The organism is Paenibacillus sp. USHLN196 (genome assembly GCF_037144955.1).
Classification (GTDB): Bacteria; Bacillota; Bacilli; order Paenibacillales; family Paenibacillaceae; genus Paenibacillus; species Paenibacillus xylanexedens_C.
Window position 1 is genome coordinate 1 of the sequence record NZ_JBBCYH010000014.1, and the last position, 180,404, is coordinate 180,404.

160 protein-coding genes and 1 pseudogene are annotated in these 180,404 nt (G+C 45.5%); 109 read left to right on the top strand and 52 right to left on the bottom strand.

Features of this window, described 5'->3' with window-relative positions; translation table 11 throughout:
* The first annotated feature begins 147 nt into the window (after positions 1-147).
* From WFI24_RS26765 to WFI24_RS26795, 7 genes are all read left to right on the top strand, one after another.
* Positions 148-480: a GNAT family N-acetyltransferase gene (locus WFI24_RS26765; protein ID WP_336765133.1), complete on the top strand. Its 333-nt coding sequence runs from the start codon at positions 148-150 to the stop codon at positions 478-480.
* A 21-nt stretch (positions 481-501) separates the two neighbouring features.
* Positions 502-981, top strand: a complete 480-nt coding sequence (locus WFI24_RS26770; protein ID WP_336765007.1) for a DinB family protein — start codon at positions 502-504, stop codon at positions 979-981.
* 41 nt (positions 982-1,022) lie between these two features.
* Positions 1,023-1,895: an aminoglycoside phosphotransferase family protein gene (locus tag WFI24_RS26775; protein ID WP_336765008.1), complete on the top strand. Its 873-nt coding sequence runs from the start codon at positions 1,023-1,025 to the stop codon at positions 1,893-1,895.
* Positions 1,896-1,993: 98 nt separating this feature from the next.
* On the top strand, positions 1,994-2,341 hold the full coding sequence (locus WFI24_RS26780) for a hypothetical protein (RefSeq protein ID WP_336765009.1): 348 nt from the start codon (positions 1,994-1,996) through the stop codon (positions 2,339-2,341).
* 236 nt (positions 2,342-2,577) lie between these two features.
* Positions 2,578-3,582 (top strand): endo-1,4-beta-xylanase, encoded by a 1,005-nt coding sequence (locus WFI24_RS26785; protein WP_336765010.1) that lies wholly within the window; start codon positions 2,578-2,580, stop codon positions 3,580-3,582.
* 48 nt (positions 3,583-3,630) lie between these two features.
* Positions 3,631-3,798, top strand: coding sequence for a hypothetical protein (locus WFI24_RS26790; RefSeq protein WP_336765011.1), 168 nt, complete (start codon positions 3,631-3,633; stop codon positions 3,796-3,798).
* 268 nt (positions 3,799-4,066) lie between these two features.
* Positions 4,067-4,885: a purine-nucleoside phosphorylase gene (locus WFI24_RS26795; RefSeq protein WP_336765012.1), complete on the top strand. Its 819-nt coding sequence runs from the start codon at positions 4,067-4,069 to the stop codon at positions 4,883-4,885.
* Positions 4,886-5,003: 118 nt separating this feature from the next.
* On the opposite strand, the gene WFI24_RS26800 is transcribed toward WFI24_RS26795, so the two are convergent.
* A complete protein-coding gene (locus WFI24_RS26800; RefSeq protein WP_336765013.1) occupies positions 5,004-6,080 on the bottom strand; it encodes a LacI family DNA-binding transcriptional regulator in 1,077 nt (358 codons plus the stop codon).
* 542 nt (positions 6,081-6,622) lie between these two features.
* Between WFI24_RS26800 and WFI24_RS26805 the strand changes: the two genes are divergently transcribed.
* The 8 genes from WFI24_RS26805 (at position 6,623) to WFI24_RS26840 (ending at position 16,079) form a co-directional block, all read left to right on the top strand.
* Complete coding sequence (locus WFI24_RS26805) at positions 6,623-7,483, top strand: ABC transporter permease (RefSeq protein WP_336765134.1); 861 nt, start codon at positions 6,623-6,625, stop codon at positions 7,481-7,483.
* 16 nt (positions 7,484-7,499) lie between these two features.
* Positions 7,500-8,381, top strand: a complete 882-nt coding sequence (locus WFI24_RS26810; protein ID WP_336765014.1) for a carbohydrate ABC transporter permease — start codon at positions 7,500-7,502, stop codon at positions 8,379-8,381.
* Positions 8,382-8,437: 56 nt separating this feature from the next.
* The gene (locus tag WFI24_RS26815; RefSeq protein ID WP_336765015.1) at positions 8,438-10,045 is read left to right on the top strand and encodes an ABC transporter substrate-binding protein; all 1,608 of its coding nucleotides are present in this window, start codon (positions 8,438-8,440) and stop codon (positions 10,043-10,045) included.
* Between the two features lie 25 nt (positions 10,046-10,070).
* A complete protein-coding gene (locus tag WFI24_RS26820; RefSeq protein WP_336765016.1) occupies positions 10,071-11,549 on the top strand; it encodes a glycoside hydrolase family 32 protein in 1,479 nt (492 codons plus the stop codon).
* A gap of 22 nt (positions 11,550-11,571) precedes the next feature.
* Complete coding sequence (locus WFI24_RS26825; RefSeq protein WP_336765017.1) at positions 11,572-12,471, top strand: ROK family protein; 900 nt, start codon at positions 11,572-11,574, stop codon at positions 12,469-12,471.
* Between the two features lie 256 nt (positions 12,472-12,727).
* Positions 12,728-13,165 carry a GNAT family N-acetyltransferase gene (locus WFI24_RS26830; RefSeq protein WP_336765018.1) on the top strand — a complete coding sequence of 146 codons (438 nt, stop codon included), beginning with the start codon at positions 12,728-12,730 and terminating at the stop codon, positions 13,163-13,165.
* Positions 13,166-13,494: 329 nt separating this feature from the next.
* Positions 13,495-14,724, top strand: a complete 1,230-nt coding sequence (locus tag WFI24_RS26835; protein WP_336765019.1) for an MFS transporter — start codon at positions 13,495-13,497, stop codon at positions 14,722-14,724.
* A gap of 32 nt (positions 14,725-14,756) precedes the next feature.
* Positions 14,757-16,079, top strand: coding sequence for an LLM class flavin-dependent oxidoreductase (locus tag WFI24_RS26840; RefSeq protein ID WP_336765020.1), 1,323 nt, complete (start codon positions 14,757-14,759; stop codon positions 16,077-16,079).
* A 124-nt stretch (positions 16,080-16,203) separates the two neighbouring features.
* Here WFI24_RS26840 and WFI24_RS26845 read toward each other — a convergent pair whose 3' ends face one another.
* Positions 16,204-16,584, bottom strand: a complete 381-nt coding sequence (locus WFI24_RS26845; RefSeq protein ID WP_336765021.1) for a DUF6199 family natural product biosynthesis protein — start codon at positions 16,582-16,584, stop codon at positions 16,204-16,206.
* 552 nt (positions 16,585-17,136) lie between these two features.
* Between WFI24_RS26845 and WFI24_RS26850 the strand changes: the two genes are divergently transcribed.
* Complete coding sequence (locus WFI24_RS26850; RefSeq protein ID WP_336765022.1) at positions 17,137-17,964, top strand: sugar phosphate isomerase/epimerase family protein; 828 nt, start codon at positions 17,137-17,139, stop codon at positions 17,962-17,964.
* Positions 17,965-18,035: 71 nt separating this feature from the next.
* On the opposite strand, the gene WFI24_RS26855 is transcribed toward WFI24_RS26850, so the two are convergent.
* Positions 18,036-18,914 (bottom strand): SDR family NAD(P)-dependent oxidoreductase, encoded by an 879-nt coding sequence (locus WFI24_RS26855; protein WP_336765023.1) that lies wholly within the window; start codon positions 18,912-18,914, stop codon positions 18,036-18,038.
* Between the two features lie 136 nt (positions 18,915-19,050).
* Here WFI24_RS26855 and WFI24_RS26860 point away from each other — a divergent pair, with 136 nt between their 5' ends.
* The gene (locus WFI24_RS26860; protein ID WP_336765024.1) at positions 19,051-19,512 is read left to right on the top strand and encodes a MarR family winged helix-turn-helix transcriptional regulator; all 462 of its coding nucleotides are present in this window, start codon (positions 19,051-19,053) and stop codon (positions 19,510-19,512) included.
* Between the two features lie 494 nt (positions 19,513-20,006).
* On the opposite strand, the gene WFI24_RS26865 is transcribed toward WFI24_RS26860, so the two are convergent.
* Complete coding sequence (locus WFI24_RS26865) at positions 20,007-20,966, bottom strand: hypothetical protein (protein WP_336765025.1); 960 nt, start codon at positions 20,964-20,966, stop codon at positions 20,007-20,009.
* Positions 20,967-21,573: 607 nt separating this feature from the next.
* Between WFI24_RS26865 and WFI24_RS26870 the strand changes: the two genes are divergently transcribed.
* The 4 genes from WFI24_RS26870 (at position 21,574) to WFI24_RS26885 (ending at position 27,392) form a co-directional block, all read left to right on the top strand.
* A complete protein-coding gene (locus tag WFI24_RS26870; RefSeq protein ID WP_336765026.1) occupies positions 21,574-25,113 on the top strand; it encodes an S-layer homology domain-containing protein in 3,540 nt (1,179 codons plus the stop codon).
* Positions 25,114-25,337: 224 nt separating this feature from the next.
* Complete coding sequence (locus WFI24_RS26875; RefSeq protein ID WP_336765027.1) at positions 25,338-26,285, top strand: helix-turn-helix transcriptional regulator; 948 nt, start codon at positions 25,338-25,340, stop codon at positions 26,283-26,285.
* Between the two features lie 67 nt (positions 26,286-26,352).
* On the top strand, positions 26,353-26,889 hold the full coding sequence (locus WFI24_RS26880; RefSeq protein WP_336765028.1) for a DinB family protein: 537 nt from the start codon (positions 26,353-26,355) through the stop codon (positions 26,887-26,889).
* A 26-nt stretch (positions 26,890-26,915) separates the two neighbouring features.
* A complete protein-coding gene (locus tag WFI24_RS26885) occupies positions 26,916-27,392 on the top strand; it encodes an EVE domain-containing protein (protein ID WP_336765029.1) in 477 nt (158 codons plus the stop codon).
* Between the two features lie 42 nt (positions 27,393-27,434).
* On the opposite strand, the gene yidD is transcribed toward WFI24_RS26885, so the two are convergent.
* Positions 27,435-27,539 (bottom strand): membrane protein insertion efficiency factor YidD, encoded by a 105-nt coding sequence (gene yidD, locus WFI24_RS34585; protein ID WP_442956269.1) that lies wholly within the window; start codon positions 27,537-27,539, stop codon positions 27,435-27,437.
* A gap of 780 nt (positions 27,540-28,319) precedes the next feature.
* On the opposite strand from yidD, the gene WFI24_RS26890 reads away from it, so the two are divergent.
* The 5 genes from WFI24_RS26890 to WFI24_RS26910 all read left to right on the top strand — a co-directional run bounded on the left by WFI24_RS26890 (position 28,320) and on the right by WFI24_RS26910 (position 32,583).
* Complete coding sequence (locus WFI24_RS26890; RefSeq protein WP_221824605.1) at positions 28,320-29,165, top strand: polymorphic toxin type 44 domain-containing protein; 846 nt, start codon at positions 28,320-28,322, stop codon at positions 29,163-29,165.
* Between the two features lie 171 nt (positions 29,166-29,336).
* Positions 29,337-29,873 carry a DUF5412 family protein gene (locus WFI24_RS26895; RefSeq protein ID WP_221824603.1) on the top strand — a complete coding sequence of 179 codons (537 nt, stop codon included), beginning with the start codon at positions 29,337-29,339 and terminating at the stop codon, positions 29,871-29,873.
* 316 nt (positions 29,874-30,189) lie between these two features.
* Positions 30,190-30,930: a hypothetical protein gene (locus WFI24_RS26900; protein WP_336765030.1), complete on the top strand. Its 741-nt coding sequence runs from the start codon at positions 30,190-30,192 to the stop codon at positions 30,928-30,930.
* Positions 30,931-31,610: 680 nt separating this feature from the next.
* Positions 31,611-32,204, top strand: coding sequence for a YdeI/OmpD-associated family protein (locus tag WFI24_RS26905; protein ID WP_336765031.1), 594 nt, complete (start codon positions 31,611-31,613; stop codon positions 32,202-32,204).
* Positions 32,205-32,325: 121 nt separating this feature from the next.
* Positions 32,326-32,583: a type II toxin-antitoxin system HicB family antitoxin gene (locus WFI24_RS26910; RefSeq protein WP_336765032.1), complete on the top strand. Its 258-nt coding sequence runs from the start codon at positions 32,326-32,328 to the stop codon at positions 32,581-32,583.
* A gap of 26 nt (positions 32,584-32,609) precedes the next feature.
* Here WFI24_RS26910 and WFI24_RS26915 read toward each other — a convergent pair whose 3' ends face one another.
* Positions 32,610-33,146: a DUF554 family protein gene (locus WFI24_RS26915; RefSeq protein ID WP_336765033.1), complete on the bottom strand. Its 537-nt coding sequence runs from the start codon at positions 33,144-33,146 to the stop codon at positions 32,610-32,612.
* Between the two features lie 784 nt (positions 33,147-33,930).
* On the opposite strand from WFI24_RS26915, the gene WFI24_RS26920 reads away from it, so the two are divergent.
* The gene (locus WFI24_RS26920; protein ID WP_336765034.1) at positions 33,931-34,236 is read left to right on the top strand and encodes a papain-like cysteine protease family protein; all 306 of its coding nucleotides are present in this window, start codon (positions 33,931-33,933) and stop codon (positions 34,234-34,236) included.
* 25 nt (positions 34,237-34,261) lie between these two features.
* Positions 34,262-35,059 carry a hypothetical protein gene (locus WFI24_RS26925; RefSeq protein ID WP_336765035.1) on the top strand — a complete coding sequence of 266 codons (798 nt, stop codon included), beginning with the start codon at positions 34,262-34,264 and terminating at the stop codon, positions 35,057-35,059.
* 210 nt (positions 35,060-35,269) lie between these two features.
* Here WFI24_RS26925 and WFI24_RS26930 read toward each other — a convergent pair whose 3' ends face one another.
* On the bottom strand, positions 35,270-36,592 hold the full coding sequence (locus tag WFI24_RS26930; RefSeq protein WP_336765036.1) for an amidohydrolase family protein: 1,323 nt from the start codon (positions 36,590-36,592) through the stop codon (positions 35,270-35,272).
* Positions 36,593-36,974: 382 nt separating this feature from the next.
* Positions 36,975-37,586 (bottom strand): TetR/AcrR family transcriptional regulator, encoded by a 612-nt coding sequence (locus WFI24_RS26935; RefSeq protein ID WP_336765037.1) that lies wholly within the window; start codon positions 37,584-37,586, stop codon positions 36,975-36,977.
* A 323-nt stretch (positions 37,587-37,909) separates the two neighbouring features.
* On the opposite strand from WFI24_RS26935, the gene WFI24_RS26940 reads away from it, so the two are divergent.
* From WFI24_RS26940 to WFI24_RS26955, 4 genes are all read left to right on the top strand, one after another.
* The gene (locus WFI24_RS26940) at positions 37,910-39,169 is read left to right on the top strand and encodes a hypothetical protein (RefSeq protein ID WP_336765038.1); all 1,260 of its coding nucleotides are present in this window, start codon (positions 37,910-37,912) and stop codon (positions 39,167-39,169) included.
* Positions 39,170-39,336: 167 nt separating this feature from the next.
* Positions 39,337-39,606, top strand: a complete 270-nt coding sequence (locus WFI24_RS26945) for a hypothetical protein (RefSeq protein WP_336765039.1) — start codon at positions 39,337-39,339, stop codon at positions 39,604-39,606.
* Between the two features lie 199 nt (positions 39,607-39,805).
* Positions 39,806-40,843 (top strand): ROK family protein, encoded by a 1,038-nt coding sequence (locus WFI24_RS26950; RefSeq protein WP_336765040.1) that lies wholly within the window; start codon positions 39,806-39,808, stop codon positions 40,841-40,843.
* Positions 40,844-41,102: 259 nt separating this feature from the next.
* Positions 41,103-42,302 carry an MFS transporter gene (locus tag WFI24_RS26955; protein ID WP_336765135.1) on the top strand — a complete coding sequence of 400 codons (1,200 nt, stop codon included), beginning with the start codon at positions 41,103-41,105 and terminating at the stop codon, positions 42,300-42,302.
* 195 nt (positions 42,303-42,497) lie between these two features.
* On the opposite strand, the gene WFI24_RS26960 is transcribed toward WFI24_RS26955, so the two are convergent.
* Complete coding sequence (locus tag WFI24_RS26960; RefSeq protein ID WP_336765041.1) at positions 42,498-43,103, bottom strand: DedA family protein; 606 nt, start codon at positions 43,101-43,103, stop codon at positions 42,498-42,500.
* A gap of 289 nt (positions 43,104-43,392) precedes the next feature.
* Here WFI24_RS26960 and WFI24_RS26965 point away from each other — a divergent pair, with 289 nt between their 5' ends.
* From WFI24_RS26965 to WFI24_RS26975, 3 genes are all read left to right on the top strand, one after another.
* Positions 43,393-46,563, top strand: a complete 3,171-nt coding sequence (locus WFI24_RS26965) for a GNAT family N-acetyltransferase (protein ID WP_336765042.1) — start codon at positions 43,393-43,395, stop codon at positions 46,561-46,563.
* Positions 46,550-47,428 (top strand): amidohydrolase family protein, encoded by an 879-nt coding sequence (locus WFI24_RS26970; RefSeq protein WP_336765043.1) that lies wholly within the window; start codon positions 46,550-46,552, stop codon positions 47,426-47,428. Before WFI24_RS26965 ends, WFI24_RS26970 begins: the two co-directional genes overlap by 14 nt.
* Before the next feature lie 356 nt (positions 47,429-47,784).
* Positions 47,785-48,399, top strand: a complete 615-nt coding sequence (locus WFI24_RS26975; protein WP_336765044.1) for a TetR/AcrR family transcriptional regulator — start codon at positions 47,785-47,787, stop codon at positions 48,397-48,399.
* Positions 48,400-48,696: 297 nt separating this feature from the next.
* On the opposite strand, the gene WFI24_RS26980 is transcribed toward WFI24_RS26975, so the two are convergent.
* Positions 48,697-49,683 carry an alpha/beta hydrolase family protein gene (locus WFI24_RS26980; RefSeq protein ID WP_336765045.1) on the bottom strand — a complete coding sequence of 329 codons (987 nt, stop codon included), beginning with the start codon at positions 49,681-49,683 and terminating at the stop codon, positions 48,697-48,699.
* A gap of 164 nt (positions 49,684-49,847) precedes the next feature.
* The gene (locus tag WFI24_RS26985) at positions 49,848-50,768 is read right to left on the bottom strand and encodes an alpha/beta hydrolase family protein (protein WP_336765046.1); all 921 of its coding nucleotides are present in this window, start codon (positions 50,766-50,768) and stop codon (positions 49,848-49,850) included.
* 365 nt (positions 50,769-51,133) lie between these two features.
* On the opposite strand from WFI24_RS26985, the gene WFI24_RS26990 reads away from it, so the two are divergent.
* A complete protein-coding gene (locus WFI24_RS26990) occupies positions 51,134-52,297 on the top strand; it encodes an iron-containing alcohol dehydrogenase (protein ID WP_336765047.1) in 1,164 nt (387 codons plus the stop codon).
* Positions 52,298-52,606: 309 nt separating this feature from the next.
* Here the strand turns inward: WFI24_RS26990 and WFI24_RS26995 are convergent, their stop codons facing one another.
* The 8 genes from WFI24_RS26995 to WFI24_RS27030 form a co-directional block, all read right to left on the bottom strand.
* Entirely contained in the window at positions 52,607-53,032 is a 426-nt protein-coding gene (locus tag WFI24_RS26995) for a hypothetical protein (RefSeq protein WP_336765048.1), read from the bottom strand.
* A gap of 26 nt (positions 53,033-53,058) precedes the next feature.
* Complete coding sequence (locus WFI24_RS27000) at positions 53,059-53,475, bottom strand: hypothetical protein (protein WP_336765049.1); 417 nt, start codon at positions 53,473-53,475, stop codon at positions 53,059-53,061.
* A 239-nt stretch (positions 53,476-53,714) separates the two neighbouring features.
* Positions 53,715-54,101, bottom strand: a complete 387-nt coding sequence (locus WFI24_RS27005) for a RidA family protein (protein ID WP_336765050.1) — start codon at positions 54,099-54,101, stop codon at positions 53,715-53,717.
* A gap of 19 nt (positions 54,102-54,120) precedes the next feature.
* Positions 54,121-55,497 (bottom strand): amidase, encoded by a 1,377-nt coding sequence (locus WFI24_RS27010; protein WP_336765051.1) that lies wholly within the window; start codon positions 55,495-55,497, stop codon positions 54,121-54,123.
* Positions 55,498-55,690: 193 nt separating this feature from the next.
* Complete coding sequence (locus tag WFI24_RS27015; protein WP_336765052.1) at positions 55,691-56,719, bottom strand: ABC transporter substrate-binding protein; 1,029 nt, start codon at positions 56,717-56,719, stop codon at positions 55,691-55,693.
* A gap of 34 nt (positions 56,720-56,753) precedes the next feature.
* Positions 56,754-57,626: an ABC transporter permease gene (locus tag WFI24_RS27020; protein WP_336765053.1), complete on the bottom strand. Its 873-nt coding sequence runs from the start codon at positions 57,624-57,626 to the stop codon at positions 56,754-56,756.
* Entirely contained in the window at positions 57,626-58,402 is a 777-nt protein-coding gene (locus WFI24_RS27025; protein ID WP_145323717.1) for an ABC transporter ATP-binding protein, read from the bottom strand. Before WFI24_RS27025 ends, WFI24_RS27020 begins: the two co-directional genes overlap by 1 nt.
* 229 nt (positions 58,403-58,631) lie before the next feature.
* Complete coding sequence (locus WFI24_RS27030; RefSeq protein ID WP_336765054.1) at positions 58,632-60,311, bottom strand: PucR family transcriptional regulator; 1,680 nt, start codon at positions 60,309-60,311, stop codon at positions 58,632-58,634.
* A gap of 219 nt (positions 60,312-60,530) precedes the next feature.
* Here WFI24_RS27030 and WFI24_RS27035 point away from each other — a divergent pair, with 219 nt between their 5' ends.
* The 3 genes from WFI24_RS27035 (at position 60,531) to WFI24_RS27045 (ending at position 61,749) form a co-directional block, all read left to right on the top strand.
* Positions 60,531-61,007 (top strand): hypothetical protein, encoded by a 477-nt coding sequence (locus WFI24_RS27035; RefSeq protein WP_336765055.1) that lies wholly within the window; start codon positions 60,531-60,533, stop codon positions 61,005-61,007.
* Between the two features lie 102 nt (positions 61,008-61,109).
* Positions 61,110-61,448, top strand: coding sequence for a hypothetical protein (locus tag WFI24_RS27040; RefSeq protein WP_336765056.1), 339 nt, complete (start codon positions 61,110-61,112; stop codon positions 61,446-61,448).
* A 118-nt stretch (positions 61,449-61,566) separates the two neighbouring features.
* Positions 61,567-61,749, top strand: a complete 183-nt coding sequence (locus tag WFI24_RS27045; protein ID WP_336765057.1) for a hypothetical protein — start codon at positions 61,567-61,569, stop codon at positions 61,747-61,749.
* A 472-nt stretch (positions 61,750-62,221) separates the two neighbouring features.
* On the opposite strand, the gene WFI24_RS27050 is transcribed toward WFI24_RS27045, so the two are convergent.
* Complete coding sequence (locus tag WFI24_RS27050) at positions 62,222-63,436, bottom strand: peptidase M56 (protein ID WP_336765058.1); 1,215 nt, start codon at positions 63,434-63,436, stop codon at positions 62,222-62,224.
* 787 nt (positions 63,437-64,223) lie between these two features.
* Here WFI24_RS27050 and WFI24_RS27055 point away from each other — a divergent pair.
* The 4 genes from WFI24_RS27055 to WFI24_RS27070 all read left to right on the top strand — a co-directional run bounded on the left by WFI24_RS27055 (position 64,224) and on the right by WFI24_RS27070 (position 67,310).
* Entirely contained in the window at positions 64,224-64,733 is a 510-nt protein-coding gene (locus WFI24_RS27055; protein WP_336765059.1) for a hypothetical protein, read from the top strand.
* A gap of 20 nt (positions 64,734-64,753) precedes the next feature.
* Entirely contained in the window at positions 64,754-65,383 is a 630-nt protein-coding gene (locus tag WFI24_RS27060; RefSeq protein ID WP_336765060.1) for a copper amine oxidase N-terminal domain-containing protein, read from the top strand.
* 294 nt (positions 65,384-65,677) lie between these two features.
* On the top strand, positions 65,678-66,226 hold the full coding sequence (locus tag WFI24_RS27065) for a GNAT family N-acetyltransferase (RefSeq protein ID WP_336765061.1): 549 nt from the start codon (positions 65,678-65,680) through the stop codon (positions 66,224-66,226).
* Between the two features lie 235 nt (positions 66,227-66,461).
* A complete protein-coding gene (locus tag WFI24_RS27070; protein ID WP_336765062.1) occupies positions 66,462-67,310 on the top strand; it encodes an AraC family transcriptional regulator in 849 nt (282 codons plus the stop codon).
* Between the two features lie 271 nt (positions 67,311-67,581).
* Here the strand turns inward: WFI24_RS27070 and WFI24_RS27075 are convergent, their stop codons facing one another.
* Entirely contained in the window at positions 67,582-68,235 is a 654-nt protein-coding gene (locus WFI24_RS27075; protein ID WP_336765063.1) for a copper amine oxidase N-terminal domain-containing protein, read from the bottom strand.
* Positions 68,236-68,499: 264 nt separating this feature from the next.
* Between WFI24_RS27075 and WFI24_RS27080 the strand changes: the two genes are divergently transcribed.
* The 3 genes from WFI24_RS27080 (at position 68,500) to WFI24_RS27090 (ending at position 70,482) form a co-directional block, all read left to right on the top strand.
* Positions 68,500-68,985, top strand: coding sequence for a hypothetical protein (locus WFI24_RS27080; protein WP_336765064.1), 486 nt, complete (start codon positions 68,500-68,502; stop codon positions 68,983-68,985).
* Between the two features lie 210 nt (positions 68,986-69,195).
* Positions 69,196-69,864 (top strand): Type 1 glutamine amidotransferase-like domain-containing protein, encoded by a 669-nt coding sequence (locus tag WFI24_RS27085; protein ID WP_336765065.1) that lies wholly within the window; start codon positions 69,196-69,198, stop codon positions 69,862-69,864.
* Between the two features lie 192 nt (positions 69,865-70,056).
* Complete coding sequence (locus tag WFI24_RS27090; RefSeq protein WP_336765066.1) at positions 70,057-70,482, top strand: hypothetical protein; 426 nt, start codon at positions 70,057-70,059, stop codon at positions 70,480-70,482.
* A gap of 498 nt (positions 70,483-70,980) precedes the next feature.
* Here WFI24_RS27090 and WFI24_RS27095 read toward each other — a convergent pair whose 3' ends face one another.
* A complete protein-coding gene (locus tag WFI24_RS27095; protein WP_336765067.1) occupies positions 70,981-71,229 on the bottom strand; it encodes a hypothetical protein in 249 nt (82 codons plus the stop codon).
* 153 nt (positions 71,230-71,382) lie between these two features.
* On the opposite strand from WFI24_RS27095, the gene WFI24_RS27100 reads away from it, so the two are divergent.
* Both WFI24_RS27100 and WFI24_RS27105 read left to right on the top strand, forming a co-directional pair.
* Entirely contained in the window at positions 71,383-72,738 is a 1,356-nt protein-coding gene (locus WFI24_RS27100; RefSeq protein ID WP_336765068.1) for a lipase family protein, read from the top strand.
* Between the two features lie 15 nt (positions 72,739-72,753).
* A complete protein-coding gene (locus WFI24_RS27105; RefSeq protein WP_336765069.1) occupies positions 72,754-73,059 on the top strand; it encodes a WXG100 family type VII secretion target in 306 nt (101 codons plus the stop codon).
* A gap of 94 nt (positions 73,060-73,153) precedes the next feature.
* Here the strand turns inward: WFI24_RS27105 and WFI24_RS27110 are convergent, their stop codons facing one another.
* Together WFI24_RS27110 and WFI24_RS27115 are read right to left on the bottom strand one after the other, a co-directional pair.
* A complete protein-coding gene (locus tag WFI24_RS27110) occupies positions 73,154-73,393 on the bottom strand; it encodes a hypothetical protein (RefSeq protein WP_336765070.1) in 240 nt (79 codons plus the stop codon).
* A 558-nt stretch (positions 73,394-73,951) separates the two neighbouring features.
* Complete coding sequence (locus WFI24_RS27115; protein WP_336765071.1) at positions 73,952-74,326, bottom strand: iron-sulfur cluster biosynthesis family protein; 375 nt, start codon at positions 74,324-74,326, stop codon at positions 73,952-73,954.
* A gap of 277 nt (positions 74,327-74,603) precedes the next feature.
* Between WFI24_RS27115 and WFI24_RS27120 the strand changes: the two genes are divergently transcribed.
* The 8 genes from WFI24_RS27120 to WFI24_RS27155 all read left to right on the top strand — a co-directional run bounded on the left by WFI24_RS27120 (position 74,604) and on the right by WFI24_RS27155 (position 87,548).
* Positions 74,604-75,632 (top strand): LacI family DNA-binding transcriptional regulator, encoded by a 1,029-nt coding sequence (locus tag WFI24_RS27120; RefSeq protein WP_062835738.1) that lies wholly within the window; start codon positions 74,604-74,606, stop codon positions 75,630-75,632.
* Between the two features lie 181 nt (positions 75,633-75,813).
* Complete coding sequence (locus tag WFI24_RS27125; protein ID WP_336765072.1) at positions 75,814-77,085, top strand: ABC transporter substrate-binding protein; 1,272 nt, start codon at positions 75,814-75,816, stop codon at positions 77,083-77,085.
* A gap of 90 nt (positions 77,086-77,175) precedes the next feature.
* Positions 77,176-78,063: a carbohydrate ABC transporter permease gene (locus WFI24_RS27130; protein WP_036668619.1), complete on the top strand. Its 888-nt coding sequence runs from the start codon at positions 77,176-77,178 to the stop codon at positions 78,061-78,063.
* Positions 78,056-78,901: a carbohydrate ABC transporter permease gene (locus tag WFI24_RS27135; RefSeq protein WP_336765073.1), complete on the top strand. Its 846-nt coding sequence runs from the start codon at positions 78,056-78,058 to the stop codon at positions 78,899-78,901. The genes WFI24_RS27130 and WFI24_RS27135 overlap by 8 nt, the downstream gene beginning before the upstream one ends.
* A gap of 91 nt (positions 78,902-78,992) precedes the next feature.
* Complete coding sequence (locus WFI24_RS27140) at positions 78,993-80,489, top strand: glycoside hydrolase family 30 protein (RefSeq protein ID WP_336765074.1); 1,497 nt, start codon at positions 78,993-78,995, stop codon at positions 80,487-80,489.
* Positions 80,490-80,847: 358 nt separating this feature from the next.
* Positions 80,848-83,886 (top strand): beta-galactosidase, encoded by a 3,039-nt coding sequence (locus tag WFI24_RS27145; RefSeq protein WP_336765075.1) that lies wholly within the window; start codon positions 80,848-80,850, stop codon positions 83,884-83,886.
* 435 nt (positions 83,887-84,321) lie between these two features.
* Positions 84,322-85,662 carry a glycoside hydrolase family 43 protein gene (locus WFI24_RS27150; RefSeq protein WP_336765076.1) on the top strand — a complete coding sequence of 447 codons (1,341 nt, stop codon included), beginning with the start codon at positions 84,322-84,324 and terminating at the stop codon, positions 85,660-85,662.
* Between the two features lie 41 nt (positions 85,663-85,703).
* Complete coding sequence (locus WFI24_RS27155) at positions 85,704-87,548, top strand: RICIN domain-containing protein (protein ID WP_336765077.1); 1,845 nt, start codon at positions 85,704-85,706, stop codon at positions 87,546-87,548.
* 138 nt (positions 87,549-87,686) lie between these two features.
* On the opposite strand, the gene solA is transcribed toward WFI24_RS27155, so the two are convergent.
* Entirely contained in the window at positions 87,687-88,820 is a 1,134-nt protein-coding gene (gene solA, locus WFI24_RS27160) for an N-methyl-L-tryptophan oxidase (protein ID WP_336765136.1), read from the bottom strand.
* 131 nt (positions 88,821-88,951) lie between these two features.
* Between solA and WFI24_RS27165 the strand changes: the two genes are divergently transcribed.
* From WFI24_RS27165 to WFI24_RS27190, 6 genes are all read left to right on the top strand, one after another.
* Positions 88,952-89,509, top strand: coding sequence for a GNAT family N-acetyltransferase (locus tag WFI24_RS27165; protein ID WP_336765078.1), 558 nt, complete (start codon positions 88,952-88,954; stop codon positions 89,507-89,509).
* A 109-nt stretch (positions 89,510-89,618) separates the two neighbouring features.
* Positions 89,619-90,374, top strand: coding sequence for an exodeoxyribonuclease III (locus tag WFI24_RS27170; RefSeq protein WP_336765079.1), 756 nt, complete (start codon positions 89,619-89,621; stop codon positions 90,372-90,374).
* Between the two features lie 186 nt (positions 90,375-90,560).
* Positions 90,561-91,544 carry an alpha/beta fold hydrolase gene (locus WFI24_RS27175; RefSeq protein WP_336765080.1) on the top strand — a complete coding sequence of 328 codons (984 nt, stop codon included), beginning with the start codon at positions 90,561-90,563 and terminating at the stop codon, positions 91,542-91,544.
* Between the two features lie 50 nt (positions 91,545-91,594).
* Positions 91,595-91,741 (top strand): hypothetical protein, encoded by a 147-nt coding sequence (locus tag WFI24_RS27180; protein WP_336765081.1) that lies wholly within the window; start codon positions 91,595-91,597, stop codon positions 91,739-91,741.
* A 35-nt stretch (positions 91,742-91,776) separates the two neighbouring features.
* On the top strand, positions 91,777-92,355 hold the full coding sequence (locus WFI24_RS27185; RefSeq protein WP_336765082.1) for a hypothetical protein: 579 nt from the start codon (positions 91,777-91,779) through the stop codon (positions 92,353-92,355).
* 118 nt (positions 92,356-92,473) lie between these two features.
* Entirely contained in the window at positions 92,474-93,451 is a 978-nt protein-coding gene (locus tag WFI24_RS27190; RefSeq protein WP_372238418.1) for a diaminopimelate dehydrogenase, read from the top strand.
* Positions 93,452-93,618: 167 nt separating this feature from the next.
* Here WFI24_RS27190 and WFI24_RS27195 read toward each other — a convergent pair whose 3' ends face one another.
* Together WFI24_RS27195 and WFI24_RS27200 are read right to left on the bottom strand one after the other, a co-directional pair.
* Positions 93,619-94,473: a pentapeptide repeat-containing protein gene (locus WFI24_RS27195; protein ID WP_336765083.1), complete on the bottom strand. Its 855-nt coding sequence runs from the start codon at positions 94,471-94,473 to the stop codon at positions 93,619-93,621.
* Between the two features lie 94 nt (positions 94,474-94,567).
* Positions 94,568-95,611 (bottom strand): LacI family DNA-binding transcriptional regulator, encoded by a 1,044-nt coding sequence (locus WFI24_RS27200; protein WP_336765084.1) that lies wholly within the window; start codon positions 95,609-95,611, stop codon positions 94,568-94,570.
* A 242-nt stretch (positions 95,612-95,853) separates the two neighbouring features.
* Between WFI24_RS27200 and WFI24_RS27205 the strand changes: the two genes are divergently transcribed.
* From WFI24_RS27205 to WFI24_RS27220, 4 genes are all read left to right on the top strand, one after another.
* Positions 95,854-97,128 (top strand): apiosidase-like domain-containing protein, encoded by a 1,275-nt coding sequence (locus WFI24_RS27205; protein WP_336765085.1) that lies wholly within the window; start codon positions 95,854-95,856, stop codon positions 97,126-97,128.
* A gap of 65 nt (positions 97,129-97,193) precedes the next feature.
* Positions 97,194-98,237 (top strand): Gfo/Idh/MocA family protein, encoded by a 1,044-nt coding sequence (locus WFI24_RS27210; protein ID WP_336765086.1) that lies wholly within the window; start codon positions 97,194-97,196, stop codon positions 98,235-98,237.
* A 2-nt stretch (positions 98,238-98,239) separates the two neighbouring features.
* The gene (gene eutH, locus WFI24_RS27215) at positions 98,240-99,328 is read left to right on the top strand and encodes an ethanolamine utilization protein EutH (RefSeq protein WP_336765087.1); all 1,089 of its coding nucleotides are present in this window, start codon (positions 98,240-98,242) and stop codon (positions 99,326-99,328) included.
* Between the two features lie 88 nt (positions 99,329-99,416).
* On the top strand, positions 99,417-101,354 hold the full coding sequence (locus tag WFI24_RS27220) for a beta-glucoside-specific PTS transporter subunit IIABC (RefSeq protein WP_336765088.1): 1,938 nt from the start codon (positions 99,417-99,419) through the stop codon (positions 101,352-101,354).
* A 124-nt stretch (positions 101,355-101,478) separates the two neighbouring features.
* Here the strand turns inward: WFI24_RS27220 and gdhA are convergent, their stop codons facing one another.
* Positions 101,479-102,864 (bottom strand): NADP-specific glutamate dehydrogenase, encoded by a 1,386-nt coding sequence (gdhA, locus tag WFI24_RS27225; RefSeq protein WP_442956270.1) that lies wholly within the window; start codon positions 102,862-102,864, stop codon positions 101,479-101,481.
* Positions 102,865-103,253: 389 nt separating this feature from the next.
* On the opposite strand from gdhA, the gene WFI24_RS27230 reads away from it, so the two are divergent.
* The 5 genes from WFI24_RS27230 (at position 103,254) to WFI24_RS27250 (ending at position 107,540) form a co-directional block, all read left to right on the top strand.
* Positions 103,254-103,727 carry a GreA/GreB family elongation factor gene (locus WFI24_RS27230; protein ID WP_336765089.1) on the top strand — a complete coding sequence of 158 codons (474 nt, stop codon included), beginning with the start codon at positions 103,254-103,256 and terminating at the stop codon, positions 103,725-103,727.
* A complete protein-coding gene (locus WFI24_RS27235) occupies positions 103,717-104,223 on the top strand; it encodes a cation:proton antiporter regulatory subunit (protein WP_336765090.1) in 507 nt (168 codons plus the stop codon). Before WFI24_RS27230 ends, WFI24_RS27235 begins: the two co-directional genes overlap by 11 nt.
* Positions 104,224-104,226: 3 nt before the next feature.
* Positions 104,227-105,432: a cation:proton antiporter gene (locus WFI24_RS27240; RefSeq protein WP_145323658.1), complete on the top strand. Its 1,206-nt coding sequence runs from the start codon at positions 104,227-104,229 to the stop codon at positions 105,430-105,432.
* Positions 105,433-105,767: 335 nt separating this feature from the next.
* Positions 105,768-106,484: an expansin EXLX1 family cellulose-binding protein gene (locus WFI24_RS27245; RefSeq protein WP_336765091.1), complete on the top strand. Its 717-nt coding sequence runs from the start codon at positions 105,768-105,770 to the stop codon at positions 106,482-106,484.
* A gap of 108 nt (positions 106,485-106,592) precedes the next feature.
* Positions 106,593-107,540, top strand: a complete 948-nt coding sequence (locus WFI24_RS27250; RefSeq protein ID WP_336765092.1) for an alpha/beta hydrolase — start codon at positions 106,593-106,595, stop codon at positions 107,538-107,540.
* A gap of 69 nt (positions 107,541-107,609) precedes the next feature.
* On the opposite strand, the gene WFI24_RS27255 is transcribed toward WFI24_RS27250, so the two are convergent.
* The gene (locus WFI24_RS27255) at positions 107,610-108,488 is read right to left on the bottom strand and encodes a PhzF family phenazine biosynthesis protein (RefSeq protein ID WP_336765093.1); all 879 of its coding nucleotides are present in this window, start codon (positions 108,486-108,488) and stop codon (positions 107,610-107,612) included.
* Positions 108,489-108,642: 154 nt separating this feature from the next.
* Here WFI24_RS27255 and WFI24_RS27260 point away from each other — a divergent pair, with 154 nt between their 5' ends.
* Positions 108,643-109,569, top strand: coding sequence for an NADP-dependent oxidoreductase (locus WFI24_RS27260; protein ID WP_336765094.1), 927 nt, complete (start codon positions 108,643-108,645; stop codon positions 109,567-109,569).
* Here WFI24_RS27260 and WFI24_RS27265 read toward each other — a convergent pair.
* Positions 109,553-110,188 (bottom strand): type 1 glutamine amidotransferase family protein, encoded by a 636-nt coding sequence (locus WFI24_RS27265; RefSeq protein ID WP_336765138.1) that lies wholly within the window; start codon positions 110,186-110,188, stop codon positions 109,553-109,555. The genes WFI24_RS27260 and WFI24_RS27265 overlap by 17 nt on opposite strands.
* Positions 110,189-110,275: 87 nt before the next feature.
* Positions 110,276-111,238 carry a helix-turn-helix transcriptional regulator gene (locus WFI24_RS27270; RefSeq protein ID WP_336765095.1) on the bottom strand — a complete coding sequence of 321 codons (963 nt, stop codon included), beginning with the start codon at positions 111,236-111,238 and terminating at the stop codon, positions 110,276-110,278.
* 145 nt (positions 111,239-111,383) lie between these two features.
* Here WFI24_RS27270 and WFI24_RS27275 point away from each other — a divergent pair, with 145 nt between their 5' ends.
* Positions 111,384-112,121 (top strand): cyclase family protein, encoded by a 738-nt coding sequence (locus WFI24_RS27275; RefSeq protein ID WP_336765096.1) that lies wholly within the window; start codon positions 111,384-111,386, stop codon positions 112,119-112,121.
* 116 nt (positions 112,122-112,237) lie between these two features.
* On the opposite strand, the gene WFI24_RS27280 is transcribed toward WFI24_RS27275, so the two are convergent.
* A complete protein-coding gene (locus WFI24_RS27280) occupies positions 112,238-112,438 on the bottom strand; it encodes a hypothetical protein (protein WP_145323637.1) in 201 nt (66 codons plus the stop codon).
* 205 nt (positions 112,439-112,643) lie between these two features.
* Between WFI24_RS27280 and WFI24_RS27285 the strand changes: the two genes are divergently transcribed.
* The 3 genes from WFI24_RS27285 (at position 112,644) to WFI24_RS27295 (ending at position 115,347) form a co-directional block, all read left to right on the top strand.
* Positions 112,644-113,099 (top strand): hypothetical protein, encoded by a 456-nt coding sequence (locus WFI24_RS27285; protein WP_336765097.1) that lies wholly within the window; start codon positions 112,644-112,646, stop codon positions 113,097-113,099.
* A gap of 532 nt (positions 113,100-113,631) precedes the next feature.
* Positions 113,632-114,639 (top strand): ROK family protein, encoded by a 1,008-nt coding sequence (locus tag WFI24_RS27290; protein ID WP_221824518.1) that lies wholly within the window; start codon positions 113,632-113,634, stop codon positions 114,637-114,639.
* A 63-nt stretch (positions 114,640-114,702) separates the two neighbouring features.
* Positions 114,703-115,347 carry a sugar O-acetyltransferase gene (locus WFI24_RS27295; protein WP_260632981.1) on the top strand — a complete coding sequence of 215 codons (645 nt, stop codon included), beginning with the start codon at positions 114,703-114,705 and terminating at the stop codon, positions 115,345-115,347.
* A 60-nt stretch (positions 115,348-115,407) separates the two neighbouring features.
* On the opposite strand, the gene WFI24_RS27300 is transcribed toward WFI24_RS27295, so the two are convergent.
* The 3 genes from WFI24_RS27300 to WFI24_RS27310 all read right to left on the bottom strand — a co-directional run bounded on the left by WFI24_RS27300 (position 115,408) and on the right by WFI24_RS27310 (position 120,293).
* On the bottom strand, positions 115,408-117,228 hold the full coding sequence (locus WFI24_RS27300; protein WP_336765098.1) for an ABC transporter substrate-binding protein: 1,821 nt from the start codon (positions 117,226-117,228) through the stop codon (positions 115,408-115,410).
* Positions 117,229-117,302: 74 nt separating this feature from the next.
* Complete coding sequence (locus WFI24_RS27305; RefSeq protein ID WP_336765099.1) at positions 117,303-118,814, bottom strand: ABC transporter permease; 1,512 nt, start codon at positions 118,812-118,814, stop codon at positions 117,303-117,305.
* A gap of 36 nt (positions 118,815-118,850) precedes the next feature.
* A complete protein-coding gene (locus WFI24_RS27310; RefSeq protein ID WP_336765100.1) occupies positions 118,851-120,293 on the bottom strand; it encodes an ABC transporter permease subunit in 1,443 nt (480 codons plus the stop codon).
* 150 nt (positions 120,294-120,443) lie between these two features.
* Between WFI24_RS27310 and WFI24_RS27315 the strand changes: the two genes are divergently transcribed.
* Positions 120,444-122,195 carry an ABC transporter ATP-binding protein gene (locus WFI24_RS27315; RefSeq protein WP_336765101.1) on the top strand — a complete coding sequence of 584 codons (1,752 nt, stop codon included), beginning with the start codon at positions 120,444-120,446 and terminating at the stop codon, positions 122,193-122,195.
* Between the two features lie 107 nt (positions 122,196-122,302).
* Here WFI24_RS27315 and WFI24_RS27320 read toward each other — a convergent pair whose 3' ends face one another.
* The 3 genes from WFI24_RS27320 to WFI24_RS27330 form a co-directional block, all read right to left on the bottom strand.
* Positions 122,303-123,082 carry a hypothetical protein gene (locus tag WFI24_RS27320; RefSeq protein WP_336765102.1) on the bottom strand — a complete coding sequence of 260 codons (780 nt, stop codon included), beginning with the start codon at positions 123,080-123,082 and terminating at the stop codon, positions 122,303-122,305.
* Between the two features lie 112 nt (positions 123,083-123,194).
* Positions 123,195-123,956 (bottom strand): LuxR C-terminal-related transcriptional regulator, encoded by a 762-nt coding sequence (locus tag WFI24_RS27325; RefSeq protein ID WP_336765103.1) that lies wholly within the window; start codon positions 123,954-123,956, stop codon positions 123,195-123,197.
* A gap of 26 nt (positions 123,957-123,982) precedes the next feature.
* Positions 123,983-125,047, bottom strand: coding sequence for a suppressor of fused domain protein (locus WFI24_RS27330; RefSeq protein ID WP_336765104.1), 1,065 nt, complete (start codon positions 125,045-125,047; stop codon positions 123,983-123,985).
* A gap of 147 nt (positions 125,048-125,194) precedes the next feature.
* On the opposite strand from WFI24_RS27330, the gene WFI24_RS27335 reads away from it, so the two are divergent.
* The 6 genes from WFI24_RS27335 (at position 125,195) to WFI24_RS27360 (ending at position 133,646) form a co-directional block, all read left to right on the top strand.
* Positions 125,195-125,488, top strand: coding sequence for an MbcA/ParS/Xre antitoxin family protein (locus WFI24_RS27335; RefSeq protein ID WP_336765105.1), 294 nt, complete (start codon positions 125,195-125,197; stop codon positions 125,486-125,488).
* A 289-nt stretch (positions 125,489-125,777) separates the two neighbouring features.
* Positions 125,778-127,235, top strand: a complete 1,458-nt coding sequence (locus WFI24_RS27340; RefSeq protein WP_169481317.1) for a glycoside hydrolase family 1 protein — start codon at positions 125,778-125,780, stop codon at positions 127,233-127,235.
* A 135-nt stretch (positions 127,236-127,370) separates the two neighbouring features.
* Positions 127,371-129,053: an S-layer homology domain-containing protein gene (locus tag WFI24_RS27345; protein ID WP_336765106.1), complete on the top strand. Its 1,683-nt coding sequence runs from the start codon at positions 127,371-127,373 to the stop codon at positions 129,051-129,053.
* A 50-nt stretch (positions 129,054-129,103) separates the two neighbouring features.
* On the top strand, positions 129,104-130,528 hold the full coding sequence (locus WFI24_RS27350) for a glycoside hydrolase family 1 protein (RefSeq protein WP_442956271.1): 1,425 nt from the start codon (positions 129,104-129,106) through the stop codon (positions 130,526-130,528).
* Between the two features lie 233 nt (positions 130,529-130,761).
* Entirely contained in the window at positions 130,762-131,613 is an 852-nt protein-coding gene (gene licT / locus WFI24_RS27355; protein ID WP_145323608.1) for a BglG family transcription antiterminator LicT, read from the top strand.
* A 128-nt stretch (positions 131,614-131,741) separates the two neighbouring features.
* Positions 131,742-133,646: a beta-glucoside-specific PTS transporter subunit IIABC gene (locus WFI24_RS27360; protein ID WP_221824500.1), complete on the top strand. Its 1,905-nt coding sequence runs from the start codon at positions 131,742-131,744 to the stop codon at positions 133,644-133,646.
* Positions 133,647-133,717: 71 nt separating this feature from the next.
* On the opposite strand, the gene WFI24_RS27365 is transcribed toward WFI24_RS27360, so the two are convergent.
* A complete protein-coding gene (locus tag WFI24_RS27365) occupies positions 133,718-134,620 on the bottom strand; it encodes a LysR family transcriptional regulator (protein ID WP_221824498.1) in 903 nt (300 codons plus the stop codon).
* 184 nt (positions 134,621-134,804) lie between these two features.
* Here WFI24_RS27365 and WFI24_RS27370 point away from each other — a divergent pair, with 184 nt between their 5' ends.
* Both WFI24_RS27370 and WFI24_RS27375 read left to right on the top strand, forming a co-directional pair.
* A complete protein-coding gene (locus WFI24_RS27370; protein ID WP_221824495.1) occupies positions 134,805-135,392 on the top strand; it encodes an ankyrin repeat domain-containing protein in 588 nt (195 codons plus the stop codon).
* A gap of 50 nt (positions 135,393-135,442) precedes the next feature.
* Positions 135,443-136,786, top strand: coding sequence for a uracil/xanthine transporter (locus tag WFI24_RS27375; protein WP_260632980.1), 1,344 nt, complete (start codon positions 135,443-135,445; stop codon positions 136,784-136,786).
* Between the two features lie 69 nt (positions 136,787-136,855).
* On the opposite strand, the gene WFI24_RS27380 is transcribed toward WFI24_RS27375, so the two are convergent.
* A complete protein-coding gene (locus tag WFI24_RS27380) occupies positions 136,856-137,233 on the bottom strand; it encodes a PilZ domain-containing protein (protein ID WP_036617371.1) in 378 nt (125 codons plus the stop codon).
* Positions 137,234-137,421: 188 nt separating this feature from the next.
* Between WFI24_RS27380 and WFI24_RS27385 the strand changes: the two genes are divergently transcribed.
* The 7 genes from WFI24_RS27385 to WFI24_RS27415 all read left to right on the top strand — a co-directional run bounded on the left by WFI24_RS27385 (position 137,422) and on the right by WFI24_RS27415 (position 141,910).
* The gene (locus WFI24_RS27385; protein WP_221824493.1) at positions 137,422-137,889 is read left to right on the top strand and encodes a DUF6386 family protein; all 468 of its coding nucleotides are present in this window, start codon (positions 137,422-137,424) and stop codon (positions 137,887-137,889) included.
* A gap of 28 nt (positions 137,890-137,917) precedes the next feature.
* On the top strand, positions 137,918-138,598 hold the full coding sequence (locus WFI24_RS27390) for a hypothetical protein (RefSeq protein ID WP_221824491.1): 681 nt from the start codon (positions 137,918-137,920) through the stop codon (positions 138,596-138,598).
* A gap of 28 nt (positions 138,599-138,626) precedes the next feature.
* The gene (locus WFI24_RS27395; RefSeq protein WP_221824489.1) at positions 138,627-139,271 is read left to right on the top strand and encodes an SMI1/KNR4 family protein; all 645 of its coding nucleotides are present in this window, start codon (positions 138,627-138,629) and stop codon (positions 139,269-139,271) included.
* Between the two features lie 14 nt (positions 139,272-139,285).
* Positions 139,286-139,612 (top strand): hypothetical protein, encoded by a 327-nt coding sequence (locus tag WFI24_RS27400; RefSeq protein ID WP_221824487.1) that lies wholly within the window; start codon positions 139,286-139,288, stop codon positions 139,610-139,612.
* Between the two features lie 36 nt (positions 139,613-139,648).
* Entirely contained in the window at positions 139,649-140,050 is a 402-nt protein-coding gene (locus WFI24_RS27405; protein ID WP_221824485.1) for a hypothetical protein, read from the top strand.
* Positions 140,051-140,229: 179 nt separating this feature from the next.
* Positions 140,230-140,778, top strand: a complete 549-nt coding sequence (locus WFI24_RS27410; protein WP_256720093.1) for a sigma-70 family RNA polymerase sigma factor — start codon at positions 140,230-140,232, stop codon at positions 140,776-140,778.
* Positions 140,768-141,910, top strand: coding sequence for a DUF4179 domain-containing protein (locus WFI24_RS27415; RefSeq protein ID WP_336765107.1), 1,143 nt, complete (start codon positions 140,768-140,770; stop codon positions 141,908-141,910). The genes WFI24_RS27410 and WFI24_RS27415 overlap by 11 nt, the downstream gene beginning before the upstream one ends.
* A 123-nt stretch (positions 141,911-142,033) precedes the next feature.
* On the opposite strand, the gene WFI24_RS27420 is transcribed toward WFI24_RS27415, so the two are convergent.
* Positions 142,034-144,019, bottom strand: coding sequence for a beta-galactosidase (locus WFI24_RS27420; protein ID WP_336765108.1), 1,986 nt, complete (start codon positions 144,017-144,019; stop codon positions 142,034-142,036).
* Between the two features lie 116 nt (positions 144,020-144,135).
* Here WFI24_RS27420 and WFI24_RS27425 point away from each other — a divergent pair, with 116 nt between their 5' ends.
* From WFI24_RS27425 to WFI24_RS27445, 5 genes are all read left to right on the top strand, one after another.
* Positions 144,136-144,978 carry an AraC family transcriptional regulator gene (locus WFI24_RS27425; protein WP_336765109.1) on the top strand — a complete coding sequence of 281 codons (843 nt, stop codon included), beginning with the start codon at positions 144,136-144,138 and terminating at the stop codon, positions 144,976-144,978.
* Positions 144,979-145,264: 286 nt separating this feature from the next.
* Positions 145,265-146,308: a pectate lyase family protein gene (locus WFI24_RS27430; RefSeq protein WP_036617386.1), complete on the top strand. Its 1,044-nt coding sequence runs from the start codon at positions 145,265-145,267 to the stop codon at positions 146,306-146,308.
* A 301-nt stretch (positions 146,309-146,609) separates the two neighbouring features.
* On the top strand, positions 146,610-148,088 hold the full coding sequence (locus WFI24_RS27435; RefSeq protein WP_336765110.1) for a methyl-accepting chemotaxis protein: 1,479 nt from the start codon (positions 146,610-146,612) through the stop codon (positions 148,086-148,088).
* A 138-nt stretch (positions 148,089-148,226) separates the two neighbouring features.
* Complete coding sequence (locus tag WFI24_RS27440; RefSeq protein ID WP_336765111.1) at positions 148,227-148,916, top strand: DUF4274 domain-containing protein; 690 nt, start codon at positions 148,227-148,229, stop codon at positions 148,914-148,916.
* A gap of 58 nt (positions 148,917-148,974) precedes the next feature.
* Positions 148,975-150,198, top strand: coding sequence for a GNAT family N-acetyltransferase (locus tag WFI24_RS27445; protein ID WP_336765112.1), 1,224 nt, complete (start codon positions 148,975-148,977; stop codon positions 150,196-150,198).
* A gap of 119 nt (positions 150,199-150,317) precedes the next feature.
* Here WFI24_RS27445 and WFI24_RS27450 read toward each other — a convergent pair whose 3' ends face one another.
* Together WFI24_RS27450 and WFI24_RS27455 are read right to left on the bottom strand one after the other, a co-directional pair.
* On the bottom strand, positions 150,318-150,683 hold the full coding sequence (locus WFI24_RS27450; RefSeq protein WP_221824471.1) for a VOC family protein: 366 nt from the start codon (positions 150,681-150,683) through the stop codon (positions 150,318-150,320).
* Between the two features lie 150 nt (positions 150,684-150,833).
* Positions 150,834-152,486, bottom strand: a complete 1,653-nt coding sequence (locus tag WFI24_RS27455) for an alkaline phosphatase (protein ID WP_336765113.1) — start codon at positions 152,484-152,486, stop codon at positions 150,834-150,836.
* Between the two features lie 322 nt (positions 152,487-152,808).
* On the opposite strand from WFI24_RS27455, the gene WFI24_RS27460 reads away from it, so the two are divergent.
* From WFI24_RS27460 to WFI24_RS27470, 3 genes are all read left to right on the top strand, one after another.
* Positions 152,809-154,065: an amidohydrolase gene (locus WFI24_RS27460; RefSeq protein WP_336765114.1), complete on the top strand. Its 1,257-nt coding sequence runs from the start codon at positions 152,809-152,811 to the stop codon at positions 154,063-154,065.
* A gap of 605 nt (positions 154,066-154,670) precedes the next feature.
* A complete protein-coding gene (locus tag WFI24_RS27465; protein WP_336765115.1) occupies positions 154,671-156,914 on the top strand; it encodes a carboxylesterase/lipase family protein in 2,244 nt (747 codons plus the stop codon).
* Positions 156,915-157,060: 146 nt separating this feature from the next.
* Positions 157,061-157,273 carry a hypothetical protein gene (locus WFI24_RS27470; protein WP_336765116.1) on the top strand — a complete coding sequence of 71 codons (213 nt, stop codon included), beginning with the start codon at positions 157,061-157,063 and terminating at the stop codon, positions 157,271-157,273.
* A gap of 126 nt (positions 157,274-157,399) precedes the next feature.
* On the opposite strand, the gene WFI24_RS27475 is transcribed toward WFI24_RS27470, so the two are convergent.
* Positions 157,400-158,986, bottom strand: a complete 1,587-nt coding sequence (locus WFI24_RS27475; protein ID WP_336765117.1) for a choice-of-anchor I domain-containing protein — start codon at positions 158,984-158,986, stop codon at positions 157,400-157,402.
* 311 nt (positions 158,987-159,297) lie between these two features.
* On the opposite strand from WFI24_RS27475, the gene WFI24_RS27480 reads away from it, so the two are divergent.
* The 3 genes from WFI24_RS27480 (at position 159,298) to WFI24_RS27490 (ending at position 162,329) form a co-directional block, all read left to right on the top strand.
* Positions 159,298-160,257, top strand: coding sequence for a helix-turn-helix transcriptional regulator (locus WFI24_RS27480; RefSeq protein WP_336765118.1), 960 nt, complete (start codon positions 159,298-159,300; stop codon positions 160,255-160,257).
* 315 nt (positions 160,258-160,572) lie between these two features.
* Positions 160,573-161,775: an MFS transporter gene (locus tag WFI24_RS27485; protein WP_336765119.1), complete on the top strand. Its 1,203-nt coding sequence runs from the start codon at positions 160,573-160,575 to the stop codon at positions 161,773-161,775.
* Positions 161,776-161,936: 161 nt separating this feature from the next.
* The gene (locus WFI24_RS27490; protein ID WP_336765120.1) at positions 161,937-162,329 is read left to right on the top strand and encodes an Hsp20/alpha crystallin family protein; all 393 of its coding nucleotides are present in this window, start codon (positions 161,937-161,939) and stop codon (positions 162,327-162,329) included.
* A 134-nt stretch (positions 162,330-162,463) separates the two neighbouring features.
* Here WFI24_RS27490 and WFI24_RS27495 read toward each other — a convergent pair whose 3' ends face one another.
* Both WFI24_RS27495 and WFI24_RS27500 read right to left on the bottom strand, forming a co-directional pair.
* Complete coding sequence (locus WFI24_RS27495) at positions 162,464-163,021, bottom strand: DUF1697 domain-containing protein (protein WP_336765121.1); 558 nt, start codon at positions 163,019-163,021, stop codon at positions 162,464-162,466.
* A gap of 34 nt (positions 163,022-163,055) precedes the next feature.
* The gene (locus WFI24_RS27500; RefSeq protein ID WP_336765122.1) at positions 163,056-163,706 is read right to left on the bottom strand and encodes a hypothetical protein; all 651 of its coding nucleotides are present in this window, start codon (positions 163,704-163,706) and stop codon (positions 163,056-163,058) included.
* A 333-nt stretch (positions 163,707-164,039) separates the two neighbouring features.
* On the opposite strand from WFI24_RS27500, the pseudogene WFI24_RS27505 reads away from it, so the two are divergent.
* Positions 164,040-165,675: pseudogene (locus WFI24_RS27505) on the top strand (nucleoside hydrolase-like domain-containing protein).
* Positions 165,676-165,759: 84 nt separating this feature from the next.
* Here the strand turns inward: WFI24_RS27505 and WFI24_RS27510 are convergent.
* Both WFI24_RS27510 and WFI24_RS27515 read right to left on the bottom strand, forming a co-directional pair.
* Positions 165,760-166,323, bottom strand: coding sequence for a TetR/AcrR family transcriptional regulator (locus tag WFI24_RS27510; RefSeq protein WP_336765123.1), 564 nt, complete (start codon positions 166,321-166,323; stop codon positions 165,760-165,762).
* Positions 166,316-167,530 carry an MFS transporter gene (locus WFI24_RS27515; protein WP_336765124.1) on the bottom strand — a complete coding sequence of 405 codons (1,215 nt, stop codon included), beginning with the start codon at positions 167,528-167,530 and terminating at the stop codon, positions 166,316-166,318. The genes WFI24_RS27510 and WFI24_RS27515 overlap by 8 nt, the downstream gene beginning before the upstream one ends.
* Before the next feature lie 219 nt (positions 167,531-167,749).
* On the opposite strand from WFI24_RS27515, the gene WFI24_RS27520 reads away from it, so the two are divergent.
* Positions 167,750-168,556 carry an alpha/beta fold hydrolase gene (locus tag WFI24_RS27520; protein WP_336765125.1) on the top strand — a complete coding sequence of 269 codons (807 nt, stop codon included), beginning with the start codon at positions 167,750-167,752 and terminating at the stop codon, positions 168,554-168,556.
* A 24-nt stretch (positions 168,557-168,580) separates the two neighbouring features.
* On the top strand, positions 168,581-169,564 hold the full coding sequence (locus WFI24_RS27525; protein WP_336765126.1) for a sensor domain-containing diguanylate cyclase: 984 nt from the start codon (positions 168,581-168,583) through the stop codon (positions 169,562-169,564).
* Positions 169,565-169,700: 136 nt separating this feature from the next.
* Here the strand turns inward: WFI24_RS27525 and WFI24_RS27530 are convergent, their stop codons facing one another.
* A complete protein-coding gene (locus WFI24_RS27530) occupies positions 169,701-171,113 on the bottom strand; it encodes a right-handed parallel beta-helix repeat-containing protein (RefSeq protein ID WP_336765140.1) in 1,413 nt (470 codons plus the stop codon).
* Between the two features lie 177 nt (positions 171,114-171,290).
* On the opposite strand from WFI24_RS27530, the gene WFI24_RS27535 reads away from it, so the two are divergent.
* Positions 171,291-171,947 (top strand): DUF2625 family protein, encoded by a 657-nt coding sequence (locus tag WFI24_RS27535; protein ID WP_336765127.1) that lies wholly within the window; start codon positions 171,291-171,293, stop codon positions 171,945-171,947.
* Positions 171,948-172,063: 116 nt separating this feature from the next.
* Here the strand turns inward: WFI24_RS27535 and WFI24_RS27540 are convergent, their stop codons facing one another.
* From WFI24_RS27540 to WFI24_RS27550, 3 genes are all read right to left on the bottom strand, one after another.
* Positions 172,064-173,404, bottom strand: coding sequence for an MFS transporter (locus WFI24_RS27540; protein ID WP_336765128.1), 1,341 nt, complete (start codon positions 173,402-173,404; stop codon positions 172,064-172,066).
* Positions 173,405-173,662: 258 nt separating this feature from the next.
* Positions 173,663-176,314 carry a cation-translocating P-type ATPase gene (locus tag WFI24_RS27545; protein WP_336765129.1) on the bottom strand — a complete coding sequence of 884 codons (2,652 nt, stop codon included), beginning with the start codon at positions 176,312-176,314 and terminating at the stop codon, positions 173,663-173,665.
* A gap of 328 nt (positions 176,315-176,642) precedes the next feature.
* Positions 176,643-177,014 carry a hypothetical protein gene (locus tag WFI24_RS27550; protein ID WP_336765130.1) on the bottom strand — a complete coding sequence of 124 codons (372 nt, stop codon included), beginning with the start codon at positions 177,012-177,014 and terminating at the stop codon, positions 176,643-176,645.
* A gap of 223 nt (positions 177,015-177,237) precedes the next feature.
* Between WFI24_RS27550 and hcp the strand changes: the two genes are divergently transcribed.
* Complete coding sequence (hcp, locus tag WFI24_RS27555; RefSeq protein ID WP_336765131.1) at positions 177,238-178,530, top strand: hydroxylamine reductase; 1,293 nt, start codon at positions 177,238-177,240, stop codon at positions 178,528-178,530.
* Positions 178,531-178,827: 297 nt separating this feature from the next.
* Positions 178,828-180,237, top strand: coding sequence for a PTS transporter subunit EIIC (locus WFI24_RS27560; RefSeq protein ID WP_336765132.1), 1,410 nt, complete (start codon positions 178,828-178,830; stop codon positions 180,235-180,237).
* Positions 180,238-180,404 lie beyond the last annotated feature (167 nt).

A 180,404-nucleotide genomic window follows, 5' to 3' on the forward strand; every position in this document is an offset into this window, starting at 1 on the left:
GAATCTTGATTTCATATGAAACCGGGCTTCTTTTGGACATTACAAAAACTCCCATCATGGTAGAAGTAGAGTTTTGTTTTTTCTACTGTCTACTGTGATGGGAGCATATCACCGGGAGGGAGGCTGGAAAATTATCGAATTCAATCCATTCGCACGAATGAGGATGACCGCTATATTGGTTTGTTAAGTGTATACCATGGGTATCCCTCCGAAGATTCGATCTATCTCGAATTCCTATATATCCAGAGCGAGATCCAGAAGCAGGGATATGGACAAGAATTAATTCAGGCGTTGACTTGTCAATTTTCCGAACTTGGTTACAAGGAAATTCGAATCAACGTAGCGCTCAAAAATTGGCCTGCTTTACGCTTTTGGATCAAATCCGGATTCAATCAGGTCAGCGGAATTTATGGTGATCTTGAACATTCGGATGAAACCTTTGCCAATACAGAATTGATCAAAGCTCTCTGGAAAATATAGCCGATAAAGGGGAATATACCAATGGAAACATTCTTTCGTTATAACTGGATGGTGCGCGAGCAATGGTATGCGTGGTGTGAAGATGTATCGCATGAAGAATTGATTCGGCCACGCACAGGCGGAGTAGGCAACATATTACAAACGTTTTTTCATATCATTGATGTAGAGTGGAGCTGGCTTCAGTTACTTCAGGGCAAACCGGATGATGCAGAAGATTTTGCAAACTACCAGAATCTTGAGGCGGTAAGGCGATTGGATCACAAGTTACGTCCTGATGTGGAGGCATTTGTTACAGCTTGGGAGCCGAGTATGGAAAAAAGAGCTTATATTGATCATCGCTCAGCTGGCAAGGTCGGTACAGATTCATGGGGAGAAGTCATGCGACATGTGATCGCCCATGAGATTCACCATATGGGACAGCTGTCCGTATGGTCCAGAGAATTGGGCAAGCAGCCGGTATCCGCCAATGTCATTGGCAAAGGCCTGATTATACCTGACTAACAGAGAGAGCGCGGTATGGCATGAATGAACGGAGGAGAACGATGACCATTCAACTTAACCAGATAGATTGGATGCAACTGGATGGACGTGTCCAGCAGGTGATTGAACAGGAGCATCGGATCGTTCCTTTGGTACCTGGACTGGAAGCGAATGTGATGAGAATCGACTTTGGGGATCAGCGGTACGTATTGAAGGTATGGAACAAGGATTCAAAACCGGATATCGCCAAACAATATCGGTTATTATCTAAGCTTCATCAAAGTGGGATTCGTGTGTCTAAGCCCTACGGTTGGGGATTAGACGACCAACAGAATCAAGTGCTGTTAACAAGCTATGATGGCGAGCCGGTTACCCAATTAACGCAAGTTAAACTGACACGTTTGGCTGAACGATTAATGGAGGTCCATCGTTATCCTGTGAATGAAGTGGGAGCTGGAGAAGATGGAGAATACATATCCAGATATAATTTTGTTGAATACTTTTTTCCTCAAATTGAATTACATAAAGATATTCATGATCTTCTAGCAAACTTGATTCAGCTTGTTCAGATCAGACAGGACCATTTGATTCATGGAGATTATAATCTGGGAAATATTCTTGAGATGGACGACTATTACACCATTATCGATTGGACCAATGGGCAATACGGCGATCCGAGGTACGATATGGCATGGTCTGTTTTTCTGATCACCATCTATAATGGGGAAAGTAACGGCGAGATGTATCGCGCTCAATTTGCACGTTCTGCAAGTCATACGTACACGCTGGAAGAGGAGCGGGTTTTTGAAGCTGTAGCTTGTCTTCGCTGGATTCTGTTAACGCGCGTTGGAGATGTACCGATGGGGCCAAATGTAATGGAACGGGTTCACAGCATGGCTGTCCATAATCCATATTTGAATGAACACCTGCTGTGATTAGGAATAGTAAGACGACATTTTTGCAAATAAAATAAACAGCCTGTCCTAAACCAGCGTTCCTTGCATACCTATGGTAGTAGAGGAGCGTGATCGTTATGGAAGAGAAAGTGCAAACCTACTTTGAATTGAAGCAGCAGCAAAAAAATATTGAGCAACAGTTGTCTGTGCTACGAGATGAGATTGTCGCGTATTGCGCGGAACAAGGTGTCTATGAGACACAGGTTGGGAATTACACGGTGAAGACGGTGCTTCAGCAACGTAAAGAATACGATGATCAGAAGTTGTATGCTGCTCTGCCTGACCCAGATATCTGGCGATTGTTGTCCAAGGTGGACAGCCATAAGCTGAAAAGTCTGATCAAGCTTAACATTCTGTCCGAGGAGCAGGTTAACCCGGCATGTACACTGAAACAGGTAACTTTATTACAGGTCGACAAGCTATAACGCTTAATACCATTTCCAAACCTGAGTTGAATCAACGGAATATCACTATTACAAAGCACCTTCCATGAAAATAGTTCTGTTGCCCTGGGCAGTGGAACATGGGGGTGTTTTTGTTTTACGAACAGGGATAGGGACCAATAATAGTTAAATATGAGGGGAAAGATGTTTAATCTGTTCATGGTAAGCGCATTCATAAAGCGGTATGATGGATAAAAACAGGCAGGGAGGAATTGTAAATGTCATCAGAAATTCCATCACTACATGCTGCTTATGCCAACAAGTTCAAAATAGGTGCTGCTGTACATACCCGAATGTTGCAGTCCGAAGGGGAGTTTATCGCCAAGCACTTCAATAGCATCACCGCTGAAAATCAGATGAAATTCGAAGAAATTCACCCGGGGGAGGATCGTTATACATTTGAGGCAGCGGATCAAATTGTTGATTTTGCCGTCAGTAAAGGAATAGCTGTTCGCGGACATACACTGGTATGGCATAATCAAACATCGAAATGGGTCTTTGAGGATACCTCAGGTGCTCCCGCTTCCAGAGAACTGCTATTATCCCGCTTGAAGCAACATATTGATACGGTAGTAGGTCGGTATAAGGGGCAAATATATGCGTGGGATGTTGTCAATGAAGCTATTGAAGATAAGACCGACCTATTCATGCGGGATACGAAGTGGCTAGAGCTGGTGGGGGAAGATTACTTGCTGCAAGCGTTCAGTATGGCTCATGAGGCTGATCCGAATGCCCTGCTTTTCTATAATGACTACAATGAGACGGATCCGGTCAAACGGGAGAAGATCTACAATCTGGTTCGGTCTTTGCTGGATAAGGGAGCGCCTGTACACGGGATTGGTATGCAGGGGCATTGGAATATTCATGGTCCTTCGATTGAGGATATCCGAATGGCTATTGAGCGTTATGCTTCTCTGGATGTGCAGTTGCATGTTACCGAGCTGGACATGTCGGTGTTCCGTTATGAGGATCGTCGAACGGATCTCACTGCGCCCACTTCGGAAATGGCTGAGTTACAGGAGCGTCGATATGAAGAGATTTTCAATTTGTTCCGTGAATATCAATCCTCGATTACCTCTGTGACATTCTGGGGAGTGGCTGATAATTATACCTGGTTGGATCATTTCCCGGTACGTGGACGCAAAAATTGGCCTTTTGTTTTTGATCAACAGTTACAGCCAAAGGAATCATTCTGGCGTATAATTAAAGATAACGAAAGATGAAGATGTAGGGGTATCGAATCAAATTTCTGTCCGAAATGAGATGAGTATATGGATCGCATCCGCAATTACCTGATGATATTTGCAGGAAACTTGGTGGCGACCTACTTCATTTTTGAAGAGGGTACTCTCGCCAAGCCAATGATGTTTGCCACATTCATACTGTTACTGGTCATGCTGATCGATTACATGAAGAGCAGAAACAAATATTTATTGTAGTAGCATAGCTCCATGGTTTTAAGCGATCCTGTGACACACAGGGTCGTTTTTTTTATAAAATGAAAAATGAATGTTAGAATAACAGCAAGGAGGGCATGTTTTGCTACGGAATCGATTCAAACAGCGGGCTGAAGCCCTGACCTGAATCGGTAGGATTCACCCCCCAATGATTCGGACAACAGCTTCCATTTACATCATGACCATTGTTCATTACACTTGATTAGTAGTACCTCGTTAACTCAATTCAGATCATCAGGAGGATATCATTATGCATCAATCCGCACATATTCAGGAAGCAAGAGATTACATATTAAGCCGAATCCATATCAAGCCTGCCGTAGGCATGATTCTAGGTTCGGGGCTGGGAGCACTCGCGGACGAGATCGAGAATGCGACCGTTATTCCCTACACAGAAATTCCGTACTTTGCGCAATCCGAGGCCATCGGCCATGCCAATGAACTGGTCATTGGTCAACTGATGGGCAAAACGGTTGTAGCGATGAAGGGACGCCTTCACTATTATGAAGGTTTCACACTGGATGAAGTGACGTTCCCAGTTCGCATCATGAAGGCACTGGGTGTTGAACAATTACTCATCACGAATGCCTGCGGAGCGATCAACACAAGCTTTGAGCCGGGCCAACTGATGCTCATTACAGATCATATTAACCTCGTAGGCAATAACCCGTTGATGGGACCGAATAACGCTGAATTGGGAGTACGCTTCCCTGATGTGTCCCAGGTGTACAATCGCGAACTGCGCAGCATCGCTCTGAAGGTTGCAGAAGAGCAGAACGTTGGCCTGCAGCAAGGTGTCTATGCGTGGTGGAGTGGTCCGGCATATGAGACACCAGCCGAGATTCGCATGATTCGTACGATGGGTGCGGATGCTGTAGGTATGTCCACGGTACCTGAAGCCATTGTCGCCATTCATGGCGGGATGAAGGTGCTGGGTATTTCCTGTCTGACGAACATGGCCTGTGGCATTCTGGATCAGCCGTTAAGTCATGATGAAGTCATTGAAGTGGCTGCCCAAGTGAAAACAACCTTTATCGGGCTGGTAAAAGGCATCCTGAAAGAGATCTAATCGCGAGATGATTTTTATCTAGGCCGCGATGGATAGGATAGAGTTTTCATCCAACCAAATCGAAACCACCAAAAAACGTATGCTTCACGAGCTGTTACTCGTGAGACATACGTTTTTTTTATTTTGCAGAACTATGAACCATCTGAGAATGATCGGCCATAATTGCTGGCGTGGACTCTCTGATGATGGGTTTGGTCACTATATGCGAGACCTGATAGGGCTGTGTCGGGTTTTTAATTCGGGATAATAGCATCTCTGCAGCCTTAATGCCCATTTCATTGCTGTAAATATGAACCGTCGTTAGCGGAGGTTCAATAATTCGCGATTGGGGTGCATTATCGAATCCGCATATCGCCACATCTTGTGGAACAGCAACATTTCTGGCTTTCAAAGCCCGCATCAGATCGACCGCAATAAAATCATTAGCACATACGTAAGCGGAAGGTAGGGATGCCATCTCTGCCACTCGCTGGTTCAACCATCCTGGCTTGGAGAAGAACAAGCGATCATTATCTACGATACAATGGGACAGGTCGATCTGCAAGCCCGCTTCCAGCATAGCACGGTGATATCCAGTCCATCGCTCATTAAAGCTCTTGCAGTGATTGTAATCTCCGGCAAATCCGATACTTGTGTAGCCGCTCTCAATTAACTTTTTGGTTAACTGATAGATGCTATGTTCATTCTCCATAAGTAACAAATCCGCTTGGAATTCGGGATAACATATGTTGGAAGCGCAGTCGATAAAGATCGTTGGGATGCCGAGATCAGTAATAAGCTGAGTGTATTCCAGATCAAATAATTCAATACAAATGATAGCGTCGACTTTGGCAATATCAAAATTATTGGGCAGTGTAAGCGCATCTTGATCGTCTTCACGTACGATATGAATCGAGAGATTGTATCCCTCCGCACTAATTCTTTTCTCCAACCCACTAATCAGCAATGATCCAAAGTGAGATGTACTAGGCAAGTTTTCAGTTAACAAGGCAATATTGCTTGGAGCCTTGGTTAGAACATGCTCATTTTCCATATAGGCGAATTGTTTATATTTAAGTTCAATTGCTTTTTTAATTACACGGTTTCTAGTCTCATCCGGAATGTTTCCGCTATCGTTCAATGCTTTGGAAGCCGTATTCCTGGAGATCCCCAAAGCATCAGCGATGTCTTGTATCGTGACTTTTTCCTTTGCCATCTAATACCTCACCTCTAATTAATCAATAGTCATCCATATTCTTCTCTACGTCAAATGTATAATAGAACGGGATAAATAGCAATCTTAATTTTACAAATGCACAATTCTGTTTACATTCTGAAATGAGTACCCTGTTTTTGGTTTTATTCATAAGGTTCTTTTTTCATTAGTAATAATGATAGACCAATTACGGTGATAATGTGGGGATTTCTGGGTTTAATTTATAAAATCAATACTATCTATATGCAACTTCAGTAATGTGAAGTCACATTGATGCACAGAAATATATTTCAAATGCACAAATTATTTTTACAAAACATATTGACTAAATCCTTTGAAACCTGATAAATTGTAAATTATTAAATAGGCAATTGTAAAAATTGAAAGCCCTTACTGAAAACAATTGTCAACTTCAAGAATGAAACGGGGGTAGCATGTTGGATAACATAGCAGACAGCAAAAAGGGCAGAGGAAGGGTACTTAAAGTGAGGACGACCAGCGGTCATAAGTTGCAGCAACTCAAAAAGAATTACTTTTTATATATGTTGCTTGCACCCGCCTTAATCTTGACTCTTATCTTCAAGTACATCCCAATGTACGGAGCCATCATTGCATTTAAGGATTTCAGCCCGATCAAAGGCATCATGGGCAGTGATTGGGTAGGTCTGAAGCATTTTGAGAAATTTATAGCTTCACCCAATTTCGATATCATTTTAATGAATACGCTTAAACTCAGCTTTTTGGGATTGATATTCAGTTTCCCGGTGCCCATTATATTGGCACTCATGCTGAATCAAGTACGTAAAGCTGGCATCAAGAAAAATATTCAACTGTTTCTGTACGCACCAAACTTCATATCCGTTGTTGTCGTTGTGGGAATGCTGTTCATCTTCCTCTCACCGACAGGGCCAATTAATCAATTAGCCACATGGATTACAGGTCAGCCGATCATGTTCATGTCTGAACCGGAATATTTCCGCTGGATCTACATCTTGTCCGATATCTGGACCGGAGCGGGTTGGGCTTCCATCATATACGTCGCGGCATTGGCCAATGTTGATCCAGAGCTTCACAATGCAGCCAATCTGGATGGAGCGAACCTCCTTCAACGTATTCGGCACATCGACCTTCCAACCATTCGTCCGATTATGGCTATCGTCTTTATCCTGGCAGCTGGTGGCATTATGTCCATTGGATTTGAGAAGGCCTATCTGATGCAGACATCCATGAATCTGCCTTCCTCTGAGATCATTGCCACGTATGTCTACAAGGTGGGACTGCAATCGGGAGATTACGCTTATTCAGCGGCAGTGGGATTGTTCAACTCGGTTATCAATGTGATTCTGCTGGTGACGGTGAATCTGATCGTGAAGAAATTGAATGAAGGCGAAGGCCTCTACTAGGAAAGGAGTATTACCCATGGTTGTTAAACATACGGGAATGGATCGATTGATTCTCACACTCAATGCCATCTTTCTCACCTGCGCTGTACTGGTTGTCGTTGTTCCCTTGATTTACATTGTTATCGCCTCATTCATGGACCCCACAGTGCTATTGAACCGTGGACTATCCTTCAATGTATCCGACTGGAGTCTGGACGGTTATCAGATGATATTATCCAATCCAGCCATGATCCGAGGTTTTGCGAATGCGGTATTGTACTCGGTTTCCTTTGCACTGATCACCGTGACCATTTCCATATTTGCAGGCTATGCATTGTCAGATGATAGGCTAGCGGGACGCGGATTTTTCATGATTATCTTTATCATTACGATGTTCTTCGGCGGGGGATTAATTCCTACGTATCTACTCATACGTAATCTCGGCATGTTGGATACGGTGTGGGCGATCATCATTCCTGGAGCCGTCAATGTCTGGAACATTATTCTCTCCAGAACCTTTTTCAAAGGAGTCCCTCGGGAACTGAAAGAAGCTGCAAATGTGGATGGCGCCTCCGAGATGAAGATTTTCTTCCAGATCGTCATTCCGTTGTCGAAACCGATCATTTTTGTACTCGCACTCTATGCTTTCGTTGGGCAATGGAATTCCTATTTTGATGCAATGATCTATCTCGATAATCCAAACCTGCATCCGTTACAGCTCGTTCTGCGTTCCATTCTGATTCAGAATCAGGCTGCTCCGGGCATGATCAGTGATCAGCTTGCGATGGCAGAACTGAAACGGCTCTCCGAGATGATTAAATACTCAGCGATTGTCATTTCGAGTCTGCCACTCATCATTATGTACCCGTTCTTCCAGAAGTATTTCGAAAAAGGTGTCATGGTCGGTTCTCTCAAATAGTGAACAGCCTGCGATACAGCAAGTTCGGTCCAATCCAACTCATGGAGGTCATGATTATGAAAAAAGTGAATAAGTCCAGAAAAGCCGTTACAACGGCGTCCATTTCCATGCTGTCTGCGGTGCTCCTTCTAACTGCTTGTGGAGGGGGTGGAGGCGGAGCAGCAAGTGAAGCGCAATCACCTGATGGTAAAGTGACATTGAATTTTATCACACAGAGTTCCCCTCTGGCTCCTGCTGATCCGAACGACAAGCTGATCAACAAGCGGCTCGAAGAGAAAACCAATGTGCATATCAACTGGAAAAACTATACGAGTGACGTGTTTGCGGAAAAAAGGAATCTGGCGGTAGCCAGCGGTGATTTACCGGATGCCATTTTTGATGCAGGTTACGGGGATTATGATCTCCTGAAACTGGCGAAGGACGGGGCGATCATTCCACTTGAGGACATGATTGAACAACACATGCCCAATCTGAAAAAGGTGCTGGAGGAAGCTCCCGAATACAAGAGCATGATCACTGCACCGGACGGACATATATATTCTTTCCCATGGATTGAAGAACTCGGCAGTGGCAAACAACGCATTCAGTCGGTGGATAACTTGCCCTGGATTAATGTGGAATGGCTGAACAAGCTCGGGCTGGAGATGCCGAAGACAACCGAGGAATTAAAAGAAGTACTGATCGCGTTCAAAACTCAAGACCCGAACGGTAATGGCAAGGCTGACGAAATTCCGCTTTCTTTCATTAACAAGCCGGGCGGAGAAGATCTGACATTTCTTTTTGCGGCATTTGGACTCGGGGAGAACTGGGATCATACCGTGGTAACCAATGATGGGAAAGTGGTCTTCACGGCAGCTGATGAAGGCTACAAGGAAGCGGTTAAATACATTCATGAGTTGGTTCAGGAAGGCCTCGTGGATGTCGAATCGTACCAGCAGGATTGGAACACGTATCTTGCGAAAGGCAAGGATAATAAGTACGGCATGTACTTCACATGGGATAAGGCTAACATTACAGGCATGAATGATACGTATGATGTTCTGCCTCCGGTTGCCGGGCCTAACGGAGAGGTCAATGTCACAAGAACAAACGGAATAGGACTTGATCGTGGTCGCATGGTCATTACCAGCAGCAATAAAAACCTGGAATCCACAGCCAAGTGGGTAGACCAATTGTACGATCCGCTTCAATCCGTACAGAACAACTGGGGTACCTATGGAGATGAGAGTCAGCAAAATATTTTTGAATTCGATGAAGCCAAGGGGATGCTGAAGCATCTTCCACTGGAAGGCTCTGCACCTGTGGAACTTAGACAAAAAACCAGTATCGCAGGACCATTGGCCATTCTCGACAGTTATTATGACAAATACACAACCAAACCGGAAGATGCGGCTTGGCGGATGGAACTTCTCGACAAGGTTATGGTTCCGCATATGAAAGCGGAGAACGTATATCCAAGTGTGTTCTTCTCCATTGATGAACTGGATCGATTGTCCACGATTCAGACCGATCTCTTCGCCTACGTGTTACGTCTGCGTACAGAATGGTATCAGAACGGGAAAATAGATCAGGAATGGGATGCTTACTTGAAAGAGCTGGATCGCCTTGGGTTGCAAGAATGGCTGCAGATTAAACAAGCGGGATATGACCGTAATAACAAATAAAGAAAAGTACGGAGGAGAAACCATAATGTCGACAATTCTTAAACAAGATTACAGAAATGAATACCATTTTTCACCGAAAGAGAAGTGGATGAACGACCCGAACGGCATGGTGTTTTTCAATGGGGAGTATCACTTGTTCTATCAGCATCACCCACATGGAACCACATGGGGCCCCATGCATTGGGGCCATGCAGTGAGCAGGGACCTGATCTCCTGGGAGGAACTTCCGATAGCCTTACTCCCCGATGAGAATGGCACTATATTCTCGGGAAGTGCCGTAGTGGATTGGAATAATACGACCGGATTCTTTGAGGATGAGCCAGGATTGGTTGCTATTTTCACCCACCATCTTGAAGTTAAAAACCAAGATGCCATACAAACCCAGAGTCTGGCGTATAGCAAAGACAGCGGCAGAACTTGGACTAAATACGAGGGTAATCCGGTATTAAAGCATGAGTCCTTTGTCGATTTCCGTGATCCCAAAGTGTTCTGGCATGAGCAGACCAAGGAGTGGATTATGATTATCGCTTGTGGTCAGACGGTATGTCTGTATCGTTCTCCCAATCTGAAGGATTGGACGCTAGGTAGTGAATTCGGCGCCGGGATTGGTTCACACGATGGCGTGTGGGAATGCCCCGACCTGTTCCCCCTTGCAGTGGATGGAGATTCAGGGCAGGAGAAATGGGTGATGCTTGTTAGCATCGGTGCAGATCCTGCTTTTATTGAAGGCTCCAGAACACAATATTTTACCGGAGATTTTGATGGAACTACATTTGTCCCAGACGAGGCATCCCATACGGTTCGCTGGATTGATTATGGTCGGGATAACTACGCAGGAGTTAGTTGGTCTGACGTTCCTGAGGAAGATGGAAGACGCCTCATTATCGGCTGGATGAGCAACTGGATGTATGCCAACCAGACGCCAACCAATAATTACCGTGGAGCGATGACCATTGCCCGGGAGTTGACACTGGAGACAAGAGCGGGAGAAGTTATATTGATTCAACGTCCTGCACGTGAACTTGAGCAAGCCCGTAAGCCAGTATTGTCCCTACAGGATGCTTCAATTCAGCAAGTGAGTGAGCAGTTGAACGCTTTGCAACTAGTGAACTATGAGATCCATGCAGAGTGGGCTCAGGATCAGTCGTTCCACTTTGCGCTAAGAAGCGGCGCAGATCACGAGACGGTCGTTGGCGTAGACTCGACCCGAAGTGAAGTATATGTTGATCGTAGTCGATCGGGCATCGGCCATTTTCATGAACTTTTCCTGAGCCGTCATACAGCTGAGTTAAAAGAGGTGAATGGGAATCAACGGTTGCGTATCTTCGTAGATCATTCATCTGTGGAGGTATTTGCAAATGATGGTCAGGCCGTTATTACGGATCTGATCTATCCGGATGCGGATTGCCAGGGCATCTCTGTTCATGCCGAAAATACGGATCTGGCATTCTCTTCACTTCATATCTATGAAATATCACCGACCAATGCTAAAGGTCAATTGTAATGAAGGGAAGGAGTGCAGAACGATGCGTATTGGAGCCGTTGAAGCAGGCGGAACAAAGTTTGTATGTGGTGTAGGTAATGAGCATGGACAGATTGAAGACCGGATCAGTTTTCCAACAGAGCATCCTGAGACAACACTTGCCAAGGTGATCGACTATTTCAAGGATAAAGGTGTGGAAGCAATCGGGATAGGCTCTTTTGGTCCGATTGATCTGCAACCGGATAGTCCCACTTATGGGTATATTACGACCACGCCTAAGCCTGGTTGGGAAAACTGTAATGTGATTGGAACCTTGAAGCATGAATTTCCGGTTCCTTTTGGATGGGATACGGATGTGAATGCTGCCGCGCTCGGTGAAGTGACGTGGGGAGCGGCGCAAGGACTGGATAACTGTGTATATTACACGATTGGCACAGGCGTTGGTGTTGGACTCGTGGCAGGGGGCCAACGAGTACACGGATTGTTACATCCCGAGGGTGGACATATTCGCACAAGACGCCATCCGGATGATCACTTTGCCGGATTATGCCCGTATCATGGTGATTGCCTAGAGGGGATGGCTGCAGGACCAGCCATAGAAGCACGGTGGCAGATCCCTGGCAGTGAACTGCCGGCAGATCATCCAGCGTGGGAGATTGAATCCTTTTACATTGCGGAGTCGATTACAACTGCCATTCTGCTTCATTCGCCGCAGAAGATCATCTTGGGCGGTGGTGTGATGCAGCAAGATCATCTGTTTCCTATGATCCGGGAGCGGGTAGTGCGGAATCTCAATGGTTATGTGAATGCAGCTTCAATTACGCAACATATCGATCAATATATTGTCCAGCCCGGATTGGGCCAGCATGCAGGCCTGTGTGGTGCACTCGCTTTGGGTCTGGAAGCATTGCAACAAGCAGCACAAGCTTCACATGCTTCGTAGTTCTCTAAAATAATATACATCCCAGAAGGGACGGTTGCGGGTTCGCTTATTGGTATAAGCCAAACGACGCACTGTCCTTTTTGGGCTTTTTTATTTTTTTGAAGAGTTAAGTAGTTTGAAAATATAGTACGTTCTAAAATTCGATGTTGCTCAAGTGAGCTGCCAAAGGTATGATTTTTAGTGTCCTATCTCTATCGTGCGATAAGACATTCCAAATTTAAATTTAACGTGTCTCAAAATGAAAGGAATCCAACCAATGAACCAAATAACAATGCGTCAAGCTGTACAGACAGACCAAGAGCAACTGGCCGATTTGCGAGCGTTGGTTTTATACGATGATTTAACCAGACTGGGAAGGTACGATGATGTGAAGGTACGTGAACGTTTCCGAAATACATTCGACCCTGCCGACACACATATTATTGAAGTGGAGGGTTCAATGGTAGGTTGTGTCGCCTTGAAGCCCAAGTCTGAGGCATTTCTATTGGAACATTTCTACATACATCCCGATTATCAGGGACAGAAAATAGGAACTCAGGTACTGAAATTGCTGCTGGAACAGGATGAAGTTCAGGGGAAACGGGTTATTTTAAATGTGTTGCAGGGAAGTCCTGCTCGCCGATTGTATGAACGATTTGGATTTATATTGGACAGTGAAGATGAGGTCGATGTGTTTATGTCGGTCCAAGTGTAGTAATTTTTACTGTACATCTATATAAGTTGAACTATTCTTTTACACAGAAACGGAGAGGGCAGAAAAAAACTGGAAAAGCGAAGCGTTCGCCTGAAAGCTTTCTGAAAGAAAGCTACGTCGTAAGCATAGGCTTATCAGCGGATTTTACCCTTGAGAAAAGGGAATCAAAAAAATCTGGGGATAACAGCGCGATTGGATATAATAGACCCATTCATTTAATTCTTGAATGGGTCTATTGAACTTTTCTATTATACTTTCCAGTGGTCGTACTCTAATATGGATAATAACCTACTTTTTATATAGGAATTATATAGTATGGAGAAGCCAAGATGCCACAATGGAAACGAAATCTGTATATTCTGTGGTTCGGCCTGTTTTTTAATCATATGGCGTACTCACTATCCGTTCCGTTCTTTCCTATTTTCCTGCAAAATGATCTTGGTATCCATACCGGTCTGGAAGCCTGGTCGGGTATCTCCATCTCCATCAGCTTTCTGATCAGTGGATTATGCGCACCCTTCTGGGGATCGCTGGCTGATCGATATGGCAGCAAATTGATGCTGGTCCGTTCAGGCGTTGGGCTAGGCATTGCGCATCTGGCTAATTTCTTTGTTTACGATCCGTATACGTTTATCGCGGTAAGGGTCTTTCAGGGACTCATGGCTGGTTTTCATCCCGCCTCAATTACACTGATCGGCACCAATACTCCGGAGAAACATGTGGGTTATGCACTTGGCGTGATCTCCACGGCCAGCGCCGCGGGTGGGATACTGGGTCCTCTTGCCGGAGGGGTGCTGAGTCACTGGATCGGACTGCGGGGATGCTTCGTTGCATCGGCTGTGATTACGTTGCTCGCGGCTCTGATGGTTCTGGGTGTGAAAGAGTCACGGCTTACTCGTACGGTGGTTCCAACAAGGATCATGGGGGATTTGAAGAGAGCCGCTTCTACTCCCGGCTTGATGCGAATCTACGGTCTGATTTTGCTGGTTTCAACGTCAGTGCTCATTATCGAACCGGTGCTTACACTCTATGTCGTACAGATTGGCGGAGATATCGGCAGTGCAACACTTAGTGCTGGTATCGTCTTCTCAGCCATTGGTGTGGCAACAGTTATTATGGGGCCGCGTTGGGGGAAGATTGGTGGCAGGATCGGATACGAGAAAACATTGTATATTGGACTGATTGGTGGTGGAATTGGCAGTCTGCTGCAGATGACAGCAACGAATCTGATTTATTTTGGCAGCCTGCGATTTGTCTATGGTCTGTTCTTTGCCGCGGTTTATCCGGCGCTCAATGCGCTGATCATCAAGTATGCTGATCACGATTTTCGTGGGAGGGCTGTCAGTCTGAGTCAGACCGCGAGTCAGTTCGGCATTGTGCTGGGACCGTTAATCGGCGGTTTTCTTGGTGGATGGATCGGCATTCCGTTTATTTTTCTATTTACAGGGATTGTACTCCTGGGAGCGGCTTGGGCAGTCCGCGTAAGTGATGTGAAACAGTCGGGTAAACCGGGTTTGCGTATGACAGTAGACTCTGGCGGAACACATATGAAGAAGTGAACGTTCACAATGAAATAGGGAGGAATATATATATGTCACAACGACGATTGAAACTGGGAGCCAATCTGAACGGCGTAGGGAACAGCATTTCCTTTTGGCGTCACCCCGACATTCCCGTTAACGCGAGTGTTAGTCTGGAATTCTACCAGAAGCAGGCACGTATCGCGGAGAAAGGGAAGTTCGATCTGCTTTTTATTGCAGATGGTCTCTTCATTAACGAGAAGTCCAATCCTCATTTTCTCAATCGCTTTGAACCTCTGACGCTTCTGTCCGCACTCGCCGGGGTAACTTCTCACATTGGGTTGGTTGCTACATTGTCTACTTCATATAGTGAACCCTTCACGGTTGCGCGGCAATTTGCCTCACTGGATCAATTAAGCGGTGGGAGGGCCGGGTGGAATGTGGTCACTTCACCTCTGGAAGGCTCGGCACTGAACTTCGGCAAAGGCGAACATCCGAACCATGCTCTGCGCTACGAAATTGCGGAAGAACATCTGAATGTGGTCAAAGGCCTGTGGGATTCCTGGGAGGACGATGCCTTTATCGGAGATAAGGAGCAGGGCGTATTCTTCGATTCTGCGAAGATGCATACGCTGAATCACAAGGGGGCGCACTTCTCCGTACAGGGTCCGCTTAATGTGGGACGTTCGAAGCAGGGTCATCCGGTGATTTTCCAGGCGGGTTCATCCGAATCTGGTAAAGATCTGGCTGCCCGATCGGCCGATGCCGTGTACACAGGACATGAGACGCTGGAGGAAGCAAGGGAGTTCTACCGGGATGTGAAGGCAAGAGCGGTGGCATATGGACGTCAGGCAGAGGATATTCTGATCTTCCCAGGCATCGGCCCCATTGTGGGTAGAACAGCGGAAGAGGCTGAGCGGAAGTATCAGGAGATTGCTGAATTGGTCAGCATTGACCAAGCGCTGAATTATCTGGGACGTTACTTCGATCATTATGATTTCTCCCAGTTCCCGCTGGACGAACCTTTTCCCGAGATAGGGGAGATCGGCAGCAACAGCTTCCGCAGTACAACAGATAAGATTAAGCAGCAGGCACGGGAACAGGGGCTGACCCTGCGCCAAGTAGCGTTGCTGGCATCGACTCCACGCACATCGTTTATTGGTACACCGAATCAGATCGCAGATCAGATTCAGGAGTGGTATGAAGGCGAAGCGGCAGACGGATTCAATGTTCGTACCGTGGTGCCCAATGGACTGGAAGATTTCGTGGAACTGGTTGTCCCGGTTCTGCAAGAACGAGGGCTGTTCCGAACTGAATATGAACAGGATACGCTCCGTGGTAATCTGGGTCTTGAAATTCCGCGTAATCGATATACGTTAGAGCGTGTGAGATAGATATATTTTAAATGAGAGCCTTATAAAATAAAACAAAACGGTAATCACATCCATGGATTGGACATGATTACCGTTTTTCTGATGCAGAGCATTTCTGAGCATACTCCACTCAGAAGAAGATATCTTAAAATGCCTGAAACGCGGCCCAGATGGCTACGATCATGTAAGCTATACCGCCAATTTTGCACATGAGGTAATAAAATTCGCTAGGTTCGGGATCTTTTAACCATATCCAGCGGAGGGAGAGCAGGAATTGAAACTTTTGAAACTTTGGATAATAGAAGCTGCACCATCCATAGATGAGTCCGGCAAGCGCAATGAACAGGAGAACAGGTGTACCTGGCGTATGATGATATTCCGGATAGGCAGCGGTCACGAGCGTGGCAGGTGTATACTGCTCTTCGTCATCCTCCATGACTCGTTGGCTGTCTACATACATGTTGACCGGAGAAAGCATCTTCCCGGTTTCATCGTAACTTAATAATTGCTCGGATTGTTGTTCCACTGTATATTGGTGGTCGTTAGGGTATACCACGTTATACGTTGCAATAGGGTTGGAGGCGATATGGGTAATGACATAGTTCTGCTGATCGATGCTGACGTACGCTTCTGCTGATTGACGGTGATCTGAATGGGGTCTGCTGTACCGCTCTCATACGTAATTTGATTACCTTGCTCGTGATCGTAAGTGTACTTATGCTGATCTACATAGAATATAGGTTCTGTGAAATACGGCTTGGATAATATCCCGAAAAGTAAGGACACGACGACAACGCATACCAGAAAAACAAGGGTAGGGACATGTTTATTGGGTATGGAGTTCATCTTTTTGATTACCAATCCCTTCCTTAATTAGATGTTCATTTTAATACGTGAAAGTTGGACATAAGTTGTAGCTGCTTGCACTAGTGTTATCAAGAATGGGACATTATGGTTTCTTTTTGAGAGAGTACTGTTATTATAAAATTATGCCCTGTTCAAGCCAGAGTGTTGGTTAAGGGGACAAGAAAGTGTTGGACAATCTGTAATTCCAGACGAGTCACAGGAGGAGATTGGGATGATTAGAGGGTTAACAAATGCGGGATTGGGAAACATGGAGTCTGATGAACAATATATCACAGATGCGGCCAAGCACGGATTCGGATCTGTAGATTTGAATCCGCTCTCATTGATTCAAACCTATGGCAAGGAACAGGCACAACATCTGCTAGAGAATAATCAGGTGATCATCGGTTCATCGGGTCTGACGGTGGAGTGGCGGACGACAGATGAACAATTCCGTGAGGGATTGCAATCGTTGGTCGCTATGGCAGAAGCTTCTGCTTCGCTGGACTGTTACAGCTGTTGCACGTATATTTTACCCTCAACGGATCAACCGGCAGCGCAATTTATGGCGGCGGCTACGAAACGCTTGAGACTTTGCGCAGATATCTTGGACGCTTACGGGATTAAGTTGGGTCTGGAGTTTGTGGGCTGCCATCACTTGCGAACGCAATGGAAGAATCCGTTTATCTGGCGTGTGGAGGATACGCTGGACTGGATCGAGACGATCCATGCGCCTAACGTAGGTTTATTGGTGGATTCCTATCACTGGCATACGAATGGTCTACCGATGGAAGATCTGTTGAAGCTGAAGAAAGAACAGGTTGTTCATGTTCATATTAATGATGCCTATGATCTGCCCGTTGAAGAATTGCTGGATTATGAGCGTTTGTATCCCGGCGAAGGGGTCATTGATCTGGGTGGATTTCTGAGAAATCTGCAGGCGATTGGTTACAATGGTGTGGTGGCTCAGGAGGTACTGGCTCCAGCGCCGACCCTAAGTTCGAGTGAAATATTGGCTAAGTCGAAAGCAGGTTTCGACAATGTATTTGCCACAATCTAAGTTACTGAAAAATAGAGGGGGTGTTCCTAGCTGTGTTTATGGCTTATGGAACACCCCCTGTTCTTTTTCGATTAATCCAGCAAGCCGTGATCTTTCATCAGTTGTGTCGTAACGATCCACAGTCTGTTTTGCATGGCCTCATCTCCGCCAGGATGTATAGGAACAATAGATGCCCCAGTTCCCACATTGAAATATCCTCCCGAAACCTCGCCATACTTCGGTTCCACAGCCAACCGAGTAATGATATCCGCACCCCGGCGCGGGTCGCCGATGTGCAAAAAGGTTAACATGCGTTCAAGCATACTTGCAAACCATAGCTCTCGTCCAAGACCCGTAACATTAAAGCCAGGGTTCAAGGCATTTACGCGAATTCCAGTTCCGCGCCATTGTCTGGCGAGTTCACCAGTAAACATAATATTGAGCAGTTTGGTTTTGCCATAGATTGGAGAGGAACCGCGTGCAGTAAAAGGAGTGATATCCCTTAAGTCATCTGGCAACACCAGTGTGCCATGATTCCGCGAAGCTTCAGATGCAACATTGACGACTCGGGCATGGCCGGATTGAATCAGGGAAGACTGCAAGGTGTGCGTTAACAGCCAAGGTGCCAAATAATTCACGGCAATCATCTCAGCATATCCTTCGGACGTGACTCGCTGTTCAAAAGCATGAAGTCCGGCATTATTCAAAAGTACGTCTATACGCGGATAAGCGGCTGCAATCTCTAACCCAATACGTTTTACATCACTCAGTAAGGACAAGTCTCCATAGAAAAATTCGATTTTGGCAGAAGGCATGGTTTTCTTGATTTTGTACCTGGTAGCCTCAGCGCGTTCCTTGCTTCGGGCTGTGAGTATAAGATGTGCCCCGCGTTTGGCGAGGTCCATGGCAGCAAGCTGCCCTAAACCGCTTGTTGCTCCGGTAATTACAATAATGGGATGTTTAGTTTTCATAAGAAGATCTCCTTTTGACACGAATAGATTCGAAAATATATAATGGACATAAATCAACTATAAATATTAATTGATATTTGTCAACTATATTTCTGGAAGCCTACTTTCATGTATCGAGGAGAGGGAGTTAACAATAATGAGTGAAAATCCAGTCAAAACCAAAGATAGAGCAACCTTGGAGCTAGCGCTGGGTGAGCAGATTCATGCACTGATCAGTGCTTCGCATGCGCTTAACGTTCGATCTGCCGAGCGTTTTGATGCGGACCTGCAACCTGCCGCTTTTCACCTGGTTCGGTGGCTGTACTCCTATGGCCCAACAAGCGCCGCAGCTTTGGCAGAAGCGACTGCAATGGACCGCAGCTCGGTCAGCCGATTAATCAAACAACTCGAAAAGTCGGGATATGTTAGCAAAGAGCCAGACCCCGAAGATCGGCGCGGGGTGTTACTATCTCTTACGGAACTTGGTCAACAATCGACGGTTGGTGCGCTCAAGGAGAAGGAGTCAGCTTTTTATGACCGTATATCCAGATGGGATGATAAGGAACTGGAGCGTTTCACCGTCTTGCTAAGGCAGTTTAATGGATTGGATGGTAAGTGAGAGCTTCTATAGTGTGGATTTTATTTTCGATAAGCGAACCATAGGACATGTCACCATTGAGCGAGGTAGACTACAAATTCATAGCAAAAGCGGACATCTGGTGATGTCCGCTCGTGAAGTTCCCAGATCATTTTATAGTTTCCAGGGAAGCTGTGGGATTTTATATCGGAAACCCTGATGGTTTCCTTTTCTCACATATATCCAAGGTGGTGGGACAGGGGTGCCTAGTGCTTTATACAAGACCGTTCCTTCATCGCTTGCGGAATATTCTTCGATACTACTTTGGATATCCTCCCAATGAACCTTACCTTGGTAAGACAGTGTCTGCCCTTGAACGATAACATGAGGTGCACCTGATATGATTCTCTGTGTTATGTTGAGAACGCCAACCTTTCCTGAGGACAACATCATCAATTCGCTCATGAAAAGTATGATAATCAAAATGACTATGCTCACAATCCATCGCTTTTTTCTCATTTTGTGACCTCCACTACCTAGGGAATCATTTCCTCGTAGTTAATGTCTTTTAATGACATAATCTCGTCAGAGATGGTATTGATTTTGACTGAATAGGGCCTAATAGCTTGCAGGAATTCATGAATGATTTTCTTGCGATCCTTATTAAAGACGGCAGATGTTATGTGATTCTCTTTTAATACGTTATCGTTCATTATGACTTGTTTAGAATAACTAACTGAATTACTATAATCGATTAGATGCGTAACCCCCGAGAATTTGCCACTAGTTAATGTACCTTTGGAGAATTCGGATGGTTTAATCCCAATATATTTTTCAGAAGAACCGTGTTTCTTTTTATAATTGATAATCGTGTCAAAAAAGTCCTTATCCCCGGTTAACTTTTCGTTGAAATAATCATTTTTGAGAGCAATCGTAGTCGTATGATCGGTATATCCTAGTGAGACAGTATCTGAAGAGTGGATTGCGTAATATCCCTGAGACATCTTGCCCTGATTGAATGTTCCATCGTTAATGGTGTTGATGTAGCTGCCAAGTATAGGGTGAACCTTGCCATCAGAAGAAGTAAGATACTGTACTTCTAACCATTGCGTAATTTCTTTTCCTTTACCATGATATGTATCATTAATCCACGATCCGGTGTAGGTTTTTATAGTGAATTCACCTGTTCCATGGCCCATATTAGATTCATCGTAATCCTCAAAGGGGACACCTCCACCTTTAACTAATGTATATGTATACTTGCCTTTTCCTTGCCGCGTACCACTCACCCAATCTCCAGAGTAAACTTCAGTTTCTCCCCATCTCGCGGTTCCTTTACCATGAGGTTTCCCGTTTAAAACTTCACCATAGTACGTCGCTCCATCTGACAATTTCAAGATTACTTTCTTCGATGCTGCTTCTGTTGGAGTAGAGCTTGATAATAGTACAATGATAATGATGATCGTTAATCCAAAACCTAGATAGAATCTTTTCAAAAGTGTGCAACTCCTTCAATGAATAATAATCTTTGCGTTGTTAGCCATCTTCAACATTATCGGTTTATGTATCGTATTTTTCCAGTTTAAATATAAAGTGGAGATAGGTTTAATTTCACAAACAACTCGTCCCCAGTTCACAAAAGTAAAGATGTAAATGCTGAAGCAAAATCCCGCTCAACCCAAAGTACCTGCGGCTTCATGGCATATTATGTCTGTAGTTCGTGGGTACTTTTTTTATACTCAGCGTATACGTGACCCTGATCTTTTTACAAAACCCACTATTTACTCCGCTTCATCATTTCTCCTACGCTAGTTCTCCTCCTAATGATCCACAGCAGTGGTGGAACTTTCCTGAATCGTGAACAATCTCTGAATTTTGTATCGCCTCCTATTTGCTGCGTTATCCCTAGATTCACTCCCCCAATATGGAGCAGTACAGAGCATGACTCTGTTAGAAAAAGCTTGAGAAACCTTTAACGGAATATGAAAGAATGCAGGTATATGTAAAATTTTAAATACATGCTTTCAGGCCGTTGACCCTGCCCCCAAAAGTCTCTTATATTTACTCCCGACACAACAACTCAGAACGGGTGGTGGGATGATTTTGTTCAATAATAAAGGCAAGAAAATGCTCGCTATGCTTACACTTATACCCTTGGCTACAGGGATGGTCATGGGAGCGTTCCCTGTTGCGATAACGTATGCAGATGCGGAGGATAACACATCGATCAATAGCTCGGCAACAGGTTCTTGGCAAACGGGCGATTTGCATGTACATACGTTTGAATCCGATGATGCACAGGTTTCACTGGAGAACGTGCTCGACGCGGGTTTAACGAAATATGGGCTGGACTGGATCGCGCTTACGGATCATTTGCGGTTATCCAAGCGAGATCACAACGGGAACGACATTTCGGGTGGACCAATACCCATGTCCCAAGGAATGAATGAATATCAGGTACCACAGATCAAGGCACTTCAGGATGCAGGCAAATACGCAGGTAAAACGATCTTTTCCGGTTTCGAATGGGACATGCCGACACATGAACACGTTGGGGTCGGCATTCTCACGGATGAGCCGAACTCAACCGAAGCGCTGAACGCAGCCAAGGAATTCGAATACCGTTTCACGAATCGCGCAGCGAACCTGTTTAATGCGGCAGATGTAACGAAATGGGATCAGAACGGAGGGCGTGCGTACACGAATCATGAGGATGCGCTAACCGCCATCAACTGGCTCGCAACGAACTATCCAACGACAAGTTATGCGATGATCAACCATCCTTCACGCGGCAAAAACAAATATACCATCGCGGACTTCCGTGATTTCAACGATCTGGCTCCACAAGTGGTATTTGGTATCGAAGGCATGCTGGGTAACCAGATGGAACCGGATCGTGGAGGGTACAACACAAGCTACAATGTAGCTAATCCGACCGCTGATGATGGATACAAATACCGCACATACGGCGGTGTAGACTATATGGTCGCCAAGGTTGGCGGACTATGGGATGCATTGCTTGGAGAAGGACGTCACTTCTGGAACTATGGCAATTCGGATTACCACTTCAAGACGATTGGCACGAATTCCAGTGGTTATTTTCCGGGCGAATATGCCAAGACTTATTCCTGGATTGAGGGTACAGGTATGCAGGCTGTTCTGGATGGACTGCGTTCGGGGAAATCATTTTCCGTATTCGGTGATCTGATCAACGCACTGGACTTCACAGCATCTGGAGCGGGTGCTCAGGTTGAGATGGGCGGAGACCTTCATGTGACCCAAGGCGATGAAGTAGAGCTGAAGATCCGCTTCAAGAGTCCGACCACGAGCAACAATTATGAAAAACCAATCAACAGTGGCACGTCAGCTGGACAAGTACCCGTGGTGGATCACGTCGATCTCATCGCTGGGGATGTGACAGCCAAGGCCCAGAAGGGTACAGCCGCATATAACAAAGACACCAACGACACTACCAAAGTGCTGGCTACCTTCACGTCCAACGATTGGACGACAGACGCCGAAGGTTATAATGTCATCACAACCAAGATCAAAGCCACAGACCAGGACAAGTATTTCCGCCTGCGCGGTACGAATCTGGGCATGAACGTGACAGGTGAGACTGTAAATGGTGAACCACAGCTTGATCCGAAGATTACAACAGCTGATGCAACGACCCGTTTTAATCAAATTAACGATAGCAACTATCGCGATCTGTGGTTCTACTCCAACCCAATCTTCATGAGTGCTACACCTTACAGTGATGCACAGGCGGTAACCGATACGCTTCAAGCAATCGATCTGGGTGATCTGAGCGCGGTCCATTCCGATCTTATCCTTCCTGTTGAAGGGAAACACGGGGCAACCATTAGTTGGTCCAGCTCCAAGCCGGAACTAATGAATAACGAGGGCAAGCTGGTAACGCAACCGGACAATAATGAACGATTGGAACTGACAGCAACCGTGCAGCGTGGCACGGAGTCTCAACCCAAAACGTTCACTGTCATTGTGGAAGGCACGAATAATCAGGTGCTGGTGTTAAAAAGCAACATGACTACCGCTGACGGCCAGCCGTATCACACGGATACATGGACGAACCAGTCCGTAACGGTCAGTGTAACCAGCGCAGTATACGCGCCTGCTACTTCCGCGATCATCGAGTTGTCTCGTGATGGAGGGCAGACGTACGAACTATATACAGAGAATACACCTTTGGAGATAACGGAGCCGGGAGAGCACAACCTTTTATTCCGAGCAACAGATGATCTGGAACAAACGTATACTTTACCTCTGGTTATTAAAATAGACCGTGAGATTCCCGTTATCACCCTGCAAGGTAGCAGCCAGATGACGCTGAAGGTGGGAGACACATACAACGAGCCTGGAGCACAGGCTTCTGATAATGTCGGCATCCTTGGTTCCGTGCAGGTGGATGGCACGGTGAACACACAAGCAGCAGGGATCTACACCCTTCGGTATAACGTAAAGGATATCGCTCGTAATGAAGCTCAGGAAGTTATCCGTACCGTTACTGTACAAGCCCGCTCAGACAATGGTGGGGGAGGTTCAGGTGGAGGTAATGGAGGCAACTCTGGTGGGAGTTCTGGAGGAAGTACACCAAGTGTGCCAACAACGCCTACCGTTCCAACCACACCAACCAACCCGGAAACGGGGTCAGACTCATCCACTGAAGTGAAGGTTGAGGTGGAAGCGAATCAGCCGGTCCAAACGGGTCTGAAAGACATCGTGCAATTTAATGTTCCATCGGGAGCCATTGGTTCCAAGGATACATTGCAAGTGTCTGTTGTTGACAAAGAGAAGTTGCAGAATGCAGCTTCCTTGAATGTACTTAGACAAGCTGTAAAAATCAGCCGCAGTGGCGGAAGAACGTTGAATGATCAGGCGGAGTTGATCCTGAATGTGGATTCGGAAGATCTGCCTGATGGCACCCAACCTGCAATCTACTATTATAATGAAGCTCGTCAGAGCTGGGTATTTATCGGTGGCAAGATGAATGCAGCAGGAAGCATAACGGCCAATGTTAATCATCTGGGTACATTCGTTGTATCCAGTTACACACCGGTGAATCTGTCTGACCTGAATGGACACTGGGCTTCCGACTACGCAGATCGTTTGTTGGGCATGAACGTGATTCAAGGTTACACAGATGGTACGTTCCAACCATCGAAGAAGATCACACGTGCTGAGTTTGTTACGTTGCTCAGTAAGGCGCTGGCATTGAAATCAGTGGAGTCAGATCTGACATTTGCAGATCAAGGCAGTATGCCAGACTGGGCGAAAGGTGATATTGCCGCAGCCGTGCAAGCCGGAATTGTGAACGGCTACGGTGATAACACATTTAAGCCCGATCGGACGATTACGCGTGCCGAGATGGCTGTCATGATGGCAAATGCACTGAAAGTAAGTTCAGATGCACAAGCCGGAGTGTCTGACAATACATCCGTCAAACCAAGTTTCACCGATGCATCGCAGACACCATCTTGGGCACAAGAATCACTGGATGTAGCGGTGCAGGCCAAGATTGTGAGTGGATATACAGACCATACGGTTCGTGTAGGAAGTGAAACGACACGAGCGGAAGCAGCGACGATGATCTACAACTTGTTGCTCGCCATGTACGTGTAAGAAGTAACGAAGAGAATTAACCGCATATAAAGCAGATATAAAGTAGATATAAAGCAGATAAAAAAAAACTGATATCCTTTTGGGTATCAGTTTTTTTGGATTAAGACTATCTCATCTTGGATGGTATGTAAGACGTTCCAATGATCTAATTCACGAAACGAACGGGCAAGTTATTGTGATAGAATGAGTTAGGTTTGGATGATGAAACGGTGGGGGCTTGGAAAATGAACAAAACGGAGCGGCAGCTTGCGATTACGCTTGAATTGCAGCGAAGAAAGATGCTAAGAGCAGAAGATTTAGCTGCTCAATTTGAGACAAGTGTACGGACGATATATCGAGATATTCAGGCCTTAAGTGAAGCTGGCGTTCCAATTATGGGAGCTCCGGGTCATGGTTATTCCCTCATGGAAGGATATTTCCTGCCCCCGGTAAGCTTCACAGCAGAAGAAGCCGTTTCCCTGCTCATGGGAGCTGATTTTATCGAACAGAGATTGGATACAGAATACGCGCTGGAGGCTAAGTCGGCTCAACGCAAAATTGAAGCGATTTTACCAGAAGCCGTTCGTAACGAATCAACACGTGTTCGGGAAACGATGCGACTGCTTCATACGGTGGAACCTTTAACTAAAGCTAGAGTGAAAACATACCTTAACCAAATACGTAATGCCATTTTGGAACAACGTAAAATCAGCTTTATGTACCTGAAAAAAATGCCAGGAACGGATGGCAATCGGTATAATATGCGTGAGGTTTCACCATACGGACTCTCACTTGTTCAGGAGAATTGGGTGTTAATTGCACGTTGTGATATGCGACAAGACATCCGTCATTTTCGTTTGTCACGGATGACTGAATTTTCCGTGCTGGAGGATCACTTCCTGTTGCCGCCGGATTTTGATCTAAACAGTTATCGACCTCCTGACGACCGTAACGAACAAGTATTAATCCGGGCTAAACCTGAAATCGCTGACAAAGTTATGGAGGCACTTCATTTTTATATGGATGCATTTGAGGAGCAAGAGGAAGGTGTTGTTTTTCATTTTCGTGTCCGCTATCCGGAGGAAATCTTGCATTATTTACTTGGCTGGGGTGGAGATATCGAGGTCTTGGAACCGGAGTCTTTGCGCTTCCGAATGCAGGAAGTAGCCAAAAACATCTTAAAACACTACTGACATACACCTGTCAGTAGTGTTTTTTTATACTTTGATATATCACAGATTAAGAGGAGTGGGTTGAAGGATGAGAAGTACAACGGAAGTATTGAAATCATTTGAAACGGCAGTAGAACGATATTTGGCAGAACTGAAAAATTTGGATCAGTCTAGCTTACATAAAAAACAGAGTGAAGAGGAATGGTCCATTGGACAGATGTATGTACATTTGATTCAATCAGCGCTTTTCTTGCATCTGCATAATATTGAGCAGTGTTTGAGCAGTGAGGATTCGACTCTAAACTTGGGGGAGGAAAAAACAGAACTGGGTAGGCAAGTGTTTGAATTAGGACAATTCCCTCCCGTGCCTGTTAAAGTCCCTGCTTCCCCGCAGTACACCCCGCAACCACCCGAGAGCATGGAGTCCTTGATCGATGGGCTTCACATGGTCGTGGAACGGATGAGGAGTACAGAACCTCTTGTATACCAAGCATCGGTAAATAACAAAATACATCATCCAAGGCTTGGCGCTCTAAACGCTCAGGAGTGGTTTTTGTTGATAGAGATGCACTACAGACATCATTTTTTGCAATTGGATCGATTGAAATCGAATCTGGAAATGTAAACGAGAGAAGGGAATGGGATGTATCCATGAAACCAAATCAGGACAGCAGATATTGGATTGGCGTTGTATCTGCTTCTCATGTAAATGTAGCCGTAGAGGGAGGGTTTGCTCAGTTGTGCCATGGCAAGTCAGCACTTTTGCGACAGATGTCCACGGGTGACTGGTTGATATACTATTCTCCACGCACAGACATATCAACAGGGCAGCCACTTCAGGCTTTTACCGCTATTGGTCAAATTACCGACGATAGGATATACCAATATCAGATGTCGGAATCCTTTATACCCTTTCGCCGAGATCTTCGTTATCTTCCGTGTCGAGAAGTAAAGATCGCAACGTTGTTAGACCAACTCACTTTTACACGCGGGACTCGTAATTGGGGGTTTCCATTTCGTAAAGGTCAATTTGAAATTGGGGTTGAAGACTTCATGATGATAGCTTCCTCCATGTTGGAAGAAGAGACACAGTCACTACTAGATATTAGCTTAAGCCAGAAATGTTAACCAAAGCAAAAGGCCCATAGATTGTCTATGGACCTTTTAATTTTAAGGATAATCATATCCTCCACCATTGATATTACATTTACGAAGACGATGAATGCCCAAGGAAAGACCTTTAATCGCCCCGTATTTCTCAATAGCTTGAATCATATACACGAACAGCTATGATTGCAAAATGGGGTTATACAAGTAAAAGTGGGTTGTATACATGTGGAGTCATATCTTCTTGTGAAAGAACCCGGTCCGTGCTATCCAAATCCGGATGGAGGTCTGTATATGAACCATCAACTGTCACGGTTGTCTGTTATGACTGACGAGCAACTCAATGGAAATATTGCACGCTGCCTAGGGTATATCTAATAAGGATCAAACCCACTTGCTGAAGGGAGATTTACTGGAAATATTTAGAAAAACGAGTGAGAATCTAGTTTTCAAATTCAGCAAGAAATAGATTTGATAGATATGTATCAGTCAGCACGTACAAACCGATAGTTAACATTACACTGAAGCTCCATGAACAAGAGTGGGCATAAGATTATTTTTGAAGTGCAATCTCGTATTTAGTATCCATTCGATAAGCTACCCTGAAATTAGGAGGATGGCTTTCTTTATATCTTATGGATTTGATATTGTGGTATATAAGCAAAATAGTTCGCCGTTGCTGACAAATTGTAACAATTAAATGTAAAATACTAGAATCAATGTATTTAATGAATATTTTTATGTAATATATATATGTTTAAATTAGATTATGTATAAATACATATATTAGCGGTAATTTATCTTAACTTCTTTACCAGAGTTGAATTGATTGTCTACTCCAAAATAGGAGTTAACAATAGTATCTTTAGCTGTTTATTCAAAGCCTCATATGTAGAAAGGAGGATAGTAACTTCGTCTAACTTTTTAATTTGAAGGGAGTTATTCTAAATGAATACTATAAATCACAAATCACTGAAGTACGTACTGGGAACGATCTTAGCAATAGCGCTATTCATGAGTTTCAATCTCTCTGCAAAAGCTGCAGACTCTGAAGTAATAGAGGTCGCTCAAGTACAACAATTACATGAAAAAGCTAAAGATCTTAACCTTATTAAAGTTGTAAGAGGTCTGATCAACATCAATGAAATTGAAGTTAATAAAGAGAAGCTTGGAGTTACAGATGAAAACGTATACCAAGACTATATTAATAGTCTTCAATCAACAAATGTTCTGATTAGAGCGGGCTACTCATATATTGACGATAATAATGACCCTCAGATGGTATCTGATGAAAAAATCGCTAAGTTATCAAGAGAAGAACCAAGCAATTTAATTACTGTTGAACCTTCTAATCCTTCTGATGATATGGTTACACCATATAGCGAAATTCTGGATCTTAAAGGAATGGTTACAGCCAATAGAAACCAACTGACGAGTTACTATTGGAATGTTTTTTATTCTTCCGCTACGACGGGCCAACCCGCATTAGTAGCAACAGCGTCCACAGCAATATGGTTTAAAGCAAAAGTAAATATACGTGGACCTTGGGATTATAAAACCCAACCAGGTTGGGGTGGTGCTCAGAAACAATGGTTGGCCGATACGCACACAGGACGTCGAACAGTAACTACTGAATATATTGGAAATTACAATTATGGGTTCACTGGACAATTTTTATTTCCTTTGCAAATTTTGTTTTATGGTGGTCAGTATGCTAACGGTGATATCTGGACTCCAGAAGATAAAAATGATAGAGCCGCTATACAACAAGGATTCAATGACGCTACAAGATAATTAACAATGGACATAATCTTCGACTAAACTTTATAATATAAAGAAAATGATTCCTGTAAAATTAGGAATCATTTTCTTTATGTATTGAGGGATATGTGTCATCTCATTAAGCAGAAAAGATGTATTAACCGCGAATTTTTATCTATTTAAGGAAAAGGGGGTTCATTTTTAGTGAAAAAAATAAGCTGGTTAGCTTTGTTTTTAGTACTTTTTTTGTCCATTATTTCGATGTATTCACTGTATTCTAACATGAATAATAAATGGTTAGTTATACCACCAAACTACGTGATTCTACTATTTTCAGTTATAGGTTTGGTCCTAAGTTTAATAAGTTTCAAAGATAAATCGAGCAAGTCAGCTAAGGTAAGAAGTTGGATATCCATGCTTCTTTCGGTAGTACTGATCGTTTTACTTTTTGGTGTTTTATCATTTACATCCATGTTTTCGGGTTCAAAAGAATTACTTACGACTACGCATTCACCAGACAAGAACTATACATTAAATTTCTTTAAAACTGACGCTGGTGCCATGGGGTCTTCTGGAGTTATAGGAGAACTAAAAGGACCTCTATGGTTTAAACGAGTATTTTACTATGAGCGAAAGACAGATCAAGTTAAGTTGGAATGGGTTGATAACCACACAATCTCAATTAATGATCAAACTGTAAATTTATTGAATGGAGAAACTGTACGCCGTAACCTTAATTGATTTGTTTAAGCTCAACTTCCAAAATATTTTATAATACGTGAAGATGCTGATTTCATAATAAACTTAAAGCGAGATTCCCTCAGGAGTATCGCTTTTTTTAGTGTTAGAAAGTAGTATCAACACTTTGAATGGTTTAGAGATTAAATGCGAACGTAATACACTGAGTTCCATATTGGATAGTATGGTTAATTCCTCACTAAGTGGATTGTTAAGTACAAAACGGATAATTATATAGCGGATATGAAATGTTAGGCACGTAAAAATCAGAATAAAGCATTAAGAATATATACTGACTAAATTAGAGGAGGGCCAACCTTTGAAGAAAAAAACATTGGTTTCACTACTCACCATACCACTGGTAGCTGCATCTGTGAGTGGCTACATGTACTTGAATGAACCGTCTATAGTTAGTGCTCAAAGCGATGTTGAAAGCGCAGCACTTAAGGCGACCCAGGGTAAGATTGATTACATTAAAGAATCGTTTGAAGACGGATCATATATCGTTCGCTACCGGGACCGTGTGAATTTGACAGAAATCACTGAGGAATACCGTGATAACCAGCTTCATAATAAATTGGTTATTGAAGATGGTGGTAAGAAAATCACTTCGTATGGTCGAGATTTTGAGACAGGAAAATTGGTTGGGAATACTTGGACCATGCCGGACAACATAGCTGCTGAAAATGAGAAGTTGCTACAGATCTCGCTGTTGGAGAATGCTAAAGAAGAATTACAGAGTCAGGATTGGACAGTACTGGAAACTGCGGGCACACAATCGCCTTCTGCTATTGAGAGTAACGAGCAAAATGCTGTTTCGGAGGATAACCTCCACAAGGAAGTTGTAACCATTGATGTAAATACGGGTTTACCGACGAAACGTGTGATTTATCAGAAAGACAAAAACGGTGAAATTGTAACTAGCTCAACCAAGACAGAAGAGTACAAGTACCTGGATTCCATGCCGATGAAGATCCAGAGTTTTGTTCCGGAAGAATCCGTAGAGATTAAAGAAATCCCGGCGCCTGTCATTGAAGATAAGGTGCTTGAAGGTTCATAAGACTTTCTGTTCCATCAACAAGTACAATTAAATAAGCCAGCCAGCCACCGTACTTGAGAGCTGGTTGTCTTATTTCTTATCCGCAGCCGGAATTAACTTGATGGGATTTCAGATTGTTCTACGAGTTTATCAAACAATTGTGGGTCCGTCTTTTTAAAGAATTGAAGTTGTTCTTCAGTTAGTTTGCACATAGTTCCTTTTGGCTGAGTCATTATAAACATTGAAAAGGATAGTTGTTTAGTTGGGAAAAAGGATTTTAGAATTAGGTCCGTTGCTCTCCATAAATAATTAACTGCCATGAAAATTAGAGTATCAGGATCTTCATAACCTCGTAGGGGCTTTACTGTAGCAACCTCATGGTACTCAATCATTTGGTTGGGATTGACGGAATGTGTTTCAAGAGAGAAGGTGGAGTACAATAGATTATACTCTACGTCCATATTGACTTCTTTAGCCACTTATTTAATAGAACTCGCCCCAAATAATTCAAACCAATTAATACGTCTTCTTAAATCACTTTCTTTAATTATAGGCCATCTAACAGGATGGTCTTTGTTGCTATTCAGGTTTGAATTCAAGTGGAAAAGTCAATAAAAGCTCTGTAAGCAACGCTGTACAATCCCTTGAAAACCAGTACAATTGAACCTATAAGAACATGAGATAAAGAGAGGTATTTCTCCATGACCGATACAAGTGGGAATCGCAAAGTTGACGGCTATCTAAAGAAACTCAAAACGTGGAAGGAAGAGTCCACAAAGCTGAGAGAGATTATTCGGGATTTTGAACTGACAGAAGATATGAAATGGATGCACCCTTGTTACATGCTGGGTGGGAAAAACATCGTTTTAATCCATGGATTCAAAGAATACGTGGCCATTTTGTTCTTCAAAGGTGCTCTGCTGAAGGATACACACGGCATTTTGGTCCAGCAAACGGAGAATGTACAGGCAGAACGCCAGCTTCGCTTCACCAGCCTGGAGCAGATTGTGGAACAGGAGGCTTGGATTAAAGCCTATATCCAGCAAGCGATTGAAGTGGAACAGGCCGGATTGCAAGTGGAAATGAAAAAAACTGCCGAATATAGCGTTCCTGAGGAACTTCAACAGCAATTCGATGAGAATCCTGCTTTCCGAGATGCATTTGAAGCACTGACACCTGGACGGCAGCGGGCATATCTCTATTATTTCTCACAACCGAAGCAATCCAAAACAAAAGTGTCACGAATCGAGAAGTACATGCAGCCGATCCTGGAAGGTAAAGGATTGAATGATTAATTTTATAACAATATATTTGAGGGAAATTAAGAGTAAAAGCGAGTTGAGAGCCTTTCAGATATAATCCGAAAGGCTTTTTGCTGTTTTTGCTAAAAGTATAGATAACAGGAGAGTGTCCCATATGATTCGAACTTACCAATACTACGCAATTTTTAATTTTGCTGAGGATGGAATTAATGTTACATTTCCTGATCTGCCTGGATGTATCACCTGTGGCGATTCAGTTGAAGAAGCATTATTGATGGCGAAAGAAGCACTTGAATTATTTTTGGATGGAGAACCTGTTGAAGATATTCCGCCACCTCAAAGAATAATGCCTGAATTATTGAATCCTAAAGATAAAGCATATTTAATTGAAGCAAATATTACGTATGATTGATGAATTCTATATTTACATATCTGAAGCTAAAGCAAAAAGATCGGGATAAATAAGGCAGGAAACAGGTTTAACACTTTGATCTTCGTAATCTTCAAGATGTTTAATCCGGTACAAAGCGCCAGGATGCCACCAATCAGAGTAATTTCGTTCATAATGTTTGTTGTCATGAAGACGGATAAGAAATCAGCTGAGAAGAAGACCAGCACTTCGATGACCAACAGAATGAACGCTGAGAAGATAATGCCGATCCCGAAGGTGGATGCCAGAATCAATGACGTAATACCTGAGAAAATCGTATTGATTTGTAAAAAGGTATTATCCCCCTGTAACGCACTTTGTAGTGGCCCCAGAATCGGGATCGATCCCACACACAACAATGAGATGGCAACCGTTAATCCTTCATTTAAACCATTGGACGAGAATTTGGTCCTGATGTTGGACAAGATGTTCTCGAAATTAATGAGTTGCCCAATTATCCCGCCTATCGTCAGGAAGAAGAACGACGTTAGGTTTATTTTGGTATCAACGAATGATTTCGTCGTCCATTTCGGAACCGTACCCAATGGTATCCACACCACCTTGTAAAGCGACCCTTATTCTTCATGCTTCCCATGGGAAGTTGCTCACCAGTGCCAGATAAGGAGCCCCATGTCCATCCGTACATTTAGGAAAAAACCGGAGACGAGCAGATTGGGTCTGACAAATCATCGTTGTTAATCTCATCCCGCAGCTGCACGTCAGTGTAAAAGAATTCTTCAACACGACGCCTCGTCGTCACACCTGCATGGAGTACGGTCAGTGCGTTTCACTCTTTTTTTTCCGAACTTGGTATCCAATATCCGATCATAGGCACACTGCAACAAGCCTCAAATGGTGGATATGCTTTGCGCTACTTTTTTTGGACTTAGATTAAAATATTTTAAAAAAAGTAAAAAATTATAATAAATAACTCGTTATATACAGTGTGGGTGACATAAATATGGAAGGTTTGGATTGGAGGGAACAAAAAAGATTGCGGTAGATAAGCACACTTTAACAAATTTATTCAATTCTAATGAAATGAGGGGGAAGGTTTAAAATGAAATCTCGAAGAACTTTATTATTCTCCGTATTTGCACTAATATTCACACTCTCTTTTGTGTCACAAGCATATGCTGCTTCTACTAATTTGCCATCATATCCTATTGCAAAGCAAGAGAAGGATGAATGGTGTTGGGCAGCAGTTAGTTCAAGTGTTCTTAAATTCATGGCTAACAAAAATGTCTATCAATGCGATTTCGTTAAGAAAGTGAAGTCAACCAGTTCTTTGCTAATGTATCGGCGTCCACAGTAGAAGCCCAAAGTGGAATGCATGACTATGGAGTATCTTCTAATTATTACTCAGGTAATCTGAATGTTGCCCAAGTAAAAAGTCAGATTGATGGAGGACGCCCCGTGTATGTAAGCTGGAAATGGAATAGTCCTACGGCTCTTATTGGTCATGCAGTTGCTATTTATGGCTATAGTAATACTCCTACCTATACTTATTATATGCATTATCTGGATCCTTGGGATGGTGTGAAAACTTCAATGGAATTCTCGAAATTTAACGGAGGTACGGGAGCAGAAAGAACGTGGAGATGGGGACTTAAAGACTTTTGGCATTATCAATAAGGATTAGCTGAGGAGGTCTATAATCATGAAATATATTAGAATTTTAATGATGATAGGGATAGGTCTAATGGTCAGTTACATTATGGCTCCAAGTAGTTATGCCAGCAATGTACCTGAAGATGTACAGACCTTTGCCAAAGGACAAGGATTGGATGAATTCAAAAAAATGGTATTAGACGATCCTGTGGGATATGGCTATGAGAATGAAGAAGAAGTTAAGTCTGTCACTTTAGGCCCTGGCTTCGAAGTATACTTATTTGACTCTGAGAAATTTGAAAAAGTATCTGACAGTCTGATTGATGTGTCTAAGCCGACAGGAAAGTATGACTTTATTGTGCAATCGGGCGGTGTTGGAAAGTCATTTCTTAGTATAGAACAATTCGAAGGTGAGTTCAGAGTGGTTCTTGCAGGAGGAGATGCCTCCAGGTTGGATGCGTCCTTAAATACGATGACAAAATCCTTATCTACTGACGTAGATACGCTTAATCCGGTATTAATAAAGGACGGAAATATCCGTTATTTGGCCGTGAAGATCAATGGTAAAGAAGTAAATATACCAGATGTACCTACTGAGAAAAAATCACTTATGGGAGGTATGGATAATAATCAGCTATGGGATTCCTCCAAGACGATTGATTTCTTAAAAGATGTGCAATCCCAAGGAGTTGATCCAGAAGTAGACGGTACGGGTGGCTATCCGGTCATTAACTCCGGTACATCTGCGAATAATTATATGAGTATAACAATAATGAGTTTGATCATTGCTTTAGTAGGTTCAATAGTAGTGTACATGTGGGTAAGAAAAAGACAGAGCATGAAATGATTTAAACACCACAGACACTCCATTCAACGAAGAACTCTCCTTCCGTTCACAAAAGTAAGCATGTTGAGGGTTAAATTGAAGTTTTGTTTAACCAAAAGCACCTACGGTTTCAGGGTATCCTCCCTTCGTATGTGCTTTTTTATACTGGGTTTTACATGTTTTTGAAGAGGGTGGTGGAATGATTTTGTTCATTAATATTCACTCCTGAATTTACCAAACTGAGTTTAGAACATCGTCGACTTCTTTGATTCTTGTGACAGATGGTGTTTGAATTAGATTTCCTTTGACCATGACCATAGAGATGTCTGACAAGGCCTCGATATGTTCCAGCGGATTTTGCTCCATGATAATCAGATCAGCCTGTTTCCCGATATCCACCGTCCCTGTAACATCGTCAACACCGAGGATCTTCGCATTGGTTCGGGTCACCATGTCGATGACCTGTTTGTTGTTCAGGTTGGCCTGTCTCATGTAGTGGTCCATCTCTCTCCACATATCATAGTGAGTCACGTAAGGCATGGCGGCATCAGTACCTATACCGATGGTGATGTCGTTTTCGATCGCCTGTTTTACGCCGTTGAGCATGGAATCGTAGACGAGTCTGGAATTCTCTTTTACCGTTGCACTTACCTTCGTTACGCTGGTATCCAGTGAAGCGGATGGATAGGCGGCTTGCAGGGTTGGGATGAGTGCGGTGTAGCCATTCAGGGCATTGGGATTATTTTTATACAAACGAATGATTTCGTCGTCCATCTCCGAACCGTGCTCGATGGTATCGACGCCACCTTGTAACGCAACTCTTACGCCTTCCGTGCTCTCCACATGTGCTGCCACCCGCAAGCCAATCTTATGCGCTTCATCGCAGATCGTTGCAACTTCGTCCACCGTCATCTGTAAACGGCCAGCTTCGCCCACCATTTTCGCATCCGTCACGCCACCCGTCACACAGATTTTGATCAGATCCACGCCGTGTTTCACATTGATCCGTACATTTCTTCGTGCTTCCCAAGGGGAGTCGCCAACCAGAGCCAGGAATGGAGCACCGTGTCCGCCCGTTATACTTATGAAAAACCCGGAGACAAGCAGATTAGGGCCGACAAAGTCACCGTTGTTAATCTCATCCCGCAGCTGGACGTCGGTGTAAAAGAATTCCCCCACACTTCGCATCGTTGTCACACCCGTATGGAGTGCGGTCAGTGCGTTGCGTTTCATGCGTTTTTTCAAAACGTTTCTGCCGAACTTCGTGTTCAATATCCGATCATAGGCAAACTGCAACAAACCTTCACTGACCGAGAGACTAAACGGTTTACCATCTGCAAAGAGGTGCACGTGGGCATTGATCAGTCCTGGCATCACGTATTTCCCTGAGAGATCGATTGTTGTGTAGTGACTAGGGATAAGCAGTTCGTTATCTTGGCCTATATTCTGAATAAGTCCTTGTTCATTGACGAGAATGGTCATGTTTTTTTGCAGATTGCGGCTTGAGTCGCCGTGGATCAGATTGACGTTTTTTAATGCATAAGCGGTGTTCATGTTGTGTTCCTCCTTAGAATGTGGGTGGGGCTATATAAGTTGAAAGAGGTATGTACACTTGCCACTCCGATGACAGAACAACCTTCGGATCGCTGTTATCCCCAGATTTTTTTGATTCCCTCTTAATAGGGGAAATCCGGTGATAAAGGCGAACGCTTCGCTTCCTCTGATTATTTCTGTCCTCTCCGTTATTGTGTAAAGGTAGGTTCAACTTATATAGTTTGGTAATGGTAGATACTTGTTTTAAAAATGAATTATAAATTCATTTTTTGGTCAAAAAAATAGAGCGATTTAATGTTAGATATTTTTTTGCGTGCAAACCAAGTGAAGTTGATCTGATCTGCACGCTTTGTCTAACCAGCATAAATGATGAGAAGGAGCGTTATTCGTTGAGACTCTTCATACCGTACAATCTGTATACATACAACGCTTCAAAGATTTGCTTCCGGCTGTCCTCACTCATATCCCGCTTCAATAGATCCAAATTCATGTCGATCACGTTGTGCGCGAGGATGTTCAGTAAGATCAAATTCTCTTCGGTTCCGATCTCATACCGTTTATATTGGTTCTTCAGATAGGCCTTCTTCGTTTCGATCATCAGCTCAACAAGCTCGTTCTTGGCGTTGGTGTAGATGGTGCCTTTATTCTTTTCGAAGATGATGACGATCTGATTCCGGTATTTACGTAGGACATCCACCTGTTCCTGCAACAGCGCCGACTTTCGCTCGCTATCCGTTTCCTCGAACAAGGTCTGGTTATCAAAGTGAATCGTCTCCACCAGCACATTTGTCAGATAATCCACCAAATCCGGCGGCACGACGGCGTAGAATAGTTCTTTCTTGTTCTTAAAATAAGTATAGATATTGCCCACGGAAATATTGATCTCATCCGCGATATCGCTCATCTTGGCATCCACATAGCCTTTTTCAAAAAAGACCTTGAGCGCCGCGTATTCAATCTCTTTCCTGACTTCGTCTTTCTTTGCTTGCACCATCGGGAACGACTCCTTAATAGTGAATGGGTTATTCGTTATTAGGATAGACCTTTTTGGAGGGGGTGTCAAATGGGGAGGCGCGGGCGAGGAGATACAGAGGTAGTACAAAAAAATGAATCAGAATCTAGAAGTCTTACTCTACGATTTTATAACCTTCATAAGTAGAATGGTGTAATTACCCTTTTTATATCAGGCGTTTATGAATAATTTGAAAGATGAGATAAGGAATATTTTATTCTACGTTGTGAGAATAAACAAAGTATAATAAATTTGAGAGCATTATAATTATTGATCTGTTAATTTGTAGAAGAGGGAGATATTTAATGAATGAAAACCAGAAATTACTCACCTATTTAGGTGCAATTACTGATGCAAAGCACCCAGCAGATTTACTTAACGCATGGTTGAACACGGAGGGATCTTTAAAGAATTATTTTTCTATTGTTTCTCTTCCAGAATATAATAAATCTGTTCTTCCGAACAGTCTTATTGAACTTATTAATGACCCCAATAATGTTTTTGTACCGTACTTTAATTCGGATAATTTATTATTTCTAGATAACCAAATTATAAATGAAATGACGAGTGGGAAATCTGTCAATGTTGAGTTTGACTATTCAATTATGTTTGATTCTAATTTTGCTAGCTATATACATAAGTTTATCAATGGAATAAATTTAGGCTCTTTAACAAATTTAGTTTACGAAATTATTGACAAATTATTAAAAGGAGGATTTAATTATGATTTTTGGTTCTATATAGTTGAGAATTCTAAGAATATTTTAAAAAAAAATGGTGAAGAGAACAGTGATTTATTGGATAATCTTATTAGTTTAGAATTATTTAGAAATATAGACAGTAAAGATTATTTAAATAAGGGGATTTTGAACTATACTATCTCACTAGAAGAAGCTAAAGATAGCGCTAAGTCTCTTATGAATGATGTTTATTTTTCAAATTCTGGAAAAGAATTTTGCGATAATATAGTTTTGCAACAGAAGGCATGTTTATTATTATTAATTGGCATTCTAAAAATCGAGTTTGGGAGCAAAATGGGAGTCAAGAAAAAGATGAATCAATATTTTCAGTATATAGACGAAACAGTTGGAGTGTACATGGATAGAGAGTCGATTGTAGCGCATAAGTATTTTGAGGATCGTAAGAATGTTAAAATGTTATTAAGTATAAATAAAGGTGGTAAACAAAATTCGTTATTTGAGAAACTGAATAACATAGCATGGGATTTCATAATACCTAGGTTTATGGAAAGAATGTTGAGGGCAGGGCAAGGAAGAGGACTTATCCCAATTTTTTTATCGTTTGATGTAAAACTGATAGAGTTATTGAATATGTATTCTGTCAAAGGTGTAGTTTTTAATATGGAAGGACCTGAGTTTATCCCTGTACCAAATACAAACTCCTATGAATATTACCAAAATCACGGTATGAAACTTGATTTTGAACATTTTCAAGATAGAATAAATTTTGAGAATAGAAGACAAGTTTTCTTGGAGAATTGTCACAATGAATTCTCAATTATAGATAAGGAATTTGAGGAATTATTATCTATTATGGAGAACTAACTTTGTCTTTGAATAAGTTTAAAGATAACGACTGAAATCTAGCCTCATATGCGACCTCATGTGTTTCATGATAGGTTTCGACTAGATATTTAAAGAAATGATACGCCTAAACGTACCACCTTCCTGATCTTGATGTGTTACCCTCTCCTTAACAAAGGGGTGGTGACATGACAAGTACCAACAGCGAAGAACTCTCTTCGGAGTACGCACAACTCATCGAACAAGAAAATGATTACGTCGACCAACTGGTTACCTGCAACAAACTCATCCTAGACGCAATGGGCATCATCGCGAAGCAGGCAGGTGTGCTAGACATGGACACGGTGAAACAAGCAGCATATCACCTTCATGCCATGGAACAGGATTTGAATCGAAAGTTATTTGAAGTCCGACTGGAGAAGAGCATCTTGGCAAATCAAATGAGCCAGTCTACATAAAACCACCTTAACTAAAGGACAGTGCAGGATCACAAAAGATGATCTTGCACTGTCTTTTTGCCTTCCCATCCAAACGTTTTTCGCTCTCAATTAAGCATTGACTTTCCTCCCAAATCCCCCTACACTTCAATTATTAAAATACTTTTAAAAACATTCATTGAATGGTTCGAAATGAACGAAAGGAGGCATACAACTAACCATGTTACCCACATCACACAACACCCAACAGGTGAAGCGCATTAACGTTGAACTTGTGAAGAATACGCTCCGATCAATGGGCGTAGGCACCAAGGCTTCCATTGCAAACCTAACAAAACTCAGCGTAGCGACATGCGGCACGATCCTTAACGAATTACTCCAAACTGGTGAGATTATTGATCTGGGCCCGGATGAATCGAGTGGGGGAAGACCGGCGAGTCGATATCAATTCAATGCGGACTACGCCAGTGTACTGTGCCTGATTATTCGAACGGAGGGCGGCATTCACTCGATCACACATACATATGCCAATCTGAACGGAGAGATGGCGGACGAACAGACACTCATTTTGGATGAGATCAATGTCCCGGTGGTAGAGGATCTAATTGCAAACCTGATCGAACAACACCACAATGTGCAGGCGATTGGTATCGGTATACCTGGTGTAGCACACAACGGTGTTATTGGCATTTGTGACGTACCCGAACTGGCGGGTCAACCTTTAGGGCTAAGGCTCAAGGAGCAATATGATGACGTGGAAGTGGTCATTGGCAATGACATGAATCTGACGGTGTACGGACTATATAACCAGCAGCAATTTGAAGAAGAGAAGAATTTCGCAGTCGTGACATTTCCCGAGAACCATTTTCCGGGTGCGGGCTTTATCATTGATGGTCGTCCGCTGACGGGGAATACGCAATTTGGAGGTGAGGTGTCCTTCTTACCTTTTGGCGTGTCACGAGAAGAGCAGCTGCGCATGTTGAAAACGACTGAAGGGTTGCAGGAACTGGTGGTACAGACGCTGGCATCCATTATTGCGATCATTAACCCGGCGACGATTGTGGTTACAGGGGATACGATGGACCCGGCCATGCGGGATGGTCTGACGCAAGGTTGTCTGGATCGAATGATTCCACTGGAGCATATGCCTGAGTTGATTATCCAGAGAGACACCCGACGCGAATATGTGACTGGGCTGGTCGCGGTGACGCTGGAGAGCCTGACCTATCGAATCCAGGTGATTGAGAAGCAGTGGTAGCAACTACTTTTATGAAGTTAAACAACATATTTTACACGATAACGGAGAGTACAGAACCAATCTGAAGAACGCCTTTATCACCGGATTTTCCCTTTAGGACAGGGGGTCAGAAAAATCTGGGGATAACAGCGGTCGGAAGATGGTACTGCAATCGTAGTTATGAAGTGTAACCATTTTTCTGAACACAATGGAGGAACTTATTTTGAATGAGCAAGCAGGTACACAAGGGAACAAACGAAAGTTTAACAAGCTGTACGCGATGCAGCTGGCAACGATCTTTCTTGGATTTATCGTATTTGGCATATCGGAAAATATTAAGGGACCAGCCATTCCGCGCATTCAATTCGACTTCAATCTGGATGAGAAACAGCTCGGGACGTTATTGTCCCTGAATGCACTGGGGTACCTCATCGCCTGCTCCTTCACGGCTATTCTGGTTCGCAAATGGGGCATCAAGGCGGTTAGCATCATATCGTTTGCATCGATGATCCTATCGGGTGTGTTCATTTATGTGTCTCATACTTATCCACTCTTTGCTTCATCGTACTTCTTCATGTACATCGGTAACGGCATGCTGGAGATTGCTTTGGCGATTCTGGGTGCAAGGATCTTTGTGAAAAACACAGGTACGATGATGAACCTGTCCCATTTCTTCTATGGACTGAGCTCAACAGTGGCGCCTTTATTGGCGACAGGTGTTATGTCTTTGCACGTGTTCGGACACGAACTGGACTGGCGCGGTATGTATCTGGTGATGTTATCACTCTGTCTGCTGCCGATCATTGCGGCGCTGCGCAGCAAATTTCCGGGGGATGATCTTCCTCATGAAGATCGGACATCACTCAAGACGTTAACACGTGATCCAGCCATCTGGCTGATGGTGCTTATTCTTTCTTTTGGCGTGGTATCGGAACTGGCGGTTGGGGGCTGGCTTGTTAACTTTCTGGAGAAAGCCTACACGTGGGACACGGTCAAAGCATCTGGGCTACTGTCTGCGTTCTTCCTCAGTTTTTCGCTGGGACGCCTGCTGCTTGGTCCATTGACGGACCGGATCGGATTCGTGCTGTCGCTAATTCTGTTTTCCGCTTTCTCGGCGGTATGTACATTCCTGGCGATTGGGGGCGGGGAGGGACTTGCGTTCTTCTTTGCTGTATCGGGGGCAGGTATTGCAATGATCTATCCGACGGTAATGGCGTTTATCGCACGCAGATATCCGAACGGCAGTGACACCGCGATTACGTTCACGGTTACTCTGATGGGGGTTGGTAGTGTCATCGGTAACTATGTGATTGGCTGGGTCATTGAAGGTGTGAAGAATATGTACGGTCCAACCACTCAGTTGGGACTGCTGCGCGGACTTCAGGCGGGATATGGATTCATCGGTCTATGTGCTGTGATCTGTGCGGCATCGGGAGTAGTGTTGTATGTGTATTTGAAAAAAAGGCAGGAATTGATTTAGAAATCAATTAAATTATAAAGCCCCACTTATCCTCAGGATCGGTGGGGATTTTCATATGAATAACCAAGTAGATTAGTACGGATATCACCTGTCGCAGTATCTTCAACAAATCATAACCACGGGCCATGTAGAGTAAGTTTTTTTTCATCATATACCAGCTACTCTACTATACAGCCCGCATTTCCTCAGGCAAGCCTATGACTTGTTTAAAGCCACTCTTCTTTTCCAACGCTTCAAAAGCACATACAATCCAAAAGCGCCTAAGAAAATCACCGCTGCCGGAACGATATAAGGTTTAACAATCTCATCCACATGCTCCCATTGAGAGCCTAATTTGAAGCCTAAGTAGATGTACAATGAGGTGATCGGAAGCATGGCCAAGAATGTAAAGATACTGAATTTAAACACATTCATCTTCGCCATACCACAAGGGATGGAGATCACGGTCCGAATGCCGGGTACAAAACGTCCATAGAAAGCTACCCCGCTGCCATATTTCTCGAAGAACTTATCGGAAGCATCCAGATGGTGGGGGCGAATCAAGAAATACTTGCCGTATTTTTCGACCATCGGTCTGCCGCCGTATCGTCCCAGGGCATACAACGTGAGAGGTCCAAACGTTCCGCCTACGGTACCAGCGAGTATAGCCAGCCAAAGCTTCATATCCCCAAGATACACCCAGTATCCTGCCATGGGCAGCACAAGTTCAGCGGGTACAAATTCAAACGACAAGGCAATGACCAGACCTGCGTAAGACAAATCTTTAAAAAAGAGTATAAATTGCGTAATCCACTCCGTCATGCTTTCCCTCCAAGAATCTATCTATTTTTATATAAAAGAAACACTCCTGTACAAAGAGTAACAATAGCGAATAGAGCTTGTCAAAGTTCACATGAAAGGTCTTTTCGGTAGATGTTTCATTTATATGTTTACCTGTACATAAGGTTTGACATGGATTCAACGGATGGCTAATACAGAACTTCGTACGGAAGCAAGGATATAACTCTCTGAAAATGTTTCCAAATATAGTATGATAAGACTATCACTAGCTTCTTCACCATCCTATACATAAAGAGAAGGAGATCAGAGCATGACCGTAACTTCGATTATCGAACAAATTCATATTATTGAATACGATCCCTCTTACGCTGCCGCACTCGCGGATATGTGGAACCGTAGTAATGAAAGCTGGGGAGGTGGAACCAACCTAAGAACTGAGGAAACGGTTCGCCGGGAGATGGAGAATTCGTCCAATCTTCATGCATTTCTAGCTGTTCATGGGAAAGAGGTGGTTGGTTTTTGCAGTTTCGCCCACTACCGCTATGACGAGAAAGCCCTATATGTACCGCTGCTTAACGTTCGCCCCGACTATCACGGGTACAAGGTCGGACGCAACCTGATCCTGAATGCAGTGCGCAAGACCGTAGAGGCCGGATGGCCCCGCCTGGATCTGTTCACGTGGGCAGGGAATACGAAGGCTGTACCGATGTATAAGAAATGTGGATTCTTCTGGGAGAAAAAAGATGAACATGTGCATCTGATGAATTTCATCCCCACGATCTTGCAGACCGAAGCACTTGCTCCTTATTTTGAGGAGTTAGATTGGTATGCAGACAGCACGCGTGAACTCGTCACCGAGCCGGATGGCCGAGGGGAACGTGGTTTTGATTTCTTTGACTATACGTGGAAAAAGGGAGATGTCTCCCTGCGAGCTGAATTTGAAAAGTCGGGTCGCGGGCTGACTGCCCTTGAAACACCGGATTACGAAATCTCAACAGAAGTCGACGATCATGATCTGGTATTCGGTTCCAGCTATAAGGTTCGCTATCGCATCAAGAACACTTCCGCGTCCGAACTGGCGGTTGAGATCAAGGGTGAGGATAACCAAAACATTCGATTTGCGCTGGACGCTGCACGAGCAGTTGCTCCGGGAGAAACAATCATCGTGGAAGGCGAGTTTCACCTTGATCCGATTACAGAGGAACAGAATAACAATAAGACGCATCCCGTTGTTGCCAGCACCTGGTTAATCGGCGGTAAGAAAGCGGAGTTCAGGTCGGGGATCGCCCCGAAATTCCCAGCCAAGATCAAGACCGTCTTGCCCGTGAAAGAGCTCTATCCAGGCATCCCGGCGGAATTATATCTGAACGTGGAAAATAATGTGGATGCAGAAACGGAGTTCAGCTTGGACCTGCCTGAGGATGAATTCCTTGAATGGACGGAGCGTTCGGTGCGCTTTACGGTACCTGCCAAAGGTAAAGTGTCTGTGCCTGTGCCATTCACCTTGCGTTCGTATGGTCTCTATTCCCAAGAAGTAGAAGTGAAGGCTGTCCCAGTGGGGAACTCAGCGATCTCTTTTACAAGCAAACTTTCTGCACTGATGAAGGGAATCGAAGGGAAGTATGGCGGGCAGATTGAGGATCAATGGGTGGCTGTCAACGGCGCATTCTCGCTCCATATGAACAAGCATGATAATGTCATGTGGATTGAATATCCCGGTTCCCGTCATTCATTCTGGTGGACTTATCCGAAGCTGGGTAAGCCGTTTGCCGAAGAGTTATCCAAGAAACAAGCAAAAGAAGTGAAGATCTATCCTGAAGGGGAACGTCAGGTTCTTGAAGCACTGTATGACTCGGAGGATTTCCCTGGCTTGCAGATCAAGTCTGTGGTCAAGCTGTCTGCGAATGGAATCGCTGAATTCCACCACGAGGTTGAGAATACACGAGACACCGCCTGGGAAGAAGACCTGTTTCTGATGAATAACTTCGGTTTCTACGGAAATGGGCTAATTCTTCCGTACCAAGACCGTTTTGTGGATATGGGTGATGATTATGCAGGTGATCCGAACCATTGGGATAGTGCGCAGATTACGGAGAACTGGCTGTTTTGCAAGGAAGAGTATGGCGCGTGCGGCATCTATTGGGACCCTTCCCTGAAGCTGATTCGTCCGGAGTACACGCTGGGGTTGCAGCATGAGCTTGGACGTTTGGAGGCAGGCGCTGTAGCACGAACCAAGGAAACGGTGTTTGCCCTGAACACGTTTGCCAAATGGTCGGATTTCCGTGCGTTTGCCCGGAAACAGCGTAACCCAATTATTCCGTTGCTGGACAGTCATCTGGATCTGACATTGGGTGAGGGGAATCCATTTGCGCCGGATGTGCTACAAGCAGCTTTGACTGAACACAAACTGGTTCCGCTTGCGGGCAAGCTGGAGCTGTATGTACAGCAGGGTGGCGGACCGGAGGTTATGGCAATTGCTAAGGAATTCAATCCGGAGCAGAATCTTAACTCCGCGAAGCTGACATTTTCACCAGACGAAGCGGATCACCATGACCAACACGTGAGTGGTTGGAAAGTTCGTGGGGTATACCGGGGTGAAGATCGGATTCAGGAGCGAACGGCCCTTTGGTTCCCGCAGAGCGGAACAGAGGTTAAGCAAATGCTTGAAGAAGGTTCATCTGGACCCTTGTATACCGTAGACAATGGAGTATTGTCGATCGCCGTTGCTCCTGAATTCGGGAGTGTAGTACACTCTCTGAAATATGCAGGAGAAGAATGGTTGGATAGCTCGTATCCTGAACCGGCTCCACGCTCGTGGTGGAATCCGTGGTATGGCGGGCTGGGTGTTGGGGTTCCAGGCATGAATGGTTTCAGCCGCCAGTTGGAACAGAGGGCCGCTTCCTGGACAGAGCAGAAGGATCAATACGGCAACGTCTGGAAGGGTGTAAAACTGACCACCCGGATTGAGAAGCATGAAGCGAATCGGGGAATCACGATCCACCAGCATTATCTGATGCTGCGGGGTGTCCCTGTACTCTGCACGCTGCTTGCCGTGACAAACGAGAGCGGCCTGACGTTGACGAATTACTCGCTTGCGGAGGAACGTTTCCTCCAGCCTTCATCTGTATTTGCAGAAGGTTGGATAGAGCAACCGGGTAAAGATCGATTCCCGCTAGGCAAGGTGGATGTGGGCCTGCCACTTGAAGACCTTTTGCGAGTAGGATCGGTTTCGCGTGAGAACATGCTGCATGCGGTCCATCGTTACCCGAATCAGAGTGCGTGGGGGTTTGCCAACAATCAGGTGACGGGTCTGAACGTGAATCATCATCTGACACTCTATCACGGGGAAACGGTCTGGACGGAGCCAACATATCTTGTCCTGGGGCCAATCCCGCTGAGTTCAGCGGATGTGCATGACCTTCTCAAACTGAATTTTGCAACTTCTACCGATGAAAAGGAGGCTTCACATGCCGATCATTGATATTCACATTCATCTGTCGGACATCGACAGCTTTCACCGAACAGCGATCGATCTGTCTAAAGTGGATTACTCTGCCGCTGGTCTTAAAGCGGAGTTTGATAAGAACGATGTCATTCTGGGTATCGGAATGGGGGTTACGGAGCAGACGAAGGGAGCGTTCCCGGATTCCAGTTCTCCTAACCCGATGGGACTTGACCTGGAAGAGAAGGTTCCGTCATTCCTCATGGAGTGTGTGGGGATCAATCCCAATGCGCTAGATGGTAAACACGCTCAGGACGAGCTTGACCGGATTGAAGCTAGACTGCAATCCCCTGAGGTAGCCGGAATCAAACTCTATGCCGGATACTATCATCACTATGTGTATGACAAAATCTATACCCCGGTCTATGAACTCGCAGCCAAGTATAACTTGCCTGTTGTCATCCATACGGGAGACACGTATTCCATGAACGGGTTGCTCAAATATTCGCATCCACTGACGGTGGATGAATTGGCTTTTCAGCAGCGAGGTGTGAACTTCATGATTTGTCATCTGGGTGATCCTTGGGTGATGGATGCAGCTGAAGTGGTGGCGAAGAATCCTAACGTGTATGCGGATTTGTCTGGTCTTGTGGTGGGGGATCGGCCTCATTTTGAACGGTTCATGAACGAGCCTTTATTCATGGATCATTTCCGCCGGGCCTTGGTCTATTCGGATCATTACGAGAAAATGCTGTTCGGCACCGACTGGCCGCTTGCGCCCATCGATCTGTATGCTGAATTTGTCCGCCGGCTTGTACCGGAACAACATCATGATAAGGTGTTCTACGAGAATGCTTTTGGGCTGTTTCCGCGCATTGGGCAGCGAATCGCGGAGCTGGGCTAGGGAAAAGATCCAAAAAGTCATCGATAAGTATATCCATGCTCTGGATGCGATGTTCACTCTGAATCATCTATATCAAATAAGCTTCTGCCACTCGTGCTGGCAGGAGCTTTTTTATGAATGGACGGTTATCCGCAGAGCATCATTGTGGATTGGAACGTGGGATATGTATTGTCGCGGGGCATTATCCCGATAGGCGTTCCAGTCCTCGTTCTATAGGGCGAGGATTTCTTTTTTCGGATTTTCGGAACATATGGTTGTTGAGTCATATTGATGTTAATAGTATAATTCGGGTAATCGGTAATGGATGAATTCCGTGAATGTAAATTGAGGATTAAATGGATGGGGGGAACTAATGGATGAATGACAAAACGGAAAACCCCAGTGATGGCTTGGAACCTCGCGACCACACGGATCGACCCGTGCGCGCCGACGCACAGCGCAACATTAATGCATTGCTCCAGTCCGCAATGACGGTGTTCGCGACCTCGGGAGTGGACGCTCCAGTGCGGGAGATTGCGGAGAAGGCTGGTGTCGGTGTGGGCACCCTTTATCGTCATTTTCCACAGCGCTCGGATCTGATCGAGGCCGTATTCCGGCAGGAGGTCGATGCCTGTGCAGATGCGGCGGAGGAGCTGTCTGCCCAGTATGAACCCGGTGAGGCCCTGGCGCGATGGATGCAGCGATACGTGGACTTCATAGCGGCCAAGCGTGGACTCGCGGCGGCGCTGCATTCGGGCAACCCGGCATATGAGACCCTGCCTGCTTACTTTGATAAGCGGCTGAATCCTGCGCTGCGAACCTTGCTTGAAACTGCTGCTGCTGCGGGTGAGGTGCGTGCTGATGTTGAACCGGATGACTTGCTACGAGCAGTAGCGAGCCTCTCTGCGGCGGGACATAAGAGCAATCCCATGCAGGCTCGGCAGATGGTTGCTCTGCTCGTAGATGGGCTGCGCTATCGTGCGACTCTGTAAGCGAGTGACTGCTCTTGATACTTAAGGCTTCAATGCTATCCAGCCATCTGCCAAGTGAAAATAAAGCTTGCGTACTTGCCGATGGGTCGAGCTTTCTTTCCAGGCTCGTGGTCATTGTGCGGATTGCACAGAATAAAAAACGGCAGCAGGAACGGGTCAAGTTCCTGCTGCCATAACAAGATATATACGATTGAACAGGGGAGCCATGCAGATGGCTCCTTTTTCCTTTATCGGAGGAAAATTTTGATTATGATGATATCGCCGCTGCCAAGTCGATACGCTCCATCAGTCAATCATTCAGCTTCCTTTGGTTTCGATACGACCCAGTGGGTTATCGTCACTTGCCAAAGCCATACATGCTGAATCCCATGCGGAATCTTCCGGATAGAGTTCAGTATGGAGATAAGCCCAGGTGAGTTTCTGAACCGCAGCGACCCGTTCAAGATTTTCATCCGTCGTCTCGGCGACATCGTAGCCGGACACTCCACCGAGTCCGTGCTCTGCGCCGAACAGAGTGAGCAGGGATTTTGGGCCGGGGGAAAGGAAATACGGATCGGTGTGCCAATCAGGGCCCATAACCGTCAGATGACGGGAGTTGTCCTTGTCCCCAGCAACAACGAGTGCAGGTGTCCTCATTTCAGAGAAATCGGTAGTAGAGAAGAAGGAATAATTCTTGATCGTAAATTCACTGAGTGCATCGCCGCCTCTGCCGGGCGCGGCAAGTAGTACACCCGCCTTGATCCGGGGCTCGGCCAAGTTCACTTCTGTTCCGTCATGAGGATCAGTGAGCCGCGCTCCCAGCAGCAGGCTTATGGTATGCCCGCCCATGGAGTGGCCGGCTGCGGCGACTCTACTCCGGTCGAGGCGTCCGTGAAGCTGCGGAACAGCGGACTCGATTGTGTCCAACTGATCAAGGATATGCGTCATATCCTGAGCCCGGGATCGCCAGTATAGCGGCGCCTCGGGATGATCCGAACCGAGGTTCAGCGTTCTCGAACTCAGATGGGTCGGCTGGATGACAACGAATCCATGTGCTGCCCAGAAGCTCGCGAGTGGAGCATATCCGTTCAGTGAGGAGAGATGATTGGATGGACCGTGTCCATGCGAGAGAAGGATGATCGGAAGTTCGCTTCCGGTCGCCGGTGCGGTGACCCGCATTTGTAGGTCTACAGCACGGCCGGGAACGGAAAGTACTACCGGACTGAACGAAAGGACTGGAACGGGTGTGCTAATTTTGATTTCCATACGCATGGTATCTCCTTTTTTACATTCATTTGTGTTCAATGCTGCTATCACACACTTCGAGCCATACTCGTAAGCATTCCGAAACGAGTATGACCCTGGCTTAAATTATTCATTCCGATATACAATTTGATCGTCAATACATTGTTAAATGATGTGTGATTAAGCTTTATTATAGTTGTCAGATCGATGCGATCACCAATCCCTTATTTGGACTCGATACGTCCGAGCGGACTGTCACTCTTTTCCAGAGCTGAGCGGGCTGCTACCCAGCTGGAATCATCAAGACCGAATGCACTGCGAAGGTAAGCCAATGTAAGCTGCTGGATTAAGGCGACTCGTTCCGGGCTCTCGTCTGTTGTCTCCGCAACGCTATAGCCGGAGATGCCGCCAAGCGAGTGCTCTGCTCCGAAGAGGGTGAGCAGGCTCTTGCTACCTGGGCTCAGGAAGTACGGGTCGGTGAACCAGTCTGGCCCCCGCGTGGACAGGTGGGACTGGTCATGATCCCCAGCAACCACGAGCGTCGGCGTGCTCATATCCGCGAAGCTCGGGTTCATGAAGGGGAAGTGCTCAGCCGCGAACGGGCTAAGGTCAGCTCCTCCCTTACCAGTCGTGGCAAGCAGCACGCCCGCCTTGATCCGCGAGTCGGACATGTCCTCTCCCGGTTCGCCGTGGGCATCGAGGACTCGCGCGCCGAGCAGCATGCCCACCGTCTGGCCGCCGAAGGAGTGTCCGGCTGCAGCGATGCGACTGCGATCAAGGCGCCCACTGAGGCCGGGAACGGAAGCTTCAATGAGATCAAGCTGATCGAGGATGCGCTTCATGTCCTCGACTCGGAAACGCCAGATCAGTGGTGTACGGGGATCTTCAGGAGGAAGGTTCAGCGTCCTCGAGTCGAGATGGGTGGGTTGAATGACCACGAAGCCTTGAGCAGCCCAGAAGTCGACCAACGGGCCGTAACCGTCCAACGACCAGCCAAAGCCGTGGGAGAAAATAATGATAGGCAATTCCCGCCCAATCGTGGGCGCAGACACTCGCACTTGCAAATCCTCACCACGGCCCGGGGCTGGCAGCACTACCGGCTTCACCGAGATGATTGGGGTGGGTGTACTAATTTTAAGTTCCATAATAATAGTAATCTCCTTTTTTGCATCCATTTGTGACTAGCGCCGCCCTGTTATACTAAAGATGAGTATAAGCGGAACCGTGTTCCAATTATATACGGAACGTTGTTCCGTTTGCAATATTTTTTTTAATTAACACTCGTATAGATTGAAAAAGGACATGTGATAGACTATCTCCTTCCTGCTCGTCAGTTCAGTAGCGTGTTAATATTATCATAGATAAAATACATAGGTTTTCGAAGAGAATGGAAGAATATCGTAGAACCGAATACGTTAAGTCAATGAACTTTCCATTTGTTTTTACGAAATAAAGAGAACTATAATGATGGATGCAAAAAATTTCAGACTTCTTTGGAGGAACATACGCTATGAGATCTTTTCAATTTTACAATCCGACCCGGCTGATTTTTGGCAAAGGGCAAATTGAAGCACTAAAAACAGAAGTTCCAAAATACGGAAAGCGTATTTTGCTTGTATATGGTGGTGGAAGCATCAAACGTAGCGGGCTGTACGATGAGGTGATCGGCCAGTTGGAGGATATCGGAGCAGAGGTTACGGAACTGGCTGGTATAGAACCGAACCCGCGTCTTTCCACGGTTCATAAGGGCGTAGAGCTATGCAGAACCAATAACATTGATTTGGTTCTTGCTGTTGGTGGCGGTAGTGTGCTTGATTGTGGTAAAGCGATCGCAGTGGGGGCCAAATACGATGGAGACATGTGGGATGTAGTTGTGCGTGAAGCAACCCCGCAAGGCGGACTTCCGCTGGGAACGGTTCTGACCATGGCAGCGACGGGTTCCGAGATGAACAACGGTTCAGTGATTACCAATCAGGATACGCAGGAGAAATGGGCCTGGTTCAGCGAGTATTCCTTTCCGGCGTTTTCCATTCTTGATCCGGTGAATACATATACCGTACCTCTGGATCAGACCGTATATGGCATGGTGGATATGATGTCTCATGTGTTTGAACATTACTTCCATTTGGATACCAATACACCAGTTCAGCTTGGATTCTGTGAGACGATTCTCCGAACGGTGATTGAGACTGCGCCTCGTCTGATCAAAGATCCGGAAAACTATGAACTGCGCGAAACCATTCTCTATTGCGGAACAATGGCGCTTAACGATGTGCTGAATATGGGTCTTGCCGGGGATTGGGCTACTCATAATATTGAACATGCCGTGTCGGCCGTGTACGACATTCCTCATGGGGGAGGCCTTGCCATTCTGTTCCCGCACTGGATGAAGCACAATCTGGATGTCGATGTAGATCGATTCAAACGTATGGCCGTTAATGTATTTGATATTAATCCTACTGGAAAGTCGGACAAACAAGTCGCTGAAGAAGGCATTGAAGCGCTGCGCAAATTCTGGACTTCAATTGGTGCCCCTAGCCGTTTGGCTGACTATGACATCGACGACAGTCAGATTGATGCGATGGCTGATAAAGCGATGCGATTCGGTCCGTTCGGATTCTTCAAAAAATTGCAGCGTGAAGATGTAGTACAAATCTATCAAGCTGCACTGTAATTGTAAATTTCACATTCACTTTGTATAGTGAATCCTATCAAACAAGGACCTTCCTGTAATACTAAGGAACGTCCTTGTTTTTTTATTATTACATAATTTCTTGTGCGCTCATCTGTTTATTCCAGATCATATCTTGCGAGTACCGTTTCCCGAAATTCCAATTGCGACTAAATCTCCTCTTGGCTTAACGACTGGATTAAACCTGTGGAATCATCTTCAAGGCTGAATTTTCCCGGATTATCATTGATAAGTCCGTAGTCCCCGATTAGATTATCCATTAGAAAAATAATGTTTTTATCTCCTTTTTGATTAATCCTTCGGATCAACTACTGCTTCATTGACACGAGTATCCTTTCGTTTCAGATACAACTTGCTTGGACGATGCAAGAGCACGATGAGCAGGGCGAAGAGATGAATCAAAGTGAACAGGTTACTCTCATTCGGAATGGCAACGAACAGCGCCAGACTCAGAAACGTCACGGTGAGCTTGAACTTTCTCTTGGTGATGAATATAACAGCGAGCAGGCTGGGACCGATGATAAACAACATTCTCGCTATGATTACGCCAGAGGCATAAGCCAGATCATCACCTTTACGCGAGAAAGCAAGGTAAGCTTCTATGTTCTGGTTGAAGTCAATGAGGAACACGATAAAGGACACGATCATGTAGATCAGTTTTACACTCAATAAAATGCGCACGACATTTAATAGCGTGGGTAATGCTGTTTTTGCCATATCACTTCTCCTATTCTACTTCGAATCTATAACCGCAGATTCTCCTGGTTGTATTCTCGCGGAGGGCCTTCCTGCTTAAGATACACCTTGCTGGGCTTATGAAGCAACAGACAGAGCAACATGAAGATGTGCAGCAAGACGAGGAAGTTCTGAAAGAACACAACGCCAAAAAATAGGGCCAGGCTCATGAATGTAATTGTTAGTTTATAGCTTCGTCTTGAGATAGATACGATGGTCAGAATCGGCGGAACTAGAACCATGAGGACCCGGAACCCGATACTTGTAAAATAGGCGACCTGATCAGATAGCGGAAACGCGGAGTAATCCGCACTATTACGGAATAGATCTGCAATAAGGAATGTCATGGAAATCCCAATGAAAATGGATTGTACCCCTAACAGGGCGCGGATGACGTTTAATAAAGTGGGCATTTTTGTATTCAATAAGTCGTCCCTCTTCCTGCACGATATGTATTTCATACATTATACGATGTGGATGTCATATTTTGTATTAACCCAAAGTCTACAATTTCCAATCGTCTGCAGTGGCCTTTGGCCTAGAATCATCCCGCTTCAAAACAAAATAGAAACACGAAGAAACCCGCTTCTCCAAAGAGACCGGGTTTCTCGAAAATGTGAGCATCTGTACCCTTCTACGGGTACAGGTGTTTTTTGGTGATGTGCTATTCTCCACGAACGGATGGTGCATACGCCAGCACTTCCATTTCAATTAAATAGGGGCCTAAACCGCTGAATACGGTAATACGGGCAGGGTATGGTTGCTTAATCATTCGCGCATATACTTCGTTGTATTCGGGCTGATCCTCTACTCGGGCCAGATGAGTGGTTACCTTCACAATATGATCAAGTGTAAGTCCGGCTTCTTGCAGAATAACCTCAATATTGCGAATGCACTGTTCGGTCTGTTCCTTAATGCCGCCAATGGGCTCAAGCGTCTGTGGATTGACACCTACTTGACCTGCCACGTAGACCATATCTCCTGCTCGGACAGCATGGGAGAAAGGAAGCGGGAATTGGGGTGCAGCACTTGCATGTATGATGGTAGACATAGTCGTTGTCATTCCTTTCCTAATGAGTGTGTATGTTTGTTGTTAACTGATGCCAGTTCGTAGCCTGCTGATAATGATGAGCGATGGACAACAAGCGGTCTTCTCGCATAAGTGGACCAGCAAGCTGCATACCGATAGGCAATGGCTTCCCTGAGATGGTATCGAATCCGATAGGAACGGTGATGGATGGTAGCCCTGTATTAGTGAACGGTCCGTTGAAAATTGGGCTACCCGTCTTGTAGCCATATGGGGCCGTATATGGTGTTGATGGAGTCAATAACACATCCACTTCATCGAACAGCATCATCATCTCACTCCGGAATATCGTTCGGATGCGCTGTGCCTGCAAGTAATCAACGGCACTCGTCTGGTAACCAAGCTCAAGCTGCTCCCGCATCGTATGTCCGTAACGATCAGAGGCTTCTGCGAAGCGTTCTTGATGGAAGGCGGCAGCCTCTGCCCGCATTACCGTACGATGAGCAGCACATGTCTCATCCATATAAGAAGGCAGGTCTACCTTCTTCCATTGCATGCCCAGCTTCTCAAGTACGGTGATTGCCGACTCTACGGCTAACAAGATCGCTGGTTCATCGGTCTGGAAGAAGTTGCTCGGCAGACCGATGACCATTCCTGAGATAGGATGCTCAAGAGCGCTTGTTAAGTCTGGCTTGCCATGAGGAAGCGTGAAGGAGTCCATCTCATCTTGCCCGGACATCGCTTCAAGAACGATCGCGTTATCTTGTGCGGATCGAGTGAAGGCGCCAATATGATCCAGGCTCCAACTGGCTGTGATGACACCGTTACGGCTAACCCTGCCGTAAGTGGGCTTCATACAGGTTAATCCGTTGTAAGCTGCGGGTCTTAGCAGAGATCCGAAGGTCTGTGTTCCGAGTGTGAAGGAAGCCATGCCAGCCGCTACTGCGGCGGCGGAGCCGGAACTGGAACCGCCCGGGGTATGCTCTAGATTCCACGGATTGCGGGTTGGCGGTTCTCCTCCCTGGAAGGCATATTCCGTCGTTGTCGTCTTGCCGAGCAGGATAGCACCTGCTGCCTGCAACTTATGAATTACAGTAGCATTCGTCTCGGGTACAAAGTCAGGATAGGTACTTGATCCTGCCGAGGTGCGTATGCCAGCGGTATGGATAATGTCTTTGGCTCCATATGGAATGCCATGCAGAGGACCGAGATATTCGCCATTCATCAGTTTGCGCTCAGACTCTTTTGCAGCCTGCAAGGCTTGTTCTGCGGTGACTGTAACGAAGGCTTGCACAGCAGGCTCTACTTTCTCAATGCGATCCAAATAGGATTTCGTAAGCTCGACAGGAGATACCGTCTTGTTTTTGATCAGTGTTGCGGCTTCAGCAATCGTCAGCTCGTTAAGTGGTTTCGTAATCATCGCAGAGGCACTCTCCTATGCGGGGGATTGGGACCTACTTCTTCTGGCAGCTTGAAGCTTCGAATCAGCTTTAGGTCGGCTGTAAATAGGGCCAGCTCCTCGCTGGTAATAACTCCGTTCGCATATCTGGCGCTTTCTGTACGTCGGTGTGTGAGATAGTCGTCCTGCTTCAGAGTAATCAACCTTTCTCTCTCTATTTGGTGAAGCTTGAATCGATAATGTCCTCGTAAGCGAGGTCTTCCTTCAGATTGCCGATGAAGCGCTGCATGCCAATTGCGGTCTCGAATGCTGATTCATTGATGAGTCCCTCCGGAGGATATACCTTGCTGTCGATCATGCGTTGTACCGCTTGCTCCACGACGTTCTTGTCTAGATTCGGGAATTCCTTCACTGCGACTGCTTTGGCGCCTTCAGGATTCGATTGAATGTAGTCTAGGGCTTGCTCGATTGAGGTCACGAAGCGCTGGGTGAGATCGGGATTCTTCTCAATGAAGCTTGCGGTTGTGTTCATCGTTGCAAAGGCGAAGTCTGGATAATCCTTCGTGAAATCATGGACAATATGCAGCCCCTCTGCAATGCCTTGATCCAGTTGAGGTTCGTAAACGATAGCAATGTCGGCTTTGCCTGCTAATACAGCACCAAGCTCGGAGCCATTTTGAACCTCAGTGATCGTCACATCCTTGTCGATATCGATGTTATTGTCAGCGAACAACTTCCGTAGTAAACTGTTGGAGCTTGTAGGCGCCAAGCCCACTACGATGGTTTTACCTTTGAAATCCTCTGTCGAATTCACGGTTACTCCTTCTCTCGCGACTGCCCATACTGGAGCGCTGCCGGATAGAAGGACCAGTGAGCGAGCATCTCCGCCCTTCGCATTAGCGAATGCGACATGTTCAGGACCGTGGAAGGAGAATGCGGACTCACCTGAGATGACCGACGACAATGCTGTTGGCCCGCTTCCGGCAGCACGGATAGAAGATAGCTCAATGCGATTCTCCTTTAGAAAACCTTGGTTATTCGCTACATACAAGGGAAGGTAGAGCAGATTGTGATAAACCTCAGACACCATAATTTTGTCCACCTGTGTATTTTCTTGCCCCTCGCTATTAGAGGCACCTGCGCCGTTAGTGGGTGTTGTGGCATTGCCCCCACACCCGCTGAGCAGTGTAGTCAATAGAAGTGTCATCGCTGCTAGAATAGCTATCTTTTTGAATGTACGCATTAGTCATCAGGCCCCTTTTATGGTTGTAGGTCAGCTATACAGAAGTGGATTTGCTGCTGGTCTTGTTGTCATTCCATGGGAGGAGACGGGATTCGATATACCCGACACAGGTGTAGAGGAGCATGGCGACCAGCATAAGCATGAACACGCCAACCCATACGGCCGGAAGGTTGAACAGGTTACCTTCGACGAATACCATATGTCCGAGCCCTTTATCTGAAGAGATGAATTCTCCGCCTACGACAGACACCAATGCTAATCCGATATTGATACGGAAGGCCGAGATAATCCATGGCAGAGAGGATGGAACGATAATTTTGCGGAAAATTTGTGACTTCTTTGCACCGAAGGATTTCATCAGATTAATCTGGGATTCGTCGATCTGATGAGTCGCTTGGTAGGCGGATAACAGCGCTACGATAAATGTTGCCACGGAGGCAAGAGCAATCTTGGAGAAGATGCCTGAACCGAACCAGATAATAATCATGGGAGCGAGCGCAATTTTCGGAATGCCGTTCAGCGCTACGATGAATGGATCGAGCACACGGGCAACGGACTTGGAATACCACATGAGCAGTCCTGCTAATGAACCAATTAAGCTTCCGGCTACAAAGCCGATAACGGTGGCATTCACCGTTGCAAACGCGTCTGTAAGCAGTTGGCCTGAGCTGGCCATCGTGATGGCGGCATCAAGAATGGCGCTTGGTGATCCCATGAGGAATCCGTTAACCAGTTTCAGACGAACGGCGGATTCCCAGATCACCAAGATGACCGCTACAATAATGAACCGCCACAGCATCGTCATCAGCCAGTCTTTGGAGAATGTGGACTGTCTGCGTTTGCTCTTGCTCTTCGTAACTCCAGCAGGCTTTCCGGCAAGGGTAACTTCAGGTGATGTGCTCTTCATTAGCTGATCCTCCCCATCTGGATATCAAGCTCTGCCCAGATCGATTCAAAATACTGCTTGAACTTCTGGTCGGAGCGGGCTTTCAGTGCTGAGCCATATTGCGAGGCGAGACCAATGTCATACACCTGCTTCACGGTTGTTGGTCTTTTACTCATAACGGCAATGCGGTCGGAGATGGCAATCGCTTCCTCGATGTCATGCGTGATCAGGACGCCTGTCTTGCCCTCGGATTTTAGAATGGATAAGATTTCATCTTCCAGAATGAGTCTAGTCTGATAATCAAGTGCTGAGAAGGGTTCATCCAGTAATATAATATCGGGCTGGGTAACGAGGGTACGTATGAGGGCTACACGTTGGCGCATACCGCCTGATAGTGTGGAGGGATAGGCTTCTGCGAATGAAGCCAGGCCGTAGCGATCCAGATAATCCATGGCAATATCGCCACGATCCTTTTTGGACATGCCCTTCACTTCCAAGCCTAACGTGACATTATCCAGGATGCTTCTCCAAGGAAGCAGTAGATCCTTCTGCATCATATAGCCAACATGCCCGGTAGTCTGGTCGATCTCTTCGCCACAGACGATAACTTTGCCATTCGTTGGCTTAAGCAGACCCGCGATAATATTGAAGATCGTACTCTTACCGCAACCGCTCGGTCCCACGATACTGAAGAATTCCTGTTTCTTGATTTGCATCGAAACCTCAGCCAGGACCTGAATATCTTCTCCGGTTGCACTGACAAATGATTTGGATACGCCTTGTATCTGTATAGCCATGATAGGTAGCCCCTTTCCTACAGCCTGTTGGTTGTTGTTTCTTGGTGTGAGTTTGTGTTAATTAATATGACATTGATGATTATATTCCTAATCATATAGACTGTTTGCCCAATTGTCATTAGTTACTATGAACATAAAAATAGAAATGAATCAGTTAAAATGTACAAAAGAGATAGGGTTGGGAAAAGAAAATAAAAGAACGTGTCATTATACATGACACGTTCTCGGTTTAAGACGTATGATTAGCTTTGCTAGGGGCTGGATTGACATTCAGCAGCGACTCCAGTGCGAAGGCGAGGCGGAAGCGCAGACTCTCACTCGGATCCTTGATGTTCCTGCCGGTCAATTTTTCGCATTTCTCAAGCCTGTAGATGACTGTATTGCGATGTACGAACAGCTCTTTCGCCGTATCGACGATCTGGCAGTGATTCTCATAGAAAGAGGACAAGGTTTTCATCAGTTCGCTGCGCTCGTTTGGATCTCGGCCAGCGAAGGCCTTAAAGGTTTCTTGATGGAACTGAAGCATTTCATCATAAGGTATCATGCGCAGCAGGCGGCTTATATCCATGGTTTGATAGGAATGAGCGAAGCGGGTCTTTCTCATCTGATAGCCGGATTGAAGCGCCTTGACTGCTTCTTTATAGGATAATCCGATATCCAGTACATTCGTGTAGGGATTGCCTATGCCAAAGGATAGGCTGAGCTGCGATTCCGTATATAGGGTGCTCGCGATCTGTTCAAGCTGCTGAACAACGAGTTGTTCGTCCCAAGACGATTCGGCCAAAAAGACGAGTATACCGAACTGGTCGTTCTTCGTGAACATGACGAAGGAGAGATCCAGTCTGGCGAACTCCTGCTTAATCAGCTCGTAATAAGCGTCTCGTTCCGAGATGTGTCGCTCTTCTCCAGGGGGAGTGAGGCTCTGGTTAAGCATGCTCGATAAAGATTCATCCTTTTTAGCAATGATGAGAACGGAGCTTCCTTTGGCTTGTAGCCCATATTTCTTGCCACGATGCAGCGCTTCTTGTTCAGAACGAATGAAGCCCTGAATGAGATCGGAGAAATATTCATTTTTGTAACGGCGGGAACGTTCCTTGACCGCTTGCTTCTTGGTTAACTCCAGACCGATCACATTGACGGCTTGTTCCAGTGCCAGAGTGGAGAGCTTAAAGTTTGCGGAATCGTCGAATAGTGCGATTAAATAGCCCTCGTGCCGATCAGTAAAGATGGGATGTAGCTCAGCATGTCGATATTTATCGGCAGTAAGTAGGCAGATCGAGATTGCGGTATGGAAGGAAGGGTGATCATCTATAAATGTTAGTATGGGCGCGGCGAGAGACTGGCGATCCATCTGTTGTGCATAATGGGAGCTTGCCGTAATCTGCTTCTTTGAACCAAGCAGAAGTACAGGTGAGGATAGCAACTGAGACAGCGTATCTACGATGGAGGGTATACCTTTTCCCTGCATAACCATCGTGGAAAATTGTTTGTGAATAGATAAGGCGTAGTGGAGCTCATGGGTTTTATTCTGAAGGATGGCGCTGATCGATTGTTGAAATATTTCACCGAGTGTATTGTCTATCTCAGACAGTTCGATGATAGGAAACCCCAGCTTATCGGCTGTCTCGAGCAGTTGCGGGGATAATTCAAGAGAGAAGCGCTGTGTCTTGACCGCAAGCGCCGCACAACCAATCGCGTGCATATCTGTAATGAATGCAAGATGAGCATCGGGGCGGTCTTTCAGGATATAGCCGTTCGTCAGCAGCATATCTCCCGGCTTCAGGAATTGCACAATATCTGGCGCATCCATAATATTAATCGATTGTACCAAACGATCTAGTCCGCGATGTCCAGCAATTACCTTTGCTTTGGAGAGAATGGGGATAGTCAATAATTGTTGCAGATCCATCTTCAACCCACTCGCTTTCGTAATGATATGTTATAAAATCTAACATTAAGTGAGGTGGACGTAAAGAAGAGTTTGGATAAAGAGGCTAAAAGATAGATGTTAAACAAATTTCTCATAAATATAAAAACTTTCCAATAATTTAATGCGTTATACTAAGTAGATCTAAAGTTAATTTGATCGCTATTACCAATTCTATCACTAAAAAGGAGTTCTCAATCCATGAAACGAAAAGGATTAGTATCGCTTTTACTTGCCAGTGTTGTTGCTGGTTCTATTTTAGTAGCATCGACTACAACTGCGGAAAGAGTCGTAGCCCAAACTCCGATGGAAGCAGCAACGGAGTACTTTCAGGCTTACATTGCTAGGGATGTAGAAGGAATGATGTTCTATTCTAAAGATACCAATTATTTGGATGAGAAAAGTCGTGAAGAAGGATATGTGAAGGATTTTAAAACCAATCCGACTACAGGGTACGAAATTGTGGAAAGCAAACAAATCAACACGGATGAAGTTCAACTTTATGTAGTTCAAAAGTATGCAGGACAAGACTACGAACAGTCACCACCACTCCCATATAAAATTTTCAAAAGCGAAAATGGATGGAAGGTTTTAGTAGAGCCACTTGAAATCAATACATTGACAGGTGAAGTCACTAAAGGTACACCGATTCACGCTTTGCAGTATACAGATCATTAGTTATTTTTCTGGTTTCTACTAAAACAAAGGCCCAGTTGAACTAGAAGGCAAAGGATTTATGAATGCACACACATTATAGAAACGATTGAGGAGTGACCTCCAATGAAAAAATTCTTTATCAGTACGGCATTAATAATAACTGTTTCAGCAGTGACTGCTTTAAGTATTTATGCTAGTAGTTATGATGTTGATTCTAAAGCGGATAACCCAAACTATCCAGACTTTGGTCCTGCAGTAAAATTATCAGAAGAGGAAATTAATAGAGCTCTAGAAAATGTCAGTGGTATAACGACATCTTTTGGAACATTTAATAGGGTAACCGAGAAAGACGCCTTCATTTCCGAGAAGGAAACGGTGGATAACTTAGATCATTTAACTGCTGATACCAAACAGATTCTTTCTCACGGTAATTACTTTGTAAAAAGCGATTCCGAGGAATAGATTTATCAGAAATTAAGATCGACACTTCATTGACTGGGAATGGTTCTTTTTAGGGCGGGGGAACGATAGAAGTCACTGGTTGAATTCCGTGTTTGACGAAAGTGTGGAGTTTATTATTTTGGATGTATTACAAATGGGGAAAGAGAAGCCAATCGTAGTAGATACCTTTATGGAACCTGCTTTTCTAAGGGAGATTGTTAATCCCAACCGAGTTGTTTATTTGTTTGCTGATGATGACCTAATTCGAGCTGATTATCTGAATCGAGATCATCTGAGAGGCATGAAGGATTTTGTTCCCTAGTTTATCAGATCCACAACGTGCACGGGATGAAACATTAAAATACGGTGGTTAGAGCATCGAATCATTACCTGCAACAAACAGAGCAGTATCAATTAAAATGGTTTATGAGAACATCTCAGTCCAATAAAGATCAGATGTTATTGGAAGTTGAAAAGCATTTCGGTTTTCGATGATACTGGAGTAGCAAATTATATCAGTCGTCATTTGTTACACTAATAGTATACGATAGCTTAATAAACCTCAGAAAGTAGCCGATCAACTTGTGAACTGCACCACATTTGTTAAACACGACTAACAATGGAGGTGCAGTTCACCTGATCGGTTGTTTTTGTTCAGCTAACGGGCAGGTTAACTTAGCCTTAGCTGAAAACCTCTGCTCCAATACTTATAATTCAACGTAATGACCGACGGGACGAATTGATCCTCCTTAAGTGCTAATCTGATTCTCATAATGTTGACCTCATTTTCCTGGTTATTGGGCAGGAGCGATTACTAAAGCTTTAAGATTTTCTTCCTGGTGTTTGTCCACCCCAAGGAAAAAAGCCGCATAATAAATACCGTCTTGCTTCCACATGTAATACGTTTGCGTTTTGAACTTCAACTGATTGTTATCCGAATGGATAGGCGCCCAATAGATATGATCCTTATCTTTATATGCCGATATTTCGATACCGTTAATCACCAATTTGTGCATGAACGACAACTTGTTCACATCCACAATAGGCGCTTTGCTCTGATAATAATCAATCATGTCATTTATTTCATAAATGGGAGAGTTGTAAGGAACGCGATAACTATTCTTCAAGGCATCTGTGTCCGGTCTGATGGAGAACCCGGTGTTCTGATCGTCGGCTTGCTGCATAACCGAATCGGAAAGTTTAAGACCATAGTCTGATATGGCAAACGGGAATTTCACTGGAAAGCCAAGAAGATGTTCTGCTTCCTGCAAATCCGTCTTATCATATAAAGGGAATGAATTGCCCTCACCCTTATAATCGACATATTGAACTTGTTCTGGCAAAGCAAATGACTGAACGATTTTCACCAGCTCTTCTTGTGTAAGATCAGCGCTAAAATAATTGATCGAATACGTTACACCGTTTTCCTGCCATACAAAACTTTTGGCTTTTTCAGGTTTTTTCTTATACTTGGGCCTTGTAGTGGTGTACATAATACCTTTCATCCTACCTAATGTCAGGTCTACTTGCTGGTAAGAAGGAGCAAGGTCTGGTTCTTGGGAATATGAAGCCCCCCACAATAATTGATGCTCCAGCAAAGTGCCGTTTCCTTTGGAAGCTTGTATTTCAAAGTGTTGTTCGTCTTGTTGGCCAAAGTTCGATACGAAAGTGATCGTAGCTAATTCAATCCAGTCTGCTTTATTGGCTTTACTGAAATTCTCATTCAAATCCACATTTCTTAGGCGATACCCTTCGGGCAGATAATCAGGCACTTTAAAGTCAAACGTTGAAAAAGCGAGCGCCCGGTCCAGATTATGAAACCATTTGAACGATGGAATCAGTCTGTCGATCTGAAAGGAGGAAACCGTATTTTCTTCCTTTGAATCCGTTGCTTGAGAAGCATTTGAATCGACATTGGCGTTGGTAACCAAAACTGCGCTTAAAACTATTATCAGCAAAATAGCCGTGGCAAATAGTTTGTATGAACCGTGTTTAAACTTCGTAATCATTGTAACTCTCCGTTTCGTCTCATTCTTGTTGGTGAAGAAAAATGAAAGATTAATCCGAGGACGAGAGCTTTGGAAAAAAACGAGACAGCATAAGAAGTGTCATGCCATATGAAAAAGATTCCCGCTCACCCAGCGCTTCAAAGGACAACCGCCTCACAGGCCATTTCCCGATCGGAGGCCATTTTTTGGCGCGCCAGCCAAACCAAAGGATTAAACCTATGTAGCTATACCACTAACGTCCATAAGGGATTGAACCCATAATAAAATCTTTGCGTTTATAATGTGCCAGCTCTTGTAGAAGAACATGTCTCAATTGACGCAAATCTGGGATGACAATAATATCTTCTGTGATGTATAGAAGTGAACACATCCATCTGAAGGGTAGCCCTCCAGTAATTTGGTTGAATTTTGGTTAAATCAGTTAAGAATTTTTCCATACTTTAAATTATACAACAATATATTCTAAGAAAGTAATAGTACATTCGAATACAACATTGATAAGATATCGAGGGACAGAACTGGTAATTGTTTTTTTTAAGAGAGATAAAATAAGTCCGAGTTATTGAACTAACGGGAAACGTTAGCTTAATGAACAAAGAAGATGACAATAGGGATCGTTGCAGAGATGCTAACGATCCTTTTTTTGTATACCTTTTAGGACAGTATCGAATGGAAAAATTATATTAGACTGATGACCTCATTAAGCTAACGGGCAGGTTAGTGTAACTAAACTTGCTCATTGCTCGTTTATCAAGATATAGGGCAACCGTATTCAAGGAGGTATATAATGAGAAGATTTGTATTGATGTTTATTTTTGCTTTCGCATTGGCTGCTTGTGATAATTCTAATAAAGATCTACCTGTTACCCAAGATGATCAGGGAATTCAGGATCTTCAAACGGAAAACAATCAACTTAAGGATGAATTAGAAGCGGCTCAGAATACTTTGAATGAAATGGATATGAGTACAGTTAGAGGCCCTTTGAATGCAGCATTCAGAATAATTGACGCTATGAATAATAAAGATTACGAAGCCTTGGCAACATTATCTGTCCCTGAAGTGGCGTGGGATGATCAGGACGATACGTATACTTTACAAGATGATGAATCTAAGCAAAATGTTTCTCTCTTATCACCAATTGAGTTAGGGAACCTAGAGTATCGCGGATTTGATCCAGTGAGTGAGAATGAGGTTCAATTATTTTTGGCAAAAGTAGATGATGGCAATGTTGCCATCTATATTGATTTTGTGAAAACGGGGGATCAGTGGCTATATAAAGGCCATTTAACCAATTAATTTTGGGGAGGATGTTATATATGAAGAAGAGAATTCTGATTCCCTTTTTTGCAGTCGTTATTTCACTTACTGCATTAGTAGGGCTAGCTTTTGCAAAAGGGACTATTAAAATTGTAGTAAATAATCAAGCTGTTACTCCTGATGTAGCACCACGAATGATTGATAACCGAGTGATGGTACCTATCAGTTTTGTTTCAAAAGCATTAGGCGCTAATGTAAGTTGGAATCAAAAAAATCAAACTGTTACCATTAGAGATAACAATCAGCCTCAGCAGGATGATGTATGGAAAGAAGAACTTGACCTAAGCGGAAGTAGTTGGTCTGGCGTTAAAAATCTTATTGCAGTCTATATCGCTGCTTATGATAGTCGTAATGATGAGTTAATCAAATCAGTTACAGTTGATGGATTTGATATGATCCCGATTGGTGGGATTTATCCGGCTATTATAGATTATAATATTATAGATGCCCAAACTACCAAAAATGGTATCAAGGTACGTGTGCAGGTTATATCTAATGAAGAGAAGCTAAGCGAAGAGATCTGGGATTTTGATATTGTGAAAGGAAAAATACAAAATTGGGGACGGGTAAGCACTGTAGATATCAATTCCTATGCTGCATTTCCAGGGCTTTCATTCAAAAATAATTAACTTGTTCTCAGATAAAGTTAAAGTAAATGAAGCCTTCGTCTATGGACAAAGGCTTTGTTTACTGCTGTGTAGGCTTGTGATAAGGATCACCTGACAGAGCCCCTACAGTCGAGGTTGTGAGCGGATGTTGCTGTTGCTACCGCTTCTAAAGTGATGAAACCACTTGGACTGTATCCTGAGTAGACGATGTCCGCTCCAGTTTTGGAACACCAACCGTCGGATATTGTTCCGCCTCATCAAGGAAAGAGAATAGACATACTCTTTATCCTTTTTACTAAAGTCGGAGCAGCGATAATGCATAATAGAAGGCGATTGATTCATACTCCATTTTTGATTGATAACAATACTATGGCTTATGTATTTGACGAAAGCTGGGATACAGATTTCAACTGGGTGCCGCTGGTTCGGGATAGACGTCCTGGTGGTGGCGGGCTGCGACGCCTCTTCCTGTACCACTGGCCGTCCGGACTGGCAGACCTCTTACCGTCGCTGCTGGGAGAAATTGCAGGCTTTGTTCTCATAAGTCTAGACGTACCTATTGAGTATATGAAATTAAGTACAGCTGAGAAAACAAATTTAATAAGTGACTTCTTTATTATGAGGAAACATAGGCGTAAGGGGGTGGGGAGTCATGTTGCACACATACTCTTTGATGAATTTACTGGGACATGGGAAATAAGGAAAACACTCTATAACAAGCCCGCCTATGCGTTCTGGAAGCAGATTATAGGCACCTATAGAACGCAGAGCTCCTATAGAGAGCAGCTTCTACAAAACGAAAAATGGGATGGTCCTATCTTTTCATTTGAATCAGGGCAAAATTTAACTAACGGGAAACGTTAGCATAATTGAAAAAAGAATCAACGTGATCAACTGCGGTTTACATCTAACGTATGACAATAGGGACCGTTGCAGAAATGATAACGGTCCTTTTTTGTATACCTTTTAGGACAGTAGCGAACGGAAAAATTATATTAGACTGATGACCTCATTAAGCTAACGGGCAGGTTAACGTGGTGACGAGGGAGAACTTAATTAGACAAGATTTGTTGGGATGGATCTTCAGGGGATGCGAACGATGGATTGGTTGGAGAGGATGAAAAGCGCAATGGATCATATCGAAACAAATTTGGCGAACAATATCTCATATGATGAAATAGCGCAGATTGCCTGTTGCTCTACCTATCATTTCCAACGAATGTTCCCGTTCATTACCGGAATCACGTTATCCGAGTACATCCGACGTCGTCGTTTGACATTAGCGGCTTTTGAACTGCAGACAACCGATGCAAGGGTAATCGATGTTGCTATGAAATATGGATACCAATCGCCGGAAGCGTTCGCACGGGCGTTTAAGAATCTCCATGGGGTTATGCCGATATCTGCGCGCGATAAAGGCGTTTCCTTAAAAGCCTATCCTCGAATGTCCTTTCATATCTCAATAAGAGGAGATGTCGAGATGAATTACCGGATAGAACAAAGAGGAGCTTTCGAGATGTTCGGCGTTTATGGTCTTGTAAGTCAGGATTTACAAATGTCATTTATTGATGTTCCTCAGTTCCGTAAGCAATGTGATGAGGACGGCAGTGTGGATCTAATGAACGAGTTGCTAGGGCGGTTGGGTAATACCGTGCTGCATGCTGCCTTATATGACCATACAGGAGAATCATTCAAGTACATGGTATGCTATCATCTACCAAAGGGACTTGAAATTCCGAAGAGATTTACAAAGCTATCTGTTCCAGCTTTAACATTTGCTATTTTCCCGGAGCCGCAATGTGATTTACAAAAACTCTGGGAACGGGTATATACCGAATGGTTCCCGACATCTGGATACGAACAGGTTGAGGGTCCTCAATTTGAAATGTATTATGGAATGCCGGGGCATACACAGGGTGAGATATGGATACCAGTAAAGAAAAAGTAACAATGGAACTAACGAAGAGCTTTAGTTCCATCGTAGAAACAAGGATGAAGATACCGGAAAGATTGCAGCTTCATTACGTTAACGTAGAAACGATAGTGTTATAAAGCAAAGAAAGCAGCTGATCAATATGATCGGCTGCTTTTGTTCAATAACGGGCAGGTTAGTTCGCTGCTGCGACAAGGTGTGGTCCTCATTTTATAAGTTATTATACGTATAAATAAAAAAGGAGCCTGTTTCAGGACTCCAGAAGTTTTGTACAGCGTTGGTTCTATTAAGAATAAACCCAGTCAGGAATTTCCGTTTTGGTGTAATTGTATGAAACGACTTTCCAACCAGAGCTATACCTGCTTACGTTAACTTTGTATGAGCATGTGTAAATGTATCTTCCGTACTCGTCTTTCTGTCCAGTACTAACGGTAACAACTGCTTTATCAGTTCCAGAGTAAGAGATTGAAAGACCGTAGTATGAGTTGTCTTTATCTTCGAAATATTCCTTAGAATCTTCGTGTTTGCTGAATAAAGGTTTCACCAATTTGAAGGCTTGGGCATTATCCAGTGTTCCAATATCGACAGTGATGTGTTCAGAACTAGCAACCAAATCAGTTGGATGCCAGACGATATGGTCTTGCTCAAAGAATGTTTCGTTAAACTCTCGGAACTGGACGTACACTCGATTGTCAAACATTTTAACGTATTTCCCTAGCTTTACTTCCAATACTTTTCCATCTTTTTTAACAGTTGCCGTTTGAGTTTTCTGATTCCAAGTGGTTACTGCTCCGATCTGATCACCCGCGGCTCTCAAAGGCATAAATACTCGACCATCAACCAATTTCCCATTGAGATTAACTGCCTCATCTGCAAGAGCAGCTATTGGGCTAAGTAGTAAAGCAGCTGAAAGGAATCCGGCAATAATTTTTTCCTTCATGTTGAAGCTTCCTTTCGTAATTGGTATCTATGATACTTACACTATCTTTAAATCCGATAATTATTATAGAGTATTACATTGAAATCAACAATGGCACTTCTTTTCACCGCTCTGCGAGGTTGCTGAATCAGGTGGTTTTCAATTTAACCTATTGTAAGGATTAAACTAACGGTCAGGATAGCATAATATTAAAATTCAAATTCCTTATCTTAGCAACCTTCCTCCATTTCCAAACGTCGTTAACTGATGAAAAGGGGGATTATTATGAAAAAAATGATGATTACACTGATAGTCATTTGCTTCATTCTATCTGGCTGCTTTTCTAATCAAACGGGAAATGAGCCAGTGAATGTGAATGATAAAGAGAAACTTTTGATTGAAAACGAAAACAATCTTACTTTGGATAAAGTGACAGCCGCTTTAAAAACTGAGGGAATTGAAATGTTTAAAGAAGAACTGAATAATGATTGGATATTAAATAACGTTCACGCCAACAGGTTTTCTGTGTCTCGACCAACAGTAAAAGAAGTTTATAAAGAGTACATTTCAGTATACATTTTTAATTCAGAGACAGCTCGAAGAGAAGGTCTAAATGATTTCAATCATCAAAAGGAAAAGTATGATATGCAAATACCAAACATTTATCAATATAAAAATGTTCTTATTCTGTATTGGCATCATGAAACCGTAGACAATTCGAAGAATGCGAAATTTAATAAACAAATAGAAATGGCAATTCAAAAGATTTAAGTTTAGGAGTTCGACATTAAACTAACGGGAAACGATAGTTCAATAATAACAAGAAAGCAGCTGATCAATGTGATCAGCTACTTTTGTTCAGCTAACGAGCAGGTTAACGTGGGAACATATTTCGCACACTACAATTCCAGACTATTGTAATATAATATATTTTCGTTAAGAATAGATGCATGTAAATAATACATATGGAGGTAATTAAGTTTGAGTACTCACTACTATATCAGTTGGTTTAATGATTTTTTTCCAGAGAAGCTGGTCAAATTGTTGCATGAGGACATACAAGACAGAAAATCGCTTGTTATGATTAGCGCTGACCCGTCTGGTTATACAGATGAGCAAATTAACTTTGATGATATTTCTGAATGGACATGGTTGAATCAGGCTAACATTATTTTTGATGAAAATCATTTCATGGATTACCGCATGCAGAAGAAAGATGCCCAGCAATTAATTCATCACGCTTCTGTCATTTTTTTGTGCGGTGGAGATCCTGTTTTGCAGAACGATTTTTTGACGGATTATGAATTATCGGATGCAATTAAGAACAGTAATGCTGTTATCATAGGTGCCAGTGCTGGTGCGTTAAACATGGCTGCAAAATGGTTATCCTCGAAAAACGCTGGCCATAAGGTTGAAACAAGTACTATTTATGATGGTATAGGCTTTGATCATTTTGCCTACGAATCTCATTCTCAACGCGACTACGCCATGTTTGTTCAAGGCTACCTGTTCCCCTTGTCAGAAGAGATTGATGTTTATGCGTCAGAACAGGAGAGCGCTATACGTGTAAAGGATGGCAAAATAGAAACAATGGGTCCTGTATATTTAATTTCCCACTCAAAGATTAAGAAATTGGTTGAGACGCTTTAATTAAAGTGAGTGGCTGTAACCTAACCTAAATAAATAATTCCTTTTGATGTATAAAATCAATGCTTAAAGTTAATCGTCTCAAGTCTCCTCTCTATGCTTGGAGATAGTTCAGGGAAACCAAGGAACAAATTGAGCAACCCTTTCTATACATCATTCGTTAGAGTATGAGAGGGGTGATATGAAGTTATTAAAATGAGTAGTAACATCATAATGTTGGTACTAGTGGTATCCATGATATTTGCTGGATGTTCATCAAAAGAAAAAAATGAATATACAATTACTGAACGTGTAGTAGCATCTGATTTCGTTCTCGAAGTCACAACACCAACTGTTTTAGGTACTGGTGAGGCACTGAAAGTAAAAGGAACTCTAAAATATACAGGTATTAAACCCGTTGAAGTTTTCCATGGAAAACCTATCATTCGTTTCTCCTTCTCCGGTAGTAACGAGGAGCGTAGTTATATGGATATAGGATATTTCACTGAGTTTAAATCAGGTCAAGTGGTTGAGGTTGAAGATGAATTTATGGTAACCAAAAGAGGGAAACAAAATCTCTTTGTAGATATGACCGGGGATATCTTGTTAACCATGAATCCTATTGAGATTCGTGTGAATTAATCTTAGTAATATTGAACTGATGGATTCAGTCGAACAAGGAACTTTATATGAAATTATAGAATATTAAATACAGTCTATTATACCGATTTTAGCTTAACCCAATTTGAGATTGATTACGAATGTGTATTGAAATCTGGAGAGAGACTAGTAACTAATAGGTTAATTATTGGATCACAGATTCAGTTACAACAATTGGAGTTGCATTAACTGGTATATTCATGAAAATTAAACTTTCTCTCTTCTGGTAACAACAGCCTATACTATTCAATGAATCACTGTTCACTTGGGGGAAGAGTGTGACTATATTCCTGTTTTTGAGTGTTTAACTACCTGGACAGGAATAGATGTCCTATAATGAATTTTACTCCCTTGGAAAAAAGAAGGAAGTCCCTTGGCGTGCAGATCCTGATTACTGAAATAATGTTTGATATCATGATGATGTCTCGTGAAATTGATGTCTAATATAAGAAAAGAGCCTCAGAAAGAGGCTCAGAAACATTATTGAGTAAGTTCTTCGGGAACGGCCGCAGTGACGACTTCAAGTGTCTCATAGTTAATAAGCAGAAAAACTTCTGTACCCTTATCTTCTGTCAAATGTCCATAGAGCCCCACGTCTGTCCCAAGATCGGGAGGATTGAACTTGTGGCGCGTAAATTCAACATTGAGATCATATTTTTCTTTAAAGTACGTTTTTCCTGCTTCCATAGCCTTGTTAACGGTTTGAGCATCTTCACGAGAATCAGACATAAAGCTACAACCTCCCATAATTAGGACAAAACAAACAAAAATAAATATAATTAGTGACTTACTTTTTAGTATAGTGTCCACTCCTTGCATCTATCATGATATGGGTATATTACTATATTTTAAGTTTAAGAGTAAATATAGGAGGTTTATTTTTTGAAAACTTACATTTCAGATGAGACGTACATGAAATTTTCCAAGCTTGCATATCAAGACGTTTCCGAGGGATTTGTCCTCCCAGAATTGGAACCTTGGAAAGTTGTCGAGCCTGAGGGTGCTGAGTTACATAATAAAGTTTCAGGTTTCGATGCCTTAGTGCTTCAAAACGAACAAACCGACCAGATCGTTATTGGTTACCGCGGAACTGAACCGGGTGGAAACTGGTTTGATATGGGAGCCGATTACGAGACCGATGTGTTCGACGTTCTTGGCGGCCGAACACGCCGGCTGGAGGATGCCGTCACGGACCCGGACCATCACAACATATTTAAAAAAAGCTTTGTCGAAGCGATCAAGGACGATATTGAATGGGAGAACAACCAGTTTCGCCAAGCGGAAGTACTCTACGAGAAAGTGAGCCAGACGTATCCTGATGCAAGTATTTCGTTGACAGGGCATTCGCTCGGTGGCGGATTGGCGCAATACGTGGCGGCACGTCAGGATCTGTCGGCCATGACTTACAGCGCACCGAGCGTGACCAACCTGCTGGATGATGTGAGTTTAGCCAAAGTAAATGAGGGGTATTACGACGGTAAAGTCGTAAATGTCGTGGATCCCAACGATTCTGTCGGTGCTGGCGGAATTGTCGAGTATGACAGGCACGTGGGGAGCACCTTTTACAGAGGTCAGGATTTCGATTCGGCGAATGCCATGTATCAGAATTGGATGCTTCGATATCAACTTACGGTTCCGATTCGCTCTTTGGGAGCAAACTCGCCGATTGTATTATATGATTTTCCGATTAATATCGATCTGGATAAGTTTCAAGTAGGCAATGTCTATCGTCTTTTCGATTCCTTCTCCAAAGATGAGGGCAAAGGATACCATTCGATGAATCAATATCAGTTCGACAAAAATGGAAATCTTGTCGGACCACTTATTAATCGGGCAACAGGAGAAGAGATCGGCATATCACCACGCTGGACGGCTCATCAAGAAGCACTTGCATCCTTGTCGAGCATTGTAAGAGGTGCTATAGCACCATTGGTCGCAGTTGCGGCCAACGCACAAGCAGGTGGAGGAAAGATTCAATTAACACCGGAGGAGTTGGCGAAAGCAGCAAGGGAGATGCGGATTAGCTTGAGTGGATTTTCTAGCGATGCGCAGGCTTCCATCCAGATGTTCCAAACACATATCTCCACCAGTGAGAGTCAATCGTTCACGCCGATAGCATATAACGCGACCGCAACGCTTCAGCGGATCAACCGCTGGTACCAAGAATCGATTGGTGAGATCGCGGAATACATAGAACGCAAACGTGAGGATTTCTTGCTGGCAGACGAGTTCAAATAATAGGAGGAAGGCAACATGGGGAGAATATCCGTATCCCTGTCGGATCTGCAAAGAGCAGTTGCACAATGTGAGCAGTTGCAGGAACGCTTGAGGCAACAGGAGCAGAAAATGCGTTCCATTCATGGTCGCTTGCAACAAGATTGGGCTGGTAATGCTGCCACCACATTGGGGTATAAAATGCAATCATTTTTTGATGGGGCATCCGCCCGTCTGGTGGAATTGGAGATTCACAAAGAGGAGTTAAAGCGATATATCCGTAAGATGGAAGAGGCTGATCGCGAAGAACGCAGGGATCATAGAAGCCACAGCATGACACAATAAAAGGATCGAAGATTCAGAAAAAGAGCATTATTTCAAATTAAAGTGTACATACTGTCCGATACCGGTCGTTTCAATCAAAAATAGAGCCTGACGTTTAAGTCAGGCTCTTCTTGGCGATGTATTGTGTCTCTGCGTCATTTGAATCCTGGCGCTTTAAAAATATCTTACTTGGTCGATGTAAGAGCACAACTAACATGGCGAATAGTTGAACAAGTCCAGTTAATAGTCCTTCATTCAGTAGTCCGATAAATAAAGCGATACTCAGGAACGTAACAGTCGATCTAAACTGTCGTTTGGTGATGGAGATGATAGCAAGCAAACTAGGAATGATCAAAAATATGATTCTCCCAGTAATTTCATTAGAGAAATTAATCAAATCATTGCCGTTCACTTGATAACCGGCAAAGGCTTCAGGATTTTGACTGAAAATATAGAGAAATACACTGAAAGAAACAATAAGGTATATAACTTTAATACTCAACAAGATGCGGACTACGTTCAAGATTGTGGGTAACTTCATAAGTTTCAATATTCCTCCTCGACACTTCTAAACGGATACAATGTTCTAACCGTGTTTTTGGTATAACTAGACTTATACCTTTAATTAGGTATTCCGTTTTGTGTATCTCCTAAATTCATATGTGGTTATCTAAGTATACGGTTTACTTGTAATTATTTGTATTAAACTAAAGTCTATATTAATTATCAAGCTTTCACCTCTTTGGTCCTGAAAAACTTGTTGGAAATAGAGGGCAGAGGTACAGAGGCACTGCACGAATATGAAATGTTTACGAGAATAATGCCTGATGAACTCGTTGAAATTGATAAAAAACCTCCCATCCCGCATATTATCTGGGGTTGGGAGGTTTTGATTATAGTGCTGAGTCAACGTTTATCGTACGAACCAACCGGTTGGCTGAGGGGCTACGTCTGCGGTATCTCGTAAATCATGGACTTTGACGTTGCTGCCATAGATCATGGAATCACTGCTCAGACGGAACGAAGGGAAGCTGTGCTCGGATTGCAGACGCAGACAGGGTTCAAAGTAAATCTGCTGCTGTTTGTTAATTACAAAAGGAAGCGAACCTGCTTCTACAGTAACATCATCGCTATCCAGGTCGTTCAAGATCAGAAGTACCGCAATTCCGTCACAACCGCATCCATCGGTATCATAAAACAATTTGAAATAGCCCGGTCGATCTCCCAGCTTTTCAGTAAGTCTTGCTTCTGCCAGCGGACTGACTTGAATGATCATGACGTCGTTCACACTCCTCTAATCTCCAATGAATTCGCTTACAATTTAATATATGGACCATAAACACAGATTAGAAGGAGAAATAAAGAAAAGCAAACATGTCCTGTAAAAATATTGACGCTAATGAGTAACGCATCGGACAATTCACGTATGAATGTCATCCCCCAAACTTCTATTGGTCCAGTGTGAAATTATTCGCCCATCAATGAAACCCATTTCATCGCCATTCCTTATCTGGTATGATAAGCAGGGAAAATAGGGAAAATTAGAGAAAAAGGAAGGTTCCGCTATGACACCGATCACCATATACGACATCGCCAAAGAAGCAAACGTATCTGTAGCGACAGTCTCCCGGGTGCTGAATGATACGGCACCTGTGCGTGCAAGCACCCGAGAGAAGATTATGTCCATCATTGAAAAACACCAGTTTCAGCCCAACGCGCAGGCGCGCAGTCTGATCAAGAAAGAGACGGGCACCATTGCCATTATCCTGCCGGACATTACAAACCCCTTCTTCCCGGAAGTCTTCTGGGGTGCGGAGAATGAGGCTCGCGGATTGGGGTACACGTTTTTTCTCTGCAATACTGCAGGCGATTATAACAGGGAATCTGAATATTTGTCCATCCTGCGAGAGAAGCGGGTAGACGGGATTATCTTTCTCGGCGGGCGAATCAATATGCAGGTCTGTCCGGATGACATGGCTCAGGAATTGATTGATATGGGCAAACGTATGCCGATCGTGCTGGTCAATGGCAATATTGCCAAAGGCGGGTTCCACCGGGTGTACACAGATGAAGGGGCAGGGGCAGCCCTGGTAGCTGAGCATTTGCTTGAACTGGGACATCGCGATATCGCCTTTGTCGGCGGTCTGAAAGAGTTGTCCACCACCATGGTCAAGGTCAGAGCTGTGCAGAAAAAACTTCGCGAGCATGGGCTCGAAATCCCGAAAGAGCGTCAGCTCCTCGGCAGTTTCTCCATCGACGACGGCAAACGCGAGATGTCCAAACTGCTGGATCGTGACAATCCACCGACCGCAGTCATCTGCGTTAATGACAACACGGCGATTGGTGCCATCAAGTCGACGATTGAGCATGGGCTCTCCATTCCGAAGGATATCTCCATTGTGGGATTCGATGACACGCCGCTCGCCAGTGCCGTTATACCGGAACTGACAACCGTATCCCAGAACACGTATCAGCTTGGCAAACAGGCTGTGGACGTGCTGCATGAGCTGATTAACCAAGGCAAACCGAAGAAGCAGATCATTCTGCAACCGGAGCTAATTGTGCGTCAAAGTACAGGACCTGCTGCAAGATAAGGGGGCCTGTAATTGGAAAAGAAAGCGTTGACATTTCCTTGAAGGGTGAAATATAATGAGTGCGTGAATGAAACCCCTTTCATAAAGTGGAACGGGTTTTATGTTTCAGCTTAATGAAACCCATTTCATGAAACGGGTTTCAGTGTAGTCATCCATTCATTAGTTCAAGGGGGCGTAACGTATGAGAAGAAGTCTTAAGGTCATTTCGTTATTGATGCTGGTCATGGTAATGGGTCTGACAGCCTGTAGCAGCGGGAGTAACAACGGTTCTTCCGGCGAGTCCGGTGGCAAGGTGGATCTGAGCATGACGATCTGGGGCTCAGAGGATGAGAAGAAGATTTATCAGGAGCGACTCGACATTGTGAAGCAGAAGTATCCCGATATTAACGTGAAGCTCAATGTGGTTGCAGGGGATTATGACCAAAAGGTACAGACAATGATCGCCGGGGGAACAGCGCCGGATATCATGATGATTGCCGAGAACTATCAGGCTTACGCCTCCAAGAATCAGATAATACCGCTGGACGACATGATTCAGGCGAACAATGTGAACATGTCCGAACGTTATTCCGATGATATCGCAAACCTGATGAAGTATGATGGCAAGCAATTCGGTTTGCCGGATCGTGCAGGCGCGATGGTCCTCTTCTATAACAAAGATCTGTTCGACAAGGCTGGAGTGGAATATCCAACCAAAGATTGGACACAAGACGATCTGATGGCGGCAGCTCAGAAGCTGACGGTGAAGGAGAATGGCAAAACGGTGCAATGGGGTTACTACCCTGGCAGCTGGTGGCCGCAATGGATGCAGCTCATCTACCAGAACGGTGGCTCACTGTTCGATGAGAGCGGTAAACCGACCTTCAATACAGAGCCTGTGCGTAAAGCATTGCAATTCATGAACGACTTGACCTTCACACACGGTGCGGGACCAACGCCAACCGAGATTGCCGACATGGGGAATATCGGAGCTGATCCGCTATTCGCTCAAGGCAAGATCGCCATGGAAACGACAGGGTTCTGGAACATTGGTTCGCTTGCCAAGGTGGAAGGCATTAACTGGGATATCTCTCCAGTATGGGGCGAAACGAACGCATTCTTCAACGGGTTAACGATTACGAACGCTTCCAAACACAAGGAAGAAGCATTCAAAGTGATTGAAGCATTGACCACACCTGAAGCACAGATGCCAATGGTCAAAGCCGGTCAGGATGCTCCTGCAACCAAAGCAGGTCTGTCCAGTGATGAATTCCTGAATGCCGAATATGGCGGCAAGAAAATCAACATGGCTGCGTTCAGTGAATCGACCATCTATGCAGAACCGTTCAACCCGCAGTGGAACGAAATGATGAAGCTTATTAACGATAAGCTGGGTGTGTACTTCAACAACAAAGCTACGCTTGATGATACCGTAACTGAGATCCAGAGTGGACTGGAAAGACTCTACAAATAGAGGTTGTTCAAATAGCATCGACAGGAGGACAGGTGGAATTCGGCGTGAATGCGGGTTCCATCTGCTCTCTGCGTCATGGGAGGGCTTAACGTGAGAAAAAAGGACGGGAAATGGTTCTACATCTTCATCTCGCCTTGGCTGATCGGGTTTCTGGGGCTGACCCTGGGGCCGATCCTGTTTTCCATCTATATGAGCTTCACGAATTGGGATCTGTTCCAGTCCCCTGAATTTATTGGCATCGACAATTACAAAACGCTATTGACCGATGATCCGATCTTCTGGAAGTCGGTGGGCAATACGTTTTTCTATGCACTAATATCCATTCCGCTGGGCATGTCGATCTCGCTCTGGATTGCCTATTACCTGAACAAGAAGATCAAAGGGATTACCTTCTTCCGTATTCTGTTCTACCTGCCTTCCGTCGTTCCGGTAGTTGCGAGTTCATTGCTCTTCATCCACTTGCTTGCACCGACGGAAGGATTGATCAACCAGGCACTTGCGATCTTTGGAATTCAGGGTCCTGCCTGGCTTCTTGATCCCAACTGGGTTAAGCCTGCATTGATCCTCATGTCGCTATGGGGTGTGGGTGGTGGCGTGGTATTACTGCTTGCAGGTATGAAAGGAATTCCCCAGGAACTGTACGAGGCCGCTGCCATCGATGGGGCGAAGAGTACACAGTCGTTCTTCCATATTACATTCCCAATGCTAACGCCCGTCATTTTTTTCAATCTCGTGACTGGCATGATTGGAGCGCTCCAGACCTTCGCGCAGGTATTCATTGTTACTGCCGGGGGACCTGACAATTCAAGTCAGATGGTTGTGCCCTACTTGTTCCAGAATGCGTTCCAATTCTACAAAATGGGATATGCATCAGCGATTGCCTGGGTACTATTCATCATCATCATGGCGTTGACACTGGTTGTATTCCGTTCATCGGCGCTATGGGTGCACTACGAGGAGGGAAAAGCCAATGAGTAATACATCGACTGTGGAGAAGACGATATCCTATATTTTTCTGATTCTGGTCGGGGTGCTGCTTGCTTCGCCTTTCCTGTACATGATCTCCATTGCACTGGCAAGTGACGCAACAACCGTCAAGTCAGCCTTTACCTTCGTACCGCTGGAGTTCCAATGGTCGAACTTTTATACGATTTTTACGAATAACAATCTTGGCACGTATCTCAAAAACTCGGTCATCATTACCGTCTTTACGATTGTCGGATCGGTATTGTCAGCTTCGATCGTGTCCTACGGCTTTGCCCGAATCAAGGCAAAAGGCAGCCGTTTCCTGTTTATTGTGTTGCTTAGTACGATGATGATTCCGGGTGAGGTGACGATGGTACCGCAGTTCATCATCTTCCGCCATCTGGACTGGATTAATACATTTTACCCGCTGATCGTACCGAGCTTCTTCGCCGGAGCGTTCAACGTATTCCTGATTCGGCAGTTCGTCATGAGTATTCCAAAATCACTGGATGAAGCCGCCATGATCGATGGTATGGGTCACCCGGGAATCTATTGGAAGATCATCATGCCGTTGACTTATCCGATACTTGCGGCCATTGCGATCTTCTCTTTCTCCTATAACTGGGGGAACTTCATGGGGCCGCTCATCTATATCAATGATCCGGAGAAAATGCCGCTGGCACTCGGGGTGCAGCTGTTGACTACGGTAGGTGGCGGTCAGATGCCGCCGTGGAACCTTGTGATGATCGCTTCCCTGTTCCTCACCATTCCGATGGTGCTGGTATACCTGTTCGGACAGCGTTATGTCTATGAGGCCAACATTAGCGGCGGAAGCAGTGGAATCAAGTAACAGAAGGTGGCTGTAATGTGTTTATGTATTGGACCTGACGTTCAAGGCCAACGGAGTAATCAACGTACATGGAGAAAGGATTGTTTAGCCCATGGCGCATAAAGAACAACGCAGCAGAGGCAAACGGAGCTATATCCTCATGGGTGTCGCCCTGATTGCCCTGCTGGCAGGAGGAGGAATTGTTATCAATCATTATGCCAATGAATCATCCAAAACACTTGAGTTCCAAGGGGAGCCGGTACGTCTGAAGCTGGACCAGTCCTATGATCATTTTGAAGGCTGGGGCACGTCACTTGCCTGGTGGGCCAACGATCTTGGCGGATGGAAGGATCAGGCGAAGGTTAGTGAAGTGATGGATCTGGTCTTTGATCCGGAGAAAGGATTGGGTCTGAACATCGTTCGTTACAATATTGGCGGTGAGGAAAATCCGGAGATGAAAGCTCTTCGTCCCGGCGGGGATGTACCTGGCTTCCAGCCTGAACCTGGAGAGTGGGACTGGGATGCCGATGCAGGCCAGCGTGCTGTTTTACAAGGATCGATGGAGCGCGGCGTGAACATTGCCGAAGCATTCTCCAATTCACCACCTTACTGGATGACGATCAGTGGATCGGTTACCGGAGCTGTGGATGGCAGCAATAATCTGCGTGATGATCAGTATGATGCCTTTGCGGATTATCTGACCGAAGTCGTGAAGCATTATCGGGACGAGTGGGGGATCACCTTCCGCACACTGAATCCGCTCAATGAACCTTCCTCCGACTGGTGGAAGAAGGGCAATATGCAGGAAGGCAGTCATTTTACGAATGAGAAACAGGCCGAGATTATCAAGAAAGTGGCCGCTTCCCTTCAGAGCAAAGGACTGGACGGAACGGTCATCAGTGCCGCAGACGATAACAGCATTGATGAGACGGTGTTCAATTTCAACCTCTATGATCAGGATACGCTGGACGTGATCCAGCAGATCAATACTCACTCCTATAATGGTAGCAAAATGGAAGAGCTGCGCACGCTGGCAGAACGCCATGGCAAGAAGCTGTGGATGTCCGAGTACGGAACAGGCGGCAGTGAGCCGCACAGTCATGAGGACATGACCTCGGTGCAGGAACTGGCAGAGCGGATCATGTTCGATCTGAAAATCATGCAGCCATCCGCCTGGGTATACTGGCAGGCCGTTGAAGATGAAGGGGCCAATAACAATTGGGGATTCATTCATGCCAATTTTAACGGAGAAGAGCAGTATGAGATGACCAAGCAGTATTATGGCATGGCCCAGTTTACGAAGTTCATTCGTCCTGGTGCGACAATTATTCCAACGGATGGTGGACGCACGCTGGCTGCCTATGACGCAGAACGTCATAGACTGGTGCTGGTAATTCGTAATGAATTGTCAGCAGGTACAACGGCGTTTGAACTGGAAGGTTATGCGTACGGAAAATCATCGACCGCTCAGGTGTATCAGACTTCTCCAGATCGGAATATGGAACAGCTTGAAGACATTCCGGTGTATGCCAACGGACTGGAAGTACCTACCGCAGATAATTCCATCACAACCGTTGTACTGGAAGGCGTGACGTTGCAGGCGAACTGATAACAGCGATCGGAGGGTTGTTCTGTCATCGTAGTACCCGTGTAAATCGCTTTTAGTTTAACGAATTTGGTTCACCTTAAATTAATTACAGGACATATGAACCTATATAAATTGAACTAAACATTTACACCAAACGGAGAGGACAGAAAGGACCTGAAGAAGCGGAGCGTGCGCCTACAAGCTTTCTGTAAGAAAGCTACATCGGAAGCATACGCTATCACCAGATTTTCCCCTTGAGAAAAGGGAATCAAAAAATCTGGGGATAACAGCGATCGGAAGGTTGTTCTGTCATCGAAGTGTGCAGTGTAAATAATCTTTAGTTCAATTTATATAAAATTCAGAGAAGGAGGGGACATCTTTGACAGAGAAAGCATCCCTTTTATTTCAGGAACAGGAGAAGAACATCACCAGGGCTGATAACGGTGTTCAATCCGAGTTAACATACGATGCACGCAGTTTCTTCCTAAACGGAGAGCGTGTATTTCTGAACAGTGCAACGATCCACTATTTCCGCATGCCGAAGGAGGAATGGCGTGAGGTTCTGTTGAAGGCGAAGCTGGCAGGCATGAACTGCATCGACACCTACTTTGCGTGGAACGTGCATGAACCGGAAGAAGGACAGTGGTCCTTTGAAGGGGATAACGATTGCGGTGCATTTCTGGATCTGTGCGCAGAACTGGGCATGTGGGTCATTGCGCGTCCGGGTCCATTTATCTGTGCAGAATGGGATTTTGGCGGTTTTCCATATTGGCTGGGTACGAAGGATGGCGTAAAATTCAGGGAAAATAATGAGACGTATCTGCACTATGTGAACCTGTACTTTGACCGGATTGTGCCGATCATTCGGGAACGCCAGCTATCCGCTGGGGGCAGAGTCATTCTGGTTCAGGTGGAGAATGAATACGGGTACCTGATGGATGACGTAGCGGCAAGTGACCACATGAATACGCTGAGAGATGGATTGATACAACGTGGCATCGACGCTACGCTGATCACTTGCGTTGGCGGGGCGGAAGGCACGATTGAAGGGGCTAATTTCTGGTCGGGTGCTGACGGACATTATGAGAAACTTCGTGCCAAACAACCGGAGACACCGAAGATGGTCACGGAATTCTGGACCGGATGGTTCGAGAACTGGGGAGGGCCTTCTGCCATTCAGAAGACGGTACCTTTGCTGGAGAAACGAATCATGGAAATTCTGCGAGCCGGATATACCGGAATCAGCCATTACATGTTCTACGGCGGCACGAACTTCGGTGGATATGGCGGCAGAACGATGGGTAGCAGTGATATCTTCATGATTACGTCCTATGACTATGATGCACCGCTGAATGAATATGGACGAGTGACACCGAAATATGCGGTAACCAAGAATCTATCTTATTTCGTACATGCATTCGGGGCACTTCTTATGCAAACAGAGGAAATTCCCGCAGAGCAGAACCATGTACGTCATCCTGAAGGCGTGTCTGTGCGAGGCAGACAAGCGGGTAACCAGAAGATCTGGTTCCTGGAGAGTCACAAGGATGAACGGGAGACGATGCACATTACGCTTGAAGAAGTCCGCACTCTTCCCGTAGCGCTGAATCCGGGACAGATTATTCCGGTACTGGATCGGGTACCGATTGCCGAACAAGTTTATCTGACTGCAGGAACGATGATTACGGGCAATGAAATGATAAACGGAGAATTGACCCTGTTCATCGTGGCAGCTGCCGGGCAGCGCTCTGTTATTGAACTGGAAACTGATGCATTGAACGTCACGGGCAGTACGGTGCAAGTGCTCGTCGAACACGATTCGGCCAGGAACGTATACCGCTTCGATCTGTTTCATTTTCAAGAGCCGGGAACAATCCAACTGGAAGCAAACGGCACACCGATCCGTTTCATGATTCTAGATCAAGAAACGATGAATCGAACATGGCGATTGGAAGCAACAGAACAGAAGGGACTTCGTTATGCAATAGGCTTCGATGATGTAGACGTGTTGCCATCCGGCCAGGTCAAAGGCATGATCTCTGACCCAGATCGGACAATTACGTTGCTTGGTGACTGGGCCGATGGAGAACGGACGTTCACAGGTCACGAGTTTCTCGTCAGTCAGGAGTCCATTGCTGGAATACAGCAGCAGCTTCCATGGACATCGCCAATTGCACCGACGTTATCTGATTCTCCAGAATTGTCACGTGTTACGTTAACTGCGAAGCAGCGTCCGGACAGTGCACAACCGGAGGGCTTTTCCCGGTATGGACAAGATTTTGGTTATCTGTTGTACGAATGCGATTTCGAGAGTCCGAAAGAAGGAACCACGAATTTCATTTTGCCGGATATCCAGGATACCGCCAGAATAATCGTTAATGGTGTTCAGCAGGCATTCGTGCGTCAGGTAGGTGCCGCAGGAGTGCAGTTGCAAGTAGTCCAAGGGAAGAACACACTTCAGATTCTGGTACAGCATATGGGCAGATTGAATTTCTCTCCACATCTGGGTGAGAGCAAAGGTCTGGCTGGTCCTGCATATCTGGGTGGCAAAGTTCAGGATATTCGCCGAGGTTGGCGCATGAAGAGTGGAAGTGTTCACCTCGATGAAGTGAATTCTCTACAAGAGGCTTCACTTCTAAGCAGAAGCTTTACGCTGGATGGCATGGATCGTGCGATTCTCGTGGGTGCACTGAGCAAAGGCCTTCGTATCAACGGCATCGAAGTTCCGATGGATGGATATCAGGACTGGTTTGCCTTTCAGACGCTGGATCTGTCCCTCTACATCAAGCCGGGAGAGACGAATACATTGGAAATGCCGTATAGCCGTTCACCGTTGAACCGACTGGAACTGATCACGTATCCGAGTGAGGGAGAACTGAAGGGTTGGCGTATGGCAGGGACAGATGCATTGCTTCCGCAACAATGGGAGAGCTCGGGGGTAGGACAAAAATCGGTCCATCCTGAAGTACAGGGGTCAATTCAGCGTGCAGCACACCCTGGTATCGCCGAAGGTGGCAATTCAAGTGCCAATCGGGTAACCCATACCTCGGGTGAATCGGTCAATCGTGCTACGCTGAACGAGAAGTCTCACCCTGTATCCAACCATGATCCAGTCCAAGGCTCGTATGGTCAGCCCGTCTGGTACCGCTGGCGTTTCGCCAAGCCCGTAGTATCCGAGCATCATAAAGTGAACCTGATGCTTCGTCTGACCGGAATGAGTAAAGGAACCATTCACCTGAATGGACATCATCTGGGACGTTATTGGCAGATTGGTCCACAAGAGGATTACAAGATCCCAGTCGCTTGGCTACAGGAAGAGAATGAACTGCTTTTGTTCGATGAAGAAGGCAGAACGCCAGAACGTGTACGATTCTTGTTGGATGAACTATCCCGTTATCCTTGGGTTGTCGTGGAGTAGTTCATGTATTGATCGTTAGCTGTCTTACCGATCCAACTATGGCTGGGAACAATAACTGGATCGAGATAGTTCGAGTTGGGCGAGGCCTTTCACCTTTTACCACAGTCACACTACCTCATTTTCTTAGTCAAATAACCCGAGCTTGTGTCTTTGGATTCAAACTTGCGGAGTGAATTAGGCTAAGGGAATGGGGGAACTGTGGTGATCAGGTCAGTACAATGAGCTGAGGTAACACTTGTAGCTTAATTTTTTGTAATCGTTTACATAAAAAGTGTTCATCCATGATCTGTGAAGGGAGTGATGCTTCATGTAATTGGAATTCGAACAGGTAGTCGTGAGGTGTTGCTCATCAGGGACAGTCTCAGGTAAGCTTTGTCTTTGGTAATACAGTAAGGTAATCCTCTTTTCATCACTCATGGATAAGGAGATGACCCAATGTTGACGAAGAAGGAAGAGGGAATAGGAATAGGAAAGTCCAATGGTTTCAAGTCCGGGATGATTATGCTCCTCGGAACATTACTTCTATTAACGATGTTATTCCCTAATACTGCCAGAGCAGCAACAAGTGTCTATACGATATCAGCCTTTACGAACACAAGTGAGTCCAATATGTATATCTACGAATCTTATAATGCGACCCACTATGGTTTGCTGAAAGGGCCAGCCTATACACCTCCGGCTGATCTGATCCGCGATCCCAGCATCATGAAGCACACAGATGGTCTATACTACGTCGTTTACACCACGAACTGGTCAGGTAATACCATCGGTATCGCCTCCAGCCCGGATAAGGTAAACTGGACATTTGTCCGTAACATTACATTATCCACTCCTACCACGATTGCACACACATGGGCACCGGAATGGTTCAAAGACAGCAACGGCAGTCTGAACGTTATCGTGTCCCTCTCTCCAGGCAACTATGAGAATTTCAAACCTTATGTCATTACCGCTTCAGGCAGCAATCTGACGTCTACCTCATGGTCCGCGCCTACTGAACTGGCAGGCATCACTCCCAATTATATTGATACCTTTATCGTTCAGACAGGCTCAACCTATCATGCCTTTACCAAGAATGAAACCACCAAATACATTGAATATGCGACATCGACCTCGCTGACCGGACCTTATACCTTTAAAGGCACAGGGGATTGGGCCGGCTGGGGCTCTTGGGTTGAAGGTCCGGCGCTTGTTCAGTTGGATAATGGTTCATGGCGAATCTACTTTGACGGCTATGCAACACAAAAATATTATTACAGCGACTCTGCTGACGGTTTCCAGACCTGGGGTGCCAAGCAGGAGATTGCGGGTCTTACCGGACTCGTCCGGCATATGACCGTATTGAAAGAATCCGGACAGCCTGGCGATATCCGCAAGTTGGAGTCATTCAATGTACCGGGCAGCTTCATTCGTCATTACAACTATCAGGCGCGAATCGATGCCAATATCAGTCCAGCGGAGGATGCACAGTTCCGCATCGTTCCTGGTCTCGCGAATGCAACAGGAATTTCGTTTGAGTCCATGAATTATCCAGGTTATTTCCTGCGCAATAATAATGGCAACATCACATTGGTGAAAAATGACGGCAGCGCCACATTCCGAAATGATGCCACGTTCAAACGTGTCAATGGACTTGCTAACGCCGCTTGGACTTCGTATGCCTCGTTTAGTAACCCTAACTTGTATTTGAGACATTACAATAATGTACTGAAATTGGAAGCTGTCGTTACTGCACTCGATAAGTCAGACGCGACCTTCCGAGAGATCGGGCAATAATGGGTGTTCGTGTTTTGAAAAATTCATAAGGAGTGAAGCGGATGAAGTGGTTAAAACGAATGAGCTCGCTGCTGCTGGCAGGAAGTCTGCTAACAGGCAGTTTGGGACTGGGAACAGTGGTATCTGCTGCGGGAGCTTACACGGCTGTTGCCGATCCATCGAAGCAATATCAGACGATGGAGGGATGGGGAACATCGCTCGCGTGGTGGGGCAAAGTGGTAGGAGAATACTCCAACCGGGATGAATATGTGGAGAAAATGTTCAACGCGAATACCGGACTTGGTCTGAACATCCTGCGGTATAACATTGGAGGCGGGGATAATCCATCGTCCAATATTCTCGAATATCGCAAAGCCGTTCCCGGTTACCAGCCTTCTCCGGGGGTGTATGACTGGACTGCAGATGCGAACCAGCGTTATATGCTGCAAGCCGCCAAAGCTCAAGGCGTGAATGTCATCGAAGCTTTTGCGAATTCTGCACCTTACTGGATGACGATCAGTGGCAATGTGTCGGGTGCAGCGAATGGAGGGAATAACCTCAAGCCTGAGTATGTTGATGATTTTGCCGATTATCTGACTGAGGTCGTGAAGCATTTCCGGGATAACTGGGGGATCACATTCGATAGCGTAACTCCGCTCAATGAACCGATCTCGACGTGGTGGAAGCAGGGCAATGATCAGGAGGGCATGCACTTTGACCGGGCGGATCAGAACACGATTCTGAGTCAGGTACAAGCTTCATTGAATGCGAAGGGCCTGTCCACGAAGCTGAGCGCACCGGAAGAATATAGTATTGATGATACCAATGTGTCTTTCAACAGCTACAGCAGTGCGGTTAAATCATCCATTAGTCAGATCAACACACACACGTATGGCGGAAGCAATCGCACTGCTTTGCGCAACACAGCGACGTCTGCGGGCAAACATCTGTGGACCTCGGAATATGGAGACGGGGATGCAAGCGGACTTACGATGTCACGGACCATCCTCAAGGATATTCGTAATATGGGAGCGAGTGCATGGGTGTATTGGCAAGCCGTGGATAGTGCAGAAGGATGGGGATTCTTCAAGAACGTGTTGAACAATACACAAACGACCAGCTATACGGTGAACCAAAAATATTATGTCATGGGCAATTACAGCAAATTTATTCGTCCCGGATACAAGATTATCGGCATGAGTGATGCCAATACCCTTGCAGCCTATGATGCAGCTTCCGGTAAAGTTGTACTGGTCACAACCAATTCGGAATCGACAGATACAACGGTAACCTATGATCTCAGTCGCTTTACTAACACAGGCACGTCTGCTCAGGTATATCGAACCTCTTCAACAGAGAAGTTGCAGCAATTGACCAATATTGCGGTGCAAAACAAAACCTTTACGGCTACAGCCAAGGCCAATTCGGTCACAACCTATGTCATTTCCGGTGCAACTTACAATGGCAGTACAGGATATGAAGCCGGGGCCATCTACAAGCTGATCAATCGGAACAGTGGACTTGCACTTGATGTGAACGCTGCTTCTACTACAGGTGGAGCCACGATCATTCAGTGGAATGATAATGGAGCAGCTAACCAGCAATGGAAGCTGGAGTCGGCAGGTAACGGATATTACAACATCCGCAATGTGGGTAGTGGCCTTTTACTGGATGTGAATTCAAGTTCTACACAAGGCGGAGCCGCTCTGATTCAGTGGCAGGATAACGGGGGCAACAATCAGCAATGGCTGCCCATTGATGTGGGAGGATATGTGGTACTTGCGAATCGAAACAGTGGCCTGACGGTTGACATCAATCAAGGGTCTCTGACCGCGGGTGCCTCCACGATTCAATGGGCCGACAATGGCGGAGCCAATCAGCAATGGAGCCTAATCAAAGTTAATTAGTGTGAGTTGGCATGAATTAACGTTCGTACGTGTCCTTCTTTCTTGGAGGAGGTGCAGTGCTCTAAGCAACACTGCACCCTCTAAGAAAGTAGCTATTTTAGACATACATATGTTCAAGTTCATTCAGCAGGCTTGCACTTAACGAAAACGGGACAAGGTGAACCTGCTAATATCCTGATCCGTGTGACCCGTTTGCACTAAGTCGGATAGTATCTGCCCAATGGCACTTGCGAACTTGAAGCCGTGACCGGAGAAACCGCCTGCCAGCCACACACGCTCATGGGCAGGGTGTCGGTCGATAATAAAATCTTCATCCGAAGTGAATTCATACTTGCACACACTACCACGTTTCAATTCTCCAGCTGCCTGAGGCATATGAAGTTCGAGCAGCCTGCGCAGATCACCCTCGTCCGTTTCTTCCGTACCAAAAGGAGCCATCGTACTTCCTGGTGTCCACACCTGACCCGTATCATGACGACCCATCTTCAGACCTGATCCGCCAATGCTCGGAAATCCATAATAGGTCCCTTCTTTTCCTGCCAATGTGAATCCGGGGAAGTGCGCCTCGCCATACAGGGCTTCGGGGGAATCAAACCATCCAACCGTTTTACGTACAGCCTGGATCGGGAGATCCACGAAAGGTTTTAATGTCTGAAACCAGGCACCCGCGCTCAGGATAATTTGATTCGCATGGTATGTCTCACCACCTGAAGTCTGAACTGCAACGGAATGTGGTCCGTATTCGATATGCTCCACACGCGTGTGCGTTAACAAGGTGGCACCGTGAGCCTCGGCTGCTTTGCGGAAGGCACGAATACAGGGTTCACTATACAAATAACCCGCATCAGGCTCATACATGGCCTCGTAATGTTCAGGTACGGTAATACCTGGCCAGCGTTTCATCACCTCGGCTGCATGCAACGTTTCATAACGAATGTCTGCATCATCTGCATGGCTCAATCTGTTATGAAAGGAATGAATCTCCGGGTCAGCTATATTCAAGACGCCTGAAGGAACAAACAGTTGGTCTCCCGTCGTTTCCTCCAGCTCATGCCATAACTTCTGTGCAAGTAGTGCCATGGCAACATAGTCAGGCCCACCACTGTACACATGGCGAATCAGTCTGGTATCCCCGTGATGGCTTCCTTCCGTATGCGGAGGATCAAAGGCATCAATTAATAAAGTTTTGCATCCACTGCGCGATAGATAATAACCCGCACTCATACCCATGGAGCCGGCTCCAACGATAATAACGTCATATGATTGTGTAATGATAGCACGTCCTCTCCTATGTATCCTTTTCTACAGTAATGCCTTAATAGAACATATTAATAGTAAAAGCTTGATGAAGGCAAGTGTAGTAAAATGGACTTCTACAATGAATGTTGAAAAGGAGAACTCGCATGAGTGAGCAATTTAGGTTTGATCTATTTCCATTAATTCAGACAGAACGATTCATCCTTCGGTCGGCAGAGGCTGGGGACAGCCATGATCTGTTGGAGTTATATTCCGATGAATCTGTGGTTCAATATATGCCATTCACTCCCTTTGAATCCGTGGAGGATGCACAGGGTGAGATGAATTGGTATACGAAGATTTTCAAGGAACACACGGGATTACGCTGGATGATTGAAGACCGTGAAACTCGTAAAGTGATCGGAACCTGTGGGTTCTTGAACTATGAAGATGTACATAACCGTGCAGAGATTGGATACGACTTGCGTTCCTCTTTCTGGGGCCGCGGTGTTATGACGGAAGTAGCCCATGCTGTGCTGCATTTTGGATTCACGAGCATGCAGCTTAACAAGATCGAAGCGAAGGTTGAACCGGAGAACGAGGCGTCGATTCGCCTGTTACACAAGCTCGGTTTTCAGAAGGAAGGCGTACTCCGACAGCATGAGTTCGAGAAAGGCAGATATATTGACCTTGCGGTGTTCTCTAAGTTAAATAGCGAAATATAGGCAAGCTAGCCCCATAAGGATTCCAATGACTCCATCTCATTCCAGACCGTAAGGCTTGTCCCTCTGAATGTGCCCGTGCTATATTGGAGAGATGTGAGGAGATGAGGATATGAAGCTGGTGTCCTGGAATGTGAATGGCTTAAGGGCATGTGTGACCAAAGGATTTATGGATTATTACCAGGAGAGTCAGGCAGATATTTTCTGCCTTCAGGAGACCAAATTGCAAGCCGGACAGATTGAGATGGACCTGGGGGAAGACGTGTATCAATATTGGAATTATGCGATCAAAAAAGGTTATTCCGGCACGGCTGTATTTAGCCGAATCAAGCCTATATCCGTTCGTTACGGGATGGAGGAGGACAGCGAACCGGAAGGCCGGATGATTACACTGGAGTATGATGATTTTTATCTGGTGAACGTCTATACACCTAACGCGAAGCGGGATCTGACCCGGCTGCCTTACCGTCTGGAATGGGAAGACCGATTCCGAGGTTATATTTTGCAACTGGAGCAGACCAAGCCCGTTATCGTCTGTGGTGACCTGAATGTGGCTCATCAGGAGATCGATCTGAAGAATCCAAAGCCCAATCTGGGTAATTCCGGATTTACCCTTGAAGAGCGTGGCAAGATGACCGATTTGCTTGCTTCTGGTTATGTGGACAGCTTCCGCCATCTGTATCCGGATCGTACGGATGTATACAGCTGGTGGTCTTATATGCCGAAGGTCAGAGAACGGAATGTGGGCTGGCGCATCGATTATTTTCTCGTGTCCAATCAATTGGCGCCGAAGGTTGCTGATGCATATATCGACTGCCACGTGATGGGCAGTGATCATTGTCCGGTGGGTCTAACATTGGAACTCTAGATATAGATGAACTGCAAGTTTCCTTAATCGGAGATTTGCAGTTTTTTTACGTCACGGGTAGGGGAGTGAGACTGGACTTTGGTTGGGGAAAGGACTGGACTCCGGATTGTTTCAATTCCGCTATTTCTTGGGTACGATTGAAGCATACATATATAGATGAACCTTTTGGGGTAAGGGGTAGAGAAGATGAAGAAGGGGTTACGGAGAGGGTTAAAAGTGCTGGGAGGTCTGATGCTGGCTGCAGGACTTTTACTGCTGACAGGTACAGCCTATGAGGCGTATCAATCCACGCAGGATATGAAGTCCTATCCTCCGCCAGGCAAGTACTATGAAGTGAGTGGTCGCAACATGCATCTCTACACCGCTGGCAAAGGAGAAGTCACGGTGGTTTTTGCCTCAGGTTGGGGGACACCCAATCCTTACGTGGATTTCAGTCCGTTGTATGACAAGTTGAAATCAAAGGTGAAAATTGCGGTATACGATCGGTTTGGGTACGGATACAGTGACTATACAGATGAACCTCGTGATGTGGATACCATCTCGGAAGAGATTCATCAGTTACTGCGAACATCCGGCCAACGTCCACCTTACATTATGGTAGGCCATTCCCTTGGTGCCCTAGAGACTCTCCGATATGCGCAAAGATATCCCGATGAGGTAGCCGGCATGGTCATGATCGATGGAGGCAGTCCTGAATATTACAGTACGGTGGAAATGGATACGCCCGAATGGTATTTTACTTCAGTCCGATTCCTGGTTAAAACAGGCATTGCGCGTACATTGCTGCATTCGGATCAGATGATGGCAACACTGGTCATTGACCCGGAGTTGGTGTCTGCGCCGATGAAAAAGGCTGCCACCATTTCTACCCTGAAGCATGCATACAATGACAACGTGATGGATGAGATTCGTCATTCCAAGATCAACGCATTACGTGTGCTGGAGAACAAAAAGGAGTTTCCTTTCCCTCTGACGATTCTGACAGCCGGATCAGATCAACCAAGTGAGGGGAGCCGGGCATGGCAGGCAGATCAAGTGAAATTTGCTTCATGGTCCAGACAAGGAACCCAGCAGATTGTCCCTCACGCCGAGCATTACATCCATAACAGTCAGCCGGATATTGTCGCTGCCGAAATCTTGAAATTAGTGACACCGTCCAGTGACCTATGAGTAACATGATTCCGCATACACATCATGAAAAGGATGAGGAGGAGGGATGGATGAAAAAGATTAGAGTTGTCACCCGATTCCTGTCCATACTCGTAGCCAGTTGTCTATTATCTCTGAGTGTATTATCCGTATCCGTCATATGGGTCAAGAATAACGTTGATGTGGTGCCCGTTATCCAGACGTACGAACGTGAGTAGCCTATTAAACTAAGAAGAAGGAGGGGGAATTGATAATGAAGAAAAAGAAGGTTTTATTGGCTTGTGCGGCACTGGCGATGGTAGTGGCCTTAAGTGCTTGCAGTAGCGCGGCTGACGAACCGACAGGTGATACTGAGAAGGTGGACACCGAAGTTTCATCCGGGACAGCTGAACAAGCCACGAATGAAGAAACGAGCGAGGCAACATCAAGTAGAGTGACCGAGACAGAGGGTACGACTACGCCAGCAGACTCGGATTCAGATAGCGGTGAGCAAGCTGCTGCTGGAACCAATGAGTTGCCAGACAACTTGCCAAGTGACTTCCCTCTGCCGGAAGATGCAACCATTCGTTTAGCCAATTCGGGTGAGAATGAAGGAAAGCAGTCAGCGATGGTGATTTTCTCCACAGAACAAGACATGAAAACGGTATCCCAGCTCTACAAGGATTACTTCAACGCCAAAAAGTTGATGGATGCAGGTCAAACGATTGATGACAAAAATATAATTATTCAGGGAACCGACCCGGATACCCAGGATGTGTGGTCTCTGATCGGAGGAACATTGGCGGGACAGGAAGGCGTCATTGAACTGACGTTGACCTGGACAGAATCATAAGCAGAAGATAAGGGGCTATTTTTATTTCGAACTGGAAACCTGACAGGTTACATGGTATGTTATATCATTATAAACAGAGTAATAGACAACTATAGAAGAAGACAGGAGAGGATTGAACATGATTAGAGTGGGTATTGTTGGTTACGGTAACTTGGGTAAAGGTGTAGAGAAAGCCATTTCCCAGAACGAGGATCTGGAACTGATTGCTGTGTTTACACGTCGTAATCCGGAGCAGATGGTCGCTGAAAGCACAGAAGTACGTTTTGAGCATATCTCTGCAGCGGAGCAATACATAGGCAAGATTGATGTTATGATCCTCTGTGGTGGTTCTGCAACCGACCTTCCAGAGCAGACACCAGCCATCGCCAAGTTGTTCAATACGGTAGACAGCTTCGATACGCATGCGAAGATTCCTGAGTTCTACAAGGAAGTTAATGCTGCGGCAGAGCAAGGCGGTCACGTGAGTGTCATTTCCACAGGTTGGGACCCAGGCTTGTTCTCCATGAACCGTCTGCTTGCACAGTCCATCCTGCCAGAAGGAAAAGAGTACACGTTCTGGGGCAAAGGTGTGAGCCAAGGTCACTCGGATGCCATTCGTCGTGTTCCAGGCGTTAAGGCGGGTGTACAGTATACTGTACCTGTTGAAGAAGTGATCAACCGCATTCGTGCAGGGGAGACACCAGAGCTGTCTACACGTGAGAAACATCTGCGTCAATGTTATGTGGTCGCAGAAGATGGTGCCAATCAGGATGAGATCCGTGAGACGATTGTGTCGATGCCTAACTACTTTGCAGATTACGATACGACAGTAACATTCATCAGCGAAGAAGAATTGAAATCCGAGCATGAGGGCATGCCGCATGGTGGATTTGTAATTCGCAGTGGGGTTACAGGTGCCGGTCAAAAGCAAATTATTGAATTCGGTCTGAAACTCGACAGCAATCCTGAATTTACAGCGAGCGTGCTTGTGGCGTATGCGAGAGCCGCACAACGCTTGAGCGTGGAAGGACATAAGGGAGCGAAGACGGTATTTGATATTCCGCTCGGTCACCTGTCTCCGAAATCAGCTGAGGATCTTCGCCGCGACTTGTTGTAATTCGTAATTCATTCCTGTAGTTGATATAACAAAAAGCTCGTCCTATGATGCATAGGACGAGCTTTTTTTGCCGTATACAATTCGAAATACGTTTCGAACATTAGCATGAATCAAGCATGAACATAATACTTTCCTGCTGGCGGTTGTATCTTAACGAGACGGTTCCCCTACGTCCAGTGCGTGGGAGCAGTTAAGTGATCCGGCAGCTTGGTATGCAGATCACCTTTGGCTGCATTAAGCTGGGATTGCGTCAGGAAGATGCCACCTCTCAGGTCTGCACCGCCCAGATTCGTATCTCGCAAGTCCGCGCCAATCCAATCGGAATTTCTCACATCTGCATTTTGGAGGTCGGCTGCAATCATTAAAGCCCCTCGGAAGCTCGCGCTCCGCAGGTCAGCTCCTTTTAGGTTGGCGCCAAAAAAGTCGCTTCCAGTCCGCTTTTTGCCCTTCTTCGACTTTCCTTGTCCAGGAGTTGCAGGTGGTACATTCGCGCGTACCATTTCACTTGCCTGGACCAAGAATTGATTCACAGTGGACCGATGTTCAGCGATATTCAGACGCAAGAGGGCCGCAGGCTCCAGATTGCTCAGATGCTCAATCTCCTGATATAACTCCCCAAATGCCGAGTGAAGCGTTGATGTCTCCGGTCGCATCATCATTTCCTTCATATAACTAAGCAACTCGTGAAGTTGCCGCAGGGCAGGCAGGCAATCGAACATCTCAGTTGCAGACTCCGGATGATCCCGCCAGTCTTTGCCCGCGTAGGTCACTTGAGACAGCTTCTGTCCGGCTCCGAAACAGTCGTATACGGTACATCCTTTGAAACCTTTCTGCCGCAGCTGGGTATGGATACCACAGCGATTGTCATTGCGCAGATTGGAACAGGGTGTGCCGCTGGCCTTGTCAAAAGCAAAATCCGATGACTTGCCATAGGGCAGGGCAACACAGCACAGGCCAAAACATTGCTCGCAGTCTGCGCTCAGATGAGGACTCGCAGTGCTGGCATATGGTTGGTTAGACAATATAAACACTTCCTTATAATAATACACATAGATGAAATCACGTCAGTACCACTTTACCATCCCACCGGAATGCGATCAATTGTATTGTTAACAATTATTCAACAGCGGGCGTGGCGACAGGTATACAGGATCTGCGTTCCACAATTTCTGTATTCACATAGATGTGTGTACCGTTTTTCTCATTGTTCCCCAAGTTAGTCATAATCAGATTGACGGCCGTTTTGGCCATCATATCTTTTTTGACATGTACGGTGGTTAATTCAGGGCTGATTACATTGGCTTCGAAAATGTTGTCAAAACCCATTACCGAAATATCTTCGGGCACCCGGATGCCGATATTTTGCAATGATTTGATCGTACTGATCGCCATATAATCGTTCTCGCAGAAAATAGCAGTAGGTCGTTCCTCTAGATGCCGGATCGATTGCTGTAAATGTTCCTGAGCCATCACAAGCATGGGCTGCAGATGGAAGGTTAGTGCCTCAGAAACGATCAGATGGTGTTCGGCCAGCGCTACACGAAAGCCATCTTCCCGTTTGATAAAGTTCGGAATTCGTGTACCGGATTTCACATATCCGATGCGACTGTGCCCCAGCTTGACCAGATGTTGACCTGCCTGATATCCGCCCAATGTATTATTAATGGACACGAAATTTGCATCCACATGTTCAAAGGATGTGTCCAGAATGACGACATTGTCATGAATGGATTGAATGGTTTCAATCATGGACGCAGTTAGATTGATCCCGAGCAACAACAGGCCTGTGGAAGGTTGTTCCTTCTCCAACGTTTGCAGTTCTTGCTGCAAATCCTGCACGTCAATGGACGATATGACGAGTGTACTGCCGTGTTGCTTGACCTCTTCCGTGATATGGTGGATCAATTCATTGAAGAACGGGAGAGAATCGTAATGCTCTGTGACGATATCGGAATTTTTGCAGGCAACAAAACGAATAATAGCATTTGTTTTCGGTACTTCTTTTCCTATTTTTACGGTTCTCGGTTTGTAGCCATGTACTTGAGCGATGTTTAGTATATGTTCACGTGTCTGTTCGCTGACACCGGGTTTGTTGTTAAATGCCAGAGAGACCGCTGCTTTGGAAACTCCAGCAAGCCTTGCAATATCATCAATCTTCAATATGGAACCTCCTAAGTGGATTACATAGGATTAGTATACCATGAATTAAGTGATAAGTTTAGTTAATAACTTAACTAAACTAAACTAAAATATAAACGTGAAAACTAAAATCATGATTGACTGTTTATAAATTAGATGCTAGTATTCAAATTGAAAACGCATTTATATTCATTTTTAATGTTGTTTTATATTAAATTAACTAAAATATCACAATTAGTTTAGTTGGAAGGATAGGTGAAATCATGTCTGTTCAAGTTACAGCCAACTGCAGGACGTTTGAGAAGGAAGGCAAACCGTTCTTTTATTTGGCGGATACCGTATGGAGTGCATTTACCAATGCTACATTGGAGGAATGGGAAGAATATCTCGATTATCGCAGCATGCAGGGATTCAACGTTGTGCAGATTAATATTTTGCGCCAATGGGATGCCAGCGGTTCTGATCTGAATATCGAACCTTTCAACCAGCAAGAAGACGGTTCGATGGACTATTTTTCATTTAATGAAGCTTATTTCGACCGTGCACAAGAAATGGTTCGCATGGCAACAGAACGTGGATTCACACCAGCGCTTGTGCTTCTGTGGTGCAACTATGTACCCGATACCTGGGCCACGATGTTTCAGAAGGATGGGAAGATGCCATTGGAAGCGGTTGAGCCTTATGTGACGTATGCTGTAAACCGCCTCGGGGAGTTTAATCCAATGTATCTGGTCAGTGGGGATACGGATTTCCCTTCCGAAGAAGCGAATGCTTACTACCAGACAGCACTGGAGACTGTAAAACGCATCAGCCCATCCAGTCTGACAACGTTACACATTCAAGGCAGGCTACGAGAGATTCCTGAAGTGTTTGCGAACCATGAAGGGCTAGACTTTTACATGTATCAGTCTGGACATAACTCGGAGTTCCAAGCCTACGCGCATGAGATTGCAGAACATTTCTATTATCAGTCACCTGTACGTCCAGTGATCAACGGTGAACCTTGTTATGAACAGATTAGTTATAGCCGCAATGTCTATGGACGATATTCCGCATTCGATGCCCGTAAGGCTGCATGGCATAGTTTACTTGCCGGAGGCGGGGCCGGAGTCACCTATGGAGCACATGGCATCTGGAGCTGGCATAAGAAAGGCAAGTCTTTTGGCATTGTGGAGGGGGAAGGTTTTGACAGTCCTTATGATTGGAGATCGGCTCTCCGGTTCGAAGGTGCGTGGGACTACTCCTTTATCAAGTATCTCTTCGAGCAGTACAAGCTGGTCGGCGTGAAGCCGATGGATATTGTATTGAACAAGACGAAGGAGATCCGTGCGGCAGGCACGGAAGACACGATTTTGCTGTATGTTCCGGTAAACACCAAGGTGCGTGTGGACTTCCCTGTTGAAGAATACGAATTCATGACCATTGACCTCGTGCAACGCCGATTTGCCAAGACAGCAGCTTATCGCGAGAACGATTACGGCATAATCCCCATGCATGCTTTTGAACATGATGTGGTGGTGATCGGTACGCGTAAATAGAGTCACCAGAGAGAGACGCCAAAGCTGGCACAAATAGAGATTTACATTACAGATGGGGTGAAGGTATGTGGAAAATTGGTATTGTCGGAACGGGGTACTGGTCAGAAAAACACATTAAGGCTTGGCAATTCGTTGCTGATGCCGAGATAACAGGAATTTGCGACAGGCACGAAGATACATTGAATGAAAAAGCAGAACAATTTAACATCCCGGCAACATTTCGTTATTCGGATGTGACAGTGATGCTAAATAATGCGAATCTCGATGTAATCGATATCATCACGCCACCGGAAACTCATCTGGAGCTGGTGAAAATGGCTGCAGCAGCGGGGAAGCATATTATGTGCCAGAAGCCTTTTGCCCGGTCCATTGAGGAAGCCGAGGAGATGGTACGAATTGCAGAGGAAGCTGGCGTACGTCTGATGGTGACGGAGAATTGGCGCTGGTTAGAACCTTTCCAGTTGATCAAGCAACTGCTTGAGGAAAATACTGTGGGACAATTGAATACGATTCGGTATATTCATACGGATTATTATTCTCCGAGATTTGCACCGGAAGAGAAGTTGCCACAGCCTTTTTTCAGAGACATGCCACAATTGCTATTCTATGAGATGGGTGTGCATTGGTTTGACACCTGGCGGTTCTTGTTTGGTGAGCCTGAACGTCTATATGCCGAGACCAGAAAGATTAGTAACTATACGTTGGGGGAAGACAGCGGTATGGTCATGCTGGGATACAGGAATTATGTCGGTCTCTTGGATATGAGCTGGGCGACTCGCCGTGAACTGAGTGAACCTTTGCCGAATCAGGTGCTTCCGGATCATAAGGAGCAACTCATCATTGAAGGGGATAAGGCTTCCATTAAGCTATATAAAGACGGAAGGTTGTCCATCATTGATAATGCTGGTGTGGAGACGGTATATGCTGAACGTACAGAGCTAAACTACGAGGACAGTCATCGTAAACTGCAATCCCACTTTATTGAATGTTTGAATACAGGTGCGGAATTCCAGACCAGTGGTTCGGATAATGTTAAAACGCTTCGCTTGGTATTCGATACGTATGACAGCGCAACTCATCACCACGTGAAGCAGTATGTACAGGAGTAATCATGTCCATTAATGATGTTGTCATGATTCTTATTGCATTTTTCCTGGTGCTTGGCGCTGTGGACAAGGCTTTCGGGAACAAGTTGGGCCTTGGAGCAGCATTCACGGAGGGCATTATGGCGATGGGCCCACTCGCCCTGGTGATGGTGGGAATTGTATCCCTTGCACCATTCCTAGCGAATATGCTTATTCCGCTGATATCTCCATTATATGAAGCGATCGGTGCCGATCCGGCATCGTTCGCCAATACCATCCTCGCGGTAGATATGGGAGGGTACGCTCTGGCTGGACAGATGGCCCAGAGTGAACAGGCTGGCCTGTTCTCCTGGGTGTTCCTGGGGACCATGTTTGGGCCAACGATCGTGTTTACCATCCCTGTTGCATTGGGCATTCTGGATCGGAAGGATCATCCGTACTTTGCCAAAGGGGTACTGATCGGCATCAGTACCATTCCCGTTGGTTGTTTAGTCGGCGGTCTAGTAGCGGGCATCAATTTTACAGTGATATACCGAAATCTGATGATACCGATTCTGTTATCTGTAATTATTATGATCGGCTTGCGCTATTTTACGAATCAGACCGTGAGGTTGTTTAAAATATTTGGAAGCGGTATCACCTTGTTGTCCCTGATTGGACTGGTGGCTATAGCTGTCAAAACCCTTACAGGTTGGGCACTAATTCCCAATATGGCACCGCTCTCGGAAGGCATTACTACGGTAGGTACAATTGCGATTGTGCTGGCGGGTGCTTTTCCCATGGTAGCGGTAATCAATAAAGTCTGCCAAACCCCGCTTGAGCGAGCGGGCCGTTTGCTGAATCTGGATGCGCCAACAACCGCCGGACTCGTTGCTTCACTGGCTCACAATATTCCGACCTTTCGAATGGTCAAAAATATGAATCCAAGGGGAAAAGTTATTAGTATCGCTTTTGCAGTCAGCGGCTCCTTTGTGCTTGGGGGTCATCTGGGTTTTGTAGCAGGAATGGACAAATCTATGGTAACTGCCATGATTGTGGGCAAATTGACAGGGGGCATCAGTGCGGCGATTGTAGCAGCATGGGCTACACCAATCAAGAACGATATTCAAATATAAATCATTTAACAACGATATTTAAATACTCATTTGTCTGATTAAGAATTATTGCAAGATATTACGGCATCCATGTAAAGGAGTATATGACATGAATCACGATCAAACAGCAAAGGAAATTCTCAGCGCCGTCGGTGGCAATGAAAATATTAATAATGTCATTCATTGTGTGACTCGTCTCCGATTCAACCTGAAAGATATGAAGGCACCCGACAAGGAAGAGATCAAGAAGATCGACGGAGTACTCACTGTTGTGGAGAGTGGTGGCCAGTTCCAGGTGGTCATCGGCAATGAAGTTCCCAAAGTCTATGAGTCCCTGATAGGAACAATGGGAAAAGAACCGATGTCAGCCACTTCAGAACAAAAGGGGCAAGGAGATAAGCATGGTCTGTTCAATCGCTTTGTTGACGTGATATCTGGCGTATTTATGCCGGTAATCGGTGTGCTCGCGGCAGCGGGTATTCTCAAAGGGTTGCTAGCCCTGTTCAGTACGTTGAAATGGCTTACGGAAGACATGAGCACATACAAGATATTGTTTGCAACCGCAGATGCACTGTTCTACTTCTTCCCGATTCTGCTTGGGTTCTCTGCAGGGAAAAAGTTTGGAGGTAATCCATTTATCTCTGCAACCATTGGTGCTGCACTCGTATATCCAACGATGACCGCTGCCGCTACGGCAGGGACAGGTATGTCCTTTCTGGGCATTCCGGTCATTTTAATCAACTATACACAATCGGTTATTCCAATTGTTATTGCTTCTTATCTGGCAGCAAATTTCGAGAGATGGCTTACGAAAATATCTCCTTCTTCCATTAGAATGTTTGCTGTACCGCTGATTACACTGACAGTAATTACCCCGGTTGTTTTTATGGCAGTGGGGCCGGTAGCAACGCTAATCAGTGACTATTTGGCAAAAGGAGCAATGTGGACTTACGGGCTAAGCCCTATTGTTGCCGGATTGCTTCTGGCTGGCCTCTGGCAAACCATTATTATTTTTGGGTTACACTGGGCATTTATTCCCATCCTGCTCAATAATTTGGTAACAAACGGATTTGATCCAATCAATGGTATGTTGTATGCTACTACGTTTGCCCAAACCGGGGCAGCATTTGCAATTGCGATCAAAACCCGGGATAAGAAGTTGAAGCCGATTGCGATGTCTGCGACAATTTCAGGCCTCATGGGTGTAACGGAACCCGCCATTTACGGTGTAACATTACCGGCGAAAAAAGCGTTTATTATGGCTTCCATTGCAGGTGGTATCGCAGGAGCTGTCGCTGGTTTCATGGGTTCTACTGCGTATGGCTTTGGTGCAGGGGTGTTCGGTATTCCTTTGTTCATCAATCCTAATGGAATGGATACCGGATTCATTGGTTTCATCCTTTCTGTCCTTATCGCCTTTGTATTGGGCTTTATTCTGACGTACATGTTCGGTTACAAAAATGCAGCCACGTCTTCTGCAATGAAGCAGGAAAAAGCAGAACAGGTGCAACCAAACCGTTTATCATCGGATGACAAAGAATCTGCTGGTGATGTTTCTGCTACGACTCCAGTTCAGGCAACTACGGAAGTGTATGGAGAGAAGATCGTGTCCAGCCCGCTGACGGGCCAACTGATTCCGTTGACAGAGGTCGGGGATGAGGCGTTCTCTAGTGGAGCCATGGGTCAAGGAGCGGCGATCATCCCGACAAAGGGTGTGGCATATGCCCCGTTCGATGGTGTAGTGGTTACGATTTTCAAGACGAAACATGCCATTGGACTGTTGTCTGAGGATGGCGTGGAGATTTTGATTCATGTGGGTATCAATACCGTGACTCTCAAAGGCAAGCATTTCACTTCATATGTCTCTGATGGCGATACTGTTCGCAAAGGAGACAAGCTGGTAGAGTTCGATCTGGAGGGCATTACAGCCGCAGGGCTGGATATAATGACCTCTGTGATCGTATCGAATACAGCTATTTACACAGACATTCAGGCTAAACAACAAGGTAACATCGAACATGGTGAAGCTTTGATCACTGTAAAATAAAAACGTATGATATGTCGGAGCAATAGCATTTCAATATAACTATGTAACAATACCAGTAAGGGCAGTTCTCCGTATTAACGGGGAACTGCCCTTATTCATTCCGTATAGATTAATGAGAGATGAATTAAACCACACCTTGAGCAATCATGGAATCGGCGACCTTGAGGAAACCGGCGATATTTGCTCCAGCTACGAGGTTGCCTTCACATCCGTACGCTTCAGCAGCTTCTACACAGCTGGTGTAGATGTTCTTCATGATGTCATGCAGCTTCGCGTCTACTTCTTCAAATGACCAGGACAACCGCATGCTGTTCTGTGACATTTCAAGAGCAGACACAGCTACACCGCCAGCATTCGCCGCTTTGGCTGGACCAAACAGCACGCCAGCACCATGGAAGACGTCAATGGCAGCCAGGGTGGAAGGCATATTCGCACCTTCGCCAATGGCCTTCACGCCACCTTTGACCAGAAGGGCAGCAGCTTCTTCATCGATCTCGTTTTGCGTCGCACACGGAAGAGCAATATCACAAGGAATAGACCAGATTCCTTCACAGCCTTCAGTATATGTAGCATGCGGGTGTTCTTTGATATATTCGCTGATGCGAAGACGGTCAACCTCTTTCAGACGTTTCACGGTATCCAGGTTGATGCCTTGTGGATCGTGTATGTAGCCACCTGAGTCACTACACGCCACAACTGTAGCTCCAAGCTCCTGTGCCTTCTGAATGGCATAGATGGATACATTACCAGAGCCAGAGACAACGACCGTACTGTCCTTGAAGCTGAGTCCTTTGGATTGCAGCATCTCATGCACGAAGTACACACAGCCGAAGCCAGTAGCCTCTTTGCGTGCCAAGCTTCCCCCGTACAGAAGACCTTTTCCAGTTAATACGCCTGCCTCATGCCCGCCATGAATACGTTTGTATTGACCGAACATGTAACCAATTTCCCGCGCGCCTACACCAATGTCGCCAGCAGGTACATCGGTATCGGAACCGATATATTTGTACAGCTCTGTCATGAAGCTTTGTGTGAAACGCATCACTTCCAGATCTGATTTTCCTTTGGGATCAAAGTCGGAACCACCTTTACCACCACCAATAGGCAGGCCGGTCAACGCATTTTTGAAGATCTGTTCGAAGCCAAGGAACTTGATGATGCCCGAGTATACGGATGGATGGAAACGCAGTCCGCCTTTGTAAGGGCCAATGGCACTGTTGAACTGTACCCGGAATCCACGGTTAACCTGAACTTTGCCCTGATCATCTACCCACGGAACACGGAACGTAATTACACGTTCAGGTTCAACAAGCTGTTCCAGCAGGCTGTGGTTCTTGTATTTGGGATGTGCTTCAATGACAGGAATAAGGGAATCCAGGATTTCTTTGACAGCCTGATGGAACTCGTCTTCATGCGGATTTCGGGCGACAACCGACTCATAGACGGAATGAACATATTCTGCGGCAGTAACTTGAGCTGACTCTGTAGTTTGTTTTGTTATCGTGGACACTTTTTCGATGCACTCCTTTATTGTGTTAAAGTCTGTAGATGCTTATTTGTATAAATTGCATAAAAGTTTGTAGTTAAATATACAGGAAAGCAAATAAAAATACGAGATAGAAATCCATAAAATGTTTTTTATACCGTAATTAAAATGTTCTATGGATCTACCATCTAATGTAAAGAATTAGATTATTAAATGGATAATACAACCAAACTAATTGACATTAACAGCAAGTTAGCCGAATACACTGGATTAATATTTTTCTTTTGGTAAGATGGTATGAAGGTCTCATGTTCTGAGGTCTATACAAAATATCAAGGAGGAAAACAAGATGATCAATAGAAACATGCGAATCAACGCGGAGAACAAGGCTTGTATAGGGGGTGAAATTTATTATGAACCATAGGACTTCCCGCCAAAATTGCAGAGAGAAGCTGGTAAGCCAGCTATTTACATTGGGTGAAGAGAAAAGGACATTTCTTGACGCTTATTTTGACGTGCGCGATCCGCAGCGAATACAGTTGGAAAAACAGCTGTCGGCATATACGCAGTATGTGGAGAAGTTGCTCCTTGGCCCGGATGAAGATCTGGACTCGGTTCTATTGATCGGTAGTCTCATTGAATTTGAATACATCGATTTTCACACATCGGATTCATTCGTGATTGTTATGCCTGAGGATACGGATCCTGATAAGGGGCGTATTTCCTTTCTCTCCCCAGTAGGAAGTCAATTGTTGCTAGGCAGTAAAGGGGAAGTGCGCTCCGTTCAGACGCCATCAGGCTCCATGCGGATACGCATCACGGGAATTGAGCTGCAGAGCGAAGCTATGAACGAATTGACTCTGGGGGGTGCAGATCATGCACTTTAAGGAGACAGATTTACCGGGAATTGGACGTAAATACTGGCTGCATACCCGTAGTGGCGAGCATCTGGTCATTGTAATTCATAACGACGAGCGACGCGACCTGTTTCACATGGAATCAGGGGATACGCCTGAAGAGCTCGGGGATATGGTATCTCTGGTTACCCTGGACGATGATGAAGCGCGGGCAGTAGCCGCTATTGTCGGTGGCATGACCTATAAACCGAAGTTCCAGAATGAGCGCGAAGTAATGCTCGAAGGGCTGTTAATCGAATGGCTTCGAATTGAACCTCACGCGGCAAGCGTAGGTATGACCATTGGTGAAATGGATATCCGGAAGGCAACAGGTGCCGTTATTTTGGCTGTGGTGACCAAGGACAAGGAGAAGCAATTCAATCCAGGTCCAGACTATGTTTTTACAGCTGGGGCTACAATCGTGGTCGCAGGTGAACGGGATCAGATCAAACATCTCAAACAATTGTTAACTGATGGACGGACTTAGCCTATGGATATGCTCATATTCGAAGTGGGAATTGCCGTTGCGCTGATTACACTTACGGGGCTGATATCTTCACGATTACGTTTTTCGGTCATTCCTTTCTATATCCTGATTGGTATGGCTGTAGGACCACATGCACCACAGATCGGGATTGTGGATTTACGTTTTATCGAAAGTTCGACCTTTATTGAATTTATGGGCAGGCTTGGCATTTTGTTTTTGCTATTTTACTTGGGTCTGGAGTTCTCAGTCTCCCGGTTATTGAAGTCTGGTAAAGCCATTCTGACCGGGGGCATGTTCTATGTAGGCCTAAATTTTGTCTCTGGTCTGTTACTGGGCTGGTTCATGAATCTGCCACTTCAGGAGACACTCGTTGTCTGCGGGATCATGACCAGCTCTTCTACAGCCATCGTTGCTAAAGTGCTCGTTGACCTGAAGCGCACGGCGAACCCGGAGACAGAAATTATTATGGGTATGATCATGTTTGATGACTTGTTCATCGCGATTCATATCTCCATCCTGACTGGACTTGTGCTTAGCGGGGCAACTTCATTCTTAAGCGTCCTGCTTGTATCGCTGTCTGCTCTGCTGTTCATTGTGCTGTTCCTGATTATCGGCAGGAAAAGCATCAAATATATTGATAAGGCACTTAACATCAAGTCGTCAGAGCTATTTCTGTTAACTGTCATGACATTGCTCTTCCTGGTAGCGGGCTTCTCGGAGACACTTCATGTAGCGGAAGCAATTGGAGCCTTAATGATGGGGCTTGTGCTCGGTGAATCAAGGCATGTCAGCCGAATTGAGCATCAGATTATGCCTTTCAAAGACTTTTTTGGTGCTATATTCTTCTTTAGCTTTGGACTGACCATTGAGCCGTCGTCACTCGGCGGAGCTGTCGGCATGACGATTATTGCAGTGATTCTGACGATTGCCAGTAACTATGGTGCAGGTATGATTGCTGGCAGATTGGCTGGAATGAGCCCAAAGGCTTCACTGAATGTAGGTTTTACCCTGGTATCCCGGGGCGAATTCTCTATTATTATGGCTAACATCGGCAAGGCGGGGGGACTGATGGCCTCCATCCAATCGTTTGCCGTATTATATGTATTAATCTTGGCTGTGCTGGGGCCTATCCTGACCAAAGAATCTCCGCGGATCTATGCACAATATGAGCGTCTAAGGAAGCGGATGAAACGAAGGGAAACGGGCTGAGCCGAACGCTGGCCGTCTCGGGACAGACTGGGAATTCTGACTGTAGTGTTTAATAAGCGTCACACCATTTGGAGAGAGAAATCACTCCAGGGTGTGGCGTTTTTTATTATTGGTACCGATCCAATATTGCCTTGTTATTGTGTGCATTCCACCAATTTATGGTATGTATCCATATCTTGTGCGTGGTCATGAATGTTCAAGTCCGAAGTCAGGACTTTGGATGTGATTTGGTAGAGATAGGTTGAAAATAAAAAGTTATTATGTAAAATAATGTTATATTTGAATCTAGTAGTTGAACTACCATTTATAGTAGAACGTCCGAGGAGGAATAGTTCATGAATAAGAAAAGTAGATTTCAACGGTTAAAATGGGCAGGTACAGGGATGTTGCTCAGTCTCGCATTATTTGCTTTGCCTGCATCAGCTGCTTGGAACGATACATATCAGGGGTATGCGACGTACACAGGTTCAGGTTACTCGGGAGGTGCGGTGTTGCTTGATCCCATCCCGGCAGACATGAAGATTACTGCACTCAATCCGTTCCAGCTCAATTATAACGGGGTTAAAGCAGCCTTGGCGGGAGCCTATCTCGAAGTACAGGGACCTAAGGGCAAAACAACGGTCTATGTAACAGATCTGTATCCAGAGGGTGCTAGTGGGGCACTGGATCTTTCACCGAATGCCTTTAACCTGATCGGTGACCCGAAGGCAGGCAAAATCAATATCAGCTGGAAAGTGGCCAAAGCACCAATTCAAGGCAATGTCTCCTATCGGATCAAGGAAGGCAGCAGTCAGTGGTGGGCAGCCATTCAGGTTCGTAACCATAAATATCCGGTGTTGAAGTTCGAAGTCAAACAAAAGGATGGCACGTGGCTTAATCTCGAAAAACAAGATTATAATCATTTCCTCGGAACCGGATTGGGCAAAGAAAAACTGAACGTTCGCATTACCGATATTCGCGGTCAGGTATTGAATGATACAATTCCAGCTCTCCCTAATGATGGGTCAGGCGGGGCATATATCGTACCGGGCAATGTACAGTTTCCGGATTGACAGAATTATGAAGTTGTAATAAAAAGAAGTATGGTCATAGACGTTTTTAACGAAAAGTCGTACACTGTACGGCTTTTTTTGGTATAGGAAAAGAGGAGAATGTACTTAATGAAGAAAAGTTTGCCTTCCTATCAGACAACACATCCCTATTGGAAACAGTATCAGAACTTCTTTCCGGAAGAAGTGAGGCTGGACGATGATACAGCTCCTGAAGAAGAATGGTGGGTATCGAATGGCGTTCATCTTCATATCGATCGATTACCCGCGCCTGAATCTTCAATCAAAATTTTGTTTATTCATGGTGCGGGAGGCAATGGCAGGTTGCTTGCTCCTTATGCCCGAATGTTGCAGCGACATGGATACGAGGTGGTATCGCCAGATCTTCCCCCATATGGGCTAAGTTATGCGCTGTCTGGCACACGGATCAACTATGAACTATGGATTGATCTGCTTGTTTCACTTATCGAACGGGAAAATACGAGAGACGGCAAGCCGATCGTTGTATTGGGAAGCAGTATTGGAGGCATGCTTGCCTATCATACCAGCGCCCGCAGTGAGTATGTTAAGGGTCTGATCGCAACTACATTTGTAGACACGAGTAACCCCGATATGCGTGATCAGCTTGCCCCCAATCGTCTGGTGAGCCGGATGGGAAAACGCATGATGGATTTGTTTCCGAGTCTGCTGGATCATATGCGGATTTCGGTCAAGCAGGTATCCCGGATGCAACTGATTACCAATAACCGGGACTTAACTCGGCTCATTATGAACGATCCACAAGCGGCAGCCACACGTATTCCGTTGGAACTATTAAGAACATTCCTTAATAAGGAGCCGGAGGTAAACCCGGAACAATTCAGCCAGTGTCCTGTCTTATTGGTTCATCCTGAATTGGACCCCATGACACCGATCAGGTTCAGCCAATCCTTTTTTGATCGACTGGTGATAGATAAGGAATGCATCATTTTGGAGGGTGCAGGCCATTTCCCGATAGAGCAGCCAGGGCTGAAGCAATTGGAGGCGGCAGTGCTACGATTTTTGCAACAGATTCAATGATAATCAAAGGCAACTACACTGCTTCGCATAAGATGGTTTTCATATCCTAAGTACGTAAAACACCTCCCACTAAGGGAGGTGTATTTGAATATTTTCGATATGAACTGCGCTACCGCCAACCTGAATCTGTGTGATTTCATTGGAGCTGCCCAGAGTTAATCGGGCTCGGATCTCGGAGGGACGGTTCATGGTATACCCTTGTCTGATCGTATACGTGTGATGATGAGGATCAGTGAGCTGGTTGTATTGATACAAATAACAGAGCAGTGCGCCATTAGATGTACCCGTTGCGCTCTCTTCGTCAATATCGTAAAGTGGAGCGAAATTTCGACATTCTGCCAGAACGCCCTCTGCATCGGATGCGAGTGTGAACACGTGATAACCTATGACATGATGTGCTTTACATATTTCAGTGATACGCTGGAAGTCAGGATCGATTTTGGCCAGCACATCAATATCTTTAACGGCTATCAAGATATCATGTAGCCCGGTAGAGACGATCTGTACAGGCAATTCAGCGTGTATATCATGCAAAGGAATGCGCAACGAATCGGCAATCTGCTGCCGGTCCACTATCTCCCCGAACTTCGGTAATGTCTGTGACAGATAGATTTCACCATTTACCTCGATAACGACCTCAAGAATTCCGGCCAGTGTCTCCAGTGTATATGTACCAACCTCAATGATGTGCTGTGTCTTCATTAGATAAAATAAAGCAATCGTGGCATGTCCACATAGATCGACTTCATCACTTGGGGTGAAGTAACGCACCTTGAAATCAGCCTGATCCGACGGCATAACAAAAGCAGTCTCTGAAAAACCGACTTGTCTGGCAACCTCTTGCATCTGGAATTCAGACAAATGTGCTGCTTGTAACACAACCCCTGCGGGGTTTCCGCCAAGAGCCTTGTCCGAAAATGCATGTAATGTACTGACTTCAACTTCCATATCGTTACCTCGCTTGTTCGGTTATTGGGTTAAGGTTTAACATAATCGACATTATAGCACGGTTTTGTTGAATGAATAGGTCAAGTGACAACCGGGAAAGGGTAATGATAGAGGAGAGCATAACGATAATTTAGTGGAAAGGCTGGGATCTCTAATGAAAGCAATCGTGATTGAGGAGTTTGGTGGAGCGGAACAATTGAAGGAAAAGGAAGTAGCTAAGCCAGCATGTGGAGTGAATCAGGTGCTAATCCGAACGCATGCCACGTCGGTGAATCCGGTGGACTTCAAAATCAGACAAGGTCATATGAAAGAGGCGGCAGAGAACTTCCCGTTAATTCTGGGCGGTGATGTGGCTGGTACTGTAACTGAAGCAGGCTCGAATGTTATGCGATTCAGAGAGGGAGATCGGGTATTTGCACGCCCGCGTCAATTCGGAACCTATGCTGAATATGTTGCTGTCGATGGGGACATTATTGCACGTATACCGGAGAACCTGAGCTTCGAGGAAGCAGCGGCTATTCCCCTGGCTGCGATGACAGCCTGGCAAGCGCTTGTAGTTCATGGACGATTAGCCAAAGGGCAGAAGGTACTCATTCATGCGGGTGCCGGTGGTGTGGGAACATATGCGATTCAGATTGCCAAGTCCCTCGGCGCTGAAGTGGCTTCCACAGCGAGTGAATCCAACGAAGCATTGCTTCGCTCGTTGGGGGTGGATCATTTTATCAATTATAAAAAAGAAGATTTCTCGGAGGTTCTCTCCGGTTATGATGTTGTACTGGACACGATGGGCGGGGATATTCAGCGCGACAGCTTCAAGGTGTTGAAGTCTGGTGGCCATCTGGTATCCCTGGTGGAGCAACCGGATGAGAAGCTTGCCAAGGAGGCCGGAGTAACGGCCAACGTATTCATGATGGAGCCCAAAGGGGATCAACTGGATCAATTGGCTGAACTGGCCGCGGAAGGCAAGCTCAAATCGGTTATTGATGGAACATATCCGCTAAGTGAACAGGGAGTGCGTGAAGCACACGAGAAAAGTGAAACCCATCATGCCCGTGGCAAACTGGTTATTCGGGTTGAATAGAGTTCATTAACTCGTAGAAGTAGTTTGACTCATGAGTCTGATACAGATTGAACCAGGCATGTAAGGTTTCTGGTGCAAAGACACCCAACAACTTCAACACGTGCATCGCAAATTCTAACGGAGCTATTCCTGATGCAGTAACTACATTTCCGTCGGTTACTGCAGGCTCCGTTACATAATGTTTTTCTCCAGTATAATCTGGGCATATCATCTTCAGGTATTCTAAATCATTGCTTGTATGCTGTCTGGAATCCAGCATCCCTATTTTTGCAAGTGCAACAGTGGCACCACAAATGGCCGCAATAACCGTACCTTTTTCTACAGAGGCAGCAACTTTTTTCAATAGAGGATCATGGATGGTGTCCAGCCAGGTGTTTCCTCCTGGAAGAATGATGACATCATTACTGTTCAATTCACACTCATCAATAGAAATCTGAGGAAGGATGTTCAATCCTCCCATGGTAGTTACCGGATGTTTATCTACGCCTACCGTTACGACCTGTAAAGGCTCGATCTCTTTCCTGAAATATCTTCCTGAGTTCAGTTCAGCAGTTAGATATCCTACCTCCCAGTCTGCCATCGTATCGAATACATATAGATATACGTTCTTCGTTTGCATCATACACTCTCCTTCTGTTATTCCTGATTGAATGGATTACTCTCGTATTATAAAAAAACTTCACTGACAACTACGGTCAGTAAAGTTTTAAACTTGATAATAGTCAATGAGGTCGTATAGAACTTCAACCAGTTTGTGCTTCAAACTGAGGGGTTTTAGGACTTGAACAGATCTGCCATAGGGCAAAAGCAAGCTTGGGACGTATTTATGCATATGTTCTTGATCTATTAAAAAAATAGCTTCCTTAGAAGTCCGTTCTTGGAGATGATTTCCCAAAAACCAATGCTGGCATAGGCTATCGAGCGTACTTGTTTTACCTGCCAGAACCATAGAAATAAATGATTCCGAATTGTCTGCTTCTGGAAGCAGGTTACGAGTAAAAAATTCACTTGCCGAAAAATGCGGTGGAGGGTTGAACGTTATTTCTGTCTGGTGAATACGGATGATTCGCTCCACCCTAAAACTGCGAATTTCATTCCGCAAATGACAAAAGGCTATAACATACCAGTTAGTATTCCAGTAGATCATTCCGTAGGGGTCGACAATTCTACGTTTGGGTTGCTCTTCATGACTTGTGTGGTAATCCACTTCTACAGACACTTTGTTTAACACGCTTTGCTCCAATTTTCTCAATATGGGCACTATAGTTGGTTTTTCATGTGGGCCTATGACTTCAATCCCTTCGAAATGTTGCTTAATCATGCTTTCCTGTTCTTGATTTGAGTGCATCATAAGCTTTGAAGTTGCGCTATCTAACGCCTCCCCTAAAAAATATCCAGCTTCTTTTGCGAAAACAGCGGCATGAAGTAATGTTGTTTTCTCCTCGACATCAAAAAGAAGAGGACTCTTAATAAAATGATTCAACAGAGTATACCCTCCATGATGACCCGTGTCGGATATAATCGGTACACCACTAGCACAAAGTGAATCAATATAACGGTAAACGGTTCGTATGTTCATTTCTAATTTTTCAGATATTTGTTTTGCCGTAATTTTTCTGCCTGAATTCAGCATCCATAGGATTGCCATCATGTTATCCAGTCTAGACATTAGTTTCACCTCAGAGATTACTATAACATTCATTCCGAAATTTGGGTCTGGGTTGGAAGAAGCAACAATACCTGCTCCTCAATTCTGGTGCAATAAGATATAATAGGGGAAATTTATTCCATTCTGTGCATGAGGTGATAAAAGGATGTCCAACGAACTTATTGAAGCCATTCAATTGTTAAAAGAAAAGAAGTGGGTGGATCTAACCCATACTTTTGGACCGGATTCTCCACATTTTTCAGCTTTTGATGCAGCAAAATTCGATACATTGTTTGATCATGATCAAGGTTTCTTTGCCCAGAGCTTTAAGTTCCCCGGTCAATACGGGACACATCTCGATGCACCGATCCACTTTGTACGTGATACCCGGTACCTCGATGAGTTGGGCTTGAAAGAGCTCGTATTGCCGCTTGTAGTCATTGACCAGTCCGCTGAAGTGGCGAATAACCCGGATTTCACACTGGGTGTGGAGCACATTCATGAATTCGAAAGAGAACATGGTGTGATTGAAGCTGGTAGCTTTGTAGCCTTGCGTACGGATTGGAGCAAACGTTGGCCGAACCATGAAGCATTTGATAACAAGGATGATGAGGGCAACAGTCATGCACCCGGATGGTCGGTTAGTGCGCTAATGTTTTTATTTGAGGAAAGAAAGGTACAAGCCATTGGGCATGAAACCTTTGACACGGATTCAGCGGTGGATTACCAGAAGAATGGAGCACTTCTGGCAGAATATTATGTACTTGCCCAGGATACATATCAAGTTGAGCTGTTAACAAACCTGGATCAGGTGCCAGCCAAGGGTGCTGTTATTTTCAATATTGTACCCAAAGCGGAGAAAGCTTCTGGTTTTCCAGTCCGGTCTTTTGCCATTTTGCCGTAAAACGTGATAGATCAAAAGCTAAAATAGATAATCACATAAATCAGATACTAACGAAGTCTAAATAATTCACGTATGTAAATAGCAAGGGAGGCGTATTCCGCCTCCTTTTTATGTTGTTACTTTTGATCCGAGTAGGGATCTTGATTAAATCTTTGAGAGATTTTCTTCTCTGTTTTCTTACGTCGTATCCAGCGCTTCAGCAAGCCCTCTCCTTTACGTTCTTGCAGTGTTTCCTTCAATCCTTGAATCATAAATTCCGATCTTCGTCTGTCATCCCGACTAATCTCGCGTAATTCCTTAATAAATTTGTCGTCCATATCTGCCTCTCGCTTGTTCAGGATAATTCCATTATACCGAACGTACGTTCTTTTATCAAGTTTTACCATGTTGAATAATTTTCGAAGCCTATGTAGTGAAAAGAAGCACAGGAACATAACGTGCTGTGTGTGAGAATGATACGAGAGGGTTTGAGTATAATCCTCCATGAATGTATAAAGAACGAGAGAACGGAAGGAGCAATTCATGATGAAACGGAGTATAGGCAGGTCGTGGTTACTTATAGTGATGCATGGATTTCTGGGAATGGGGGCGCTCGTTGGAGGAAGCATTTTAATCATGGACCCAACGGGAAGTATGGTGAATCTGCCCGATTCTGTATTAGAGCATTCACCTTTTACCAGTTTTTTGTTTCCGGGAATCATCCTATTGCTGGTTCTTGGCGTGATGCCTCTAGTGATTGGTATTTCGCTCATCCGCTACGTTCATTGGGGGATGGGTGAGAGAATGAATCTCTATCCTGACCGCTATTGGGCTTGGACTTTTTCATTGTATACAGGGTTTGCTCTCATCATCTGGATTATGGCGCAGGTGTACTGGATTCAGGATGTTTCTATCATTCACTTGGTCTATTTTGCATGGGGAGTGGGTATTCAAGTTGTGACCTTATTGCCCGGGGTACAACAAATCTATTCAAAATAAACTGCTTGTATATTGAACAAACGGCTGCCGAAAGAATCGTTAAATGATTCTTTCGGCAGTTATTTATTATGAGCATCGAGATGATACGTGTTGTTGTAGTGATGTTTTCCACTTGTTTCTTGGGATGAGAGGGAATCGGATAAATCATATTGACAAAGAACTATTACTTACGTAATACACTTTATAAAGTATATTTATTAACTAGAGGAATAGTCACATGTGGTAAGTATCACAAAATCATAATCCGCATGAAACAGGGAGGTAAGTAGGGATGGTATACATTATTATGGCAGTTATAATATGGGCAGGTACCTATGCCAATATGGCCTTGTCAAAGCAGCCGATGGAAGTGAAGCCTGTGAAGTCAATGGATGATTTGTTTGAGTGAACAATGCAACTCTGCCGATTTCGATCCTTTGCCAGCACGATGGAACTCATGTGTTGGAGTAAGGTATTATGTTATGATATGGTGTGAAATGACATGCATACCATTGCTTTGGTTCAATTGAACCAGAGTAGAAACGAGAGGGTTATGAAAAAAGCCAACGCTACAATGATGAAATACATCAATTTGAATAATGTGCGTGAAGTCATGCAGCAGATTGAGACGGCGACCAAACCACAATTAGCTTTACTAACCAATCTTAGTGTAGTTACCATTAATGCGCTGATTCAGGAATTATGTGATGGCGGAGAGTTGTTCCAGGATAAAGTGGTTCCGTCTAACGGTGGTCGTCCTGCTCAGGCATATCGATATAATTATAACTTCAAGCTTGCTCTTGTTCTTTACATCAAAGAGATGAAAGGTCAGGAGTTAATTTCGGCAACGGTCATGAATCTGGAGAATAAGGTTGTGTTGAAGGAAGAGAGTCTCTTGCCTGCTTTCGATAAACAGCATGTGCTGCAACTTATCGCGCGTTTCATTGCGGAGTATCCGTCCATTGATATGATCGGCATCGGTATTCCGGGGCAAGCCGTGGATGGAGACATCACAGTGAGCAGTCATGAAGAACTTATCCATTCACATCTGATCAGGGAGATCGAGAGCGAGTTCCAACTGAAAGTTCTCGTGGAAAATGATGTTAATGCAGCGATTAGCGGATACTGTACTCAGCATGCTGATATGAAGGAACAGAATGTAGCCGGAATTTATTTTCCGAACCGATATCCGCCGGGTATGGGCATGATGTTGAATGGACAGATGATCCGTGGGAAAAACGGGATGTTTGGTGAGATCAAATATCTTCCTTATTCACCTGATTGGCACCGTGACATGAGCAAAGATGATTTTGTACTGAACGTATGTCACATCCTGCAAACGATTAATGCCGTCGTTGCCCCGCACCAGATTGTCATTTATCAGGAACGGGTGGAGAGAGAAGAGCTGGACTTGGCATGGAAACAGTACGGGAAGGATCATCCCATGCCGTCGTTGCCCGAGATTGTACATCAGGACTCGTTTCAACATGATTTCGATGCTGGGTTACGAGAAATGGTTCTTCAAGCCTTGAAGTCAGGAATTCTATCAAACGCCTTATGACCCATAGGTCATGTTGGTGGATTTAATTCTACAAATTGCAGGAACAAGCGTAGAGGAGGATTCATGATGCGTGAAGAAGAGAGAATCATGAAGGGCGTGTTGTTTAGTCCAAGTGATCCCGAATTAAAGATCATCAAAAGGCGAGCCCATAATCTCAGTCAGCGTTACAGTCAGACCTTTGAAGAACAGACTGAGGAAAGAAATCAGATATTGCAACAGTTACTGGGGCAGATCGGGGAAGGTGGATTCATGCAAGGCCCCATCTTTTTTCATTATGGTGTGCATACCCGAATAGGCGATCACTTCTTCGGTAATTACAATCTGACGATACAAGACGACGCACAAGTGACGATCGGGGACTATACCAGTTTTGGACCCAATGTCACGATTGTTACTCCCATTCACCCCATGATTGCCAGCGAGCGGAGACGGATGGTGGACCAGAACGGTGATGTGAAGTCACTATGTTATGCCAAACCGGTCACGATTGGTAACGATGTATGGATCTCGGCAAACGTTACAGTATGCGGGGGCGTAACGATTGGAGACGGCTGTGTGATCGGAGCAGGTAGCGTGGTGACTCGTGATATTCCACCGCATTCTTTTGCAGCAGGCGTACCGTGCAAAGTTATTCGCAAAATTACTGATGAAGACAGCATGCGAAACTATCCCGATGTTCTGGCAGATTGCCGTGTGCTGGAAGAATGACAAAAGGCTGCCATCAAGATCTTATAGATGATCTTGGTGACAACCTTTTTTGTTATACGTTTACTTGGAAGCGTTATAATTGCTTAAGAATTCTTTTACTTTTGTAGGATCAGCTTTCAATTCATTCCCGGTCTGAACGAGCGGGCTTACTGTGGAGTATGCTTTAAGTTTGTTGTTCTTGTAGAAACTCAAAATCTCATCCTGATTAATGGAGTACAGCACGGCTTTTCTCAGGTCACTGCTCTTGGCAACTTCACGATTGGCCGTATTAAACAACAGATAGGAGACAGCGTTACTTGGAAGACTCTGCAGTTTCAGTTTGCTGTCATTTTCGATGATGTCATACTTGGTTTCAGGTACACCGTAGTATAAGTGAATTTCACTGCTGCGAAGAGCAGAGAGTGCGCTGTCTGCATCCGCGATGAATCGGACGTTAACCTGAGCAATTTTTGGCTCATCTTCCGTGCCTTTACGGTAGGCCGGATTTTTTAAGAACACACCTTCATAGTCATTTTTATAAGACAAAATATAAGGTCCGCTAGTATAAAGGGTGTTATTGTATGCTGCGCCTTCAGTCACCGTGTTCTGATCACCGTAAGGAATATCTTTGTTGACGTCAAAGGAAGCTACATCATATGTGTTGATGCTCTCCACCTGTTTTTTGGACACGATACCCGCAGATTGGTGAGCCAGGTAGTTCAGAACTTGCGGGAAAGGTTCAGTTGTGGTCAGTTTAACGACCTGATATTTACCTGCGCTATTATCTGCTTTGGTTTTGTCAGTCACGAGTTCTGTAATTTTGCTGCCCAATCCTTGTTCCAATGCTTCGAGGATTGTGCCGTTACCGCTGGATTGTTTGATGGATTGTAATGCACTCAGATCCGTTACAACCTCAGCTTCTTTGATGTGTTCATGCAGACTGTACGTCCGGTGATCCGGAACGGAATCTTTATTTTTAGCACGATCCAGGGAGAAGATCACATCATCTGCACCGACACGTTCTCCTGTATCTACAGCTTTTTTGTTATCAATCTTCGCAAAGTTGATATCGTCTCTGAGAATGAAGTAGTAGTCCGAATTACCTTCAGCAATACTAAAGTTATGGGACAGTGATCCATCTGCTGTCAGCTGATCGTCATCCGTCAAGTTAACGAGACGTACGTACATATTGGTGTTCAACTGGTTGATGGAGCCGTCGTTTCCTTTGATTGGATCAAGGGAAGTCAGTACGGATGCACTTTGCGTCAGAATCAACGGATCTTTGGCATTTTTGGAGCTGTCCTTGAATTCAATCGGTTCCCAAGCCATGGCGCGGGATTTGGAGAGACGAACGGTGTCTACATTCAGAATGTCTTTGTTCACAGCCTGACTTTTCAGGGAAATGTACAAAGGAGCGATATATGCCTGATCCGTTACCAAGCGATCTTCCAATTGTTTGTACGTGTCTTTGTACTCATCTGGAGTTTGAGTAGCTGCCTGATCGATGAGCTTATCAAGTTCCCCATCGGCAAGGATACTGTAATCTCCACCTGTTTTGAAAAGGGAACGCACCGCATAATCGGGATTTCCCGTTACCGTTGTCCAGCTGGACAAGGCAATGTCATAATTCCCTGCATCCTGTTGGGATTTGAAGCTGCCGTAATCCGGCTGCAGGTTCAGTTTCACATTGAAGCCGTTTTTGGTCAGCTGGTCGCGGACAATGTTTACATCATTTTCGGAAGAACTCATGGCGAGCAGTTCAATGTCAGCCGGTTTTTGTGCAGTTTCTGTTGTGTCCGCTGGTGCGGTCTCCGCCTGGGATTCGGTTTTCGTTTTTACACTGCAGCCAGAAATCACAATGACGAGAATTAATAACAATGAGATCAGTGTACGTTTTTTCATGGGATTACCCTCCATATCTTGATTGTGTGATGTGTGTTTTCTTTTTTTCTATATCATTCATTTCAACCAATCAATTAGGCCTTTTCCAGCTTGGGATCAAGCGCATCACGCAGACCGTCACCGAGAAAGTTAAACGAAAGAACCAGCAGAATAATAGCCAAGCCTGGATAAATCGCCAGATAAGAGTGGGTTTCCAGGTATGTACTACCAAGCTTCAGAATGTTACCCCATTCCGGAATATGCGGCTCCACGCCGAGTCCCAGATAACTCAAACTGCTGGTAGCGATAACAGCTCCACCAATTGTAAGTGTGGACTTGATAATCATGGGCGCAAGGGAGTTGGGAATAATGTGTTTGAAAATAATCGTACGATTGTTGTACCCCAGTGCACGTGCAGCTTCCACAAATTCAAAAGTAGATACATAGAGCACACTGGCTCTCATGGTACGAGCGTAAGTTGGAATGGAACCCAGACTCAGCGCCAGAATGAGATTGACCGTATTGGCTCCAAACGCTGCAATAATGGCAATGGCGAGCAGAATTCCCGGAATCGCATAGAGAATATCGAGCAGCCGCATGATGATGTTATCCGTATGTCTTCCGTAGAAACCGGAGAATGCTCCGAGGACTCCACCGATCAACACAGGAATGATGGTCGACATGCAACCTACGATCAAGGAGATCCGGGCACCGAATACAATCCGGGAAAATAAACATCGTCCGAAGTCGTCCGTTCCCAAGGGATACGCAAGGGAAGGCGGTTGGAGCAGCGCCGAGTAGTTATTTTCCACAGCCATGCTGTAGTCAAAGGTAAAGAAGCTGCAGATCGATATCGAGAACAGAAAAATGATAAAAAACAAACCGGACATGGCAGTCATATTCGGAGCAAGCCGCTCCCACAGATCATTCCAGAAGTTTGATTTTTGTTTCCCCTGTCTGCGAATACGTCCAATAATGGAAATGCCGAGCAATAGGGCAAATACATTACCTGTGATTGAGGTCAGAATCAGTACTACACTGACACCAATCATCCAGCGAGAGAGGATAGAGGTCGCGTTATATTGGGATACGATAATCAGTACGACCAGGTCAATGACGAAAATAAATAGGAGCACCGCCATGGCTGGCAGAAAGTTGTCAGCCACATAGGGTTTGAAAACATTTAACGCGGACACACCGATGACGAACAACTGGGTCAACAGCATATACACCGCAAAGGTATACTCCACATTCCTGGCTTTTCGAATCAGATGAAAGGCTGCCGTTACGATAAATATATTGCCTGAAATGATGGCAAGCAGTTGAACCCAGGCAATCCTGCGTGTCAGAGTAGAGATCGTACCTGTACGGATCAAGTCTTTTCGAATTCGAAGGGTGATGACACTTTGGACCAGTGTGAAGAATACATAGATCCCAAGTATCGTTAGCAGATATGGTTTGAACGTCTGCCCGCTCCAGTCATAACTATTGAACAGCAATAATGCAGTCAAGAGAAGGGACGTGATCCAGGCAAAGCTTGCCTGACTGTATTCTCGAGAAGACTTAAGCCGGAAACGCATTTCTTGTGTTAAGGATGAATTTGTCATAATACACCTGCTTTAAGAGGTAGTTCAACACACACGTTAATATTGTTTCATCTTGGAGCGCACTCTTGGATCAATAAAAGCGTAGAGCAGATCAACCGCTACATTGATAATGGAGATCGTAATTGCTGTGTAGATTACTCCGCCCATGATACTCGGAATATCGGGGATGAATTGTTTATCCACAATATAGCTGCCGAGACCGCTGATATTAAACACTTTCTCCGTCACTGCTGCCCCGCCGAGCATGGCTCCGAATTGAAGTCCAACCACAGTAACGATTGGAATCAATGCATTACGTACAGCGTGTTTCAGCATGACCTGACGTTCGCTTAACCCCTTGGCGCGGGCGGTCATCACATAGTCCTCATGAATGACTTCCAGTGTGGAAGATCGAGTCATCCGTGCCACCGCAGCCGTGAGTCCCGTGCCTAACACAATGGTTGGCATAATGATCGACAGCCAATTTTGCGGGTTGAAGGTAGCGGGAAGCCACTGCAATTTGATCGAAAAGTTCAGAATGAAGATGAGTCCTTGCCAGAAATTCGGGATCGATAATCCAATCAGAGCGATAAACATAAACGTATAATCGAACCATGAATTAGGCTTAATCGCTGAGATGATACCGATAGGTAATGCAATGACAAGGGCTAACAGCAGGGAGATGACCGCGAGGGTCAAGGTAATTGGAAACTTCCTTGCAATCGTTGCTGTGACATCTTCATTTCCCGCAAAAGATTTGCCAAGATCGAAGAGAGCAACTCCCTTAATATTGTTCCAAAGCTGTGTAAGATAAGGCTGATCCAAGCCATACACCTGATTGAATGCTGCAATCTGTTCCTGCGTTGCTGTCTCTCCGAGAATGTTAGCTGCCGGGTTGAACGGAGACAGATACAAAATCGTAAATACGAGTGTGGCTACGCCCAGAATGACAAATACCGTCATCAGTATTCTTTCAAATATGTACTTTAGATAAGGATTTCCATACAAAAAGAGGATGCCATACATCAGACAGCCGGGAATAATGGATATCGCGAAAAACCACGGTTTGTCGATAAGGGTGTGGAATGTATCGGCCATCGTAAGACGTTGACTTCCCTGTTCCTGAAGTATGCGAGAAATCCGCTCCTTCAACTCATTCTGAACCGTTTCTTCCAACCATTCCTCGGTCTGACGTCTGAATTCTTCCTCACTGACCTGCTGCTGGAAGAAACGATGTTTGCGCCGCAGCTGATCTTCCACTTCCAACTTCAGCTTGTTCCGGTAAGAAGAAGCGAGCAGTTCTTGCTCAGCTGTCTGTCTGGCAGCTACCCAGCCGTCATTTTTTCGATTCGAACGCCATATTAGAAACACGACCAGATTGATCGGTAATCCAAGAATGAACAGAACATATCGGTAGGAAGGATGAAGTAGCATTTTGCCATAAATAAAACTTAAATTGTGCACCAACCGCGAGAGTCTGCTGCCTTCTGCAAGATTCAAACCAAGCGTGCCTCCTCTCATTCAGGTTTAAATTGCATTATTCCGATTGATATAGTATATATTATTTAGGGTCTAAACAATTGTCAAGGATTTAAATGGTATACATATGAGATGAGTGAATGTGAAAAACGGATGAGAGCTGGTGATGATATGGAACCTTTATTGAAAGTTAACGATCTATCGGTCTCTTTTCATTCTGGAGAGAGTGAGTTTCAGGCAGTGCGAGAAGTGAGTTTTGAAGTACGAAAAGGCGAGACGCTGGGCATTGTAGGCGAATCGGGCAGTGGAAAGAGTGTGACCGCACGTTCCATTATGAGGCTGCTTGCTTCCCCGCCTTCGCAGATGAAAAAGGGAGAGATTCTATTTAAAGGGGTCGACCTGGCCAATAAAACGCAGAAAGAGATGGAGAGCATCCGCGGGCGTGATATTGGCATGATCTTTCAGGACCCGATGAGTTCTCTTAATCCGACCATTAAAGTGGGTAAACAGATCTCCGAGAGTCTGATCAAACATCAGAAGGTGTCCAAAAGGGAAGCCAAGAAACAGGCAATTGCCATGATGGAGCGGGTGGGGATAACTCGTAGTGAAATACGCTACAACCAATATCCACACGAATTCTCCGGAGGCATGCGTCAGCGGGTCATGATTGGTATTGCACTTGCTTGTCGTCCTGAATTGCTCATTGCCGATGAGCCGACAACCGCACTGGACGTTACCATTCAGGCCCAGATTCTGAATTTGATGAAAGATATGCAGGACCAACTGGGTACATCGATTATTCTGATCACACATGATCTGGGCGTAGTGGCAGGCATATGTGATCGGGTTGTTGTTATGAAGGAAGGACAGATTGTGGAAACCGGGACAACGACAGAGATCTTTGCTAATCCCAAACACCCGTATACGATCAGACTTCTGAATGCATTACCACGTCTGGATCAGAAGAAAAAGCCAAAACCGGTATCGTTGGTCCCGAGAGATCTCGAGGATGATCAGCCGTTGCTTGAGGTGAAATCGCTCAGACAACATTTTAATCTGGGGAAAGGCAACACCTTAAAGGCTGTGAATGATATCAGTTTCCATATTCGTCAAGGAGAGACACTTGGCGTTGTAGGGGAATCTGGCAGCGGAAAATCAACCACGGGGCGTGCGATTCTGCGGTTGCATGAGCCAACGGGTGGAGATGTACTGTTTAAAGGAGTCCCGCTCAATCGCTTGTCGGCTTCGGAGATGAAAACGATGCGTAGACATATGCAGATCATCTTCCAAGACCCCTATGCTTCTCTGAATCCCAAAATGAGGATTATGGATATCATTGGAGAAGCGCTTGATATTCATCAACTTGCAGGTACTGCAGCTCAGCGGGAGAAGCGGGTGGAGGAGTTACTGGAGATGGTAGGTCTCGATCCCACCCATGCGCAGCGTTATCCACATGAATTCTCGGGTGGACAGAGACAGCGGATCGGTATTGCACGAGCTCTGGCTGTGGAACCTGAATTCATCGTATGTGATGAGCCGTTGTCTGCACTGGATGTATCGATACAGGCTCAGATCGTACAGCTGCTTGAAGAGTTGCAGCAGCGACTCGGATTGACGTATCTCTTCATCGCGCATGACTTGTCCATGGTTAAACATATCAGTGATCGAGTGGCGGTGATGTATAACGGGAAAATTGTGGAGCTGGCTGAGAGTGAAGAACTCTATTCCAACCCGCAACATGCCTATACCAAGGCGTTACTGTCTGCTATTCCTGTGCCTGACCCAGCGGTAGAAGCGAAGAAAAAGAGACATGTTGTCAAAGAAACAACTAGAGAAAATGTTGAAGTAGAGGACCGTTATAATCTGGAACATTCCAAGTGGGTAGAAGTCACGGAAGGGCACTGGGTAGCCATATCTAGTTAGTGCAAGAAATCTTTTTTAGTAAAAAAAGAACCCCGACAATGATCTCCATAGATCGTTATCGGGGTTGTGTTATATGTGTTTCGTATAATGGCAGTAATCGAAAGCGATTATTTGAATTGAACCGATTTTTTGATGGTATCAATTTCGGCTTTGGTCTTATCATCCATGTAAGTGAAGATGAAGTTGAAAGCATAACCTTCAATGATTGTACTATAGTAATCTTGAGTAATGGTTGAACCGTCACCTGCATCCATCGTGATTTGCATCAGATCCATCTCTTTACCACCGATGGTTTCCGTTGTCATTTCCTTATAATCGTAAGGGAACTGGCTATCCACCATGAATTTTTTGGTTGCTTCCAGGTAGTCTTTACCTGTACGAATGCCTTGCAACAAGCTTACTTTCTCAGCAATGGCCATAGCGGAAGGGCCAACTTGACCTCCGTCCAATGGGTACTTTGAAGCCATAAGCAGATTCAATGTTTTGGTCTGAGACAGTTCAATTTGTTTTTTCTTCGTTTCATCATCACCAGCAATCGCTTCGGATGAAGCACTTGTCAGCTCATTCATGCCTGCAGCATCCTGGAACTCCCATGCTTCCGGGAATTTCAGAGATACGCCGAAATATTCATTGTTGTAAGAACCTTTTTCCGTCGTCCCCAGCTCAACGTCTTGGGAATTATCAGTTTCCTTGGACTCTTCGCTTGCTGGTTCTGTTTTCTCTGTTTCTTCTGTATTCGCTGTATCAGAGTCAGTACCAGTCGTTGTTTCTGTCGGGGTAGGCTCTTCTGTTGCGGCTGTGTTATCTGCTTTGTCACCGCAAGCGGCGGCAACCAGCATAATCATAATGAGCATGGCGAATAAAGAAGCTTTTTTTGGAATTGTCATATTACCCTCCTGAAATGTGTGTGTGTGTGTTTCTCTCTCTACATGTTGCCTGCTTCCTAAATTGTAGCACAAACGTTCTCATATACTACCTATAGGAATCTATAGGGGTCTTCTATACATAAGACATTCGGCTGGCAATTGAAACAGCTTCTGTGCTGGATTGCACACCTAATTTGTTAAAAATCACTTTTTTGTGATGATTCACGGTGCACTCCTTGATCTTTAATTTCAAAGCAATGGCTTTTACCGTGAGGCCACCGGCTATCATCTCCAGAATGGTTAACTGACGTTCGGTGAACTCCACCGTCGGTTTGTCGCACAGTTCAGCAGTCTGTTGACTCTGGTAACAGTTCTGCATGTAAGCTGGAATTAGCTTGGCAATGGCGATTAGTTCACCTTGCATATCTGCATTAATGGTGGACACATCCAGATAACCAAAATGTTGTGATCCCATGAACAGAGGTGCGGCATAACAATGCCAGCTTTGAAAATAAGGACTTTCATGCTGTTCCGGCAGCAACAGTGCAGGTTTATTGTTATCCATCGTTTCTGATATGGCGTTGACTCCACAGCTCTTTGCGGTGAAGATCATACCCGGACATATAGGGGAATGTTTCACCACAGCTTCAAGATCTGAACTGTAATCCATGGAGAGTAACACACCGTCCGTATCTGTGAGTAGAAAAAGATAGGTGCCCGTTAAATTTTCTTTGATATCCGAGATACTGTTCTGGAATGCATGAATCAGAAAGTGATTGATTTTGCGAAGCCTGTCCAGACTGGATTTTGGTAAATAGTCGAACGGAGCCGTTCCTGCTGCATGCGAGCAAGTCGGGGACTCTTCGTGTCGTGTGGCAAATGTAATGGCAGGCATGTTATTTCCTCCTTGCTGTACAGTTCTCATCCAATCGTTTGAATGACATGTCCTTCCTGGTCCTTAATCTCTGTTCTAACAATCTGAACGAGAAGATGATCTAACGAAGTTACTTCAATTGTCCCTTCAACCGGAAGAAGGTTCTCTGCCAGCTCCTCAACAATTTGTTTGTTCACCGTCAGGGTAACTTGTCTGTCCGATTCCAATACGGCTGGTTGTTCTCCTGCTTCGAACAGAATATTAGTATCCGGTCCGATCAAGGATAGGGAGGCACCTTTCGAAATTCGGCTACGAAGGATGGTGCCAACTAATACGGCTTGTTTGGCTCCAAGCTGGAGTTTGGCCGGGACCGATTTTTGCAGCAATCTTTTGCGAGGAGACTCCCAAGCCAGTTGTTGTATGAATAAAAATGCTGTACTGGACCCGTCCTGTTCCATTCCATCCTCAACCGCTTGTATAACCGAAGGAATATCTGCGTACGAATTTCTCATCAGATCCGTCACATATTTGGGCATGAACATGGAGGAGGCAGACAGGAATCCACGAGCATTCCAGCTTTGAATCATTTCCAGTTCCCGACCTGTAATGCCAACCATCTGAATAAATTGCACTGAACCATTAGGCGTAGAGATTGCGGGTAGATCCGGATCTTCAATAAACGAGAGAGCAGTCAGCAAAGTATCGGATTCCAGACAGATGGGGCCATTGGCGTCCATGTAATCTCCTGGCTGAAAGATATTTCCGCTGTTGAACACGTAACGTCCTACATTCTGTAGCAGATTCAGCGCCCAGGCTGGCGGATCAGTCTCTGCTTCACTGCGTGTAAGACGAAAGGTGAGCTCGAATCCATATCCGCTCTTGGATGCATCCTGCATCTCTTTTTCATATAATTCAGAGAAACCATATGTGACAAAATGCCAGTGAGGCATAGGTGTGTTCACCGCATAGACGCTGATACCATCAAGTGGATCAGGCCCACCGAGCATATACGGAAGGGCAGTGCCGTAGTGTTTTGGTTCCTGTTCCCCATACAATTCACGCATGGATTGATCAATCGCATCCCAACCGGATGTGTTTTCTTCCTGAGTCATTATTGAATCCTCCTTGACTGTTCTTTCCCCCGAAAAACATTTAAAATTAAGTCTACCTGTTACAGAAACGGATTCAAGCGGCTTAAGGATGAATTGTGTCAGATAGGACTTCGGAGTTATTAATTGCAATCCAGGGAGTGAAATTACATGAGTATGAAAGGTATCTATTTAAAGGAGTTTAATCAGGCAAGCTGGGACTCATTTTCCGAATTGTTCGAAGAACTTGGACAAAAGTTGGACCCTGCATGGGTAGAACGTGCGCGATTACAAGGGATTCCGGCAGATATAGGTCGGGTGCTTTTGTGTGAAACGGGGGAGTACGCTTTTGAATGGATGGCGAAAGATATCCCGGCTTTAGGGGACCAAAGTCCCGCTGTTTACCTGGAAACGGAGGAAGGAGCGCAGGCATTAAGGGCGGCGATTATGCGTATGCCGCGTTAATTTTTTCGATGGTGAGAGTGTGTGAACGATCATATGATCCAGTGAAGTTGATTTTGCAAAATAGATATGTTACGCTTACATTACAAGAGCAAACACAACAGAATATGCAATAACATCTTTTGATGGATTGTAACTGTGAAGACAGGCAAAACCTAAACTGATGGTGAAATGAAAGCTCCTTTTTTTGGTGCTATTTTACCTTGAGTTTAGGTTTTTCTTGTTTTCTGCTCTAAATTGCAGTTTTTTACCTGGAAAAACCAAAATAAATTTCGAAAAGAGGTTGTTGTTCATGACCACGGCAAAAAAAGGATTCCCCGAAAACTTCCTATGGGGCGGCGCTACAGCTGCCAATCAATTGGAGGGTGCATTCGATAAGGACGGCAAAGGCCTCTCCACAGCGGACATGATCGCTCATGTTCCCAAAGAGAAGCGTACAGGCGGACATGCCATGGAAATCTCCTCTTCCCGAATCGAAGAGATCCTCTCCGGCAAAATCGAAGAACGTTTCCCGAAACGTTTTGGTATCGATTTCTACCATCACTTTAGAGAAGATATTGCATTGTTTGCTGAAATGGGCTTTAAAGTATTCCGTTTGTCCATTCACTGGGCACGTATTTTCCCGAACGGTTATGATCAAGAGCCGAATGAAGCAGGCTTGAAATTTTATGATGAAGTATTCGACGAATTGTTGAAATATGGCATCGAGCCGCTCGTTACATTGTCTCATTATGAGACACCGCTTGGCTTGACGCAAAAATATAACGGTTGGGCAGGCCGTGAAGTGATCCAGCACTATGTTCGATATGCAGAAACGGTGTTCAACCGTTATAAAAATAAAGTGAAATACTGGCTGACGTTTAATGAAATTAACGTCATGCTGTTCAGCCCGTACACTGGCGGCGGCATTCTGATCGATAAAGTGGACAACAAACTGCAAACCACTTATCAAGCGCTGCATCACCAATTTGTAGCAAGTGCATTGGTAACAAAGCTTGCTCACGAGATTATGCCTGGTTCCCAAGTAGGTTGTATGCTTGCTCGTATGGAAACTTATGCAGCAACATGTAATCCAGTAGATGTTCGTCTGGCTCAACACGAGAATCAGATTAACCTCTTCTTCACAGACATGCATGCTCGTGGTAAATATCCGAACTACATGGCTCGTTATTTTGAAGAAAACGACATCGTGATTCAAAAAGAAGCAGGCGATGATGAGATCTTGCTGAACAATACCGTTGATTTCATCTCCTTCAGCTACTACATGTCCGTAACCAAATCTGCATCTGCAGACAAGGAAGAAACATCGGGTAACCTGACTGGCGGCGTGAAAAACCCTTATCTGGAAGCATCCGACTGGGGCTGGGAGATCGATCCGATCGGTCTGCGCGTAACCCTGAACAACTTCTGGGATCGTTATCAGAAACCATTGTTCATCGTAGAAAATGGTCTGGGTGCATATGACCGTGTTGAAGAAGACGGTTCGATCCATGACTCCTATCGAGTGGATTACCTGAAAAAACACATTGAACAAATGAAAGAAGCCATCAAAGACGGTGTGGATCTGATTGGATTCACAGCATGGGGCCCAATTGACCTTGTGAGTATGTCCACTTCCGAAATGTCCAAACGTTATGGTTTTATCTACGTGGATCTGGATGACGAAGGTAACGGAACACTCAAACGTTCCAAAAAGGATTCATTCGACTGGTACAAAAACGTAATCTCCAGTAATGGTGAGCAACTGTAGTTCTCACGTTTTCTGAGCGGGCAAACCTGATATAACAGTTAGTGTTTAATGGAATTTAATGTTCCTGAGGGCCTGCTGATTAGCGTTTGTCCGTTTTTTTATGTGCTGCAAACATTACATATGGAGGGATATCTTTTGAAAAGATGGAGTATGAACACAAAAAGTATGGGATGGATGCTTGCCCTGACACTAAGTCTGAGTGTGATCTGGCCAGCCACCGTTGGTGCGGAAAGCACCCAGGTTACTCGAATCCAGGCCAATACCTATGTTGGTGATCCTGGAGAGATGGTAGAGTCCTTTGACATTACTGTAGCGAATCCGGAGAAATATCAGAATCTGAAAGCTTCAGACTTCGAAATTACTGGAAATTATGATGGCTATCCCTTAAATGAAGCGGAAGAGATCATACAGAATGAGTATGAAGATGACGGAATAAAATTGACAATTACGGATCATACCATCCATATGGCGGTAAAGCCTTTTAAATATCCAGGTGGATTTAAGTCGGCATTTGCAGTCACAAGCAAGGCGTATCCTGAACTTTCTTTTGACGATAAAAATGTAAATGTAGTCAAAACTCGTACGGTCGATGAGTTTGAAAACGGACAATTTACAGGCAGTAATGGTGCGAACTTGTCCTATCAACTGAAACGAAGCACGTCCGAAGAACCAAAGCCGCTCATGGTATGGCTCCATGGTGGTGGCGAAGTTGGTACGGACGGGCGCAGCCATCTTACTGCAAATCGTGGAGCTGTAGTCTGGACGGAATCAGGGTATGATACTTCCGTACTGGCCGTACAGTATCCTGAGAATTACAGCTTCAAAATCTATGATAACCCGCAGCAACTGGCCCAGATGCAGGCGTACTTCGTGGCGCAGTATGAGTTGATTCAGAAGCTGGTTGCTGAAGGTGAAGTTGATCCGAATCGAATCTATCTGTCTGGTGTTTCCAGTGGCGGTGGTGGTGCCTTCCGTTTCTTGACACAATATCCCGATCTGTTTGCTGGAGCGATTATTGTAGCGGCCAAGGATACGGTAGCGGATTACACCGGATCTGTAGAAGCATTCAAAAAAGAACTGAAAGATATTGTGGATGTCCCAGTATGGATTATGCATGCCCAAAATGATCCAACCACTGACAGCCGGACAAGCTCTTTGGCTTATCAGGCTTTGACTGAGCTTGGAGCCAAGCATGTCAATATGATGCTGTATGACGATGCATACATGGATAGCCAAAGACTGTACGGTGGCATGAAGCATTGGTCATGGGTACCGGCTTTTGACAACAAAGAAGTACTTGCCGACCTGTTCCAACTAAGCAAAGGGACTTCAGGGGAACAGGATGGAGGTAACATAGAGCATGGAACAAAACCAACGGAGCCTGTGACAAGAGCGCAGATCGCCCTCGTGCTTGCCAACAAGTTAAATCTTCCTGAAGTATCCGAATCTGCTTACCCGTACACAGATTCTGCTCCTGAATGGGCTCGTCAGGCCATTGCGACAGTGACCAAGGCAGGATTGATGAAAGGTGTCAGCAATCAGATGTTTGCCTCGGGAGAGGAAGTAACACGTGCACAGATGGCAGTGATCGTAGACCATATTTTGACGAGTCGCGGTTGGAATGCTGCAGGCGAGTCAACTGTAGTATTGTTCAAGGATTTGAATGATAAGCATTGGGCTTATGAAGCCGTTCAGAATAGTGCCAAAGCCGGTATTATGTCCGGTATGTCCAAAGATCAATTTGAGTCATCGAAGTCGGTTACAGGTGCTCAGCTGGAGCTGATTCTACAACGATTGGAACAATTGCCAACCAACTAAGTTTTATAACCAAACTATTATAGTGATAAATAATGAGAGGAATGATTGATATGACTACACCATTTCCGAAAGACTTTCTATGGGGCGGCGCTGTAGCAGCCAACCAACTTGAAGGAGCTTATAATACAGATGGCAAAGGTCTTTCTGTTCAAGATGTCATGCCTCACGGGATTACAACGCCTAGAACGGAAGGTCCTACAGAGGATAACCTGAAACTGATCGGGATCGATTTCTACAATCGCTACAAAGAGGATGTTAAACTGTTTGCTGAAATGGGCTTCAAAGTGTTCCGTACATCCATCGCTTGGTCCCGTATCTTCCCTAAAGGTGATGAAATGGAGCCAAATGAGAAAGGTCTGCAATTCTACGATGACCTGTTCGATGAGTGCCACAAATACGGGATTGAACCACTCGTAACGATCTCTCACTATGAGACACCGCTGCATTTGTCCAAAACGTATGATGGCTGGGTAAACCGTAAAATGATCGATTTCTACGAGCGTTATGTAACAGTGCTGTTCAACCGTTTCAAAGGCAAAGTTAAATACTGGCTGACGTTTAATGAAATCAACTCCATCCTGGAGGAACCATTCATGAGTGGTGGGATCTACACGCCAAAAGCAGAACTGTCCAAACAGGATCTGTACCAAGCGATCCATCATGAACTGGTAGCCAGTGCCTTGGCTGTGAAACTGGGTCATGAAATTATGCCTGAAGCGAAAATCGGCTGTATGGTACTGAGCATGCCTACGTATCCGTTAACTCCGAACCCGGATGATGTGGTTGCAGCGATGCATGCGGAACAGCGCAATGATATCTTTGCTGATATCCATGCACGTGGTTACTATCCGAAATACATTAATCGTTATTTCAAAGCGAATAATATCAATATCAAGTTTGAAGATGGCGATGCTGAAATTCTGAAGCATACTGTAGACTTTATCTCGTTCAGTTATTATGTAAGTATCTGTGAGACAGGTGATCAGGAGAAACGGGTTGAAGGAAAAGGAAACCTGTTCGCAGGTGTGCAAAACCCTTATCTCAAAGCGAGCGAGTGGGGCTGGCAGATTGATCCGCAAGGACTACGCGTAACGCTGAACAAATACTGGGACCGTTATCAAAAACCATTGTTTATTGTCGAAAATGGTCTGGGAGCAGTTGATGAGCTGATCACGGACGAAAATGGCAATAAAACGGTGAACGATGATTACCGTATTCAATACTTGAATGACCATCTGGTACAGGTGGGCGAAGCTCTTGAGGATGGCGTAGAAGTGATGGGTTACACGTCATGGGGCTGTATTGACCTGGTAAGTGCTTCAACAGCAGAGATGAAGAAACGTTATGGTTTCATCTATGTAGACCGCAACAATGACGGTTCAGGAACACTGGATCGTTACAAGAAAAAATCTTTCCACTGGTACAAAGAAGTTATTGGTACGAATGGCGCAAGTCTTAAGAACAACAACGAGTAAATATTAGTTCTTAAAGCATGGTTGTACACGCACCTTCTTATGTCACATTAATGCACATTAACCGCTTTCACAAAAACATTGTCATATGGATAATTATATGGTAAGATGGGCCTAAGGCTAATGAATACTGGATTGTTACTGTTCAATCAGGCAAAACCAGAAGCAGGGCATATCTCGTGACCTGCTTTGGTTTTGCCTTTTACTACTTTGACGGTGCAAGGTGATGTGAAGAAATGAAAATTGAGAAGGTGCTGAACAACAACGTAGTTACCGTAATTGATCCGGGAGGAAACGAACTGGTCGTTATGGGACGTGGAATTGCCTTCAAAAAGCATACTGGTGAATCGATTGACGAGAGTCTCGTCGAAAAAATATTCTCGCTTGAAAGTAAGGAAGTATCACAGAAACTCAAAACACTTCTGTCTGATATCCCGGTTGAATATGTCGAGTGCTCGGATGAGATTATCCGTTATGCCGAGACGGTGTTAGGTGAGAAGCTGCATGAAAGCATCTACATTTCACTGACGGATCATATTCATTTTGCCATTGATCGACATCGTCAAGGATTGCAGATCCGTAACGCATTGTTCTGGGAGATCAAGCGCATGTACCGGAAGGAATATGCCATTGGACTCAAGGCGCTACAGATTATTGAGGAAACGTTAGGTGTCCTGTTACCCGAAGACGAATGCGCATTCATTGCAATGCATCTGGTTAATGCCCAGATGAACGGTGAGATGAGGGAAACGATCAGTATTACGAACATCGTTAAGGACATACTTAACATTGTAAGACGTAGCTTTGTGATCGAACTTGATGAAGATTCATTGAGTTATTATCGATTTTTAACTCATCTGAAGTTCTTTGCCCAACGTGTGTTGCAAGGAATGGCGATTGAAGATAAAGAAGAAGATAATCCACTTCATGACTTGGTGAGCAAGCAGTATCCGGAAGCACATGCATGTGCAGTAAGGATCAGTGACTATACGCGTAAGATCTATAATCGGGTGTTGTCCAAGGAAGAAATACTGTATCTGACCATTCATATTGAACGAGTTGTCAGAAATGAACAAACAATTGAATAAAGTTAGGATTGTTACTGCTAAAAAGGCAAAACCTAAACGTTGAATAATGATAAGCTTTTCTGCTTTGTCATTATTCAGTGTTTAGGTTTTTTTTTAACCTTCATTACACATAAAAGGAGCAAAACACAATGGATACACAACAATTGTCCAAGGATATACTGAAGCTTGTTGGTGGCGAAGAGAATATCGATCAAGTCACACACTGTATGACAAGACTCAGATTCAACCTCAATGACAACAAAAAAGCGGACAAAGCGACGCTAAAAAATACACCAGGCGTTATGGGTGTTATGGAGAACGGTGGACAGTTCCAGGTCATCATTGGTAACGATGTACCTATCGTGTATAACGCACTTGTTGGCAACATGTCCAAATCTCCAAACGCAGATAATGCAACATCAAGTGCTTCAACTGGGGAAAAGAAAAAGAGAAATCCAATAAGTGCGCTGTTCGATTTCATCTCAGGTATGTTTACACCAATCCTGCCTGCGATTACGGGTGCAGGTATGATCAAAGGGATCGTGGCGATCCTGGTCGCACTTGGATGGTTGTCCGATACCAGCTCAACCTACATCATTTTGTCAGCAATCGGCGACGGTGCATTCTACTTCCTGCCAATCATTCTGGCGATAAGTGCTGCACGTAAGCTGGGTAGTAATATGTATATTGCTGCGGCGCTTGCTGCGGGCATTATGCACCCGACCATTACAGCATTACTGGCAGATGGTCACAACTCATCCTTTATGGGGATTACAGTCATAGCGGCAACGTATTCTTCTACAGTTATTCCGATTGTTCTGGCAGTTTGGATTGCTTCATATGTAGAGAAAGCCGTTGATCGTGTTATACATGCTTCACTTAAGTTACTCATTGTTCCAACAGTTACCCTTTTAATTATGGTTCCTCTGACGTTGATGACTGTAGGACCACTCGGTACTGTTCTTGGTAATGGTTTGTCTGGTGGTATTTCATGGTTGTTCGATAACATGTCCATCTTCGCAAGTATCCTGATTGGTGGTACGATGTCACTGCTGATCATTACGGGTATGCACTATGCGTTGTTGCCAATCGTTGTAGGTTCAATGACAACACTGGGTTACGACTTTATTATTCCACTGATGTTTGCAGCTAACCTTGCACAAGGTGGCGCAGCATTTGGGGTGGGACTCAGATCGAGAAATAGCAAAACCAAATCCCTTGCCTATTCCACAGGTCTTACGGCTATTATGGGGATCACGGAACCAGCGATGTATGGTATCAACATGAAGTTCAAAAAACCATTTATCGCAGCTCTCAGCGGGGGTGCTATTGCTGGTGCATTTATGGGAATCTTCAATGTTAAATCTTATGTTATTACAGGACTTGCAGGTCTGCCGAGTATTGCGGCATTTGTCAGTCCAGCAATTAGCACTTTGATTTATGCTCTGGTTGGTGGTTTGATTGCCATCGTAGCTGCAGCAATCATTACGTATATCCTGGGCTTCCAAGAAGAAAATGCAACTGAGCCAGCAGCACCAGCAGCTGAGCCTGCAAAATCAGCAGTAACGACTTCTGTTGTAACTGAAGAAGCAAAAGCACAAGATGAGCAAGTATTCAGCCCGATCACAGGTGAAGTTAAACCGCTGAGCGAAGTTCCAGACCCTGCATTCTCTGAAGAGATTATGGGTAAAGGATTCGCGATTCAACCATCTGAGGGACGTGTTGTATCTCCGATCAACGGTACAGTATTCTCGTTATCGAAGAGTGGACATGCCATTGGTCTGGTAAGTGATACAGGCGCAGAGATGTTGATTCATATCGGGATTGATACCGTGAAGCTGAAAGGTCAATTCTTCTCTCCTAAAGTTCAAGCAGGTGCGAAGGTTACCGTAGGTGATGTATTGATGGAGTTTGACCGGGAAGAGATCGAAAAAGCCGGTTACACGACGATTACACCTGTTATTATTACAAATATGCATCAGTATGAGTCCATTGAATCTGCTGGTCGCACTACGATCAAAGAAAAAGACTTGTTGTTTACAGCTAAAGCTTAACCATAAAAAATGAAACAGCAGCTTCACCGGAGTGTAATCCGGTAAAGCTGCTGTTTTTTTGCTTATAGCTTTTACACGGGAAGCATATCCTGCACCAATTGCACAAAATGTTGTGCAGGCTTGGACAGATAGCGGTTTTGTAGCCAGACCAGCGCCGAGCCAACCGTGGAATGCTGATCCTGAATGCAATATACGTGGAAAGGGTGCTCTTGGTATAGCTGCAGTACCGTATGAGGCACGATGGAACTGGCGAAGCCGAGTCGGACCAGCTCGAGCAACATATTAATGTCTGAGCACTCACCCATGATGGAGGGGGTAACCTGATGCTCCCGGAACTTGTCCAGAATCAACTCGAACATGCCGAGTCCCTCTGTACTTGGAAGCAGTAGAGGGATACCTGTAAGCTGTTCAAAATAAGTCCCCATCTCCACTCCTGGTCCCATCTCTGTCGGACTATCAAGTGGTGTCGAAGAAATATAGAAAAGGGGCTCCTGTGGCAGATGCAGCACCTCATAACGTTCAGTCTGGACAGGCATGCGTACACAGGCAAGTTCAACTTTGCCATCTTCCAGCAATCGGCATAATTGCGCAGATTCATTTTGTTGAATTTTATAGGTAACCTGTGGGTGGGTGGTGCGAAACTGTTGCAGTGCTTGCGGGATCAGGCGATCCGATATGGTATTGATGCCGATCGCAAGTTTGCCCCGGATGCCATGACGGAAACTTTGCATCTCCATTACAGCTTCCTCCATATATTTGGTCAAGGTAACCGCATAATCATAGAAGCTGCGACCCGCCTGCGTTAGCTCCATCATACGTCCTTTGCGTTCAAACAACATTACACCAAGCTCTTCCTCCATTAACTTAAGCTGCTGGCTTAAGGGTGGCTGAGCCATGTGAAGTCTTCGGGCTGCTGCTGTAATCTGTTTCTCCTCAGCAATGGCAATGAAATAGCGACATTGTTTGATATCCAAGTGGTTGTTCTCCTTCGCTTGCAATGTATATGTAATTCGTATGGAAAGCCAACAAAACATGTATTTTTAATATACTACGATCTTATGTTACCATACATTAGATTTGCATACCTGACTAACAGGGTTTGGTTTCTATATCAATATTACTGCATGAGAAAGACCTTGAATTGGAGGATAAAACAACGTGGTTAAAACAATACATGATGCTGCTCAAGCGGGCCATACCGATGAGGTCATTCGATTTATCACACAACAGGGTAACCGGTTGAACGAACGGGATGCATTGGGGCGGACACCTCTGATGGCTGCGGTGCACGGTAACAAGATAGACACGGCAAGGATGCTAGTGGACGCCGGAGCCGACATTAACCTTCAGGATGCACGATTGGACAACCTGCTGTTATACGCGAGTGCTGAGGGTATGTATAACATGGTCGAATTGGCGATTACAGCAGGTGCAGATACGAAGTTAACGAATCGTTTTGGCGGCACAGCTCTTATCCCGGCAGCGGATCGGGGCCATGTGGACATTGTGGAGCTTCTGCTTACACGCAGTGATGTGGATGTGAACCATATCAACAACCTGGGGTGGACAGCCTTGCTGGAAGCGGTCATTTTGGGAGATGGTGGGCCGCGTCACCAACAGATTGTTGCCTTGCTTTTGCAATATGGTGCAGATCCAAAGATTGCGGATCGGGACGGGATTACACCACTTGCACATGCGAGCCGACATCGGTATGCCGTGATGGAACGACTATTAACCCAAGTCTGAAGAGACTTATACATTTATGATACAGAACAGTGAAAGGATATTCCAAACGAATGAACAGACATCAAGAGCATTTTTCACAAAAGAATATGAAGGACGTATCTTCACTGATTTTGGCAGGTATACAGTGGTTTTTCTTCCTGTTTACCAATACAGTTGTTGTTCCGCTATCCATTGGACATAATTTTCATCTGTCTCCGGATGCCATCGCTGCCTCCATGCAGCACGCATTTATCCTTACCGGAGCAGTGTGTATTCTTCAAGCTGTATTCGGTCATCGATATGCGATTATGGATGGTCCGTCAGGGTTATGGTGGGGATTGACGCTAAGTTTGACGGTATCTGCTTCATCGGCCGGTATGAGTCTGGAGCGTATTGGCGGTGGGTTGGCTGCAGGTTTTCTATTAGCGGGACTAACGATGGTGATTCTGGGTTGGCTGGGAGCAGCGCAAGTGCTGCAAAAGCTGTTCACACCTATGGTGAAGAGTGCCATGTTGTTTCTAATGACGATTCAATTAACCATGAATTTTTTCAAAGGTATGATTGGATATACGGAGTTTGGTCGCTTCGATCTGCCTGTTGCCGCATTGTCCGTTGTCATTGCATTTTTGGTGGCATGGATTCAATTAAAGGGCAGGGGGAAACTGGGGAACTACGCGATCCTGATTGGGATTGTGGCAGGCTGGATCGCTTATAGTCTATTGTTTCCTGGACAACATGGCGGACAGCCTAATCAGGCCCCGGCTGGACTCGAACTGTTTCCATGGGGAGCACCCAGATGGGAACCGGGTATTGTCATTACTGCATTTTTCGTGGGGTTGGTGAACATGACGAATTCGATCACCACATTAAGCACAGTTGAGAAACTATACCGGACAGAAACAACAAGCCGTCAGTATAGGCATTCCTATACGCTAACGGGTCTGTTCACGATGTTGTCAGCCTGTGTAGGTGTGCTGCCCTTTGGTTTATTTGCATCATCGATCGGATTCTTGGAGAGTACTCGCATTCTGCGTCGTGCTGCCTTGATAATTGGAGCGGGGATGTTATGTGTGATAGGTCTTACACCTTCAGTGACAGCATTTTTTGCACAAATACCACCAAGCGTCGGCAGTGCGGTTTTGTTCGTGGCTTATCTTCAGATGTTTGGCACGGCACTAAGAACACTTGAAGGTACAACGTTTAATTCTAAAACGATCTATCGTGTAGCGCTGCCGGTCCTTACGGGAGTTGCGGTCATGAATATTCCTGCGGAGGCCTTTCAAACTTTGCCCATGTACCTCATTCCGATCATAAGTAATGGTCTCGTCATTGGGGTATTGGTCTCACTGGTTCTTGAAAAAACCGTGAACTGGTCCAAAATGGAACAACCAGCGACAGTTAGTAAAGCGGCATAAAGAGTTTCATCTTGCGACAGTCCAATTTGATTGGGCTGTTTTTTTGTTATCAGGCTATATGGCATCTAACTATTTCACAATAATTTTGCCTTGTCCTGCAAGCATTCGCATCTCTCTAGAGAGACGGTCCTGGTTCCCATCCTGCATTTCGAGTTGAACACCATAATGCCATGAGGTATTTTTTTCTTGACCCCAGCGGAGAGTGCCTTCCATATATAGAGGGTCTTCAAAGAGCAGCATATTCATTCCAATCCGAATATCGTTATTCTCTACAGGAAGGGACAGCGGAAATGACAGCTGACAGCCGGATCGACTGATATCGCAGAGTTCGGCCTGGATGGGTTTGGCGGGTGCGTTAACCCCGTTGATGCTGAGAATATAGATCTCAAAGTGGATTGGTTCCTTCAATGTGTAGCGAAAGGGTTCTTTTCTATTGTTAATTGACATGGCTTGGCTTCCTCCATCAGGTTCAAAAAAAGTCAGTTATGCTTATATCGACCATTTGGAGCGAGAAATGAAGAGTTGCGCAAGCAGAGATGGTCCATGGGTTCCTTTTACACGTGTATCAGGCTTGATATAATGATGGAATATATTTCTGAGGTCAGACCTGGATCAGACAGAAGGGAGGGGTGAATATGAGAGGAACATTTCGAATGGTTACAGATACGGCAACATTGTGCCTGTATGATCTGGCAGCGTTAAAACATCGGCTTGAGGATACTTCGGACTGGTGGTCCATTCCAGTGGATGAGCTGGCTGAGGTGAATGCAGGTCATTGTCTGTTCCTGAATCTGGGTGCGGATGGAGTGTATGAGGTGGAATGGAGCCTGGAGGGTGAAGAGGAGGATTCAGATCCAGATCACGCAGCGGAACGGGGAAAGGGGTATCATCTGCAAGTTCCGTCTGGGCACGTCTATCTGGGAGCGGCGGATGATGTCACTGGGGGTGAATTGGAGCCGGATGAGACGTGTGAAGGGGTTCTGTTGCAGTTAAAGCCCGGAAATTATGCGTGTATCGTCTCCAGAGAAGCCAGTCGGATCACCATTGTCATGACACCAAGTATTCAGGGAAATAACACGCTGGATGAATTAATACGGATATAGTGTACATATACGAACAGGAGGGATTCATATGCAGGATTGGAACGAGATAATGATGATGAATGCAGATGCCCTGCGTAAACGGATGAGAATACTCGCTGCTTTGGATATCATCTTTTCGGAGGAAGAATGGTTACGCGTTCATCATTATGAAGCTGAACTTCAGCCAGGTGTGGCATGGGGAAGCATCAATAACGGCGCAGGTGATCATCTGCATGTATTGTTTACGAACTCAGGCACGCTGATCAAAGGATTTGATCATGAGTCACCCTTGAGCCCACATGCTCGTGAGGACGGAGAAATCTATCCGGGCATGTATGATGAAGTACCAGAGGCCTTGATGGCTGTACTGCGAGATCATGAGGAAACGTTGGATCTGGAGGATGTGACCTTTTGCCTATGGCAGGAAGGGAACGACTTGCCATGGAAGGTTGGTAACTGGATTCAGCTGGCGATGGCCGAGGAAGACAAAGTGGACGCTAGAGGTGGCGCAGAATTTTTGCTGGGATATGTGGAGAAGAACCCGGAAGATTACGCTGATTGGTCCAAAGGGTACTATGACTTGCCGGATCTGCCGTTGGAAGCCGTAGCTGAAGTATATGAAGGAAAACCGGTGACCGCCAGACTGATTAAGCAGTTGTGTACTGAGAGAGATGTAGCAGCAGCACTGGATGAGTTACAGCAACGCGGGTACGCCGTGGAACAAACGTAATGGAGTAGCAAAGGAGGAGAGGTAGATTATGTACACTGTACAACTGGAACGTATGCGTGAAAAGTTGATCACTCTCCGAAGTCTGGACCCGGATCTGGAGCTGTTTGGCGCAGAAAACCATGAATATGAAATGGCGTCTGTGTGGACCCAGAAGGATATTACGCAATTTGAACAGAAATGGCGAATTGAGTTGCCGGAGGACTATAAGGTATGGCTTCTTCATATGGGAACGGGTGGAGGGCCTTATTATGGTTTAGAAAACCCGAATGACGGTGTATACGCTGTGCTGGGTTATGACGATGAGCTGAACGCGGTCTCGGACCCTTTCCAATTCACGGAAGCATGGAACTGGAACTATGACTGGTTCGATGACAGCAAGGAAGAAGAGGAATGGGAAGCGCTGGAACACGAATATTTTGATCCAAAATGGTCGGCAGGCATGCTGCGCATCAGTGATTTTGGTTGTGGCATATCGATGAATCTAATTGTTAAGGGAGCCTCTTACGGAGAGATATGGGTTGATGACCGGGCTAACCGCAATGGAATCTATCCTGATCAATATTGGGGCAATACGAATCGATTACATTTTCTGGACTGGTATGAGTTGTGGTTGGATCGTTCAATCCATCAAATGCATGAACAAAAGCAATCATCTGGAGCAAAAGAAGTCTGAGGGAGGTTGTACATATGGGCTGGGAATATGGAATTAGCACAACAGAACCTGCGATTTTACCTGAAGTTGTGAAGCGTTTGGCAAGTTCATTAACGTTTACCAACATGTACAGCTTAGAACACCAAGCCAACAGCTTTGTATTGAAACGTGAAGATCCTTCCTGGCCTAGAGCCCTTGAAGTGTGGATAGAAGAGGCTTCCGGATTAGAAGAGATTGTGGATGGGGATTCGTATATCTACTGTTTGTTTCATATCTGGGGTGAAGAGGCGCGGGGCTGGATGCATCAGATGGAGCGAGAAACCAGCCAGGTTGATGGTGGTTTAATCTGGTTTGAACTCTGATCGGTAAGAGATTTGCCTGAAACAGGAGGAGCATATATGACTAACAAATCAAAGAGAACAATTCCTGCGCTCATGTATCAGTATCAAGGTCCACAGCGGAATGTGGGTTTTGTTTTATCCCCTTTATACATAGAAGAATCGGTTGAAGTAGAGATGGAAGACATGCTGTTCATATATAATGAAGACTTTGACTATATTCGACCCGCATTGGATCGCTCATTTCCCTTAACTGACCCACGAACTGGAGAAAAGATGAAGGCTCTTGATCCCTGCTGGGAGAATCCGATTACGAAGGATGTGTGGGTGGGGATTTTATCAGAGCTGGATCAACAGGTGGTTGCAGAGCCTGAATTACGGAATTTTTTGAATCAGTTCATAGCTTGGGTGAGAAACCATCTGCAATTGGCCGACGGGATCGAAGTCACCGGCAACCTGTAAGTTAGTTGATCTTGGATTGTTCATGCTTGTGAGTAATTCAGTATATCGGCGGCCGATTGTTATGTAATCAAGCTCCCTCATGATGATGGCGGAGCTTTTTTTGATGAACAAATATTAAAAACCGTTTGCTTCACTCACCCGTCTTATACCACAGAAAGAGAGAGAAGGAGGGATGCGGGGTGGAAACAAAAGCAGAGATGAACCAGAGGATCTATGTACAGACCGAAGACGAGACGGAATTTGTGCAATCCATTATGGAACATCAAGATACGCTCATTTCCATTGCCTACAGTTATCTGCGTAACCAGCAAGATGCGCTGGAAGCTGTGCAGGAGATGACGTGCCGTGCTTGGATCAAACGTCGTACGCTGAACAATGAGAAGGCGTTCAAATCTTGGATCATTCGAATTCTGATCTATGTCTGCATCGATGAACAGAGGCGCCGCAAGCGGGCGACACCTCTGGCGAAGGAGGATATGGAGGACAGCATTCCGGCATCTTGGATGATTAGCGTTGATGATAATCGAATCGCTATGGAATCTCTTTTGCAAAAGGTGAAACCGAAATATCGCCATGTATTATTGCTAAAATATTATAACGACATGACACTGACGGATATTGCCTCCATCCTCGGCAAACCGGAAGGAACGATCAAGACCTGGCAGCACAAGGGACTCCAACAGTTGCGCAAGTTGATGAAGAACAGGAGGGATTGGCATGACCACTAACCCGGAGGAGAAAGCACTTCTTGCAGATGCATATCAGGTAAAAAGAGAGAAACAGCAATGGAATCCGGCGGATACGACTGTTGCGATTCAACGTGGTCTCGCGAAGGGCAGAACAAAACGATCAGGTAGGACCGTTCATATCAAATGGATTACGGCAGTGCTGGTCACGGCCCTGGCCGCGGGTTGGTTTCTCTTAGGTCCGCTTGGGAGTTATGGTCAAGAGCAGGCAACATATACTGAGCCTGTAACCCATTGGGGAGTGCTAGAGCCCTTTCGTGGCCTGCTAACTTCGGATATGGACCGTGCTACGATTACTTCAACGCTCAATCATGGTTATGTGCAACTTGTGGATCGGACGGTTACATCGGGCATATATCAGTTTACCGTGAATGCGGTTATGGCAGATGAGAACAGGATAACCGTATTGTATACCGCCAAGACGGATGCTTCGCAAGAGATTTATTCGATAGTCAATACCAAGATGACGGATGCAAGAACAGGTTATGTCCTTGATAACGGAAATATAGGAGGTATACATTTTTCGAAGGATAAGCATACCATTTATGGCCGGAATACAATTGAGCGTAATCGAAATAAACCGCTGCCTGAGCAAGTGAATCTTCAGTTCCAGCTTTCTTCCGTTGTTCCAGATGTGGTGGAATATTCAGAAAACGGGGAAAAGGAACGGAAGTATCAATATTCCAAAAAAATGAATCTTTCTTTTGCGCTGGATCCTAAATTCTCTATCCCCAAAACGGAAATCCTCAACGTTAATCGTACGTTTACCGTTGGGGGTTATGAAGTTATGTTGTCAGAAGTGGAATTATCACCGCTTGTTACTCGGGTTAGATTTGTTTTTGAGCCGGAGCAAGAGATCGATTACAAAATGAAGTTGTTGATCAGTGAGGTCGTTCAGCCTCTCGAGATTGTAACTACCACTAAAAACGGGAAACAGACCAAGTTATCCATGGTAGGCGGGAGCGGAACGGAAGACGGAATGATGTATTCTTTCAGTAGCAATCTGTTGGACCATCCGGAGTCCATGGTATTAAAACTTCGTGGTAAACCAGATAAGGTCTATGATGATTTGCAGGAAGCCAAGAATGATGAACTGGAAATCAAAATCAAATAAGATGAACTAACTGGCAATACTCTTATTCAGATTAGGTGGATGTTAGTGAAATCAGAGAAGGGATGTCCCTCAAGGTCGTAAGCCTTGTGAGACATCCCTTTTTAAATATGAAAACGGCTGATCTTATACAGTTAAAATATCTACTCCCAGAGCTGGAAGGGTTAACTTCTGATCCAACCTCTCGCTGGTCAACAAGCTGCGATAAGGAACGTCCAGCGTAATCTCTCGTTGCTCATTCGTCAAATTGATCAGAAACAGGAAGTTTTGCTCCCCCTTCGTTCGAATCGACAGCTCGACACCTTCCGGCAACTGGATTTTGGGCGCCAAATCCTTTTCCTTCAGTATGCCTTCAAACAACTGATAGAAATACGATGGCTCCGGCCAAGTGCCGACATAATATATTTCACCTTCACCAAACTTATTGACAGTAACCGCCGGTACACCCTCGTAAAAGTCGTTGTCATACCAGGCGATCGGCTCTGCCCCTCGCAGTTCCAGTAAATCGCACCATTGCTTCGCAGCGAATGTCTTGCCCTCCGCGTTCCGTATCCGATGCTCACTGTTGCCGATTGCATCATATTCACTTACGACAACACCGGCCGCTTCCGCCAGTAGCCCCGGCAGAGGCAGCATCTCACATACATTACTCATGTTCTTCACACCAGTCCGATTGGTGAGGACAACCGTCCCCCCTTTAGCTGCGAATCGCTCCAGTCGTTGTGCTACTTCTTCACTTAACAGGAAGAGAGAAGGGACAATGACCAGCTTGTACCCGTCGAGTTCCTCGGTCCAGTTGATAACGTCTGTACCGATGCCCATTTTCAGAAATGCATTATGCATAGAGGACAAGTTGTCTATATAGTGCATTCCTCCTTCCGCCTGCGGCTGAAGGGAAAGCGCCGTATGCTGATCATGCGAATGCAGAATCGCAACCTGGGTAACAATGGTTGAGTCGGCCAGCATTTCTCCTAACTGGTTCACCTCACGAGTAAGCTCGGCAAACTCCCTGAACCTGCGTCCAGGAACATTGCTGTGGTCGATCAGCCCATGCCAGAACTGTTCGGCTCCGACGGTTGCACTCCGCCAGCGGAAATGGACGACCATGTCAGCACCTCGGGCGATTGTCTGCCAGGAACGAGCTCGGATCAGTCCAGGATAGGGGGTGCGCTGAATCGGCATCCAGGCACCCTGTGCTCCGCTGAGCTGTTCCATTACCCAGAAATTCCGGCGCTTGATGCCGCGAACCAAGTCCAGCGTAAGCGCACCATTTCTCGGAAACCGATCGCCATAATCGCGATACAGCTCATTCGGATAATAATCGACAGAGACGAAGTCCAATTCGTTATGCATATCATAATAGTCCAGGCTATTCGGATATTGCCACATATTATGCGTCACAAATTGATCTGGACAGTTACGGCGTAAAATCTCAAGCTGCCATCCCAGCAGATGGCCCACGCTGTCGGAACAAAACCGCTTGTATTCCAGCAGATAGGAAGGATTCATCGGTTTGCTGGGTCCGAGCGGTGTTGTTACCTCAGCCCAGCTGCTGTACTCACCGCTCCAGACGACCGTACCCCACTCCCGGTTCAACTCCTCCAGATTGGAATAACGCTTCTGCAGCCAAGCGACAAATGTACGATTACATGTATCACAATGGCATTCCTGATAGTGCATCTCGTTATCGATTAGCCAGCCAATGACGGCGGGATGCTTACCATAGCGCTGTGACATCGCTTCCACAAATTTGGAGCCCAGCATTCTCAAGGAAGAGCTGTTGTTGCAACGATGTCCACGCACACCTGGCCGGATGATGTGGCGTTGCTCATCCATGGGCAGTACATCCGGATAACGGGTTGTCATCCAGTTCGGCGGGGTATTGGTGGGGGTGCATAACACAATTTCCATGCCGCGCGAAGCGAATACTTCGATAGCCGCATCCAACCATTCAAACTGATAATTACCCTCAGTCGGTTCCATTCGGCTCCAGGCGAACTCTGCCATTCGCACAACAGCAACCCCCGTCTCTTGCATAAGTATGGCATCTTTCTCCCATAACTCCGGAGTCCATTGCTCTGGATAATAATCAATTCCTATCTTAATTGTCATCCTGTGATCTCCTTTATTTATCAATATATTGCGATTATATGCTATATTAATTGGAGTGAATATCTTAAATAATTAATATGATATAACAATATTAAGATAACAGGAGAGTTAGTCGCATGCCTCATCCCAATCGCAATTTTCCGGTATTATCTGCTCGAGACAAGCTGCTCCCTTTTTATTTGCTTGGCATCGGTCTGCATCATGAACAGGAGCACATCCGCCGAGACCAAGGCATTCAGGATTATCAATGGATACAATGCCGCAGCGGTGTGGGCAAGCTCAAGCTAAGTGATACGGAATATATCGTCAAGCCAGGTATGGGTATGCTCTTGTTCCCTGGACAGAAGCACGAATACTATGCGCTATCCGACAGCTGGGAAGTCGACTGGATCATTTTCGATGGCAGTGGGTCAGCGAGCTTGTTTGAAACTGTTGGCATTGTCGACACATGTGTATACACGCTTGCATCGCCTGAATACCTTCTATCCCGAATGCGGGAGTTGCTGCAAGCTGCCTTAACACCACAAGAGCAGACATTAAGCAATTACGCCTGCTCCGCCATTCTCTATACCTTATTGACAGAGATTATTCAACGCGTATCTGTCGAGGGCAGCGATACGGTCGGGCAGCAGTATGAGCGATTAAAACCGGTTCTGGACTATATTGAACAGCATTATGCTGAAGAGATTACTTTGCCAATGCTGGCTGGATTGATCTGTGTCACACCAGAATATTTCTGTCATTTGTTTAAGAAGACGACAGGTATTCGTCCCATCAGTTATGTTAATCAGGTAAGAGTCAACAAGAGCAAGGAACTGCTGCTCGATAATGTGCAACGCGGGATGGAGGATATTGCTCGTCAAGTCGGCTTCGAATCGACCAGCTACTATGGAGCCATCTTCAAGAAGCTGGAACGAATCACACCCGGTACCTTCCGCCGCAGCTATCAGAAGTCGTAACATATTATTATCCCCAAGTTAATGGTTTTCGTCAGAGGCTTTAGGAACTGACCCGAGGGCGGATCAGTTCCGAGTTGTATCACATAGTACTCGTGAATAGAGCCGCTAATTAGCGGCTCTATTTTGTATGAAAGAATGGCCTGGTTTTGTTTTTCACTATATCTGATCTGCTGTTGCGAAAAAGATAATATTGTTGTCTTTTTGCAATTATTGTATTGTCACAGCCAAAGTTACACGATATAATCGAGTTGTCTTAGAGGATAATATTATAAAGGATGGTGAAATTTTGAAGAAATTTTCGATGCTTTTACTCGCTGTAACTCTATTGTTGCTAACTGTCTCCACAGCCCCGTCTACATATGGTGCGGCCAGTTATCCAAACACAGGTACGAACGGGTTGACTGGTTTTGCAGGCAGTGCCAAGAATGAAAATGGTGTATCCAAGTCAGCCACGACAGGTGGCAAGAACGGTCAGGTGGTTTACGTTAGTAATCTCAATGACTTGAGAACACATATGGCGGGCTCTACAGCCAAGATTGTAGTCGTTGAACAGAATATTTCTTCCTCTACGCTGCAAAAGGTTGAATTCGGAGCGAACAAGACACTTGTAGGTTCCTTTGGCAAACATACATTAACGAATATTCATTTCAGATCCACAAGCAGTTCAAGCAATGTGATTTTTCAAAATCTGACTTTTGAACACGCTTCCAATATTAATGCCAATGATGATATCCAGATGTATATCACTTCAGGCTCCAATTACTGGATTGATCATGTGACGTTTGCTGGTCATAGCTACAGCTCTGGCGGTAGTGATCTGGACAAACTTCTGTATATTGGCGATCGCGCGGACTATATTACGATTAGCAATTCCAAATTTGCGAACCATAAGTATGGCGTCATCCTCGGTCATCCGAATGATGGGAACAGCAGTTACAATGGTGTGCCTCATGTGACGATGTCCAACAATTACTTCGAAAATTTGTATGTGCGTGGTCCTGGACTTTTAAGATATGGTTACTTCCATCTCAAAAACAACTATGCAAACAACTTTAATCAGGCCATCACAATTGGTGAAAAAGCACGGATTTATTCCGAAAACAACTACTTTGGTGCTGGTGCTGAAAAGGGTGGCATCCTGGATGACAAAGGAAAAGGTGAGTTTACGGATACGGGAAGTACACCAGCGCTTAATAGTCCGACTTCTCCTAAAACGAACTGGAGACCAAGCTCCAATTACAGTTATCAGGTAGAGAGTGCCAGCTACGCGCGTGAGTTCGTCACCAAGTATGCAGGCTCCTCCAATACGACACTTGTATTCGGAAAGTAAGATTTGCTGCACATCCATTCACGACCAAAAGGCCTGTCTTGTGCGCCATAACGTATAAGACAGGCCTTTTTTGTTTGTAAAATGATATGCTTACATATCATTTTACAGTTCATATAAATTTTTAATTAACAATACCGATATACATAAAGTAGCGCTGATTTCATACTTGTGAAGTTAATATGTACTATGTTAAGGCGCTGCGTTTTTGCGATTTGTGCATAAGCAGGACCAAAGACTAGTAGATGTAGTACAGAAAGGCCCTACAGTTCACATTTAACCTACATAAAAGGACGGGGTATGCATGGATCGTATGGACGAAATTATTTGGAAAAGGAACAAATTAATCGGTATCATTTTGTGGATTATTATTGCCATTGGTATGGGTCTGGCCTTTATGATGCCGAAGTTACTTGTGTCCAATGGAGTAGCTCTGATCTTTGTTGTATGGATTACATACGCTAATGTGAAAAAGAAACATATTCATCTCATTCCATGGCTGATTACCGTATTACTAACAATATGTGGAGTCTATGTCGGTTGGGGAACGGTCAATTTTGCGTTAAGTTTGGTGATAACCGCAGTTCTACTGTTATTTCCTAACAAGAAATTTTTTGTGGTTGGATTTTCGGTATTACTAGTTAACAGTGTTCTTCAGTTATTTGTTATGAATACCGTTGACTCTGCTGAGCTAATGGGTAATATCGTCAATGTGGGATTATTTGCTCTCACAGGAGCCGTCTTGATGCTGGTCTCACAATTGAATCAAAGGCTCTTCCATGAAAGTGAAGTACGCCAGAATGAGGTGGAGCACTCTAAACAAAGAGTGGAAACCATGCTGGAACGTGTGAAGGAATCGGTCGAAGGTTTATCACGTTATACGGATCAATTGAAGCAAAAAGTGAATGCGACTGGCTCCATTACCAATGAGGTGACGCTTGGGTTCAGTGAGGTTGCAAAAGGTGTTGAGTTCCAGGCGACCAGTGTGGCCGAGATTTCGGAATCCTTGTCTGTGTCGGATCAGCATATCAAGGACGTTGCTTCGTATTCCCAGCAGATGAAAAAGTTGTCCGCAAGTATGGCAACAAGCACGCAAACTGGAAGTACACAGATGGACCAGCTAAACATCCAAATGCAAGATCTATATGAAACGATCAATACAACTGCAAATGACATGCGAAAGTTCAACGAGGAAAGTGAATCCATGACGCTTATGTTGAACAGCATAGTGGATATTGCGAGTCAGACAAACCTGCTTGCACTCAATGCAGCCATTGAAGCCGCTCGTGCGGGTGAGCATGGACGCGGGTTTGCTGTTGTATCAGAGGAAGTTCGCAAGTTGGCAGAGAACTCGGGTCAGTCCGCAAGTGATATCGGAACCATCCTGTCTCGATTAAAAGGGCAGACGCAGGCACTGACGGATCGATTCGAACGCATTCGTCAATCGTTACAACAAGGAAGAGATAGCGTCCATACGGCAGAGGAAGTATTCCGTACGATCAACAGCAACTCTCAGCATGTGTTGAATCAAGCGACAGATATCGAGACTAGTTCGGCGACCATGAAGGAATCTTCCACCAGAGTTGTGAATGAAGTTTCCGAGATTTCGAGTGTAACGGAGCAATCCAGTGCAGCGACAGAAGAGATTCTGGCGAGCATGGAAGAACAACGTAACCTGACACAGAAGATGGTAGAGAGCTTTGGAGAATTGGAGCAACTGATTGTGAACCTGAATGAGTTAGTCTCGGATCATCAGGCTTCTTCCGTTGGGAATAAACTTTAATAATAAATAGTTGAGGGCCTGTCGGTGCGTATTTTGCGTACTGGACGGGCTTTTTTCATCTGGAGTACAGCTTGATGCCGACATTTTTTTCCTATACAGTGTTGTGTAGAGTGTGAAGAGGATGGAGGAGAACGAACCGTGAATTGGTTGGAGATTAGCAAATCCAAAGATGTGGAACAAGTCAGAGCAGCCGTCGGTGTATTGGATATCAACGAACAGGATGATCGTGGACGTACACCGCTGATACTCTTTTTGACAAATCGTATGCCAACTGAAGCAATCCGGTGTCTTCTGGAATCCGGCCCGGACCTGGAAGTGGAGGACAAGCTTGGGGATACCGCGCTGAAAAAAGCTGTGAAGTTTAAGCAAATTGAAGCTATTCAGCTATTGATTGAACATGGAGTCAAACTGGACGCTCTCCTTGGAATTCAGGCCAGTGCCTGGAACGCCGCGAGACGTAATCCGGACATAGCGGATATGTTACTGGACACCAAAGGTGCAGTCAGACTCAAGCTAACTCAGGCGGAGCAAAGTATTGTAGATGAAATTCTGTACGAGGAGTCTTCAGACAAGGCAGCTGCCCAAATCCGTGCACTGGATTCAGCTGTACTCCTGCATGCCATCGTGAATGGATACAACTGGGACGATAGTCCTGAACCGATGATTGCAGCGTGTGAACATCCCGAATGTGCAGAGATTACGCGGCTGGATATGGCAGAACTGCTGGATGCGGACTACTGGATGGAGATGGATGAAGATGAGGTCAACGAGAGAGAAGACGGACCCAAGTTTCGTCAGCTTGCAGAGCAATTACTCTGGAGAGGGTAGCACTGGAACGTGAATGAGTAGTTCAAGAGAAGATGGTACCTCATGGGGGAGTAAAAGGTTGAAGAATAATGGAATGAAAGACAGATCGGCCTACGATGACCGTACATATGAGATTAGGAATCATAACCGCGCTGAACGCGTGCTTCTTTATGATCAACATTTGTTCAAAGACATGGACTGGCCCAATTCGGAGGATGGCAGATATGCCAGGGCTTATCTGGAACCTATGATGCAGCAAGGATCACGAAGCTTTATGTCCAACGTGGAAACGACATTGTTGCTCGCCCGGATCGATGATCTCGTTATTCCGCTGACGGTGAATGATACAGAGTATGATAATGCTTACGTTTGTTCGCCATATACGCATTATGTGAGTTACGCCAAGCAGGAATTGACCATGTTGCAGAAGCCTGTGTTGGAAAAAGGTCTTTCTGTGCTGCTCGGTCTAATAGGTTGGGGAATGAAGCAATCGCAGATCAACAAAGTTGTGCATGTGAACAACTGGTTGTTGTCCACCAATCTGTATCCAGCCATGTCCGGTGAACAGGCGGAATGTCTGCTTGCATCGGTACAAGAGCGATACCCTGAGCATGTCATTGTATTTCGCTCCTTGTGTCCGGGACTTCATCCCGATCTGACGGCGAGGCTAACGGAAGCGGGGTGTAGACTGATTCCGAGCCGACAAATCTACCTGTACCAAGCACATGATCCTAATTTTGGCAACTCGAAGTCGCGCTGGCTGTTGAAGCGGGATTACGAATTATTGGGCAAGCATGGATACGAATTCGTCTACGAAGCAGATATGACAGATGCAGATATTCCGCGAATCGTGGAGCTATACAAGCTGTTATACCTTGAAAAATACTCCTATCACAATCCCCAGTTTACGGAACGGTTCATTGCTGCTGCGATGGCATCTGGAACACTCAGACTGTATGGACTGCGGAAGGAAGGACGACTGGATGCGGTCATGGGTTATTTCTGCCGAAATGGAATCATGACAACGCCGCTCTTCGGTTACGATACAGCGGTGCCCCAGTCCGTCGGACTATACCGCATGTTATCGGCATGCCTGATCGGACAGGCTCGCGAGAACGGCCATCTGTTACATGAGAGCGCCGGGGCTGCGCAGTTCAAACGCAATCGTGGTGCTGTGGCGGATTTTGAGTATTCGGCTGTGTATGAGCGCCACCTTCCATGGGGCAGACGCTGGTGCTGGCTGCTGCTTGATCGGTTGTTGAATCGCATAGGTGTGCCGCTCATGCGCCGCATGAAGCTGTAGACAGACACAAAAACGTGCATACGCTGCCAGATGCAGGTGTGAGCTTGCATCTGGTTTGACTGCACACTTGCACAACCAACTGGTCATCGGATAAGCACACTCATTTCACACTCGCCTAATTAGACATGCTCTGCGAGTTGTACCTCGAAGCCGTCTGGATCTGTAATGTAAATAAACCGGAGATGCGGATTGGGCTGGATCGGGCCACGAACAATCGGAATATTCAGCTCTGCCAGTCGTTCCATGGCTTCATCCAACGAGTTTATCTCATAACCGATCGACACGCCGGCCTCCATTTTAAGAATGGATTCACTGCCCTCAATCAGTTCCAGTTTGGCTTCATTCTCCATGCCCAGCATGGCAATCTGCCGTCCACGGCTCTCGAATCTGCGCTGAATTGGAAGTCCTAGCATGTCGTGGTAGAACCCGAGTGAAGCTTCCAAATTACTGACCCTCAGCGTGATCCAATTTAATTTGATCAACATGGGTGAATCTCTCCTTTGCATGATATGTATTTTTGTTACGTTCATTATACGATAGGCGCTAGCAGGAACCTACTCCTTATCAGTAAACAATAAAATAGCTGCCGAAATATTCGGCAGCCAAATGGTGTAATCTCCGGTCATTCTAACGAATTATTGAATCAGATCAACGGCCGTCTGTGGAACAAATGCCTCTACACCGTTATAAACAATGACACCCTCCAAAGTTGTCTTTTTGCCGTTTAACAGTGCAATATTTTTGTAAATTTGCAGTTCCAGTTTGGTGTTACCTTTTGTTACGAGAATCTTCGGATTTTTGGCGTCGGTCAGATCCAGCTTGTACGTCGCGCCTTTGGCTGTAAATGCCTGCTTGGCTGGTACAAACAATTGTTTGCTCACGCTGTCGAGATCCAGATCCAATACACGAGCCATATATTTGGCGACATCCGTGTTGTCAATCACACCGAATGGACGGTCATTGTTCGGAGCATACGTGTACAGCACGACATCTCCACCTGTATGACCACCGGTTGTCCAGCCAATCCCTGCACGTTTGCTGATCATTGGACCGATTGCATAGTTAAGACTGCCTGGCTCGGCCGCTTTAATGGTGGCAATCTCTTCGGAAGTCAGATCGGTAATACCATAGTACTGCTTCATCACTGCTTTGATGTTTGTGCGCTTGGCATTCAACTTCGCTTCAACGCCTTCGCCTGTCAGCTTAGCCTTTTTCAAAGGTCCGATAAATGTGGACAACGGCTCTTTGTCATAAGTGCCGGAAGTTGCGTTGTTACCAATGGTGAGTCCACCATTGCCGTGGTCCGTAACAGCCACAACGGCCGTCTCTCCATCTGTTTTGGCAAAATCCATGGCTACCTTTACGGCATCATCAAAAGCCAGCACGTCACTGATAATACCAATCGGATCATTGGCATGAGCTGCCCAGTCCACTTTGCTGCCTTCGACCATCAGGAAAAAGCCGTCTTTGTCTTTGGACAGTACTTCAATGGCTTTGGATGTCATCTCGGCAAGGCTTGGCTGCTTCGCAGGATCACGGTCCATATTATAAGCCATGCCTGCGGGTGCAAACATACCCCACAGCTTGTTCGAATCGGATGTTTTCATTGCAGCTGGTGTAGTGACGTAATCGTAACCCAGTGCCTTGATGGACGAAATCAGATTCTCGCCGTCTTTACGTCCGGCTGGCTCAAGATATTTGCTACCTCCACCCAACACAACATCCATGCCATTGTAGACTTGTTGTTTGCTGAGTGCATCATAGTTTTTACGGTCCGGATAGTGAGAGGAGAAGTCCGCTGGTGTGGCGTGCATAATCTCGGATGTAGCGATAATGCCAGTTGCTTTACCCGCCAGTTTGGATGCTTCCAGTACGGAAGCGACCGGTTTTCTTTCGTCTCCAGGCGTAATAGCCTTCTGTCCAGGCATGGTAGCCTTGTCCGGCAATACACCAACAAATCCGGTATGAGATTTATAACCTGTTGCAAAAGCTGTTCCGGCAGGGGCCGAGTCCGCAATCGGCGCATCTGCAGAGTGTGTGCGAACCATACCGCTTGCCATGGAGTCCAGCGTCAGGGAAGAGCCTTTGTACCAACGAGCCAGGGCAGTCGCATCGTTAGCCATGCCGTCAGGAATCAGAATAATGACATTTTTAATCGGTGATGCAGATGTCGTTGAGGTCGTGTCTTCCACAGCCCACGCTGCACTGCTTCCTCCGAGTGTAGCCGTAACAATCGTCGTCACCGCGAGCATCATTTTGGCTGCACGGATATTGAACCGGTTTAACATGAATGCATCCTCCTAGAATATATGTATCGTTTTTTGTATCCAGAACCCATTGTATACAACAAATGCTAAACCAATATATGAATTGGATTAACGATATGTAAAATTTACGATTAATGAAGGATGCTGGTATTCAGGCAAACTGGACAAAAGTTTTTAAGTGATCATTCTATGGTATGTCTTCAACCTGCCACTTGGTCCGGGAGTCAACGCAAGATTGTAAGAGATCCACAGGAGCAGGCATAGTGACTCCTAACGTTGAATGAGTAGAGTAGAACTGTATATACGATGAAATAGATAGAGGTTGGAGAGAGGGGAATGACACATGATGGATATTATCGCGCTTCGCCGGGATCTGCATGAACATCCTGAACTGGGATTCACGGAATTTCGTACTGCGACCAAAGTGGTGCAGATGCTGACGGAACTTGGGTATAGCGTCACTTATGGAAAAGATGCGATCGACGACACATCACGGCGGGGTCTGCCCAAGCCGGAAGTGTTGGAAGATGCATATCAGCGTGCCCTCCGGGAAGGTGCGAATCCGGTGATTGTGGAGCAGATGCGTGGTGGATTCACTGCCGTTGTCGCTGAACTTCAAGGGGAGCAGGGTGGACCAACGACAGCATTCCGCTTCGATATGGATGCACTGCCAATCCGTGAGAGCAAGTTGGAGCAACACGCACCGCAAGCGGGACAATTTCGTTCCAGTCATGAAGGCATTATGCACGCTTGTGCACACGATGGACATACAACGATTGGATTGGCGCTTGCAGAACGGTTGAGTAACCGGAAGTTTGCCGGCAAGATCCGGCTGTTGTTCCAGCCTGCCGAAGAAGGTGTGCGCGGGGCATATGCCATGGTCGAAAAAGGAATGCTGGAACAGGTGGATCGCCTGTTCTGTATGCACTTGGGTACCGGTGTGCCATCCGGTCATATCAGAGGTGCGTCTGCCGGATTCCTGGCAACGACCAAGCTGGAAGCACACTTCACGGGTGTATCTTCCCATGCAGGGGCTTCCCCGGAGGAAGGGCGGAACGCGCTGCTGGGCGCAGCGACCGCCATGCTTAACATTCATGCACTTCCCCGGTTCAGTTCGGCAGATACCCGGATTAATGTAGGCATTCTGGAAGGTGGAACAGGAGCCAATATTATTGCTGAGCATGCCCGTATGGTTATTGAGACGCGTTCGACGAGTGAAGAAACGAATCGGGAGCTGGAACGTCGCGTGCGGCACATCATTGAGCATAGTGCGGCCATGCACGAACTAACCGCTACCGTTGAGGTGGTTGGAAGTGCCATCCCGATTCGATGTGATATGGAACTTGCAGAGCTTGCGGTTCAGCAAGCGGAAGGCATCGCTGGTTTCACCCATGCAGAGGCCATATCGGATAGTGCTGCTCTCGGCAGCGAGGATGCCAGTTATATGATCCGGCGAGTACAGGAGCAAGGTGGCAGAGCTACGTATATGATTGTTGGCAGCGAGTTGCCTGCTCCGCATCATCATCCTGAATTTGATATTGATGAGGCGGTATTGGCCCCTGCGGTGGAACTGCTGGAGAAGTTGGCACGCACGCTGTAGACACAACCAGAAAAGTAGGATAGCAGATATTGAGGGATTAAGAGATAGCTGTGCAAATCATCATGATGTAAGTTAAGTTCAAACCCGCATGAGAATGCGGGTTTTTATTGTTGCCCCTATCGGAGATCGTATGATGACGATTATGAAAAAGGGTATTGCGAACGCTTACATTATGTGCTAACATCACGATAACAACAGGATTGTAACCGTATTTAGGGCAATACCTGTGTCAGTTCATTCGTTGACTATTTAGTTACCAAACGATTGATTGCGTTTACATTTTCATATGGAATGAGCCTCATTCCTCAGGGTTGTTACTGATTGCAGGCAAAACCTGAATTGAGGGCAGTAGACCACGCTAAAGCGATGTCTGTTTGCCTTCGGTTCAGGTTTTTTTATATAAAAAAATGCATGATGGCATGACCGTAAGCGCCGCAGCAGAGAGGTTAAGCAGAAAGGAGCGAGCGTAACAGACCATTTTTCCTAAATAGAGATATAGACTCATCCAGACATTGGAATACTGATTCCTAGATACACATCTCAAGTGAACATTTCCAATGAAATTATCCCATCACACACTATTCGACAGCGAGGAGTTTTATGACATGAAAACCATTAAACGTTCGATTGCCGTGGCAACAATTCTGGGGTTATGTGTATCCGCTCTACCAGGTTATGCAGCAGGGAACACAGCAACCTCTTCCTCAGCAGCGATGGACAAGCTGATTCAGTCCGAACTTATTCGTGGCAGTGGTCAAGGCGTTAATGCGGCTTATCTGAACAAAAAGGCTACACGTATTCAGGCCGCAGTACTTTACTTGCGTCTGTCCGGATTGGAGAAAGAAGCACTTGCCTATCAGGGAACGGAAACGTATGACGATGCGGCTCAGGCAGGCAAAGTATTGCAACCGGTCGTTGGATACTTGAAACAGCATCCGTATGTGGCTGAGATCGTGGCAGGATCGGAGAAGTTTGAACCTAACGCTCCACTGACAGCGGAAGGTTATGCCGCAATGCTGCTGAAGGTGCTCGGATATGAAGCGGGTACGGATTATCAGCAAGGAGAGGCTTCCACTTATGCGGCTGGTATAGGAATCAAGGCTCTTCAAGGGAAGGGCGCGAGTCAACTTACCAACCGCCTGATGGCAGAGGCAACCGCACAGGCTTTGCAGATACAGCTCAAGAATGGCAGTGGAACTTTGGAGCAGAACTGGTTAAAACATAAAGAAGCTGGAGCGTTCAAACCTCAAACGGTGCAACAGACCAAGTATGGCGCGATTGATGGCAAAACCTATGAGCAATATGGCACACTCGGTTGGCTCGGTGTTCCTTACGCGGCACCTCCGGTAGGGGAACTGCGCTGGAAAGCCCCGCAAGAACCTGACTCATGGACAGGAACCAGATCGGCTAAGGAATTTGCTGCGAACAGCTTGCAGATCTCTGGCAAGACGACAGCCGGAAGTGAAGACTCGCTGTACCTTAATATCTGGCGTCCTGACACAACCAGTTCGAAACTTCCGGTTATGGTGTTCCTGCACGGCGGCGGGAATATGACCGGATCAGGCAAAGATTTTCAGGGTGAGCAGCTTGCACGAAGCACCAACAGCATCATCATTTCCGTGAACTACCGACTGGGAGCACTTGGATTCTTCGAGAACGCTGCGCTGAAAACAGGCCATGCCCTGGATGACTCAGGTAACTATGGTCTGCTCGATGCATTCCGTGCATTGGAGTGGGTTCAGGATAATATCGAAGGATTTGGCGGAGATACAGGCAATGTTACATTAGCCGGACAATCTGCTGGTGCACGTGATGTGCTGGCAACCCTGATCTCTCCACTTAGCAAAGGACTGTATCAAAAAGCAGTTGCTTTCAGCGGAGGATTGACGACAGCATCACCGGAAGAAGGAGAGAAAAAATCTGAGGATGTACTCTTGAAGCTACTCGTGCAAGAGGGGAAAGCGGCTACCGCAGAAGAAGCAAAAGCGTGGATTGGCAAGCAATCTCCGGCACAGCTCGAGAGCTACCTGCGTGCACTGCCTGCGGACAAGTTGGTCACAGCGTTTGGGGCTACTGCAATCCGTATGGACCCATTCCCACATCTGTTCCGTGATGGCACCGTGATTCCAAAAGAAGGCTTTGACGCCATCCATAACGGCAACTACACAAAAGTACCTGTATTGCTGGGCAGCCTGGAAACGGAATTCTCTGGCTTTGCCTTCGGTGATCCGAACTTCTCTCCATCCATCACGGATGAGACGCTGTTTACCGATAAAACCAAGGCGGAACAATATGCTGCTGCGTTGAAATACGGTAGCGAAGCTTATGCAGGCTTTAATGCAGAGCGTGTAGCGGAGCAATTGACGAGTGAAGCAGGTCAACCGCCGGTATATGCTTATCGTTTTGCATGGGGCACACAACCTGGGGTCATCTCTGAGCGTTTGCTCACCTTACTGGGCGCTCCACATGGTGCGGATATGGACTTCTATACAGGACACGCAGACGGAATTGCTGCCTATTTCCCTGATGGGTACTTTAGCGATACAAACAAACCAGGACGTGATCAGTTGTCCGCCGCGATGGCAGCATACCTGAAGCAGTTCCTGTACACAGGCAATCCAGGTACGGGCGGATCATCTGATTTGGCGGCATGGACACCTTGGACGAAAGATGCGCAAGCACCAATCATGCGTCTGGATGCAAGTAATACAACGGCAGAGATTGGCATGTCTGCACAATATAATCAAGACAAAGAAGCCGTTATGGCAAAGATGAAAAAAGAATTGCCCGAAGAAACGTATAAACTGTTGACGGAAAAAGTGTTCGCAGGTCGTTTCTTCTGGGAATAAGGATCACCGGATAGGAAGGTATATATAGATGAATTGAAAGCCAAGGGAGCATGCTCTCTTGGCTTTTTATACTGTTCGTTATGCTTAATTATGGTATTGTTGTAAATATAAATTAATAAGATATGGGAAAGGGGAAAACGTACATTATGAATGGAGTTAGTAATTTTGGTATTGCTGGGATTATAACGCTATTAATTTTCTTTATTATGATTGGTCTTGTATTATATCTGGTTTTCTATCTTGGGATGAAGAGGTCTGGCGTCAAAGAGGAAGTATCCACATTAAGGATGGAAGTACGAGTGTTACAAGAGGAAGTAGAGCGGAACAGGCGGGAATTGGAAGATATGAAGCGCCGATAACCTTTGTAGCATTATGTGGGTAAATGGAATAGCGCGTACAATAGTATGAGAGGATAGGGGCTTTTCGCCCCCACCTACTCAATACAACGCGCTCATTTCAGCCTTTACATACCAAGGGTGCTCGAACTATTTCTTGGCAAAAAAACTAAGGGTTCCAGTACTTTCATCTGCACTCACAAACAGGCTGCGTCCGTTAACACGATGAATTCCCTCTGGTGATTCTCCAGCTGTAGGAATCAGACCCAGGTAGTCCGGATTGACTGGATCAGCAAGATCGAAGAACAGGATGGCATCTGCCCGTTCAGAAGCTACGGCTGCATACGTAGTGCCGTCTACAGTAGAAACTGTTAGATTCTCCACTTCACTTCCCTTGTTGGGACTGCGATCATCGGGATACAAGCCGACCATAGCGGTTGCCTCGTCAATGAGGTTCTGGCTATCGTACATTCGCTGGCCTTGTAGATCCCAGACAGCAATATTGCGTCCGCCCGCTTTTATACCATCCTCAAATTCATTCTTGCCCAAGTCCCCTTCATTGGCTGTCAGCAGGTATTTACCATCTGCAGAGAAAGCAATTCCATCCGGTTCATAACGAGCGGTTAGACCCTCTGTGAATTGAACTACACCGTCATCTTTCAGATCCGCTGGATGTGAAGTGGTGCCAAGAGCGAAGATTGAGCTGATCTTTTTCGTCTCCAGATCTACAATGGCAACGACATTGTTTTCCTGTAGCGTGATGGCTGCTGTTTTGCTATCTGGACTAATGGCAACATACTCCGGTTGTGGATCATGCGGATAGATGGCGCCTTCTACATTGTCCAGAGATACCGGCAAGTTGGTGATTTCACCCTCCAATACGTTCCCGCCAGCAAAAGATACAACCATAATGCTACCCGGACGTTTGGTGTTGGCATAGTCAATTTCATCGGCAGCTGTATTCAGCTCTTCATCCTCTATCGCGATCACCGCATGCAGACCGTCAGGTGACAGTGCAATCGAGTCAGGACCAATGCCCAGTTCATACGTTTTGACGGTTTTGTAGGTTGTCAGATCCACAATGGCAAGCAACCCTTTGTTTGCTTCACTGTCTGTGTCCCCTGTACGAATAACAGCCAGACCATATTTACCATCTTTGGACACGGTTACGCTTGTAACTTCAGCTTTGGGGGAGAGGTCATGGAAGCTGACTGTCTTTAATACTTTGATGTTTTTCAAGTCAGCAATGTCCAGTACGGCAATGCTGCCATTGTCCGCTTCGGTTACGAGCAGGCGCTGTCCATCTGGGGTGGAGGCTGATATTTCAGCTTTACCGCCAGGCATCTGATAGGATGCGGTCTGTTCAAAACCCGTTTTATTTTGGTTGAGGATCAATTGATCCGTAATTAATTTTAGCGTTTGGGAAGATACATAGGTTGTCCCATTGGTGATGTAACTTTTACTGTCCAAAGGGGTTTTCACACCGTTGATGGTGGCTGAAGACGTCCCTACAGGAAGTTGTACTTTAGTATCTGCGATCTGGATATCAACACTGCGACTGCTTCCGTTCCATGTGACCGTACCCTGCATATTTTGGATGGCTGTGCGCAGTACGACATGATCATTGGTGGTTTTAGTTGCGTCAGCAGCATGAATCATGGATGTGTAGCTGGTTGCTCCTGCGGTAAGAATGGCAGTCATCGACAGAACAGTAAGCCATTGATTTCTCTTTTTCAATGTTCCAGATCCCCTTTATCGTTTCGTGTGTGTGAGTTGTACAATTGTTTTAGTATAGGGAGCTTATGTTAAGGAGAGGTAAGAGAAGTCTGCGATTTGTGTAAAAGGTTAGATAAGAGATATTTTTCCAAATTGGATATGTAAGTTAGTGTATAAAATGGTGTTGCAAAAAAGCAGACGTGAACCTTCATATATATAGGACTGGTCGAACGGGAGAAAATACGCTAGAATTATAATTGAGAATCATTATCAATTAATTCGGGCTTTCTTTACTGACAAGTCTGATCAAGATATAGGCGAGGTGAATACCCATGCGCACGGATGATGCATTAGGCGTAGTATATCAGCATTACCTGACCCAAGAGCCTTATAGTCAGCAAGATGAACACACGTATCTGCTCTCTTCCAAGGCGGGTAGCGGTAAGGTCAAAAGAGTGACAACATACAGTGGCATTGAGATTTTATATTCCCAGGTTGAATATCATCAGCCGTATCCAACGTATTTTGCGTCCGAGACACCCGTTGTGGAGTTGCAATTTGCCTTGGCAGGTCAACGGCATGTCGATATCTCTGGACAGGAGTATTCGTTATCGATTGGGCAAGGTGCCCTCATTTTCATGCATGATTTCGAAGCGTGGTTCCATCCTCCGGCCAGGGAACCGTATACTTCTTTTTCGCTGGGGATTCCGGTGAATCTGTTCAATTATGCGGCGGCACAACTGGGTAGTTTCAAGTCCATTGATTTTAAACAGGTGTTGGGACGAAAGGCGTTTAAGCCGATTGTATTTCAACTGGATAAACGAATACGAACGATGATTGACAGTCTGATTGTGGAATTAAACAACAGTTACCGATCCTCCTTAATGATGGAAGCGACAGCCTTGGAGATCTTGAATCGATTTATGATCCAGCTGTTTGATCTGGCGCCAATCCCCGCAGGGTTCTCCAGAGAGGACATCCGGAAGTTACATACGGCACGGGAGATTATGGAGGCTTGCATGGTAGATCCTCCATCCTTGCTAGCATTGTCCAGACAAGTGGGTCTTAACGATTTTAAATTAAAAAAAGGATTCAAGGCGCTATTCGGAAGCACGGTCTTCGAATATTTGCGTCAGGTTCGTCTCGACAACGCCATGAAGCTGCTGCGCAATCAGGATAACAACGTTACCGAGGCCGCCATTGCGGTCGGTTACAGTAATGTCAGTGCCTTTTCGCAGCAATTTTATCGCAAATTCGGCGTGAAGCCCTCCGAGATGAAAAAGATTTATTAAATAAGATGAACTGAAACATTACACGAGAACGAAGAGTGCAGAATCAGTCTGGAGAAGCGGAGCGTTCGCCTTTATCAACGGATTTTTCCCATCATAGAAGGGAATCACAGAAATCCGGTGATAACAGCGATCGGAAGATGGTACTGCAATCGTAGTGGTCTGGTGTAACGTTTTATTGGTTCATCTTATATAAAATAAGATTAATAAATCCGCCTTGCCGTGAATTGTTCCGTATAGAGGCAGTGGGGATTCTCTCAGCCTTGTATACTCCAAGTACAGTGGATACTGTACTGAAATATAGAGGAGTGTATAAGCATGAACAGAATCAGAGGAAGTATTTTTTTTAGCGTATTCGCAGCCATGTTGGGTATGATGCTGATTGCACCCATTATGCCACCGCTTATTCGGGAGTTAGGCATGAAAGAAAGTCATTCCGGTCTTATTATTTCGCTGGGGTCCATTATGATGGCTGTTATGGCTCCGGTATGGGGACGATTCAGTGATCTGAAGGGCAGAAAACCCGTCATATTGATTGGATTTATAGGTATGGCCGCGAGCTGTGCGTTATTCGCTATGACACTGTACGGGGGATTGAATGCATGGATCGGAGGAGGCGTATTGCTTACCCTCCTGATTGTGACGCGCAGTCTGATCGGCATGTTTATTCCTGCTGTGCTTTCTTCTGCTCAAGCCTACATGGGTGATGTGACAGAAGGGGAGGAGCGGGGAAGCGGGATGGCCATGATCAGCGCTGCGAATGGACTTGGCCTTGTATTTGGACCCGCCATTGCAGGAGCATTTACGATCATCGGTCTGCTGTGGCCGCTTTATTTTGGCATTTTTATAGCGATCGCTGCATTTATTATCGCCTTGTTGTTAATTCCAGCAGCCAAACCGATCATTCAGGAAAAGCCGCCTAAAGTCAACCCGCTCCAACGTGGGTTACGAATGTATCTTGCTGCGGGCTTGGTTACGATGATTGGCATCATGACATTGCAGGTTGTCGGGGGATTTTATTTTCAGGATCAAATGGCTCTATCACCAGCCGCGACGGCCCGAATGGTTTCGTTTGGTCTCATGTTCTCTGGAGCAGCCATGTTGATCATGCAGGTCATTCAGATGAAATGGTTGAAATGGCAGCCACGTCCAATGATTATGCTCGGATCCCTTTTTCTGATAACAAGCATGATCCTGTTTCTGGTCTTCAATGTGTTACCCATGTATTATTTCTCATTCTTCCTGTTCGGCATGGGTTCGGGTCTGATGATGCCGGGGTTCATGGCAGGTGCTTCGCTCGCGGTCAGCAAAGAACAGCAGGGAGGTGCGGCAGGGTTGGTAGCAGCGATTCAAGGGATATCTGCCGTCATTACTCCGTTACTTACAACGACACTCTACCAGGTGGATAGACATATTCCATTTATGTTCGTAGCTGTTCTGGTCGTCTTGCTGGCAATCATGATGCTGGGAATGCGGAAAAATGAATCCAATACTGTAGCGGACGCCATTCATTCGGTATAGTCAGAAAAAGTCAGAAGGTCAAAAAAGGTCAAAACGAAAGAAAAAAGGATCTATTTTAAAATAGTGAACTAAGGTGTAAGATAATCGTTTTATTTCGACTTTTACGGACTTTGAGCCTGATTTGCGCTGGTATTATACGAAATGAAGACCCATTCGGACACATGTTGAAATCCTTCAATGACATGGTTGAGACCTCATTCCTCTCCCCTTTTGGAACTGGCTCCCAGCCATTTCGGACCGACATTCGTGAAGAAGTAGACAAATATTCGGTTGAAGCCGAGCTGCCGGGCATCGCCAAAGAGGATATAGACATTCAGGTTCAAGGTAATGAATTGATTATTCGTGCCAAACGCAATGATGTGGTGGAGCAGAAGGATGACTCCAATCGCATCATTCGGCAGGAACGCCGATCCGGTGAATTTATCCGACGTTTCTATGTTGATCGTATTGATGAGGAGCACATTAAGGCCAGATTGGAAGATGGTGTGCTGAAACTCGAGATTCCGAAACGTCCTGGTGATGATCAATCTTGCAGACGCATTCAAATTGACTGATATACAGAGAAAAGAATAGTTTCCTAATATGGTGAAAAGCATGCAGGAGACATCCATAAGGATGTCTCCTGCATGCTTTATTTTTCACTGAATTGCACGAGAAATAATTGAATATCTATTTTGCTGGGTCCGATTTATTTCTCTGCTGCTGCTTGCATTAATGCATATATCTTACGTGTGGTATTCACGTTTCTAACCGTCATATAAGTATAGACTTTGGACCCTATAAGCTTGTTCATGCCACTTCTACCTGCGTCCTCTCTGCTGACTGAATATAAAATGGCTCCGGGAACATAGATCAGCGTGCCGATTTCCGGTTTGATGGGCAGTTTGTCCAGCACAGAGGGATCATTGATTTCATCCCAGAGAAACAGTACATCACTTTTGGCCGTGTCATCATTAACCCATTCTGCTGGTAGCGCCTGAATAACGGATTGAATTTCATCCATATTTCGCACCATCACTCTGATCTGTAAGCCAAAATCGGCGGCGATGGCCTGCTCTAACACATGAGATATCTCCCTATTTGCATCGGCACGTTCCTGATGATCGGCAAAAATAATATTGCCAGAGTTGATGTAGGTAACGACGTCCAGCATGCCAGCTTGTTCAAACGTTTCTTTCAGCTGCTTCATATTGATTTTATTGTTACCGCCTACATTAATGCCCCGTAACAAGGCTACATAGTTCATATGGATGGCCCTCCAATTCCTTCAATTCACCGTTTTAACAAAAGGACAGATACTCGAAAAGATGAGCAGTATACTCTTCTCCCAACAGATCTTGCAATAAAGGTTCCACTTGCTCCAGATACTCGGGCTTGGTTTCATAGGTTTCTTCATCTTTCACTTCCCCGTCATAACTTCTTGCTGCTTCAATCAGGATAGCTAGTGCACTGAAAAAGTCAGACAGCGAGTCAGCGACGCGATTAGGTTCTCCCCCTGTAAAAGCCGCATATACAGGAGAGTTCGGCGATTCAGTATCTACGATTAACGGATCATCGTTAAAGTTTGCGATGACGACGTGATTTCTTGGCCAAGTGGAGGACTCCTCATAAGGTTCATGCATGCCAATCCAGCGGAACCCCAGTTGCTGACGAAGCAGATGTTCAGGTGCGACAAAGGAGATCAATGCGGCATCACCGATTTCGACGGCGGCATTTTTCATTTTAAGTGTACCTTCAGCTTCGGAATCCACCATTTCGTAGTGGCTGTAGAGGTACTGAAGTTCCGGTGAAAGAGGTATTCGTGTATCCACTTCCGGCTGGTGATGTTGTTCGCGGGGACGCAGATCATGATTTTGGAAAAGTCCATAAGCTTCATTATATAAATCCTGCTGTTCCAAAAAACGGCTTAAGGCCGCATCCAGTTGTTGCATGGTGTCTGATTCCTCCCGATGAATTGGTTTAGTACTACGCCGATCATTTGATTCTTGGCTATAAGCATTATACTATATCAAAGATGAATTCAAAAAAACATTTGAATACGTTTACATTCCTGAGTGGACATGGTATACTTTCACTCAAATAAGGATTGTTACTGCTTCGGGCAGGCAAAACCTGAGTATCATTATGCGTGGACTTGGTCCCATTCATAGTGATGTTCGGGTTTTTTTGCATTCAACGGTCCATATTAAGGATAGAAAAACAGAGGACGTACTTATCCCAATACTAACATCACGCTGTACAGAAGAAAGGGGAGCATTAGCATTATGAACAAGAGAAAATGGTTAAACGGTTTTGCCGCAGGTTGTCTAAGTATAATCATGGTGATTAGTGGATGCGCATCCAAAGCGCCGCAAACCGCGAGTGACACACCGAATCAGACGACAGAACAGGCAGAAAATGAAACTCAGGAACCTGCAAACAACCAAGCCGCCAAAGGCAGAACGGTGATTACAACCGACGGTGAAGTGGATGATATGAACTCCGTCATTCGTTTCCTCTTGTATTCGAATGAGATGGACCTCGCCGGAATTGTACTGACCAGTTCGGTGTATCATTATGCAGGAGAAGAGGAAGCGGGGATCAAACCGTTCCGCTGGACAGGCACACAGTGGGTATACGACATGATCGATGCCTATGGAGAGATCTACCCGAACTTGTCTCAAACATGCGGAGGGCTATCCGGAGCCGGAACAGCTTCGAGCGATGACCAAGATCGGTAATATTTCCGATAAAGGGGAGATGGAGAAGGAAACCGAAGGTTCCGAGTTCCTCGAAACTCTTTTCCTCGACGATGACTCCCGTGATCTGATTGTTCAGACCTGGGGTGGCACCAATACCACAGCCCGAGCGCTGAAATCGATTGAGGAACAGTACAAGGACACGGCTGAGTGGGAAACGATTCGCAAAAAAGTCAGTGATAAACTGGTCCTGTATATCATTCTGGATCAGGATGACAGCTACAACGAATACATTGCGAAGAATTGGCCGGATATCCGCATTCTTAATGACCAATCGAACTTCTGGCATTTTGCCTATGCATGGAAGATGCATGCCGAAGAAGTGAACAGCAAGCTTCATGGTGACTGGATGATCAAGAACATTCTGGACGGACATGGCAAGCTGATGGATATGTATGCATCGATGGGTGACGGCAAAATGATCGAGGGTGAACTGGCCGAAGAACAACGTGGAAGTGCTGAATATCTAAAAAACAATCCGCAGTACGACAAATACGATTTTATATCCGAGGGTGATTCTCCTTCCTTCTTTTATCTGATCGATAATGGGCTGCGCAGTATGGAAGACCCTTCCTACGGCGGTTGGGGTGGACGCTTTGGCGTCGTGAACGACAAGCTGTTTAGAAACAATGTGCTTGATTACGATCCCTATACGAAACGGTATGAAGCCGAGTACTCTTTGATGAGATGGTTTGACGATATCCAGGATGATTTTGCAGCACGTGCAGACTGGGCAGTTGCAGACGCTTACGAAGGTGCCAACCATAATCCGTCATTAACGATTAAGGAAGGGGTGGATCTGAGTGTTAGTCCTGGGGAGGAAGTTACTCTTCACGCGGAAGGCACAGACCCGGATGGAGATCAACTGACGTATACGTGGTGGAGATATTTCGAAGCGGACACATATGAGGATTCCAAAGTAGAACAGAGCAAAGTTCAGCCAGAAATGGCGGGTGACCTGTTGCTGGGTTTACATCGTGAACTTGCCAAGGATGAGCAGGTGGATACGATAAAATTGCAAGGCAGTGATACTGAAACGGTGACACTCACTATACCTGACGATGCCAAATCGGGCGATACCATTCATATCGTTGCTGAAGTACAGGATGATGGAGAGCATCAGTTGAAGCATTATCAACGTGTGATCTTAACCGTGAAATAAGGAATAGAGGGGCTGTCCCAAAAGTCATCAACATGGCTGGCGGGACGCCCCTCTTATTGGTGTAGTCTCATCGTAATCGATCCGTTAACGCTGGATGCCTGACCAGAAGACATTCCAGGTAATCGCCAAAGCTTGTTCATAGGATTGCCGAGTCTCATACACGAGCTGTACATCCAGTCCATCCATCACGGTGACAAAGGCTACAGTGGCTTCTTCCGGACTCAGACGTATATCGGGATGTCTGGTAAATACGGCTGCCAGCTCTTCCTTCAATGTCCCAAGGTACGATCGATACTGCGCGAGCACAAAATCATGCACCTCCAGCGGTGTGATAAAGGACAGGATATACATAAAAGCAACGTTAGGGTGAGTCAGGAAACGATTTTTGTGTTCATGTAAAAAGGCATATAGCTGCTGATCCAGCGTTTGGGTAGCAGACTCGCTGAAAAATTGGCGTACAAACCGCTGTTCCTCCTGCACGACTTCCTCATATAACTCCAGCAATAACGCTTTTTTGGATGAATAATGATAAGCCAGGGATTGCTTGCGAATGCCTGCCTCTTCGGCAATCTGCGCCATCTTGGTCCCCTCGTACCCCAGACGATTAAAATGTTGAATGGCAATTTCCTTGATTCGTTTTTTACTCAATGTCTACCTCCAGTTGGCGAGCTGTATACCTCTGCTGTTTTTGGGAGTATACCAAATATAACAAGATATATACCACAAAAATGACTATAGAGATAGCATACACGACCGTATAGGAAAATGCAGAAGCCACAACGCCCAGGATCAACGAACCACCGCCAATCCCGAGGTCAAAGAAATTAAAGAAGGAAGCCATCGCATTCTCATGCTCATGTTCCTCCACAAGATTCACACACCAGGTCTGAATTGCCGGGAATATGGCACCAAAGCCAAAGCCGTATAACGCGCCAGCGATCAGGAATTGCACATCATTCTGCGCGATAATTAGAACCAGCAGTCCTGCAATTGCAAACACAGCAGAAGGCAGCAACACGGAGCCTGGTCCCAATCGATCAAACATTTTCCCCGAGAATAGTCGGACGGCGAAGCTGGCGATGGCAATGACAAAGAAAAACCAGGCTATATTCTCAAACCCTCTTTCGGCGGCGAATAAAGCTACGAAAGACATGATTGAACCGGCTGCAACGCCAACGAGCATAATCAACAAGGAAGGGAAGAGTACTTTCTTTTCGATCAGTTTCACCGAAGGGACATGGGTTTGCGTGGATTCGCTATTAACTCCTGTCTTCGGTTTTCTGGATACAAACACTGTCATCAGGAGTGCTAACAGCAAAATGCACATGCCTCCCATAAACAGGCTCTGATAGTCGTACTTAAACAACAGGCTGGTGCCGATCAACGGACCAATGGATATGGCGACGGTTTCCCCTACACCGAAATACCCCATGCCTTCTCCCCGGCGATCCCTGGGTATGTTTTCTGTAGCAATCGTCGCAAAGTATGTCGTTGCCAAACCAAATCCGAATCCATGGATCACTCGGAATACGAGAATCATCCAAATACCTGACGATAGGTAGTATGCACCTGTCATTAATGCGCAGATGGTGATGCCGATAATCAATAGATATTTTTTATCTATTCGAGCTGCCAAAACAGATGTGAAGGGGCGAATCAAGATGGCAGAGAACATAAATATGCCAGTAACAAAACCGATCTGGGATGCTTCTCCACCCAGACTTGAGACGAATAAGGGTAAGGTGGGAAGCAGCATTTCAAAGGCCATGAACAATAATGCGTTGGCTAACATGATAAATAGGAATGATCTTCCCCAGAGTTGCTGAGGAGTTGGGCTGTGTGTTGAAGAAATCATGGTTTTCCTCCGTAATATTGATCTCTGTCGCGCGACATGTTGAACTGATTTTACCTGACGATAGTCAGATTGTAAAGTGCCTATTCAGAGCATTGTTTAATGATTTATTTGTCGATGAGAGAAGTAATTAATAATTTTTAATCCATATCCCAACATTTTCCGATATAATAATCAGATAAAATGATTCGAGAGAGTACTACCTCAGAGAGGTGATATGAAATGACGATTGATGTGCTTGTTAGAAATAATGTTAAAGTGCTTGGCTCGGGTAGCCAAACGATTGTATTTGCCCATGGTTTTGGATGTGATCAGGATATGTGGCGTTACATCGTCCCTGCTTTTAGCGAAAACTATCGTGTAATTTTGTTTGATTATGTTGGATCTGGCGAATCTCAAATCAACTATTATGATGCTGTTAAATATAACAACCTTGAAGGGTACGCCCGGGATGTGCTGGAAATTATGGAAGCACTTGAATTAAGAGATACCATATTTGTCGGTCATTCTGTCAGCAGTATGATCGGCATGCTGGCATCCATTCGTAACCCCAAATATTTCAAACAGATTGTCATGTTGGGGCCTTCCCCACGTTATGTGAATGATCTTCCAAGTTATTATGGAGGTTTTGATCGGAATGATATCGATGAATTGCTTGAGATGATGCAGATGAATTTTATAGGCTGGGCAAGTTATCTGGCACCGATTGTGATGAACAATCCGGAACGGAAAGATCTGGCGGAAGAGTTGGAGAAAAGCTTCTGTTCCAGAGATCCGCATATTGCGAGACAATTTGCCGAAGTGACGTTTTTATCTGACTGTCGTATTGATCTGGATCAGGCAACTGTACCAACGTTGATTCTTCAGTGTTCTGAGGACAGTATTGCCCCGGTTGAAGTAGGGGATTATTTACACGCTCATCTGAAGAATAGCAGGTTGCAACAGATGACGGCCAAGGGTCATTATCCACATCTAAGTCAACCGGAAGAAACGATCCGAATGATTAAGGATTATTTGACGAGCGCATAAAATTCGGAAGAAAGGCTGTTATTGATGGATACCCAACTAGATTCAGCCCCCTGTGGATACTTCTCTATCTCTGATTCGGGCGTCGTACAGTCGATGAATCAAACTTTGCTTACGATGCTTGGATACAAACGCGATGAGCTCATAGGGCAACATATTGAATCCACCATGTCGGTGAGCAACAAGGTGTTTTTCCATACGTATTTCTATCCCTACATCCAGTTATATGGACATGTGGACGAGATGTACTTTAGTTTCCGTACCCGTGATCAGCAGGCTGTTCCCGTTCTGCTTAACGGTATTCGTCAGACCCGTAATGGGGAAAGCGTGGTAGATTGTGTCGTTGTAGTCATGCGTAAGCGAATCGAACATGAGAAGGATATTTTGCATACCAAAACGAAGCTACAAGAGTTGTATCAAGCGACCCAAGAAGCGAATAAGGAGCTTGAACGATTACACGAGGAATACAAGATCAAAGAGCAGGCGCTAATGAAAGTGAATGATCAGTTGGAGACACTGGCTTCCACCGACCTACTGACAGGACTGAAGAATCGCAGGTTCTTCCAAGAGAAAATGGCTGAGAAACTATTGCTATTCCAGGAGAAGCAACGTCATTTCTCTCTTCTGGTTGTGGACATTGATCATTTCAAAAGTATTAATGATACGTACGGACATCCCATTGGAGATTTGGTGCTCGGCAATCTCGCGGGGCTGCTACAATCGGTATCACGGGGTACGGATGTGGTAGCACGTTACGGCGGAGAGGAATTTGTCATCATCCTTTCGAATTGTGAAGAGGAGCAAGCGAGTGGCATCGGAGAGGGATATCGTTCTCAGGTTGCTTCAGCCGATTGGGGCGAATATAACATTACCGTGAGTATTGGTGCGGCCACTGTAGTCGAGGAAGATACGGAACAGTCCTTGTTCCAAAGAGCGGACAACGCCCTGTATGCCTCCAAAACCGGAGGACGAAATCGGGTGACACATGCAGCGCAGATGGTAAGAGGTTAAGGGATGGATTGGAGCAAAGTAAAACCATAAGAAGCCTGTGCAATGATAAGGGAGATGATTCCCCTCATGCACAGGCTCCTTTTATTTGCGTGAAACAACGCGGTGCTAATTCCACTTGATTAGTTTCAGATTAACTTTACCGTGGTGCAAGATAACCATACGCCTTCGCCGGAGAATTCGCCTGAAGACGAAAATCTTCGTTGGACTCATCCATAAATGCCGGGTTCACATATATGGAGTGTGCATCGTTACCAGTTCCTTTGATGTAGGCGGTGATGCCGGAGTAGGCTTTATTTTTCCAAACCCACAGGGCATCTTGCTGCTCACCTGGTGAGTAATAGACATTATGGTCAAACACATTGCCGGTATTGCTAGTATATTCGTTGTATATCAGTACTTCCGAGCTGCCCGATACGAGAATGTTATGCATGAACGTATTGTTCATCGTCCGGGATTGCATGAATAACTGTCCATTGCCTGCATTCAGCGTATCATTCCCAACCAGCGTATTATACATGATCTTACTCTCCTCGGTAGATCCCCGTTCCTCGTCATATCCACCCATGGCAATGCCCGTAAGTCGGTTGGAATAAATCAGGTTATCCCTCACCGTAATGTTGCTTGTCGAACGTCCGGCATGCTCCGAGGCAATCTCAATTCCGATATCGCTCCGATATACCCGGTTTTGGTCAATAATATGATCTTTCCCGCCATCCACATAGATGCCGCCCGCCGAGTTACTATCATTGGGAAGATCTGTTCCGTAGGAGGGGTTGTCGTTGGATGTAATATCGTATACTTCGTTCCCGCGCACGATACCGTTCCGGGCCTGATCGTATGTATCATCCTCGGATGTGCCTTCAAACCCAATCAGATCAATGCCAATATTGTCGGAATCATGGATGGTATTGTCCAATATGGCAAAGGTATCGACATTGCCGTTGACTGCAAGTGACTCGCTGGAACCGAGTATTAGATCATATAATTCATTATCCTTGACGATGATATCGCGCAATGCTTGAGGGTGCTCTGTGCCATATATGGCAATTCCGTGGGCATCTCTGCCTCGCAAATCGGGACCTTCAGGTGGTGCGTGATTAGCAATCGCGTGTATGGTGTTGCCCAAAAGCTGAATGTGCTCACCTGCTCCGTGGACATAGATCCCGGTTGGAACTTGGCCCCCAAGTGTGGTTGTAAAGTTACGAAGTTCGAGATTCTGAATCGTGATATAACTGGCGTTTTCAATTTCAATTAACCCTTCAATCCCCCGGACAGTTAGACCTTGGCCATCCATGATAACCTTCTCCTGAGGATAGCTTGAAAATAGGGTTGGATTAGCGGAAGAATTACCGCTCCGGGTGATTTTGACTTTCTGATGATACACACCTTCCCGCACATAAATTGTGCTTCCCGGGGAAGCATGGTCTGCTGCGTGCTGCAACGTTTTCCATGGAGATTGAATGGTTCCTATATTCGAGTCGTTTCCTTGGGGTGATACGTAATGGATGACCTGGGGATCGGACTTTTGAACAGAAACGGGTTCCTTCATGGAAGCAGTATGATTCTGACAGCCGGATACGAGCAGCATCAGAATCGGAATTATAAGTAAAACTAAGCGAGTCAAATCGCTTCCCCCTTGCATTTAGCTTTGAAGATCGATTATAGCAGATTTGAACGGGTTAATAAGCCATGATATGCTCTTATAAAATCAGCGAGGAGAGTGCTCATGAATACATTAACGATAGCTGAATTAGTAGATCGGGAGAATCACGCATGGGAAGAACTCAAGGAACTCCTGGACAGCGGGCAAAATACATATGTGTATGTTCCAGCAAAGCAGGAGGTTGGAGAGGATACGCTCTATCGTCTGCAAATAAGCACCAAATCCTATTTGGGGGCTGTTGCTTATGAGACAGAAGGGATTGTACTGGACCATGGCTGGATCACGCTGCTTGGTGCGGGTGGTGACAGTACATCGGGGAGTCTAACCAGTTGGAATGGTGTGAGTGAGCAACCTTGGGTAGATGTACTGGAAGGTATGATGGTCGTCGCATATGATGCGGCAGGCGGTTTCTTCGGAATGGATACAGGCAAGTATGGCCGCACGGGACAGGTCTATTATTTTGCACCGGATACACTCGAATGGGAATCGACAGAACTGACATATTCAGGTTTCATGAATTGGCTCGCAAATGGGGATCTGGAGCAGTTTTATCAGACCTTTCGCTGGAAAGGCTGGCAGGAAGAAATGTCTCAGCTACAGACAGGACAAATATTTGCCTATTATCCACCACTTTGGACACAGGAAGGCAGCGGTGAGAGCAGTAGTAAAGCCCCAATTAGCGTAATGGAGGCCTGGAAGTTCGCACTGGACGGGAAATAGTCAACATGCTGCTGTATTGAGTGATCCACTTTTAAAAAAACGGCATTTCTGTTTCAAACTAAAAGAGGCTCGCGCTTGGCGCGGGCCTTTTTGTTCTGAACTTTAAACATCAATTATCAATTGTCCAATGTAACAGGTTCAATACCTGAGCGTGATGCTCTGCTATGCCAGACAGTCAGCCCGAGTGAGACAACACAGACGAACAACAGACAAGCATATACCACATGATAAGCTTCCTCTACTGAGACTCCCGGAATGCTGTGCAGCAGCAGCCCACACACGGCTACAGACACTGAACCACCGAAGAACTGAATCAGTTGTAGCATGCCCATACCGGAACCTATTTGCGCTTTGGGCAGCACTCGTGACGCTTCATTATTCAGTGAAGCCATGGAGGCTGAGAGTGCCGGTGAGAAAAAGAGATAACCACTGGTAATGATCAAGGCGGACTGGTCAAGTCCGAGCATGAATAAGGCAAGTACCGCTGCGAGCAGGGTGTGCCCGATGATCATGAATCGCATATTGCCATAACGGTCGATCCAGCGTCCGACGAAACGGGTACAGAATGCTGCAACGATTGCCCCAGGAGCAATCAGCAAACCAATGGCCAGCGAAGAGCGCCCATACAGATCAGCGAGCACAAGCGGCATCAAAAACAGATTGCCCAGATTCACGACGAGCACGCAGAATCCGATAAGGATTAGCCGGGTGTATCCCGGCGTTCGGAACACTTGTGGATTCACAAACGGCAGATTCGCTTTACGGATATACAAGAGGTGTGCAATAAGCGAGATAACGCCTATGGCGAACCATAACCAGGATTGCTGGGTGATCGCTACCAGAAGTGTAGTGGCGTTAATGACGGTTAATATAGCCCCAATGAAGTCGAACGGCTGATCCGTTTTGACCGTTTCCCGGGGAAGGAAATAGAGTAATACGGGGAGGGCGAGCAGGACAAGCACCGTTATGGCAAAAAGTCCGTTCCAGCCCCAGTACTCACTAATGAGTCCGCCGACAATGGGACCCAGTCCAAAAGCCATGGCGCTACCTGATGAGATCAGCGCGATGGCAGCTCCGCGCCGTTCCACCGGGATGTAACGACTCGCAATGACGAGACCCAGACCGGCCATAACTCCTGCACCCGCAGATTGCAGTATGCGTGTCAGCAACAGGAACGCGAAGCTATGCGCGAACAATCCCAGCAATGAAGATAATCCCAGGATCAGGAGTCCAACCGTTAGCAGTTTGCGTACCGGGATACGGTCTGACAATCGACTGTAGATCACCGTCGACAAAGCGTAACCAATCGAATAGCTTGAGATAACCCAAGACCCCAGATCTGAGGTGATCTGAAGATCATGAATAATGACTGGCAAAGAAACATTGAACATGGTGGTATTCATCACAACGATGAACAGGCAGCATGTCCAGAGTGGCATGACAATTTTATCTTTCACGGTACCATTCCTGTCTTGGGTATGAATATGAATTCGGATAGAACCTCAAATGGAAATTAATTTTGCATAAAAGCAATATATCATTTTACACTCCATTTCATCATATGGCAATAATGTCATACCATTTCACGCTTGGATTACATGTGGATTTATGTGCTGTAAGACGATAATTCATAGATTAATAAACAATAGGCGCCCTGATGAAGGGCGCCTGTTTCTTTATAAAACTTTTAGTATAAGAGGTACGTTCTATAACTTTTATGCCACAGTAACTTGTTTACCGCGATTGCGAATCCACTTGATGACATCCATCAGAATGACGGCGACAAGAGCGAGTCCGCCTGCAATCAGGAACTCATTCCAGCCAAACGTATCCGGGATGGCGAAGACGCCGCGCACACCTGGGATCAGTGTGATTGCATATAGACAGAGACATACCAGGATCGAGCCAAGCACCAATTTGTTGGTCGTGAAGCCCACCTGGAAGATGGTCTGTGTGTTGGAACGTGCTGCAAAAGTCTGGAGACTGCGTGCCAGAATCAGGGTTGTAAAGGCCATAGCCACACTGATTTCCTCCGAGATGCCAAGTCCGATATATTGGGATACGATAACAGCCGCACCAATCAGGACACCACGCGTAATCACAGCCTGCAGGGTTCCGCCTGCGAAGATGCCTTCGTTAATATCACGCGGTTTGCGCCGCATGACATCCGGCTCGGCCTTCTCGGTACCCAGGGCAATGGCAGGCAGGGAGTCGTTCACCAGATTGATGAACAGCAGTTGAAGGGCCGTGAACGGATTAACCCAGCCGACGATCAGGGCAAACAAAATGGCGATAATGGCGCCGAGGTTACCGGCAAACAGGTATGCGATGGCTTTTTTGATATTATCAAATACCATCCGCCCAACACTGACCGCATTCACGATGGAGACAAAGTTATCATCGGTCAGAATCATGGCAGCCGCATCTTTGGCAACATCTGTTCCGCTGCCCATGGCTACGCCGATGTCGGCTTGTTTCAGCGCTGGTGCGTCATTAACTCCATCTCCAGTCATGGCTGCAACTTTTCCTTTGCGCTGCCATGCACGAACAATCCGAATTTTGTTCTCGGGAGATACCCTTGCGTAGACCGAGATGTGTTCGAGTTGTTTATCCAGCTCCTCATCAGACATTTTGTCCAGTTCGGCTCCGGTAATGGCGAGATCGTCCGGTTCGGCAAGGCCAATATCCACACCGATGGCCTGAGCCGTCGTTTTGTGGTCACCGGTAATCATGATGGTGCGAATGCCCGCTTTTTTGGACTCTTCAATAGAGCCGTACACCGCTTCACGCGGTGGATCAATCATCGCTGTCAGGCCAACAAGCGTCAGATCATGCTCGTCATCAATGGTGACCTGGTTTTTATCATCGAATTTTTTGTACGCATAGGCCAGCACACGGAAAGCCCGTTTGGAGAAGGCTTCATTTTTTTCTTCAAACTGTGCACGAATCTCAGGTGTCAGGGGCTGAACTTCACCGTTAATAAACACATGGCTACAGCGGCTGAACAACACATCCGGACCACCTTTGGTCAGCAAAGCCGTCTGTCCTTCAAACGTGTGAACCGTACTCATGAGTTTTCGATCCGAGTCAAAAGGAAGCTCGGCTTCACGCGGGAACTGGTCACGGATCTCGTTGTAATCCTTGTTCACCCGGTTGCTGAAGGCAATGAGGGCCACTTCGGTGGGGTCACCCAGTTCCTTGCCTTCCTGGTTAATATTCGAATCATTGCAGAGCACTGCAATATGTAACAAACGTCGTTCCTCTTCCGACCACTGATCCGGATCATCGGGGAATTCATCCCTGGTACCATGGGGAATGTAATAATCCACAACGGTCATCTTGTTCTGCGTTAGTGTACCTGTTTTATCGGTACAGATGATGCTGGCAGAACCGAGAGCTTCCACGGCAGGCAGTCTGCGAATGATCGCATGCTGTTTGGCCATCTTATTCGTTCCGAGTGACAATACAATGGTCACAATGGAGGAGAGTGCTTCTGGGATGGCAGCAACCGCAACGGCTACCGCAAACATCAGTGCATTCACGATGGATGGTCCGATATTCTCCGTACCTTCGGTTAACCATACGCGACCAGCTTCAATGGCAAAGATGAGAATCGACAAGCCAAGAATGAAAAAGCCCAGTTTTTTGCTGAAAGATTCCAATTTGCGCTGTAATGGCGTGTTCTTGGCTTCGGCATTTTCAATTAATTCAGCAATTTTTCCGATTTCTGTTTTGAGTGCCGTACCTGTAATGACGAGCATACCGCGTCCATATACGACCAGTGAGCCACTGAAGGCCATATTGCGACGATCTCCAATAGGAGCTTCATCCGGGATGACATCGGCGTGTTTTTCCGCAGCTTCGGATTCTCCGGTCAGCATGCCTTCGTTGATTTTTAAACTGCCTGATTCCAAGATACGTCCGTCGGCCGGGACATAATCTCCTGCGTCCAGCATAACAATATCACCGGGCACGAGCTCCCTCGCTGGAATGGTCTTTTTCTGGCCGTCACGAATGACCTTGGCTTCGGGTGCAGACATTTGTTTTAACGCATCAAGCGAACTCTCGGCTTTTTTGGTTTGCACTACACTGATCACGGCATTAAGCAAAATAACCAGGAATATGATCAACGATTCAATCAGGTGTCCAAGTACAACCTGTACCGCGGCTGCAATCAGCAGCACGATGACCATAGGATCTTTGAAATTTTCGAGGAACAGTTTCCAGACTGGCGTTGCATCTTTACCTTTTAACTCATTATATCCTTCCGTTTCAAGTCTCTTGGCAGCTTCGGAGGTTGTGAGTCCCTTAGAAGAACTCTGTACATCCTGAAGGGTTTCCTCTGCACTGTGTCTATAGTGTTGCAATTGACCAGCTCCTTGAATATTAGATTTCTCTGTGTATTACCCTTACGGACAAAATCTAGAATCGTTTCATTTCCATAATTTTTTATGATTATAAAATCTATAAGTTTTCAGCGGAGCTGAAGGATTGGATAATCACAAGAAAAGCAACCGCTAAACCACGAATGTATCCCTCAATAGTGCTTCGATCAGAAGTTTTTCTTATGTACACAGTATTTTTCATAATGAGCCGAGATATGCTTCATTCCCAATGTTATTATTTCCAGTGATGCAGAGACATAACATGCATCACTGGAATGAAACTTATGGTGGTGTGAACCATGGAGGAATTTTAGATCAGACGATAGCCTGGAGGCAGGTTTCCAGTACGCTGAATTCTACGGACTTGTGCTGAAGTTAACCGCTGATTCGTAGCAATTAGCGATTCTACATCTCCTCTTCTAAGGATGTCGTCCAGTTCACGAATATTGCGATTGCCCCGCAGAATAACGAAATTATCACGAAAACGTGACCGATCAAACAATACAAGCGTGGCATTCGGATTCGTAGAGAAGAACCGCAGACTCTCAATCCCGGTCAGGACAGCGTCGATATCAGCAATACCCAGGTTACCACGGTAAACTCTTCGTAATCCCCTGAAATTCTCTTCACTGTATACGGCCAGTCGAGGATAGGTGCGAGAGATCGAAACAGGTTTATCCATATGATGTTCCCCCTTTGTTTACAAGACAAATCTGCCTGGATGACAGATCGATCTATTCAACAGGATATGTTGAGAGGAAAGGTATGGATTGGATGATAGTCTCAGAGAACCATATATAGGTGTTGGATCAGAAACTGTGTGCACCATCACACATGGACATATCGGGGTCTGTTACGCTATTTCATAACGAACAGTGTTGAATCTATTTTGGAGGGGAACCCATATGTTTTGTTATCAGTGCGAACAGACGCCGAGTGGCGGGTGTACCGTGGTTGGGGTATGCGGCAAAAATGAAACGATCGCAAGTTTGCAGGATACGATGATCTTTGCGTTAAAAGGGATTGCTGCTTATGCGACACATGCACGCCAGTTGGGATATCATGATCCTGAGGTGGATCGGATTACACATGAGGCATTATATATGACATTAACGAATTCGAATTTTAATGTTCAAGAGCATTTGGATATGGCGATGAAAGTCGGCAATGCAGCAATCCGCATCATGGACGTGCTGGATCGTGCGCACACAGACCGCTTTGGTATACCGCAACCGATAACGGTTAGTCAGAACCAGATCGAAGGACAGTGCATCGTGGTGACAGGGCATAATCTGTATGCACTGGAGGAGTTGCTGCGTCAAACCGAAGGGAAAGGAATCAACATCTATACTCACTCGGAAATGTTACCTGCGCACGGTTATCCGGCGCTGAAGAAATATGCCCATCTCAAGGGCAATATCGGTAAAGCGTGGTACGATCAGCGCAGACTGTTCGAACAATTTCCGGGTGCCATTCTCGCAACGACCAACTGCGTTATGCCGATCAAAGGCACATATGCAGACCGCTTCTTCTCATATGAAGTGGCGGGTCTGGAGGGTGTTGCCAAAATTATGAATGACGACTTCTCACCTCTAATTGAACGCGCATTGTCACTGCCGGCGGCTGATGTACAATCCGAGCAAGTCTTAACGACAGGATACCATCATGAGACGGTCATCGGACTTGCGCCCGAAATTATTCAGGCGGTAAAAGACGGTCATATCCGTCGATTCTTCGTGATCGCGGGCTGTGATGCGCCAGGCAAAGGCGGCAATTACTACCGTGAACTCGCTACATCGTTGCCGAATGATACCGTTATACTGACGACCTCTTGTGGCAAGTTCCGCTTCAATGATGTGGATTATGGTACGGTTGGAGACACGGGCATACCGCGTTATATCGACCTGGGACAATGCAATAATTCCGGTTCCACCGTGAAGATTGCAATGGCTTTGGCGGATGCTTTTGGCTGTACCGTGAACGAGTTGCCTGTCAGCATTGTGCTGTCCTGGTTTGAGCAAAAAGCAGTAGCCATCCTGCTTGGCCTGTTCAGCCTGGGCATTCAGGACATTCGGATCGGACCCAAACCACCTGAGTTCATATCAGAAGGTGTCCTGGATGTACTCGTGGATATGTTCGGCCTGAAGTTAATTACAACGGCAGAAGAAGATATGAACGCGATGTTGGCATTGTCATAGGATGAAGGGTGTATAGTTACGTGCATCGCCATCTGATGACTGCGAATGTCGGTTGTGAGTATGGCGAGTATGACTCATAAGTAAAGATGGATAAGAGCCTACATAAGAGTAGGCTTTTTTTGCTTTTTCGACCTTCATAGGTCCATATACCTTGTATAAATGATCATACAATGTAAGGAAAATTAGTTTTATTATCCTATTGAAGTTTTTTCGTGGAAATGTGTATATAGATAGAGGCATATTAGATAGAACACATCACAAAACACGGGTTTACCGTAACATGAGGAGATTATACATATGCATGAAAAGAAGGTTGAAGATTGGTTGAAACTCACATGTGGCGCGGAGAACATCAAGCTTGTAGAGCACGATAAGGGTACAACGATGTTGATACTGAAGGACAGCAGCCGATTGAACATGTCGATTTTGGCCTCCATTGGTTATGAGGCAGATATTCGGGTAACAGGTGAGCAGTGCCATCTGGCAATAAAGGATGAATCTGTCCTGATCTACAACACGTTACTGGGTATGGGCGTTGGGGAAATGGAAGGAACAATATTACAGGAAGCAGGACACGGGAAGAAGAACAGATCTTCGATCTTACACTTTGTTTCCGATGTGTTTAGGCCCTTGATGCCTGCGATTCTCGGAGCCGCTGTTATTAAGATACTGCTCGCTATTATTACGTTAATGGATACGTACGGTTCAACGGATTCTTCTGCATTGATGGACAGTCAGACCTTTACGATATTCAGGATCATTGGAGACAGTGTTGTTTATCTACTGCCTGTATTGGTAGCCATCAGCACAGCGTACCGGTTGAAGAGCAATATCTATGTTGCTGCATCTATTGGCGGATTGATGTTCCATCCGGAGATGACCATGATGATGTCAGGTGAAAAAGACGTCCATTTCCTGGGCTTGCCACTCGTGTCCCAGCCTGCTTTTTACTCGACTGCCATCTGGGTTATTCTAACGATCTGTGTCGCGTCGTATCTGGAAAGAGCCGTTCAACGAATAAGTCCAACATTCTCCAAAGGAATTGTTGCTCCGTTCCTGACGTTATTGATCCTGGTTCCACTGGTATTCATGATATTTGGTCCTATTGGTACCTGGATCGATGAATATCTACCGGAGGCATTGGATTCGCTGTTAGCTAATGTTCCAGTGTTGACGGTAATGTTACTGGGAGCGGTCTTCTCACTGATGTTAATTATGGGATTACACTACTGGCTGATTGCCATCCTAATTAATGAAATGGTTATGAATGGTGGTTCCATGGTGATTACTGCCATGTTAGTGGCGATTGTTGGACAAGCGGGGGCCGCGCTTGCAAACGGAATTCGCTCGAAAGAGCCAGCATCCAGAAGACTTGCTTTCTGGGCAACGGGAACAGCCCTCCTTGGAGTCGTAGAGCCTGCATTGTATGCGGTCAACATGAGAAAGAGAACCTCTTTCTACGCAGCATTGCTGGGTGGAGCTGCGGGTGGACTATATTTCGGATTGTTATCTGTCAAGGCATTCGCTATGGTGGGGAATCCGAGCTTGGTCAGCCTCCCGCTCTTCATCGAAGAGGGCAGCCTGAATCTGTTACACACCTGCATTGGTGTGGTTATTGCGTTCGGTGTTTCAGGTGGACTGACGTATTGGATGGCAGGAAAAGGACAAAAACGGGGAAAGGCAGCACTGAAAGCCAGCATCGAGTAATACGTAGAACGTAATTTGAAAAAATTAGCATTAAGGTTGTAAGAAAGAGCCTGTACCTGTGAAGTGCACCCCTTAGAATAGACATTGGATTAAACCCCTGGTTTATCCGATGAAATTCTAAGGGGTGCATTTTTTATGCCAGCAGTTAAAGGTCAGAAGTTTAAACA

What these genes read in the sequence shown, in the direction of transcription:
- WFI24_RS26770 (WP_336765007.1), top strand. Translation starts at nt 502, where the DNA reads ATGGAAACATTCTTTCGTTATAACTGGATGGTGCGCGAGCAATGGTAT.
- WFI24_RS26775 (WP_336765008.1), top strand. Translation starts at nt 1,023, where the DNA reads ATGACCATTCAACTTAACCAGATAGATTGGATGCAACTGGATGGACGT.
- WFI24_RS26780 (WP_336765009.1), top strand. Translation starts at nt 1,994, where the DNA reads ATGGAAGAGAAAGTGCAAACCTACTTTGAATTGAAGCAGCAGCAAAAA.
- WFI24_RS26785 (WP_336765010.1), top strand. Translation starts at nt 2,578, where the DNA reads ATGTCATCAGAAATTCCATCACTACATGCTGCTTATGCCAACAAGTTC.
- WFI24_RS26790 (WP_336765011.1), top strand. Translation starts at nt 3,631, where the DNA reads ATGGATCGCATCCGCAATTACCTGATGATATTTGCAGGAAACTTGGTG.
- WFI24_RS26795 (WP_336765012.1), top strand. Translation starts at nt 4,067, where the DNA reads ATGCATCAATCCGCACATATTCAGGAAGCAAGAGATTACATATTAAGC.
- WFI24_RS26800 (WP_336765013.1), bottom strand. Translation starts at nt 6,080, where the DNA reads ATGGCAAAGGAAAAAGTCACGATACAAGACATCGCTGATGCTTTGGGG.
- WFI24_RS26805 (WP_336765134.1), top strand. Translation starts at nt 6,623, where the DNA reads ATGTTGCTTGCACCCGCCTTAATCTTGACTCTTATCTTCAAGTACATC.
- WFI24_RS26810 (WP_336765014.1), top strand. Translation starts at nt 7,500, where the DNA reads ATGGTTGTTAAACATACGGGAATGGATCGATTGATTCTCACACTCAAT.
- WFI24_RS26815 (WP_336765015.1), top strand. Translation starts at nt 8,438, where the DNA reads ATGAAAAAAGTGAATAAGTCCAGAAAAGCCGTTACAACGGCGTCCATT.
- WFI24_RS26820 (WP_336765016.1), top strand. Translation starts at nt 10,071, where the DNA reads ATGTCGACAATTCTTAAACAAGATTACAGAAATGAATACCATTTTTCA.
- WFI24_RS26825 (WP_336765017.1), top strand. Translation starts at nt 11,572, where the DNA reads ATGCGTATTGGAGCCGTTGAAGCAGGCGGAACAAAGTTTGTATGTGGT.
- WFI24_RS26830 (WP_336765018.1), top strand. Translation starts at nt 12,728, where the DNA reads ATGAACCAAATAACAATGCGTCAAGCTGTACAGACAGACCAAGAGCAA.
- WFI24_RS26835 (WP_336765019.1), top strand. Translation starts at nt 13,495, where the DNA reads ATGCCACAATGGAAACGAAATCTGTATATTCTGTGGTTCGGCCTGTTT.
- WFI24_RS26840 (WP_336765020.1), top strand. Translation starts at nt 14,757, where the DNA reads ATGTCACAACGACGATTGAAACTGGGAGCCAATCTGAACGGCGTAGGG.
- WFI24_RS26850 (WP_336765022.1), top strand. Translation starts at nt 17,137, where the DNA reads ATGATTAGAGGGTTAACAAATGCGGGATTGGGAAACATGGAGTCTGAT.
- WFI24_RS26855 (WP_336765023.1), bottom strand. Translation starts at nt 18,914, where the DNA reads ATGAAAACTAAACATCCCATTATTGTAATTACCGGAGCAACAAGCGGT.
- WFI24_RS26860 (WP_336765024.1), top strand. Translation starts at nt 19,051, where the DNA reads ATGAGTGAAAATCCAGTCAAAACCAAAGATAGAGCAACCTTGGAGCTA.
- WFI24_RS26875 (WP_336765027.1), top strand. Translation starts at nt 25,338, where the DNA reads ATGAACAAAACGGAGCGGCAGCTTGCGATTACGCTTGAATTGCAGCGA.
- WFI24_RS26880 (WP_336765028.1), top strand. Translation starts at nt 26,353, where the DNA reads ATGAGAAGTACAACGGAAGTATTGAAATCATTTGAAACGGCAGTAGAA.
- WFI24_RS26885 (WP_336765029.1), top strand. Translation starts at nt 26,916, where the DNA reads ATGAAACCAAATCAGGACAGCAGATATTGGATTGGCGTTGTATCTGCT.
- yidD (WP_442956269.1), bottom strand. Translation starts at nt 27,539, where the DNA reads ATGATTCAAGCTATTGAGAAATACGGGGCGATTAAAGGTCTTTCCTTG.
- WFI24_RS26890 (WP_221824605.1), top strand. Translation starts at nt 28,320, where the DNA reads ATGAATACTATAAATCACAAATCACTGAAGTACGTACTGGGAACGATC.
- WFI24_RS26905 (WP_336765031.1), top strand. Translation starts at nt 31,611, where the DNA reads ATGACCGATACAAGTGGGAATCGCAAAGTTGACGGCTATCTAAAGAAA.
- WFI24_RS26910 (WP_336765032.1), top strand. Translation starts at nt 32,326, where the DNA reads ATGATTCGAACTTACCAATACTACGCAATTTTTAATTTTGCTGAGGAT.
- WFI24_RS26920 (WP_336765034.1), top strand. Translation starts at nt 33,931, where the DNA reads ATGCATGACTATGGAGTATCTTCTAATTATTACTCAGGTAATCTGAAT.
- WFI24_RS26925 (WP_336765035.1), top strand. Translation starts at nt 34,262, where the DNA reads ATGAAATATATTAGAATTTTAATGATGATAGGGATAGGTCTAATGGTC.
- WFI24_RS26930 (WP_336765036.1), bottom strand. Translation starts at nt 36,592, where the DNA reads ATGAACACCGCTTATGCATTAAAAAACGTCAATCTGATCCACGGCGAC.
- WFI24_RS26935 (WP_336765037.1), bottom strand. Translation starts at nt 37,586, where the DNA reads ATGGTGCAAGCAAAGAAAGACGAAGTCAGGAAAGAGATTGAATACGCG.
- WFI24_RS26940 (WP_336765038.1), top strand. Translation starts at nt 37,910, where the DNA reads ATGAATGAAAACCAGAAATTACTCACCTATTTAGGTGCAATTACTGAT.
- WFI24_RS26945 (WP_336765039.1), top strand. Translation starts at nt 39,337, where the DNA reads ATGACAAGTACCAACAGCGAAGAACTCTCTTCGGAGTACGCACAACTC.
- WFI24_RS26950 (WP_336765040.1), top strand. Translation starts at nt 39,806, where the DNA reads ATGTTACCCACATCACACAACACCCAACAGGTGAAGCGCATTAACGTT.
- WFI24_RS26955 (WP_336765135.1), top strand. Translation starts at nt 41,103, where the DNA reads ATGCAGCTGGCAACGATCTTTCTTGGATTTATCGTATTTGGCATATCG.
- WFI24_RS26960 (WP_336765041.1), bottom strand. Translation starts at nt 43,103, where the DNA reads ATGACGGAGTGGATTACGCAATTTATACTCTTTTTTAAAGATTTGTCT.
- WFI24_RS26965 (WP_336765042.1), top strand. Translation starts at nt 43,393, where the DNA reads ATGACCGTAACTTCGATTATCGAACAAATTCATATTATTGAATACGAT.
- WFI24_RS26970 (WP_336765043.1), top strand. Translation starts at nt 46,550, where the DNA reads ATGCCGATCATTGATATTCACATTCATCTGTCGGACATCGACAGCTTT.
- WFI24_RS26975 (WP_336765044.1), top strand. Translation starts at nt 47,785, where the DNA reads ATGAATGACAAAACGGAAAACCCCAGTGATGGCTTGGAACCTCGCGAC.
- WFI24_RS26985 (WP_336765046.1), bottom strand. Translation starts at nt 50,768, where the DNA reads ATGGAACTTAAAATTAGTACACCCACCCCAATCATCTCGGTGAAGCCG.
- WFI24_RS26990 (WP_336765047.1), top strand. Translation starts at nt 51,134, where the DNA reads ATGAGATCTTTTCAATTTTACAATCCGACCCGGCTGATTTTTGGCAAA.
- WFI24_RS26995 (WP_336765048.1), bottom strand. Translation starts at nt 53,032, where the DNA reads ATGGCAAAAACAGCATTACCCACGCTATTAAATGTCGTGCGCATTTTA.
- WFI24_RS27005 (WP_336765050.1), bottom strand. Translation starts at nt 54,101, where the DNA reads ATGTCTACCATCATACATGCAAGTGCTGCACCCCAATTCCCGCTTCCT.
- WFI24_RS27010 (WP_336765051.1), bottom strand. Translation starts at nt 55,497, where the DNA reads ATGATTACGAAACCACTTAACGAGCTGACGATTGCTGAAGCCGCAACA.
- WFI24_RS27015 (WP_336765052.1), bottom strand. Translation starts at nt 56,719, where the DNA reads ATGCGTACATTCAAAAAGATAGCTATTCTAGCAGCGATGACACTTCTA.
- WFI24_RS27020 (WP_336765053.1), bottom strand. Translation starts at nt 57,626, where the DNA reads ATGAAGAGCACATCACCTGAAGTTACCCTTGCCGGAAAGCCTGCTGGA.
- WFI24_RS27025 (WP_145323717.1), bottom strand. Translation starts at nt 58,402, where the DNA reads ATGGCTATACAGATACAAGGCGTATCCAAATCATTTGTCAGTGCAACC.
- WFI24_RS27030 (WP_336765054.1), bottom strand. Translation starts at nt 60,311, where the DNA reads ATGGATCTGCAACAATTATTGACTATCCCCATTCTCTCCAAAGCAAAG.
- WFI24_RS27035 (WP_336765055.1), top strand. Translation starts at nt 60,531, where the DNA reads ATGAAACGAAAAGGATTAGTATCGCTTTTACTTGCCAGTGTTGTTGCT.
- WFI24_RS27040 (WP_336765056.1), top strand. Translation starts at nt 61,110, where the DNA reads ATGAAAAAATTCTTTATCAGTACGGCATTAATAATAACTGTTTCAGCA.
- WFI24_RS27050 (WP_336765058.1), bottom strand. Translation starts at nt 63,436, where the DNA reads ATGATTACGAAGTTTAAACACGGTTCATACAAACTATTTGCCACGGCT.
- WFI24_RS27055 (WP_336765059.1), top strand. Translation starts at nt 64,224, where the DNA reads ATGAGAAGATTTGTATTGATGTTTATTTTTGCTTTCGCATTGGCTGCT.
- WFI24_RS27060 (WP_336765060.1), top strand. Translation starts at nt 64,754, where the DNA reads ATGAAGAAGAGAATTCTGATTCCCTTTTTTGCAGTCGTTATTTCACTT.
- WFI24_RS27065 (WP_336765061.1), top strand. Translation starts at nt 65,678, where the DNA reads ATGCATAATAGAAGGCGATTGATTCATACTCCATTTTTGATTGATAAC.
- WFI24_RS27070 (WP_336765062.1), top strand. Translation starts at nt 66,462, where the DNA reads ATGGATTGGTTGGAGAGGATGAAAAGCGCAATGGATCATATCGAAACA.
- WFI24_RS27075 (WP_336765063.1), bottom strand. Translation starts at nt 68,235, where the DNA reads ATGAAGGAAAAAATTATTGCCGGATTCCTTTCAGCTGCTTTACTACTT.
- WFI24_RS27080 (WP_336765064.1), top strand. Translation starts at nt 68,500, where the DNA reads ATGAAAAAAATGATGATTACACTGATAGTCATTTGCTTCATTCTATCT.
- WFI24_RS27090 (WP_336765066.1), top strand. Translation starts at nt 70,057, where the DNA reads ATGAGTAGTAACATCATAATGTTGGTACTAGTGGTATCCATGATATTT.
- WFI24_RS27095 (WP_336765067.1), bottom strand. Translation starts at nt 71,229, where the DNA reads ATGTCTGATTCTCGTGAAGATGCTCAAACCGTTAACAAGGCTATGGAA.
- WFI24_RS27105 (WP_336765069.1), top strand. Translation starts at nt 72,754, where the DNA reads ATGGGGAGAATATCCGTATCCCTGTCGGATCTGCAAAGAGCAGTTGCA.
- WFI24_RS27120 (WP_062835738.1), top strand. Translation starts at nt 74,604, where the DNA reads ATGACACCGATCACCATATACGACATCGCCAAAGAAGCAAACGTATCT.
- WFI24_RS27125 (WP_336765072.1), top strand. Translation starts at nt 75,814, where the DNA reads ATGAGAAGAAGTCTTAAGGTCATTTCGTTATTGATGCTGGTCATGGTA.
- WFI24_RS27135 (WP_336765073.1), top strand. Translation starts at nt 78,056, where the DNA reads ATGAGTAATACATCGACTGTGGAGAAGACGATATCCTATATTTTTCTG.
- WFI24_RS27140 (WP_336765074.1), top strand. Translation starts at nt 78,993, where the DNA reads ATGGCGCATAAAGAACAACGCAGCAGAGGCAAACGGAGCTATATCCTC.
- WFI24_RS27150 (WP_336765076.1), top strand. Translation starts at nt 84,322, where the DNA reads ATGTTGACGAAGAAGGAAGAGGGAATAGGAATAGGAAAGTCCAATGGT.
- WFI24_RS27155 (WP_336765077.1), top strand. Translation starts at nt 85,704, where the DNA reads ATGAAGTGGTTAAAACGAATGAGCTCGCTGCTGCTGGCAGGAAGTCTG.
- WFI24_RS27165 (WP_336765078.1), top strand. Translation starts at nt 88,952, where the DNA reads ATGAGTGAGCAATTTAGGTTTGATCTATTTCCATTAATTCAGACAGAA.
- WFI24_RS27170 (WP_336765079.1), top strand. Translation starts at nt 89,619, where the DNA reads ATGAAGCTGGTGTCCTGGAATGTGAATGGCTTAAGGGCATGTGTGACC.
- WFI24_RS27175 (WP_336765080.1), top strand. Translation starts at nt 90,561, where the DNA reads ATGAAGAAGGGGTTACGGAGAGGGTTAAAAGTGCTGGGAGGTCTGATG.
- WFI24_RS27180 (WP_336765081.1), top strand. Translation starts at nt 91,595, where the DNA reads ATGAAAAAGATTAGAGTTGTCACCCGATTCCTGTCCATACTCGTAGCC.
- WFI24_RS27185 (WP_336765082.1), top strand. Translation starts at nt 91,777, where the DNA reads ATGAAGAAAAAGAAGGTTTTATTGGCTTGTGCGGCACTGGCGATGGTA.
- WFI24_RS27190 (WP_372238418.1), top strand. Translation starts at nt 92,474, where the DNA reads ATGATTAGAGTGGGTATTGTTGGTTACGGTAACTTGGGTAAAGGTGTA.
- WFI24_RS27205 (WP_336765085.1), top strand. Translation starts at nt 95,854, where the DNA reads ATGTCTGTTCAAGTTACAGCCAACTGCAGGACGTTTGAGAAGGAAGGC.
- WFI24_RS27210 (WP_336765086.1), top strand. Translation starts at nt 97,194, where the DNA reads ATGTGGAAAATTGGTATTGTCGGAACGGGGTACTGGTCAGAAAAACAC.
- eutH (WP_336765087.1), top strand. Translation starts at nt 98,240, where the DNA reads ATGTCCATTAATGATGTTGTCATGATTCTTATTGCATTTTTCCTGGTG.
- WFI24_RS27220 (WP_336765088.1), top strand. Translation starts at nt 99,417, where the DNA reads ATGAATCACGATCAAACAGCAAAGGAAATTCTCAGCGCCGTCGGTGGC.
- WFI24_RS27230 (WP_336765089.1), top strand. Translation starts at nt 103,254, where the DNA reads ATGAACCATAGGACTTCCCGCCAAAATTGCAGAGAGAAGCTGGTAAGC.
- WFI24_RS27235 (WP_336765090.1), top strand. Translation starts at nt 103,717, where the DNA reads ATGCACTTTAAGGAGACAGATTTACCGGGAATTGGACGTAAATACTGG.
- WFI24_RS27240 (WP_145323658.1), top strand. Translation starts at nt 104,227, where the DNA reads ATGGATATGCTCATATTCGAAGTGGGAATTGCCGTTGCGCTGATTACA.
- WFI24_RS27245 (WP_336765091.1), top strand. Translation starts at nt 105,768, where the DNA reads ATGAATAAGAAAAGTAGATTTCAACGGTTAAAATGGGCAGGTACAGGG.
- WFI24_RS27250 (WP_336765092.1), top strand. Translation starts at nt 106,593, where the DNA reads ATGAAGAAAAGTTTGCCTTCCTATCAGACAACACATCCCTATTGGAAA.
- WFI24_RS27255 (WP_336765093.1), bottom strand. Translation starts at nt 108,488, where the DNA reads ATGGAAGTTGAAGTCAGTACATTACATGCATTTTCGGACAAGGCTCTT.
- WFI24_RS27260 (WP_336765094.1), top strand. Translation starts at nt 108,643, where the DNA reads ATGAAAGCAATCGTGATTGAGGAGTTTGGTGGAGCGGAACAATTGAAG.
- WFI24_RS27265 (WP_336765138.1), bottom strand. Translation starts at nt 110,188, where the DNA reads ATGCAAACGAAGAACGTATATCTATATGTATTCGATACGATGGCAGAC.
- WFI24_RS27270 (WP_336765095.1), bottom strand. Translation starts at nt 111,238, where the DNA reads ATGTCTAGACTGGATAACATGATGGCAATCCTATGGATGCTGAATTCA.
- WFI24_RS27275 (WP_336765096.1), top strand. Translation starts at nt 111,384, where the DNA reads ATGTCCAACGAACTTATTGAAGCCATTCAATTGTTAAAAGAAAAGAAG.
- WFI24_RS27280 (WP_145323637.1), bottom strand. Translation starts at nt 112,438, where the DNA reads ATGGACGACAAATTTATTAAGGAATTACGCGAGATTAGTCGGGATGAC.
- WFI24_RS27285 (WP_336765097.1), top strand. Translation starts at nt 112,644, where the DNA reads ATGATGAAACGGAGTATAGGCAGGTCGTGGTTACTTATAGTGATGCAT.
- WFI24_RS27290 (WP_221824518.1), top strand. Translation starts at nt 113,632, where the DNA reads ATGAAAAAAGCCAACGCTACAATGATGAAATACATCAATTTGAATAAT.
- WFI24_RS27295 (WP_260632981.1), top strand. Translation starts at nt 114,703, where the DNA reads ATGATGCGTGAAGAAGAGAGAATCATGAAGGGCGTGTTGTTTAGTCCA.
- WFI24_RS27300 (WP_336765098.1), bottom strand. Translation starts at nt 117,228, where the DNA reads ATGAAAAAACGTACACTGATCTCATTGTTATTAATTCTCGTCATTGTG.
- WFI24_RS27305 (WP_336765099.1), bottom strand. Translation starts at nt 118,814, where the DNA reads ATGACAAATTCATCCTTAACACAAGAAATGCGTTTCCGGCTTAAGTCT.
- WFI24_RS27315 (WP_336765101.1), top strand. Translation starts at nt 120,444, where the DNA reads ATGGAACCTTTATTGAAAGTTAACGATCTATCGGTCTCTTTTCATTCT.
- WFI24_RS27320 (WP_336765102.1), bottom strand. Translation starts at nt 123,082, where the DNA reads ATGACAATTCCAAAAAAAGCTTCTTTATTCGCCATGCTCATTATGATT.
- WFI24_RS27325 (WP_336765103.1), bottom strand. Translation starts at nt 123,956, where the DNA reads ATGCCTGCCATTACATTTGCCACACGACACGAAGAGTCCCCGACTTGC.
- WFI24_RS27330 (WP_336765104.1), bottom strand. Translation starts at nt 125,047, where the DNA reads ATGACTCAGGAAGAAAACACATCCGGTTGGGATGCGATTGATCAATCC.
- WFI24_RS27335 (WP_336765105.1), top strand. Translation starts at nt 125,195, where the DNA reads ATGAGTATGAAAGGTATCTATTTAAAGGAGTTTAATCAGGCAAGCTGG.
- WFI24_RS27340 (WP_169481317.1), top strand. Translation starts at nt 125,778, where the DNA reads ATGACCACGGCAAAAAAAGGATTCCCCGAAAACTTCCTATGGGGCGGC.
- WFI24_RS27350 (WP_442956271.1), top strand. Translation starts at nt 129,104, where the DNA reads ATGACTACACCATTTCCGAAAGACTTTCTATGGGGCGGCGCTGTAGCA.
- licT (WP_145323608.1), top strand. Translation starts at nt 130,762, where the DNA reads ATGAAAATTGAGAAGGTGCTGAACAACAACGTAGTTACCGTAATTGAT.
- WFI24_RS27360 (WP_221824500.1), top strand. Translation starts at nt 131,742, where the DNA reads ATGGATACACAACAATTGTCCAAGGATATACTGAAGCTTGTTGGTGGC.
- WFI24_RS27375 (WP_260632980.1), top strand. Translation starts at nt 135,443, where the DNA reads ATGAACAGACATCAAGAGCATTTTTCACAAAAGAATATGAAGGACGTA.
- WFI24_RS27380 (WP_036617371.1), bottom strand. Translation starts at nt 137,233, where the DNA reads ATGTCAATTAACAATAGAAAAGAACCCTTTCGCTACACATTGAAGGAA.
- WFI24_RS27385 (WP_221824493.1), top strand. Translation starts at nt 137,422, where the DNA reads ATGAGAGGAACATTTCGAATGGTTACAGATACGGCAACATTGTGCCTG.
- WFI24_RS27390 (WP_221824491.1), top strand. Translation starts at nt 137,918, where the DNA reads ATGCAGGATTGGAACGAGATAATGATGATGAATGCAGATGCCCTGCGT.
- WFI24_RS27395 (WP_221824489.1), top strand. Translation starts at nt 138,627, where the DNA reads ATGTACACTGTACAACTGGAACGTATGCGTGAAAAGTTGATCACTCTC.
- WFI24_RS27400 (WP_221824487.1), top strand. Translation starts at nt 139,286, where the DNA reads ATGGGCTGGGAATATGGAATTAGCACAACAGAACCTGCGATTTTACCT.
- WFI24_RS27405 (WP_221824485.1), top strand. Translation starts at nt 139,649, where the DNA reads ATGACTAACAAATCAAAGAGAACAATTCCTGCGCTCATGTATCAGTAT.
- WFI24_RS27415 (WP_336765107.1), top strand. Translation starts at nt 140,768, where the DNA reads ATGACCACTAACCCGGAGGAGAAAGCACTTCTTGCAGATGCATATCAG.
- WFI24_RS27420 (WP_336765108.1), bottom strand. Translation starts at nt 144,019, where the DNA reads ATGACAATTAAGATAGGAATTGATTATTATCCAGAGCAATGGACTCCG.
- WFI24_RS27425 (WP_336765109.1), top strand. Translation starts at nt 144,136, where the DNA reads ATGCCTCATCCCAATCGCAATTTTCCGGTATTATCTGCTCGAGACAAG.
- WFI24_RS27435 (WP_336765110.1), top strand. Translation starts at nt 146,610, where the DNA reads ATGGATCGTATGGACGAAATTATTTGGAAAAGGAACAAATTAATCGGT.
- WFI24_RS27450 (WP_221824471.1), bottom strand. Translation starts at nt 150,683, where the DNA reads ATGTTGATCAAATTAAATTGGATCACGCTGAGGGTCAGTAATTTGGAA.
- WFI24_RS27455 (WP_336765113.1), bottom strand. Translation starts at nt 152,486, where the DNA reads ATGTTAAACCGGTTCAATATCCGTGCAGCCAAAATGATGCTCGCGGTG.
- WFI24_RS27460 (WP_336765114.1), top strand. Translation starts at nt 152,809, where the DNA reads ATGATGGATATTATCGCGCTTCGCCGGGATCTGCATGAACATCCTGAA.
- WFI24_RS27465 (WP_336765115.1), top strand. Translation starts at nt 154,671, where the DNA reads ATGAAAACCATTAAACGTTCGATTGCCGTGGCAACAATTCTGGGGTTA.
- WFI24_RS27470 (WP_336765116.1), top strand. Translation starts at nt 157,061, where the DNA reads ATGAATGGAGTTAGTAATTTTGGTATTGCTGGGATTATAACGCTATTA.
- WFI24_RS27480 (WP_336765118.1), top strand. Translation starts at nt 159,298, where the DNA reads ATGCGCACGGATGATGCATTAGGCGTAGTATATCAGCATTACCTGACC.
- WFI24_RS27485 (WP_336765119.1), top strand. Translation starts at nt 160,573, where the DNA reads ATGAACAGAATCAGAGGAAGTATTTTTTTTAGCGTATTCGCAGCCATG.
- WFI24_RS27490 (WP_336765120.1), top strand. Translation starts at nt 161,937, where the DNA reads ATGTTGAAATCCTTCAATGACATGGTTGAGACCTCATTCCTCTCCCCT.
- WFI24_RS27495 (WP_336765121.1), bottom strand. Translation starts at nt 163,021, where the DNA reads ATGAACTATGTAGCCTTGTTACGGGGCATTAATGTAGGCGGTAACAAT.
- WFI24_RS27500 (WP_336765122.1), bottom strand. Translation starts at nt 163,706, where the DNA reads ATGCAACAACTGGATGCGGCCTTAAGCCGTTTTTTGGAACAGCAGGAT.
- WFI24_RS27515 (WP_336765124.1), bottom strand. Translation starts at nt 167,530, where the DNA reads ATGATTTCTTCAACACACAGCCCAACTCCTCAGCAACTCTGGGGAAGA.
- WFI24_RS27520 (WP_336765125.1), top strand. Translation starts at nt 167,750, where the DNA reads ATGACGATTGATGTGCTTGTTAGAAATAATGTTAAAGTGCTTGGCTCG.
- WFI24_RS27525 (WP_336765126.1), top strand. Translation starts at nt 168,581, where the DNA reads ATGGATACCCAACTAGATTCAGCCCCCTGTGGATACTTCTCTATCTCT.
- WFI24_RS27530 (WP_336765140.1), bottom strand. Translation starts at nt 171,113, where the DNA reads ATGAAGGAACCCGTTTCTGTTCAAAAGTCCGATCCCCAGGTCATCCAT.
- WFI24_RS27535 (WP_336765127.1), top strand. Translation starts at nt 171,291, where the DNA reads ATGAATACATTAACGATAGCTGAATTAGTAGATCGGGAGAATCACGCA.
- WFI24_RS27550 (WP_336765130.1), bottom strand. Translation starts at nt 177,014, where the DNA reads ATGGATAAACCTGTTTCGATCTCTCGCACCTATCCTCGACTGGCCGTA.
- hcp (WP_336765131.1), top strand. Translation starts at nt 177,238, where the DNA reads ATGTTTTGTTATCAGTGCGAACAGACGCCGAGTGGCGGGTGTACCGTG.
- WFI24_RS27560 (WP_336765132.1), top strand. Translation starts at nt 178,828, where the DNA reads ATGCATGAAAAGAAGGTTGAAGATTGGTTGAAACTCACATGTGGCGCG.